The organism is Pedobacter sp. WC2501 (genome assembly GCF_052682415.1).
Map to the genome: position 1 here is coordinate 2,246,624 of NZ_JBQZFI010000001.1, position 230,686 is coordinate 2,477,309.

The following is a 230,686-nucleotide window of genomic DNA, read 5'->3' on the forward strand; positions in this document are numbered from 1 at the left end:
AGTTTTAGGTCAATTATTTTTCGAAATGCGCTCTGGTTCGGTCTCTTTCTAAATTATCTATAGCCTAAGTTCATTAAAGATTTTTAAATAAATGATGATTTGTTCCGCCCAATGGTATTTTTGAACATTTTTTCCATCAATATAATCAATGGTTCCATCATCATGCGGTGCATGCACTTAAGTTTGTAGTAATAATTAATTTCTGGCGGCTAATCAATTAATCCTGCCAACCAACTCTAACCAATTAAAATGAAAAGATTAATCTCCATCTTAGCAACACTGATTTTTATTCAAACTGCAGTTTTCGCGCAAATGCAGATTCCTGTGGCTCCTGAAGGTTTTGACCTTAGTCAGGCTGAAACTCCCCATGGAAAAATAGATACGATACAATATGCGTCAAAAACGGTCGGAACAACCAGAAAAGCCACTATTTATTTCCCGCCAGGTTATCTTAAAACTAAAAAATATCCGGTTTTATATCTTCTCCATGGCATTGGTGGGGATGAAAAGGAATGGCTGAATGGTGGGAAACCTCAGGTCATCTTCGATAACCTCTATGCTTCGGGTAAGCTTGAACCCATGTTGGTTGTGATGCCAAACGGCAGGGCGATGAAAGATGACCGTGCCACGGGAAATATTATGGCTCCGGAAAAAGTTGCTGCCTTTGCAAATTTTGAAAAGGACTTGCTTCTGGATCTGATTCCATACGTGGAAAAAAATTATAATGTTTTTAAAGACAGTGAGCATCGTGCCCTTGCCGGCTTGTCTATGGGTGGGGGACAGTCCTTGAATTTTGGATTAGGTAATTTAGATACATTTGCCTGGGTTGGTGGCTTTTCTTCTGCTCCAAACACCAAGATGCCTGCAGAATTATTACCAGATCCGGCAAAGGCTAAAGCTATGCTTAAATTGCTTTGGATTTCTTGTGGTGATAATGATCGATTGCTTAACTTCTCTCAACGTACCCACGAGTATCTGGTAGATAAAAATGTGCCACATATTTATTATATCGAACCAGGCGTGCACGATTTTAAAGTATGGAAGAATGATCTGTACCTGTTTAGTCAGTTGCTATTTAAACCTGTTGATCAGGCTTCCTTCCAAAATTATAGTCTCAATCCTTAACGCCTGATGTTCTTCTCCATGAAAAACTTTGTGCTACTGCTGCTCTTCATCCATGTTGTTTTCTCAGGTGCTGCCCGGCAAAAACCAAAACCAAAATTAAAATTATGGTATAATAGCCCGTCTGGACAAATTTGGGAGAACGCATTACCGGTTGGTAACGGGCGGCTTGGCGCAATGGTTTACGGAAATGTTGTTAATGAAATTATTCAGTTAAATGAGCATACCCTATGGAGCGGTAGCCCCAACAGGAATGATAATCCTTTAGCCTTAGATTCACTGGCCCGCATTAGGACGCTTATTTTTCAGGGTAAACAAAAGCAGGCAGAAGTGCTCTCAAACAAAGTTATTATCAGCAAAAAGTCTCAGGGGCAGATTTTTCAACCCGTTGCAGATTTACACCTGGATTTTGCCGGCCATGAGGGCTATACAGACTTTTACCGCGAGCTGGATATCAGCAATGCGGTAACAACCACCAGTTATAAGGTAAAAGATGTAGTTTATACCAGGCGTGTTCTGGCTTCGTTAGCCGATGGTGTAATTGCGATAGAGCTTCGCTCGAGTAAACCAGGTGCGCTAAGCTTTACATCTTCATTATCTTCCCTGCAGCCTAATGCGAAAATCAATACGCAGGTGCCAGGGCAAATTGAAATTACCGGAACCTCAACCGCACATGAAGGCGTGCCAGGACTTGTCCGTTTCAATGGCATTGCAGCATTCAAGCACGTTGGTGGTAAAATCTCCAGCACGGAGCGTACAGTTGTTGTTGAAAATGCCAGTGTGGTAACTATTTATTTAGCTATTGCCACAAACTTTATCAATTACAAAGATATTAGCGGGAATGAAAAGTTAAAGGCCAGGGAAATGCTGAACCGTGCATTGCCGAAAAAATTTAAGACAATTTTAAAAGCCCATCAATTACAATATCACAAATATTTTGATCGGGTAGATTTATCCCTGGGCGCTGCGGATTTCGAAAATGTGCCTACTGATGTCAGGCTTAAGAACTTTAATTCCGTTAACGACCCGCAGTTTGCAGCCTTATATTTTCAATATGGACGCTACCTGCTCATTTCTAGCTCTCAGCCTGGTGGTCAGCCTGCTAATCTGCAGGGCATCTGGAATAATAAATTATATCCGGCCTGGGACAGCAAATACACCATCAATATTAACGCGGAAATGAATTACTGGCCAGCAGAGAAAACAAATCTGGCCGAATTGCATGAGCCTTTTTTGAAAATGGTCAAAGAACTGAGCGAAACGGGAAAGCAAACTGCTCATGATATGTATGGTGCGAGGGGATGGATGGCACATCACAACACCGACATCTGGAGAGCTACCGGCGCTGTAGACGGCGCATTTTGGGGTACATGGAATCACGGCGGAGGTTGGGCCAGTCAGCATCTGTGGGAGCATTATCTTTATAGCGGAGATCAGGCATTTCTTAAATTAGCCTATCCAACCTTAAAAGGAGCGGCAATGTTTTATGTTGATTTCCTGGTTAAAGATCCTAAAAGAGGCTATCTGGTCATTAATCCGGATATGTCTCCTGAAAATGCTCCTGCAGCACATCAGGGTTCCTCGCTTGATGCAGGTACCACAATGAGTAATCAAATTGTATATGATGTTTTTAGCACTGTCATCCGTGCGGGAGAAATTCTCGGTGAAGATAAAGCGTTTGCAGATACCTTGAAAAAAATGCGCAGCCAGCTCCCGCCAATGCAGGTTGGGCAATACGGCCAGTTGCAGGAATGGATTGATGATATTGACGATCCAAAAGATAACCACCGGCATGTATCTCATTTATATGGTTTATTCCCATCCGCTCAAATATCGCCATACCAAACGCCAGAATTGTATTTAGCAGCCAAAAAGACGCTGGTCCAGCGTGGCGATGTTTCTACGGGATGGAGCATGGGGTGGAAAGTGAACTGGTGGGCAAGGCTCTTGGATGGAAACCATGCATACAAGCTTATTCAAAACCAGTTAACGCCTGTGGGTGGAAACCGGGCGGGTGGCGGCACTTACAACAATCTTTTTGATGCGCATCCGCCTTTTCAGATTGATGGCAATTTTGGATGCACTTCCGGTATCGCAGAGATGCTTATGCAATCAGATAATGGCGCCATTCAACTTCTGCCTGCACTGCCCGATGTCTGGAAATCAAATGGACATGTTAGTGGTTTACGGGCAAAGGGAGGATTTGAGATTGTGAAACTGGAATGGGTAAATGGCATGATCACTAAACTGGTGATTAAATCAAACCTGGGCGGAAATTTACGGATCAGGGTGCCTAATGAATTAAATTTATCCAAACTTGAAGCCAAAAATGCTAATGGTGAGAATCAAAATCCTTTTTTCTTCATGACAAAAACGCCAAAACCAATAGTTTCCAAACTGGCACCTGGCGGATCTGTTAATTTGCCTGAAACTCAATTATATGATATTAAAACAGATGTAGGAAAAGTCTACACCCTGTATAAAAAATAAAATGATTATAACACAATTTATGATTCGTAAATCAAATCTGAGCGCCGTAACGAGAAAGCATATTTTTTATCTTTTGGGTTTTATGATCAGCTGGACTGCCAATGCAAATGGCCAGGATAGATTATATGCCAATGAATTCCCACTTCAGTCAGTTCGTCTTTTAGATGGGCCTTTTAAACATGCCCAGGATCTGAATTTAAAAACACTGCTTGAATATGATGTCGACAGATTGTTGGCGCCTTACCTGAAGCAAGCTGGTCTGAAACCTAAAAAAAGTTCCTATGAAAACTGGGATGGTTTGGATGGCCATGTAGGAGGTCATTATCTTTCTGCACTTTCAACAACTTATGCCGCAACAGGAGATGGGGAGTGTAAAAAAAGATTGGATTATATGATTAAAGAGCTCAAAGCTTGTCAGCTTGCAAATGCCGTAAATCATCCCGGTTGGGCGATTGGATATGTTGGAGGCGTGCCTAATAGTGCTGAAATCTGGTCAACTTTCAAAACAGGTGATTTTAAAGCATTCGGTAAAGCCTGGGTTCCCTGGTATAACGTTCATAAAATGTTTGCAGGCCTGCGCGATGCCTGGCTGTATTCAGCTAATGAGGATGCTAAAAAAATGTTTATAGGTTTCTGTGACTGGAGTCTTGAGATCACATCTAAATTATCTGACAAGCAAATGCAAAACATGCTAGGTACCGAACAAGGTGGGATGAATGAAGTTCTTGCAGATGCTTACCAGATTACCGGAAATAAAAAGTATTTGAATGCTGCTATGCGTTTTTCTCATCATCAGTTACTTGAGCCAATGTCGCACAGGGAAGATAACCTGAACAATAAACACGCAAATACCCAGGTGCCCAAAGCGATCGGTTTTCAGCGTATAGGCGAATTAAGTCATGCAGATAATTACAGGCAGGCCGGTCTCTTTTTTTGGGAAACCGTTTCTCATAACCGCACACTTGCTTTAGGAGGAAACAGCAGGAGAGAGTTTTTTCCAAGTCCGGCTTCTGCGCCTGATTTTATCAATGATGTAGAAGGGCCGGAAAGCTGTAATACCTACAATATGTTAAAGCTTTCTGAAGGACTTTTCCGTGATCAGCCGTTTGGAAAATATATGGACTTTTATGAAAAAGCATTGTTTAACCACATTTTGTCTGCCCAACATCCCGTTCACGGTGGCTATGTTTATTTTACACCCGCCCGGCCAAGGCATTATCGGGTATATTCTGCCCCAAACAAAGCGATGTGGTGTTGCGTAGGGAGCGGAATGGAGAATTATGGTAAGCTGGGGCAGGTAATTTATACCCACAGCAAAGATTCGCTTTTTCTAAACTTATTTATAGCCTCGCAGCTTGACTGGCAGAAAAAAGGTATCAAACTTGTACAAAAAACTTCTTTTCCTGATGCTGAAAAAACCAGAATCGAGATTGAAAAGGGGAGTGCAGACTTTACCCTTATGGTAAGATATCCTGCATGGGTAAAACCAGGGGAGCTAAAAATACGGGTCAATAATAAAGAAGTAAAAAGCGATGCAGATGCCTCATCTTATGTTGGAATAAAAAGAAGCTGGAAGAAAGGAGATATTGTGGAGATTGAATTGCCTATGCATACCAGCCTGGAGCAATTGCCAAACCTGCCGATTTATAGTGCAATACTCCATGGGCCGATATTGCTTGCTGCGAAAACCGGAACGCAGGATTTGAAAGGACTTGTAGCCGATCAGAGCCGCTGGGGACATATTGCCAGTGGCGAAAAACTGCCTGTTGATCAGGCGCCGATATTGATAGCAAACGGCGCTGAACAGGTGATCTCCAGCGTAGTACCTGAGAAAGACAGACCAATGGAATTCAGCTTTGCAAACCTCAAAATCATTAATCCCGCTAAGTTAGAACTTGAGCCATTTTATAAAATCCACGATTCCCGGTATATGATGTACTGGATGACACTGAGCCAGGGCCAGTACAAGAACTATCTGGATTCCCTGCAGACTTTGGAAAAAGTAAAACTTTTACTTGAAAAAAGAACGGTAGATTTTGTGGCACCAGGAGAACAACAGCCAGAGGTGGATCACCAGTTGCTCCAAAGCGCTTCCCAAACCGGGACTTTTGCCGACCAGTTCTGGCGTTCAGCCAATAATGGTGGATATTTTAGCTATCTGCTTGAAACCACAGGGGAAACCGATCTTAAAATTTCGCTTAAGTATTGGGGCGCCGAATGGGGAAAGAAAGTTTTTGATATTTACATTGACGATAAAAAACTGCTGACCGTAGATAATTCAGAAAAATGGAATACTTCTGAATTCAAGACTGAGGAATATGCAATACCTCGTGAGGTGCTTTCAGGAAAGAAAAATATCAGGCTTCGGATTCAGACTTCGCAGGGAAATACATCGAGTGCAATTTATTATATACGCCTGCTTAAAAATGTCGGTAATAAATAACCACCACTTAAACAGCACATTTACTTAAAATGAAAATAACGAAAATATTAATTGGGCTAATCAGCCTGGTCATAGGCGCGAAGGCATCTGTGGCACAAACAGACCAACAGCGTATATTTAGCCCTGATAAGAAACTGGAGCTGGTGTGTAGTCCGAAAAAATTAAGCTATACAGTTTCCTACAATGGTGAGCAGGTACTCGCTGATTCAAAGCTGGGCCTTATCCGGGAAGATGACGATTTTTCAAAAGAGCTTACTTTAATCAAAATTTCAAAACCAGCGATAGTGAGCCAGGACTATACAATGGTGAATGCAAAGAAAAGTTCGATTTCCTACAAAGCAAGCCAGGCAGTTTTAGAATTTAAAACCTCTAAAGGCAGCCGTATGAACATCATTTTTAATGTTTCTAACGATGGGGTAGCATTCAGGTACGAGTTTCCGGAACAAAATAAAGATTTAAAAAGAATAACAAAAGAGTCGACCAGTTTCCGTTTTTTAGATGGAACAAGAGCCTGGATGCAACCTAAAGCCGATGCACAAACCGGGTTTGAACACACTAATCCATCTTATGAGGCCCATTATAATATGGATATCCCTGTAGGAACTCCTTCTGGAAGTTCAAATGGCTGGGTGTATCCGGCTTTATTTAAATCAGGTCAGGTTTGGATGGTCCTCACCGAAGCAGATCTGGGACGGGGCTACTGCGGAACCTCGCTTGCCCAAAAATCGGTTAATAATGAGTATTTGGTTAACTTCCCTCAGCCAGCCGAAGGTATTCCTGGTGCTGCTATACTGCCTGAATCGGCTTTGCCATGGAAAACGCCCTGGAGAATTATCGCCATTGGCGATTTAAAGACGATTTCTGAATCAACCCTGGGAACCGATCTTGCCCAGCCAGCTCTAGCAATGGATAAAGCGTTTATTCAGCCTGGAAAGGCCGCATGGAGTTGGGTGCTGGAAAAAGATGCCGCAACGATCTATCCCGTGCAGAAAAAATACGTTGATTATGCAGCCAGCATGAACTGGCAATACAGTTTAATCGATGCTAACTGGGATGAAACGATTGGGTATGACTCTATTGCTGTGCTTGCCAAGTATGCAAAAGAAAAACATGTTGGCCTGCTCCTTTGGTACAATTCTGCCGGAAAGTGGAATACCGTAAAATTTACGCCCAGAGATAAACTGTTAACTCATCAAAGCAGGGTTCAGGAATTTGCCCGTTTAAAAGAAATGGGGATAAAAGGCGTGAAAATAGATTTTTTTGCCGGAGATGGACTGTCGATGATCAATTATTATCGGGATATTTTGGAAGACGCCGCAAGTTACCAATTACTGGTTAATTTTCACGGTGCCACGCTGCCAAGGGGATTGCAAAGAACCTATCCAAATCTGATGACCACTGAGGCTGTATTTGGATACGAAATGATTTCTTTTGGACAGGATGCAGCAAATAAGGCACCTTCACATTCCGTGATGAGCGCAATGGTGCGAAATGTATTCGATCCAATGGATTTTACGCCAATGGTATTGTATAAAATTCCTGGAGTAAAACGGGTGACTACGTCCGCTTTTGAACTGGCTACTTCCGTTGTTTTCCTTTCCGGAATCCAGCATTTTGCAGAAACACCTTCCGGTATGTCTCATGTTCCGGATTTTGTTAAAACCTTCCTCATGGAATTGCCAAACCACTGGGATGATACCCGGTTTATTGACGGTTACCCGGGACAATTTTATATCGTAGCCAGAAGAAGCGGCAAGAAATGGTATGTTTCTGGTATTAATGGCGAAAATAAACAAAGAGACTTATCGCTTAATTTAGCTTTCCTGGCGAATAAAAAAGCGAAGTTGATTTTTTCAGAAGGATCTGCTGAGGTTAATTTAAAATCTAAGGAAATAACAGTAGGTTCTGATGGGAAATTGGGTTTAAGCTTAAAAGGGAATGATGGTTTTGTGCTGGTTTTTGAAGATTAATTTAACCCTAAAGGATGTGATGAGATATGGGGAAGTGTTTTGACAGACTCCAATAGAAAAATCGTCATTGCGAGGCACGAAGCAATCTTAAAGCGCACGCTAGTAGCGATCGCATTAAGATTGCTTCGTTTCTTATAATAAAGTTCCTGTAAACTACTGATTATCAGTGTTTTTTTTTGAGGTGTCATCCATATTTTTTTCAGGAATGAGTCCTGATGGTTACTCGAAAAGACGATGCAGTGGAGAAAGGATTAACCACCAAGACACAAAGAGCATCAAAATATTAGGCGCAATGCCTTATATGCTCTTACATTTCTTATATGGTGAAAAACTAAAATAAAAGTAAGGCCCTGAAACAAGTTCAGGGTGACGAACCGAAAGAATAATCGTCCTGGCGAGAAGGCTTTTTCAGCCGACGAAGCAATCTTTATTGTAAGGATTGCCAGCCTAAAAGATTGCTTCGTCATTCCTCCTAGCATCCGATAGCTAGCTATCGGATGACGATTTTTCTATCCGAATTTGTAATTGCGACCGCGGTGGAGAACCCGAAGGCTCCGCGAAGCAAAATCTTTTAAATTTGATTCAAACTTGGTACAAAGATCTCTCCATTTCGCTGCGCTACAGTCGAGATGACGATCATCTATTGGAATCGGTTGGCATAACACAATCTTTTTTATTGATAATCCCGGCTTTTAGTTAATTCTTTAAGCGATTGAAGATCATGTACAGGGCGCTCAATGTCAAATGGAATCTCCCTTTTACTAAACTGCTGGAAATACAGCAGACAGGCATCTTTCCATATTTGCGCATCTCTCGACTGGGTTCTAAGTTTCGACTGTACTTCCTGAAACCGTTCCTTGTCTATTGCACCGTCCATTCTATCCCAGTCTTTTTGAAAAGACCTCACTTTATTAACACCCCGGTCATAACGAATACAGAGCTCAGTCCATAAATCATTTCCACTTTTAAGACGGTAAGACCATGGCACATGGTGAAACCAAAGCAGATAAATTTCAGGACAGCTGGAGAGGTTATTAAAGGTTGAACTCAATGGCTCATGGTATTGGTCAACCGCATCACTTCCGTTACGGGTTCTGTCAAAACCAATTCCCTGCTCGTCCGCTTTATGGTAATATACTGAAGTCCAGTCCGCACGGATTTTATCATTAGAAAACCATGGCGCTGGTCCGTAATGGTGACCTTCCGCAAAAATATGGTGTAAACCCAGTGGCATCATATAATCAACGGCTGCATCCCTGCTCTCCATCATCATCCCCTGAACAGTTTTAACAAATTTAGCGTCGGTTTTTTTTTCTTTTGAATCCAGAAAGGTCTGTTTAATCCATTCTGCAGCAATTACTTTGCTTTCAAGTTTATTGTTCCATGCCAGCCTCCCAAATGCGTACCAGTTGGCTTGCGCAAAGGTGTGTCCGGTCCAGTTTACATCATTACCAATGTTAGCCACTCCAGCAATGGCGGTAAAATCAGTTTTGCTTAGTGAGCCATCGGTGCAGGCGGCAACAGTGCTGCCCTTCCCATATTGATAGGTATCACTATTTAAACACTCTTCCCATAAGGTAGAAAGGAAAACAAGTTGCTTTGAGCCACCCAGGTACTCTTGGGTAATTTGAAATTCAGGCATAACGGGCGTTTTTGTCATTCCGCCAAATAAGGGACTGAAAGGTTCTCTCGGCTGGAAATCGAGTGGGCCATTTTTTACCTGTAAAATTACATTTTTCCTGAACGCTCCATCCAGCGGTAAAAATTCTTTATAAGCTTGTTTGGTTCTGTCCTCGGGAGATGGATTGTAAACAAAGGCACGCCACATCACAATCCCTCCGAAGGGTTCCAGTGCATCAGCCATCATATTGGCACCATCAACATGGGTTCTGCCATAATCCTGTGGGCCCGGTTGTCCTTCGCTGTTTGCTTTAACCAGAAATCCTCCGAAATCTGGTATAAGTGCATAAATTTCTTTCACTTTATCCTTCCACCATTGCTGAACCTGAGGATCCAACGGATCGGCTTTTTTCAATCCTCCAATAAGCACAGGAGAAGAAAAATTGACTGATAGATAAGTTTTTATCCCGTAAGGGCGTAAACGCTCAGCAATCGCATGTACTTTCTCTAAATAAGGTTTAGAGAGGATTTTGGCGGATGCATTGACATTATTTAAAACCGAACCATTGATGCCGATAGACGCATTTGCCCTTGCATAGGCTGTCCATTTCGCTTTATCCTGCTCCGTAATACCCAGTCCGTTTTCTTTTTCTCCCCAGAATATTGAATGACCAGCATAACCTCTTTCGATGCTGCCATCAAGGTTATCCCAATGGTTCAGGATTCTTCTGGAATAGGAGGGGTTTGAAACCAACCTTCGGGCAGGGCTGCCAAGATATTGACTTCTTAGCAACTCGTAAGCACCGTACAATAAACCCAGTTCTGTTCTGGCGCTTATCGCGGATTCTTCCAGCTGAAATCCATCACCTTTAATTGCCGGATTGTCGCTAATCCTGAGTTTTAGAACCATGTCCGGTTTTCCGTGCCAGCCTCTTTTGAGCTCAGCAATGGCGACGTCTACCACAGGCGAGTGACCAGGGCCGGAAACGGTCACTTTAATATTGGAATTGCCTCTCAGCCACAAGGCCTGGCCATCCTCTGCTTTCAATAGCATTGCTTGTGTTAACATCAGCAATGCAACAATAATTATCCTTTTAATATATGCCATTTTTCTTTTTATCTAATGCTTTAAAGTATTTGATCCAATATTTCGGGTTGTTCCCTCCGAACCTTCATGTTATTCATACAAACCCCGGTTCGATTATTAATATTCCTTTAAAGGTCTATTACAGACATTCCGTTCATTGCCGTTACCCTGACCTGTAGCGCAGCGGAAAGCTACGCAGTAAATTTATTTCATGGTCTATTTAGCATTAAAGATGCTGAAATAAATTCAGCATGACGATCGAGCTAGTTTCACAGGCTTAAAATGCATGGATGTTTATCGTTGCTGAAAACTCCACCAGTCCATATCTAAAGATGCAGATGGGTTTGGGCTGGTTACCAAAAGATAAACATCAACTTTGCCCTTTACCTCCCCGGTTTTCACCGATAAAGTTTGTAAGCCACTTTCGTCTTTTTCCGAAGATGCCATTTTTGCGATTTGCTTTCCTGTTATACTTCCTATATGCACTTCCAGACTTGAGCCTGAAGAAAGTCCGCTCAATCTGGCACTAAAGGATTTAGGCCCTTTTTTTCCGAAGTCGACACCCTGAATTTTAATCCAGGCATTATTCTTTAATCCGGTAACCAGCATCCCGCCAACGTCATTTTTTTTAGTCGCAACCCCGTTTTGATCCTGCAACATTTCAGCCTGGTTGCGTTCATAAGGATTTACCGCGCCAATTTGTGTTACACCGTTTTCGGTATAAATCACCTGGGCGATTGTACCGTCAGCATTATAATTCAATTCTTCTATGGCCAGGTTTCGTTTATAAACCGGAGGAATACCTTTTTTAATAGCGACAACTCTGTTGTGATAGGCATGGTACCACTTTCCTTTAAATTCAAATATGCCATGGTGATTGTTATTGTTGTTATTGGGTGGCTGTGCGCCTATAACACCTTTATAAGTGAATCCGGTGGTTGGACTTTTACTCATCATATAATCAATCCTCATTTGTGCCTTGGGATTCGAGGAATAGGAAAAATAATAATTCCCATTTCGTTTATGCATCCATGAAGCTTCAAAAAAGGAAGGTACATGAAAAGAAGTTGCCTGACCGTTTACGCTAATCATATCTTTATTTAGCTTTATTACCCGCATATTATCTTCACCATTGCCTCCAAAATACAGATATGCTTGTCCATCATCATCTAAAAAGGCCATTGGATCAAATAACCACATATTTTTTGCAGGCTGTACGCCAGGGGTTTCATTGTCAATTAACTTTTTGCCCAATGCATCTTTGAATGGACCAGTTGGAGAGGAAGCTGTAGCTACTCCAATCCCAGATCCGCCATTACCAAAATAAAGATAAATTTTACCATTTCTGGCGATAACTGAGGGAGCCCAGGTTCTATTGGCCCAGGTTACGTCTCTTGGCGCCTCAAACACTACACCGTGATCCGTCCAGTTTTTCATGTCACTGCTTGAAATACAAACAATTGATTTCATTTTATAGCCGCTATCCTTATCATCCGAATTGTCATCATCGTTAGATGCATATAAATAAACTCTTCCGTTATAGACCAGTGTAGCGGGATCTGCCAGGTACCGGTGGCTGGCAATATGATCATCGGCAAAGGAATTTTTTGCCAACGTGAATAACAAACAAAACAGGAGCGCGAGTTTAAAGTATTTTTGGTTTAGTTCTTTCATTAAAGTTGTTTCTAAGGTGTTGTCGATTATTTTATTGCAGTACTTAAGTTTAGTTTACCCGGATAACTTTTTTCATAATATTTCCGCTTTTTGGAGATAACTCATCGGGCTGACTGCCGCCAACAGCTAATGTAATACTGCCTTTGTAAAATTGTCTTGAGCCATCCTGACCGATATAAGACAGGTCATTTGCTTTTAAGCTGAATTTTACCAGTTTACTTTCTCCGGGTTCAAGGCTAACGCGTTTAAATCCTTTTAAAGCTTTTGCTGCTGATTTGATGGATTTTTGATTATTGAGTTGGTATAACTGAACCACCTCATCACTCCTAAACTTTCCTTTATTGCTCACCATAACCGACACCTCTGTGCCTTTGCCCGCTTTTAATGCCGCAGGAGTAACAAATTTTTCATATAAAAAAGAAGAATAGCTAAGCCCATAACCGAATCCATAAAGCGGTTTGCCTTTAAAATACCGGTATGTCCTGTTTTTCATGCTATAATCGCTAAAATCCCCAAGGTCCTTATCGCTCGCATAAAAAGTTACTGGCAATCTTCCCGAAGGGCTGTAGTCTCCAAAAAGAATATCAGCCACTGCTTCGCCAGTAGCCTGTCCGCCATACCATGCATTCAGAATAGCGGGAATGTTTTCAGCTTCCCATGGTATCGCAATGGCGCTACCGGTCATCATTACAAAAACAACTGGTTTTCCACTTTCTTTCAGGGATTTCATTAATGCAGTCTGAGCTGCAGGCAACATAATTGATGTTCTGTCCCCACCGCTGAATCCCGGATAATCGACCCGCATTTCCTCGCCTTCCAGCTGCGGAGAAATCCCGCCAACAAATACGAAGGCATCAGCATCTGCGTGGGTTTTCACAAGCGCTTTGAAATCAGTTCTCACGTAGGTGCCTGCCCTTAAACGGACGTTTGCACTTCCCTCGCCCTGCCAGTATTCTATAACCAGATTATAAACTGAATCTTTTGATGTTTCTAATTTATAAGTTTTAGCGCCCCAACGGTTTCTTGACCATGCGTCAATTACATTTTTACCGTTAATGATAAAACGGTACCCATCATCAGCATTCAATTCGAAGGTGATGGAGCCAGTGGTTGTGGGCTTGAATGTGGTGCTGTATCTGGCAGAAAAATTATTAGCGGTTAATTTATCGGCAATTTTTTCACCTTCCTGCCAGTTGTTTTCAAGTTTAGGCTCTGTTCTGGTTAATACGGGATTCCCTTCCAGTGAAATGTTGCTAAAATATTCTGACTTAAAGCCCTGAACACCGTCAATTTTGTATTCACTATTTAAATCCAGATAACTTAACAGTGTATCATTGGTGAAAGAGACAGCCTGCTGGTAAACAACCTCGGTCTGCTTACCAACCTTATCCCGGATGCCCTGTAAAACAGTGGTGATTTTGGAAGGAATGCCATTATAATTTCCCAGTACGGAGATTGAGTTATCTGCATTAGGGCCGAGTACAACGATTTTTTTGAGGTTCTTTTTTAAAGGCAGCGTATTTGATTCATTTCTGAGCAATACCATCGATTCTCGTGCCATTTTAAGTGCATGTGCCTTATGCTCGCTATTTTCCAGCACACTGCTCGGGGTATTGGCGTATTTAACCATCGAAGAAGGGTCGAACATACCCAGTCTGAAACGGATCATGAACAATCTTTTCACAGAAACGTCGATGTCTTTTTCTTTAATTATCCCCGTTTTCACTGCGGTGATCAAAGCCTTATAAGCTTCTGTACCGCAATCCAGGTCAGTTCCATGAAAAACGGCATCTGCAGCAGCTGATGCCGCATTTGGATGTGTTTTGTGGTTTTTGTAAAAGTCATCTATGGCCCAACAGTCGGAGGTTACATAGCCCTTAAAGTTCCATTTCCTACGCAGAATATCTGTCATTAATAGATCGTTAGCGCAACAAGGCTGTCCTTGAAAAGCGTTATAAGCGCACATTACACCCGCAACTTTGGATTGTGTAACCAGTTTTTCAAATGCCGGTAAATAGGTATCCCAGAGATCAAAATCGCTTACTGTAGTATTAAACACATGTCGAAGCGGTTCAGGACCACTATGTACCGCATAATGTTTGGCACAGGCGGCTGCCTTAAGGTATTTTGGGTCATCACCTTGCAAACCCCTTACAAAAGCATCTCCAAGGGTACCTGTCAGGTAAGGATCTTCACCGTAGGTTTCCTGGCCTCTTCCCCAGCGTGGATCGCGAAAGATATTGATGTTTGGCGTCCAGTAAGTTAAGCCTAGATAGCGCTCATTTGTTCTGCCCTGTTCTAGTGCCTTATTGTAAATGGCCCTTCCTTCTAAAGCCGAATAGTCGGCCATTTTATAAAGTGCTGAAGGATCGAAGGTTGCAGCCATGGCTATTGCCTGAGGATAAACGGTTACTTTAAAAGGTGTTCTCGCTACTCCGTGTAACGTTTCATTCCACCAATCGTACGCAGGAATCTTAAAGCGCGGAATCGCCGGTGCAGCATTAAGCATTTGCATTACCTTTTCATCCAGGCTAAGCCTTGAAACCAAATCATCTACCCTTTTTTCAAATGGAAGTTTGTAGTCCTGAAAAGGGTATTCCTGGGCTTTGACCAAACTGCATAAATTGCATAAAAGGATTACAAGAAGTAATTTTTTAAAGTAGTTGTGTTTTCTCATAATTGGGCTGCTAAAACTCATTGATTTTCTTTATCTGCTTGTTGTACAGGTTATAAGAAGATTCTAATGATTTTGATAGGTTTATTTGGTTAATGTTATTGTAAATAGACTAAAAGCCTGTTTAAAATTAAATAAAATTTATTTCGTATGTCAGTCTGAGCGTAGTCGAAGACCATTTCAACACATTAATAAGGCTCTAAAAACTTTTTGACGGGTTCCATGCTAATTTTAAAATAAGGTTTTAATGAGTACTTTTTCTGATACTGTAAGGTAAACCTATTCATTAGAATTTTATCACCTCGAAAAATGCTTTTTTAGGCATTAGATTTTTATCGAACAACAGCGGATAATTTTTAGGTCCGCGATTATCCAGCCAGCTGTACCTATCTGATAAATTCCAGAAGGTAACACCAGTAATGTTGGCTTTGTATTTGCGCAAAACTTCAAAAATCATTTTATATTGGCTGAGTTGCTTTTCTTCCATTTCCGGAGTGAATGGTTCAACTTCGCTGTTTGCATTGCCCTTGATTAACCGTCCGCCCTGGTTGCCACTATAAACTGATACATCAAGCTCGGTGATTTGAACTTTAAGTCCCAGCGACGAAAATAGTGCAATCGATTTTTCCAGTTCAGAACGGCTAGGGTTATTTATCGACCAGTGACCCTGAAGGCCAACGCCATGTATTGGAACGCCCTTAGCCAACAAACCCTTAAGCATTCTGTAAATTTTATCACGTTTTAATGGCTGTTCGGTATTGTAATCGTTATAAAACAGTTGAGCCTTTGGGTCGGCCTGGTGGGCATACCTGAACGCCATTTCTACAAAATCCTCACCTGCGATCTGATAGAGTGGAGATTTCCTGAAATAAGCAGAATCGTCCGCAATCACTTCATTTACGGCGTCCCAGGCGTAAATGTCTTTCTTATACCTGTTTACCACTGTATTGATGTGCTCCCGGATCCGTTTTAATAAAATTTCTTTCGAAACCATATTTCCGTCTTCGCCTTTAAACAACCAGTTTGGCGTTTGCTTGTGCCATACCAGGCAATGGCCACGTAACTTTAAACCATTAGTTCTGGCGAAAGCGGCTATAGAATCTGCAATTTTCCAGTTGTAGGTATTTTCCATGGGATGAATAGGACCCATTTTCATTGCATTTTCAGCTGTGATGCTGTTGAACTGGTTAAGAATCAAGTTCCGGTTATTTCCACTGAGGTCCCATGGGGCAACCGCCACACCTATGGGGAAATATTTTCGGTAGTAATCTTTCAATCCTTTAGCATTAACTTCCTGGCTTTTATATGCGCTAAAAACTACTCCGGTAGCCAAGAGTAAGACGGCAAGGTAGGGGATAATATTTGGTTTTCTCATATTTGATCAGGTAAAGCTAAAAGTTTGCAAAATCGTATGTTTTTTATGCTGACCAGGCTTCTTATCGTCAATTTTATGAAACAAATGTCATGTAATGAATTTATGACATGATTGCCCGATTGCTCATCTTATGATCAACTCTGCTTATTTGTGCCTTTTTAAACATCTGTTCTTATGTTTATAACAAATATGACTGTTGATCTATCTACTTAGGCCTAAATTTACTCGATTTTTTTCTGCATTGATCATAGAATGAAATCGAATTGCCATTTAACCAAATATAATGCGTACAACTAAATTTCACATTGCCATCTTTACTGTTGCTGTTTTTGCAGCTTTTTCCAGCTGTGGCAGTTACACCAGGGCTAAAAAAAATAACCCCGGCTTAAAGGATTATTATCAGTCTTACTTCAATATTGGGGTTGCGGTTTCGGCCCAAACCATAAAGGGAGAGCAGGGCGCTTTACTTTTAAAGGAATTTAATAGTATAACGCCCGAGAACGCCATGAAAATGCAACCCATTCATCCTCGTGAGGATGTTTATAACTGGACCGATGCTGATGCACTGGTTAATTTTGCGCTTAACAACCGGCTCAAAATAAGGGGGCATACTTTATGCTGGCATGAGCAGGTACCGGCCTGGATTTTTAAGAACAGTTCGGGAGGACGGGTTGATAAAGCCTTGTTGCTTAAACGGCTTAAAGACCATATCACAACCGTTGTGGGAAGGTACAAGGGAAAGGTATATGCCTGGGATGTGGTTAATGAAGTTATTGGGGATGAAGATGACCAATATTTGAGGCCTTCTTTATGGAAAGAAATCTGTGGAGAGGAGTTTATTGCCAAGGCATTCGAATATGCACATCAGGCTGATCCTGATGCATTGCTTTTTTATAATGACTATAACTCAGAACGACCTGCAAAAAGAGCAAAAATCTATAAAATGCTTAAAAAACTGGTTGATGCTAAGGTGCCTATTCATGGGGTAGGCTTGCAGGGACATTGGTCTGTTTTTGAGCCCAGCGACACCGAGTTAAGGGAATCTTTAAAATTATATGCTTCTCTTGGCCTGCAGATTCAGATCACAGAAATGGATATGTCTATCTATAAATGGGAGAAAAATTTAAGAGCAAAGAAACCCGGTGAATCCGACAGCCTGACCGCAGTGCTCGAAAAAAAGCAAAGTGATAGATACGCCAGGCTTTTTTCTATTTTCAGGGAATTTAAGAAGAATATCAGTAGTGTAACTTTCTGGAATCTTTCAGATCGCTCTACATGGCTCGATCAATATCCGGTACCCGGAAGGAAAAACTACCCACTGCTCTTTGATCAAAACCTGCAAAGAAAAAAAGCCTATCGGGGGGTCGTTAATTTTTAGTGAATAATCAGTTTTATATAAAAGAATGAAGAAAATGTACCATTCAAGCTGTTATGTTGCGATGAACTAAATTAGTTTTTTTATCTTACCACCACTAAACCAAATAGACCATGTATCCAAACAATTTTGACTCTTTATCGGATTTTCGCTCATTTTGCAGCCATTCAACGCCTTTGAAGTTAAAATTTTATTAATACAGCAAATACTTATTATGCTCAAAGGGTCTGCATATCAATCATTAGTTCTATTTATCTATGTGCTTTTTAGCGCTGTAAATGCTGTGGCACAACCGAAAACGCAGCAGCCTGAATTGCGTTTCACCTCGCTCACCTCTAAAAATGGCTTATCTTCTAATAATGTAACTGTAATTTTCAAAGATAAATATGGCTTGATGTGGTTTGGTACCGAAGACGGATTAAATAAATTTGACGGTACTAACTTTACAACCTATAAACACCAGGCAAACGATTCTTCGAGTATCCAGGCAAACGAGGTTAAGTCAATTCACGAAGACCGGCGGGGAAATCTTTGGATTGGTACCAGTGGAGGTTCGCTTGCACTTTTTGACAGAAGGAAAAACGCTTTCATTAACTATCCTGCTTCAAATACCCCAAAGGGATTCAGTCACAGCCTGATCAGGTATATCACCAGTGATTATTTAGGTAAAATATGGGTGGCTACCTTTACGGGACTCGATGTTTTTGATCCGGACACTAAAAAGGTTTCCAAGTTTCCAATAGCCGCCAACCAGTTTGGGAAACTTCCGCCAGTAATGATCAACATCCTGATGGAAGACAGCAAGCACAGGATGTGGGTGGGAACGGAAGACGGATTATTCCTTTTTAACCGAAAAAACTCTTCTTTTACCAGAATAGGATCTGCAGCAGATAAACCCGTGCACCTGGCTGGAACTATGGTGAAGTCTTTAGCTGAAGATGATAATGGAAATATCTGGATCGGCACCACCTCAGGCCTGAGTATGCTTAAACCGGATGGTATGGGTTTTGAGAATTATAAACATATTCCCGGGGATCCCAACTCGCTGAGCAGTAATGTTGTTCAAAGTATAGCCTTATCAAAAAATGGTCAGTTATGGCTCGGCACCGAAGATGGACTTAACGTTTTTGATCTCCGTACCAAAAAAGTAACGGTATACCGGCCAAATCCACGCAACTCTTACAGCCTGCGCGGAACCAGTGTAAAATATGTATATATAGATAAGCAAGGAATGTACTGGCTGGGCTTATACCGAGAGGGGATTAATAAGTTTGATAGTAACCTCAACCTTTTCAACCTGATCCGAAGTAATGTTTTCGATGTACATGGTTTAAATGCACCCGTGGTAACTTCATTTGCACATAAAAACAACAATAACATATATGTGGCTACTGAAGGCGGTGGATTGAGCATCTTCAACAGAAATACAGCCCTGTTCCACAAAGTAGACCTGAAGAAACTTGGTTTACAATCACCGGTACCCCTCATGTCTTTGTTTGTCAGTTCAGCTAAGAAACTTTATGTGGGTACCTTCAGCTATGGCCTGATTGTTCTGGATTCAACGTTAACCAAAGCGACCTCTATCAGGAAAACAAATAAAGATTCCGGACTTAATTCAGACGATGTGTTTTGCATCAACCAGGATAAAAGTGGGCTGATATGGGTGGGTACCAATGGTGGTGGGATCAATGTTATGGATGCTGATTACAAAGTAGTTTTGAGGTATACAAACAAAGTTCAGTCACCCATAGATCGTAAACTTCCGCTTAATAATTATATACGTTTTATTAAAGAAGACCGGTTTGCAAACGTATGGATAGGTTCTCATGGTTCAGGCGTGGCCATGATTAATGCGGATAAGACCATTATTAAACATTATGACGAGCCTAATTCAGGCCTTCATGGTGATATTGCGCAAGCTTTTCTTGAAGATTCAAAAGGGCGGATCTGGATCGGAACTGCAGGTGGTGGCTTGAATTTACTGGATCAAAAAACAGGTAAATTTATAAATTTTGCTGAGCGCGAAGGTCTGGCAAGTGATGTTGTCGACGCCATCGTGGAAGATGACAATCATAATCTTTGGTTAAGTACCAACAAAGGAATTAGCCGTTTTGATCCTAAAACCCAAAAATTTAGCAACTATGGCATATACAATGGGGTGCAGAACAATAACTTTATCAGGGGAGCAGCGCTGAAATGTAAAGACGGTGAAATATTCTTTGGTGGGGCAGAAGGGATGAATTACTTCAATCCGGCCGGATTCAGAAAAAATCAAAATGTGGGCCAGGTTCTTTTTACCGAGTTAAAGATTTCAAACAGTACCGTCGAGGCAAGCGATGAGGGACCGATAACCGAACATATTTGTGTTGCAAAAAGAATTGACCTGGATTACAAGCAAAATTTTTCACTGAGTTTTGTGAGTGTAAATTATACTGCACCAGAACAAAACCGTTACGGTTACAAACTCGAAGGTTTTAATAAAGAATGGATTGATGCGGGTAATTCTAAAACTGTTTCCTATACCAATCTTGATCCAGGGGAATATATTTTCCATGTGCGGGCGAGTAATAATGATGGTGTATGGAATACAACCGAGTCTTCAATAAAAATAATTGTTCACCCACCATGGTGGAGAACCATCTATGCTTATGCTTTTTACCTGCTCGTTATTGCCGGTACTTTGCTTTACATTCGTCACCGGGGTATCAAAAACCTGGAGAGAAAATTTGCGCTGGTTCAGGAAAAAACAAAAATTGAGCAGCAGATTTTGCAGGATAGAAAAGAGGCAGAGCGGCTGCATGAACTAGATTCGTTAAAGATTAAATTTCTCACTAACCTCAGCCATGAGTTTCGTACGCCGCTATCACTGATCCTGGGGCCGGTGGAGAAGCTCATTTCCGAAGAGGAGGGAGATGCTAAAAACGCGTCTCTTAAAATCGTAAAGCGAAACGCCCGCCGTTTGCTCAACCTGGTGAATCAAATCCTTGATTTTCGCAAAATTGAAGAAAATGAACTCAAGATAAATAATAAGAAAGGTGAACTGGTTTCGTTTATCGCTGATGTAATAGAATCTTTCAACGATTTAAGCGAACGTAAATCTATAAGCCTTTCTTTTCAAACCCAGTTTGATAGCTATCCAACTGAATTTGACCATGACAAACTGGAACGTGTTTTATTTAACCTGCTTTCCAATGCCTTTAAATTTACACCATCAGGTGGTACTATTACCGTTGATTTGAAAAAAAATCAGCGCAATGAACTGGGAGAAGCTGTTTTAATCACCGTTAGCGATACCGGAATCGGCATTAGCGAGGAAGAGCAGCAGAAAGTATTTGAAAGGTTTTTTCAGGCCGATACCGAAGTTTCCATTCTCAACCAGGGAAGTGGGATTGGGCTCTCCATCATTAAAGAATTTGTCAAAATCCAGGGAGGAACTATTGATTTACAAAGCGAAATTGGAAAGGGTACACATTTCAAAATCGCTCTGCCTTTGCCGCTGCTAGACCATATCGAAAAGCTTAATCTGGATTTTTCCAGTCCGGAAACACCATTTGAAGTTCAGGAGGAAACTTCAGATAAAGCACTGAGCGAAACAGATGCAGAAATCCATACCATCCTTCTGGTAGAAGATAATCAGGACCTCAGGGAGTATCTTCGGGATAATTTGAAGTCCAATTACCGCATTGTAGAAGCGGCTGACGGTAAGGAGGGTTGGCAAAAAACATTGGCAAACCACCCTGAACTCATCGTTAGCGATATTAGTATGCCAAATATGACAGGGATTGAACTTTGCAAAAAAATAAAAGAAGATAAAAGGACAAAACATATTCCGGTTATTTTACTAACTGCGCTCACCGGCGAACAGGAACAATTAACCGGGCTTGAAATCGGGGCTAATGACTACCTCACCAAGCCATTTAATATCGATATCCTCAATGTTAAAATTAAAAACCTCTTGGTTCTCAACCGGACCCTGAAAAATACTTATACCAAACAGATCAAAATGGAGACAGCAGAAATTTTAGTTGAATCCCACGGTGATAAGTTACTCAAGAATATTCTGAAATATATTGAAGATAATATCAATAATTCACAGCTGTCTGTTGAGGATTTAAGTAAAAATGTAGGGATGAGCCGGGGCTCGCTTTATCATAAAGTGCTGGAACTAACCGGCCTGTCTCCTGTTGAATATATACGTTCGGTTAAACTTGATAAAGCAGCTGCCTTATTAGTTAAAAGTGATTTGAACATTTCTCAGATTGCCTATCTGGTAGGCTTTGCAACACCCAATTATTTTGCCAAATCATTTAAGTTAAAATTCGGAATGCAACCTTCAGAATATTTAAATCTGCACCGTAAACAAGATAATCCTGCCTGATGGTAATCCTGGAACACATTAAGGGGAAAACTAAGTAAAAAGAACAGGCATAATTGAACATTAATCGCAGCATTATATTCAAAAGATTAGGAAAAGATCAGTACTGATGGATAATTTTGAATTGATAAATGTATTTCCATCATGGTAGATAACATCCTGCATGTTTATCATGTGGAAATAGAAATGCTGAAAATGGGCTTAAAAGATCAGACAGAAAAACTTTGTCTAACCTAACATTATGAGAACAAAATTAATTTTATGCTGCTTCAGCTGGCTACTGGTTTTCAGTTTTTCGGTTTCTGGCAAGGTTACCTTACCACAGTTGGTATCCAGCCATATGGTGCTTCAGCGCGAAACTCCCTTAACGATATGGGGCTGGGCGGCAGCAAAAGAAAAAATAACCATCAGTTTTAACGGGAAAATGTATAAGGCTATCACCGATGAACAAGGCTCATGGTCAGTAAAAATGAACAAGATGAAAGCCGGCGGCCCTTATAAAATGATTGTTAAGGGTGAAAATACAATTACCCTTGAGGATATTATGCTGGGAGATGTGTGGTTTTGTTCTGGGCAATCTAATATGGCCCTACCAATGGAGCGGTTAAAGGAAGCTTATCCGCAGGTGATTGAAAAGGATCATTTTCCTTTGATCAGGAACTTTTTCGTTCCAACCAAATCAAACCTTTCTGGAGAATCGATCGATCTTCCTCCGGGCAAATGGGTTCCTGCTACTGGTGCAGGGATATTAAGTTTCGGAGGAACAAGTTATTTTTTTGCAAAAACACTCTTTCAAAAATATAACATTCCAATAGGCATCATCAATTCAAGCGTTGGCGGTACCCCGATTGAGGCCTGGATGAGTCGTGATGCATTTTTGACGAATCCGGCACAGACGAAAAAAATAAACAATTTCAGGGATTCGGCATTTATGGCCAATTATCAAAAAAGGCTTAAAGAGAAGAACTTAGCAAGGCCTACAACAGCTCCTGTAGTTGATGAAGGGCTTTCAGGTCCGGTGAAATGGACCGATCCGGATTTTAATGCCAGCGGCTGGCGAAAATTCTGGATGCCGGGTTATTGGGCTGATCAGGGGCTCCGGAACTTCAACGGGATATTTTATTTCAGAAAAGAATTGCAAATCCCAGCAGAAATGAGCGGACAGCAGGCTAAGCTTTACCTTGGCCGCATCATTGATGCAGATTCCGTGTTTCTGAATGGTAAATTTATTGGCAACACTACCTATCAATATCCTCCACGCAGGTATGTTATTCCTGCCGGGTTGTTGAAAAGCGGAAAAAACATCCTGATTGTTAAAGTTGTGAGCAGTAGCGGCAAAGGCGGCTTTGTGCCAGATAAAAACTATTCCTTATTAACTCCGGAAAAAAAGATCGACTTACGTGGGGAATGGAGTTTCGAAGTAGGTTATGCTCAGCCAAAGCAAAACCAGGCTTTCCGTGGTGAGACAGAGATGCCGTTAGTTGCGCAGAATGAACCAACCGGATTATTCAATACCATGGTTTCGCCCGCTGTACAATTTGCAATAAAAGGTTTTGTCTGGTACCAGGGTGAATCGAATACCGGAGATCCGAAAGCATACGGGCAATTGTTACCGGCGCTGATAAAAGACTGGCGCAATAAATGGAAGCAGGGAGATCTGCCATTTATCTATGCACAGTTGCCTAATTTTATGGAAGCCAGCTATTTGCCTGAAGAAAGTAGTTGGGCGGAGTTCAGGCAAAGCCAGCTGCAGGCACTTTCAGTGCCAAACACAGGAATGGCTGTGGCTATTGATGCCGGTGAATGGAATGATATTCATCCGCTGGATAAAAAAGACGTCGGAGAACGTTTGGCGCTATGGGCGTCACATTTAGCTTACCATGACCAGAAGATTATTTATTCGGGACCTATTTATAAATCAAATCATGCAAAGGGATCTGAAGTAACCCTAAATTTTGACCATACTAAGCCAGGTCTGATGATTAAAGGAGCGGATAAACTGACCGGTTTCGCACTTGCGGGTGAGGATAAGGTTTTTTATTGGGCACAGGCCAGGATAGCTGGAGATGCTGTTGTGCTCTCAAGCCCTTTGGTTGTAAAGCCTGCCTTTATCCGTTATGCCTGGGCAGATAATCCCGATAGGGCAAACTTATATAACAAAGCCAATTTACCGGCTTCCCCTTTTGAAGCAGAAGTTGATCATTCGAGATAATCAAATGTATGCCTGAAAACTTCTGCATCGAACCTTAGACAAGTTTGTAAATTGCTGCTCTTTAAGCCCTAAATAGAACGGTAAAACTGGACACTTCTCCCAATTTTTTTGTTTAACTGGATTTACAATATGGGCAGCTTGTGTTAAATAAAATAAAAAAATTCAACCGATTGCATAAATTGAAATTCTGGCTCTTTTTTACCTATTTACTCCCTCTTAATATGTCAATTTCATAGGTCTTATTTGCAAAAATTTGGAAAAGTATAATTGTTCTTGTATTATCGGTTTTTTCATTCGAACGGCTCTTAATTGGTGTTTAGAGGCTGTTTATTGGTTTGATTTTAAATTTTTAGTCTTATCGCTTGTTATTTTTTACTGCATGGTTGGTCACTTAATTGCCTTGTTTTTAGACTGATTTTTCTGGCCCCAGAAGAGCAACCTAAACATTCTGGTTTGAACATTTATACTACTAATATGCACAATTAAATCAGGAGGCGTTTATCAATGTAAATACCTTTATCACAACAATAATGAATTGGATTTGAAATTTATAGTCAGTTTTTTATAGCTTGTGATTTAACTATTCGCTGGCTGATTTTTCAATTGACACTGTAAGTTTTTTTCTATTCATTTTTAACCATTTATAAACCATTTTATATGAGAAGTGAAATTTTACAAACTTATGTAACATCGCGCTTGAAATTTTTCAGGTGCTTACCCAAAGTTATGCTGCTAACGGCGCTGGTATTTTCAGCGGTTATTGCACAGGCACAAACTGTGGTAAAAGGTAAAGTTGTTGACGAACAAGGTAAGGCAATGCCTGGAGTGGGTGTCCTTTTAAAAGGAACCAATACCAGTACCTCATCCCAGGATAATGGAAGTTTTTCTATTACCACCACTGGGGCAAGCCCGGTTTTAGTATTCTCTTACGTTGGTTATACCAGCAAAGAGATTCCGGTGAAAGATCAGAGCACGATAAATGTTACCCTTCAACCAAGCGCAGCAGAGCTTTCCCAGGTTGTGGTTGTAGGTTATGGTACTCAACGTAAAGAGGCTGTAACAGGTTCTGTGGCGTCAATTGCAGGAGAAAAAATTCGTGAAGTACCGGCACCTAACATCGCTCAGGCCATTCAGGGCAGGTTAGCGGGGGTTAATATTTCCCAAACCTCAACCAAACCAGGTGCAACCATGCAAATCCTTATCCGCGGTCAGCGTTCACTTTCGGCAAGTAACGAGCCGCTTGTGGTATTGGATGGAATTCCATTTCCAGGCTCGATTGGCGATATCAATCCTAACGATATTAAAAGTATTGATATCTTAAAAGATGCCTCTGCAACTGCTATTTATGGTTCAAGGGGTGCCAACGGCGTAATTCTATTGACCACCAACAGAGGCCAGGTTGGAGCGCCTGCTAAAGTTTCATACAACACCTATACAGGTTTGCAAACCTTGTTTGCAAAATACCCGATGATGGATGGACCGGAATTGGTTGCATTGAGAAAAGCATCAGGAAAATTTACCACCCTTGGTGTAGATGAAGCCAATGATGTAAATACCGACTGGCAAGACTTGTTTTATAACAAAAATGCTATTATGACCAGTCATGATCTGGGTGTAACCGGAGGTTCGGCAACCAGTAACTATAGTTTTGGTGGTGGTTATTATAAAAACCAGAGTTTAATTCCTACCCAGCAATATACGAGGTATTCGATGAAAGCATCTCTTGATCAGCAAATAGGAAAGCTTTTCCGCCTTGGATTTACGACAAATAACAATTACAATATTAGTGAAGGCAATCAGGTTGGAATTTATGGCAACCTGGCTAATACTCCTATTTCAAATCCTTATAATACTGATGGAAGTTTAAAAAGGACTGTCAGAAGTCCGCAGGATGAAGCCTATGTTTTTACCAATGGAATTGTGAAAAATTTACGTGACCAGTGGTTGAATGAGACCCGTGGTTTTGCCACCTACAATTCATTTTATGGAGAGGTGAAAATTCCCGGAGTTGAAGGATTGAAATACCGTGCAAATCTTGGTCTGGATTTTATCCAGAGTAACAATGGTAACTTCACCGGTGTTGGAGTGGGCAGTACCACAGCCACTACGCCTTCAACAGCAGGCGTAAGTAATTCACAAACCTATCACTGGACGCTTGAGAATTTAATTACCTATGATCGCAGTTTTGGAAAACACACTTTCAATGCTGTTGCTTTATATTCAGCAGAACAAAATAAATTCAATTCTTCTTCCATGACTGCCAGAGATATTCCTTCTGATGCCTTCCAGTTTTATAATCTTGGACAGGCAAATGGAGAGTTAACGATTGGCAATGGACAATATAGCCTTACAGGTCTTGTTTCCTACATGGGAAGGATTATGTATTCTTATGATAACAGGTTCTTATTGAGTGCAACACTTCGCTCGGATGGATCCTCGCGTTTGGCGCCAGGATATAAATGGCATACTTATCCAGCAGTTTCCGTGGGATGGAATATGATGAATGAATCTTTCATGAAAGGCATCACAGCTATCGATAAATTAAAAATCCGTGTGGGTTACGGTCAGACTTCCAATCAGGCGGTTAATCCATATCAAACACTTGGTTTGTTAAGTCCCCGTCCATATAATTTTGGTAACAACGCCTATTCAACCGGTTATTATTTATCTCAGCTTCCAAGCCCGGGTTTGGGATGGGAATACTCTGAAACCTGGAATTATGGCTTAGATTTTTCAATTTTGAAAAACCGGATTTCAGGTACCTTTGAATACTATGATACCAAAACCAAAGATATCTTACTTAATCTTGGACTACCTTCTACAGCGGGAGTAGGCGGCTACACTGCTAATATTGGCCAAACCCAGAATAAAGGATGGGAATTAAGCCTTAACGGTGTCATTCTTGAAAATCAGGGTGGCTGGACCTGGGATTTAGGATTCAATATTTCTGCAAACAGAAACAAACTTACTGCATTAGCTTCCGGACAAACACGTGATGAAGGAAATGCATGGTTTGTGGGCCATAATATTAATGCGATATATGACTACGAAAAAGTTGGATTATGGCAGGCAGGAGACCCATATTTAAATGTGTTGGAACCAGGCGGTAATGTTGGTATGATCAAAGTTAAATATACCGGAGATTACGATGCAAATGGCGTTCCGACCAGGGCTATCGGAGCTGCAGACAGGCAAATCATTGATATTGATCCTAAATTTACTGGTGGATTCAATACCCGGGTTGCTTACAAAGGATTTGATCTGAATGTTGTTGGTCTTTTCAAAAGTGGCGGAACTTTAGTAAGTACATTATATAGTTCGGCGGGTTACCTTAATTTGTTAACAGGTCGTAGAAATAATGTTAAGGTAGATTACTGGACACCTGAAAATACAGGTGCAAAGTATCCTAAACCAGGTGGTATTGCCAGCGGTGATAATCCTAAGTACGGAAGCACACTGGGCTTTTTTGACGCTTCATTCCTGAAAATAAGAACCATATCGCTTGGTTATGATTTTAACAGGGATTTAATTAAAAATTCCAATGTAAAGCTACGCATGTATGTAACGGTGCAAAATCCGTTTGTCATGTTCTCACCTTACCATGACGAGTCAGGTATGGATCCGGAAACCAATTCATTTGGGGATGAAAACCAGGCGGTAAGCTCTTACCAGAGACGAATCTTAACTATTGGAACAAACACACCTTCAACGCGGAATTATGTTGCAGGTCTAAACTTAACATTTTAACATCATTTGAATATGAAAAATATACAAATAAAAGCCATTCTGGGTATTTGGTTACTGATGGTCATCTCTTCAGGCTGTTCTAAAATCCTGGATGAAGAACCGAGGAGCATCTTTACACCTGACTATTTAAAGACCGCTACAGGGGTAAACGGAGCATTAACCGGCATGTATGCACACTTACGAAACATGTATGGTCAGTCGTATTTCTATAATTCTTTGATTACCGGTACAGATGAAGCCACCTGGGGCAAAGACGCTGATGGAAACTTCAAAGACATGGACTGCTCTGGAGTAGGTTCAATTTTATCGACCAGTTATCCCAGCAGTGTATTGTGGAGCGAGGCATTTCCAAACATTAACAATGCCAGTGGCATCATCGAAAATGCTGCTGCTGCCGGTGTTTCAAATTCGCTGGTGGCTGAAGCCAGATTTTTCCGTGCTTTTGATTATTTTCTTTTGGTGCAGACTTTTGGCGGTGTTCCGCTTGATTTAGGCGCCGGGGAATTGAAATTCAATACCAATCCATCAAGAACTTCTGTAAGAAATACAGTGCCTGCGGTTTATACAAAGGCGGTTTTCCCGGATCTTGTTAAAGCAATAGCCGACCTGCCTACGACAGGAAGAGTTACCGGCGGAGTAACCAAGGTAGTTGCGCAGTTATTTTTATCAAAAGCCTATTTAACGTATGGCTGGTGGTTACAAAACCCTAACAATATTCCAACTTATCCAGCGTCTGCAAGAACCGATCCGGATGGGCACGATGCGAACTGGTATTTCCAGCAGGCTTACGATGTTGCAACTACTGCAATTGAAAACCCTGGTGCATTTGGGCTGATGGATACCTATTATGATGTGAATTGGGCAGTGAATGACCGCAATAAGGAAATGCTTTTATATGCTGATCATACGCAGACAAGCGAGAAATTTAATGGTGGAAGTTTGACAAATGGAAGTGGTGGTGCACCTGATAATTTCGCCGGCTGGATGATGACCTGGAACTATACGAATATCCGTAGTGGAGGCATCAGTTCCGTTCAGCGAGAAGCCGAGCAGCATTTAGGACGTCCGTGGAACCGTATGGCGCCAACAATTGAAGTATTAAAAAATACCTTCGCTGATAAAACATTGGATTCGAGATATGACGGTACGTTCACCACGGTTTACAGAGGTAACTGGCCTAAAGGCTACAATCCACCATCAAGTGCGCCGGCATCATTGGTGAATGCAAACGGGCTATCTGTAGTTCCCGGAGATGCAGTCTTGACCTTTTTAAATACAGATGACCCTGCAATCGTTTACCCAACGGCCGCTGGAATCAGTGGTATAGGAGCAGGTATTCTACCTGGAAGAGCTGATTATGTGGTGGCTCCGGGAGGAATCAGCAGAATCGTTTATCCCGGACTTTGGAAACTAGGTCCTTACCGCACTGACAATGGTACAGGACTTGGGCAACCAAATGCGGGTAGCACACGCCCTTTTCCGGTAGCTAAATTTTCTGAGCTTTACTTCGTTGCAGCAGAAGCAGCCGTAAAAGGAGCAACAACTAAAGCAGGTAAAAGTGCACGCGAATTAATTAATGTAATTCGTGCAAGGGCAGGTAAATGGCGTTTTGATAACAATGGAAACGTTGTTAAAGTTCAGGATAACAGTGCAGCGATGGTTGCGGCTACTCCGGCTACCATAGATATTAATTATATTTTGGCAGAACGCTCAAGAGAATATTATGCTGAAGGTTACCGCAGGTATGACCTGATCCGTACCCAAAAATGGGCTGAGCTTTCTTCTACCTATACTATTGCCGGAGTCAACTATGGCGAACACACGCCACAGACAGTAACCCGTACCATCACACCAGCATTATATCTACGCCCGATCCCTCAGGCACAAATAGATGGCATGCAGATGAGTGCAGATGAAAAAAAGGCTTACCAGAATCCTGGTTATTAAAAAATATTTTGGTTTAGTTAGTTGGGCGGCGTCAATTGATGCCGCTCATTCTTTTTTATAAAAGCCTGGCTTTTCTGGCAGCCGGAAGATTTCTTAACTCATCTTTTCATTCAGGCATTCTAACCTACGGTATTGCGCTATCCAAAATAAAAAATCCCAATAACGGGCATTGCTTCCATATCTATAACACCTCTCCGAAACAAATAGCTATACATCAAAACCTAATTTATTCCCTAATGCAAGTTAATTCTTTAAAAAAAAGCCAGATTTTCTTTGCGCTCCTTATCCTTTTCACTTTTTGGATTGATTACACTAAAGCGCAGACAAGTTTGGGTTTGGAAAAACAATTTATTCATGATACCAGAAGTAATAAAGAAGATGTTGCACTGATAGAAAAAGGAAGAGCTGCGGATATTTTTTATGATACGGATGATTATAAGGGCGTTATAAGGGCAATTGGAGATTTAAGTCGTGACTTTTTCAGCGTTTCGGGCGTAAAGCCGGAGTTGAAAAGCGTTAAGCCTTCTGAGAAAGATGTTATTCTGATCGGAACCCTGGGTAAAAACAAACTGATCGATCAGCTTATTAACACGGGAAAGCTGAGTAAATCTACCATTTCAGGCAAGTGGGAGAGTTTTATCATATCAACCGTTAAAAACCCGTTTCTTGGCGTTGATCAGGCATTGGTTATTGCGGGGAGCGATAAACGCGGAACAATATATGGTATCTATGAACTATCTGAACAGTTAGGCGTATCTCCATGGTACTGGTGGGCCGATGTGCCGCCAAAAACCCGGAAAAGCGCTTATGCGGTTTCCGGAAGTTACAGTTCAGGGGAACCGGCAGTAAAATACCGCGGAATATTTATTAATGATGAAGCCCCGGCAATGACAGGATGGGCCAAAGAAAAGTTTGGCGGGATGAACAGTAAAATGTACACCCATATGTTTGAGTTGCTGCTTCGCCTGAGGGCTAATTACCTTTGGCCAGCCATGTGGGGTAATGCATTTAATGAAGATGATCCCGAAAATCCACGTCTCGCCGATGAATATGGCATCGTAATGGGCACTTCCCATCATGAACCAATGATCCGCGCGCAACAGGAATGGAAAAAACACGGGGTTGGCGCCTGGAATTATGCCACAAACCCAAAGGGTTTAAATGCTTTCTGGCAGGAAGGCATCAAAAGAAATAAAAACTACGAAAGTCTGGTAACCATGGGGATGCGGGGAGATGGAGACGAACCAATGGTTGAAGGTGGCGATATGGCATCCAATGTTAAGCTGCTGGAAAATATAATAACCGACCAGCGCAAAATTCTTTCTGAAAATATGGAAAAGCCCGTAGAAAAGATACCACAGCTCTGGGCTTTATATAAAGAGGTAAAAGACTATTACGATTTCGGAATGAAAGTTCCTGATGACATTACCCTGTTATGGGCTGATGATAACTGGGGGAACTTAAGGCATTTACCAACAGCCCAGGAACGCAAGCGTAGCGGGGGATCAGGAATATATTATCATTTTGATTATGTTGGTGCGCCAAGAAATTATAAATGGCTGAATACTACCTCCCTGCCAAAGGTTTGGGAGCAGATGAACCTGGCGTATAATTATGGTGCTGACCGTATTTGGGTAGTAAATGTTGGTGACCTGAAACCAATGGAGATTCCGATAGAGTTCTTTTTACGGATGGCATGGAATCCCAAAGCGATGAGCCGGGAAAAACTGGCGGGTTTTCTGCTGCAGTGGGCAACACGCGAATTTGGATCTGACCAGGCGAAAGAAATTGCAGATTTGGTGCGCTTGTACTCCAAATATACTACCAGGCGCAAACCTGAGCTCCTGGCCCCGGAAACTTTTAGTCTGGTAAACTTCAGTGAAGCGCAGCGCGTGGCCATGGAATGGAGCGCATTAAGCCACAGGGCAGAGCAGGTGAATAACAAGTTGCCGCAGCAGTATAAAGATGCGTTCTATCAATTGGTACGTTATCCAATCCAGGCAATGAAAACAGTAACAGATTTATATATTGCTGTTGGAAAAAACAGGTTGTATTTTAAGCAGGGAAGGGATGCCACAAACCTTCAGCGTAACCTTGCCCTTGATCTTTTTAAGCAGGATCAGCAGCTTAGTGATGAATATAATCTTAAAATGGCAGGGGGTAAGTGGAATCACATGATGGATCAGGTCAGGATTGGTTATACGAGCTGGAATGATCCAAGAAAAAACATCATGCCCAAAACAGAAGAAATCCAGGCACCTTCAAAATCAGGCTTTGGGGTAGCAGTAGATGGTTCATCGGCTAGCTGGCCATCAAATGTTCCGGCGCCCACGCTTCCGCGATTCGAATCTTTAAATAAATTTCAGTCCTACTTTGAAGTTTTTGCAAAAGGATCTGCTCCAATTAATTTCGACTTAAAATCCGATAACTGGATTCGTTTGAAAAAGGAAAGCATTCCCGGAACAAATGATTATAAGGTAATGGTAAATATTGACTGGACCAAACTCAGTATCGGAAAACATGAGGGTAAAATCCAAATATCAGATCACTCAACCCAGGTGGTGATAAAGGTTGAAGCCAATAAGGCAACACCTAAGCAATTGGCTGAAGCAAAAGGAACTTTTGCAAGTTTAGGTGCGCCAATTGCATTTGAGGCTTTTCAGGCAAGTAAAAAGGTAAGCAGGAATGGCGTAAGCTGGGAAGCTATACCCGGTTATGGGAGGGGAGATGCAGGAATGGCGATTTTCCCGGTTACCTCAGCTTCGCTGGATAAACCTGGTAGCCCAACTTTAACCTATCCTGTTTTCTTTTCTGAAAGCGGTGAGGTTAAAATTGATCTTGTGGTTGGGCCTACTGTAAACTTCTCCCCGGAAGGGTTAAGGGTTGGGATTTCTGTAGATGGTGCAGCCCCTCAAATCCTGACCATCATCGCTAAACCTAGTGCCTCTGGATCTGATGCAAGTTGGGCAAATGCGGTAAAGGACAATGCAAGAACGCTTACTTCTTCACATTTCTTTAAAGTGCCCGGCAGGCATACCGTAAAAATATGGATGGTTGATCCGGCAGTAGTGCTGGAAAAAATAATAATCTACCGGGATAAACTACCCGCAAGTTACCTTGGGCCGGTGGAAAATGAGATGTTAAAATAGAGCCTGTTTAAAAGTTTAATAAAAGCAATCGATTTCGTTACCATTGATGGATACCAATAGAATGGTCGTCATCTCGACTGTAGCGCAGCGAAATGGAGAGATCTTTGAACTATGTTAAAAGATTTCTCCACTACGGTCGAAATGACTCCCTTTGTATATCTGTGATCAACCCTCCGATGTATTGGGAAAATTCTAACTTCTATCATTTACAGGTCTATAAAAGAGGTCGTCATTGCGAGGCACGAAGCAATCTTAAAGCACGCTGTTAGCGATCGTTGTAAGATTGCTTCGTCGGCTGAAAAAGCCTTCTCGCAATGACGATTCTTCACGGCCTATTAATTCGTTAAATCAATATTGATATTTATAAAATAAATTATGCCTCAGTGTGACAGCAAAATGCTATGTAATATTGCTATAAAAATTTAAACAGGCTCATAGTTATTCGGGATAATTTAAGAAAATTAATACCCAGCCCTAATATTTAAAACAGGCTGGGTATCAATTGCTATCCTTCTGCAAAAAGCAGCATATGTATGTTCATTATTTAATAACCTACCTAAATAACAAGGGCGCAAAATTTTGCAGGCTGCGTCTCCAGGTAAGCCATTCATGGGCTGTTTTTGGAGATTCGTAATAAGTGTACCTGATTCCCTGTTGGTCTAACATCGCCCTGAATGCGCCAACGGATTTAGGAAAGGGGGTGGGTTCTTTGGTGCCTAGTCCCAGCCACAATAACTTAAGCTTCTTGTTCACCTCAGTTCCACTTTTAAACTTTCCCTCCATAAATACATCCGGGTCGATTACATCTGAACTGGGATAATTTGAGGTGCCGCTGAAACCGCCATAATAGGCGAACTTATCAAGGTTCTTCATCACGATGCGCATCGTTTGATTTGCACCCATTGAAAGCCCTGCAATAGCCCTGTGTTCCCGGTTAGCCAGGGTGCGGAAGCGTTTATCGATCATTGGAATGACTTCTTTAATCAGTACATTTTCAAAAATTGAAATGCCCTGTCCTTTTCCCGGTGCCTCAGTTTCTTCTGGTTTAAGCGCGTAACCATTGTCCGTAACGATGATCATCGGCTTTGCCTTATTTTGTGCGATTAAATTATCCAGGATTAAATTTGCTTTTCCCTGATTAACCCATCCCGTTTCATCCTCAAAACTTCCGTGCTGAAGGTAAAGCACAGGGAAACGGGAATTTTTGTCCTCGTAGTAACTTGCCGGTGTATAGATGAAACACCTTCTCCATGCTTTAGTTAAGTTCGAATAATAAATATTTTCGCTGACGAGGCCATGTGGAACTTGTTGCAAAGCATAAAACGCTTCATCATAAGCCGGAACTTCAATGCCGCTGCCCAGCCTACCTGCGCCGTAGAAATAACGACTGTTAGGATCCGGAATGGAGGCACCATCTACGTTGAGCTGGTAATAATGGAAACCTTCGTCCTGCGGTGCGGACTCACCTGTCCAGATGCCTTCCTCGTTTTTTGTCATCTCATATTTTTTTCCACCCAGATCCAACCGGACTTTAGACGCCTGAGGCGCATATAGGCTTACCCTCACTTTGCCTTCATCGTTTACCTGGGGGAATAATTTGCCAGGCTGATTGCTTTCAGCCGGTCTGAATGCTTTTAAATCAGCCTTCAGCTCAGTCTGGGCTAAACAAACCTGGCTAAATAAACAGCAGGCAAAGAGGATAATAATATTTTTAGCTTTCATGTTTGATAATTAGCGCCTGTTTAAAATTTAATAAAATTTATTTCGTATGTCAGTCTGAGCGTAGTCGAAGACTATTGAAATGCATTAATAAAGCAATCGACCACGCTATCAATGACAGATTTAAAAAATCGCCGTCATTTCGACTGAAGCGCAGCGAAATGGAGAAATCTTTTAACATAGTTCAAAGATTTCTCCACTGCGGTCGAAATGACGCCCCTTGTATATCTGCCATAAGTCGTCATTGCGAGGAGGAACGACGAAGCAATCTATCATGCTAGTAATTCTTGCTATAAAAATTGCTTCCCCGAAAATCGGGGAAGGCTATCGTCTGAAAAAGCCTTCTCGCAACCGAGTAATCTATTTAAACAACAGCGGAGCAAGCTCGCGCAGGCTCCGGCGCCAGGTCTGAAATTCGTGGCCAGTATTTTCTGAAACATAAGAAACAGCATTATAACCTGCTTCTTTTAATGCCGCAACAGCATTTTTTACGCCTTCAGGACGTTCTTTGCTGCCACAGCTAATAAAAATTAATCGCGGTTTCGCTTTGTCTTTAAGTTCGGAAGGGTTGTATGTTCCGCCACTAAGCAACGCATAATAGCCAAAAAGTTCCGGTTTGTTTAGTGTAATGGTATGCGTCTCCATGCCACCCATCGATAGTCCTGCCATGGCGCGACCGTTTGCGGTGGTTATAGTTGAAAAGTTGGCGTCTATATAGGGAATAAGCTCTTCGGTTAATAAGGTTTGAAAACCATCAATCTTAAAGTCTTTCATGCGTCCCCATTTGGTTTCATTGGTCATGCCGTAGGTCATCACGATGATAAATGGCTTGGTTTTCCCTTCTGCAATCAGGTTGTCCATAATCAGGTTCGCACGTCCCTGATTACTCCAGGCGGTTTCATCTTCGCCCCATCCATGCTGTAAGTACAGCACCGGAAAACGTCGTTTATCTTTGCCGTAGCCTGGAGGTGTGTAAACGTATGCCCTGCGCGAGGAATTTGTACTTTTTGAAGGAAAAAGTATTTGCTGCACATTTCCATGGGCTACATTTTTATTTGCGTAGAATTCTTCATCCTTTGCAGGAATTTCAATTCCACTTTCCCATCGCGATGAGCCAAAATAGTTCATAGCGCCGGGGTCGTTAAATGTTCCGCCATCAATGGTCAGGTGATAATAGTGGAAACCCTCATCCATTGCACCCGCAGTGGTACCCGTAAAAAATCCGTCATCAGTTTTGGTGAGCTTAGTTCCTCCCTGCCCCCCAAGACCAAGACTTACCCTGATACTGTCTGACTGGGGTGCTTTGATGCGGAAACGGGCGTAGCCTTGTGAATTAACCTGCGGGAATTGCTGGCCGGGTTGGTTCGTTGCAGCAGGTTTAAAGTCTTCTTTAATTGGCTCCGGATTGTTTTGAGCCTGGCACATTCCATAGCTCAGGCTTGCTCCTAAAGCAATTATAATAAATTTGAATTTCATAATATTTGGTTATTTAAGTTGTTACGGACTTCCTTGTCTTCGATCTTCAGAATTAAAACAGATTCCTAAAGATAATTAATGTATTCATTTAGGATTACCTAAATTGTTTAGTTTCCTAGCAGAAATGTTTAACCGTATCCATTACCAGGACCTTTATTTTGGTTATGAGGCTGTTTTGTATTGAAAATTAAGGAGTTATGTGATTTTTAGTATATAAATTAGTTTGTAACCTTGATGATACGTTTAATCAATGTAGTGACTTTGACTAACGCAATCGTCATGCTGATCCGATAGCTGTCGGATTTATTTTTAAAAGAAGAAACTTGTTTTCAATTGTATTGTATCTACTATTTGGTTAGCATCTTTATCACCCTGAACTTAAGGAAACCGGAGGAAAAAAAATAAATAGTGAAAAGATAAGTAGACGCAAGACCTGTTAAACGGATAATCAGGAATTGTTCGAATGATATTTTGCTAAACCTGGTAATGTTTTCCGCCAAACGGAAAATGATCTTCCAAATGGTCGGCAATTAGGTGTAGCACACCTTCCTCAAGGCCTGCAGGGTTTTGGCATAGGTGGAGCAGGTGATGGCTGTCAGGCTGAAAAGCCGCAACATATTCACCATTTTTAAAAATCCTGAGCTTGCACGTTTCCCCATTGTGATGGGCATATTCTTCAACTTCAAAATCCTGGCGCTGCCCATTCATTTCGACTGTAAATTTATAGTTTTCCATGTGGTGATAACCCTTTTATTGATCCGAATGTTTTGCATGGTGGCAAACAAAAAAAGCGGCCTGTAAACAGACCGCCTGAACCAAAATATATATATATTATTTGCTAAGGGAAGCTAATGCATTTTCAGTGTTTAAGCTCGTTTTTGTATTGGCTGCAACAAATTTATCCATCACCAGCTTTTGTCCTTTGCCCATTACCAGCATGTGGTCGCCGGTTGAACCGCTTAAGGTTAAATCAGCATGATCTTCAATCACTGTATATAATCCTTCAGTTTGCGAGTTTAAATCCAGCGATGCATTTCCGCTTAGAAAAACCTGCAGGTATTGTGCATTAATTTTACCCTGTGTTTTTACTTTGGCATTGTCCATGGCATGGATGCGGTAAATCTCATTTACATAGATGGTCAGCTTCGCGGTGCTGTTATCCAAAGAGGCAATCTCTAAACCATCTCCGTTTTGCACAACCTTTACTTCGCCGGTATTTTCATCTGCATAGCTAATGCCTGTACGTTTTCCCTGTATAATGGTCAGCTCTACATTTCCTTTCACTTTGATGCGTTTGAAGCTCAATACTTTTGAAGCGTGAACAGGTTTGATGGTTTCAGTTGCGTTAGCTGATAATACTGCTGAAGTAGATAATACCAAGGCTAAAGATGATGCGAATAATGTTTTGAATAAAGTTTTCATATGCTTTGAGTTTTAATTTTTATAAATGTTTTATTGATTGTATTGATATTAAGACGTGCAAGCACCGGAAACGTTTCAGCGCATATCGCAGCATTATACCAGCCCGGGAAGCTAATCGACCAACGCCCGGAATTTAAAGACAAAAAGAGGGTGGTCGCCGTAAGTTTTCCACAGGTTCTTTCCTAAGCGGATGAATGAGATTTCTTTTTACGTTTTCTACAAAAGATAAAGTGAATTGTTATTTAACTCAGTTTTTCGTATATTTGTGGTCTGGTATTTTTTTACCAGGAACTTTCTCTGGGGCCGTTCTTGGATTTGACGGGGTGGCGAAAGTTATGTTAGCATGCAGTGCGTTGTTCGGAGAGCACTTAAAGTGAACGATCACATTTTAGTTGGCGAAAATACTTACGCCTTAGCTGCTTAGTTTAGAACTAATTAGCTTTTGTCCCTCTAACTGCTGCATTGTTGGGTTAGGATCCGGGGCATCGAAACAACAGAGCTGGCTTTAAGGAGATACGACTTAATGTGAGATCAAGTATCTAAGGATTTAAATAAGGTCGGTTTTCAGCCCGTTTATTTCCCGAAAATCAATTGAAAAATAAGCATGTAGAAGGTATAATTTATCTCACAACTGGACAAGGGTTCGACTCCCTTCGGCTCCACTAAAAAAAACCGAACCTAAAGTTCGGTTTTTTTTATGTATATATAATTATGTTAATTAATTGATTTTCAGTATCTTAATTCGTTGTTAAGAGAGCAGTTCTAATCCATCGAATTCTAAATTAAGCGTCCAAAGAGCAAAACGAGCTATTAATAGCCTATATATAGTTACTTATGGAATCGTTGCACATTTCTATCATAAAAAAATGCCACAAATATTTTGTTAAGCTATATCAGAGATGTTTAGCAACTGAAACTTGTTAAAATTAAAATATTAGATAAGTTTCTGTTTGGGCAATACGGTTACTTAGAGGACTTTATTAACGAACTGCGTTCAGATGGAAGGTATGCATTTTCATTGCCATTGTTAAGTCCTATCTCATTGATTGTAGCATAGCTGCTGTCCTCAATTTAAGCGCTCACTTAAATCATTATGCCGAAAGAATCCGTAATTTTCTATTGCGGTCGAAATAATTTATCAATACGGTTTCCCGTAACAGCATAACGGTTTTTTAACCGACTTTCGGAATCTAAACGATCATTTTTAGCACGTCCGTTAATACGGATAAAAGAAAAATTAAATGACAACAAATAAAACCAGGTTAATAATTTTTATTTGTTAATTTGCTAAATTAACAGGGTCGAACCGAATATAAATTCCCCGCAAGATATACTTTAAAAGCGATGTGCTCAGTCTCTTTGTTTCAACATAAAGACTATTGGTCCTGTATTATCCTGAGGCTCAGGATAATTTTTCTTTCAGGCACATGCTATTTTTAGCCGACAAGCAATTATGAAAATATTACATACTGCAGACTGGCACATAGGCCAGCTATTTCATGAATACGACCGTAGTGATGAACACCAACAGTTTCTAAACTGGCTGGTACAGCTGTTACATACCAAACAAATTGATGTCCTGCTCATCAGCGGTGATGTTTTCGATATATCCAATCCATCGGCCCAATCCATCAGGATGTTCTATACGTTCTTAAACCAGGCCACAACTGCAAAGCCAGGTTTGCAAATTATCATTACTGCCGGCAATCATGATTCCGCATCACGACTGGAAGCGCCAAAGCCACTGCTGCAATCCTCTAATGTCCATATTATTGGACTGGTTGAAAAAGATGCAGAAGGCAACATTGATTATGAAAAATTGCTCGTACCGATATACGATGCTTCCGGAAATATCAGAATTTACTGCCTTGCCATACCTTTCCTGCGTATGGGTGATTACCCAACGATAGCTGATTGTGCAAATCCTTATACCGAAGGGGTAACCGAATTATATAAAGAAGCATTCGCTTATGCACAGCAGAAAAAGCAAAACGGACAGGTCATCATCGCCATGGGGCACCTGCATACCCATCACGCGGAAATAACAGAACTGGATAAAACCGAAAGGCTCATCATGGGAGGCGTAGAATGTATTCCCGCCACTGCTTTTCATCCCGATATCAAATACGTTGCCTTAGGGCATATCCACAAAGCACAAAAAATAGGCGGGAAAGAACATGTCCGTTATTCGGGCAGTCCATTACCTATGTCCTTTTCAGAAATCAATTACAAACATCAGGTCATCGTTTTTGATCTTGATCAGGAAATCAACAACCTCGAGGCTATAGAAATCCCATTATTTATACCACTTCAAAGAATTCCGCTAAGCCATCAGCCGCTGCACGAGGTTATAGCCCTGTTAGTGCAATTACCTGAGAAGGATTCCGCTTCCGAAACAAGCCCTTACCTGGAAGTACGGATATTGCTGGATGGACCCGAGCCCGCCTTGCGCCATAAAGTAGAAACCGCACTGGTGGGCAAAAATGTCAGGCTTGCCAGAATTGATGTGAAATATCCCGCTTCTTCACAAGAGGCACCTGAGTTTATCACACCCGAAAAACTAAACGAACTGCAACCCATTGATGTATTTGGCAAAGTATACCAATCCAGATACAATAGCGAAGTACCAACTGAAATCCTGCAGCTTTTCCAGCAAGTAGCGCAGGAAGTAAACCAAACAGCCGAATAAAATGAAGATACTAGCCATACGCATCAAAAATCTTGCTTCACTGGAAGGCAACACGGAAATAGACTTTACGGCTGAACCGCTCTGCTCGGCAGGAATATTTGCCATTACCGGAGCAACCGGCGCAGGAAAATCGACCATATTAGATGCCCTTTGCCTTGCCCTATATGGCAAAACGCCCCGGTACCTGCAGGCAAGAGAAACCGGAATAGAAATCAAGGATGTGCAAGGGAGCACGCTCAGCCAGGGAGACGTACGTAGTATCCTGCGCGATGGAACGGCTGATGGATTTGCCGAAGTCGATTTCAAAGGAATAGATGGGCAATACTATCGTGCCACCTGGAGCGTACGCCGTGCGAGAAACAAAGCAGAAGGCAGTATGCAGGCTGATTCGGTTACGCTAAAAAACATCACTTCCAATATCGACATTCCAGGCAGAAAGCCAGAAACCCTAAACGAAATAACACGCCTTGTTGGCCTAAATTTCGAACAATTTACCCGATCGGTATTATTGGCGCAAGGCGATTTCACCGCCTTTATGAAAGCCAACAGGGATGAAAAATCCTCATTGCTAGAAAAGCTTACCGGAACGCACATTTATTCTGAAATTTCTAAAAAGATTTTCGAAAAATGCAAAGCAGAAGAGCTGCTGCTACGCGACCTTCATCTTCGTAAAGAAGGAATCATTACCCTTACCGAAGAAGAATTACAAGCCCTGTCAAACGACCAGGAGATTTTAGAAAGCCAAATCAAAAGCCTGGAAAACGACATCGAAAAACTGACCGCAGAAATTAACTGGCACGAACAGCTCGCCAAACTGCAAAGCAACCATGATGAAGCACAAATAACATTAGGGCTTGCCACCGAAGCTAAAACATTGGCCCTGCCACGCAAGCAAAAACTACAAACAGTTGAGCAGGCACAACAAACCAGAAGCTGGGCAGATGCCCTTAAACATGCGCAGCAGCAGCATACCGAAAAAACAACAGTATTTACAGCGCTAAAGGCAACCATCGCCAACCTGCAAGCGCAAAAAGAAAGCCTTGCTACACAGCTCGAACTGGCAGAAAACCGTCTTTCAGAAAAAAACAAAGCCCTTGCCGATGCCCTGCCCTTACTGGAACAGGCCAGGAAACTGGATACCTTGCTGGCGGAGAAAAAAGAACAGGTAGAAAAACTCAAAGAAGAAGCAGGAAATGCTGCTGATGCAAACAACAAACACCATACAATACTAACCGCTAAGCAAGATGAACTCGCCAGCCTTGTTACTCAAATAAAAACCAATACCGACTGGAAAGCAGAAAATACAAACCGTAGCCCGATTGCCGAAAATAAAGAGCTCATCCTGTCCAAACTGCAGGATGCCCAAAAGCTTTTAGAAACCTTGCAAACCGCTACTACAAACCTGTCCCGGTTACAGGCCAAAATCAACACAGACGAAGCCCAAAAGACAAACATTGAGCACAATTGGCAGCAGCAACAACAAGACTTAGAAAATCTAAAGAGAGATTACGATACACAAGCCAAAGCGCTGCTATTAACGCCAATTGAAACCTTAAACCTCCACAAAACCGAAACAGACCGCCAGGTAGAAGACACGATAAAAGCACAGGGGCATTGGCAACTGCTTTATCATGCGTTAACGGAGCTGGAAATCTTAAACCAAAAACAGCTGCAAGATCTGGCTGATTATGAAACCAAACAGGAAACAGTACAAAAACTAACCCAGCAACTACCTGTCGAAAAGGCGCAAAAAGATACGGCTTATCAACTCCTGCAACAAGCCCGTTTGGCTTCGGCCGAAAATGTAGAAACACTTAGGGAAGCTTTGGTAAACGATGAGCCCTGTCCTGTATGTGGCAGCACCAGCCATCCGTATGTGGTGCATAATCCGCAATTGGAAAATGTATTGGCACAGCTGGAAAAATCCTATCAGGAAAAAGAACAAGGCTATCGTGACAGCTATAGCCAGCACAATGCCTTGCAACAAGAAAGCAACACGCTACAGCAAAGCACCCAAGGCCGGAGCGAAGATATTAAAGCAAAGCAATCGGCATTAGCAAGCAAAAAGCAGGCTTGGGAACAATTCAATAGTGCCTGGGAAAGCCAGGCCATAGCCGATGCAGAAAAAGCAGGTTGGATTGAAGATCAATTACAAGCCCTCAAAACAAAACAAGCCAATTTGCAGGCACAAATACAGGTTCATACCGACAAAAGGCAACAGCTGGAAACAGCCAAAATTCAGATAGACCAGCTAAAAGAAAATACAGATCACCTTGCCAGCCAAATAAAAGATATCCAGGGCAAGTTATCTGTCTATCGCGAACAGCTAAGCAGCAACACCAGAGAACGGGACCAGGCTAGCACTGATCTTAATGGCGTAGCACAGCTCCTCTCGCCTTATTTTACCGCTTCAGACTGGATGGAAAACTGGAAAGCCAACCCGGTAGTTTTCGTAGAACGGATTGACACCTTTGCCCGCAACTGGAAAGAAAACACCGAAAAACTGGAGCAATACAGCCACCAAAAAGCAGCACTCGAAGCCACACTAAAAGAACTCGAAAACCAGTCGAAGAGCCTTGCTTCAGAAGCCAGCAAAAAAACAGAAGCCCACCTGGCGCAACACAAGATCCATCTGGACTTAACCCGGCAGCGCAATGCCCTATTTGGGGGACAAGCTGCTGAAGAAGCCGAAACCAAGCTAAAACAGGCCCAAAGCCAAGCCCAGCAACAACTCGAACAACTTAAAGAAAACCAGCAACAACTTAATATTGATAGTACAAAAGCCCATACCCAAAAAGAAGAATTAGCCGCCACATTAGCAACTTTGGAAGCCGAAGCCCAAAAAATAGCACAAAAAATGCAGGATTGGCTTAACCATTACAACCAAAAAAATAATCAATCGCTAAATATTGAAGCACTCCACGACTTATTGGCGTTGAGTAACGATTGGATTAATACAGAGCGTGTTGCGCTGCAAACAATTGAAGAAGAAGTGACCAAAGCCAGTAGTATCCTTACAGAACGAAAACAGGCCTTCGACAACCATAAACAAAATGGGGCATCTGAACGTCCGCTTGATGAACTCCGTGCCCTTAATGCCCTTGCAAAATCGGAGGCAGAAGAAAAGAAACATAAAAAAGGAGAAAACAGCTTCCGCCTGCAACAAGACGAAGCCAATAAAAACAGGATAGGCGACCTGCTGAAAAATATAACGGCACAAGCCGCCATTACAGAAAACTGGAGCAAGCTTAACGAAATCATCGGTTCTGCCGATGGTAAAAAATTCCGCCAGGTTGCACAGGAATACACCCTTGATGTCTTGCTGGGTTATGCCAACATCCACCTTCAGGCACTCACCAGCCGATACAAAATCGAACGCATCCCCTCATCACTTGGCCTGCAGGTGGTAGACCAGGACATGGGCGATGAAGTGCGTACCGTTTATTCCCTTTCGGGCGGCGAATCATTCCTGGTATCGCTTGCCTTAGCCCTGGGCCTCGCCTCTTTATCATCCAGCCGCATGAAAGTGGAATCTTTATTTATTGATGAAGGTTTTGGCTCCCTTGATCCAACCACGCTCAATATCGCCATGGATGCTTTGGAAAGGCTGCACAACCAGGGCCGCAAAGTAGGCGTCATCTCACACGTGCAGGAAATGACGGAGAGGATTCCGGTACAGATTAAGGTGAGTAAACAGCAGAGCGGGAAAAGTAAGGTGGAGGTGATTGGGTATTAATTATAAACAGTAAACAAGAATCTAAATAACGAATTATGTTAGAATCAATCACCATTAAAGGTATTGCCACTTACGATCCGGCTGGGATAAAATTTGATAATTTAAAAAAAATCAATTTCGTATATGGCGCAAATGGATGTGGAAAAACAACTTTATCCAAATACATTTATGATAATTCAAATCCGCTTTACGATGCATGTAATCTTGGATGGAAGGGCGAATTACCTGTAAATGTACTTGTATATAATAAAGATTTTCGCGACAGAAATTTTGGAAAAGGTAAAATAGATGGAGTATTTACGCTTGGAGAGGCAACAAAAGACGACATTGAAAAAATTGAGAAAATGCAGCAGGAATTAGCTGAACTCAAAACAAAAGGCATAGAAAAGAAAGCTAGTCTTCTAAAACAAGAAGAAACAAAACTGCAAGAAGAAAATAATTTTAAAGAAGTTGTATGGACAGATATTTACAAGGAAAACGAGGATGATTTTAAAGATGCATTCAGAGGATTTCTTAAAAAAGATACTTTTAGAGATAAACTATTACATGAGTTTGATAATAACAAAGAATCCTTATTAACGGTTGAAGAGCTGAAAGAAAAAGCACAAATAATATTTGGTTCAACACCAGCAGCGATGAACTCAATCACTTCGATTGTATTTAATGATTTTCTTGAAATAGAAGTTGATAAAATATGGAAGAGAAAAATTATTGGTAAATCAGACGTAGCGATTGCAGGATTAATTCAAAAATTAAATCTTAATGATTGGGTTAATGAAGGAAGGAATTACCTAACAGAAGATGAAACATGTCCTTTTTGCCAGCAAAAAACTATTGATGAAAATTTTAAAAAGCAACTAGAAGATTATTTTGATGAGACATTTACAAAGGATGTACAAATAGTTAAGGATTTATCGATACAATACAACAGGGATGCTCTGAATATCCAAAATCTTTTGGAACAAATCGAAAGTCAAGAAAAAGCGAAACCTGATTCTAAACTTAATATTGACCTATTTTCTGCTTCTTTAAAAACCCTGATAAATCAATTTATAGCTAACAAAGAGTTATTGAGCAATAAGGCAAAAGAACCCAGCAGAAGTTTGGAATTAATATCAACAAAAGAACAATTAGAGAAAATTCAGCAAATTATTGATCAGTATAATATTGAAATAAAATCTCATAACGCTATTGTTGACGATTATTCTAACCAAAAAACTCATTTGATTAATTCTATTTGGAAATATCTGATTGATTCTCATCATGGTATAATAGATTCGTTTGTAAAAAAACAAGAAGGATTATCAAAGGGAATTGAAGCTATAGGAAAACGGCATCAAGCACTTCAACAACAGTATTCAGAATTAAATAAAAATATAAAGACAGCTAATAAGAACGTAACAAGTGTACAGCCATCTGTAGATGAGATAAATCGATTATTAAAATCTTACGGTTTTTTAAACTTCGAGATAGTTCCTTCTAAAACAGAGGCCAATCAATATCAAATATTGAGGCAAGATGGAACAATGGCAGAATCTACTTTAAGTGAGGGTGAGGCAACATTTATCACTTTTTTATATTATCTACAATTATCTAAAGGGAGTATACAAGAAGATACTATAACTGAAGAAAGAATTTTAATTGTTGATGATCCTATTTCTAGTCTTGATAGCAATATCCTTTTTGTAGTAAGTTCTTTAATCAAAGAGATTATTAAATCGATTAAACAAAATTTAGGTAGTGTAAAGCAGCTTATATTACTTACTCATAATGTTTATTTTCATAAAGAAGTATCCTTTATAGATGGAAGAACACCAAAAAATGGTGATACAAATTTTTGGATTATACGGAAAAACAATAACATATCCAGTATTCAGTCTTATGGAATGGAAAATCCAATCCAAAGTTCTTATGAACTACTTTGGAAGGAATTAAAGAATACCCAACAAAACTCAGGCATCACTATTCAAAATACAATGCGAAGAATAATTGAAAATTATTTCAAAATTTTAGGAAAATATGCTGATGATGATCTTATAAAAAGCTTCGATAATCATCAAGAACAAGAGATATGTCGTTCTTTAGTTTGCTGGATAAATGATGGATCTCACGGACTACCTGATGATTTATATATAGAACAACAAGAGACTATACTTGAAAAATACCTTGAGATATTTAAACAGATTTTCATCAAAATGGGTCATGAAGAGCACTATAAAATGATGTATCGGGAATCAGAAGAAGAGTTAGCAATCGTGGCATAACGATATCTTTATCCAAATATGAAAGCAGGCAATTTAAAAGGAGCACTTCTCGAATATATTGTTCTTCAGTTATTAAAAAGTCGTGGCTTTACGAGCGTAAAAGCTGACAATCTTTTTTCTTTTGAACTAGGTGGATTATTTTCATCAATTTTAAACAACGATTAACATAAAGTTAAATTTTATTGATCAAGGCCCTTTCGTCCTCCTAAATTGCTGATATACCATAGTAATAGATGTTAACTATTCCGTTATAGAATTAAATGATTGTGATTAGTTCTTTCAATTCTCTAAATTTATATCATCTGGTTAAGTTTTAACAATAGGCCAGGTTTTACTAACAAATTGATATATGGAAAAAGAATCGAACGATATCAGCAAATGTCCGTTTCATAACGGCAGCATGAAGAGCAATGTAGGTGGTGGTGGTACCAGAAATGGCGACTGGTGGCCGAAGCAGTTAAAGCTGGGCATTTTGCGTCAGCACTCCAACTTATCTAACCCAATGGATGGCGAATTTAATTATGCAGATGCTTTTAAAAGTTTAGACCTGCCCGCCTTAAAAGCAGACCTTTATGCACTGATGACCGATTCGCAGGATTGGTGGCCGGCAGATTTCGGTCACTATGGAGGTTTATTTATCCGCATGGCCTGGCATAGCGCCGGAACCTACCGGGTGGGCGATGGCCGTGGTGGCGCTGGTGCCGGATTGCAACGTTTTGCGCCGCTGAACAGCTGGCCAGACAATGTGAGCCTTGATAAAGCACGCAGGTTACTTTGGCCAATTAAACAAAAATATGGGCGTAAAATTTCATGGGCAGATTTAATGATCTTAACTGGTAATATTGCTTTAGAATCGATGGGGTTTAAAACCTTTGGATTTGCCGGCGGGCGCGAGGATGTTTGGGAAGCTGACGAATCGGTATATTGGGGTTCGGAAACGACCTGGCTGGGTGGCGATCTTCGTTACGGACACGGCTCTGATGGTGCAGATAAAGCACATGGTGTGGTGGTTACAGACGATGATGCCGATGGCGATGTACACTCCCGTAATTTAGAAAAACCACTTGCAGCCGTGCAGATGGGATTAATATATGTAAACCCTGAAGGACCGGATGGAAACCCTGACCCGATTCTTGCTGCTAAAGATATCCGCGATACTTTTGGCCGTATGGCGATGGATGATGAAGAAACCGTGGCCTTAATTGCAGGTGGACATACTTTTGGCAAAACCCACGGTGCTGCTTCAGCAGATCATGTAGGCAAAGAGCCTGAAGCAGCCGGTATAGAAAGCCAGGGTTTAGGATGGAGCAACAGTTATGCTTCTGGCAAAGGTGCTGATGCGATTACGAGCGGATTGGAAGTAATCTGGACCACCACGCCAACGCAATGGAGTAATAATTTCTTTGAAAACCTTTTTGGATTTGAATGGGAGTTGACTAAAAGCCCTGCCGGTGCACACCAGTGGAAAGCGGTAAATGCTGAAGCGATTATTCCTGATGCATTTGACGGATCGAAAAAACACCTGCCAACAATGCTGACCACCGATCTTTCTTTAAGATTCGACCCGGCTTATGAAAAAATATCAAGACGGTTCTTAGAGAACCCTGATCAGTTTGCTAATGCCTTTGCAAGGGCATGGTTTAAGTTAACCCACCGCGATATGGGGCCTGTGGCGCGTTACCTGGGGCCGGATGTACCACAGGAAGAATTGCTTTGGCAGGATCCGATACCTGCGGTTGATCATGTATTAATTAACGAAAGTGATATCGCCGCATTAAAGGCAAAAGTTTTGGCTTCAGGATTGAGTGTGGCCGAACTGGTTGCTACTGCCTGGGCTTCGGCTTCTACTTTCCGTGGTTCTGATAAACGCGGGGGCGCTAATGGTGCGAGGATCCGTTTGGCACCACAAAAAGATTGGGCTGTTAACAATCCTCCGCAATTGCAAAAAGTATTGGGCGTATTGGAGGGTATTCAAAATGAATTTAATGCAGCACAAATGGAGGGTAAAAAAGTTTCTTTAGCTGATTTAATTGTACTGGCAGGTACTGCTGCTGTAGAAAAAGCGGCCGCCGATGCCGGACATGCTGTTCTTGTTCCTTTTACGCCAGGCCGGATGGATGCATCGCAAGCACAAACTGATGTAGAATCTTTTGGTTATTTAGAGCCGGTGGCAGAGGGTTTCCGTAACTACCGTAAATCTAAATCGCCAGTTGCTACAGAAGAATTCCTGATTGATAAAGCCCAGTTGCTTACTTTAACCGCACCAGAATTAACCGTATTGATAGGTGGTTTACGTGTACTGGATACCAATTTCGACGGTTCTAAAAATGGCGTCCTGACTACAAAACCAGGTCAGCTTAGCAACGATTTCTTTGTGAATTTATTGGATATGGAAACCGCCTGGAAAGCCGTTGCAGAAGATAAAGAACTTTACATCGGCAGCAGCCGTTCTACTGGTCAGCCAAAATGGACGGCAACCCGCGCCGATCTGGTATTTGGTTCTAATGCAGAATTAAGGGCAATAGCAGAGGTGTATGCAAGTTCGGATGCACAAGGTAAATTCGTGAAAGATTTTGTGGCCACCTGGAATAAAGTGATGAATTTAGATCGTTTTGATTTAAATTAATTAGAAATACAGGCTCCAATAGAAAAATCGTCATTGCGAGGAACGAAGATAACCGAACGAAGCGAGCTCATGAATGCCTTTAAAAACATATGCAAAAATGAATAATCTTAAGGCGAACGCTAGTAGCGATCGTTGTAAGATTGCTTCATCGGCTGAAAAAGCCTTCTCGCAATGACGATTATGTAAACAACTGATATTTAGTGTTATTTTTTTGACCATATAAGACATTTAAGAACCATATAAGCTTACATGTCCTTATATGGTATGAAAGCCTAAAGACAGGCTCCAATAGAATGGTCGTCATCTCGACTGTAGCGCAGCGAAATGGAGAGATCTATTAAGTTAGATTTAGCTTCGCTGAGCACTTCGTGGTTCTCGACTGCGTTGCACTCCGCTCGAAATGACGGTAACTTGAGGAAATTTTTACGCGTAGGTAATTGCTGTGTTTTATATTGATTTTAAACAATTAATTAACCCTCAGGATGACAATTCTATTTATAATACAGCCTCTTTATTTTGCATTATCGCTTTTTATCATGGTCTGATACCGATCTCACTTTGCAGGATCGGTATAACCCAAATAAAAAATATTGAAAGATTTTTTTATTTCTTAAAACAATTCTCAAACTTATTTGTCTTTTAATTTCATTAGTTTGTTTGGTTTAGTTTTATTGGTGGATGCGAATAAAACAAAATAATTAGCCTCATAGAAATATGGGGCTTTCTCATTTATATACGGCAATACTCCATACACCACATTGGTAAAAGTAATATTGATCAATGTTGCCGATAAGAAATCTGATTCCTTCCTTTATAAAAAGAATAAATTTTTTCATCAGTTATTAAAAATAGCGCTTAAATGGTTGAAGATTAATGAATTTAGATCGCGCCATTTTTTGATTTAGCTGGAATATTTATTCAAAAATTTTATTGCCTGTAAAAGTAATCATACTGTAATCGGATTGATACGAAAACGTAATTTTAGTTGCTAAAATAATATTCTTGATTTTGTGATAAAATAATTAATATTGAATTGATAAATCGATTTATCAATAACCAAATATGACGATGAGCTTAAGAATATTGATGCGCTGCGGTGCAGTATATGTCTGTGTAGTTGATTTGTGTGTAGTTTTAACCCGGTTAAAATATGATTTTCGATCACACACAATTGCTTTTAACTCAAAGCCCTCCGGTTAAAAATGATGATTTGCCGTCAATTGTTATTTAATTGAAGAATTGATAAAACGTTTTATCTGCTGGCAGTTTAAACGATATATTATTAACTAACCATTTACTAAACCTAAACCAATGAAAATTAATCTACTAAAGATTTCAGGGCTTTCTGTGCTTTTTTTGCTCAATAGTCCTGCTTTTTCGATGAATCCGGTTGCTGAAAAATCCGAGGGATTTGCTGAACTGAATGTACCTTTAGTACATATTCAGAACCGAAAAGTAATTACCGGAACCGTATCAGACGAAAAAAACCTGCCTATTCCGGGAGTAGGCATCAAAAACATTTCTTCAGGTAAAACTGCGGTAACTGACGAAGCTGGTAAATTCAGCATTGAGGCCAACCCCAATGAAGTAATCCGTTTTTCTTATGTGGGTTATCAAAATAAAGATATCACCGTTGGCAATGAAGCAAATATTAGTGTTAAAATGCTACCTGCGGAAGCCAATAAATTAGATGAAGTGGTGGTAATTGGTTATGGATCGGTGAAAAAAACAGACCTTACGGGTTCCGTTGGGGTGGTAAAAGCCAGCGAACTGCAGGAACGTCCGTCTTCATCGCTAAACCAGGCACTCGCTGGCCGGATCTCGGGCGTACAGGTAAACACCAACTCGGGTAGACCCGGCGGACAAACGAATATCAAAATCCGTGGCTTTAGCTCAATTAATACGAGCAACAATCCGCTTTATGTGGTAGATGGTGTGGCTTTGCCGGTTGGCTCGCAAACCCAGAACAGTAACGCTATTGATTACATTAACCCAAGTGATATCGCTTCTGTAGAGGTGTTAAAAGATGCTTCTTCAACGGCCATTTACGGTGCAAGGGGTGCAAATGGGGTAATTTTAATTACGACCAAAAAAGGAACTGCAAATGCCCAGCGCATTACCTATGATGCAGATTTTGGCATCAATACGTTGGCCGCCCACCATGTGAAGATGCTTGATGCTTTTGAGTACGTTAAAGTGCAGGATCTGGCTTATGAGAACATCAAGGTTTACGATCCGGTAGGTTGGGCAGCGGGAAGTTACGCATCCACACCCGTACCAAAAGCAGCCAGAATTGCCTTACCTCAGTTTTTCGATAGCAATGGAAATCCATTATACAATACCGATTGGTTAAAGGAATCTACACAGAACAAACTTTCGCAAAACCACCAGCTGGGTTTTACGGGTGGAAACGAAAATAGCACTTACGGGGTTTTTGCAGGCTATCGCGATGATGAGGGGCTTTTGCTGAATTCTTATTTAAAACGTTATTCGGGCAGGTTTAATTTCGATAGTAAAATTAAACCCTGGTTAAAGGTAGGCGGTAATTTGAGCTACAATAACCAAAATGAAAACATTGTTGATCAGGGAACAGGCGGTTTAAATTCAGTCCGCATGATTACAGAAGCATTCCCTTTTCTGCCCATTAAACTGGCAGATGGCAAGTGGGGCGATAATAAACTGATTCCGTGGGCAGAAGGAGGCTCCAATCCGGTACACATTTTAACCGATCAGAAATACGGAATGGTTACCCAAACTGCTTTGGGAAGTATTTACTCTACCATTAGCTTTAGCAAAGATTTAGAATTCCGTACCCAGTTAGGTGCCAATATTGTGAGCCGTAACATTAACGAGTACAATGCCAAACAATTATACGGGATCTCTGATGGACAGAATGGAACGGCGAATGTAACCAATGATCGGGAAACCTTCTGGTCGCTGGAAAACTATTTAACCTATAACAAACGTTTTGCCGAATCGCATGCCATTAATGCCTTATTGGGGATTTCCTGGCAGGCCACCAATTTCTTTAGCAATACCAGTCATGCCGAGAATTTTGTAACCGATTTTTACGGAAACAATAACATGGGCTCCGGAAGTAAATCGATTACTGTGGGCTCCAGCCGGAATCGGTCAGCTTTTAACTCTTATTTTGGCAGGTTAAACTACGCCTTTAAAGATAAATACCTGGTTACTTTTACAGGCAGGGTAGATGGCTCATCCAAATTCGGAGAGAACCATAAATTCGCCTTTTTTCCTTCGGCAGCCTTTGCCTGGAAAGCCTCAGACGAAGATTTCCTTAAAGGAAACAAAACCATCTCTAACTTAAAACTAAGAACCAGTTATGGTTTAAGTGGTAACTCAGAGCTCCCTGCTTATCAGTCGCTCGCTACATTGGTTAATAATTCGGCTATTATTAATGATAGTAAGGTAACCGGTATCGGTGTAGGCAGGCTGGCCAATCCTGACCTGGTTTGGGAAAAAACCGCACAGGTTGATGCCGGTTTAGAATTAGGCTTATTGAACAACCGCATTAATTTAGAGGCCGATCTTTATTATAGAAAAACAACCGATATGTTATTGGATGCCCCGGTTCCACGTACCACAGGGTACTCGGTGATCAGAAAAAATATCGGGTCTATGCAGAACAAAGGTTTGGATTTAGGAATTAATACGGTAAACGTACAAACCAACAATTTTACCTGGAAAACGAGTTTCAATATCTCCCTTAACCGCAACAAGGTACTTTCTCTGGCTACTCCTGACGATATTTTTGGTGTGGGTAATCCAAATTTCACCAATCAAACCGGTATTATCAGGGTAGGTGAGCCTGTGGGTTCATTCTGGGGGCTGGTACGTTTAGGCACCTGGAGCGAAGCCGAAAGGGCAGAAGCAGCCAAATATGTAAGTTACCGTGGTGGTAAAACCTTGCTTCCCGGCGATATTAAATATTTGGATGTAAACGGCGATCATGCCATTACAGATGCCGACCGCCAGATTATTGGTAACGGAACACCGAAAGGCTGGGGATCGTTTGGTAACTCCTTCCGCTATAAAAACTTAGAGCTGATTGTAGAACTTCAATACTCTTATGGCAATGATGTGTTGAATATGACCCATCACTCGGGTGAAGACAGACAGGTACAGGCCAATAGTTTTGCCAGCGTATTAAATGCCTGGACTCCCCAGAATCAAAATACACCGATTGCCGCAATCAGGGATCAATCTGCCGGGTATGTAACCAACGTAGATACCCACTGGTTAGAAGACGGTTCTTTCATCCGTGGAAAAAACCTTTTACTGGGTTATACTTTTGATAAAACACTTGTCGAAAAATTACGCTTAAGCAAACTCCGTGTTTACGCATCTGTTCAAAATTTCTTCCTGGCCACAAAGTACACAGGTAACGACCCCGAGGTAACTACTTATGGAAATGCATTTGCACAAGGCCAAACATTTTTCGATTATCCAAAGCCAACTACTTTCATGGTAGGCTTAAACATTGGATTATAAACATTAACTAAAGAAAGGATATCAACATGAAAATAAACATAAAAAATATCGCTGCTTTGTTGTTGCTCAGCGTCGCTATAATAGGGAACTCAGGCTGTAAGAAGTTTTTAGATGAAACAGATCCCACCAATCTTTCGCCTGATAATTTTTATACTTTACCAGAACATGCAGAAGCAGGTATTGCTGCTGTTTATGCAGAGATCAGGTTTATTGGAAACGGGGCTGGTATTTATTCCAACAACTGGCAGATGCTTGATGCGCCAACCGGGATACAATCTACCGAAACCGCACAAAACTCCGATCTGAACAATTTATATTCACTCATTTATGATGGCACAAATCTGCATGTTAACCAGAACTGGAATGGATTTTATAAAGTAATTGCACAAGCCAACCTGGTGTTGGATAAAGTTCCGGGCATTAACCCGATGGACAATGCACAGAAGAAAAGGATCTTAGGAGAGGCGTCTTTCATCAGGGCCTGGGCCTATTTTTACCTGGTACGTTTATGGGGCGATGTGCCTTTAATCACTAAACCGATTACCAGCCCTAACGATCCTAATTTTTCTCCTTCACGTACACCACAGGAACAGGTTTACAAACTCATTGTTGATGACCTGGTGGCTGCAGAAGCGGCCGGTTTGCCTTTTATGGATGCCAGCGGACGTGTTTCTACAGCAGCAATTAAATCTGAACTGGCAAAGGTATATTTAACCATGGCAGGACAACCCCTTAACAAAGGAGCAGCTTATTATAAATTAGCTGCAGATAAGGCTAAAGAGGTAATCGATTATTCAACCGGTAATCCGGCATCACTTGGTTTGTTTTCTGATTATGGAGCCATGCACGATGCAAAGAATGACAATAAAGTGGAGCATTTATTCGGGATCCAGTACAATGACGCTGCCGGAGCTGGTAACCCTTTGCAATCATCTTATTTACCTTTGCATCAGCCATTGGTTTCTAAAATTGACGGGATTGGAACTGCAATTCCAACGGCCAGTTTTTATGGCTCGTATGAGGCAGGAGATTTAAGGGCTAAAAACAGAGAAGGTTATTTCTTTACCGACTATTATACCGATGGATTTAAAATGCCACTGGTTAACCGTGGTAAACCTTATATTTTTAAACACTTTGATCTGATTGCAAATGGAACACTAGGCGTAGAGGGAACCAGCAGGAGCGATCTGAATATTCCACAGATCCGTTATGCCGAAACCTTGTTAATTTATGCTGAAGCACAAAACAGGGCAGATGGCAGTCCGAATGTTGCTGCCTATGCTGCGGTAAATACCGTGCGGAGAAGAGCGCAACTGGCTGATCTTGCAGGTTTGAGCCAGACACAGTTTGAAGAAGCCGTTTGGAGAGAGCGCTGGCATGAGCTGTGTTACGAGGGCATTACCTGGTTTGATATGGTGCGGTTACGTAAAGTGTACAATGAAAGCACCAATGGGTTCGATAATTTTGTTGGCCATATTAACAAGAGTGTAAACCAGCCTTTGCAAACCAAACATTTATTGTTCCCGATTCCTACTCCGGAAATTAAAAATAATCCTAACCTGACTCCAAACCCAGGTTATTAAACAACAGTATCTTATTATTTCTAATGGTTGGTGTCACACCGACCATGAGGAATGTTTTAACAAAAAAGCGGGTATCTGATATTTCGGATAGCCGCTTTTTAATTGTCGACACCCTGATCTGTAGCGCAGTGAGGCCACGAACTAAACCGGACCTTAAGTGAGAGTGGCCGTCATCCGATTGCTATCGGGTGGATTCTGTGGAATGGAGAAATCATTGAACTGTTTTAAAAGATCTCTCCACTGCGGTCGAGATGACGATATTTCGAGGCCGTTTATCGCCTTAAAATCTCCTTTCTTTCATATTGGTTTTTATAATAACCTCAATTCGATTAATATTTATTTATAATGACTAATTTTAAGCCCTTGAAACTAGCGCGATCGTCATGCTGAATTTATTTCAGCATCTTTCCTGCTAAATAGACCCTGAAATAAATTACCTTCGGTGAGCTCGCTTAAGGCTCGGTTTACTGGGTAGCTTTCCGCTGCGCTACAGGTCAGGGTGACGCTATGAACGAAAAATGTCTGTAGTATACCTTTAAAGGAATATTTTTCTAATGGTTGGTGTCACACCGACCATCAATAATTTTAACAAAAACGGGTGCCCGATATTCGGATAACCATTTTTCATTAGGTGAGTAGAACGTTATTAAAAGTCGTCATCTCCTGACTGAAGCGCAGTCAAATGAAGATCTAAATAATCAATAATTACCACCGCTAAGTAATGTTTATATGGATTTTAAGGTGATTCGTAAATTGCATTTAAAAAAATAACGTATGAAAGGGCTTTTTTAATTTATTAGGCTTATTTTTGCGGCAAATTATTGAACCACACAGGCGATGAATGAATCCCTGTGAACCTCAGCAATCATTAGAAAAACTAATATTTTATCAATGACAAACGACAAAAAAGAAATATTCGAAAGCGTAGCGCAACGTTTAAAAATTGAAGGTTTTAATGTAGTAAACCGCGATGAAACCCGTCCCTGGGGTGGTTTCTTTGTAATAGATGAAGCGCAGGCGCAACAATTTGCTGATACCTATTTTGATGGATTAAATGTTGAAGACCTTAAAATTGGCGGTAAATTAAGCCCGAAAATTTTAATCGTTGCACCAAATACACGCCTTTCGTGGCAATATCACCACCGCAGAGCTGAAATTTGGCAAGTGGTTACCGGTACCGTTGGCATCAAAACCAGCCAAACTGACGAGGAAGGTGAAGTGAAAAAATACGCACCAAAAGACCAGATTAAATTACAACAAGGCGAACGCCACCGTTTAATCGGTTTAGAAGATTGGGGTGTTGTGGCAGAAATATGGCAACATACCGATGCTTCAAACCCATCAGATGAAAGCGATATTGTACGTGTTCAAGACGATTTCGGTAGATAATAAATAATTTAAAAAAGAAGAGGTTGTACCATAAAGACAATTTCAACTCAAATGCTGTCATGTTGAGCTCAGCCTGTACTGAGCTTGACGAATGTATCGAAACACCTTAAAACGTATTTAAAGAGGTCCTTCGACAAGTTCAGGATGACAATATATACTTATGATACAACCTATTCTTTTGTCTAAACATTTAATTTGAAGCAGTTTTCTACTCGATTAAAAACTAAATGCTTTCAAATTACGTTAATATAGCATATAACCCCATACATGATCATCCTTATTTTTTTTCTTTGCCATTGGTTTTTATCCCTGTTTAGCCAAACCTTTTTCCTTCACCGTTACTCTTCTCACAAGATGTTTAAAATGGAGCTTTTTTGGGAGCGCTTTTTCTACCTGATATTGCTGATTTCGCAAGGTTCATCATTTTTAAATCCCAGGGCTTATGCCATTCTGCACCGGATGCACCATGCCTATAGTGATACAGAGAAAGATCCGCACTCGCCACATTTTTTTAAGGATGTTTTCGGGATGATGATTGCAACAAAGAACATGTATATGAATTACCTGCAATATAAAATACAGCCGGAACCAGCTTTTCAGGGTAATTATCCCGAATGGCCAATCGTGGATAAGATTGGAAATTCATGGGGATGGAGAATTGCATGCGGTTTATTTTATATTGGCTTTTATATTGCTTTTGCCAACCACTGGTGGCTGTATATCTTATTGCCGATCCACTTTTTAATGGGACCTTTACATGGGGCAATTGTAAACTGGTGTGGTCATAAATATGGCTATTCTAACCATGATAATGATGATCATAGTAAAAACTCTTTACCTTGGGATTTCTTGCTGATGGGTGAACTTTTTCAGAACAACCACCACAAAAAACCGAACAGTCCTAACTTTGCTACCAAATGGTGGGAATTTGATCCAACCTATCCGGTAATGAAAGTATTGCACTGGATGAAAATTATTAAAATCAGAAAGGTTTAAAGTTTTAAGGCCAAAGACTAAAGACCAAAGCAGAAAGAATTTGAGTTCTCGCGTCGATTTCTCCCGCCGTGGTCTGTGTCCCCACAGACCATCACTTTTTAGCAACCTAAGGTTTTTTGCGGCGGAAACACGGATTAATAAATTTCCTTTGCACTGTTTTGTGTTAACTAAACCTGACAGCAGCGAAAATCCTTTTTGTTCGCAGTAACCTTACCTATACTGTCATGCTGAGGCACGAAGCATCTGCAGCCTATGAAACGGATACTTGTATCATAGCATAACAGCACCTCAAAAAGATTGAAGCGAATGGCAGGGCTATCGCAACCGATAAAAACAGGATCCTGCTTTTCAGATCAAAACGCATTCGTTTCTCGAAATCTTTTTAACCACGGATGCGAAAAAAAACATCTTCATTCCATTGTCTGTGTTTTCACAGTTTTTGCCACGGAAGCACGGAAAAAAACACAGAATACATCCACATTCCTTCATTTCGACAGCATTGGAGAAATGCTATTCCATGATCTGTGTTCCATGGACATTCATTTAATTCCTCCGCCGTGGTCTGTGTCGCCACAGACCATCATTAACTCTTTATTAACAACCTAAGGTTTTTTGCGGCGGAAACACGGATTAATAGATTTCTTTCCTGCACTGTTTTGTGTGGATGATGGTTAAAATTTTCATTGTCCATTTCCAATAGTTAACCGATTTAAACAATTAACCAGTAAACTATTTTTATCCTTTGTCATCCATAATTCCTTTCACCGGTAAAAGTATAGTGTTTGCCGGATAATTAATAGAGTTGGTGTAAAAAGTATAGCGTATTATTGTAACAAAATGCAATTTGCGTAGACTAATTACAAAAGACCTACTCTTAAAATGAAAAAACTTTTACTATTAAGCTTTATTCTTGGAATATTTTTTAACGCACATGCCCAGTTTCCCACTGGAGGATTTGGAGGAGGGGCAAAAAAATCTGCCGTTACCGGACGTATTACTGCAACCATACTCGATTCATTAACTAAAAAACCGATTGATTATGCAACGGTTTCTTTAATTAATGTAAAAGACAACAAATCTGTAAATGGTGGCGTAACCGACGAAAAAGGAAAACTAAGTTTACAGAACGTTTCTCCTGATTCATACAAATTGATGATTGGTTTTATGGGCTACAAAACAAAATCTGTTTTGGTTACCACCACACCATCAAAACCCGATAATAATATGGGTACAATTTATATCTCATCAAGCGAAAATACACTGGCCGATGTCCAGGTTCAGGGAACCAAAGCCATTATCGAAAATAAAATTGATAGGATGGTATATAACGCTGAGGCTGATGGAACAAATGCCGGCGGCGACGCTACTGATGTAATGCGTAAAGTACCAATGCTTTCAGTTGACCCTACAGGAAATATTCAACTTCGTGGCGGTGCTGTTCGTGTGTTAATTAATGGCAAACCTTCTGGCACAATGGCCAGTAGTGTTGCTGATGCATTAAAAATGATTCCGGCAGAGCAAATTAAAACGGTTGAAGTAATTACCAGCCCTTCTGCTAAATATGATGCTGAAGGCTCAGGCGGCATTATTAACATCATCACCAAAAAATCGAATGCCCAGGGCGTGAGTGGTTCAGTTAATGCTGCAGCAGGAACTCGCCAGAATAATGGTTCATTTAATTTAACGGCAAAAACAGGCCGCCTAAGTGTGAATACAAGTTTGGGTACAAATTTAGCTTATCCTCAAAAATCACAAACTGAATTTATCACCAATACAACTTACCTGGATGGTACAACAAATAATATCTCGCAAAGTGGATTTTCTAAATGGAGCCGTAACGGATATAATGGTAGTGTAGGTTTGGATTACGATTTTAATGCTTATAACAATATTAGTACGACCGCAAAGTTTAATAGTTTTTCTAACGGAGGTCCAAGTGAAACAAATTATTTAATCAATAATGTGGCAGCATCTAATGTTGGAAATATGGACATGACTTTCAGAAACTTAGACTGGAATGTTGATTACCGTAAAACCAGTAAAAAAGAAGGCGAGGAATTCTCTATATCGGCACAATTATCAAATGGTAGAACACCGACAAGTTTCAGTAATTTGCTTACTTCGGCAGCTTTCCCATTAGGTTTACAAACAATAAGTAATAATAACGGTAAAAATAATGAGTATACCTTTCAAACAGATTATACTTACCCGTTCAGCAAAAAAACAACTTTAGAAGTTGGTGCAAAAGCAATTTTACGCGATATACAAAGTCAGTTTGATAACACTGCCCAAGATTTTGAATATAACCAAAATGTGGGTGCAGCTTATGGTGTAATCAGTTTTGATTTAACTAAAAAGTTAAAATTTAAAGGTGGAGTAAGAGCTGAGTATACCCGGATAGATTTTAATACGCAAAGTAGTGGTATTCAGAAAAATGATTATTTGAACTTATTTCCAAGTGCAATTATTTCGCAAAATTTAAAAGGTGGTGCTACGATAAAACTAAGCTACAACCGTCGCGTACAAAGGCCGTCGCAATCTTATTTAAATCCTTTCCGTAACGAAAGCGACCAGTTTAATATTATGCAAGGTAATCCACAATTAAACCCTGAGTTAAGTGATAATTTAGAGTTAGGATATAATACTTTTATCAAAGGGTCGATAATTAATGCCTCCATTTTTTACCGTCGCACAGTCGGCGTAATTGAGAATTCGATTTCACCAATTACCGAAAATGGTGTAAACAAGACATTAACTTCTTACATAAATGTTGGTACTGCTCCCGTTTACGGATTTAATGTTTTTGCATCGTACAATCTTAAACCAAAATGGACTTTAATGACCAACTTTTCAGGAAACACCTATTCTGTAACCAATAACGAAACGAATGTTAATACGGGTACTTTCTTTAACTTCAATTGGTTCGTACGCTCAGCATATGGGTTTGGTAAAGGTTATAACTTTGAGTTGTTTAACGTAATAACTTCTAAAAGACGCACCTATCAAGGTGTTACAGACCCATTTTATATCTATGGTGGGTCATTCAAAAAAGAAATACTTAAGAAAAAAGGAAGTATTGGATTAGGGGTTTTAAATCCTTTTACAAAAGACCTTCACATCAAAACTGTTAATAATGCTGTTAATCAAAGAGGCACAATTTATCAAAGCCAAAACATTTATTACCCATTGCGTAACTATACAGTAAACTTTAGTTACACTTTTGGTAAACTTAAATTTACAGAGAAGAAAAAAATCAAAAACGATGACGTGAAGCAAGATCAGCAACCAGGACAAGGAAGTGGAATGGGTGGTGGCGTTCAGCAGTAAAAATCCAATCTGATTATGTAATATAAGTCTTTCCGATAATTCGGGAAGACTTTTTTGCTTTAAGGGTAGTTGTTGTTTGTATATAGTGTGAAATGTACAATAAGTAGGGTTGTGGATTTCTTGTTTTGTTGTTTGTTTAATTTTGTTGAGTGTTTTGCGTTTTTAATCTAGAATTTTTGCCTGTTTTTGCAGGTAAAGGCTTTTTGTATCAAAAATTGTACGGAATTTGGCTTATTTGATCGTGTTTTGTGCGTGTTTGTGTTTGTAAAAACCATATATTGCAATAACTAACAAATCCTTAACCTAAATAATTGTGATATGAGAAAAATCTTTACCTCACTTTTTTTTCTGTGCATTTTACTGACAGGCCTATCTACAATGGCACAGGTAAAAACCATAACAGGAAAAATAACAGCTGTTGATGATGGAGGTCCATTACCCGGAGCAAGCGTAAAAATCAAGGGCAGTACAACCGGTACTTCTACCGATTCCAATGGGAACTTTACCATTCAGGTGCCCTCAACTAATGCTGTACTGGTTATCAGCCTTATTGGGTATAAAACACAGGAAATTACGGTTGGCAGTAAAACCACCGTTAATGTAGGGCTGGCTTCTGATGCGCAGGAACTGCAGGAAGTAAATATTTCAACTGCATTAGGAATTACCCGACAGGCTAAATCTTTAGGTTATGCTGCACAATCTGTTAAGTCTGAAGACCTGAATTATAATCACCAGCCTAACTTGCTTAATGCATTGCAAGGTAAAATTGCAGGTGCAACAATTTCAAGCACAGGTGGTGGTCCCGGCCAGGGAGCCAGTATCCGGATCAGGGGAGTTAACTCTATTGACCCTAACATTTCCGGCGATCCTTTATATGTTATAGATGGGGTGCAGATTGATAACTCTACCTCTACTCTTGGAGCTAATCCCGATGGAAATGCATACGGTTCGAGAGGGGTAACCAATAGGGCTTCAGATATTAATCCGGAGGATATTGAAACCATCAATATTTTAAAAGGAGGTGCCGCTACCGCGCTTTATGGATTAAGAGGTGCAAATGGCGTTGTGGTAATTACGACTAAAAGAGGAAAGCAGAATGGGGTAAGCGTTAATTTCAACAGTAGTTATGGTTTTGATGAAGTATTAAAATCACCAGATGTACAAACAGAATATACACAGGGTGTGCTGGGTGCTTATACCAACCCTCCAGGCGGAATTGGACCTGGATGGCCCAACCATTGCCGAAGCGAAACTGATCGATCCGACCCACCCCGATCAATTGTTCAATAACTACGACCGTGCTTTTGGTACAGGTCAGCAGGTTAAAAATTCAATTTCGGTTGCCGGAGGAAGTGAAGCAATTAAATTTTTCTCTTCTGTTTCGCAGTTATATCAAAAAGGGATGATGCCAAATACCGATAATAAAAACTTCTCTGGACGTTTAAATACAGACTTTACCATCAGTCCAAAATTTAAGGCCACTGTAAATATGAATTTCACCAATTCTGGCGGGTATACTTACAGTGCAGACCGTTTTGGCGAAAGTTTGGCTTATTGGTCGCCGCGTTATGATGTGGCAGATTATCAGAATGCAGATGGTTCTCAAAAATACTTCGGTACCAATAATCCAATCTGGGGTACAGCAAACAACAGGTTTAAAGGTGATGTTAACCGGTTTATTGGTGGGGCAAGCCTGAGTTATGATCCTGCCAAATGGCTTAATTTTTCCTACCGTTTGGGTGTAGATACCTATAATGATAACCGTGTGCGTACTGCCCGCGGACCAATGTATGCTACTGAAGCCATGTATGATAATGCCCAAGGCTTTTATGGTGAATACAACACTAAGTTTAGAACCATTAACAGCACTGTAGTTGCCACATTAACCTCTAAACTAACAGATGATATTACCGGGACTTTAAGGCTTGGACAAGAGCTTTACGACCGTAAATCGAAAGAGATTGGTACTTTAGGCAGTATTCTTGGTGTGTACGATTTCTTTAATTTAGCAAATGCGGGTGTACTTACACCAACGCAGACCTTGAAACAAAAAAGACTGATCGGTTATTTTGGGGAAGCGACTTTTGATTACAAAAATTACCTTTTCTTAACCGTAACCGGAAGAAATGACATCACTTCTACGTTGCCAAAAGCGAGCAGATCGTTTTTCTATCCTTCAGCAAGTTTAAGTTATGTATTCTCCGATCAGTTTAAATTGCCTGCTGTTATTAATCAGGCCAAGTTGCGTTTGTCTTATGCAAGGATAGGAAAGGATGCGTCCGAGTATTCTACATTTACCGGATACTCTCCTTATATCCAGTTGCCAACCGGAACAGGTGGTTTAACCATTGCGCCAAACCTTGGTAATCCCGATCTTCGCCCTGAGTTTACCAATACCTACGAGGCCGGTTTAGAGATGTCGTTCTTTAAAAATCGTTTAGGTTTCGATTTTACTTATTATTATTCATTAAGCAAAGATCAGATCATCCAAACACAGATATCTTCGGCAGTAGGTTATGTAACCAAATCAATCAATGCCGGCGATATCAGGAACAGGGGAGTTGAACTGGTATTGAATGGTAAACCAATTGTATCAAAAGATTTCAGGTGGGATGTAAATGTTAATTTTTCGGCCAACAGAAACATGGTATTGAGTATGCCTAATGGTATATCTGAAATTGTTTACGGTGCCGCCAGAGGTTATGGCAATGCCGGAGTAACGATGAAACTGATCCAGGGGCAGCCTTATGGCAATATTTATGGCAGTTATTTTAACCGATATTATGGCAGTACGCCGGAAGATCCGATTGTACTGGATAAAAATCTTCCATTACTGATTGGGGCAAACGGATTCCCCAGCATTTCAGGTGGCAAGCAAAAATTACTGGGTAATTCGCAGCCAAACTATATCATCGGTATGGGCAATACTTTCAAATACAAAAATTTCAGTTTAAATGTATTGTTTGATGCACGTTTAGGATTTGAGAAATACAACTGGTTAGAAGATTTTTATTCGGCCTTTGGATTGCCTGATTATACTGCTGACAGAAGGTCGTATAAGGTATTTGATGGTGTATTAGCCAATGGAACACCAAACACCAAACCGGTATGGATGGGACAGAATACCGTAGATGGTGTTAATTATGGAGAAGGTTATTACCGTATCTACTACCGGAACGTTTCTGAGCCTTTTGTAAGCGATGCCTCATGGGTACGTTTACGTTCTGCAAGTTTAACGTATAATTTACCGGAGAACTGGTTGCCGGCTAAATCAATCAAAAATGCTTCACTATCCGTTACCGGAAATAATTTATGGTTGTGGACGAAATATTATGGTGTAGATCCGGAGTCGAGTTCTTTCGATTCGGGTAGTAATAATGATGGCTCTGCCGGATTTACCTATCCATCTGCCCGTACAATTATGTTTACTCTTAATGTTGGTTTTTAAATAAAATTACGATGCAAAAAATTATAAAATATACATGGTGCGCAGCTTTAATTGCAACACTAGGTTTGCAGAGTTGTAAAGACGATTATTTAGATAAATTGTCTGATAATCCGAATCAGGTTCCTGTGCCGACACTCAATGCATTGTTGGCTACATCAACTTACAAAATCGGAAATAACAATTTCCTTATCGGAAGTATTGTTGCTCCTTATGTACAATATACTGCCAGTCCTTCAGCTAACGCCGCTGGTGATACCTATCAGGCCATTGATTTTAGCACTACCTGGGATGCACTTTATTTTGCCATGGCCGATGCTAATGAAATGAAAAAACTGGCAGTTACTCAAGGCTCAAGCGAATATAAAGGTGTGGCCGATGTGATTATTGCCTATAACCTTACCCTGGTAAATGATTTATGGGGAGACGCGCCGTTTTCGCAAGCTTTTGATATCAACAACCTTAAGCCAAAATACGACAAACAACAGGAGGTATATAACCAGGCTATCGTACTATTGGATGAAGCCATTGCTGAACTTGCCAAAACCAATGCAACGGTTAAACTGGCCCCTACAAGCGATTTAATTTATGGAAAAACTCCTGCCACCGAAAGGGCAAACTGGTTAAAAATGGCTTATGCTTTAAAAGCCAGATTATTGAACAAAATAAGTAAAACCAGTTCTTATAGTCCTACAGCAGTATTGGCAGCGCTGAGTAATTCCTTTACCGCAAATGCAGATGATGCGGGCATGGCTACTTTTAAAGAGCGTAATCCATGGGCGAATGTGGCACTATCCAATTCGCAACAATCGCTGGGTGGATGGCTTTCTGAGCAGTTGATCGATGCGCTAAAAGGTACAACTTTTACAGGCGTGGTAGATCCGCGCTTGGAAAAGATAACCGATAAAACGGTGAATAATGCTTACATCGGAACCGTAAATGGTGCCGGTAACCGGTTGCCTGGTGCAAACACCACGAAAGATGAATGTTATATTTCCAGTAACTCTCCATGGACCAGCAACACATCTCCAATACTTATTGTTACCTATGCCGAGTTGAAATTTATCGAAGCTGAAGCTTATTTCGATACCGATAAAACGAAAGCCTACGCCGCTTATCTGGCTGGTATTAGCGCCAATATGGATAAATTAACGGTTTCAACAACTGCTAGAGATGCTTATCTGGCCAATCCTGTTGTTAGTGTTGGTGCTGCGGCCTTAACAAAAGACCTGATTTTTAAAGAGAAATACATTGCAACCTATTTAAATCCTGAAGCCTGGAACGATGCGCGCAGATATGATTATAAATATAAAGATTTTACGCTTCCCGTAAATGCCGTCTTAACCGATTTTATCCGCCGTTTGGATTATCCACAGGGAGAAAGAAGCAAGAATGGATCCAATGTTCCTGCAGATGTGGAAAGAACAACCAAGCTGTGGTGGGATCAGTAACATGCTTATAAAAAACAATAATCAGAGTCCTAACTGCACATCGGTTAGGGCTTTTTTAATTTATCTGCTCAATATTAAGTAATGAGAAAATCGCTGCTTATCCTGCTCCTGCTAATATCTGCCGCTAAAATTTTTGCGCAAAACTTTACACTGAAATCAGTTTTAAGTTATCCTTTTCCTACGCAATTGGTAGCCTCGCCTGTTGGCGCTAAAATAGTCTGGGCAGTAAATGAACAGGGAAAAAGAAATATTTATACAGCTGAAGCGCCTGATTACAAAGCAATAAAAAATACCGGTTATCATGATGATGACGGGCAGGAATTAACCAGTTTATCTGTTTCTGCAAATGGTAAATGGATTGTATTTGTCCGTGGCGGCGATCACGGTGGCAGAGATGGCGGACCGGTTAACGCAAATTCATCTCCAATTGCACCAAAAATACAAGTGTTTGCTGTTCCATTTGGCGGTGGACAAGTTATTGCAATTGGTGAAGGAGATAACCCCGTTATTTCACCAAACAGCGAACAGGTGCTGTTTAGCAAAGCAGCTCAGGTGATGGTTGCCCCAATTGACGGATCGTTTCCGGCCAAAAACCTGTTTTACGCAAAAGGCATTAATACAGGTTATAAATGGTCGCCCGATGGGAAGAAGATTGTGTTTGTTTCTAACCGGATCGATCATTCTTTTATAGGTATTTATACGGATCAACAAACTGAGATACAATGGTTATTACCATCTTTTTCTAAAGATAACGCACCAGTTTGGTCACCAGATGGCCATGCGATTGCTTTTATCCGCACAGCAGGAATTGGTATTGAAACGGATTCGATTTTAACGCGAAAACATCAACCCTGGGCTATCTGGACAGTTAACGTAAATACCGGAGAAGGAACACAGATTTGGAAAGCTCCCGAAACAATCAGGGGTTCTTATCCTTCGATTGATGGCGGTACCAATTTGCAATGGGCCGACGGTAAGATAATATTCACTTCGTATGAAGATGGTTGGCCGCACTTGTATTCCGTTAATCCTGATGGATCAGGCCGTTTATTGCTTACCCAAGGTAATTTCGCGGTTGAAAATGTTAAACTGAGCAATGATAAAAAAACATTGGTTTTTGCAGCAAACACAGGTAAAGAAGCCGATGATTTAGACAGGAGACATATTTACAAAGTATCCGTAAATAAGGCGAACATGGAGGCATTGAGTTTTGGCAAAGGTATTGAAGCCTATCCGGTAATTTCGGGAGATAACCATACTTTTTTCTGTTTAAGTTCTACAGCGGAACGTCCGCTTTTACCTGCTGTCTTAAATGATAAAAAGGCTGTTAAACTCATCGGCGAATCACTTATTCCTAACAATTTCCCCATCAAAGAAATGGTAATTCCAAAGCATGTAAATTTCAAGGCAGCCGATGGCAATACGGTATATGGACAATTGTTTTCTCCTAAAAAAGGAACTAAAAACACGCCAGCAATCGTATATGTTCATGGTGGTCCTCAACGGCAAATGTTTTTGGGCTGGAACCCGATGGATTATTACTCCATTGATTATGCTTTAAACCAGTACCTGGTGAATATGGGTTTTACGGTTTTATCTGTAAATTATCGTTTGGGCATTGGTTATGGTTTTGATTTTCATAAACCATTACATGCCGGGGCGCAGGGAGCAACAGAATATCAGGATATTAAGGCAGCAGGGGAATGGTTAGCAAATCAGCAAAACATCAATAAAAATAAAATTGGTATTTATGGAGGCTCATATGGTGGCTACTTAACTGCGCTGGCGCTTGGAAAAGATGCTAAATTGTTTGCAGCAGGCGTAGATATCCATGGCGTAAATTATAGGTTTAGCAATCCGGGAGCCGAAGGAAAGGAACCAGCACCAGATGCTGCACTAGCAGCAAGTATAGCCAAATCATCATCTCCGGTGAGTTACATTAACACCTGGACATCGCCAACATTGATTATCCATGCCGATGACGACCGCAATGTTGCTTTTAATCAGAGTGTAGACCTGGCCAAAAGGTTTGAGGATAAAAAAATGGTATTCGAATTTTTGGTTATTCCGGATGATACCCACCACTGGATGAAGTTTTCTAACGGTTTAAAGGTGAGTGAGGCAACTGCCGATTTTCTTAAAAGGAAGTTAATGGAGAAGAAATAGATTCTTCTGTGCTTTTTTTCTTCGCCTGGCGCGATCGTCATGCTGATCTGATAGTTATCGGATTTATTTTATTAGCAGTTTTTATTGTTTTAAAGGCCTAATAGCTAATCGTGATCAGCATCTTTCCTGTTAAACCACCTTGCTTTAAAGACCCTGAAACAAGTTCAGGGTGACGACCGTTCATGCAAGGTGCCAAATAACCAAATTAAAGCAAATTATAATCGAACTCAGGTTATAAGATCTTTCAAAGATCTCTCCACTCCGCGATGCTTCGGCCTAGATGACGATCTTTCTGTAAGGATCTGTCAATGGTTGCTTATTAAAGGACAATATTTATTGAAGACTGGTAAAGGTCTTCGGCAGGCTCAGACTGAACGTTTAAGTTGACGATTCTTCTATTTCTTTTTAATCCTTTTCAAAATCATCAGGCTCAGCGGATTGAAGGAATACCCGCTAATATTGTTTTGGAGCATCACTACAGATTGGTCATAGAAAAGCGGAACAACAGGAGCATAATCCATTACGATCTGATCCATTTTACGGTACAGCTCAAACCTTTTTTCATTATCGGCTTCGTAATAGCTTTTTTCGAACAACTGATCGAATTCTTTATTGTAAAAAGCGGTATAGTTTGGCCCATAGGGGACTTTGTTTTTTGAGTAGAACATGGAAAGGAAATTCTCTCCATCGCCATAATCTGCCAGCCAGGAACCACGGAAAAAGTTTACGCTGTTTTTCGACATTAAATCCCTGAGACTGGCACTTGGACTTACATCAATTTTAACTTTAATACCTACTGCAGTAAGCTGTCCCTGAATAAATTCGATCAGATCTTTATAAGTTGTAGTGGTGTTTAAGGTTACTTCTCCCATGCCTTTCCCTTCCGGGAAACCAGCTTCGGCTAAAAGTTTGGCAGCAAGTTTCGGGTTATAGGCATACCCCCTAACAGCCAGGCTATCAAAACCAGGCATACCTTTAGGAATAAAACCGGATGTTGCCGCAACGCCAATCCCGTTTCTCAGGTATTTGATCAATCGGTCACGGTCTATGGCATAATTAATGGCCTGTCTGATTTTTTTTAAGCGCAACGGCGAATTCTTCACAATCGAAAGATTGGTATCAACCAATATGCCTACATACTCGGTACACAGATACGGACTTTTGGTCAATGTAAATTTTCCTTTGTATTTCGAGGTCATCTTTCCGCTTTTGGTCAGGATATCATCGCGATAACTGCCATCTACATTATAGTAAAAATCCAGGTCCTTTTTCAGGAAACTCATAAATCCACTTTGTTTATCGGTAATAAAACTGGCTTTCAACGCATCAAGATAGGGTAGTGCCTTTCCTTTTTCATCTTTTTCAAAATAATGTTCGTTTTTTAAAAGCACCAGTATTTCGCCTTCTTTCCAGTATTTAAATCTGAAAGGGCCGGTACCAACGGGATGACTCCTGAAATCTTTACCATAATGTTCTACAACTTCTTTAGGTACAACAGAGCAATATTGGGTGGTGAGTAAACTCATAAAGGGTGGGAAAGGGCGTACCAGTTTAATCTGGAAAGTAGAATCGTTCAGCGCAATAAAATTATTTTTATCTTTTACCTTATCGCTAAAAATCCACCCACCCGACGAGGCTACTTTTGGATCAATTAACCGATAAAAACTGTATGCAAAATCGCTTGCAATTACTTTTCGGCCTTTTCCGTTTTTAAATATCGGATCGTCATGAAAGTAAACATCGTTCCGCAGGTTAAAAGTATAGGTAAGTGCATCTTCTGAAACCTGCCAGCTTTTGGCTATGCAGGGAAGGGTTTGCAAGGATGAATCGATCTGTACCAAACCATTAAAAATCTGGTTCGTCATCCAGATGGCATTCTGGTTGCGTGCAAAAGCCGGATCAATAGAGGTTAAACCCTGATCGAGGTTGATGTTGAATACTTTTTTGTCATGATGATCAGCATTCTCCTTACATGAAAAGAATAAGATTACACAAAAAAACCAAAATATATACTTAAATGAGCCTCTCATGCGATCAGGAATGTTATTTTTGCACAAATTAATAAATTTAATGCAGATGTCTTTTTTAAACGATTTATTTATTGGCCTCGATGAAGCTAAACAGGAAGAATTGCAGGAACGTTTAGATTTAGTGGAACACAAGATTAAATTTATGGATAAAATGCCTGTAGCCTGTATAGATACGAGTAATTATCCAGGCTATCTTTTGTCGGAAGAAATTGCATTGGCAGGAGGCATGTTAGAAACCGATATTTTAAGCGCTGTTTTCATCATTTATTATCAGCCAGGCAAAACGCTTACCGATTTAATGCGGGAAGTGCCTTCGGTATTGGATGCCGATTGGCCAGCCGTAAAAAACAACCGGATCATTCTGTTAAACGATGATGTAGAACGCGAGAGAAATGCCGAAAATGCCGTTTCCCTGATAGAAGATATTGCTGAAATGTTGCATCCTGGTTCCTTTATTTTCGGCCATGAAGGCGACAGGTGGATCAGGTTTGGCGCTTAGGATGTGAGATTTGAGATGTTAGATATGAGACGTTAGATATGAGATTTGAGACTAAATTTGCAATTTTAAAACATTCCAACTTTTAAACCCTGCAATTTATTGGCTAAATATCGTATTTCTATTAGATCGGCACATCTGACATTACGAGTATTGCCTGGCCAGATTTATGCATCCAAACCTTTCAACCTTTCAACCCTCAGCCTTCCGCCCAATCTTCAACCTCCGCTCAAATTTCCCTAATCTGGTATTCCTCTATTTTTCGGTAAAGTGTAGTTAAACCGATTCCCAATAACCTTGAGGTTTCAGTTTTGTTCCCTTTAGTGTGGATAAGGACCTTTTGAATGTGCTGTTTTTCTATTTGCTGCAGGTTATAATCATTCTCTATTGGTGTAAACTCAAAGAATTCGGGTGGGAGAGCTGCAGTACTTAACACATCGCCATCTGATAAAATAACCAAACGCTCGATTACGTTTTTTAACTCACGAATATTTCCTTTCCAACTGTGTCCGCTCAATATGGATAAAATTTTATCATCCATTTTTGGTGCCGATCGATTTACCTTATTGGCAAATTCTTTCAGGTAATATGTGGCCAGTGCAGGGATGTCGGCTTTACGCTCACGTAGTGGAGGCAAGGTGATCGTGAAAACTGAAAGGCGGTAATATAGATCAGACCGGAATTTTCCTGATAGGGCATCAGCTTTTAAATCTTTATTGGTAGCTGCTAAAATCCGAACATTTACCTGTTGTGTTTGGGTATCGCCAACTTTGATAAAAGTCTGACTTTCCAGAACACGCAATAATTTTGCCTGTAAATCGAGGTTCATCTCACCGATTTCATCCAGCAGCAAAGTACCGCCATTCGCTTCTTCCAACAATCCTTTTTTGTCTTTATTGGCACCTGTGAAAGCTCCGGCTTTATATCCGAATAATTCGCTTTCCAATAAATCCGGACTAAAACCGCTGCAATTTAAGGCAACAAATGGTTTTGCGGCTCTTGGGCTTTCGTAATGGATTGATTGTGCAAAAACTTCTTTTCCTGTTCCGGTTTCACCAAGCAATAAAACGGTCGTATCGGTTGTACTTACTTTTTTTGCCAGATCAATGGCTTCCTTTAACGTTTTTGATTGACCGATAATCGTATCAAAGCTATGTTTCCTTGTGATTTTGTTTTCGAGATCGGAAACCCTGCGCTGGAGATTTGATTTATCCATCGCTTTATATAAAAGCGGAATAATTTTCTCGTTATCGTCGCCTTTTACCAGATAGTCAAATGCTCCATTTTTAATCGCCAGAACGCCATCGGCAATGGTACCATAAGCAGTGAGGTTAATAATTTCTATATAGGGTTTTATGGCTTTGATATCTTTAACCAGCGCAACACCATTTACATCTGGAAGCTTTACATCACTGATGACAATACTAACATCATTACTTTTTAAAAGCTTTAGTCCTTCTTTTCCGGTATTGGCCTGTAAGGTTTTAAAACCTTCGAGCTCTATAATCCTGGAAAGTAAACTGCAAATTTTCTTTTCATCATCAATGATGAGGACCATCCCATTCATAGGTTAATTTTATGCTGCAATATTAAGTATAAAAATACCGAAACATGCTGTGAAGAATGGAATTTGAATGAAAATGCTTTTGAGGTTAACTGGTAACAGTATTGTGTAATTGTTAAATTGCTGGAGATTATTACATTGCCAACTGCCAATAAACTACAAACCGTATATTGGGTTAACCAGTTAACTTGTTTTGGAATTTCAATGGTCTGTGAGGACACAGAGTACGGTTTGGGATTAAATGATTTTTTGTAAAAACTGCCTAAGGTCTTCGACTACGCTCAGACTGACAAATGAATAGTTCTCTTTAGCCTTTAAGCCTTGGACTTCAGATTCTGGACTCCCGACTCCCAACTAATTTGTACCTTTTTCGTTTCGGAGGCACGAAAGTAAAAGCTTTTTGAGCATATTTGAATTTCGCAAAACAAATAATATGTTCAAAAGATTAACTGCCATATTCACACTATGTTTACCGGTAATGTTCTGTGCGGCGCAACAAGTTCGCCCGGCAAAATCTTCAGAGATTTATAGAGAACTCAAAACCTTAAAACACCTGCCTAAGGTTTTATATTTAGCTGCCCATCCGGATGATGAAAATACAGGTTTACTTTCGTGGTTAATTAACGATCAAAATGTAGAAACAGCTTATTTATCACTTACCAGGGGAGATGGCGGGCAAAATCTTTTGGGTACGGAACAAGGTGCGGCATTAGGCCTGATCAGAACACACGAACTTTTGGAAGCCCGTAGATTAGATGGTGCGCAACAATTTTTCACCAGGGCAATTGATTTTGGCTTTTCTAAGAATACTAATGATACTTTTAAACAGTGGGATGCCGATAGCATTACCGCAGATGTGGTTTGGGTGATCAGAAAATTCAGACCCGATGTGATTATCTGTCGTTTCCCGCCAACTGCTGCTGCGGGGCACGGACAACACGCAGCTTCTGCAGTTGTTGCCGAAAAAGCATTTAAGGCTGCTGCCGATAAAAATATGTTTCCCAATCAGCTGAAGTATGTTTCGGTTTGGCAGCCAAAAAGACTATTATGGAACACCTTTAGGTTTGGATCGGTAAATACAACCGCAGAAAATCAATTAAAGGCAACTGTTGGACAGTATGATGCCCAGTTGGGCATGGGTTATGGCGAGTTGGCCGGTTTAAGCCGAAGTTTGCATAAAAGCCAGGGAGCCGGAACACAATCGGTAGCCGGTGTACGTTCTGAATATTTTACCAATGTTTTGGGCGATCCGGCAAAGAGAACTCTTTTTGATGGGTTAAACATGAATTGGTCAGATAAAGGCATAGCCGATATTGATGAACTGATTGATATTGTTTTGTTATCTTTTAATTACAACCAACCTGATAAAAGCCTGCATGGGCTGTTGATGCTCAGAAAGAAAATTGCAGAATTACAGGATGTAGCATTGAGAAAAGATAAACTGGCCGCTATCGATAACATCATTTTAAGCAGTGCAGGTTTTATGGGCGAGGTGGTCACAAACCAGCCTGAAGCTATAGCAGGCAATGGATATAATTTCCGTTTAAATTTAATTTCGAGATCAGCCACTCCTGTAACGTTAGAACGTGTAAACTGGTTAAACCAAACCGATAACCTGAACAGGAGTCTATCTAACGATTCGCTGATCACCATTGAACGTAAAATTCAGATTCCAGCCGATGCAGCACTTACCGAACCTTATTGGTTGGCAAAACCAGCAAAAGATGCTGCGACTTTCAGTGTTGCCAACGATACCTTAATCGGATTACCAGAAATGCAATCGCCTATCAATGTGTTATTGTCACTAAAGATTGAAAATGAAAAATTGGAGATCAAACTGCCCTTATCTTATAAAAAATTAGATCCTGTTAAAGGTGATGTGGTAGAAGCCCTGAGGATTATTCCACCACTTGATTTGAGTTTTGCCGAGCCTGTTTATTTTGCTAAAGAAAAAGAAGCGTTAAGTGTTACACTCCGTTTAAAAGCAAACAAAAATATCAACTACGGTAAGGTGAGTTTCAAGATCGGTAACCAGATTGTGAAAACCTTCCAGGGGATCAATTTGCCAGAAAATACCATCACCACCAAAGATTTTCTGATCCCGGTTGAGGATCTGGCCAAAATAAAAACAAGTCAGAATAAGCTTGAAGCGGTTTTCTCGTCAGAAGCGAATGAATATTCAAAAGGACAGGTATTAATTCAGTATCCGCATTTGCCAACCTTGCAGTATTTTGTTCCGGCAACAACCTGGTTGATTAAGGGAGATGTAAAGGTACTGGCAAAAAAAGTTGGATATATTGAAGGGGCAGGAGACCTGATTCCCGAGTTTTTAAGACAGGCTGGTTTACAGGTTGATGTACTGACAGAAGCGGATATCCTAAGCCCTGCAAAACTGGCCACTTACGATGCTGTGGTAACAGGTGTAAGGGTTATCAATACCGAAAAAAGGATTAAAAACTGGCAAACTGCTTTGCGTAGTTATGTAGAAAATGGCGGAACCATTGTAATGCAGTACAATACCACACAGGATATGGCACTTCAGGATTTCGGGATTTATCCATTCTCGATTAGTGGTAAGAGGGTAACCGAAGAAAATGCGGAGGTTAAATTCCTGAATCCTAGCCATAAACTCTTAAATTATCCGAATAAAATCACTGCCGAGGATTTTAAAGGCTGGGTGCAGGAGCGTGGAGCTTATTTTCCTGATAAATGGGATGCCAAATACGAACCCCTTTTCGAAATGAACGATACCGGTGAAGAACCGCTTCAAGGCTCAACACTTTATGCAAAATATGGCAAGGGAAATTTCATTTATACGCCTCTGGCATTTTTTAGACAATTGCCCGCCGGAAATGTTGGCGCAGCCAGGTTGTTCTTTAATTTTTTATCGGCCGGGAAATAGAAGATAACTAAAAGCCGCAAACAATGAAAATTGGTTTCTTTTATTTAAATTTGATATATGGACACTATGCGAATTAACATATTAAACCCAAAAGCTACTAAGTTATTGAAAGACTTAGCTGCTTTAAAGCTTATTGCTATTCAAGATGTTTCCAAAAATGGATTTGCCGAGGTATTGAAAAAACTACGTTCTAAATCTCAAACCATCCCTACATTCGAAGAAATAACAAATGAAGTAGATTTGGTTAGAGCTAAACGTTATGCGAAATCTGAAAAGTAGGATCATTCTAGATACTAATCTTTGGATTAGCTTTCTAATCTCAAAAGATTTTTCCAGGCTTGATGAAATAATTTTCTCGAAAAAGAGCATTTTAATCTTTAGCCAAGAACTATTAGAAGAATTTCTTGAAGTTGTTAAGCGCCAAAGTTTAGGCGTTATTTTGCTCAAACAGACATTGAAGAATTACTTGAAACTATAGATGAATATGGAGAATTCATTGTAGTCAAATCTAGAATTGAAATTTGTCGGGATGCAAAGGACAATTTTTTACTTTCACTCGCAGTTGATGGGAAAGCTGACTTCTTATTAACCGGAGATCAAGATTTATTGATGATAGAGAAGATCGGCAATACAAATATTAAAACAATTTCATCATTTTTTGAAGATGAGGTTAACAAAATATAACGGATCAGGAACTTTTGAATGTCGTTGTTATTTTGTGATCTGATTTTTCAGAATGTTGTCCTTAAAAATGAAAAATCAATTCAAAAACTGGAATAACTGGTATATCCTTTTGGCGCTTGCGCTGGTATTTCAGATTGTGTTTTATTACCTGTTTACTAAATTCTGGGCATGAGTAATATCGATTGGGCTGTACTGATATTTACTTTACTTGCTGTGGTAACCTATGGTGTTTTTATTGGTCGCGGGCAGAAAAGCAATGCTTCCTATTTAAAGGCAGATAATAAAATGCCCTGGTATATTGTGCTTTTGGGTATTATGGCTACACAGGCCAGTGCGATTACTTTTTTATCAGCACCAGGGCAAGCTTATACCGATGGGATGCGCTTCGTGCAGTATTATTTTGGTCTGCCGCTGGCGATGATTGTAATTTGCATCACCTTCATCCCGATTTTTCAACGGTTAAATGTATATACCGCCTACGAATATCTGGAAAACCGTTTTGATAAAAAGACAAGGGTTTTAACTTCATTGCTATTTTTATTCTCGCGGGGATTATCAACCGGTATTAGTATTTATGCACCAAGTATTATCCTCTCGAGTGTTTTAAACTGGAATATTTACCTAACCAATATCCTCACCGGAGGCATTTTATTGATTTATACTTATGTAGGCGGAGCCAAGGCAATTGCACACACACAAAAACTACAGTTTTTGATTATCCTGGGTACCATGGCTTTCGCCGGATACCTTTTGGTGCAGCATATGCCAAATGGAATCGGATTTAAAGATGCGCTTTACCTTGCCGGTAAATCGGGTAAATTAAATGTAATTACCACCGAATTCGATTGGAAGGATAAATACAATATCTGGAGTGGTTTAATCGGAGGCTTTTTCCTTGCGCTTTCTTACTTCGGCACAGATCAGAGCCAGGTGGGAAGATACATTACCGCGAAAGACAATACCAACGCAAAAATGGGATTACTGTTGAATGGACTGGTTAAAATCCCAATGCAGTTTGCTATCCTCTTAATCGGTGCGTTATTGTTTGCTTTCTTCTCATTAAAGCCAGCACCAATTTATTTCAATGAACGTTCCTACCAGTATTTAAAAGAAACTCAGCCTCAGCAAGCCGCAGCTTTCGAGAAAGAACACGATGCGTTAGCGCAGAAATTTAACCAGCAATCAAAAAATATTCTTGAAGAAAAGGAAAAGCAATCACCATCTCTAAATTCTTCGATAGAAAAATTTAAATCGACGCAAAAACAGGTGAAAGAGCTGCATGGCAGGGTAGAAGAGGCCATCAACAAATCGAATTACAATGCAGAGAAAACCGATACCAATTATATCTTTTTATACTTTGTAAAAAATACACTTCCGGTTGGAATGATCGGCCTGCTTTTCGCAGTTATCTTTTTGGCCAGTTGGGGCTCTATTTCAGCTGCGTTAAATTCACTGGCTGCCTGTTCCTTAAAAGATATACACCTCATTTTTGTTAAAAGAGAGGTAGACGACGAAACCGAACTGAAATATAGCCGTTTGCATACTTTGGCCTGGGGCATTTTTTCAATAGCTGTTGCCATGTTTGCTACACAAATGGGTTCGCTAATCGAAGCTGTTAATGTACTGGGTTCACTTTTCTACGGACCAATTCTTGGTATTTTTTTAGTGGCATTTTATTTTAAAAAGATAAACGGATCTATTGTATTTATATCGGCGATCTTATCCGAAATTGCCGTGATAGCAGTATATGAGTTCGATATTGTTTCATTCCTTTGGCTCAATGTAATCGGCGCAGCAACCGTGATTATGTTCTCGATAATTGGCCTCTTGTTTGCTAACCCCAAAACCATAGCCGACAGATAAAGTTAATTTTTACGTGCAGCAGATATTTGCTCCCCCGAGCACAAGCCTTAAATTAATACCTTTATTTTCGACAATAGATAACGCTAAATATGAACGAAGCTTGGGTAGATCGATGGAATGACCGATACAGTACCGATGAGTTTGCTTATGGCGAACAACCGAATAACTATTTAAAAGAACAGTTGGTGCAACTCGAGACCGGAGCAATACTTTTTCCGGCAGAAGGAGAAGGCCGAAATGCAGTTTTTGCAGCTAAACTCGGTTGGAAGGTTTCGGCCTTTGATATTAGTATTGAAGGAAAGAACAAAGCACTTCAACTCGCAGAAAACAATAACGTTAGCATTGATTACCAGGTGGGCGAACTTCAGGAGCTGGACTATAAAGCTGAACAGTTTGATGCCATTGCATTAATTTATGCGCACTTTCCATCGGCAATTAAATCAATCTACCACAAAACACTAAGCAATTATTTACGCAAGGGCGGATTGCTTATTTTCGAAGCTTTTAGTAAGCAACATCTTGATTATCTTGCCAGAAATGAAAAAGTTGGCGGACCAAAAGAAATTGATATGCTATTTTCGATCGAAGAAATAAGAGCTGATTTCGAAAATTATGAGATTATTGTACTGGAAGAAAAAGAAATTGAACTGAATGAAGGTTTGTTTCATAACGGCCTGGGTTCAGTAATCAGATTTGTTGGAAGAAAGAAATAATACAGCTCAATCTATAACGCAGAGACAGTAAATTTTTGCTGAATTTTTTTCGACACTAGCATTATAGTTTTTATCAACCTAAAGCCATAAATTCGTAAAATCAAAAACAACAAAAACAGATAAATATAATACTATGAAAACGATGATTAAATCAATCGCGTTGCTATTTACAGCAATTACCGTTTCTGTAAGTGCAATGGCACAAGATGCTCAACCTAAGCCTAGTCCTGCGGCTACAGCAACAGGAAAAGTTAAAGGTGCAACCATTACCATCAACTACAGCAGTCCGGCAGTAAAAGGACGTAAAATCTGGGGCGGTTTAGAAGCCTTTGATAAAGTATGGCGCGCAGGTGCAAACGAGGCGACTACTTTCGAAACCGATAAAGATATCGTGGTTGAAGGTAAACCTTTGGCGGCAGGAAAATACAGCTTCTTTTTAATCCCTAAAGAAAGCGGAACCTGGACAGCTATTTTTAACAAAGAACCAAAACAATGGGGTGCTTACAAATACGAAGAAGCTAAAGATGCTTTGCGTGTTGATGTTAAAACCAAAGCCTTAAAAGCTACACAAGAGCGTTTAGTTTATAAAATTACCAAAAGCGGCTTTGCTTTAGAATGGGATAAAATTTCTGTTCCGGTTACTATAAAGTAATAAAATAAAATTATTTAGAGCCGTCCATGTTTACACTGGGACGGCTTTTTTATGCGTTGTTTTTTTTGAAATGACTGTGCAGTAATTCTTGGTATTTTGCAGCCCTGCCATTCGCTATAGTCCCAATGAAAAATCGGGAGCTGCCGCTGCTGTCGGGTTTAGAAACAAGGTTTTTTGCACCTTGCAACCCATCAAATGAAATGCTGCTATTGCTACCTAGCCCCGGTTGAAGCGTTTACCCTGCAGCAACGAGGTACGAGGCAGCGAAGCGTAAAAGCAAAAAACGGGAAGAAACTTCTTATGCTGCACAGGCCTTGCGCTCCAAAAATAAAAAATCATATTTTGTTAAAGCTTTTTCTAATGTTAGTCGGGATTTGCAATCCCGTCTTAAGTGCTTAGGATTTATAATCCTGACAAACAGTTAAAACTTGTAGAACTAACATGAATATAACTATAAAGACCCTGAAATAAATTCAGGGTGACGATTCGGGAAAGCCCTTCTGTAAAGAACCTAACACATAATATCAACTTCATGTTAAAATGTTATTTTAGGCCGATTTAAAACCACACATTATAATGAAGTTCCCTATTAAACTACTGACTTTATTACCGCTTCTTTCATTAAACGTTTTAGCACAACAAAAATCACAGATTTTTTCTGTTAAAACGGCAAAGCCTGTAGATCAGGTAAACGTATTTTTAGGATCTTCTGCTGATCATGGGCAGATGTCGCCAGCTGCATCGGCTCCTTTTAGCATGTTGAGTATTGGTCCGCAGACTTATCCCAAAACACATACCGGTTACGAATATCTCGCAAAGAAATTTGAAGGTTTTACCCACAACCGTTTCGAAGGCGTAGGCTGTCAGGGTTCGGGTGGTAATATTTTCATCAAACCATTTTTAGGTAACGATCCGGCACAATCAGAGCTGATTAAGGTTTCTGAAAAAGCTAGTCCGGGATACTATGAAGTTGGTTTTGAAAATAAAATTAAAGCCAGTTTTACCGTATTGGGCAAAGCCGGGAAGCATGCCTACCAATTTCCAAAAGGCGACAAAGGTTTTTATCTCGATTTGGGTTATGCTTTTAATGGTGCTTTTGTAGCCGAATCACACCAAGTAAATGGTAATGCCCTAAGTGGATGGATTACCTCGAAAACAACTTGTGGAGCAGGTAAGTATAAGTTGTTTTATTATATGGAAATCGGCGATAATGTATCGTGGAAAGTATTAGATGATCATAAAATGATTGCCATGCTCAAAGGAGAACTGACCTCAGTGGGAATCAACGTTGCACTTTCGTCGGTAAGTGTCGAGGCTGCAAAAGCTGCTATCAATAAAAATCCGTTCAATGCCGTAAAAGAACAAAGCAAAGCCGATTGGAATACAAATCTCTCTAAAATTGCTGTAAATGGCGACCTGGAAAGTGCAAAGTTATTCTACTCACTTTTATATCGTACCATGCAGTCGCCTTATGTGATTTCTGAGGCCGACGGAACCTACCGCAATACAAAAGGCGAAATTCAGAAAGATAAAGAAATCCGCTACAATGGCTGGGCCATTTGGGATAATTACCGGACGCAATTACCCTTGCTTTCGTTAATTGAACAAGATAGGTATGCCGGAATGGTGAGTTCTATTGCCGATCTGTATAACTCGGGCAAGAAAGATTATGCTGGGCAGAATGAGCCATCAAACACGGTACGCTCTGAACATGCTATAGTGGTTTTGCTCGACGCCTATCGAAAAGGTTATCCGGTAGATTTTAATAAGATTGCCGATTCACTAGTGAAAGAAGTAAATGGGCTGGATTATAAATCGCCAGATAAAGCTTTAGAATCGAGTTATGATAACTGGGCCTTAGCAGAAATCTTTAAGATTTTAAAGAATAAAGAAAAATCTGATTTTTATCTTAATAAAGCTCTTGAATACAAGAAATATTGGAACAAAGACTTTAAAGACATGACTAAAAATGATGTTGACCGCATGCAGGCCCGTGGTTTATATCAGGGTACCATTTGGCAATACCGATGGTTTGTGCCTTACGATTTTAAAGGATTAATTGACCTGGATGGAGGAGAGGAATCTTATCTGGCAAAACTGGATGAATTTTTTGCCCGCGATTTATACAACCATGCCAATGAACCCGATTTGCAGGTACCATTGATGTATAATGTAACCAGGTCTGGTTATAAATCGCAGTATTGGATGCATCAATTGGCAGCTGATACGGTAATCCAGAATTATTTTAACGATAACAGCCGCGGAATCGGTAGTTATATCGGTAAAATTTACAGAAACCAGCCACATGCTTATTTGTGTACGATGGATGATGATGCTGGTGCGATGAGTGCCTGGTATGTGTTTGCAGCAAGTGGTTTTTCTCCTGCCTGCGTAGGGTGGCCGATTTATTATTTAAATGTACCTTTATTTCCATCGTTAAGTTATAACCTGCCAAAAGGTAAAACTTTTACCATCGAAACGGAAAATTTTGGTTCAAAGAATAAATACATAAAGGAAGTTTTTCTTAACGGAAAGCCTTTTAAAAAGAATTTTATCACACAAGAGGATATCAATGCAGGGGGAGTGCTGAAAATCATTGCTTCGGCCGCTCCAGTTAAAATTTCGGATACGGAAAACTGGATTTCGAATCTTGAAAAATAATTTAAAAAATTAACACAAAGCGACAAACTAATTCTACATATCTCTGTTGTTAATAGTATAAATTCAAGATCATGGCACCTTTAAAGTTAAGCGAAGAACAAAATGCAACACTAGGCAACAAAAGCACCTTAGAACAAGTTAATGAACAGCCTTTAGAACTTCATCCCGAAGCGTATAAAGTAAAAGGCCCATCACCTGACAAGATGAAGACGGTATCGTCATCATTAAGGAACTATGCTCACGGTTTGTACGGATTGTTGTAAAAAACGCCTCCCAAAAATCTCATCATACCAGATTATATAAAGCAGCCAAATTTTGAAAATTTGGCTGCTTTTTTATTGAATTTGAAAGAAGTCAAGTTTTTAAAACTTGACTTCTTTGTATATATCGAATTCTATAGAAACTATTCGATTTGATGATTGCAGATGTAGAAGTATTGGCTTTGAATTTGATGCTGTTTAGCAAAATTATCTTTGCCACCAAAAAAATCTAATACCTCTTCTCTTTTCAGTATTGTCTTTTTCTCGGATAAAATCGATTGATAAGATGACCATTTGTAATGCTCAAATTCTGTACAGATGCCATGCTTCAGTACATTTGCATGAATATAAATAACCAATTGATGTAAATGTATTTCATCAATGATTCTCACTCTGCGAAAAGGGTTGACAAATAAAGATCCAGATCTATCATTCTTCTTGTTAAATGCCATAGCATAAGCAATGAAGAAATCTTTCATCTGAAATTCAACAGCTTCGCTATAGCATATTTCATTAGCCAAATATTTTTTCTGATGTGTTTTTAATGAATCCTTACTCAAAGATTTTAAATACGATTTAAGTTCATCTGAACTTGTATTTTTTATCAAAAAATGTGAGTGATTATCCAATAAGATATAAGCATACGTGTTTAAATAACCTGTAGAATACTGTGTATATTTTAGCAGAAAATATAACCTATTACCATCATCTTGAAATAATTTTGAGCCGCTAACGGATTTGCATATAATATGCATAAATTCATTTTCAATAAAATCTTCAATGTATTTTTCATTAATTGGCATAAATGAATTTATCGAAATTTTTTTAGAGCATCAAATTTTTATTAATTCAATTTGAAAGAAGTCAAGTTTTTGAAACTTGACTTCTTTGGATACAATTCCTACCTTACCCTTATGAAACAAAGCGCCGGAATATTGCTCTTCAGAAGAAAAGATCAGCAGGTAGAATTTTTCCTGGTTCACCCTGGCGGACCGTTCTTTGCCAAAAAAGATCTTGGCTTTTGGACAGTGCCCAAAGGAGAATTAAATGAAGATGAAGAAGCTTTAACGGCTGCCATCCGTGAGTTTAAAGAAGAAACTGGTGAGAGCTTAACCGGCGACTTCATCGAACTAACGCCTATTGTGCAAAAGGGAGGTAAAAAAGTATTGTGCTGGGCAGTAGAAGGAGATCTTGATCCCTCAACAATTGTTAGCAATACCTTCGAAATAGAATGGCCACCACGATCGGGTAAAAGGCAAAGTTTTGCTGAAATAGATAAAGCCCAGTGGTTTGCCTATTCCGATGCGGTTAAATACGTTAATGAAAAGCAGATTGCTTTACTTGATGAATTAGAATCCAAACTAAGCCGTTAATTCAAAATGTGAAATTTCCTTTTCGGCACCGTTAATGATCATCGAAATCTGGTGGTCGCCCAGATGAAATCTACGTGTGGTAATCAGCACAAATTTTTGTTTTCGGATGATATTTATGGTTGCACCTGCAGGATAAATTCTTTCTGAAATTTTATACACTTTTTTAGTGTTCTGTCCATTTTGCTTTTTATAATAAATGGCGTATTCCAACCTTACTTTTTGTTCGGTTGGATTTTCATTGAGAATAGAAAACGAAAACTCCAGGCTTTCGCCAATTTTGATCTGAGGCGTTAAGATTTTGAAATCTTTTAATAAAATTCCTGCGTCATCTAAACCATAATGTTTAAGGATATCGGCATGGCCCTGTTTAAGTAAGGTACGGCTGCCATGTTTAATAATAGCATCTGTTTCGACACTCAAACCCGACCAGTTTTTCGCAATGTTTAACACAACCTGGGGGTGATCTTTTGCAATATCATTTAGGCTATTGGCAACACTCCGCCTTACATATTCTGATGGATCTGTTTTAAGATTTTCCAGTATCGGTAAAATGGATGTCGGGTCTTTTTTCAGAAAGGGAATACCCATGGCCCAGGGTAATCGTGGACGGCTGCCTTCACTGGCGAGCCTTCTTACTTTATGGCTTTCGTGCAGCGACCATTTTTGCATTTTTAAAATCATCTCATTTTCGTATTTTAAAATGAAAGGACGCACCGCGAACTCACAGCTTACAAACTGGGTTACAAACTCAAGGGCCTCAACTGAGTTTTCAAAATCATTTATACCATAAGTTTCGATATAATCCGGCAGGAACATATAAGCCAGTCCATCCTCTCCGATTCCCTTGATCCTTAATTGTGTAATTGTTTTTTTGATCAGCCCGATACTTTGTGGATAATCTTCGGGTAAAAAACCATGCAAAACCTTCGATGTATGTTTCATCCGCTCTTTAAGTTCCTTTGATCCAAATTCAGGAATAAAAATCGCTTTGATAAATTTTCCCTTATCAAATTTTGGAACGCTAGCCGCTAAGGCATTGCTTAAACGATCATAAAAAGCAGGAGAGTATAAATCTTTCAGTGGGCTGGCCATGTTTGCGTATTTGCTTTTGTGCTATCAAATTTTATTTGTGGCTAATTTACTAATTTTATTAGCATTTTGATGCTGCGAACTCGAAATAAATCATTTCGCAGTAGTATTTTTACCAACTGCTAAATAATTTCAGCTTTTTCTTTACCACATTTGTTTATCATAAAAACAACAACATGAACACAACAAAAATAGGTTGGATTGGCTTGGGCAATATGGGGATCCCAATGGCGGAGCAATTGATAAAAGCTGATTATGCAGTTACCGTTTATAACAGAAGTAAGGATAAAGAAACGGCTTTGAAAGAAATGGGTGCATTGATTGCTGAAACGCCTAAAGAGTTGATTACAACTACTGATGTAGTAATCATTATGGTATCTGATGATGCTGCAATTGAGCAGATTTTTAACGGATCAGAAGGCCTTTTTAGCGCAGAAATTTCAGGTAAAATAATGATTAATATGAGTACCGTTTCTCCTGCTATTTCAAAAGAAATGGACACGCTGTGTAAAGAAAAAGGAGCACAATATTTAGATGCACCGGTTTCCGGAAGTGTAAAACAGGCAGAAACAGGACAATTGGTGATTATGGTGGGTGGCGATGAAACTGCTTTCGAACAGGTGAAACCCCTGCTCGAAAAAATGGGTAAAATGGCAGTACGCCTGGGCGATACAGGTGCAGGTAATGTGGCTAAACTAGCCATTAATTCATTACTGGCTTTATATACCCAAGGTTTGGCTGAAACCGTAGTATTTGCCAATCAACAGGGAATTAAAACTGAAGACCTGCTTAATCTGCTCAATAATGGCGCTATAGCCAACATCTTCACCAGAATTAAAGGCGATGCCATTATTGCCGATAATTATAAACCTGCTTTTGCCCTTAAACATATTGTAAAAGATTTAAACCTGGCCAAAGCAATCGGACTTGATTCACCTTTGGCCAAAACCGCATTAAATACTTTTGAAGCGGCGACGGCAAAATATGGAGAAGAAGATTTGATTGCCGTAATTAAACATGTTAAAGAGTAAAGCGATCTTTTTAATGCTAAAGGAATAACCATAGGAGGTTTTGATGCTTTCCTATGGTTATTGTATTTTGAATAATTTAATCTAAATAGTTATTAGTTATCGCTCTGTTCAGATAAGAATTCGAGTAGGTTTTTCTGCATTATACCGTCTTTGTTTTGCCCGAGTATGATATCATTTAAAGTAATAACATATTTTGGATAGTTGTCTTCTATTTTTAAAAGATTTCCAAATTCCCTGGTCGCAGTGTTCTCACTTTGTATGGTCAGGCAAACTTGTATGTACATCTTTTTGCCGTTTTTTTCTGCCACGAAATCAATTTCGTTATTGCCGAGTTTACCAACAAAAACATTAAAGTTCTGTTGTCTTAAGTGTAAGTAAATTGCGTTCTCCATTAATTTATGGATATCTGCCAATTGATTAAAACCGATAATGGCATTTCGGAGGCCTAAATCTTCAAAGTAATATTTTTCTCCTATTTCAAATATTTTTAGCCCGCCCACTTCAGAGCGCTGAACTTTATGCACAAAAAAAGTATTGCTTAATGCCCGTAGGTAATTTATGGTTAGCTGGGTAGAAATATCCACCTTTTGGGATTTTAGATATTTGCTGATATTGTTGGCCGAAAATAAACTCCCCATATTATCTGCGAGATAGGTAACCAGGTTTTCTAGAAAGGAGACATTACGGATGTTCTCTCTGGCTACAACATCTTTGAGCAATATTGTAGCGTAAACACTTCTAAGGTATTCATAGGGCAGGTTCTCTTCTAGCCCAATATTTGGTAAAAATGGCATTCCCCCATACTTAAGATAAAGCATAAGTGACTCTGATTTATTTTCAAGCTGATGAAACTCTAGAAATTCGAGAAAGCTTAAAGCATGGATCTGAAAAACCATGTACCTACCTGATAAATGAGTAGCAAGTTCACCAGAAAGCATATTGGCATTGCTACCCGTACAATAAATATCGCAGGTATTTTTTGCCAGTAAACTCCGTAAAGTCCGTTCAAATTCTTTTACTTCCTGAACTTCATCGATAAAAAAATAGTTGTTTTTATCTGACGGGAATTTGTCTTTAAGATAAGCGGATAAATCTTCGTGTGTTTTAATGTGGGAAAAATCATCCACCTCCATATTGATATATACAATATTAGCATCTTCATCGGTGGCCTTTATATTTTCAATCAACTCAAGCATAACATAACTTTTGCCGACCCGCCTTTGACCAGTAAGTACTTTTATCACTTGTTTATTGATAAACGGGATAATCCGATTTATATATGTCGGCCTTTTTATAAGTTTCATGTATATCGTATACTTTTATCAAAAATATAAAAAGTTTCATGTATATCGTATACTTTTATCTAAAAAGTAAAAAGTTTCATGTATACCGTATAAATATAGAGAGGCTGTATTTTTAATCCGCGAAAAATGCTGCCTAGTACAATTACGGTGATTACAATATATAATTTACCCTTTTCGAATATAAAAGCAGTCAAAGAGAATATTATACGCATAATAGGAGTGATGATCAATAGCAATACGTGAACTGGGATAAGGAATTACAACTACTCCATCGCCTGGGCCTATTAACGATCCAACCAGCCCTGCCAGGTAAACACCAGGGATTAAGTAAGGGTAAAAGTTAAAACTGAAATGATATTAGTGATGATATTCAAAAGGTAGTTGTTGTGTATAAGTTTAATTAACTTTAAATCAGTATGTTAATTTTTTTATAAAAAATAAATAACCTAATATTTGTATCGTACGAAAAATATCGTACCTTTAAAATATGAAAAGTAATCAAACTGAAAATAATCTGCCTGAACCTACCAAAGCTGAATTAGAAATTCTTCAGGTGTTATGGGAGTTTGGTCCATCTACAGTTCGGTTTGTAAACGATAAATTGAACGAGCAGCGGGAGGTAAATTATACCTCAACCTTAAAGCAAATGCAGATCTTAACCGAAAAAGGAATATTAAAACGTGATGAAAGCCAAATGAAACACATTTATATTCCTGTTGAGGCTGAAGAGAAAACTAAAGTTCAGTTGTTGGACCGTTTCGTAAATACATTGTACAAAGGCTCTGCATCGCAGTTAATGATGCAGCTTTTGGGGAATGAGAAAACATCAAAAAAGGAAATCGAAGAGATTAAGCGGCTATTGGATGGCATGGACTAATTAACCAGAACAGATGCTAAAGAACCACAATAATGGAATTTAAATTAATCAACCTTTTGCCCGAAAATTGGCTTCATGCCCTTGGCGCTACCTTGTTCCACTCTTTGTGGCTTGGTGTAATTTTAGCTTTGCTGGCCGGTTTGGTCATGTTTACTACCCGTAAGGCAAGTGCTACATGGCGTTATAACCTGCTTACGGTATGTTTAGCTTTATTTGTTGTTGCAATAGGTTTCACTTTTTATCAGGAGCTTCAGCAACCGGTTAACCATGGGCAGTCGCAGACTGTTCATCAAATCGGAATTAACCTGCCAAAGGCAATTGGAGATCAGCAAGCGGTTACAAATGTACAGCAAGATATGTATTCTGGACTGAACAGGATCCTTTCCTTATGGAATGCTTATGCCTATCAGATTGTATTGGTGTGGTTCCTGATCATTTGTGGAAAAAGTATCCAATTAATGGTTGGTTTAAATGGTGTACACCACCTGCGTAATCATAAAACCTACGCTGCGGGTAAAAAATGGGATGAAAAATTAAATGAACTGGCTCAAAAACTGGGTTTAACCCAACAGGTTAAGGTGATGCAATCGGGTATTGCCCAGGTACCTATGGTAGTGGGACATTTTAAGCCTTTAATCCTGATCCCTTTGGGTTTGCTCAATGGTTTATCAAATGCGGAAGTAGAAGCCATCCTCTCTCATGAACTGGCACACATTAAACGGAAAGATTACCTGGTAAACCTACTGCAGAGCTTTATTGAGATTGTATTCTTCTTTAACCCGGCGGTACTTTGGGTATCGCAATTAATAAAAACAGAGCGCGAGCATTGCTGCGATGATTTGGCCATCGCCTGTGTAAACGATCGCAAAAACTACGTTCAGGCCCTTATTGTGTGCCAGGAATTTAAGCAGCGTGCACCTGCTTATGCCATGGCCATGAGCGGGAATAAAGGTAGCCTGCTGCACAGAGCAAGCAGGATGTTATTCAATACCAATTCAACTTTAAACAAAATGGAAAAGACAATATTAACCATCGCCCTGGTATCGGTAGTGGTTTGCAGTGCCGCCTTTAAAAGCGTTGGCCATGCAAAAACAGTTACCAGAAAAGAGATAAGCGCTTCAACTGTAGTTTTGCAGGATACGACCAGGAAAAAAGCCAGGCCTGCTGAAGGAAAATCTGCAGATCAACTGGAAAAGGAAATCAATGCAAAATTGGACAGTCAGCTGAAAAAGCTGAATGAAAAGCAACAACAAACGAAAGAAGATATAAAGGCAATACAAGCAGATGAAAAAGCCAGACAAGCGGATGAAAGAGCAAGGCTGGAAGATGTAAAACAGGCCAAGGAAGACGCTAAGCAAGCTGTTATTGATGCTAAGCAAGCCGAACTGGATCGTAAGCAGGCTATTGCCGATGCTAAAATGGCCGAAAATGATTCGAAACAAGCCATTGCTGATGCTAAACAAGCTGCCGAAGATGCAAAAGAAAATAAAAAGTGGGCACAGGATGATAAAGAGGGTAGAGGAAAGCGTGTGCCACGAGCACCACGTCCGCCAAAAGCACCAAAAGCGCCCCACGCTGTACCACCAGTACCATCGGTACCTCCAGTTCCGCCAACTCCATCTGTACCCCCAACACCCCCCGTATATAACCAAAACACAAATACCAGAACTAGTTCACAACGTACAGTTACCTCAAAAACCGTAACCAATGGTGACGGACATGATTATACCAACGATATCAATCGGGAACTGATGAAAGACGGCATCATCAGCAGCACCAATAAACTATCATACAAACTCAATAAAGATGAATTGATCGTAAACGGTATTAAACAAAATACCGACTTTCAGAAAAAATACAAAAAGAGGTTTTTGAAAAATGATAACCATTCGCTGATGTATAATTTCCTCATCGAAAACAATAAAAACTAAATTCTCAAAGCGCTAATCCAATCCCACCATCATGAAATTTACACTCATGGCTTTTTTAGCCGTATGGATGAATATTGCCCTTACTTTTGCTCAAGCTCAACCGCCTACATCCAGAATTTATGGACGTGTATTGGATGCTGAAGGAAAAAATATCGACTTTGCTACTGTAGCCTTGCTAAAAGATTCGGTATTGTTCAAAACCACTTTCACTGAAAAGGATGGGTTGTTCAGTTTTGATCAACTGGCTTATGGGAAATATCTGATTAAAATATCGGTAGTTGGTGCGCCGATTTATAAAACCGATACATTGGTTTTAGATGCGAATCACCAGGTTGTAGCTTTACAGGATATTAAAATGAGCACGGGCGCCAATAATTTAAAGGAGGTGAATATTTCGGGACAAAAAGCTTTTGTAGAACGGAAAATAGATCGTACTGTGGTTAACGTTGATGCTTTGATTTCAAATGCAGGCACAACTGCGCTGGATGTACTGAGCAAATCGCCTGGTGTAAATGTCGATCAGAACGGAACAATTTCGTTAAAAGGTAAAAACGGGGTGGCCATTTTTATTGATGATAAACCAACTTACCTTTCGGGTGCCGATCTGGAGAGTTATTTGCGTTCGTTGCCTTCCTCATCGCTTGATCAGATTGAACTGATGACGAATCCGCCTGCCAAATATGATGCTGCAGGGAATGGGGGGGTAATCAATATTAAAACCAAGAAAACCAAAACCGCTGGCTTTAACGGAGGTATCAATCTGAGTTTAAATCAAGGCGAGCTAACGCGGTCGAACAATAGTTTCAATTTTAATTACCGCAAGGATAAGGTTAACGTTTTTGGTAACCTGAGCTACAATTTAAACAATAGCTTTACTGATCTCGACCTGAACCGAAAATATAAAAATGAGGATGGTAGTGCCAAATCCTACTTCAATCAGAATTCTTATTTCCGCAGGAATGGCAATACTTTTAATTTGAAAACCGGACTTGATTATTATGCATCAGACCGAACCACATGGGGGGTAGTACTTACCGGAATGAACAGGATTTCGAAGCAGGTGAACAACAATACCAGTAATCTATCAAATGCATCAATGCAGTTGGATTCGGTAATCAGGGCTGAAAATATCGATCAGATTAAGTACCAAAATGCAGGTGTAAATTTAAATTACAGGCATAAATTTAAACAGGCAGGACGAGAATTAACCTTTGATGCGGACTATCTGCTCTACAAAAATAAAACCGATCAAACGTATTACAACTTCAGTTACCTGCCTGGTGGAGCCTTAAAATACCAGGATATTTTAACCGGTAATCTGCCTTCGAATATTGATATTTATACGGCTAAAATGGATTATTCGCATCCACTTGAAAATAAATGGAAACTGGATGCAGGTGCTAAAACCGCCTACACCAAAACCGATAACATTGCCGATTATTTTAATACGGCAAACGGAAAAACCAGTGCCGATTACGAAAAGAGCAATCACTTTTTGTATGAGGAGAATATCAATGCCGCTTACCTGAACGTGAGTAGAGAAGGAAAGCGTTTTTCACTTCAGGCTGGTTTAAGGTATGAAAATACGGTTTCTAACGGGCACCAGCTAGGGAATCTGATCAAACCCGATTCGAGTTTTAAAAGAACCTATAACAGTTTGTTTCCAACGGTTTATTTTTCTTATAAACTAGATACTGCCGGAAATAATGAGTTGGGCTTAAATTATGGGCGAAGGATCGATCGTCCGTATTACCAGGATCTGAACCCGTTTTTTTCTCCATTGGATAAATTTACTTATTATGTTGGAAATCCATTCTTAAAGCCATCATTTACACAAAGTTTAGAGCTTTCGCACACCTATAAAAATAAAATTACCACCACTTTAGGTTACGGCTGGGTGAGGGATGAGGTGAACGAGACCATAGAGATTGTAGATGGTACCTATTACAGCAGGCCAGCTAATGTGGGCAAAACCACCGTAGCCAATGTTTCGGTAAATGCAGAGATCGACCTTACTAAATGGGTTAAACTGAATGCCTATGTGGAGTATGCAAAAATAGTTTCGAAAACAGATTTTTATACAGGCTTTCTGGTTACCAATGGAAGTTATTTAAAGGCAAGTCCTAATCTTCAATTCAAAATCAGTCCGACGTGGAATGCTGAGGTCAATATGCGTTATCAAAGTAAACTATCTAACGTACAGTTTTTTTTGGGCGAAGTACATGAGTTTGGTGCAGCGGTACAGAAAAAACTTTCAGCAAAAAGTACATTGAAATTAACCGCTAACGATATTTTCAGAACCCGTGTTTATAATGGTATAATCAATAACCTGGCAAATACAGAAGCAAACTGGGTTAACCGTCAGGATTCGAGATCGGTTGTGGTGAGTTATAGTTACCGTTTTGGTAAGACTTTTTCTACACCTGCTAAGCATGAGTCTTCTGGTGCGGATGCAGAAAAAAACAGGGTGAAGAATTAACTAAATAGATCGTCATCCCGATGCGATAGCTATCACATGGAGCGTAGCGTTATGGATCTGCTGCGATTTGTACCAGTTTCATGTCGTTTTGACCACTTAAGCCACCTGAAGGAAGCTAAGTTTAATTCGAAAAATAAGACAAATCTAGGGCAATCAATTTCCGTGTTTTCCGAGTCTCCGTGGCAAAATAAGAATGGTTCGTGGGGACACCAATGTTATTAACTTAGTGTTTTAAATATTTGAAAATCAAATTATTATGTTGATATTTAACTATTAAACAAGTAAAGTAAATGAGTATAATTTCTTCGAATCAAAAATTGGAGCAACATAAAGTGGCTCCTAAAAAAAACATTTGATTTCATTCAGGATAAAAACAGTTTTTCCCAATACCTTAAAGAACCAATCTTTTTTACCCGTAAGCGGAGTTTAAGCTTCCCTGTTGTTGTATCTATCGTATTAAATCTTTTTAAAGAATCTGTAGAGTATAATCTTTCTACAATTTTGCCTAGTTTATCCTCAAAAGCGGTAACAGGTGCAGCTTTTTCTAAGGCTCGATATAAAATATCCATCTCCTTTTTTAAGGATCTGAACAAAATACTGGCAGATTACCACAAACAGAACCCTTCACAACTTTGGAGGGGATATCAATTGATTGCCGGTGATGGCTCTACTGTTGGGTTACCACCTTCCAGGCAGATAAAAGACTTTTTTGGAATCTATTCAGAAAAAGGTGGTAGTGTAAAAAGTTGTTTAGCACAGATTTTTATGTTTTATGATGTTTTTAGTGGGGCAATTCTTTCTAAAAGGATATCAAAGATGGAGAAAACAGAAAAAACACTTTTTGATGCATGCATTGAAGAACTCCCAGGCCGTAAATCCATAGTTATTTTAGACCGGGGGTTTGGATATTTTCATATCTGCAAAAGCCTTTACGCAGTAAAACAGAATTTCTGCATTCGCATAAGCACCGCTCAGTCCTGTTTTGCAAAACGGATAACCCAACAGACTGAAAACGATTTTATAACAGAGTGGGATCCAAGCCCAAATGAAAGAAAATCCTGTTTAAAACATGGGTTAAATACTGAAAAAATCGTTGTTAGGGTTACAAAAATCCAATTGAAAACTGGAGAGATAGAAATACTTGTTTCTTCCTTATTTGATATGAATGATATCTGCACAGAGAATATGAAAGTGCTTTATGGCCTAAGATGGCCTGTAGAAGAAGGCTTTAAAAAACTAAAACCAAAGATGAAACTAGAGCAGTTTGGTTGTCGAAAACCTGATGGAATATTCCAGGAGTTTGAAGCACATATATTTATGATGAATCTGGTAGCTTTATTAGGCATCCAGGCACAGCAGGAGATCGACAAGAACAAAAAAAGAAAACTAAAATATAAATACAATTGGCAAAATGCTTTCAGGTTTGTTAGAAAAGTAATTATCCAAATACTAAATACGCTAAACCCAGAGCATATCATTCAATCTCTTATTAAACTAATAGCATCTTCTAAAATACCCATAAAACCAGACAGAAGCTTTATTAGGGTAACATTTAAAAAGAGGAAAAACAGAGCTCACCAAACATATAAATAGCTTAAGTTAATAGCATTGGTGGGGACACGAACCATGGCTGCAGAAAAAAACAGGGTGAAGAATTAACTAAATAGATCGTCATCCCGATGCGATAGCTATCACATGGAGCGTAGCGTTATGGATCTGCTGCGTATTTGTACCAGTTTCATGTTGTTTGGACCACCTAAGCCAGCTGAGGGCAGCTAAGTTATAAATTGTGTCGTCATTGCGAGAAGGCTTTTTCAGCCGACGAAGCAATCTTAATGCGTACGCTAGTAGCGAGCGTCGTAAGATTGCTTCGTGCCTCGCAATGACGATTTTTAGAGGTTCTAAACAAACTGATTCAATACCAATACCCCAACAAGACCTAAAACAGAAACCAGACTTTCCATCATGGTCCAGGTGCTAAAAGTTTCTTTCAGGCTTAGGTTAAAGTATTCTTTAAACATCCAGAAACCTGTATCGTTTACGTGAGAAAACATTAAACTCCCGGCGCCGACTGATAATACCATTAACTCAGGCGATGCTCCCGGGCCGATTAGCGGGAGTACCATGCCTGAAGCAGTTAATGCAGCCACTGTGGCCGAACCTAAAGTTACCCTGAGTGATGCGGTAATTAACCATGCGAGTAATAATGGTGATAAATTTAGGCTGCCAGTGAGTTGTTTCACCGTTTCTCCCATACCACTATCAATTAAAATCTGTTTAAAGGCACCGCCGGCTGCAATAATAAGGATAATCATGGCAATGCTTTTAACCCCTTCGGCACAAGATTCCATGGCTTTTGTAATGGAAGTTTTTTGAAGTGCCAGTGCAATAATAACCGAAATTAATAGGGCCGCGGTTGGATCTGCTAGAAATATAAATAGTGGTTTACCGATATAATCTATCTTAATGCTGCTCCCAATGGTTCCGGCAATAATTAAAAATACCGGCAGCAATGCAGTAATGAAACTCCTTGAAGCAGATGGGAGATTTTCTTCTTCACCAATGCTGAAGTTCTGCATAGTTACCGATTGATTTTTTTTGAGGATTAAACGTGGGAAATAGATTCCAGCGATAACTGCAATAGGTACGCTTAAAGTTAAACCGTAAATTAGCGTTTTACCAATATCGGCATGGAAAATACCTGCCAATGCAACAGGTCCCGGGTGAGGAGGTAAAAAACCATGTGTTACCGAAAGGGCAGTAGCCATTGGGATGCCGATGTATAATTTTGATAGCCCTGTTGCAGCTGAAATAGCAAAAACCAACGGAATTAACACCACGAAACCAGCATTGTAAAACAAAGGAATCCCCACTAACAAACCGGTTAACAGCACAGCCCATTGAATGTTCTTTTTACCGAAGGCCCTGATCAGTATGAAAACGATTTTTTTGGCTGATCCGCTATCTTCAATCAGTTTACCCATCATCGCACCCAGCGCCAAAACCATTACCATGCTGCCCAGTGTGCTGCCTATACCATTGCTAATGGAACTCATTACTTTTGTGGCGGGCATGCCTAATAAAAGACCAGTAATAATTGCCACCGCAATCAGGGCAATCATTGGGTTAATCTTTTTCAAGATCAGTACGAAAAGCAACAGGATGCCGAAGAGTAGGATAAGTAATGACATTTGGTTAGGGTTTAGGTAAATGTGATTAAATGTAGCTTTACCACAGATGCACACAGATAAACACTGATTTTAATATTATCTGTGTCTATCCTTTTTATTTCCCGAAATCGGGGCAGGTCGTGGTTAATTTTTCATTTTAGGGTAATTTACTTTTTAACAGTAATGGTTCTTCCGGTAACGAGATGAAACTCGTAAACACGGTACAGGCCATCATCACTAATCTCTATATTTTCTACAAGACCGGTTTTGCTGAAGGTATCGGTTACCATATCGCCGATTTTTACATCCTGGAGAATGTCGTTGGGCGTATCATTGTTTAATCTGATCATAATCGTAAAAGTATCAATTATTAGTAAAATTTGTAGGATTGTTTTAATCCGTTGTTGAGCTCGTTCAGCTTGAAAGACAATGGGGATGACAATACCTCGATACTATTACCTGCTTGAGACGCCCCTGTTATTTACTTTTATGAATAAATCATTCTTCAGTTCCAACAAGCGCAGAGACAATCATCAAAGAGAAAGCTGGTAATACGCAACGTCGTGGTTCGGTTCCAAAGGACTGTCGTCATTCTCGCGCAGGCGGGAATCTTAAAGCTTATTGCATTACGGTTCCCTGTTATTTACTTTTATAATAGATCATTCTTCAGTTCCAACAAGCGCAGAGACAATCATCAAAGAGAAGCCGGTAATGATGCAACGCAGTGGTTCGTGAGGGAAACGAACCACGGAATAATATAGTGCTCTGTTTTCTCTGTGTCTTTCTCTGCCTTCTCTGTGGTTAACGCTTCGCACCAAACACTGCTCGCTTAACTCTCTGTTCTCAAAATCTTCAACGGTGGCTGGTTCAGGATACTTCTTGTACTTAACACACCGGTAATTACCACAAGCAATACAATTGAGCCGAACAACAATAAGGTTGGTACAAACGGAGGCACGAAGGCCGCATCGAAAGTAAATTTGGCCAATGCCCAGCTTCCACTTATGGCTAAAATTAATCCGGCGCCTGCTGCAAAGGCACCTAAAAAGAAATATTCGATTGCGTTTATGGCTAAAATCTGCTTTCTGCTCGCACCCATAGTTCGCAACAAAATACTTTCTTTTATTCGTTGGTTTTTACTGGTTAATACCGAAGATATTAAAACAATCCAGCCGGTTACCATACTAAAACCAGCCATAAACTGAATTACGAAACCGATCTTGCTTAAAAGTTCGTCCAGGAGTTTCAATACCAGATCTAAATCGATAACGGATACATTTGGGAATTTTTGGACTACCTCTCCCTGGAAACGAGCTGAAACTTCGCCCGATGGAACCCTGGTCATCAATACATGAAACTGTGGTGCTTCTTCCAATACTCCAGCCGGAAAAACGACCCTGAAATTGGTCTGCATCCGGCTCCAGTTTACTTCCCTTAAACTCCCAACAACTGTAGGAATCATCATACCCTGAACGTTAAAAAGGATTTTATCATTCAGGCCAACATTAATGGATTGGGCATAACGCTGATCGAGAGAAATATAAACCGTTTCATTCGGTTTTATTTTTCCGATCCATTTACCCGAGGTAATTTTCTCTGCTGCGGTTAAAGTATCCTGATAAGTAGCCCTGATTTCGTTGTGGTAAGCCCTTCTGTTATTGGTGTCAGCACTGGCTTTCTTTCCATTAATTTCTTCTATCCGCATGGTAATTACCGGTACCTGGTTCATTAATGGTAGCTTGAAAGCTTTGGTTAAACTGTCTAATCCTTCTTTTTGGGTATTCTGGATATCGAACATTACCATGTTGGGCTGGTTAGCACCTGATGAAAGCGTAACGCGACTCATCAATATCCCCTGAACAAAAAATAGTGTGCAAATAAAAGCGGTTGATAAGCCAATGGAAACCGTAAGCATTAAAGTCTGGTTGTTTGGGCGGTAAAGATTGGCAAATCCCTGTCGCCACAAATAGCTCGATGAGTTGGGCAAGAGTTTACGTACCAGGAACATCAATAATTTAGACAGTACAATGAGCAGTACAAAAGCAATGGCGATACTCAAGGTAAAGGCCAGTGTTTGTACCCAGGTTTTCATTTGCAAATGGGTAAAGCCGGTAATAAAGGCGGCCATAAGCAGGTACACCATCCAGGTGAGTGGATCTCTTCTGCCCTCTGCTTTTTCAAAAGATATCCTGATGGCGTTTAACGGTGAAATTTTCCGGACCGATAGGAGTGAAGGGAGCGCGAAAAGGATCGAAATAATCAGTCCTAATAAAATTCCCTGACCAACGGCTGGCCACGAAACCTGCATGGTAATTTCTACCGGCAGAAAATCTTTCAGCACCAATGGAAGCAAAAACTGTATGCCTGTGCCTAATATTGCTCCTAAAACAGCAGCAGTTAATCCAATAAAAAAGACCTGGATGAGGTATATTAAAAAGGCATGACGGGATTTTAATCCTAAACACCTTAGCGTAGCAATCGCACTTAGTTTTTCCTGAATATACACATGAATAGCGCTACCTACACCAACACAACCCAGCAGCAAAGCGATAAAACCGGATAAAGCCAGGAAACGGTTTACATCTTTAAAAGATCTTCCGGTCTGTTCTTTTGTAGATTCAACGGTATCGGCATCAAAACCTTCTTTCTCTAATTTGCTGTCCTGCGTTTTTACCCACTCGTCTATTTTGGACGGATCATTGTACCTGAAATAAAATTTATTGTTGATGCGGCTTCCGGTTTTAATCAGGTTAGTTTTATCGAGCAGCTGAAGTGGGATATACACCGTAGGAGCGATACTTGCACCAATGCCTGTTTGGCCTGGTGCTTTGGTTAAAGTACCTAAAATGTTAAAATTGAGATCGCCTATTTTCACCGAATCGCCAACTTTTGCATTAAACTGCAGCATCAGGGTTTGATCTACCAAGGCATTCCTTCCGGTTTGAAAATGTTTTGCTGCAGCTATCGGAATAGTTTCTATTTTGCCATAGTAAGGGTAATTCCCTTCGAGAGCTTTCATTTGTACCAAACGGCTACCTCCGCCTTTCTGGAAATAGATCATTGAGGCAAATGTTTTCTCCTGCGAGCGTTCATCACCTAGTGTATCGAGCATTTTTTGCATTGCTTTGCTTACACCTTTCCGGCTATCCAATACCAGATCGGCACCCGTAAGTTCTTTGGCCTGTGCATCGATATCTTTTTGGAGGTTATCTTTAAAAGAATATACCGCCACAAGGGCTGCAATGCCCAAAACAATGGATGAGATAAATAGAAATAAACGTGCACGGTTTTTCCTGCTATCGCGCCAGGCCATTTTAAACAGCCACGAAAATTTAATACTTTGTTTCGGGAGGCTATTTGGCATAAGTGGGATTTTCGTCTGAAATGATTACGCCACCTTTAATTTTGATACTTCTTGATGTTCTGGCTGCCAGTTCAAGGTCGTGCGTTACGATGACCAATGTGGTTCCCGCATCTTTATTTAAATCAAAAAGCAGTTTGATTACTTTTTCACTGGTTTCTGCATCGAGGTTTCCGGTAGGTTCATCTGCAAAAAGAATAGCAGGTTGATTTGAAAAAGCCCTTGCCAGCGAAACCCGCTGCTGCTCACCACCTGATAATTGTACAGGATAATGGTGTGAACGGTCGGCAAGCCCCACTTTATCCAGTAGTTCCAGTGCATGAGTTTTAATATTTTTTGCTCCTCTTAACTCTAAAGGAACCATTACATTTTCGAGTGCCGTTAAAGTTGGTAGCAGCTGAAAATTCTGAAAAATGAAACCTACATATTGATTTCTGACAGCGGCGCGCTCATCTTCATTGAGTTTTTCCAAAGCAATTCCATTGAGTTCAACGGTTCCGCTACTGGCCCGGTCTAAACCCGCACATAAACCAAGAAGGGTTGTTTTACCACTTCCCGAAGGACCTGTTATGGCCACGGTTGAACCAGCAGCTATTGAGAAACTAATGTTATCCAAAACGGTAAGTTCCCGTCCGGCACTTTGGTAAATTTTGCTTACATTTCGGATATTCAATATGCTTTCCAATAGCTGATTTTTTTAGGGTTTGTGTATAGATGTGACCAAACATAATGGGCCAATTCCTGTTAAGATAACGGTTTAAACGATAATTAGATATAGATTTATTAGATATGTTACGAAAACGATTAATGGGGCTTTTTGTTTTGAGCTTGATCCTCTTAAGCTGTGGAAACCAACAAAGTAAAAGCAATACAGATAAAATTTTAGATTCGGCTGACCAAAAGGTTTCGGTTGCTGCGGCGAAAAAGAAAAATATCCTCTTTTTTGGAACCAGTTTAACGGCTGGTTACGGACTCGACCCAACGGAAGCTTATCCAGCTTTGATCCAAAACCGGATCGATTCTTTAAAAATGCCTTATAATGTAATTAATGGCGGTTTAAGTGGCGAAACTTCTGCGGGTGGAAAAGGAAGGATTGATTGGTTGCTTAAACAGCCTGTTGATATTTTTGTGCTTGAACTCGGTGCAAATGATGGTTTGCGTGGATTGCCCATAACACAAACCATTAAAAACCTTCAGGCGATTATTGATCGTGTAAAAGCTAAATACCCCGATGCAAAAATGGTTATTGCAGGTATGCAGGTTCCACCTAACATGGGGGCGAAATATGCTGCAGATTTTAAGAACATTTTCCCCGAGCTGGCCAAAAAAAACCAGATGGCCCTGATTCCGTTTTTATTGGATAAAGTGGGTGGGGTGCCTAAATTAAACCAGGCCGATGGCATTCATCCAACGGCAGAAGGAGATAAGATTTTGGCGGAAAATGTTTGGGTAGTGTTGAAGGGTTTGTTGTAAGCTTTCTCAGTTTAACCACAAAGGTCACAGAGAAAAAGCACGGTTTGTACTATTAAAAGGCCGTGACAAAACTCAATAAATCGTCATTATAAGGAACGAAACAATCCTACAACTATGGGTCGGCATTTTGCATGAATTTAATTTCATCGTTGGCGATCGCATTAAGATTGCTTCGTCGGCTGAAAAAGCCTTCTCGCAATGACGACCTTTCTAAAAAAAGATAGAAAACTGCGATTATATTTCTCACTCCTGCCTAAAGCTTTTTAACGTGCCATTATTGTTAAACTGGATATCGTAACGCTCGCGGGTGCCATTTATCGTTCTTGGTGCCCAACGCATACGATTATCCCAAATGGTGATATAAGCATCTGATGTTGGCTTTGCGCCTTCAACCTGAGCAGCTTTATCGTTATAAACCTGTATTACACGGTGTGCGTCTGCAAAATGAATTTCGTCTAAAGGAAATGTTCTGCGTTCGATATCTGTGGCCAACACGGGTTTAGGCGCAGACCATGCTCCATCCCGATATTCGTAAGCATCAATATATTTAGGGTTTACAGGATGCTGCAACATCAGGTTTATGGAGCCGTTATCGTGAAAATGAACTGATTGATACAATAAAATTTCTTTATTTCGGTACCGGGGCAATTTTTTCAGTTGATCTTCTGCCTTTTCTAGTGCTGCAGCACTTAATATTCCTTTTTTAGCTTTTACTACCGGTTTATCTGTATCAATATTTTTGAGGCCGCCTTGTGGCAACTTCATTTCTTTAAGGAATTCGTTTACCCTTTTCTGTATTTCTTTGGCTGCTGAGGGATCATTCTTTTGCTTGAGTAATTCAATGTCGTGGAGCATCTCTTTTGCTTTGAGCTCCATTTCGGGTATATTAACGGTGTCGCTGTTAATCACGATGGTTTTTTCCTGTTGACGCTGTACAGATGTATTAGAAGATGATTTTGTAATGCCTTTATCCCCTCCATTTTCTCGAAATCTCTGCTCTTGATCATGTTTTTTAACCAGGGAATCTTTTGGATGAAAGGTTTCATCTACACTTTTGGTGATCTGTCTGCAGCTCAAACCTAGTAAACAAAGCAGTACAATCAGGCTATGAAATTGCATTAGGTTTTTCATCAGAATTCTCCTTTAATTTCGTTCACATCTTTTGCAAAGGCAATTTTTTGTGGATTTTCTTTGAGATAAAAAATAGAAAAATATTCCTGCCTAATACTATCCATATCGAGAAGATCTACAATCTTTCTGATGTTTGCCCGATGCTTTTGGTTAAACTGATCGGTAAATTCGAGTTCAAAATCGATCATCGGTTGTGCGTTAATGTAAGTTCCGGTTTGACTGAGTTTGACCAACCGGGCAGTGGTCTGCGTACCTTTAAATTTAATCAGGAACAATTGATCAGGTTTGCCGATAAACATTTTAGCCATAAGAGTGCCGAAGCCACGAGAAAGAAGCAGCATAAAGGCACAGGTTATTAAAGGATGGCCAATGCCCATAAAACGCCAGCCCATGCCCCTGCTTTCTAAATTATAAGAATAAAAATAATAACCAACAACAATTGCAACAAAGGCCAGCCAGCTTAAATTTGTAAGCAAAATAATTGTTTTATTAAGGCTAACCTCTGTTGTGGCAAAAATAAAATAAGGGACTTTGTTTACTTCTTTATCTAATAGAATGCTAACGGTTTTACCTACTTCGTAACGGCGTTCGTAAGGTTTGGCATCGTTTACTACTGCTTTTTGCATAATCGTGCTGCCCACCAGGTTGTTAAACTGCAAAGTAAGCTCATAGGTGTCGTAAGCTGCACCTGTTTTAAAAATTTTTGATGATTCCAATATTTTGGCCTCCCGCGGTTCACCTGTAGTTTTAAGTTTTTCTATATTTCGTTTAAGCGAAAAGCTGCGGAACACCCAGTTTCGGTAATAGCCAACTAATAACACGGCCCAAAATAATATAGATAGGGCAAGCATAGCGAGCGAGTACCAGGGATTTTCGCCAATTAGATTGGACATGCTATCGTCTTTGGTGTTGTAATAGATCAACATGGGGAACGGAATAGCGAAAAACAACATGTAAATGATCCAGAATATCGAAAATCCTTTTCTCATAATTGTTTAGGTTAGATGGGTCACAAAATCATGATTTTACTTAATTGTGCAGTATTTTGTTTTTAATGTAATAGCCAATCAATCACTTTAGGATAGAATTACTGTATCATCGTCCTTTGTTTTTATTCCAGTTTAAAATATTGGCCGAACCATTGATCAAAGGTTTCTTTGTGTTTTTCCTGGGCAGTTTTAATCAACTCATTGGGCGCTTCTATTTGGTGTAAGTTATAATCGCCTTTCATCCATTTTAAATATTTGCCTAAATCTTCAGGCTCTTCATAGCTGTTGTCATCTTTATAGAAATAAGTTTGATCAAATTCCACCCAGATTTCGGTACCGTAGGTGAGTAGATGCAGCAATTTTAAAATATTTTCTGCCACTACATGTACGCCACCTTCATCGCCAAAAACCACGATGGGCATCTGGCCTAAGGGTTTGTTCGTTCCATCGTTCCAAATGGCATAAAATGAGCCTGTACCATTGGCCTGGGCAAAAGGGAGTAACCGGTTTAAAAAATCTTCATCTTCGCTCCAGCTAAGTAGTCCTGATTTATCGTCGATAAAAACACCAAAATCCTGGCTGTAATTTTCAAGAGAAGAAATATTGTTCTGGAAATAAATCAGTTTTTCAAGTTCAACAGGGATTTCACTTAAACCTAAATTTTCTTTAAAATCTATTATGTTTATCATAGGTAGGTTAGTTAATGATAGAATTATTAAATGAAAGAATGAGTGGAACAGCAACAGCTAAAAAGGCATCTTTTTTACTTCGATACCATTATCCTTTGCATAGGCTTCTGCGATGTTCCAAAGCTTATTGTATTTCTGTACAAAGGCATCATAACTTTTGTTGTCCATTTCGGTTATGGCTACATTAATATCGTTTTCCGGTGCATGGCTATCAATCATTTTTGCAACCCTCAGGTGATCGGTCTCATAGCTTTTTAGCACAAAGGCATAAAGATCAAGCGCTGCATCGATCATGGGTTTTGTTTTTTTAGTGGGCTTTAGATCTTTTATCTTTTTTACATTAGCCACTACTGTTGCGATGGAGTTATTTTTAAGATATTTCTCACAGGTATTAAAATCTGGCGTGTTTGTGCCACCCTTAATGTACCGTAGATAAGTATTGAAATATTGCCCGCCAAAGCGTGATATGGAATTTGTGTTTAAAGCTACCCGGTCAAAATATTCTTCGGGTGTGTTTAAAGAAAATTCGCATGCGGTGATGGTAAAGACCATCACCATTAGCATGACATTTTTGAATTTGAGGCGCATAAACGTCTTATTAATATTTACCAACGAATGAAGACTTGTCTTCAAACCATTTACCAATAAGTGGAATAGGTTTTAAGGCACCATTGGCCGCATTGATAATCCCTATGATCCAAAGAATGATAAACGCATAACCCACAAATCCTAAAAAGGATAAAGCAGGGACTATACTGGCAATGATGGTAAAAGCTATATTGAAAATAATGCTTACAATAGCAAGTCCTAATGACTGTCTTAGGTGGTATTTAAGCAAAGTGTCAGCTTTATCTTTTCCAATAAAATAAGCTACTAACCAACCAATAATGCTAATGTAAGAAACGATTGAAAGGGTTTTGTTGTCCATGATTTCTGTTTTTTAGATTGAAAATTATTTAGATCAAATTTGGTGTTAATTATCACTACCTAAAAGAATCTGCCACCTACAGAGCATCTACAGCATTTTGATAAAACGTCTACAATACATCTACATGTATTTTTAATGTTTTGATTATTAGTTGTTTGTTGTTTGTTTTTGTTTTTAGCATTTGTCTGCAATTTTATCCATGCTCCAATCTTTATGCTAATTTTACGCTATGAAGCATCTGGTTTTTAAAAACATAGTACTCTTTATCGGTATCCTTACGGCTTGCTATACAGCACAGGCGCAAAGTTTATTAGATAGTACAGCGCTCGATAATTTAAGTGAGAAAGATAAACCAACCCTGCTGACGCAATTGGCAGAAAGATATAGGATTAATGCAAACTATAAAGCCGCAATTATAAAGGCGCAACACAGTGTAAGTTTAGCAATAAAAACCAAAAACTTTACCGAAGCGACAAAAGCATATGCCATGCTGGTTAATGTTTATGCAAATACGAAGCAGTTTGCTTTATTGAAAAAAACGAGCGATACCACGCTATCTATTGGACAAAAGGCACAACAGCCCATTGCTTTAGCTTATGCTTATTACGCGCAAGCTTTATTTTACAATGCTATAGACAATAACGAACAGGTGACCAAGTATTGCCAGATGGGGCTTAAGATGTTGGATAAAAAATATGATCCTTATCTTGCTGCTAAAATATATTACTTGTTATACGCGCTTAATACGAGGTGGAACGACGTTAAAAGTGTAAATAGGTATGCGCAAAAGGCTCTGGAAAGTGCACTTAAAACTACCGATTACAACCTCTTGAGTAACTGTTATATTGCGCTATCGGTTGCTGCTGATTACAATTTTATAGCCACCAAAAGAGAATTATATAGAGATAGCATCATTTACTATTTAAATAAAGTACAAGATCTCTATAAACAATATCCTCAGTATGTCGCCCGAAAAACATATGCTTTATCTTGTGTTAATAGTGCCGATTTTTATCTTAGGTATTTTTCTGATACGGATGAAGCTGCGAAAGCAAATGCCATTCGGTATGCGAGTACGGCCAATAAGGTAATGACTGGGATGTTAAATGGCGAAGAAATTAGGGCGAGTAGTTTAGGGATTTTGAGTGAGTATGCCAAAAGAGATAAAAATTTAGTAATGACTGAAGGGTATTTACAGGAGTCTTATAGTATCATGAAAAGTCAGCAAAGCCCATATTATTATACATTGATCAATATCGTAACAGCGTTAGCCACCTTTTATGAGCAAAATGGGAATTACGTGAAGGCACTGGAATTTCAGAAAAAAGCAACAGAATACAATAACAAGCTGTTCGATCAGAAGCAGGCTTTAAATGCTCAAAAACTAGAAGTACAGTACGAAACTGAAAAAAAAAACAATGAGGTTAAGCTCTTAAAGCAGAGCGAAAAATATGCGCAGCAACAAAAATATCTATACTTTGGAATTACAATTGCCTCCATATTGGGCCTTATATTTATGTTCCGTTCTTACCATTTTAGGTTAAGGTATTCATTACAGCGCGAAAAGCAGTTGCATTTGGAAAAACAGGATGCTGAACTGCAGATGAAATTCGAAAAAGAAGAGCAGGCGAGGTTAAAGGCAGAACAGCTATTATTGGAAAGCCAGCAGCAACAATTGCAGAAAGAAGTTATGGCCAACCAGTTACAGCTGGAACATAAAAAGGAAATGCTTTTTCAGATCAAGGAAAAACTGAGCGATAACCATCAGCTCAATATCAATAAAATCTGGAATGAAGAATTGCTTTTGGATAATGATTTTGAAGAAGCTAAATTTCAGATCCAACAGGTACACCCAGAATTTTTTTCTCAGCTAAATCAAAGGGCACAACAGAAGCTTACCTCTCTTGACTTAAAACTCTGCGCTTACCTCCATTTAAAAATGGATACCAAAAAAATTGCCCAGCTCATGCATATCGAAGCCAAAAGTGTGCGCATGAGCCGCTACCGGATAAAGCAAAAATTGGGTTTGGGTAAGGATGAAGACCTGAAGCTGTTCTTGCAGGATATGGGGTGAAATGCACCTTGGGGCATTAATCCAGTCGGTTGACCGAATTAAATTGTTTTTGTATTTCGGCTAATTGCTTTTCTTTTTTATTGATTAGTTTACGCATTTCCAATTTGTGCTTTAATAATTGCCCCTGCTTTGCTATAACACTATCCCGCAACTGCTCTGTACTGGCTTTCTGGCTTTGTTGCTGTACTATAATTTCATGGCGATCAAAAACTTCCAGCTGTTTAACAGCTTTATAATAGTTACATGTTGCCGATTTTAACTCGTTGCCATATTTAATATCGCCTGTTTCAAGCGCATTTATTTCACTGATGATTTTATCGAAAGCCTGTTCCTTTTCGGTTATTGCTTGCTGGGCGCATTTAAAATCGCCATTAATCAGGCATTTCAGTTTCCGTTCATTCGGGCCTTTTTTGCCCACCAGTATATTGAATGCTGTACGTTCTTTTTGCTCCAGGGCAGTCTTTAGATGAACTGCATTTTTAGACTGGCAAGAAGCTATAACAAAAATCAGCATGACTAAAAGGATATTTATTGGTCTCATATTGGTTAAGGCAAGATTTCTAAATTATTTCCGGTTCAGGTCGGTAATTAACAGGGGATTATCCTTTTTCAGGTTTTCGATCAGTTCTTCGACAGCTCCGATAGTGGGATTTTTTTTCAGTTCTTCTACCTCAGTATCGGTAATGCCCACCAATTGGAGAAAGCTGAGTTCACCGTGTGGGGTGTCAATTTTTCCCAGTTCCGGATCCAGTGCAAAAACAAAACCCGTTATTTGGGTATCGGTATTTAGTCTTATTGGTCCATTGGCAGGGATGAAGTGGTTCTCTTCAAACCATTTACCGCTCGAAAACACATACCTCGCTAAATTATTCATCACCTGTATAGCCCAGATGGGATCGTTTTCATCATCTTTAAATGGCGCTAACCTAAACGTAAATTCAAAACCCCACTTGCTAAACTCACCGCTGGCCTTTTCTTCATTATAATACAATTCGCTCATGCCGTAGCTGATGATGTGGCGGTGAAAGCTTTGGTGGTTGCTGTCATAAATACTGGCACCATCTATCGGGTCGGTTCCGCCAGCCACATAATGGATGCCGCACAGAGGCGGGTAGTGGCGTGCTTCGGAAGTGCCATAAATTTTTTCCAGTTGATCATCTATTGCCTGCCATCCAGGTGTATCATCGGTTGTAAACTTTTGTCTGTATTCTTCAGTGGTCATCATAAGGTTGATTTAAATTTAAAATGCTTTCAAAGATTTTGCCATTTTACTTTATATGGGGCTACCATAGCTAATTCCGCACACCGACAGCAAAAAAGCTACTGCCTGACGGTTCACCTTTGTTTTAAAAGATTTTTAAGTTCAGGAAATGAAGTTGAATTTCCCTTCAAATACTTTTCCAATTAGTGGAACGGGCTTCTCTAAACCATTATTTGCGGTTACTATGCCCAATAACATCAGGATAAAAGGAAGCAATAAAATAAGGTAAAATACAAAACCAAGGGAAGGAATTATGGCCAGAATTACACTGCTCAGGACACTCAAGAGGATGGAGGTAATAATAATCCCAAGCGACTGACCCAAATGATAATTGGCCAGGGAGCTTTTTTCGGTTGATTTTTTAAATTCCAGGTAAGAAATGATCCATCCGATGAGTGTAATATAGGCAACTATTGCAATTGTTTTCTGTTTCATAGGTTTAAATTTTAATGAATTGAACAATACAAAAATACCAGTGCCTATGTGCTCCATCAAGAAAAGTAAACCTACACTGCGACTACCAATTTTTGAAATAGTGTCTACAAGGAGACTACAAAAACCCTTTGAAACAGTTTAATTTCAATTATTTGTTGTAATTCTGTTTCTGTAAAATGTTTCTTTTTATTTTTGATTATGCAGCTACCACTGAAAAAATTATCAGGTATCCTATTTTGTCTTTTACTTTTTTTTAAAAGTGCCGAGGCACAAAAGATCTATATCGATTCCTTAAATCATTTGCTGGCGCAGAACAGCATTTCGAAAGAAGAAAAGGTAAATCTGCTTTGTAAACTGGCCAAGGCAAATTTTGAAAAAAACCTTCAGCTTTCTTTTCAACAGGCCAATGAAGCCCTTAAGCTTGGAGAAGGGTTAAAGGACGGGAAAAGTAAAGCCATGGCCTATGCAACACTGGTTCATTTATATGTGTGGAAAAAAGACTTGAAAAGTGCCTATGCAAGTTTAGACAGCGCCATGTATTATACTCATAAAACAAAAGACCGCGTTGCACTGGGTTTTGTATGGTTTAGAAGTGGTTGGTTAGATTTGGTGAACGATGATAATGATAAATCAGCGGCAAAGCTGCTTAAAGCCCTGGATTTTTTAAAGGGTCAGCATACAGATGACTATGAAAGTACCATATACCATTACCTGGCCAGTTTTTATGGCTATGGCAATGATCCATCAAAACAGCAGAAATACGCCCGTTTATGTTATGTAAGTGCAATAAAAAGTAAACAGATGGATCTGTTGAATAATGCCTATCTCACTATCGGACAAACTTATTTTGACCGTTTTAAGCTCGATACGCTGAAACGCAATTTGCTCGACTCGGCATTGTTTACCTATAAAAAATCACTTCAGCTATCAAAAAAGCAGGAGGGCCGCATGCTTATTTACAGCAATACTGCTGCGGCAGCTTTAAATACCGCCAATGTTTATTTTCAATACTTTCCGCCTTCATATCGCGATAGTGCCGAAAAATATGTGGATATCGCAATGGGTATTGCTACAAAAACAAATTTGTTGGAAGTTTTACTAAACTGCTACGGATTAAGGAGCGAATATGCACTACGTGACGGAAATTACGATGAAGCAGAAAAACTATTACTCACCGGATTGGGTAAAATTTCTGGTAGCATAATAAAAATGCCGTTAACTCAGGCACGGATATACCAGGGGCTTGCAAGTATTGCCGAAAAAAAAGGTAATCAACAGGCTGCCTTAAACTATTTGAAGCAGTATTTTAATTATTATAAAAAGGCTTTTGATGAAGAAAAAATAAACAGCACCATTAGGATAGAAGCACAGTATCAGTCCGAAAAAAAGGCTCAGGAGATTGCCTATTTACACCAACAGACCAAGTATACCAAAAAACTGAATGTTTTTTACATTATTTCAGGTTTGACGGGGATTGCCGCATTGCTTTTACTGCTCATGTCTTATAATTATAAGCTCAAGGCATCGATTAGAAAACAAGAGCTGATCGACCAGGAAAAAAGGGCTGCAGAATTAAGGGCACAGCTAAAAGAGGTTGAAGCGATGCAACTTCAAACAGAACAGGTTTTGCTTAGAGAGCGTCAGGAGCGATTGGAGAAAGAAGTATTGGCCAGTAATTTACAGATTGAAGAAAAAAATGAACTACTGGAGCTTATACCAGAAAAGGTAAATATTGAAAGCCACCTTTCGCTTGATGAACAGATTAAACGGATTGTGAATCAGCAGAAAAGGATGGATAAAGAATTTGAGGAGCATAAGACAGATTTTTTTGATACTAATCCTGCTTTTTTTGAACGCCTGCAAGAGAAAGCAAACCATACACTTACGCGGCTTGATTTAAAATACTGTTCTTATATGTTGATGGGTTTAACCAATAAAGAGGTTTCCATCCGTTTAGGTATCGAACCGAAAAGTGTACGTATGAGCCGTTATCGGATTAAACAAAAGTTGGGTTTGGGAAAAGAAGAGGATTTGAATCTGTTTCTGCAGCAGTTAGGATAAGTTCCTGGTAGATTCAATAAGAAAGTCGAAACGATATTTTGAAAAAAGCCTTTCCCGAAAACAAAACCTTAGGATAACAAATATTGATTGCAGGGTTTTTAAACGCCATCAACAACTTCTAAAATACGTTTTAAGCGTTCCGATACCGTGGTATCACCCACAATTTTTATTACAGGGCAGTTCAGGCTTTCCAGCCAATTTTCGTGGATCCCGATATTTCTGCCTGTAAAAGAACGGTCGTCGTATTTTGATGCCCAATCTATAAATTCCAGGAATAATTTGTGCCGTTGCGCATCGTCATAAATCTGATTTCCATAACGTTCTATTTCCCTTTGCACCAGGCGTTCCATCCTGATTTCTTTTGGCAGGTAAAGGAAAACCGCAAGGTCGAACATTTGTTTCCATTCCTCGCCCCAGCTTACCAGCGAGCCACCCACAATATAGTTTTCTGATTTTCTTAATTCGTCTTTAAGCAACCGGTTCCGCAATTGGACTTCTCTCTTTACGGTATATGGAACAGTAGATTTTTCCCAGAAAAAACTATCTGTATCAAAATAGGGGATATTTAACCGGGTAGATAACGTTTCGCCCAAAGTGGTAGAGCCTGCACAGGATGCACCAAGGATATGGATTTTCATGGCATAAATATATTGCAAATTGTTTTATCGGTTTGTTAAAACTTGTAAATGTGGTGAGGTTAAAGGCATCTTCTTTTGGATAGCTTCTCATTAAAAAGGGTATATTTAATGGATTGTGGATCATCGAGAGCACCTGTTCGCGAACCGCTTATGAGTATAAGTTTATCCTCACTGCTTTCCATAATTCTCAATGTGTTAATCGGCGATACTGCTTCGGTTTTAACAATAAGCCTATTGGTAGGCGCTGTGCCCACTATCAAATTAAGGAACAGCCTCCTACACTGAAATACACAATAAATTACCAAAAGCAGGAAACAAACATTTTTAGTGACATTCCCAAATAATTATACTCCGCCAGAGTGTTGTTTATTTAAGAGTGCTGTAAATCCTGTTCTGAAATGGATTTATCTTTTTATCTGAATAATAAGTTGCAGAGACAATATGCCCAAGTACGGCATGCAATTCAAGTAAAATAGAGTTTTTCATTTTCGGATTAAAATAGATTACATAGTAGAATTCCGGTGGCTGTTCAGGATCCAGATAAATTCCCTTTAAGCTAAAACCAGAAATCTTTTTATCAAGTTTTTGTAGATCTTTAGAGCTGAAATCAGTTTCCTTTAAGTACTTGGTTGGAGCCTCATTTCTATTGTATGAAACAATAATGTCACCAGACTTTAACCATTCCAAAGTGAAATTGCCAGCCGGCATTTTATGCATAGGCTGCCAACGGGCGCTATTGTCCTTAGCTTCCAAATTCATAGAGAGATATGGTGCCGAGACCTGGCCATATGTTCCCTGACAAATCACAAAAAGAACGAATGTTGAAAAGATATGCTTTATCATTTTAATTGGATTGAAGACCTGTAAATGTGGCTGTACCGGTTAAACGGGTTCTTGGGTCAGCAGGATTTGAACTCTGCTCATAGTCTGATTTTGACATCAGAATATATTTAGCAATCTTTCTTACAAGATGTAATTATTAACAATGTTAAAAACGTTGAGCTTAGAATTAAAAAAGATTTTTTCATTTAATTGATTTTATAATACGCTATGTACTTTGCGGAATACTTTGGTAGCACTACTTATTATGACAATTTTGTCAACCCAATGTTGTATGTCGGCTACAAATAAATATTTAACAACTGCGGTTCACAGCGCAACTCTTAGTACTTAGCCTGAACAATGCCTGACATGTACTTTCTTTAAACTCATTAATCGTTCAAATTAAAAAACTAAAACACCTGGAGCCCTTTTAATCAGGCAAAGGAAATGATGATTCAACTATATCTTTCATCATAATTATTTTAAAAAAAAAGAGTTCTAGGAGTCACTTTTCCTCACTGCATTCGGTTGGAAATCATTTAAATAGCTGATGCTACTCATATTTTTAACATGGATTTTTTACAAACTTTATGCTTAATAAACAGAGCGCAATATGAAAAAGATCCTGGTACCTGTTGATTTCTCTCCAGCAGCAGAGAACGCAGCTAATTATGCAACTGATCTGGCCTATAACATTGGGGCGAGGATAGAACTATTCAATGTTTTTCAGGTTCCTGTGGTGTCTCCAATTGCAGCATCGATGGTATGGCCTTATGAAGAGTACAGCCAGATGGAAGACGATGCTAAAGAAGCATTGGAGAAACTGCGTCATAAGGTCGAAAAGAAATATGAAGCTGCCTATCAAGATTATAGCCTTAAACCAGAGGTGTATGCGAGATCTGTTCGTGGAGAAGTGGATGATGAGGTTTATAAATATTTTACCGAATGTAAAATGAACCTTGTGGTAATGGGATTAAACAGTGCAAGCAAGTTTTCCAAAATTTTAATCGGCAGTAATGCCAGAAAAATGATTGAACGCGAAATACCGCTTTTATTGATCCCCAAAGGCTACCAGTTCAGGAAGCCTAAAAAAATTGCTTTCGCAACCGATTTTAGCCATAGTGACATCCCTGTTTTATGTGCACTTGCCGAATTTGCAAAACCTTTTAATGCCGATATACTCATTATGCATACAGGTAATTTAACATCAGATCAGGTAGTTTACAAAGAAACAATGGAAGATTTTTTGAACAGGGTTGCCGACAGGGTCAACTATAGAAATATCTACCACAGGCACGTAAACAGTGAGCGGGTTAAGGATGGCCTGGATTGGATTGTAGAAAATGGTCAGATCGATATGCTGGCGATGGTACACCGGAAACACGGATTTTTTTATCGCCTGTTTAATGGCAGCTATACACTGAACATGTCTGATCATATTCAGATCCCACTTCTGGTTTTACCGCCTGAACACCGCATTCCGATGTAAAGCCAGGCGATTATTGCATAAAACTTAATTGTACAATCTATTCCTAAACAAAAAACATGTATCCTAAAACAATGAAAGCCGCTGTTATCCATGAATTTGGAGGACCTCTGGCCATAGAAGAACTTCCGGTTAGACCGCTCAATCAATACGAGATTCTGGTGAAAGTAATTTCATGTGGTGTATGCCATACCGACCTGCACGCCTGTAATGGAGACTGGCCGGTAAAATCAAAAATGCCATTGGTGCCTGGTCACGAAGCTATCGGTTTGGTAGCCGCCATGGGGCATGATGTTAAAAGTGTTAAAGAAGGCGATGTAGTTGGCGTTCCATGGTTGTATAGTGCCTGTGGCTGTTGCGAATTTTGTTTAACAGGTTGGGAAACATTATGCTATGAGCAACAAAACGGCGGTTATAGTGTTGATGGCGGTTTCGCAGAATATGTAATTGCCGATTCCAGGTATGTTGCCCATTTTCCTTCGCATGTAAATTTTGCAGAAATGGCACCGATTATCTGTGCCGGGGTTACAGTTTACAAAGGCTTAAAAGAAACCGAGGTAAAAGCAGGCGAATGGGTTGCTATATCGGGCATTGGCGGACTAGGCCATCTGGGAGTTCAATATGCAAAAGCCATGGGTTTTCAGGTTGCTGCAATTGATGTTTCAAATGATAAATTGGAAATGGCCAGAAAACTGGGTGCTGACATTGTGGTTAACGCACTTGAACAGGATCCTGGGGGATTTCTTAAAAAACAAACCGGGGGAATGCATGGCGTATTGGTAACTGCAGTATCGCCTATTGCTTTCAGTCAGGGGCTTTCCGCATTGCGAAGAAAAGGCACTTTATCGTTAAATGGATTACCTCCAGGCAGTTTCGACCTTCCCATATTTGATACCGTATTAAACAGGATTACGATTAGGGGTTCTATTGTTGGTACAAGAAAAGATATGCAGGAGGCCATCGAATTCGCCGTAGATGGCAAGGTGAAAGCGCAGATTAAACCTGCAAAACTGGAAGATATTAATGAAGTATTTGAACAGATGAAAATGGGAGAGATTGAGGGAAGGGTTGTTTTAGATATTTCGGGAGCAGCTTAGTAATAAATATTCAACATTAATTTTTAGAAAATGTTAGGGAAATTAGAAGAAGAGGAAGTCGAAAAGCTCCTTAAAGAGCAATATATAGGCCGTTTAGGCTGCCACGCCCATGGGGTGAGTTACATTGTGCCTATTAATTATGTTTACCGCAGCGGTACAGTTTATGCCCATTCTGCTCCCGGACAAAAAATCAGGATGATGAGAAGCAACCCTCAGGTGTGCTTCCAGATTGACCAAATCCGTGACACCTTTAACTGGAAAAGTGTGGTGTGCTGGGGCAAATTTGAAGAAATTACCGATAATTCAGAAAAACAAAATGTTTTGCAGGGCATTATCCACCGGATGATGCCCTTAACCAATACACCATCAGAGCAACCATCGCATGGCACAGGCAAAACAGATGCGCATGATGAAGAAATTATTGTGTTCAAAATTGTACTGCACCTGAAAACTGGCCGATTTGAGGTTAATGACAGGAGTAATTGATCCGTTTAAAAGAATATGCTCAGTATTTAAATTAGGACAGAATGTTTAAATGAAAAAAAGCCTGAAATCATGCGATATCAGGCTTTAGTTTTTTCAGACGGGGATGAGGGGATGCCTCTGCAACATCTGGAAGGAATTTTGGCCATTATTAAGGAAATTTACAAGAAGTAATTTGTCTTGTAATTAAGCCTTAAAAACCGCTTAAAATAAGTTTCCTGATCAATTTACGCAGAAAAATTGGCTACTTTGCTGAAAAACAAATGGCAATTTTGAGATATTCAAGCTTAAATTTCGTTATATTTCCATACGCCGGAAATGGTAAGCAAAGTTAGTCCAGGTTGTTTTTCACCATAGCTAAAAACACAAATATATTTTGAATGACAAGACGGACAATCAGTTCCAAAGTACAATGTTGGTAAATCATTTACTGTCAATTCTCCAAAGTGAAGTAAATTTATGGAGGTTTCTGAGGCAATTTTATTCTTTAATAATTCATTTTTAGCTAAAACCTTTTCGTTATTGTACAATTGAAAAATCGGGAATCCTGATTCATAAGGTGTTATTTTAACAATATTTTCATGGCCACAGTTACAACATTTGAATTTTACTGCTGCTGAGTTACCGATCTCTGCATTACTGAACGTGTTTTTGGCAACAGAAACCTGTTTTTCAATGAATATTTTTTTTGAAATGGAATACATCTAAATGATTTTATTGTGCAATAACTACGCCTACAGCTCCCGGGTATTTTCCACTCGGGTTTTTCTTAATTGTTACTTTAATATACCCTTCCTGGGCCAATTTATTCCAGGTTTTTTGGTAGCCAGTCGCTGGATCGATCGGGATTTTCCACATGGTCTGTTTACCATTGCCCACCTGATTAAACCAGGGAATAATATCTGCTGTTTGGCCTTTGAAAGTTAATGAATTATTTAAAACTTCGATTTCATAATAAAAATCATAAGTATTTTCTGGTTGATTCAAGGCTCTTTGCCCGAAGGTATACACATATCCATTGATGATTGGACTTGTAAAACTTCCTCCCAAGGTCGGAGCCCCTGTTCCGCTGTAGGTTCCAATCGCACCACTGTATCTATCGTGTTTTTGTCCCATCGTGATTGGTGTATCATCTACTGTATTGTAACCTCCGTTTGCAGGTGGCCATTTTCCGTTTAAATTGTTGTTTGTAAATAGCGTTTCCAGTTCGCCCCACTTTTGTTTCTTGTATAAATCGTAAACCTGATCCCTCATCGTCTGGCTTACAGTGTTTGAAGGATCGTAGGTCCCAGCCAGTTGGTTTGCGTTTTTGTAAAATTCAGTGGGTGCCGTAATTGGTGGTTCATCTAAAAGACCATCCTTATCTGAGCGGCAAGCCACAGAGAATAATGCAATGTTTAAAAGTAGTAAGTACTTTAATAAATTTTTCATAGCTGTTAATTTAGTTTAGTAAAGTGATGATTTTGAAAATAGATGGGTAATGAGAGTAAAGTAAGACATTTAAATGCATGACGAATCTAATATTTATTCATGATAAAAACTACAATTTAATGATAATATTCACTACATATTGCCCTCCTTACTAGTGCAAATCTTAGTGGGGAGGCAGCTGGGTGGAGGACTGTGCATTCACTATAATTAACTAGCTGAGATTTTTTAGGGATGCATTGATTTACAGAAAGCCCAAGTCAGGCTTTTGCTCAGGCCGTGGGCGCTAAGACTTGCGCTAGATAGCGAGCATTAACTTTAAGGCAATTAGATTAGAATTGCAAATAGGATGCATTAATCTTCGTCAACCTCATCATTTAATATATTGTACAAGTTCTTAGGTAGAATAATAGAAGATGGAATAGGCACCAACTTAAAAGTCCCGTCCATGTATTGAATTTTAATTGCCTTTAGTTTTGCAGTTTGCACCAAATCTGAGAACCAAACATAAGAAAACTCATAAGAGCCTGTTTCTTTTTCTTTTATTGGGCCGACTGCTTTCATAGTCCTAATTGTCTGTCCTTTTGATGAAACTACATCACCAACAGCATTATAGCCGACAAAAGAAAACCAAATATATTTTATTGTTTTCTTTGCTGGATTATACACTTCTATTTTTGCACTCGTTCCGCTTGTGTATTCACTTTCATCGTAGTAACTCCAGTTCAGAACTGCCAGTCCTTTTGTTTTTGTATTGTCTAAAAATGCAAATGCTTTCTTTAAATCATTTCTATAGATTACATCCGCAGCATAACTTGCTTTAGATTTTATGCTATCTAATTCACTAGCATCCCACGTGTCAAATGCTTTTTGATCCTCCTTGTTTATTTTTAGAAAGTCGGGGTTTATGTATAGTTTTCTGTTTTTATAATATACTTCAAAAACATCTCCATATTTATCCTTAATGAACGAGCTTACAATCACTAAAGTTTCATCATCTAGGTAGACATCATGATTACCATCAATCACACTTTTAACTGGAACATTACCATCCACAACCCCAAATATCAGATACTTTACTTGCCCAAAGGCTAACAACGGCAATAGTACGATTAGTGTTAAAAGTGTTCTTTTCATAATGAGTTTCAATTTAGTTCTATCTAATGTATGGAATAGGAATGTAAAACAAGTGATTATTTTGTATGCTGCGGTACGGGAAACCTAAAGGAATGCATAAACAGAATGGTGAGGCTTTAGGGTGCTAAAAAAATGGTGTAAGCAATCCAGTCCATACCATTTATAATTTTATCCTCATAGCAACAAAAGGAATAATCAAAGATAAGATTATTTTCAACGATAAACCACTCCAAAAGTACCCCCTTTGATACCCCTATCGAAATATAAAGCAATAAAAAAGCCTCTAACGTTATGATAAAGGCTTAATTTGCTTATTGCATTGCGGAGAGTGGGGGATTCGAACCCGCGGACCCTTTAACAAGTCAACAGTTTTCAAGACTGCCGCAATCGACCACTCTGCCAACTCTCCGCCGCAAAAGTACAAACTTGAAGCAAATCTGCAAATAATTTCTACTTAAATAATTTAATTAATATTTTAAGCCTTGCTAATCATTTAGTTAGTGGGTATAAAAAAATAAAAAAGCATCAATATACAGCTAATTTAAGCCGTTTATGTTGGGGTTTTGTGTTTGCGTTTTGACTTATGCAGCCTGTTTTGGCAAGATTTTCTCGTGTTCGACCGATAAAATTCCATTTCCTTCGATGGCAAAACAGATTAATCCAACCAATACTGAAACCGAAAACCAAAATTCTGAGTAGGGTTTAAAAATGCCTCCCGAAATATTGATAAAGAATACTGCCCCAATCAGTATAGGTAAATTAATGAGGCAAAATGTACGCGTATAGGTACCCAGGGTAATGGCTAAACCACCAATAAGGTGTAATACGATAATGAAATGCGCCAGTAAGCTGATGCTAATGGCGGTACCTAAAAATGCACCGCGCATGAGGTTGCTAAATGCCGGCATATTGATGTAAAAATCAATGCCCTTCCAGATTAAAACAAGGCCTAATAAGATTCTAAAATAATCTAACCATTTTGGGTGGTGATGATCGCCCCAGTTCTCGATTTTCTTAAGCATTTTCATAACTTATATATTTTGGTTAATACAATTTAAGGATAATAAAAGATAATAACAATGGCTGGCTAATTATTTGATTTTGAGATGGAAAATAGAAGGAATTGAGGTGTGAAAAGAAAGTTCGTCATTGGGAGTAACCATCAGTTCTGTGGCCTGAAAAAAAATAGGAATGAGATCCTATATGCGCTTTCTAATTTATTAGGTTTAAGATTTTGCATCCTGTAAAACTCATTGAGCTAAGATGTCTAATTCATTAAATAATCCTTTAGGCTTCCACACCATATAAGAAATATAAGAACACGTAAGCTTATATGGTACTTAAATGTCTTATATGGTCAAAAAAAATAACACTGAATATCAGTTTTTACATAAACGTCATTATAAGGTACGGAGCAATCTTACAACGATCGCTGCTAGCGTGTGCATTAAGATTGCTTCGTCGGCTGAAAAAGCCTTCTCAATTAAGATTCTTCGCGCTTGATAACCTTTTAAAATCACCCTTTTTTCTTTTCTGCGATCCTGCTGTTCAAATAATCAGTTGGCGACATTCCAAACTGTTTGGCAAAATTCCGTCCGAAATGAGATTGCGAGCTATAACCCACCATTTCTGAAATTTCGTAAATTTTCAGTAGCCCTTCATTTAAAAGTTCAGCAGCTTTTTTTAACCTTGCTAAATTAATCAGTTCATTCGGACTCAGGTTAGAAATAGATTTGATTTTCCGGTATAAGGTTGGCCGGCTCATGTTCATCTTTTCTGCCAGGTGTTCTACATCCAGATCCTGATCGCTGATGTTTTTGTTAATGGTATCCTGTAATTTTTCCAAAAACAACTCATCGGCCTTAGAATGGGCAATGCTTTTCAGGTGGAGGAGGGGAGAATTGGAGAAATATTCTTTGATCTTGTTTCTGTTTTTAAGCAGACTGGAAATCTGCACCTGCAAAAACTCGGGCGAAAAGGGCTTTTCTACATAGGCGTCGGCACCCAGCTCCAAACCTTCAATTTTTGATTGCAATGAATTTTTTGCGGTAAGCAAGATAACGGGAATATGGCTGAACTCCATAGTAGATTTTACTTTTGCACAAAACTCAAAACCATCCATTTCGGGCATCATTACATCACTAATAATGAGCTGAACAATTTCACGTTGTAATATTGCTAACGCTTCTATGCCGTTTCTGGCCTGTAAAACATGATATTTTTCATCCAGGTCATCCGAAATGAAATCAAGGATATCCTCATTATCATCAACCAATAATACCACGTTTTTCTCTATTTCCTGTTGATCTTTCATCATGAGCGTACCTACAATTTCTTCCATTTCCCGTTCAGGTTAAATTCAATAAGTTGATGGATGGGCAGTTCTAATACAAATATATTAAAATGGTGGTCATTAATATCCAGGTACAACTCGCCGCTATGCAACTGTGCGAGCGATTTGGAAATGGAAAGACCTATGCCAGTTCCAGTGGTGATCTGCGTTTCTTTAGCCCTGAAAAAAGGCTCAAAAATCTTCTCCTTGATTTCTGCAAGTATTTTATTGCCGTCGCTTTTAACGCAAACTTTAAATTTATCCTGTTCTGCTGATTTCGATAAACTAATTTCAGCTGTCGTTTTTCCATATTTAATGGCATTGTCTACCAAATTGCTGATGATTTTGTAAAAAGCTTCTACATCAATATAGGCCTGGAATGCTTTTTCGGGCAGGTTGATGGTATAACTGATATTCCGTTGCTCGGCTGCGGGCTGAAACTGGAGAAAAATATCCTTTAGTATCTCGCTGATATCGGCTTTTACAAAGTTCAGCGAAAATTCGCTGGTTTCGGTTTTTCTGAAATCCAACAATTGGTTGGTTAATTTGAGCAACCGATCCGTATTTCGGCCCATAATCCGTAAATTCTTTTCTATTGCAGGCACAGCATCGGCCTGTTTAATCAGTTTCTCCATCGGTCCGATAATCAAGGTGAGCGGTGTCCTGATCTCGTGGGCAACGTTGGTGAAAAACTCAATCTTCGCCTGATAAACTTCTTTTTGTTTTTCATGCTCAAAAACTTCCATGCGCCTGCTGTTTTTGAGTGCAATTTTTCGGTGGTACCTGCGCACCAGGAAGAAAATTATTCCGCTTATAGCCATCAAATAAAGCAGATAGGCTAGGGGGCTGAGGTAAAAAGGAGGACGTATTTTGATCAGAAGTTTAACGTTTTTGGTACTCCAGGTGCTGCTTCCTTCAACCAAAGCTTTCACTTCAAAAATGTAATTACCAGGGGCAAGTTTGGTAAAATAAACTTTCCGGTTGGTTTTTAAATATTCCCAATCTTTATAAAGCCCCGTCATTTTATAAGCATACTCTGTCATTTCAGGCGATAAATAACTTAAGGCAGCAAAATCGATACTAAAAGATGATTGGTTATGGTTAAGTTCGATGGTATCGGCATAAACAATTGATTTATTAGCGACAGAATCTTTCCCATGTAAACCTATTTCCAGACTGTTGACCTGAAACCCGGTTAAAAACACCGGGGGCTCATAATTTGTTGCCTTTAAATTGGCCGGATTAAAGCTTATCAGCCCTTTTACGCTCCCAAAATAGGTTCGGCCATCTTCATCCTGATAGGCAGAACTGTAGTTAAACTGATCCGTAAGTAATCCGTTGGCTTTAGAATAGGTTTTGCTTAACCCCGTAACGGGATCGAAGTGAATAAGGCCGCGTGTACTGCTAATCCAGAATTTATTTGCCGCATCTTCTTCGATCCGGAAGAGGTAATTGCTGGGAAAACCATTTTTTATTCCGTAACGTTTAAATTGATGTGTTTTCTGATCTAACCTGCAAAGCCCACCACCATCGGTAGTTACCCAAATATGCTGTTTGCTATCTTCAAAAATACTGTTTACGCTGTTATGGCTTAAACTTTTCGCATCCGCTGGGATATTTCGGTAGTTTACATGGCCTGGTCTGGATAAGTTAAACTTAAATACACCATCATTAAAGCTGCCTGCCCAGATATTACCCTTACTATCTTGCATAACCGAATCGTAAAAAATAAAAGGGAGACCAGCTATAGGGTCGAAATCATCTCTTTTGCGATTATAAAGATAAATCCCGTTGATGGTTCCAACTAAAATTTCACCCGACCGCGTTTTACAAAAAGTAACAATAAAATTGGTACGTAAGGCATTTCCAACACCTGCCTGGTAATGTTTAATTACCTTTTCTGTTTTCAGGTCTAAAACATCCAGGCCATGTTCAAAAGTGCCAATCCAGAGTTTGTCGCCGTCAACCAATAATCCGTGGATATTGGAATAGGCAATGCTTCCCGGTTTTCCATCTGGTAAAAAGTGTTTAAACACGCCTGTTTTTACGTCGAGTTTGTTTAGTCCAGCATCCTCCGTACCAATCCATAAATGGCCATCCCGATCTTTTGTAATTTCCCTCACATCGCTTCCACTGATGGAATTTGTGTCTTTTTGCGGAAAGTATTTGGTAAACAGCGAAGTATGGCTCGAATAGTAATTTACCCCTCCAAAGTAAGTGCCAGTCCAAACTCCTCCTTCACGGTCGACACAAATGCTATAAACGGCATTATCGCTTAAAGAATAATCGTTATTATATTGTTTTTTAAGGTGGATGATTGCCCCATTTTTATCATTATAAATGTAAATGCCCGATTCTGTAGCAATCCAAAATTCATGCGGGCCTGTTTTTTTGATATCCCGAACAAAAATTGGCGTTTGGTCGTCGTTTAATCTGAGTATATTTTTTGATGTTAAAGTAACAGGGTTGAAAAGTTTAACACCTTGATTGGTCGTGCCAACCAATAAATTTCCATTTTCAGTCTCTGCAATTCTGGATACCCAGCCATATTCGGTTTTGGCATTTTTTCCATTAATATTAAACTGCTGAAAATTATTCGTTTTAGGGTTGTATTTTTCCAACGTTCCCTTTCCGGTACTGATCCATACACTGCCATCTTTTAAAATAGTAACTAGTGAGGCATCGAACGGTGCATTAAGGCCAAAAGCCTGTAGTTTCCTGGTACGCTTTTGAAATAAATATATCTTGAATGAAGATAGAATCCATAAATTTCCACGCTGATCGCTCGCCAGGTCTGTAATCCGCATCCCTTTAGTTGCTGCAATAATGGCGAAGGTTTCTTTTATTGGATTGTATTGATACACGCCGTTGTTTGTACCAACCCAAAGTGTTTGTTCGTGATCGTGGTGAAGTGCAGAAATCAGATCATTGCCCAAACTACCAGCTTTTTCGGTATCGTTTCGGTAGGTTTTAAAAGAATATCCATCAAACCGGTTCAGGCCATCTTTAGTGCCAAACCACATAAAGCCATTTCCATCCTGCACGCTACAAAAGGCCGTATTATTAGAAAGCCCGTTCTCTACCTGGTAATGCCTGAAATAGTAAGGTTGCGCCCAAAGCAGGTTGGCCGAAAATAACAGGTATAAAAGGATGATGAGTTTTTTCAAGAGATATTGGTCAGCAGCTTCAAATATATTAAAGAAATGTTTTGCTTTCAGGTTAATTTGAATTTGAGAGGATACGTAGAAAAATTGAGACAGATTCCATTTTTATTTGTGAAAGACTTAAAGATAGAAACTCAGTTTTTATAGAAATGAAACTGCGAACTGCCAACTGCAAATTGTAAACTGCCAACTGCCAACTGTAAACTGATTTGGGCGTTCCCTAAGCTACGCAAAGGTCGGGCTTTTCAGGGCTGCGCTTCGCTCCGGTACCGATGAAGGATCGGTACTGAACCCTTACAATCCCTAACGCAAAACCCACGGCTTTATAGACCTCGCAGGTTTTTAAACGGCGCAGTCCTCAATGAGGCCATTAAAAATAAATACAACGCTGAATTAAACATGCGAGGTCTGACCTAAATTAGGACTACAGGCCTGTGTTAAATAAACCTGATAGAACGGAAAGCCCGGAGCTCGATTTTTCATCGGGAGAGGACTTTAAGAGATAGCAGGGCCTCCCTAACCGAAATGTGCTAGCCCCATCATTTTCAAAAAAAAATGACCACTTCAGCAACATATCGGTAACGCGACAAAACTGTCAATTGCAAACTGTTAATTGATATGGGCGTTCCCTAAGCTGCGCAAAGGTCGGGCTTTTCAGGGCTGCGCTTCGCTCCGGTACCGATTAAGAATCGGTACTGAACCCTTACAATCCCTAACGCAAAACCCACGGCTTTATAAACCTCTGTAACTAAACCTGATAAAACGTAAAACCTGTATGCATCTTTTTATCTGTAGCTAACTTATTGCAAAACGTTACCATAAGTAAATTATCTGTGTGCATCCTGCTTATCTGTGGTTAATTATATTTCTGTAATCCCTCCACACAAATCGAGACAAAATGGAGAAAGATTGATACAAATGCGTATCCCGCGCTAATGCTAAAAACTGAATCTTTGAAAAGAATTAAATCGAACTAAAACCATTTACTTCTAGTATTTAACCAAATTCCTAACCAAATATGAAAAGAAGTTTATTCTACTATGGCGGCTTTGTACGCATGGATTGGTACTTGCTTCAAAAGATGTTTTTGAAACGCAAAATCCTCTCTGCTATTTTTACCACAATTACCTTACTCTTACTTTCATTTCAGCTCATTGCACAGGAACAAAGTACCGTGACCGGTACCGTGACTGATGAAAAGGGCGAAACAGTTGTAGGTGCCAGCATTAAAATTAAAGGTACCAGCACAGGGGCAACTACTGATGCTGAAGGAAAATTTAAAATCCAGGTGGCCGATAAAAATGCAACCCTGATTTTTATTTATGTAGGTTATGTCAACCAGGAAGTTGCATTGGCAGGTCGTTCGCAGGTTAACGTTAAACTTAAACCCTCCAACAACGATCTTTCAGAAGTGGTGGTAGTGGGGTATAACACACAGAAAAAAGAAGCCATTACGGGGGCCATCTCTTCCATTAGCAGTAAAGACCTCGAGAAAGTGCATGGCGGTTCAACCGTGAGTACTGGCCTTGCTGGTAAACTGCCCGGGGTATCGTTCAGGATGCCTGATGGTAGACCGGGATCAAGTGCTAACATCCAGATCCGTAACATGGGTAATCCGTTATACGTAATTGATGGTATTCAACAGGATGCAGGGCAGTTTAATAATATCTCGCCCAACGATATCGAAACTATCAGTGTGCTAAAAGATGCTTCGGCCGCTATTTATGGTAGCAGGGCCGCTAACGGGGTAATTTTAGTAACCACTAAAAGAGGTAAAAATAGTACGCGTAATACCTTCAGTGTTGATGCTTATACCGGATGGCAGAACTGGGTGCGTTTCCCTGAAACTACCGATGCTTACCAATGGATGTTGGGAAAGGCTACCGCAGAATTAAACCAGAACGGCAAAACAGATATTACGCCATCCGAACTTGAAAAATGGAAAGCCGGAACAGAATATGGCTATCAGAGCCAGAACTGGAGGGATATCATCATTGCGCCAAATGCACCGCAATCTTCGATTAATTTAAGTGCTTCTGGTGGCAGCGACAAAGTGAATTATTACTTCTCGGGTACACACCTTGATCAGAAAGGGGTGTATGGAACGGAACGTGAATTCGATTTTAACCGGACCAACATCCAGAGTAATATAGAAGCTAAAATAACCGACCGTTTTAAAGTAGGAATGTTGATCAACGGCCGTATAGAAAGCCGCGATCAGCCAGGTGTACCGGGCGGTGACGATTATTTTGCTGCACGTTTTGCGCTTTTGAGAAACAGGCCAACTGAACAGGCTTATGCCAATGGTAATCCAAATTACCCGAATGATATCGGGCATAATACCGAACAGTTTGCCGTACAGAGCAAGGCTTTAACCGGTTACTGGAAATCAGACTGGAGGGTTTTACAAACCAATTTATCAGCAAGTTATGATACGCCTATAAAAGGTTTAGAAATAAAAGGTTTATACTCTTATTACATTGCCGATAACGTCATAAACGGCCATGAGTATACCTACAATGTCTATACTTATCATCCGGAAACTGGTGTTTACGAAGAAAAAGTTGGAAGTTCTAACCCTTACCGGGAACGTAGAAACGAAAAGATTTACACCAATACCTATCAGCTACAGGCTAACTACAACCGTACTTTTGGTAAACATACCGTTGGGGGTGTTTTGGTAGCGGAGCGGTTAGACCGTTTTAGGACCTACACTTTCCAGCATGCCGTACCACAGACCAATATTCTGCCTGTTTTGCAGTTCGCCGATATGGACGGACAGGATTTTGCCGATATTCAGGAAGAAGAGGCCCGCGTTGGTTATGTGGCGAGGTTAAACTATAACTATGATAACAAATATTACCTGGAACTTTCTGGCCGTAGAGATGCCTCATGGAAGTTTGCACCCGACAGGCGTGTAGGTTATTTCCCTTCAGCATCAATCGGTTGGAGAATTACCCAGGAGAAATTTATGAAATCGCTTTTAGGTGAAAGTACGATCTTAAATGATTTAAAACTCCGTGCCTCCTATGGACAGCTTGGAGATGATGATTTGCGCCTTAATCCATTTCAAGAACCTCGCCTCGATCCGTATGCTTACATTCCTGGATACAGATATAATCAAGGAACTGTGATTTTGGATGGAAAGAATATTACAACCTCAAGGGATAAGGGGCCGATTATCAATAACCTCACCTGGCTTACCAGCAAGATTACCGATATCGGCTTAGACTTTGTGATGTTTAACAACAAACTTTCAGGAACAGCTGATTATTTTTATAGAAAACGTACTGGTTTACCGAATCTTAAAAATGATGTGGTGGCTCCGATTGAACTGGGCTATAGTTTAAGTCCTGAAAACCTGGAAAGTGATGCGCAGTTCGGAGCTGAATTCGCGTTAAATTACAGGGATAAGATTGGAGAATTTAACTACAATGTTGGTGGAAATATTTCCATTAGCCGAAGAAAATTTTTAGAGCAGTATAAACCGCGTTACGGCAACTCGTGGGACAATTACAGAAATAGCTATAACCAGCGTTATACCGATATTTTCTGGGGATATGAGGTAACCGGGCAGTTCCAGAACGTTGACGAGATCAATAGTTACAAAGTAAACATTGATGGACAGGGAAACCGCTCTTTATTGCCGGGCGATTTAATTTATAAGGATCAAAACGGCGACGGTGTGATTAATGACCTGGATCAAAGACCGATCGGATATACCACACAAGGCCAGCCGAACATCGGCTTCGGTTTTACCATAGGCGGTTCTTACAAAAACTTTGATTTTTCAGCCGATTTTTCAGGCGGAGCCCTGTACTCATGGAACCAGAACTGGGAACAGCGCTGGGCATTCCAGAACACAGGTGCTTTATTGCAGAGTTTTGCTGATGACAGCTGGCACCGTACCAATCCATACGACCTGAACAGCGCATGGATCCCAGGGAAATATCCTGCATTGCGCTTCAATGATGGTGGACATAGTAATTACAACAAAAACTCTACTTTCTGGTTGCATAATGTAAGGTATCTGCGTGCCCGTACGCTTGAGATCGGTTATACTATACCTAAAAGATGGGCTGAAAAAATCAAGATCCAGAATGCCAGGGTTTATGTTAACGGATATAACCTCTTTTCTATCGATAACCTGAAAGATTATGGTGTAGACCCTGAAATTGCAGATGATAACGGATTACAGTATCCACAGAACAAGTTTTTTAATATCGGTATTAAATTAACGCTGTAACATGAAAAAGACTAATCAGATGAAAAAAATTATATATGCATTTGCTGCCATTGCCTTTTTGAGTTTTGCGCAGTCGTGTAAAAAAGATTCAGAATTTTTAGATAAACAACCTACCAGTACCCTACCCATTGATGCGGTATGGAAAGATCCGAACCTCGTGCTCACTGTTGTTGGCGATCTCTACGATCGTTACCCGGATTATCAGACCATTGAAGGATGGTGGGCTTTTGCCGATTTTGACGAAGGTTTTGCCTCCGCCAGCGGTGATTATTTCCGTCACCAGAATTTAGAATATGGTTATGGTATGTGGGCGTATTGGGACATGGGGGTTTATGGTTATATCCGCGACCTGAATATGTTTATTAAACGTGGACAGGAATCTACTGCTTTAAAGGCAGAAGACCGCGACCGTTTCCTGGCCGAAGCACGCTTTATCAGAGCGGGTGTATATTTCGAAATGGTAAAAAGAATGGGTGGCGTGCCTTTGATCACAACCGTTTTAGACTATAATTATAGCGGCGATCCAAGTTACCTTCAGTTTCCAAGGGCAAAAGAAACCGAAATTTATGATTTTGTGATTTCAGAACTGGAAGCCGTAAAAACCATACTGCCTGATAATCCAACCGTGCAGAGCAGGGCTACAAAAGCTGCGGCACTTGCTATGGAATCAAGAGCAGCATTATATGCAGGCGCTATCGCCAAATACAGCAACTCGCAGTTAAGCTTGCCTGGTGGAGAGGTGGGTATATCTTCAAGCCTGGCCAATGCTTATTTCACAAAGTCCTTAGCTGCTGCAAAAGAGATTATCGATGGCGGTAAATATTCGCTATACAAAAAGAACCCTAACTTATCCGAAAATTTCGCTTCGCTTTTTACCGATAAAGGCAGTAATCCGGAAGTGATTTTTGCGAAAGATTTTAAATTGAAAACCAATAAGGTTCATGGTTTTACGATCGATAACCAGCCACGTTCTTCAGCAGAGGAAGCGCAGGGCGGGCGTTTAAACCCATCGTTAAACCTTGTTCAGTCTTTCGAAAAACTGGATAATACTTATGCATCCATGGCCTCGGTTGATGGAAGTGGTAACCCGGTTTATTACAGTGGTATCACCGATATTTTTGCGGGTCGTGACGCACGTTTGGCTGGGACCGTGATTCTTCCGGGAACGCAGTTTAAAGGCAAAACCGTTGATATCTGGGCTGGCTACCAATTGGCCGATGGTTCTATCGTAACAGGCGATAACTTCGGACAGAACAAAACGAATGTTCTTCCGGGAAATGCAGGTTCTGTACAGGTGGTTGGTGCTGATGGTCCTGTAGATGGACTCGAATTCAGTGCACAGTCAGGCTTTTACGTTCGCAAATATTTAGACCCGGCAACAGGTTCAGGACAGATCGGTACCCGCAGTGATGTTTGGTGGATCCGCTACCGTTATGCCGAGGTATTGTTAAATGCGGCCGAAGCGGCTTTTGAATTGGGCGATCCCACTACAGCAGCCAACTATATTAAACAAGTAAGAGACCGTGCAGGATTAACTGTTGCTTTAACCCCGGCGCAGATTACTTTCGACCGTATTGTACACGAACGTAAAGTAGAATTAGCCTTCGAAGGACATGAACTTTGGGATATGAAACGCTGGAGACTGGCTGATAAAGTTTGGAACGGCAATAACATGTCTGCAGCCGATTTTATTAATGCAAACAACATTGGCAGCGCAACACGCACCAGTACGCAGGTATTTGGCTTGTGGCCATACAAATATTATAACCCTGGCAACGCCAACCATTTGAAATACATTTTTAAAGTGATCAAACCAAGCCGTGTAACCGCTGCACACCGTTTCCGTATCGGAAATTACTACTCTTCAATCGGGCAGGATGTACTTAACGGAAACCCTAAAATTGTAAGAAACCCTAACCAATAAGCAGATATAGATATGAAAATTAGATTTTATTTCATGATAGGGGCACTTATTGCCGTTCTTTTTGCTTCATGTAAAAAAGATAACTACGAAGCACCTGAAGCCGATTTTACAGGGCGGATCGTTTATAAAGGGGAACCCATCGGTGTTCAATATGGCCAGGTTAATTTCGAACTCTGGCAGTCAGGTTTTGGGAATTATTCCGCGCTGAATGTTAATGTGAGCCAGGATGGAACCTATTCTGCCAAATTATTCAACGGAGACTATAAACTGGTTTTTTCTGCAAACCAGGGGCCTTTTTTATGGAAAAAGAATGCTGCCGGAAGACAGGATACCATTGCGGTAAATATAAATGGCAGTAAAACCATGGATATTGAGGTAATGCCTTACTACATGATCCGCGGAGCCACACTTAGCGCTGCAGCAGGTAAAATAAATGCTTTCTGTAAACTAGAAAAAATCATCACCAATGCCGATGGCAAGGATATTGAAAATGTATCACTGTACATTAACAAAACACAATTTGTAGATGGTAGCAATAACATTGCTACCCAGCAGATCAGTGGTGCAGCCATTGCCGATCTCAACAACCTGAACATGAGTGTTACGATCCCAGGCATTACACCTACTCAAAATTATGTTTTTGCCAGGATAGGTGTTAAAATTGCCGGTGTTGACGATTTGATTTTTACACCTGTAAGTAAAATAAGTTTTTAGTTGAAAAATACCAAATTGTCATCCTGAGCCTGTCGAAGGACCAGCTTAAATAACTGGAAGCGTTTCGACGGGCTCAACGTGACATATTTGAAGGTCGGTCGTCATTCCCAATCGGGTTGGGAATGACGATCAACATAAGTATATCAATAATCAATATCTTACCCTTAGCAGATCATATTAAATGAAATATATTTTCGCCTTTTTTTTATGCTTCTTCGTATTTTCTATCGGTAAAAACGTGTTTGCAAAACCGCTAAATGATACCCTTTATCTTGCCGATCCGACCATTTTTGTAGATCAAGGCAGTTATTATTTATATGGTACGAGTAGCGATCAGGGCTTTTTGGTTTATGTTTCAAAAGACCTTAAAAACTGGAGCAAAAAGTCAGAAAATTATGGATTTGCTTTAAAAAAAGGTGATGCTTTTGGAAGCAAAGGTTTTTGGGCTCCACAGGTATTTAAAAGAGGGAATAATTATTTCATGGCCTACACCGCCGATGAGCAGATTGCCATTGCTCAAAGCAGAAGTCCATTAGGCCCATTTAAGCAGAAAACATTAAAAGCCATTTCTGGTGTTGGAAAACAGATCGATCCCTTTGTATTTACCGATATTGACGGGAAAAATTACCTTTATCATGTCAAACTTGACAATGGCAACCGGATTTATGTATCTGAACTGGAGGCCGATTTTTCAGATGTAATCCCAAACACTGCAAAGGAATGTTTATCGGGAACCGAATTTTGGGAAAATACCACAAAAACCGATTGGCCGGTAACCGAAGGTCCAACGGTTTTGAAAAAGAACAATCTTTATTACCTTTTTTATTCAGCAAACGATTTTCGAAATCCCGATTATGCTGTAGGTTATGCCACTTCTGGCTCACCAACCGGGCCGTGGACGAAATATGCGGGAAACCCGATCATTAACAGAAAGTTGTTGAAATTCAATGGAACTGGTCACGGCGATTTTTTTATCGATAAAAACGGGACTTTGCAGTATGTATTTCACACGCATCATAACAATCAAAAGGTGTCGCCAAGGGCTACAGCTATTATAAAGGCTGCTTTTGTCAAAGATAAAAACGGTACTGAACAAATGCATGTCGACCCTAAAAGTTTTCGCTTTTTAATGCAGAGCGCAAATTGATTGCTTTTGTAGAAATTTTGAAACAAAAGAAGGCTGGTTTCAGAAAAGAAATTACTTTTTTTAAAGATTGATAAAATGCAGCAGCCTGAAAAAAATAGCAGGTGTAAAGCTTTAAAAATGAATAAATTGAAACTAAAATTACTTTTCGCACTTTGCCTGTTGGTGATGGGAGGGTTAAATGCACAAACATTTACCAATCCCTTATTGCCATCCGGTGCTGACCCTTATAGTTATTATAAAGATGGTTATTACTATTATACCCATACCACTGGTAACCGTGTAGACCTTTGGAAAACCAAAACCCTTGATGGCCTTAAAAATGCCGAGCGGAAAACCATCTGGAAAGCGCCTGCCGGAACGATGTACAGTAAAGAAATCTGGGCACCTGAAGTCATATTTTTGAGGGGGAAATGGTATGCCTATTTTGCTGCTGATGATGGCAAAAATGAAAACCACCGCATGTATGTATTGGAAAACGATTCCACCGACCCGATGAAGGGGGAATGGGTATTTAAAGGCAAGGTTGCTGATCCTACCAATAAATGGGCCATAGATGGCGATGTTATCGATTTTAAAGGCCAACTGTATATGATCTGGTCGGGCTGGGAAGGAAATGAAAACGGTAAACAGGAAATTTTTATGGCTAAACTTAAAAATCCGTGGACGGTAGATGGAAACCGCGTAAAAATTTCTACCCCAAAATTTGACTGGGAAAAAAATGGTGATCTGGGCGGTGGTGCTCACGTTGATGTAAATGAGGGGCCACAATTTCTGGTACATGGCAATAAAATTTTTATCATTTATTCAGCCAGTGGCTGCTGGACAGATTTTTATGCCTTGGGCATGCTTTCGGCTTCAGCAAAAAGCAACCTGATCGATCCAAAATCCTGGACGAAAGCCGATAAACCTGTTTTTCAACAATCGCCAAAAGATGGCGTTTATGCCCCTGGTCACAATTCGTTTTTTAAATCGCCTGATGGTAAAGAGAACTGGATTCTATATCATGCCAATGATAAACCCGGGCAGGGCTGCGGAGGTTTCCGTTCTCCAAGGGCACAAAAATTTATATGGAATGCTGATGGTACCCCGAATTTTGGAACTCCGGTAAAAGCGGGATTGAGTTTACGATCACCATCAAACCGAAATAAAAAATAATCAGATAAATACCGATATGAATTTAAAAAACTATGCGCTAATTACTATCCTGAGCCTAAGCATTAGCACTGGCTTTGCGCAAAAAACAAAAAAAAGTACCGAACTTGCAAAAGTTTGGTCAGTAGAAAAGGCCAATGCCTGGTATAACGAGCACAAATGGCTAACTGGCGCAAATTACATTCCATCTAATGCCATCAACCAGTTGGAAATGTGGCAAGCAGATACCTTTTCGTCCGATTTGATTGATAAAGAACTTGGCTGGGCAGAAGGCATTGGCTTTAACACGCTCCGTGTTTTCCTTTATAGCAAAGCCTGGAGCCAAGATCCGGAAGGTTTTAAAAAACGCATGGACCAGTTTTTAACCATTACCCAAAAACATGGCATCAAACCCATGTTTGTCTTTTTCGACGATTGCTGGAACAAAACTTCGGCCATTGGCAAACAACCTGAACCAAAAATGGGTATCCACAATTCGGGCTGGTTACAGGATCCAGGTGATCCGGCTTTCAAAGAAGAAGCCAATTTCCCTGAACTGGAAAAATATGTAAAAGATGTGCTTATGCATTTTGCGCATGACAAAAGGATTTTGCTTTGGGACTTATATAATGAGCCTGGAAACAGCGGAAAATTGGAAGCAACTATTCCTTTGTTAAACAAAACCATCAGCTGGGCACGCGCAGTTAATCCGGATCAACCGATTTCAATTGGCTTATGGAGTTGGGGTTTCGAAAAACTTAACGCCATACAGCTCGCCAATTCGGATATTATAACCTACCATAATTATGAGGCACCGGAGTGGCACCAGCGTACCATTGATCTGCTAAAAGCAAGCGGCAGACCGCTGATCTGCACTGAATACATGGCACGATCACGCAATAGCCGTTTTTCCAATATCCTCCCGATGCTAAAAAATGGAAATGTTGGCGCTATAAACTGGGGTTTCGCTGCAGGCAAAACCAATACCAAATATGCATGGGATACCCCACTTGCCGATGGATCTGAGCCGATCGAATGGTTTCACGAGATTTTTCAGCCCGATGGTACACCATACCGCCTGGACGAGGTTAACCTGATCAAAAAACTCAATAATAAATAAATTTTATCAGTAGGGAGATCCGAAGAAGGACTTTATAAAATTATTGTCAGTCTGAGCGTAGTCGAAGACCCCTAGTTAAAAAAGTCCTTCTACAGACTATCATTGGCAAACTCCAATAAAATAGTCGTCATCTCGACTGTAGCGCAGCGAAATGGAGAGATCTATCTAGACAGATTTCTCGACTGCGTTGCACTCCGCTCGAAATGACGGTAACTTGGGGGTTTTTACGGAGTAGATTAATTGCTGTCATTATTGACTTTACGAAACAAATAGATCCCCATGAAACTGTTCCCTGCTTAAATAAAACTTAATTTAAACACCCAAATTTAAACCAATGAATAAAAAAGTATCTATTTTCTTATCGCTGCTGGGGCTCTCACTTTCCCTATCTGCACAGCAGCAAGACAAATCATGGTCGATGGTGAAAGGGAAGATCTCTTCTCCATGGGCAAAGGAAATTAATCCTAAGAATGTATTACCAGAATATCCGCGTCCTCAGCTTGAGCGTACGGGTAACTGGAAAAACCTGAATGGTCTTTGGGATTATGCCATTTCCGGAAAATCGCAGCGTCCGGCCATTAACCAGGGTAAAATTTTAGTTCCCTTTGCTGTAGAATCTGCGCTTTCTGGTGTGGGTAAAACGGTTGGTAAAGACAGTTTACTATGGTATAAAACCGTATTTACAGTGCCTTCGAACATGAAAGGCAAAGAAATTTTGCTTCATTTCGGTGCTGTTGACTGGAGATCGACCGTTAGCATTAACGGCAAAGAAGTAGGGGAACATGAAGGCGGTTTTGATCCTTTTAGTTTTAACATTACGCCATTTTTAAATAAAAGCGGCAACCAGACCTTAACTGTAGAAGTTTGGGATCCGACAGATGAAGGACCTCAACCAAGGGGTAAACAGGTTAAAAGACCTGAAGGCATCTGGTACACTCCGGTAACGGGCATCTGGCAAACGGTATGGATCGAAGCGGTAAACAAATCACATATCGATCACATTAAAGTAACCCCTGACATCGATCAGCAATTATTGGCTGTTACGCCAGTTTTAAAGGGAGCCTCTTCAGGCGATCAGGTAAAAGTTTCGGCCTGGGATGGCACGACAAAAGTTTCTGAACAAACCGGTGATGGCAGCGGCGCAATTACCTTAAAAATAGCCAATCCAAAGTTATGGAGTCCTAAAAGTCCGTTTTTATATGATTTAAAAGTTGAGCTGCTAGCCAAAAACAAGAAGGTTGATGAGGTGAAAAGTTATTTCGCCATGCGTAAAAGCTCGATTGGCAAAGATCAGAACGGCATCCAACGCATGTTATTGAACAACGAATTTGTTTTTCAGTACGGTTCTCTTGATCAGGGCTGGTGGCCAGATGGGCTTTACACTGCGCCGACTGATGCTGCTTTGAAATTCGATGTGGATAAAACCAAAGAAATGGGTTTCAACATGATCAGAAAACACATTAAGGTAGAACCAGCCCGTTGGTATTACTATTGTGATAAAGCCGGAATGTTGGTTTGGCAGGACATGCCGAGCGGCGATCTGGGTAATGGCTGGGAAAATCGTCCGGGTGTTTTAGACCATGGTTCTGATCAAAAGAGGACCGCCGAATCAGAAGGCTATTATAAAAAGGAGTGGAACGCCATTATCGATGCACTTTATAATGTGCCTTCTATCGTAGTGTGGACACCTTTTAACGAAGCCTGGGGCCAGTTTAAAACTGTAGAAATTGCCAAATGGACCAAGGAGAAAGATCCTTCGAGATTAGTAAATACCGCTAGTGGAGGTAATTTCCATCCGGTAGGTGATATTATTGATCTGCACAACTATCCACATCCTGCAATGCCAAGTCCCGATTATTTTGGAAAAGAATATGCCTTAGTATTGGGTGAGTTTGGTGGACTCGGACTGCCTATTGATGGCCATGTATGGCAACAGAAAAATAACTGGGGTTACCAGAGTTTTAAAAACAAAACAGATCTGTTTAACAAATACGCAGAGTTTGCCAAACGTTTAGAAGAATTAATTCCTTTGGGGCTTTCTGCCGGAGTATATACCCAAACTACTGATGTTGAAGTAGAGACCAATGGACTGATGACCTACGATAGAAAAGACATTAAATTTTCAGAAGTACAGATGAAAGCTTTGCATGACAAATTATACCAGATTAATGTACCGGTGCAGAAATAAAATTAATAAAGATAAGTCGTCATTGCGAGAAGGCTTTTTCAGCCGACGAAGCAATCTTAATGCGGTAGCAGTTAGCGATCGTTTAAGATTGCTTTGTGGCTGGCGCAGTGACGATTAATTTAAACTCAAATACATGGTAATGATGAGAAAAAAAATAACCTTTTCGTGGTATGCTGCCTTATGGGTAATCGCTAAACTTCTTCTGATCACAAACCTGTTATCGGCACAAACCGTAATAGAGCCTGTAATTGCAGGAGATTTTGCCGATCCCTCCATTATCCGGGCCAATAATCAATATTATGCGGTGGGTACTTCATCTGAATGGGCACCTCATTTTCCTATCTACAGCTCAAAAGATCTGCTGAACTGGAAACAGACGGGTTATGTTTTTGACAAGGCACCAGCATGGACATCTGGTTCGTTTTGGGCACCGGAATACGATTATCATGATAAAACCTATTTCATTTATTATACCGCAAGAAGGAAAAAGAACAACGTTTCATGCATTGGTGTGGCCACTTCAAAATATCCCGATAGGGGCTTTATTGATCAGGGTATCATTATAGAATATGGAAAGGAAGCAATTGATGCATTTGTTTACCTTGACGGCAATACGCGTTACATTACCTTTAAGGCTTATGGTTTAGATAATCGTCCAATTGAGATTTTGGCCTGTAAGCTAGCCAAAAACGGACTTAAAGTAGAAGGAGAGCCATTTTCTTTGCTTAAAGATGACCAAAAGATTGGTTTGGAAGGGCAGAGTATCCTGAAAAAAGATGGCTATTATTATCTTTTCCATTCTGCCGGAAATTGCTGTGGCGCACAATGCGATTATAATGTAAGGGTGGCCAGATCAAAATCTTTTGCCGGACCTTACGAGCTTTATGCTGAGAATCCCCTGTTAACGGAAAATGAATATTGGAAATGTTCAGGGCACGGTACCTTTGTAAAAGCTGCAGATGGAAAAGATTATTACCTCTACCATGCCTACAATAAAAAGACCAATATTTTCTCGGGAAGACAGGGCATGTTAGCGCAATTGAGCTGGCCATCGAAAGGCGGATGGCCGGTTTTAAAAGAACAATCAGGTCCAAACCTTAATCGGGATTTGAAACTGAACTTCACCAAGCCCCAAAGAGATGAAAATTGGCAATGGGATTTTAGAAACTCAACGCCAATAATTTCGCAAAAGAAAGGGCAGCTTCATTTATCCGGGATTATTAATAAAGATAACCTAAGCGGGATAGCATTAACCGTTAGACCTATATCAACAACTTTTGAAGCGACTACGACAGTAACAAATACCAATAATGCACTAAAAGGTTTAGTGTATTATGGCGATGCAGGCTCGGCTATAGGCATTGGCATAGCTGGAAATGAAATAGAATTTTGGAAAGTAGAAAATAAAACCAGAACAGTGCTTGCAAAGGTGGAAATACCAACAACAGTTCCGGTTGAGCTTAAAATGAAAGCCGCAGATGATTTAAGCTTGCTTGTATCTTTCAGGAAACCTAATGAAGAATGGCAAAATGTTCCGGTAAAGGAAAAAATTACGGTTAACTTTTTACCACAATGGGATAGGAGCCCGCGTATTGGTCTTCATTTTAATGGAAGTGTTGGTCAGGATGCTGACTTTTCCACTTTTGAATTAAAGTATTGATTTCTGTGCCGGGAGATGTTACCATCTGACGAATATTTAAATTTTTGTTTATGGCGCAGTCAAATGTTTCCGTCTGACCGTAATTCAATTTTATAGTAAAACAACATTGTGTCAGATGGTAACATCAGACACCACTAAGAAATCCGATGAAAAACAGAACTCACATATTGCATGACAAAAAAACGAAGGTTATTACGCCCTCGCCAGCCTAAACTCATTGTAACACATTATAATATTAAACCCGAGGAAAATGATGTTCTCCGAACTCACTTTCAATCTATTGATATCAACTCCTAAAATAGAAGAAATAAACAGCGTAGAGAATACCAGTATTGCACTCAAAAATATACTGATAAAAGCCGAATGCAGCAACATTGTAATCCTGAATAGGTTTGCCTGAAAGAAATATTCGGGGTTGCGGATCATCTGTACCAGGTTAACGATAATGAAAAAGCCTATAAGCACCACGTAAACGTTCATATAGGGCGTGGCATTATCCCATGCCAACAGATCAAAATATCCTTTCGAAGCGAAATAAATAATAATTCCGAGGCAAATCAGGGTTTTAAGGGCCATCCAGAATTTTTTGCCCGAAAACAGGAGATGCAATTTAGGGTATTTAACGCTATCGACATGGTTGGCGATTCCCAATAATTTAGCAGACGGAGGTACAAAAGGATTAAACATGCCTAACAGTATAAGCATAATGGTACTCATAAACTGAAAAATGGCATCACTAATCAGCCGCTCCATTTTTTCCTGATTAAGTAAGGTATCGTTCGAATAGGTAAATATCGATAACGAGATAAGTATAATAACCACAAGATGAAATATTACACCTGCATAATTGTTTAAACCGGGTTTGTTTATTTGCTGCCCTTCGGTAGTTTGCGATTTGTTACTTAATGAGAATTTAGCAGATAGTGCTTTAAGCGAACTGGCTGCGCCCCTTGCCATCAGGGCAATGGCAAGAACAAAAATTCCGATACCAATAATAAAGGAGGCGATACCTGCGGCTTCAAAACTGTATAATCCAAGCAGAAAAATAAGCGTTCCGATGCTAAGCGCCATATGTTTATACTTGATTTTGGTTAAACCATGCATGTTGAGCAGAATGGTGTAAAACAGTCCAAATGCGGCACCTATGGCGATGGCCATTAATAGTTTTGCTATGATATTTCCGGGCATAGTTTAGATAAAAAGCTGTTTGCTAACGATAATCAAATTTTTACTTCAGTAAGGCCATAGAAAGTATCGGAAAAGGTTTTCCTGCTCCATCCCGCTCACTCCGTTCGTAGGTTACAAAACCAAGTTTTTCATAAAAACCTACTGCTTGTTCATTCTGCTCATTTACATCTACCGTATTGACATCATGTTTATCTTTTGCAAAATCAATCAACGTTTTACCGAGTCCTTTTCCTCTGGCATCTGGATGGATAAAGAGCATCTGGATCGATTTTTTATTGATGCCTATAAAACCCATCACCTCTTTTTCAAACTTAACAGCATATAACCGTACCTGATCAAAATATTCAGTTAAAATCAGCGAGCGGTAGGTCATAATATCATTCTCAGAAAGAAAATGGTGTGTTGCCCTTACCGAACTTTCCCACACTGTAATCAATTTTTCGTACGCTTTTTTGCCTGCCGGTTCAATTAACACTTCTTTCATGGTTTTTCATCCTATCTAATACATATTCGGTTTCAGCAATAAAATTTTCTATCGGATTGGTCTTGCCAAAGTCGGCTAAGGTGAGTTCGGAAGTGCCTGATAATTTTTTAAATTTTAAACGCACATCAGTACCGTTATAAAGCCCGTTATAAGTTTTGCGTACAATACTGAATCCTGCGAACTTATTGAAAGTATAACTTTTAAACAATAATCCGATCCGGTAAACCTTAATCTTTTGCGTACTTACATCAAAAACAATTCTTTTGGTGATGGTGAGCACAAAGAGTGTAATAGGAATTAGCACAATAACAGACAGTTGCTGGTCGCTATCGGTTGGCTGTGTTTTGGTAAAAAGGTTATACCAAAAATAACAGGCAAAAAAGCCGAAAAATATGAGCACAGGCAAATATTTTATACTGCTACCATACTTTAAACGGAAGGTATTATGATCAGCAATATAATAAGTCAATATGCCCAGATCAATCGGATTAGGCTGCACAATTACCTGTTTTGCAGCTTTTGAACTGATCATGTTTTTTATAGCGCTCAGTACCAGGCTGTCGTAATGCTTTTTATCCTTATCCTCTTCACTGCTGAACGATGGGGAAATGCGGTAACCCTTGCCAAAGCGGTCATCTTTACTTTTGAGGTAATAAGCCAGTCCGAAACGGATTTGTGGATCAATTGAGGCCACTTGATTAAAACTCATCAACAGCTTTTTGCTATAAATGGTTTTAAGATAAACAGCTTGGTTAAAAGCATCGAAAATCACTTTTCTTTTACCATAGATAAAAAATGGGATACAGGCCAGGATTAGTGGTAGCATAATAAAGTAGCTGGCAAAATATTTAGCCTCAATGTCCAAAAAATCACCTTTAACCATGATTAAGATTATAGTTAAGGGCATTGCCAATAGCAGCGCAACAATGGCCAGGCCAACAGGAATTAAAAATGCGAATGGTTTAACTGTAATGGATTGTTCATCGATATGATAATACTTTGCCATAACTTATAAACGCTGTTGCTTTGCCCTTTTTCTTTTAACAACACCAATAATATACATCAGGATAAAGAACGGTATAAGCAGTATCCAAGGATTATCGCTTAATCTGCCCAGCAGTGTAATTTTGGCATCATCCCAATCGTGGATGTCTTTTTCTACCAAAAGTTCATTTTTTAAAGTCATTTTAAAAATGGTCACTTCTCGTTTATCGCCCATTATAAAACGCGATATGGCTTTGCCTACACCACCCTCACGTGCAGCTGAGAGTTGGGATTTTAATGCTTTTACTTCTACCGTATCTCCCTGCTTAATTTTCTCAGCCAATGCTTTTTCATCATCGGTACTGCCTTGCCATGGTAAGCGGAGGCTAATTTCTTCTTTTTCGGGTTTAATAAACAGATAGGAAATCAAAACGCGGTCGTTCTGTTTTTTTTCCATTACCCAAAGTTCTTTCACCACAAATTTTTTCGTTGTAAAATCAGCTTCTGTACGTGTCTTGGCTTCGTTGGTGGTTTGATCGAAAGTGTTGAAAATCCAGAAGGTTACGCCGGATAAAATAATAAAGACCGCGAGAACTGCGAAGATGATTTTTTTTGTCATAGAACAATAATCAAGTATACGTTAAATTATTTGCCCCCTGTAATGATGAAGAGCGCAGCTAATAAACGCATGGTTCGCTAAAAAGTTTGTAAACTTAGATTGTTTTGTTTCTTTAAAGTGTTAAGGATAAGAAATTAAGTGTAATTGGGAATGTTATTAATCTTCGATCCTCCAGTCAACAATCCTTAGTTCATCGCCTACATTAATAATTCCTGAATACTGGTGCAGTAAATTTTGCCCGAACAGGATTTTTTTGTTGATGGTGCGGTAGCCGGCCAACGTTCTCAGTGGTTCCTGTCCTTTTTCACCTGTTTGCTGATCAATGGTAATGAGTACACATCTTGCACAGGGTTTTACCGCCGAAAATAGAATCTCGCCAATGTAAAATGCTTTAAAACTGTCCTCAATGTGAGGCTCACCACCTATAAAAACAAAATTTGGACGGAAACGATCCATTTTTATCGGGTTTTCGAGTTTTTCATTCAGCCCGTCAAGCGAAGATTGACCGATAATCAGACAAGGATAACCATCGGCAAAACTCACTACTTCATTGTTCGATGCATATCTTGGGTCTACCATTCTTTTCTCCGCCACCGGCATTTTTACCAGTTTTACTTTAAATTTCAGGAAATCAGAAAACCAATCGCTTACCTCGGTATTTACTTCTGTGCCTACAGCGGTATCATTCCAGATCACAACTGAAATTTGTTCTCCGGTATCTTCATCCAAAGAAAAGGATATGTTTTGCGCAGGCAATTTTTTATGAGAAACGCTTAATTTACCATCTGCAATGTTTACCTGTAGTAGTGCCAGTTCAAAATGCTTCCTTTGGGTAATAAAGATTCCTTCTTCGTCAATAAGCATCCATCTTCTGTCGTATTGTAAGCCGCTTTCTTCGAGTTTTGCTGTCTGAAGACTGATGCCTCCCAGCGATTTAATCGGATAGATGTTTATTTCAGAAAGGACAAATTTGCTCATGATTTAAAGATAAATCACTTTTTTGATTTATACTATTTATCATTGGTTTGGACAAAAATAAAAAGTCATTGTTCTTCAATGATGGCTTAAAGTGATTTTTATCCCTTCAAAATTTGAATAAGATCATCATTGATATAAAATACTTCTCTACCATCTTTAGAGGCGCTCACTATTTTGGCATCTTCAAGTTCTCTAAACTATTTAGTCAGTGTCGTTCTTGAGCTAACACCAAGAAGGTCTCCAATAAATTTAGGTTTAATATAGGGCTGGCTGAAAATAGCTTCATTAATTTCTTTGTTATACCACTTGATTTTAGATTTTCCATAAGATAGGGTGGCTTCCATCTGATTCAGAATACTTATGATTAACTGGTTAGTTAATACGGCAGTTTTTTCAACCGCATCAAGCATATATAGGAGCCAGGGTTTCCATGAATTCCGCTGAGTAACTGCCCCTAAGTGATAATAGTAATCATCTTTGTTTAGGATGATGTATTTGGACAGATATAATATAGGTTGTTGTAATAAATCTTTGTTGACCAAATATAAAAGATTTAAAATTCGTCCTGTTCTTCCATTTCCATCGGTGAATGGCTGTATTGCTTCAAATTGATAATGGGCGATACACATTTTTATAAGTGGGTCTGATGGGTACTTAATATCATCGTTTAGATATTCAATCAAATTGTCCATTTTTACTTCAATTATTCCCTCTCCTCTAGGTGGGGTATATATAATCTCGCCTGATCTAAATTGACTTTGCCCTCTTCTAATCACCGTTAAACTTTGTTGCGGCCTGAAACTTGCCGTAGTATTTTAATCTGTCTAAATGTACTGATGATGCAATCTTTATCTATTTTCCCATTTGTTAGGATCAGTTTATACCCTTCCCAAAGAGCCTCACGATACCTTAATACCTCTTTTGTTGCGGCTTAATATTTTCTTCCCTAAGTGTATCTGAAACGGCCTTATATAATTCATCCTCAGTAGTGAATATATTTTCAATCGCAGTTGAGGTTTGTGCTTCCTGTAGTGCAATCGTGTTAGCTAACATTGTTGGATTAGGTAAGCGGTAAAGGCTACTATTTGTTGTAGCTAATGCTCCTGAAGCTGTTACTAATTTTTTTAAAATATCTATGTCATCCTCAATACTTTCTTGTGGGGGCAAGAGTGGGAGATCATTGAAAGGACGCGTTCTATCATATACCATAAACGTTCATTTAATTATGTACTTAAACATATGTGCATAATACTGGTTATTAATGGACATATTTCAATTATGTGTTCACATTTGATGTAATATTGGACATATAGCAAAAATATAGAAATATTTTGTCTAAGCATCGAATTGGCTGGTTCTATCCCCTACACTTCTTTTATTAGTCTATTCTGAATAAATTTATGGATTGGAAATAACGAAAATCAAGAAATAAAATATAGGAATGATTTTAATGTGCAAATATCTAATCATGAGTTGAGTAGCTGGGCTATAAAATTTCAATGTTCTTCTGCTCAAATACCTCAAATATCTGTGCATTGATCATGCTTTTGGTCAGATCAGCCTTTGAAATATCCTTACACCAGAAATAAATGTTGATTTTGCTGTTGAGTTTGCTAACCGGACTGATCATGATCACAGGTTCTTTGCTAATAAATACGTTGTCGTTTTCGCCTATAATTTCCCTGATCAAGTTGACTACATCTGTGGTATTAAATGGCTTGGCAATCGATAAAGAAATGTTTACGCGCATCAGGTTATTGCTCAGCGTCCAGTTGATGATATTGTTGGATAGGATGGCACCATTGGGAATGATAATTTCGGCACCCTCTTCGCTAAGCAGTGTACTTGCACGAACACCGATCTCTTTCACCCGGCCTTTTTTATCGCTTAGTTCTACAATATCACCTATTCTGATGGTTTTATCAAAAATAAGGATAATCCCTGATACAAAATTGCTTACAATATTCTGTAAACCCAAACCAATTCCAACGCCCAAAGCACCCAAAATAACCGTGATTTTGTCGATTGGCAGTCCCGATGCTGCAACGGCGATTAAAAAGCCTCCAATTAATAATACCAAACGGGTTACCAGTAATTTAGAACGTTCTCCTTTATTATCCTCAAAATTATCATCGCCTGTATCGCCAAAGAAATAGGCAATGTATTTTTGCAAAAAGTTGGCAATCCAAATGATGCCTAAAAACAATACAATGCCCCCAAAGGTAAAAGAGAAACTGCCTATAGTTCTTTTTTCAGTCAGGATTTCCATTACCGATTCGTAGAGGCTATTGAATATATTCAGGTTTGTGGTAAATATTACAAACCAGATTAGGGTAGCACCAATGCCTGTGAGTCTTTTAAGCCCTGCAATTACAGGCAGCCAGTCAAAATACTCAGGAAATCCCTTACGAATCCTGCTGCTTTTCATCTGCAGTAAAAAGGCTTCTACCAACACTTTGGCCAGGATGGTTAACGATATGGCATTTAAAAGCGAGCTTACCCCGGTTGAATAAAAAACCTGTGTAAGGGTAAAGCGGCCAAATAAATTACAAAATGTGGCAATGATGGCAAAGCCAACATATATAAATCCCGTGACGAGGATCATTTTGTATTTTTTGGCTTTTTCATCGAGTATTTTCCATACCATAACACCATAGGCAACTGAACTGGTAGTGAGGAATAACAGGAGCCAGCGCTGGTATCTGGGCGGCATGCCCAAAAGACGTAAGAACACCGGGGCAAGAAGGAGTATCACAAATATGCACCAATAGTAAAATAACTTTGAGTTTAACCTTTTGCGGAAATATACAGTGAGCAAAATCGCTAGGATAATTTCTACTGCTTCTATGTATAGTGCGGGTGCCCTCAAATCGAAAATAGGCGCCAGTGCAAAGAGCATGATAAAGGTGATTAAATAGGGCTGAGGACTGATCAGCGAAAAACCATCCAGGGTTTCTAAACGACCCCGCTGTTTTACGCTTCTAAAATTGAAGAATACCCAAAAGAAAAATATGGTGCAGGTAAAAAACAACAAGATTCTGCTGCTCCTTGTATATACAAAATAATACCGCGATATTTCCTGCTCTCCTTTAATGAACCTACTGAAGCCCATGCTTTTATTGGCCGGCCTGTTTACGGATTCCCATAAATAACGACGTTCTTTACCAAAAGCTTTAATGCTCACCGCATCAAGCTGGTTATCGGTAAGGTACATTAACTCTTTAATGTTGATTAGATTAGAAGAGGTTCTCGCTTGCAGGTTATTGATTGATAAGGTGGTGGTTTTCAATAAGCTATCCATCACTAAACGTTTCTTCTTTAGTTCGGCAAATTCACTTTTAAACATAACCTGCACCGCAGGTACTGTAAAAACTTTAATCAGTACAGTATCTTTACGCAGGTTAAGAATTTCGGTTTTTAATGCCCTTAATTCCTTTTCATATTCGTCGAGGTCTGCTAAACAATCCCGGTTATTGCTCTGTAATTCTTCCAACAAGGTCTCGTCCATCTGTAGGTTTTGAAGATTTGGAGATCTGTCGCTTTGCGTTAACCGGCTTTTAAGCAGTGTCAATGCAGCTTCATCCTGAGTTAAATGTGCCTCTATTGGCTTAAGTTTTTTAAATGAACCAACCGTTACCGGAACTTTGTTAATGGTTTCAAATACTTTTTCCAGGTGCGCAAGGTAATCACCCTTGGTCAATATTGCAGAATCGGAAAGAATAGATACATCCTGCCCCTTACCAGGTAACCTGTCCTTTTGTGCAAATGCATTACCCATAATAAGAAAGGTAAAAAGAAGGGGTATCAGGTTTCGGAACAGTATAGGGAAATTATTTATTGTTATCATTGGATTTAAAGAAATATTGGGAAATATCCTTTTTAAGGATATAGGTTGCCAAAAATAAGGATTAGAATTGATTTTACGGCCGGTGGTTTTGGCTATTTCATTTGCACTGAACCTTGAAAAATGCGAGAGCATTAATGCCAGAGAGAATTTGATGAAAATTTATACTGTTGTTTAGTAGAAAAATTAAATAAGGTCTTTCGTCTAATCCCTTGACTAGAGATAATCAGATTTATTCCTTTGTGAGGTAGATGTTCATTATGCCCCGTGCAGCAGTTTGGTTAGTTCCATAAATAAGCGATTGTTTATCTGTTACCTCCGAGCTAATCCGCATGTACTGATCAGTTTGAGCTACAATGCTCCAAGTAGTCTGTACAGCAAAATTAGGATTGCTGAAAGTGAGAATACGGTTATCTGTATTTCGCCTTAAACTATAGTCTGAAAACTTTACTGATGTATTAATATCAGTAGAAACTTTTACCTGTTTATCATCAAATGTCCAGTACGATTTTACAGCATCAGCTATGATATGGCTAACTTTGATTCCCGAAGAGTTGTAAAGCTCGAGGTCATACCCTCCGGTCGACCATTTGCCACTCAAGGTTTCACTCGTGGTATTATCGGTGTCTTTTTTGCAAGCTGATATATTGATTAAGATAAATAATAGAAATAAAATACGTTTCATGCCTGGTTTTTAAGTAGTTGAAGTTAAAGAAATCGAAATGAATTCGCAAATCTATTATATTGCTCACTCAGCTACCGGTAATTTGATAGCTGAATAAACTCTTTTAAATTTATTTACCTCAGCCTGTAGCAAGTAACGCGATATCCACGTTTACATCTTAAATTAACACTAAGCACTAATGAAAAAAATCTTACCAATTCTGTTCGTATTATTTTGTATCGCTGGATGTAAAAAGGAAAAACAGGGAAATTATTCTGAAACCATAACAAAGGGAGAAAAATGGGGAATAAAGATAGGCAGCTCGCATGCTGAGGTATATGCCCAGCTGCAAAAGGCAGGCTCAACCCTCGACTTTCAGAATGTGGCAATTTTTGGCCACAAGCCCTATAGTTCGCCAGAAAGCCTGGGTCAACTCCTTCCTTATTATTATGCGCTCACTATTTATAACAATACCGGAACCTTAGATCGTGTAGTGCTGCTTTTTAGTGGAGATAAAGTGCAGGAGATTGCTACAGGCGGTGGCCTCACCACACCAGTAAACAAATGGCCGGAAAATGCGGCTGATGATACCGCGATAAAAGTTGATGATCCGGTTTCAGGTTTAACAGCAAAGCTGATCAAAATCCATCAGTTACCAGCCTATGCAGCTTACGGATTTGTACTTTCTGATAAACCATTAAACAAACCGTACGATCTGGATATGAATAACCACGACGACTGGCAGTTTGGCTTTTCAGACTTTGTAAGTGCAAGCATCAGCGGATCTTCAACAGTAACCCTTCATTTCAAGGCAGGTAAGCTGGAGAGTATAGCGCATGATTATCGCGAAGGGCAAATATTTAATTGATCCAATTTACTGAAATTAAAAAGAAAGTATCAAAAAAATGAGGATGTATCATAAACATAGATTTGTCATCCTGAGCTTGTCGAAGGACTTGTTAAATAGGTTTTAAAGTATTTCGACAAGTTCAACATGACAGCATTTAAGGTGAAATGGTATGCGTTATACAACCTCTTTTTTCTACTATAACTATAATTAGTAACGCTTATGCACCACTAACAAATTTAACGCATTATTAAATTAATGGATCAGAATCCTGACTGCGGGGATTGTGCTCCGGAAAACTCTTATCGAAATGATGGTGACGATAAAAATTTGCACGGTCAATCTCTACAATTTCATCTTCCATCCGCAATGCGGCTGGACTTCCTATTATGCCGCGGATTTGGTTCTCCAACTCAGGCGTAACTTCACCAATAATATATCTAGGCATAGCCCTGAACTGATCATGGTGAATATCGGGTAAAATAACTTCTTTTTTACCTTCACCTAAATTTACGAGACCGATTGGGATCAGCACAGCTTTTTCTTCCAAGTCTTCGCCCATATCAGCAAGTTCCACAATAACGTACCGTATTGCATTTTGTTCGGGATCAAATAAGAGGTCGCGCACCTTTCCAACCGGATCGCCAGCTTCATTTCTTACTGGCCAGCCTTTAATGTCAGCCTCGCCATCTGTTAATTGATAAATACTTTTTGAGAGCTCTTCTAAATTGCTGTATACAATAGTTCCTGAATTCATAATTGCTTTTTTAAAGGGGCGATTAATAATGATGCCCATTTTTACAACAAGTTTTTCAGGAGATGGTTTTTATGTTAATGAGCCAAGTTACAAAGATTGGGCAGCTTAAACGAATATCGAAAACTGTTAAATAATCTATAAATATTTGTTATTTAGTGTTTTATGTTAAAGTTGCTTGGGTGTGGAGAGCTGCAGGATATCAATCAAAATAATTTTTATCAGGTAGTTATTATACTGTTTTACGGTAATTTTGTATAATCATTAAAAAAGAATCAGAAGTAATGAAGGATATAGCTGAATTTAAAAAGTCATTAGAAAAAGATAGACCTGATAGCAACATGTCGGTTCTGCTTCGGGCACTCTGGTACGATGCAAAAGGAGATTGGCATACGGCACATAACCAGGTCGACCATTTAGGCGATGTTGGTTCAGCCCGCATCCACGCCTACCTGCACCGCAAAGAAGGCGATATCTGGAATGCCGATTATTGGTATGCCAAAGCCGGAGAAAAAAGGCCGCAGTTATCATTAGATCAAGAATGGGAAGAATTAGTACAACAGTTTTTATCGTGACAGGCATAAACCACGTATCATTTAGCTCATATAAAAGTAAATGACGGTTGGTATATTGGGAAAATGATGCCAGAAACGATATTCATCGCCCCAAAATCTCCGGTCATTTTTATTTGGCAGGCATTTTAAATGAGGGTGGAAGTGAAGCTTCATCCGCTGCCCATAGTTTATTCGGACGTTTGCCCATTACGAGCTCCAATACGCCTCCTCTCATTAAATCCTTGTGAGCAAACCACGATTTGTTCCATACCTGTCCGTTTAGTTTAGCCGATTGAATGTATTTATTTTCAGGAGAATAATTGATGCAGTTCAGCTCAAACTTTTTGCCATTTCCAAGGTCCAGTTTTACATTGGCGAAAGTGGGGCTACCAATTACATACATGGGCAAGCCTGGGGTTATCGGGTAAAAACCCATCTGTGAAAATACCACAAAAGAAGTAAGGCCACCGCCATCTTCATCGCCGGGGATACCCATTAAATCGTTACGGAACCATTGGCTTAATAAACTCCTCACCCTTTTTTGCGTGCGCCAGGGCTGCCCTGCATAATTGTATAAATAAGGTATATGCATGGCAGGTTCATTACCCATAGAGAATTGCCCAACATTACCAGTATGATCGGGCAACTGCGAATAAAAATCAAACCTGCTTTTCCCAAGTGGGGTATTATACATTTTCTCCAGTTCATCAACAAAGGCCTGTTTGCCGCCAATCATATTTACCAGATCGCCCAGGTTGTGCAACACGTCCCACCGGTAAAGCCAGCCATTATTTTCGTCGTAAGTTTCTCTGGCACCAAGTCCGCCTGAAAAGCGGTAATCCAGCGGTTTAATAAATTTGCCTTCCGCATCCTTCGGATGGAAAAACCTGGTCTCCGGATTGAACACCGTATGGTAGCTGGTACTTTTATCTAAAAAGTATTTTGCCTCATCGGTTTTACCCAACTGTTGGGCAATGTTGCCCAGGCACCATTCATCATAAACTGTACCCAGGGTTACCGCTATAGGTTGGCGTTTTTCAAAATCATGAACTTCTGCTGCGGTTTCTTTTTCACCTTCAGGTAAAGCAGGAAAATAGCCCTTATCTTTAAAAAACTGATCTAAAACACCTGCTTTTTTTGACGACCATGGTGCCAGGGTTTTTTCGGTAATGGCTGCTTTACAATACTGATAAGCTTCATCAAGATTAAAACTTCTCAAACCCTTATTATAAGCATCAATGATAGTAGCCACACCATGATTGCTGTTCATCCTTCTGCTATCACCAGTTACCTCCGGAAAAGTTGGCATCCAATGATCGTTCATCTGTTGCGCCATGCGCAGGTAAGAATTAATCATATTGCCTTCCATTTTCGGCTCAATAATCACACGAAGCGGATGTGTAGCCCGGTAAGTATCCCAAATCCAGTCGTCAGTAAAAAATGGCACACCGTTATCATTATGCACTTTTCCGTCGAAGGCGCTAAAATATTTTCCATCTTCAGATAAGCTGATCATCCTTTCGTAAGTGCGATAAAGGGAAGTGTAAAATATGGTTTTGGCTGTTTCATCAGTTCCCGCTACCATGATCTTTCCAAGTGTAGCATTCCAGATATTTTTTCCGGTCTGCGCCACCTGATTCAGGTTATAATCCTTGATTTCGCGACGGAGATTCTGCTTTGCCTGTTCTTCACTGATAAATGAGACGCCGTAACGTGCCTTAATCTGACTGGTGTGAGCGGGAAATTTTAAAATAAGGTAAACATCACGGCCGGAAGCAGACTGTTCTCCCGAGTCAATTTTGGTTCCATGATGCCTGCCTGATTCAACAGGTGTTAAATCAGTTTCGAAGTAAAGGTAAACCCTGGTATTATTGTCTAGTTTCTGAAAACCACTCACCACATTTTGGCTCACCTTTAGCGCTCCGTTTCTGGTATTTAAAACCAGGTAAGCCGGAACATTTGTCTGCGAAAAGTTGAGCGCATAGATTCCTGATTGGTGCGAGGGGGCAAATTGTACATTTATCCCAAAATCATCAAGGTCAACTTCATAATAATAAGGCTTAATCACCTCATTGTCGTAACCATAAGAAATTACGTTACCCGCATTTTTGAGATCGCCCTGAAAAGGGCTCAAATTAAAGGCCGAGCTGCCCCGGTGGCTGGTAACCACAACAGGCAAACCATCTATGGTATTACTGGTAAAGTTATCGCGCTCCGGATAAACCCGCAATAAGCTGTTAGGTAAATGAACAGTAGGGTAAGTGGGTACAAGTAAATGGCTAATGTTACCAATGTACGGGTTAACATAGTCAACGGGTTGTTTTTTAGCTTGTGCATGCGCAAAATTGATACAAGCTGTTAGCAAAAGTATTGCGCTCAATAAAGAATATGTATATTTTTTCATGGCAGGGCTTTCGATTAGATGCGGTAAACATAATACTTTCAAAAACGATATTTTGCTAGCTGGTGAGTTGCCAGCTGTATCATTAATGATGTAAATCTTTTTAATCTGCTTAAAATACTAAAACGATTTATCAAATCTAATGGAAAGGATCAGTTTATCAAAAAATCAACAGTAGAAAAAGTCTTTTCCTATTTGGCCTGTTTACATCTCCGGTAAAGTGCAATGCTTTCGCCAGAAAAATGATGTTACAACTTGCAATTAGTACTGTATAAACAAAAAAAGAGCGATGAATAGATTCATTGCTCTCCGAATGTTAAATTTTTATTTATTATTTTGATAATGAAGCCGTTTGTGTTGTTTCGGCTACTGGTGAACTCATTTTTGTTTTCATTGCTGCAAATCTGTCCAGATTCAATTTTGGTGTGCTTCCCATTACCAAGATATGTTCTTGAGTAGCTCCGCTTAATTTTAAATCTGCACGACCTTCAATTACGGTGTATAAACTTTCTGTATTTGAATTGATCTCGGCAACAGCATCTCCTTTTAAGAATAATTGAAGGTATTTCGAATCCAATTTACCTGCAGTTTTTACCACTGCATTTTCAGAAGCCTGGATCCTATAGATATCTTTTACATAGATGGTAATCTTAGCTGTATTACCATCTGCCGAAGTGATTTTTAGTGCATGCCCATCCTGGATCACTTTTACTTTCCCGATATTATCATCATTATAACTTACACTTTCTTTTTGTCCTTGCACCAATGTGATTTCCACATTTCCACTTACAATAACCTGGCCGATGTTTTTAGGTGCCGACATTTTGATTGGCTGTTTCTCGTCTGCCATTACACTTGTGGAGAAAATAGCAGAACTTAAAACGATAGCTGCTAATACTGATTTTGTTAGGGTTTTGATAGAGGTTTTCATAATGCTGTTGTTTATATTTTTATAATATTTTGTTTCTGTTTTAATGATAAGACGCAGGTATTACAGAAACGTTGCAGCAGCAATCAGGATATTATACCAACACAGGTAAACAATCGACGAACAGGTTTAAAAATCAGGCGAAAAAGCGTTCGTTTTCTGAATGAATTCTACAATTTCTTGATTTTAAGGGCAGGTGCGAACTTAAAATTCCAGAAATCAACAATTACTAAATAGATATAGGATTGTCCTCTTGAGGGATAATTTATGGTATAAAATCAATATGAATGACAGGTGATTTTAATGAACTGTAGGATGCGTGGAATTGTCATTATAAGAAGGCTTTTTAGCCGACGAAACAATCTTTACAGTAGAATCACTGGTATGAAAGATTGCTTCGTCGTTCCTCCTAGTAATGAACACCCTTATATTTGGAATTTGTCAACGACAGTTTGTCGAAGGGCCTGATTAAGGTGTTACAAGGTGTTTCGATACATTCGTCAAGCTCAGTACAGGCTGAGCTCAACGTGACATATTCGATTGAATTACAAATAAGATGCAGTCTCCTATAACTAAAATTTAATCGATAGTTTTTCAGAAATGAGCGCATTGTTTTTATAGTACTCAAAAAACCAACTTCCATTCTTTTTTAAAATTATGCCGTTTGTATTCCCATTGTTCGAAATATAACAATCCTCAACTGAGGTTTTTAGTAAGGTCATTACAATTTTAGGTGTTGCATCTATCAGTTGGTAGCCATTGCTTATGGGTTGTGCATATAACATTGCTCCTTGTTGGTCAGTTTTGGCAGTCATAGGCTGTTCAACAGGTACAGGTGCAGTTTTGGTCTCTGTGTTTGAATTGGCTTGGGCTACACTGGTCGCCACAGGGAGGCTACCCGCCACATACTTTAAATCGTTAAAAGATGTAAATGCATCTTTCAAGGCCGAATTATAAGAAGTTTCATATTCTTTTTCCCTGCTTTTTCCTTCCTTGCTCTTGATCACTACAGCGCCCTTACAATCTTTAAGTAAAAGAGTAAGATTGGTAACAAACATGCTGTTTTTTTCCTGCAGTTCTACTACCAGGGCCTTGCATCTATCGGTTGCAATTTCTTCCGGTATTTCGGCATTGTCGAAATACACAGTAAAGCCTTTTTCCTCAAAAAAAGCCTTAGTCAGACTATTTAAGCCATATTGGTTAACCTGCTTGAGAAAATTGAATTTCTCGGGCACAATGATGTATTTGTAATTTACAGTATTAGACTGTGCATTTACGGAAAAAGAGATTGCTAAAAGGATAATAAAAAGATATCTTTTCATAATGGTTAATGGAGTTTGGATAAGATTCCGCCTCAATTTATAGAATGAAACGGAGAAAATCAAATTTATCGTTTCCATAATACAATCCGTATTAATCAATCGGTTATTCGATCAGATCACACTAGCAATAGAACAAAGTTTATCATCATCCATTGCATTAATCGATTCAATTGTTTATTATTATGGCGATTAATGATCTTAATTTAATTATAACACTGCGCTTGTCGCGTGTATAAAACCAAATATTCCAGAAAAATGGAGGAGCGCCTACTCATTAAATTAAAAGGCTGGCTTAAATGCCAGCGTATTTCCTGCCTTAAGATTGTAGCCAAAAATCTAATAAACTACCTATCTGGATTTCTATTCAGGAACAAACGGCCTTCCTTGTTAAAAAATCTTTTTCTTATTGCGAAATTAAACCAATTATAACCTAAATCTGAGCACATGCTTAACATTCAAACCACAAAACTATTCTGGGCAAGCTGTCTTGCATTATTAGTCACCTCGCTTTCCTTCGGCATCCGTGCAGGCATAATGAACCAGCTTGGGATCGATTTTCAATTAAGTACCTCACAGTTAGGCACCATTACGGCTGCTGCCTTTTGGGGCTTTCCACTGGCCATTGTAGTTGGAGGATTTGTAGTGGATATGATCGGTATGAAACGTTTGCTGGTCATGGCCTTTATCTTTCACCTTGCCGGCATTATCCTTACCGTTTTTGCGCAGGGCTATTGGAGTCTGTTTTTATCTACCCTGCTAATCGGCATTGCTAACGGTACTGTAGAGGCCGCTTGTAATCCATTGGTTGCTACTTTATACCCGGAGAATAAAACAACCAAATTAAATCATTTTCACTTATGGTTTCCCGGAGGTATTGTAATCGGTACACTGCTGGTTACCCTGTTTGTGCACCTTGGACTGGGCTGGAAGGTGCAGGTGGCCATGATGATTATTCCTACTTTAATTTATGGATACCTGTTTTCAAAGCTAGATTTCCCCGTTACCGAAAGGGTATCATCCGGTTATTCCAGTTCAGATATGTACAAAGCAGTACTTTCTCCATTGTTTATTTTTATGTTCATCTGCATGTTCGGTACCGCCATTACCGAGTTGTTTACAGGTCAATGGATAGGCTTACTGTTGAAAAACGTGACAGATAATGCCATTTTATTGCTTACCCTAACAACCGGGATCATGGTAATTGGCCGGGGTTTTGCCGAACCGGTAGTGCACCGTCTTGCTCCTCAGGGCGTACTGCTCTTATCTGCAATATTTGCTGCCGCGGGACTTTACATGCTCAGCACTTTTACAGGAAATTCAGTTTTCTTCGCTGCGATTGTTTTCGGTATCGGCGTTTGTTATTTCTGGCCAACTATGATTGGTTTCGTCGCTGAAAATGTTCCTAAATCAGGTGCGCTTGGCTTAAACCTGATGGGAGGTGCAGGTATGTTTGCTGTTTCTATTTATACCATGTTTATGGGGAGTTTTTACGATAACCTGATCGTTAAACATCTACCCGCTGGTGCCCCGTTTGATGCATATTTAAAAGCTCCCGAAAATTCAGCATTTGCGCAGGCGCTTGCCAATGCCAAAAATCTGGCCGGTCCTGAAATTCTGCGTGCTACATTGATCATTCCAATCATATTAATTGTCGCTTTTGGCGGATTGGTGATCTACCTGCGTTCACGAAAAAAGACGAGTGTTGTAGCATCATAATTAATAGATGATGACCTTATAGATTATCCATCTTATATGAGAAGAACAATAGCTACAAGTTTATGATGCTAAATTTATCATAACTTGTAGCTATTTGAGTTTTATTTTCTACCGCTGCGTTCTTGAATAAATTAATTATAACAAGGAACTGCCCGATGGACAATCGTATGGGGCTTTGCCTGCTGCAAAAATTCTAGTGTTTTCACTGCCCTCTGTAGTGATTTTATTACCTGATATCCTGATCCAATTGCCTTCACGTAAGCCTATTACTTTGATATCGTTCTGTGTTAGAAATTCCATAATCCTCGTTTCCCTTGTTTCTCCGTTATGTTTTAACTCCGGATTTGGGTCAAGATAATGAGGATTAAGGTTAAAAGGAACCAAACCCATACATTCAAAAGAGCTAGGGTACACAATAGGCATATCATTGGTGGTTTTCATATTCAAGCCACCAATATTGCTTCCGGCACTACAACCCAAATAAGGTTTGCCCAGTTTGATATTTTCGCTAAGATGCTTCATCAACCCAAGCTCATGGAGTGTTTTTACCAGAAGGAAGGTATTTCCTCCACCAGTAAAAAATCCTTTGGCAGCACTGATGGCGCGAATGGGGTCGTTAAATTCATGCAGGCCTTTAATGCTGATATTTAGCTGGGAGAAAAATTCGCGGACTTTGCTTGTATACTCTTCATGCGAAATGCCTCCGGGTCTTGCAAAAGGAATAAATACAATTTCATCTATTCCGGCAAACAGCTTAATAATTTCATCTTTTAGGTATTCGAGGTAATTGCCTCCGAAAAGTGTAGAAGTAGAAGCGAGAATGACATTCATTTTTTTGTTTTTTGGAGGCAATTATAATGTTTTTCCATTAAAATAACTGCCCCTTGATCCAATAACCACCAATTGGTCTTTGTGTCGTATTTAATGCGTCACTTATTTTGAAATTGCATAAAAAGAAAAGTTAAATTTTGTTTAATTAAAAAACTACCTGCAAACGATTACAGAACCTGTATTTAAAGTGTTAAATTATACTTTCATCATCGAATCTCCATCTTCCTTTATCCTTAATTCTATTATGTTCTATTATGGCAAATAAACACTAATTTTGCGCTCTAATTTTTATAATCATGAGGCTGGCAATAAATGGTTTTGGTAGAATAGGAAGAACATTTTTACGCTTGGCACTGGCTGAAGGCTTCGATGTGGTGGCCATTAACGATCTAGCAGATGCTAAAACAATGGCACATTTGTTCAAGTATGACAGTGTTCATGGGGTTTTCGCAGGGAACGTTTCGGCAAAGCCGGATGCACTTGTGATTGATGCGCTTTCCATTCCGGTTTTTGCCATTGCAGCAGCTGATGAGCTACCCTGGTCTGCATTGCGCGTTGATCTGGTTATTGATTGTACTGGCAGAAACCTCACAAAATCATCAGCTGAAAAACATATTGCCTCAGGCGCAAAACAGGTATTAATTTCTGCTCCGGCAGCAGACGATATCCCTATGGTAGTATTGGGAGTAAACGACGATAAAATTGATTTAACGAGTGCTGTGCTATCAAATGCGAGTTGTACAACCAATAATATTGCTCCCATGATTAAGATCTTGAATGATAACTGGGGCGTTGAAGAAGGTTATATTACTACTATCCATTCCATGACGGGCGATCAGAATCTGCATGATGCCAACCACAAAGATCTGCGTAGGGCAAGGGCAGCTTCATCATCCATCATCCCAACTTCAACTGGTGCAGCTAAAGCCATTACGCATATTTTTCCCGAATTGGATGGCCGCTTGGGTGGTGCAGGAATCAGGGTTCCGGTTTTAAACGGATCTTTAACCGATTTTACCTGTCTGTTAAAAAAGAAAACAACCATCGAAGAAATTAATTCTGCTTTCAAATACGCTGCAGAAAATGAATTGAAGGGCCTTATTGAGTACACTGAAGATCCGATTGTATCTATCGATATTATTGATAATCCACATTCGTGCATATTCGATTCATTATTAACTTCAATTGTTGGCGATCTGGTTAAAGTAGTAGGTTGGTATGATAACGAATATGGCTACAGTAGCCGCTTAATTGATGTGGTTAAAAAAATTGATAAGCTTTCTAAAGGCTGATTTTAGATTTTTGCGTAGATTTTAATGCCCAATAAACCAATACTGGTTGAAAAAACAGACGTAAAAAACGTTTACTATCCGTATTAAGTCCAAAGGCGTTGCGTTTATGGGTGTACTGTGAAATATTTCCGGGAAATACGCCAACAAATAATCCTGCGGCAATTTTGCCAATTAAAGCTTCGTGTTTTTTCGGAGCAAGCACTAATGCGGTACCCAATGCAATTTCAACAAAACCAGAATAAACAACGGTATCGTCTTTTTTCAAAGGCGCCCAATCTGGTACTTGCGCCTGGAAAGGTTTGCGCGCAAAAGTCAAATGACCGATTCCGGCAGTAATTAAACCTGCACCAAGTAATATTCTAGCTGCTGTTTTGATGTTTTCTTCTTTCACTTTATCTATTTTAAATTCACTATGCTACAAATTAGCAACAAGTAAATGGAAGGTCTGTTTGATAATATGTAAATTTTTCCCTTGTTATAAATGATAACTGTTTGATCAGTTCGGTTCTATATCCAAAATGTTAGCACTTTATAGCCATTATTATTATCGGTTTTCAATTGCTTTATTAACTTTGCAAACGTTTGCAATGCATCCTATAGCAATGTCTTTAGATATAAGCTGATGATAAAAATATGGTCAAATTTATTCTTCCGGAAGAAGTTCTACCTTTAAGAAGCCTGGTTTTACGCAATGGCAAGCCATTCGAAGCATGCGTTTTTGAAGGCGACCTGGCTTACGATACCTTTCACCTGGGTTTTTTAAAAGACGGTGAAATAAAATCTATTGCCACATTTATGCGTAACGATTTTTTCCCCGAAGAAGGGGAGGGCTATCAGCTTAGGGGAATGGCTACCCATCCCGATGTCGTTGGAAATGGATATGGCGCCGCATTGGTTACTTTTGCCATCGAATACTTAAAAGAATATAAAACCGATTATTTATGGTGTAATGCCCGCTCAACAGCAGCAGCTTTTTACAAAAAAATCGGTTTCACTACTGAGTCGCCAGAATTTGATATTCCAGGCATCGGTTTCCATTACGAAATGAAATTAAACTTAAATCAAAATAATTAAACATGAACACCATTGACCAGTTTGACTTTAAAGATAAAAAAGCATTAATCAGGGTAGATTTTAACGTGCCTTTGGATGATGAATTTAAAATTACCGACGATAAAAGAATCAGGGCTGCATTACCAACCATCAGCAAAATTTTAAAAGATGGCGGTGCTGTTATTTTAATGTCGCACTTAGGTCGTCCAAAAGATGGCCCTACAGATAAATATTCTTTAAAATACATTTTATCTGATTTATCTGCTCTTATTGGTGTAGAAGTTAAGTTTGCTGACGATTGTATTGGCGAAGGTGCAGTAAAACAGGCCGCTGATTTAAAATCAGGTGAAGTGTTATTATTAGAGAACCTTCGTTTTTACAAAGAAGAAGAAAAAGGTGATGTAGCGTTTGCAGAGAAATTATCAAAATTAGGCGATGTTTATGTAAACGATGCCTTTGGTACTGCTCACCGTGCACATGCCTCAACTTCAATTATTGCCCAGTTTTTTCCGGATGCAAAATACTTCGGTTATTTAATGGCATCGGAAGTAGAAAATGCAGAGAAAATTCTGAACCATGCAGAAAGACCTTTCACAGCAATTATGGGCGGCGCTAAAGTATCTGATAAAATTCTTTTGATTGAGAAATTATTAGATAAGGTAGATAACCTGATTATTGGTGGCGGTATGGCTTATACTTTTGCTAAAGCACAAGGTGGAGAAATCGGTACCTCGTTATTGGAAGCTGATAAACAAGCACTTTCTTTAGAACTGATAGAAAAAGCGAAAGCAAAAGGAGTAAACCTGATTTTACCTGTGGATACGGTAATTGCAGATAAATTTGCAAATGATGCCGATAAAAAAGATGTAGACTCTGGTCAGATTCCTGCAGACTGGATGGGACTGGATATCGGTCCGAAATCAGTTGAGTTATTCCAGGAAGTAATCAAAAACTCTAAAACTTTATTATGGAATGGTCCGATGGGCGTTTTCGAAATGGAAAGCTTTCAGGTAGGTACTAAAGCTGTAGCAGAAGCAGTTGTGGCGGCTACTAAAGATAATGGTGCTTTCTCATTAATCGGTGGTGGCGATTCGGCTGCAGCGATTGCCAAATTCGGAATGGAAGATGAAGTAAGTTATGTTTCTACCGGTGGTGGTGCTTTACTAGAATATATGGAAGGTAAAGAACTGCCAGGTGTAAAAGCTATTAATGGATAAACAATAAATTTTTATATTGAAAAGGCCTTGCAGGATTAATTCTGCAAGGCCTTTTTTGTTAATTATTACAAAGTTTAGAAATTACTGGTAGTACCGGTATCCCACCATAAGCGTGATGCGATATCATCTTTACCCGAGCTTAAAAATGTCGAAGCCTCTGCAACAGCTGAAGCATTTCCGGTTCTTTCTGCAGGTACAAATACCAGTCGCTTTATCCATTGATCAGCTGTTATAATTCCCCAATCTGGGTTACTGTCATTTTTTGCAACATGTGGAATTTTAGGATAACCTGTCCTCCTGAAATCTACCCAGGCCTCTAATGTATTGGTAAAAGTGGCCAGGTATTTTTGTGTAATAATTTTTTCCAGTTTCAATTCATTCGAATCGCCTTCATTCCAGGCTACAGTAATGGTAGAAAGGGCGGTGAAATTATTTCTGCTATCTTTTGGGTCGATATAGTTTATTGGTTTGCTTGTAGCATCAATCAGGTAGGCATCTACACCTGCTGCTCCCCAATCGGCAAAGGAGAGGCGTACTCCATTTTCATAGTTGGTTTTGGCATCGCCAGCACCTGCCCAACCCCTTAATGCTGCTTCGGCTTTTAAAAAGGCAATTTCCGATGCGGTGAAGCCTCTCCGTTTTTGTACTGATTTGAAATCCGTACTCACGGTAGAATATGGAACTCTATCATCTTTGGCATTTATAAATGCTCCGCTGCGGATACCTTTATACTTATATGAAGGGTGATCAGTAACCAATGATGCATCGCTCACTTCATTAAAATATTTAGCCACGCGGCCATCTTTTAAACCAACCATAAATGATTCCATTGTTGCACCCATGCGCGTATCGTTCCAATCAAAACTAATCATAGAAACCGGCATAACATTGCCATTTAAAGGCAAAAGAAAATTTTCGGCATTGGCGCTAATCAATCCAGCTGCATCGGCTAAAGCTTTCTCACCCTGTGTTTTGGCAATTGTAGGACTAACCTTAACCAAACGCATGGCCAATCGCAAACGTACTGAATTAAGCAATTTTAACCATAAAGTGATGTCGCCTTTATAACTAGGGTCAAATTTGATAAAGCCAGTATAAGTGGTGTTTGCTTTCAAGTTGGTTTCAATCTGATCTAACTGCGTAAACATATTATTATATAAATCAGACTCTTTATCGTATTTAATTGCACCCAAACCTGAAGTTCCATAGTTAGCGTAAATTACCGGGCCATGTATAGCTGTTAGTTTAGATATCGCTAATATCCTAACCAGTTTAGCCCAATCGCCAAATAAGGGTAATTTTTTTTCAACAGCAAGCTCAATAACCTGTTTTGATGGAGACATTACGCTACCATATATCCGGTTCCAATAGGCATCAATCCAGCGCAGGTAATAGGTTGTATTATTTACATTGCCAACAAAAGGGGTAGGTGTACCCATATAACCCATCCAGTTATCATAGCATAAATCTTCTTCAATTTGATGCCCCATCAGGTTAAATAACATTACTGAAAAAGAAGAACCCACTAAATTGAAATCCTGCTCTAATAACTTATCTGTGATCTGATTGGGATTTGTATTGATCTCTTCGAAATTTTTGGTGCAGGAGTTGAATAAAATCAAGGCAAGCACCATTAAACATAATTTTTTCATTACTTTAATATATTAAAAGTTCAACTTAAGATTAAAACCGTAAGAACGTGTAGCAGGAACTGCAAACACGTCATTTGCCTGATTACTATTGTTCGTACTCATTGCTTGCTCAGGATCAAATGGAGCTTTTTTGTAGAAGAAGAACAAGTTACGGCCAATTAACGAAACAGATGCAGATTTAATAGCCGAACCTTTTATTGGTATATTGTAGGCTAATGATATTTGTGCTAAACGAACATTAGTACGTGAGAACACATAGGGTTCCATAATTCCATTTCGGTCACCTATCACGTTGTAGTAATCTACCGGATCGATTGATGTAACTGGTGTATTACCTTTAATGGCATTAATAGGCATGGTTGTACCAGCATCGCGAATGTCGCCTGTTCTTTTACTTACACCGTATGCGTCTAAGAAAGCTTCGGTTTTAGAAAAGGCAACACCACCAAACTTAGCAGATACCAATGCACTTAAACTTAGGTTTTTGTATGTAAAGGTGTTATTCCAACCCGTTATCAAATCAGGATTTAAATTTCCAACATATTCTTGTGTTGCTGTTCTGGTTGGCTTTCCATCGGCATCCAATATGATTTGGCCAGCTGCATTTCGGGCAAGCTTAAAAATATACAAATCGTTAAAAGAACCTCCGGATTTAATGATTGAATTAAATCCTTCATCGTTACTACCTACCTGGTATTCCGGGTTTTCGGCGATAAGCTCTACAATCTTATTTCTGTTGCGTGATAAATTAAGTGTTGAGTTCCATTTAAAGTCATCATTTTTTACAGGATCTCCACCAAATGTTAACTCAAAACCCTGGTTCGTTACCTTACCCGCATTTACATAATAAAAAGTATAACCAGAACCAGAAGGCGCTGTTAAAGATAAAAATTGATTCGTACTTGTATTTTTATAGTAAGTAAAATCAAAACTTAACCTATCATTTAGAAAACGACCTTCTAAACCAATCTCATTACTGATTATCTTTTCGGGCACCAATGTTGCAAATGGGGTTTGTGTATTTCTATTAATCCCACCTATGCCATCCGGACCACCTGCACCACCTATGGTGTTACCAGGGTTTACAATGTTATAGGGTACCTCGTTACCTACCTGCGATGTAGATGCCCTTAGCTTTAAGAAATTGATTTCTTTAGGCATGGTTACCATTTGACTAATGATTGCCGATAAACCAGCTGAATAGTAAAAATAGGAGTCATTTCCGGTAGTAGCTAGGGTAGAGGCATAGTCGTTTCGGCCAGCCAAATCAACATAGATCATATCTTTAAAGCCCAGTGAAGCATTGGCGAATAAGCCTTGTTTCTGAACTCTGCTGTAAGTTTGGTTAATAACCAGATTATATGGCAGGTTTGCAAAACTGAAAAAGTTTGGGTACTGAAGCGGCACTGTACCGTTTCCAAAAGTCATCCCATCGTTAAAGGTATAATCCTGGATGCTTGCGCCTAGTACACTGTTCAAGCTTAATTTACCAAAAGTATTATCATAGCTTAAAATGGCATCGCCATATAAGGCTTTGTCATTATATTTAGTGTAATTCCAGGTGCCATTAGAACTTACGCTTACCGAGTTTCCACCTGCAGCATATCGATAATCTAATAGTCTGTCGTTATAATCAATGTTACCACGTACATCAAATTTAAAATGTGGTAAAAATGCATACGATGCTTTTGCTGTAGCAATTACCCTGTTGCTGGTAGAAAGTTTTGGGTCGTTATACAACTCCCAATAAGGGTTGTTTTGTTTTTCCTCGCTGGAGTACCAGTTTTGTTTAAACAGATTTCGGGTAGCATCAAAAATTTGATAATTGTTTTTGTAATCATCAAAATTTCTTTCCCGTGCAAATAGATATAACCCGGTTATTGGGTTATTGTAATAACCCGCACCAGGGCGGTTTTTCGACTTTTCGTAAGAAAATCTCACATTACCGCTTAAAGTAAGTTTGTCATCAAATAATTTTGTTTCCTGACTTAACGTAACATTATGCTTGTTGTAAGTACTGGTTGGTACAATACCTGTTGCATAATTGTTACCGTATGAAAAATAAGTGGTTGTTCTTTCATTCCCTCCAGATACAGATACCGAATTAATCGTATTCACGCCGGTCTGAAAAAAATCATCGATATAATTACTCTGGTAATTTCCTTTGGTTTTAGACCAACTCCTATCATTTCCGCCATCAGCTCCATAACTGAACTGAAATTCTGGTAATGTAGCAGCACTGCTGAAATTGGTTATAGAATTTAAAGCAATTGCGATTTTGCCGTTTTGACCTTTTTTAGTGTTGATTAAAATTACGCCATTTGCCCCCTGGCTACCATATAAAATTGATCCGTTTGCCCCCCTTAAGATGGTAACCGATTCAAAATCATCCTGGTTTAAGGCAGAAAGACCATCGCCTCCATCGGTTCCGCCATAAGAGCCCGGTTGCCCACCTTTGTTGTTAACAACAGGAACTCCATCTATAACAAAAAGGGCTTCACTATTTCCTGCTATCGATTTTGAACCCCTTAATACTGTTTTTGTTGAACCGCCAACGCCGGAGTTACTGATGCCGACATCTACACCGGCAACCTTGCCGCTTAAAGCCTCCATGAAATTCGGGCTGCCTGCCTTGGTTAATTCAGGGCCTGCAAGTTGCTGAGCAGCAAAGGTAAGTGCTCTTTTCTCGCGTTTTACACCCAAAGCGGTAACTACCACCTCTGATAGATTTGCATTACCGGAAGATTTCAATTTTACGGTTACATTGGTCTGGTTGCTGATGTTTACTTCCTGAGATTCCATGCCGATATAAGACACGACTAGTATTGTGGTATTATCAGGAACGTTTAAAACAAACTTTCCATCACTTCCGGTAACTGTTTTAGCGCTTGTTCCTTTAGCAGAAACCGTTGCTCCGGGAAGCGGAAGCCCGGTATCATCAACTACCAGCCCACTTATCGTTTTGGCTAGCCGCTCATTCACACGCTTTGAGTTGTTAACCGTTACAAATGAAGTTGGATTGGCGCTTTTGTTTCTTTTCATGTCTGCGCCCTTGGCAGTGGTTTGTAAGCCAAGCCCTGCAACAGTCAGGAGTGCAAGGTTCCGCAGGCTTCTGGATGTGCCAGAAAATTTAATTTCTAAGGCGCTGATTGCGGAATAAATTTTCCTCATTTTCATACATTTTGTTGGTTTAGTTTAGTTATAATATCCTCAATCAAATTTCGATACCCAGGCAATCTCTCTAATCGATACCCTTTGTACTCTTAAAAAAAGACATAAAACGTTTTACGTATCCTATTAAAAAAAAGGATCATAATGCCTGCGGGATAGGCAATAAAGTTTGAGTCTTTAATTATAAGTAATTAAAGGTTAAAGTTGATAGTTGTTTGTTTTTTAATGGTTAAACGATATTTAATTTTGGTAAGGCTAATTTAGTAAAAATATTGATACAATGAAATAAGCAAAAATTAAATTTTATTATTTCTATTGACATTTACCGTGGAAAAAATAATGGGTATGAACTGAGGACGCTCGTTTATGACTTGCTAAATTGCTCGTCTGGCTGGAAAGCCAGTGGACAAAATCAATGGATCGTGAAAAACGGCATCCTTACCAGTCCCAAACCCGGATTAAACCTAATCACCGAAGAGAAGTTTAATGATTTCAAACTTCATGTTGAATTTAAATATGCAAAAGGAGGTAATAGCGGGACATATTTAAGATTCCGTTAAGAGGTGCAGATTGAAGACAGCAAAAAAGATGCGCATCCTAACAGCATACTTTTGGTGGTATTTATGGACTTTTGGCACCTAATGAAATGGTAACTTTAGGTCCGGATGAATGGCAGACTTATGACATTACCCTTGTTGGCCGTTTGGTAACCGTAGTAGCCGATGGTAAAACCATCATCAGTAATCAGGGAATTCCGGGAATTACCAGAGGAGCATTGGGCAGCAATGAGGGCGAACCATACTTGAATGCCTACAGGGTGATCATGCACCGATCGAATTCAGGAAATAGTGATTATTCCTGCGAGATAATTAAACGCTATGGGAAGTGTCAGATGGTAACATCTGACACCACGGCTAGCTAAGACAACGGTTAAACTAGAAAACTTCTAAGCCCATATTAAGCAGTACCATGTAAACAGCTAAATAACATACCAGAAATGCCGTTGATAACGCAAAATATCGTGTTACCTTATGGCTGCCTTTTTTAAATGGAAGTAAAAACACGATATTGAATATTTCAGATAGCAAGGCGCAGATGAAATTTAAACACACCATCACGCAGCTAAACGCCACAACGAAAATGGCTGGCTGGATAATGATTCCCGAAGGAAGGCCATAGAGTGCCCCCATAATAAAACTGATCAGCAGAATAATCATAGCATATTTTAATCCTGATTTAAACTGGATTAGGAAATAGCTGCCCAATTTAGGAAGGGGCATTTTAACTTTCGCTGGTTTTAATTCTTTTTCAGTTACCGGAGTTTCTGATGTTTCATCTAAAGCTGCTTCATTTTTTTTATGCTTTTTACCTCTTTTTTGTTTTTGATAACGTGGCCACCAGATGATAAATCCGGTAATAAAAAGCGCCAAAGGCATTAAGCCGGCAATAAGAGCAATAACCTGTGTTGGTCGACCGCCGAAACTGCCATAATGGATAGGTGTTAACCAGCTTAGATAAGCATTACCAACATTTGGGAAATCTTTTCGGCTGTTTAGCAGTACTTTGCCTGTATATTGGTCAACAATGAGCATTTCCCGTTTTCCAACCCTCGGAAGATTTCCACTCAGCATGTCGAGGCGATATGCACCCATTTTATCTGCCGGGAAGGCAATGCCGCCAATGTAAGCATTGGGCATTTTTTCCTCGGCTGCGTGAACAATAGCAGTAAGTGGCAATGAGGTAGCTTCCGCATGCCATGCTGATTTAGCACCCAGGAGTTGGGCAACACCCTGAGGCGATTTTCCGCTAAGCAAAAATAACAGCGGAATAACAAGCGTAGAAAAAGTAATAGAGAAACCGGTAAGGCTCAATATTGCTACAATAGGCGAGGAGTAAAAACCGAGTGAATTGTGCCAATCATAGTTTTGGCGTTTAAATGATCCGCTAAATCTTACCGTAAGTACCGATTTTAATTGTTTCCATTTCTTTGGAATCCATAAACGCAGACCCGAGATCGTCAGGATTAAAAGGCAGAGGGAAGCCAGTCCGCAGATATATCGTCCGGCAACCGGAATCAGCAGTGTCCGGTGCAGTTCAGTAACCACATGGATGAAAGAACTGGTATGTATTCTTTTACCACCTATTTTTCCGGTATAGGGATTAATAAAAGTTTCCTCATTACTTTTTAAATTCAACACACTATAAGCTTCATTGGGATTTTTGAAGTTATTTAGCATCAGGTAATCGATTTTTAGCTTGGGATAATTCTTTTTTATGAGTGGAACAATCTCTTCCACGGGCATTTTTTGCTTTTGCGCAATCACCTCAAACAGATCTGGATTCAAAGCCCGGTCAATCTCGTCCTGAAAAACAAGTATGCTTCCTGTAATGCCTATAAAAGCAACAATTGCCCCGGCAATAATCCCAATATAAAGATGCCATTTGCCAAACCACCTCTTTTGGTGTTTTGCCCAGTTTAGTTTTTTAGGATTCTTTTCTGATTTCATTTTTGAGCGTTTTCAGCTTTGCAAAAGTTATTTTGGTTTATACCACAAAGAAATCGTTTTAATTGGTATTGTGCAAATTATATTTAATAAGTCTAAATAAGACATTTAGATGGAGATGAAGACATTGGCAGGCCAACGACTGCCCAATTTTTAGTTTGCTTTATTTTCCAGGACAGGCATTCTTTATTGGCGTGAGCCGTGATCTATGAAACGTAATAATTGAGGAATATTATACCATAATATAAGGTATTAAGCCACTCAATTTTAAAGCTATTTAAGTTTTATGCTGAAAATTGGGAGGACCTGACACTTTTAAATGATGTATTTTTAACCTGCTTATTATCAGTTATTAATGGCTTTTTAGTTGTGCGGGTATGCTTATTCTAATTATATTAGCTGACCATTATTGTAACAAAAAAGATGTGGAAAACTTTTTTGTGGTAAAAAGTGGTAAAAAGTGGTAGAACTATTTACTTTTACACTTGATAAAAAGTGTAGATACCACTATGACCCAACTTTTAGGAGAATTCGATTGTAAACTTGACGCAAAGGGCCGCCTTATGGTACCTGCTGCGCTTAAGAAACAATTGCCTGAATCTGAGAAAGAAGGGTTGATCATTAACCGTGGTTTTGAGAAAAACCTGGTGATCTATCCGAAGAAAGTTTGGGATGCTATCGTTACCGATTTAAGCAAGCTGAACATCTACGAAAAAAACAACAGGGAATTTATTCGTTCGTTTACAAGGGGTGCAACCGAGCTTTCGCTTGATGCGGCTGGTCGTGTGCTTTTGCCAAAATCGCTGGTTGATTATGCGGGTATAGGAAGTGATCTTGTATTGGCTTGTCAGTTAGATCGTATCGAGGTTTGGGACAAAAAATCTTACGAAGATATTTTTGATGATGTGCCAGAGAATTTTGCAAACCTTGCTGAGCAGGTAATGGGTGGAAAGAAAGGAGGGGTTGATGGCGAATAATTATCATGTACCTGTAATGTTGCAGCCGTGTATTGATGGCTTAAATATTAAGCCTGATGGAGTTTATGTTGATGTAACCTTTGGTGGTGGTGGTCATTCGAAAGAGATTTTGAAACATCTCGGTCCAAAAGGAAGGTTAATTGCTTTTGATCAGGATCCTGATGCGCAGGCCAATATCCCTCAGGACGAGCGTTTTATTTTTATCGATCAGAATTTTGGGTTCTTAAAAAATAACCTTCGTTTAAAAGGTTTTAAGCAGGTTGATGGCATCCTGGCTGATCTTGGTGTTTCCTCTCATCAGTTTGATGTGCCGCAACGTGGTTTTTCCATCCGTCATAATGCAGATCTGGATATGCGCATGGATCAGCACCGCGATTTAACGGCTGCTGAAATATTGAATACCTATACCGAAGATAAGCTGCATAAGATATTTGGAATTTACGGGGAAGTTAAAAATGCGAAATCTCTGGCGCGTGCTATTGTGACTTCGCGTTTAGAACAGCCTTTTACTGATATCGACAGTTTGAAATCAGCTATTGCCGGTTATATCCCAAAGGGAAAAGAAAATAAGTATTTAGCGCAAGTTTTTCAGGCGCTGCGTATAGAGGTGAATGCAGAAATTCAGGTGCTTGAAGATTTTTTGATGCAGGCCGCTGATGTGCTGAAGCCAGGTGGGCATTTAGTAGTGATGTCCTACCATTCTTTAGAAGACAGGCCGGTTAAAAACTTTATGGCGAAAGGGAAATTTCAGGGAGAGGTAGAAAAAGATTTCTTCGGAAATCAGCAAAAGCCATTTAATGTAATTACACGCAAAGCGATAATTGCCACTGATGAGGAGATTGTGCAAAACAATAGGGCCCGCAGTGCGAAACTTAGAATTGCAGAAAAGATATGAACAGGTTTAGGGAAGAGATAGAAGAGGAAGAGATTGGGCCTGAACCAGAGTTAAAAGCCGTGCCCAAAAGGCCAAAAACTGCTGAAGAAAAAATGGATAGCAATTCATTTATCAGCAAGCTTTTTAATGATGGATTAGTAAGTAAAGAGGCGGCAACAGATGCTTTGCCTTATTTGTGTTTTCTGGCCCTTTTGGGGATGATTTATATCGCCAATAGCCATTTTGCGGTAAACAATGTACGCCGTATTGATAAATTAAATAAAGAAGTAAAAGAATTAAGATGGGAGTATAAATCCCTTAAAGCCGACCTGATGTTCAAGAGTAAATTGACGGAGGTTGCTAAAAAGGTAGATACCCTTGGTATAAAAGAACTGATTGAACCACCAAAAAAAATAATTGTTAAAAGCGATGAATATTAGAGCAAACATCTTGCTTCGTGTATATCTGGCATTTGGCTTAATTGTGCTTTTTGCTTTCGCGGTGTTTTTACGCCTCGGTCAGGTGCAGTATGTGCAAGGGAAAAAATGGAAAGCTATGGCGGATAGTCTTTCTACACGGTATGTAAATGTGGAAGCTACCCGTGGGAATATTTATTCTAACGATGGGAGTTTGCTGGCTACTTCTATACCGGAATACGAACTGCGTATGGATATGTTTGCCGGCGGTATTGCTGATAGTAAAGTGTTCGATGAAAAAGTAGATTCGCTGGGATATAAATTATCGCAGATTTTTCAGGATAAAACCGCGAAAGAATATGCCCGGTACCTGCGCAAGGGTCGCCAGGATAGTGCGCGTTATTTGTTGATCCACCGTAAAGTAGGTTATGCCGATCTTAAAACCATCAGAACTTTTCCGCTTTATAATATTGGTAAGTTCAGTGGTGGTTTAATTGCTGTACAGCAAAATAAACGTATTCTTCCTTTTCAGGCTTTAGCTGCCCGTACAATCGGTTATAAAAACGAAAATGTGGCTAATGGAGTAGGTTTAGAGGGCGCGTATAAAGAATATATCAATGGCGAAACGGGAAAAAGATTAATGCAGCGTATCGCGGGCGGTGTTTACATCCCAGTGAACGAAGAGGCTGAGGTAGCGCCAAAAGATGGTGCTGATATTATCTCTACTATTGATGTAAACATGCAGGATCTGGCACAAAGTGCTTTAGAAAAACAACTGATTAAATCGCAGGCCGATCATGGTACCGTGATATTGATGGAAGTGGCCACTGGCGAAATCCGTGCGGTAGCCAATTTTTCTAAAGTAGAAGAAGGTGTTTATAAAGAAAAATTCAATTATGCTATTGCCGGTAACCAGGATCCGGGCTCAACTTTTAAACTCGCCTCTTACATGGCGCTTTTGGAAGATAAGCTGATAGATACCAATACAATGATCGGGACAGGGTATTATCAGATCCCTGGAAAGCTAATTACGGATTCACACCCGAAAATTGAAACAGTTACCGCAAAAAAAGCCTTTGAAACGTCTTCTAATGCCGCAATTGCCAAGCTGATCAACATGCATTATGGTAACGATCCGATAAAATTTACCGATCACTTATATGATTGGCATCTGAACCAAAAAATGGATTTACAGATTCCTGGCGAGGCAATGCCGGTAGTTAAAAATCCTAAAACGAATAAAAGCTGGAACAAAAACATGACCCTTCCGCAAATGGCTTATGGTTATGAAATGCAGTTGACGCCGTTAAAGATGCTTACGATGTATAATGCGGTTGCAAATAATGGGAAAATGGTGGCGCCAATTTTTGTAAAAGAGATCAGAAGACTGGGCAATCCGATTGAACAGTTTAAAGCAAGGGTGATCAATGATAAAATCTGTTCGGATGTTACTCTTAGCAAAATCAAGAAAATGCTTGAAGGGGTAGTAACTGAGGGAAGTGGGAAGCAGGTTGTTTATAATCCATTATATCCGATTGCGGGTAAAACGGGCACCGCCCAGGTAGCTGATGCGAATAAGGGATATAAAGCCAATAAGCAATATCAGGCTTCTTTTGTGGGATATTTCCCGGCAGATAAACCTAAGTATTCTTTGATCGTAGTAATCAACGATCCTAAAGGTGCTTATTATGGTGCTACGGTTTCAGGCCCGGTTTTCAGGGAAATTGCCGACCGTATTTATGCCAGCGATATGCAGATGTACAATGATGTACCTACTCGCCTGGTTGGTAATACCGGAACACCACCAACAAAAGCCGGACAGAGTAAAGCAACTCAAAAAGTATATAAAGCATTCGGGTTTAAGCCACTTTTTGCTTCAAAATCTGAGTATTATAATATTATTGATACCAGTGCTGGAACAGTTTTTCAGGAAAATAACGAGCGTAAAGGTGTAATGCCGAACGTGTCAGGAATGGGACTGAAAGATGCATTGTACCTTTTAGGTAACGCTGGTTTAAAAACAAAAGTTTTTGGATCAGGAAAAGTAATCAGCCAGTCTATTGCTGCCGGAACGAAAGTGGGTAAGGGATTGGGTGTACAAATAGAGTTGAATTAATACAATGATTGAATGAGTGAATTTTGAGTGAATGAATGTTGTAGGCGATCGCCCCATTCTATCATTCTCAAATTAAATCATTCGATAATTAATATATAATAAAATGAGAGAATTTTGAATGAGTGAATGTTTAAAGGCCAAGCGCCGCATTCTATCATTCTCTAATTCAATCATTCAATAATTAATAGGATGCAATTACAAGATTTACTTTACGGCGTAACGATTAAAGAATTGGTTGGTAAAACCGATAGGGAAATCAGCGCACTGAATTTCGATTCGCGTAAGGTAGGTAAAGATGATATCTTTTTTGCAATAGTAGGTACTTTGGCTGATGGACACCAGTTTATTGAGCAAACCATTCAACAAGGTGCAGGTGTGATCATCTGCGAGAATTTGCCGGAAATCCAGGACTTTACGGTTACTTATATTAAAGTAGAAAATACATCAGTTGCTTTAGGGATCATTGCCGGTAATTATTTTGGAAATCCTTCAGCAGATTTAAAACTGATTGGTATTACCGGAACAAACGGAAAAACCACCATTGCTACCCTTCTTTTTAAATTATTTAAAGATTTAGGTTATAAAACCGGGCTTTTATCAACAGTAGAGAATTATATCAACGATATTGTAGTGCCTGCCACGCACACTACACCGAATCCTATTGCCTTAAACCAACTTTTAAGGGATATGGTAAATGCAGGCTGCGATTTTTGCTTTATGGAAGTGAGTTCGCATGCAGTATCACAACACCGGGTCGAAGGATTAACTTTTTCTGGTGGGGTATTTTCAAATTTAACACACGATCATTTAGATTTTCATAAAACTTTTGATGCTTATCTGAAAGCTAAAAAGGCATTTTTTGATATGCTGCCAAAATCGGCATTTGCATTGACTAATATCGACGATAAAAACGGTATGGTGATGCTGCAGAATACCAAAGCACATAAAAAAACCTATGCCCTTAAACAACTGGCTGATTTCAAAGCGAAAATAATTGAAAACCAGTTCAGTGGCTTACACCTGGATATCGATAATGAAGACGTTTACTTCAAACTGGTAGGCTCTTTTAATGCGTATAACTTACTGGCTGTTTACGGAACTGCAATTTTGCTGGAACAGGATAAGCTAAAAGTATTGACCTTGTTGAGCCGATTATCAGGTGCTGAAGGAAGGTTTGATTATATCACTTCTGCCGATAAGATTATTGGTATTGTAGATTATGCCCATACGCCAGATGCCGTTCAGAATGTGTTGAGTACCATTGCCAATATCCGCAAAGGAACAGAACAGGTTATTACCGTAATCGGTTGCGGGGGTGATCGTGATAAAACCAAACGCCCAATTATGGCACAGGTGGCCTGCGATTGGAGCGACAAGGTGATCTTAACTTCTGACAATCCACGAACGGAAGATCCACAGACAATTATCAGCGAAATGGAAACAGGTGTTTCGCCAACCAATCAGCGTAAAACCTTATCCATTTTAGATAGAAGAGAAGCCATAAAAACAGCTTGTCATTTAGCGCAACCGGGAGATATTATTCTTGTTGCGGGTAAAGGACACGAGAAATACCAGGAGATTAATGGCGTAAGGAACCATTTTGATGATAAAGAAATTTTACTTGAACAATTAAAACCAATCAGCTAATGTTATATTTATTATTCGAATACCTGCATAAGCATTATGATATACCTGGGTTAAGGTTGTTTCAGTACATCACTTTCCGTGCATCTATCTCTATTATTTTATCATTGGTCATTACCACCGTTTACGGACGCAGGTTGATTGATTATCTGCATAAAAAACAGGTTGGAGAAACAGTAAGAAATTTAGGTTTAGAAGGACAGATGCAAAAACAAGGTACACCAACAATGGGTGGTATCATTATTTTGCTGGGTATTCTTATTCCAACCTTGTTATTTGCCAATATCTCCAATATCTATGTTGTTTTAATGATAATTACCACAATCTGGATGGGTGCTGTAGGCTTTTTAGATGATTATATCAAAGTTTTTAAAAAGAATAAAGAAGGTTTAGCAGGTCGTTTTAAAGTAGTTGGTCAGGTTGGTTTAGGTTTAATTGTAGGTTGTACCATGTACTTCCATCCAAATATTGTAGTGAGGGAAACCGTACAGGACGATGTAAAAAGCACTTCTACGGTTCCGATGGTGTTGCGCCAAAAAGGAGAAACCTTTTATTATACACAAGATGTAAAATCGACTAAAACCAATATGCCTTTTTATAAGAACAATGAGTTCGATTACGGCAAGGTATTGAAGTTTTTGGGTGCTGATTACCAGAAATATGCATTTTTCATCTTCCTGATCGTAACGGTGTTTATTATTACTGCAGTGTCTAACGGGGCAAACATTACCGATGGGATTGATGGTTTAGCAACCGGAACTTCGGCAGTAGTTGGGATCACCCTGGGCATTTTGGCTTATGTATCGGGTAATACCATTATGGCCGATTATCTGAATATAATGTATATCCCAAACTCTGCAGAGCTGATGATTTTTGCAGGCGCATTTGTTGGCTCCTGCGTAGGTTTTCTGTGGTACAATTCTTACCCGGCGCAGATTTTTATGGGCGATACCGGAAGTTTGGCCATTGGGGGAATCATTGCCTCATTTGCCATCATGATCCGTAAGGAGCTGTTGATTCCGATTTTATGTGGAATATTCCTGGTAGAACTAGTATCGGTAATTATGCAGGTATCTTATTTTAAGTATACCAAGAAGAAATTTGGAGAAGGACGCAGGATTTTCCTGATGTCACCTTTGCATCACCATTACCAGAAAAAAGGATACCACGAAGCCAAAATTGTAACCCGCTTCTGGATTATAGGAATCATGCTGGCGATTATGACCATTGTAACATTGAAATTGAGGTAGGTTGAGATTGAAGGTAGAGGGTTTGAAGTTGAGGGGAAAAGCTGAAAGACTAAAGCTGAAAGATAAAAGAGAGAAAAATAAAAAAGTTAAAGTGTGGAGGTATTCCTGTCTCGATACTTGATACCAGTTACTTGATACTACAAAAAATAAAAAATGAGCACGAATAATATCACATCAAGCAATACTAAGTCAGCAATGACCGGGCAGGGCCGTGTGGTTATTCTTGGTGCCGGTGAAAGCGGAGTAGGTGCCGCAAAATTGGCTCAGGCAAAAGGTTTCGATGTTTTTGTTTCCGATTACGGTGTAATTACCGATAAATACAAAGCTGCATTAGAAAAGCTCGGCGTACCATTCGAATCTGAAAAGCATACTGAAGAATTAATTCTGAATGCAACGGAAGTAATTAAAAGTCCGGGTATTCCGTCTACAGCGCCTATTATTAAAAAGCTGGTAGCTCAAGGTATTCCGGTGATTTCAGAAATTGAGTTTGCCAAAAGGTATACGCATGCTAAAACCATTTGCATTACAGGTTCCAATGGTAAATCAACCACGAGCCTGTTAACCTATCACATTTTAAAAAATGCCGGGTTAAATGTAGGCTTGGCCGGTAACATCGGACAGAGTTTTGCCGCACAGGTGGCTACTGAAGATTACGAATATTATGTGCTGGAAATCTCAAGTTTCATGCTTGATGATATGTTCGAATTTAAAGCCGATATCGCGGTTCTATTGAACATCACACCAGATCATTTAGATCGGTACGATTATAAACTGGAGAATTATGCCGCATCTAAAATGCGCATTGTCCAAAACCAAACGGCAGATGATGTTTTCATTTATTGCGCTGATGACGAGGAAAGTTTAAAAGCCATCGCTTTAACAAAACCTTTGGCCAAAACCTATCCATTTTCAATTGTTAAAAAGGTTGAAACTGGTGCTTATTTAGAAGAAAATACGATACATATCCTTACAGAACCTAATAACCAACTAACCATGTCTATTTCAGATTTAGCCTTACAGGGCAAGCACAACATTTACAATTCTATGGCTTCAGGCATTGTGTCTAAAGTTTTAGAATTAAGAAATGAGACCATCCGCGAAAGCATGGGCAATTTCAAAAATATTGAGCACAGGTTAGAGCATGTGGCCAAAATTTCAGGGATCGATTTTATCAACGATAGTAAAGCCACTAATGTGAACTCTACCTGGTATGCTTTAGAAAGTATGACCAGTGATGTAGTGCTGATTATGGGTGGTGTTGATAAAGGAAACGATTACAATATGCTTAAAGACCTGGTTAAAAGTAAGGTAAAGGCTATCGTTTGTTTGGGTAAGGACAACAAACGTATCCACGATGCTTTTGAGGATTATGTAGAAATAATTGTAAATACTTTTTCGGCTGATGAAGCAGCGCAGATTGCTTTCCATTTGGCTAAGCGTGGTGATGCGGTATTGTTATCACCTGCATGTGCAAGTTTTGATTTATTTAAAAATTACGAAGACCGCGGTAACCAGTTTAAAGCGGCAGTTAGAGAATTATAATAGGAGGTACAATAGATGTTCCAGGCACTACTTAATAAAACAAAAGGCGATAGATGGATCTGGTTGATCATCATCCTGCTTTCGCTTATATCTGTAATGGCAGTGTATAGTGCAACAGGTACTTTAGCCTATAAAAAAGGAGAAACTGTAGAAAAACTTTTGCTTACCAAACACTTAATTTTTGTGTTAATGGGTATTGGCATGATTTATATCGCCCACCTGCTCGATTACCGTTATTACGCTGGTATTTCGAAGGTGCTGATGATTGTAACCATTCCTTTGCTGTTTTATACCTTAATTTTTGGAACCAACTTAAACGATGCTTCCAGGTGGGTTAAAATACCCGTAATCGGATTAACCTTTCAAACTTCCGATTTGGCCAAGTTGGCATTGATTACCTTTTTGGCCCGGATGCTCACCAAAAAGCAAGAAAATATTAAAAATGTTAAAGAGTCATTTATACCAATTATGGGCTCCGTTTGTGTGGTGTTTGTTTTAATCGCACTGGCCAATCTATCTACAGCATTAATGCTGTTTGGTGTAAGTATATTGCTGTTAATTATCGGTAGGATCAGTATTAAGCAGATCGCGATTGTTTGTGCAGGCGGCTTCGTGCTACTGTTGTTCGTTTTCTTTTTGGGACCAAGGAGAAAAACTTACATGTCGCGTATCAATACGTTTATGCATCCCGAAATGCAGCATTCAGACAAAACTTTCCAGGCAGATCAGGCAAAAATTGCCTTGGCTACTGGTGGTGTTTTTGGTAAAGGACCAGGTAATAGTACACAACGCAATTTCCTACCACACCCGTATTCCGATTTTATTTTCGCCATTATTATTGAAGAATGGGGAACCGTGGGAGGAATTGTAATCATGATACTATACCTGGTGCTTTTATACCGATGTATCAAGATCGTAACCCGAGCGCCCAAAGCCTTTGGAGCATTGCTGGCTGCAGGACTAAGTTTTAGCCTCACCATTCAGGCTTTTGCCAACATGGCCGTAGCGGTAGGTTTGGGGCCGGTAACAGGGGTTCCGTTGCCATTGGTAAGCATGGGTGGTACATCGATGATTTTTACCAGTGTGGCCTTCGGTATTATTTTGAGCGTAAGCCGCGATGTAGAAGAAAACGCCATTGCAGCAACCAAAGAAGATAAAGAGAAAGTGAAAAATAAAGTGATAGTTGGAGAGATTCCGGCGATGGCGTAATTAATGATTGAATTAGTGAATGATTGAATGAGTGAATTTACGCAATGATTAATGATTGAGTGAATTAGGAAAATTGAATAAAACATCCCAAAGTTTTAAAGTTGAAATTAAATTAATAAATGATGGAGAATGTTAGTAAAATAGATTTTGTGACAGCAGTGAAAGCAAGAACAAAAAAGTTGGTTTTAGATTCAATTAAGTTCTATCAGGCATTACCAAAGACCGAAGAAGCAAGAATATTAGGCAGGCAATTTATGCGTTCCTCTTCTTCAGTTGGATCAAATTATAGAGCAGCCTGTAGAAGCAGGTCAAAAGCTGAGTTTTATGCAAAACTTAGCATAGTTGTAGAAGAAGCTTATGAAACAGCTTTTTGGATTGAAATTTTAACCGAATCTGGGATTACAGATTTAGTTAAAGCTCAACCATTACTAAAAGAAGTAAATGAGATTTTGGCAATTGTTGCCAAGGCTAGAAAAACAGTAAGTAATAATAAATAGTGAATGACTGAAGTGAAAGAATGAAGGGTTGCCCGTAGCACTCACTCATTCGAAATTCTATCATTCAATAATTAAATAACAAATGAATAATTCCCCAAAAATTATCATATCAGGTGGTGGCACCGGTGGGCATATTTTTCCCGCCGTAGCCATAGCCAATGCGCTAAAACGCATGGTGCCAACTTGTGAAATCTTATTTGTGGGTGCACTAGGCCGAATGGAAATGGAAAAAGTTCCTGCAGCCGGATATAAAATTATAGGATTAAACATTAGTGGGATGCAACGCGGCTCGATTATTAAAAATCTCGCGCTCCCTTTCAAGGTAATCGGTAGTGTGCGCAAGGCCATGCAGATTATTAATGATTTTAAGCCCGATGTTGTAGTAGGTGTTGGTGGTTATGCTTCAGGGCCGTTATTGTACGCAGCTTCTTTGAAGGGAATTCCTTACCTCATCCAGGAACAGAATTCTTATGCAGGAATCACCAATAAGTGGTTAGGCAAAAAGGCTTCGAAAATCTGTGTCGCTTTCGATGACATGGATCAGTTTTTTCCAGCTGATAGGATTTTGAAAACGGGAAATCCTGTTCGCCAGGAAGTGGTTGATATTAAAGGAAAACACCATGCAGGAGCCGAACTATTAAAACTCGATCCATTGAAGAAAACCATTATGGTTACCGGTGGAAGTTTAGGTGCAGGAACATTGAATAAGGCAATTGAAAAACATTTGCCCGAAATTATTGCACAAGATGTACAGGTGATCTGGCAAACGGGGAAGTATTACTACAAAGGGATTATAGAAAGATTGGGGTTGAACTATCATCCTAATGTGCGTATCCTTGAGTTTTTAAATAAAATGGACTTGGCTTATGCAGCAGCAGATGTAATTGTGAGCCGGGCAGGAGCGGGAACCATAGCAGAACTTTGTTTGATTAAAAAACCGGTGATTTTAGTGCCTTCGCCAAATGTAGCAGAGGACCATCAGACTAAAAACGCCATGGCCCTTGTTAAAAATGGAGCAGCAATATTAATTAACGACCGCTCTGCGGAAGATACCCTGGTTAAGGAAGCACTGGCACTGCTAAATAACAAGGAACAAAGTGAAAAGCTTGCAGAAAACATAGCTAAGATGGCATTGCCAAAGGCAGATGAAATTATTGCGAACGAGGTGTTGAAATTGATTAAGTAGAAATATGAGAAACTAGATGTGAGATTTGAGGTTAGACCGTGTGTCTAGTGTCTCAAATCTCCCATCTCAAATCTAATAAAAATGGAATTAAGTAAAATAAACAGGGTTTTCTTTGTAGGTATCGGTGGTATCGGCATGAGTGCGCTTGCCCGTTATTTTGCTAAACGCGGACAAGTGGTTTGTGGTTACGATAAAACCAAAACAAAACTGACCGAAACCTTAACGAGTGAAGGCATTCTTATTACCTACTTGGATGAGGTATCTTCATTGCCTGGTGAATTTTTGGATCATCAGGATGATACACTTGTAGTTTATACACCAGCAATTCCGAAAGATTCGAAAATTTTAAACCATTTTATGGGTAAAGGTTTTGCGCTTAAAAAACGTTCAGAAGTTTTAGGGATTATTAGCAAAGGAATGTTCTGTATTGCGGTTGCAGGTACACATGGTAAAACCACCACATCGTCTATTGTAGCGCATATTTTAAAGGATACCGGATACGATTGTACAGCTTTTTTAGGTGGAATAACCAGTAACTATAACAGTAATGTACTTTTCGGGGAAAATAATGTGGTAGTGGTAGAGGCTGATGAATATGACCGCTCGTTTCTTACGCTACACCCTGATGTAGCTGTTGTTACTTCTATGGATGCCGATCATTTAGACATTTACGGAGATAAAAGTCACCTCGAAGAATCTTTCAGGTTATTTGCCGGGCAGCTGAAGGCCGAAGGTACACTTTATGCACATGAAGGATTGCCTTTGGAAAATAGCGTCAGTTATGCTGCAAGTTCAACTGCTACAGCAAAGGCAGAGAATTTAAGGGTCGAGGGATCAAAATTTGTTTTCGATTATACTGATAACACCCAGAGCATAAAAGATATCAGTTTAATGCTTCCAGGTAAACATAATGTCGAAAATACAACGGTTGCCATTGCCATTGCTTTGCAGTTGGGTATCGATGCAGAAAAGGTCAAGCAGGCTGTTGCAAACTTCAAAGGGGTGAAACGCCGCTTCGAATATATTGTGAATAATGGCACTCAGATTTATATAGATGATTATGCACATCATCCTGAAGAACTGAGGGCATGTTTTGATGCGGTGCGACAGTTATATCCTGATAAAAAACTAACGGTGATTTTTCAGCCGCACCTGTTTACGCGGACGAGAGATTTTGCAGATGAATTTGCAAAAGTTTTAAGCACTGTTGATGAACTGCTGCTGCTGGAGATTTATCCGGCAAGAGAATTGCCGATTGATGGGATAAACGCACAGTTTTTATTGGATAAAATCACTTTGGAAGATAAAAAAGTATGTGGAAAAGATTTTGTGGTTCAGCATGTTAAGGACACAAAACCTGAATTAATTTTAACAGTAGGCGCGGGCGATATCGATACCATTATCGAGCCTTTAAAAAATATATTAAACAATGCTTAAACGGATAAACTGGAGCGCGATTTTTACTGGCTTTGCCTGGCTTATCAGCCTGGCAGGGGTGGTGGTGCTTTTGAGTTTTATCAATGTGAAAAAGCAGACGGTTAAATGTACCGATATTAAGATCCTGATTCCAGGTGCCGATAATTTCATCGAGCGCGAAGAGATCGACGCCATTTTAAAAGAAGATCAGGGTGTGCTTTTAGGACGTAACATCGAAAATATTAATATTCATAAGATCGAGAAAAAACTGCAGTCAAACCCTTACATCGGTTTTGCTAAAGTGTATTTAGATATGGATGGGGTGCTGCACATCGAAGTAAAACAGCGCCAGCCTATTCTTCGCATATTTAACGAGAACGGACAGGATTTTTATATTGATAACGACGGGTTGAAAATGCCCATTTCATCAAATTTTACCGCTAATGTGCTGGTGGCAACGGGGCATATTACTGAGGTTTTTGGCAGTCGTGTTGATAGTCTGCATACCCAGTTGGCACGAGATTTATATAAAACTGCCCAATACATTAAAAAAGATACCCTTTGGGATTCACAGATTGAACAGATTGTGGTTGATCAGAAAAACGATATCGAACTGATCCCGAGGGTCGGTAATCAACGGATTATTTTAGGTAATGCTGATTCGCTTGAAAAGAAAATGAAAAACCTGTTGTTGTTTTATAAAAAAGCAATGCCGCAGGTAGGATGGGATACTTATAAAACGATCAACATTAAATATACCAACCAGATTGTTTGCGAAAAAAGGGATTCGACAGGTTTAGGCAAAAAAGCGAAAACAATTTCAGCGGCAGATAGTTTGAGGATACAGCGGAACGTAACCGATTCATTGATTAGAAATACCATCAACACGGTAATGGACGATCGACCTGAAGCCGATCAGCCAGAAGCGGTAGCGCCTAAAAAGCCCGAACCTAAAAAGGTGGAAGCCAGGAAAGAGGAGCCAAAGAAAACAGAAGTAAAAAAGGTAACGCCTAAAAAGATTGAACAAGTAAAAACAGAAATAAAAAAGGCGGTAGTTGTAGCGGCTGTTAAACCAAAAAAGGAAACAAAACCAGCGGATAAAAAAGAAAAACCGAAGCAAACCGGAGCAACCCAGCCAAAGACGGCAAAATCTGAGGCTCAGTTGAAAAAAGAAAAAGAAGCAAGAGAAAAAGAAATCAGAGCCCTAGAAAAACAGTATAAAACTCAGCAAAATTAACGAATATGGACAAGGCAAAATTTACCAGTCAGTCGCCCATTGTAGTAGGATTGGATATCGGTACTACAAAAATTTGTGTTATCGTTGGTCGTAGAACACAACACGGTAAGATAGAAATCTTAGGAATAGGCAAGGCGGAATCGGCGGGTGTGACACGTGGAGTGGTTTCTAACATTCAAAAAACCGTACAGGGCATTGCTCAAGCAGTTGAAGTAGCAAGCGGACAATCCAATGTAGAAATACAGGTGGTAAATGTGGGTATTGCGGGTCAGCACATCAAGAGTTTACAGCACAGAGGAATTTTAACAAGAAGAGAATTAAACAACGAAATCGGTAAAAAAGACATCGATAAGTTGATTGACGATATGTTTAAACTGGTAATGCCACCGGGTGAGGAAATCATCCATGTATTACCGCAAGAATTTACTATCGATAACGAGCCTGGAATCAAAGATCCGATCGGTATGGCAGGGGTTCGCCTTGAAGCTAACTTCCATATCATTTCTGGCCAGGTTACAGCTGTAAAAAACATTATAAAATGTGTAAATAATGCAGGTTTGCAAACTCAGGATTTAATTCTTGAGCCATTGGCTTCTTCTGAATCGGTGTTGAGCGAGGAAGAAAAAGAAGCGGGCATTGCATTGGTTGATATTGGTGGTGGTACTACAGATATTGCCATCTTCCATGAAGGTATTATCCGTCACACAGCAGTTATCCCTTTTGGTGGCAATAGTGTTACTGAAGATATCAGAGAGGGTTGCTCTGTAATGCGTAACCAGGCCGAGTTGTTGAAAACACGCTTTGGTTCGGCATTGGCTGAGGAAAATAAAGAAAACGAAATTATTTGTGTTCCCGGATTACGTGGCCGCGAACCAAAAGAAATTTCGGTTAAAAACCTCGCTTACGTCATTCAGGCGCGTATGGAAGAAATTATTGAACACGTATATTACGAGATCAAATCTTCCGGATATGAGAAAAAGCTGATTGGTGGTATTGTAATTACCGGTGGTGGTGCTTTATTAAAACACTTATCTCAGGCAGTTGAATATGTAACAGGTTTAGATTGCCGTATTGGTTATCCGAACGAGCATTTATCGAAATATGAAGATATGCCTAAAGCCATTTACGACGATCTGAAAAGCCCGATGTATGCAACCAGTGTAGGTTTGCTGATCAAAGGAATCCAGAAAGCAGAAGAGTTAATTGAAGAAATGAAACAGCCTGGTGTTTTTGTAGAAAAACCAAAAACAGCAAAAGAAAAAGAGAAACGCGGACCAGGTTTGTTTGATAAATTACTGGCAAAAACAAGAACCTTCATTCAGGATGATATGAATGTAAGTGATGAAGATTACTTGAAAAGTTAATTATTTTTCCACAAAAGATGAGTTTTCCACATTATTAACAGTTGTGGAAAACGTCTGTTGAAAAAGTGTTAATATTACATTGAGTAATGAACAGAATTTAAAAATTTTTAAACAACTGATTCATAAAGATATGCAGTTCGAAATGTTAAAAGATAAGTCTTCAATCATCAAGGTAATTGGTGTTGGGGGCGGTGGCGGCAACGCAGTGAACCATATGTACCTGTCTGGTATTACTGGTGTGGATTTTATTATTTGTAATACAGATGCCCAGGCTTTGGAATCTAGTCCTATACCTAACAAGGTACAATTAGGTGCTAGTTTAACCGAAGGAATGGGAGCTGGTTCTATTCCTGAGGTTGGTAAAAACTCAGCTATAGAAAATATAGATGATATTAAGGCAATGTTAGGTAGTACAACCAAAATGCTTTTTATTACAGCAGGAATGGGTGGTGGTACCGGAACAGGGGCTTCTCCAATCATTGCGAAAGCAGCTAAAGAACTTGACATTTTAACTGTGGCCATCATTACTACACCATTTTCTTTCGAAGGAAAAAGACGTAAACTGCAGGCTGACGAGGGAATGGAAGAGTTGAAAAAATATGTAGATTCTTACCTGGTGATCTCTAACGATCGCCTGCGCGAAATCTTCGGAAATTTAACTTTGGGTTCTGCCTTCGGCCAGGCAGATGATATTTTAACTACCGCTGCAAAGGGTATCGCAGAAATCATTACAGTTCCAGGTTATATCAACGTGGATTTTAAGGATGTGCGTACCGTAATGAAAGATAGTGGCGTAGCCATTATGGGTAGCTTTGCCGCTGAGGGCGAAGACCGTGCATTACAGGCAGTTGAAGGTGCTTTGGCTTCTCCATTGTTAAAAGATAATGAAATCGAAGGTGCCCGTTATATTTTATTAAATATCAGTTCTGGTTTACGTGAGGTAACCATGGATGAGGTTTCGATTATTACTGACTATATTCAGGAGAAAGCTGGTTTATCAGCAGACTTAATATGGGGTAACTGTACAGACGAATCTTTAAGCGATAAACTTTCAGTAACCATTATTGCAACAGGTTTCCAAACCTCAGAAGAGCGCGTACACGAAGAAAAAAATAAAAAGAAAATATCACTTTTAACACCAGAAGAAGCGCCGCTGGTTCGTCCCGTTGAACCAGTAAACTCTTTCATTCAGCCTAAAACAACGCCATCTTATGAGCCTGTTTTAAAAACGAAGGAAGAAGTTTCGCAGGCAGATCTTTTCGGTGGTATGTTTAATAAACCGGAACCTCAAAAAGTTCAGGAGCCAGAAAATAATGTGGTTCGCCATACTTTAATTGAAGAAGAGCCTCAGGTAGAAGAAGTCAAAGAAACCGGATTTGAATTTGAAGTTAAATTAGCAGAAACCAACTATGTATTCGAAACGCCAGTAGCCCAGTCAGTACCTATGCCACAACCTGAGCCAGAAATCGAAATGCCGGTTGTTGGATTGGATGATGACAAAAGCGACGAATCAATGGAAGAGCAATTGAAAAAATCTAAAGAACGCATTTTACGTTTAAAAGATTTAAGCATGAAATTGCGTACAACCAATGGTTTACAGGAATTGGAAAACGAACCTGCATACAAACGCAAGCAAATGCAGTTGCAACAAGTTCAGCACTCTTCTGAATCACAGGTGAGCAGGTTTACTTTAAGTAACGACCAGGACGGTGGTACAGAAATCAGACCTAACAATTCTTTCCTGCACGATAACGTTGATTAAAATAAACCAAATATAATTACAGAGCCCCGTTGTAAAATCGGGGCTTTTTTGGCATAAAATTGGAGTACTTATAACCTTAATTCGAGCCTGAAAGATCATTAGGTTGATTTTAAGACGAATAAAGCGTAAATTCGCAAAATTTCATTATAAAAAATACATAATACATTGGATATATTTGATAAGATAGCAAAGCACATGGGGCCACTTGGCCAGCACCAGAAATGGTCTCATGGGTATTTCTCATTTCCAAAATTAGAGGGAGAAATTGCACCTCATATGCAATTTCGTGGAAAAGAGCATTTGGTTTGGAGTTTAAATAACTACTTAGGCTTAGCCAATCACCCTGAAGTTAGAAAAGCAGATGAAGAAGCTGCTGCAAAATTCGGCATGGCTTATCCTATGGGGGCCCGCATGATGAGTGGTAACTCAAACTATCACGAACAGCTGGAGCAAGAGCTTGCAGAGTTTGTAGGCAAACCTGATGCATTTTTATTAAACTATGGTTACCAGGGCATGGTATCTATTATCGATACCTTGGTTGATAGGAATGACGTGGTGGTATATGATGCAGAATCACACGCCTGTATTGTAGATGGGTTACGTTTGCACATGGGTAAACGTTTTGTTTACAAGCATAATGATATTGAAAGTGCCCGTAAGCAGTTAGAACGTGCTACAAAACTTGTTGAAGAAACTGGAGGTGGTATTCTTTTAATTACAGAAGGTGTTTTCGGAATGAGTGGCGCTCAGGGCAAATTAAAGGAAATCGTTGATCTTAAAAAAGATTTCAATTTCCGTATCCTGGTTGATGATGCACATGGTTTTGGTACCATGGGTAAAACAGGGGCCGGTACGCATGAAGCACAAGACTGTATTGAAGGAATTGATGTTTACTTTGGAACCTTTGCCAAATCAATGGCAGGTATTGGTGCGTTCGTTGCTTCAACAGAACAAATTACCAACTTCTTAAGGTATAATATGCGTTCTCAGACTTTTGCTAAGGCATTACCTATGCCAATGGTAATTGGTTTATTAAAGCGCTTAGAATTGCTAAAAAGCAAGCCTGAGTTGAAAGATAAACTTTGGGAAATCGCAATGACCCTTCAAAAAGGATTACGCGAACGCGGATTCGATTTAGGTGTTACCGATTCAGTAGTTACTCCGGTTTTCTTAAAGGGTGAACTTTCTGATGCCACTGCAATTACTTACGATTTACGCGAGAACTACAGCATCTTTTGCTCCATCGTAGTTTATCCGGTAATTCCAAAGGGCATGATCGAACTCCGTTTAATTCCTACGGCTGTTCATACGCTTGAAGATGTACAGCGTACTTTAGATGCTTTTAGCGAAGTTGCTGAAAAACTGGAAAACGGATATTATAAAGAAAATCTTTTCGCTACTGTTTAAGATCAGTGAAAATTTTACAAAGCCCTTTAAACATGTTTGAAGGGCTTTTTTGTGTAAATTTATTTCTTAAAAGCCTGTATTTCAGTTAGTTAATCAGTTTTCTTGTTGCGTAGTGTGTTTATAAATCCATAGCATGTGGAAAAAAACGTTTTAGAAAGCTATTTTTTATTATTCTAAAAATTTTTTTATTTCGTTAAACCTTTTAAATTAGATAATTAAAACCAAAAACCTTAAAGAACCATAAGAGCAATTAAAAATGAAAAAATTCGAAGAAGTAAAAAGTTTAGTGACAGCTTTAGAAGCTGATGCAGACAAATTTTATAACAAGGGTAACAGCGCAGCTGGAACACGTATACGTAAAGGCATGCAGGATTTGAAAAACTTAGCCCAGGCCATCCGTTTAGAAGTTCAGGAAACCAAAAATAAAGCTTAAGCAAATAAAATATTATAATGAAAGGCCTCGGGGAAATATTTTCTGAGGTTTTTTTGCATATTTTTTATTTTTAAAAAAAACAGATTGTCTTCATTTACCTTTCAGCAAAATCAAACAATCTGTTCTAAAAAAAATATTAATGTGCGGCTTTAAGCCACCTCGCTCAGTTTTTCTATTTCTGCAATTATTGATTTTTCTAAAGATGCAGATGCTTTAACCAATGGTAGCCTTACGGTATCGCCACAAACACCTAAATGTTTCAATGCAGCTTTTATCCCTGCCGGATTACCTTCTGCAAATGCCAGGCGGGTGAATTCTATTAAGCTTAAATGAGCAGGTAAGGCGGCATTATAATCGCCCGCTAAGCAAAGTTTTACCATATCAGAAAATTGTTTAGGTAAAGCGTTTCCGATTACCGAAATAATACCTGAAGCACCCAAAGCGATCATCGGCAAAGTAACCGGATCATCTCCGGAGATTAAAAGAAAATCTGCAGGTTTATCTCTCATAATCTGGTTAAACTGATCGAAACTTCCTGATGCTTCTTTAGTAGCAACAATGTTTTTAAAATCATGAGCCAGCCTACAGGTTGTTTCTGGACTCATATTGCTTCCAGTACGACCTGGTACGTTATATAAAATTAAATCTAAAGGAGAAATTTCAGCTAAATATTTGTAATGCTGGTAGATTCCTTCCTGAGTAGGTTTGTTATAATAAGGACTAACCGATAAAATTGCGTTATAGCCGGAAGTATCAAAAGATTTAATTTCTTCAGCCGCAGCTAAAGTATTATTGCCACCTATGCCGGCAACCAATGGTAATCTATTATTGTTAATTTCAGCAGTATAGGCCCACACCTTCTTCTTCTCGTCCTTGGTCATTGTAGCAGTTTCGCCGGTTGTACCTAAAGAAACGAGGTAATCGATCCCTCCTTCTACCAAATGATTAATCAGGTTTTTTAAGCCATTATAATCAACTGATCCATCTGTGTTGAAAGGCGTAACTAAGGCTACACCAGTACCCTGAAATTTGTTCATTTTTAATTTATAATTATTGAATTTTGAATGAGAGATTGAATGAATGCTTTGTACATTCTATCATTCACTAATTCAATCACTCTCTCATTTTATTTTATCATTTCTAAAAGTTCGGCATCAGTGATGATCGGGACGTTTAGTTTATTCGCTTTTTCCAGTTTGGATGGACCCATATTGTCGCCCGCTACCAGATAATTCAATTTGCCCGAAATACTACTCAACATCTTCCCTCCATTGGCCTCAATCATATCTTTAAGCTCATCGCGGCTAAAGTTTTCAAAAACGCCCGAAATTACGAATGTTTTTCCAATAAGCCTATCACTGTCAAGCGTTATTACTTTTTCTTCAATTTCAAACTGTAATCCTGCTAATTTTAATAATTCTACCTGCTGTAAATGCTCAGATTTTCCAAAATACTCAACAATACTCTCCGCAATACGCTGCCCGATCTCATCAATGGCGATTAATTCCTCAACATTAGCCTTAACAAGATTGTCGATATTTTTTACACCAGCGGCAGTTTTTCTTGCGACTGTTTCGCCTACATAACGAATGCCCAAGCCAAAAAGCACTTTTTCGAAAGGCATTTCTTTTGATTTTTCAATGCCTGCAAGCATGTTTTCAATGGAACGTTCGCCGAAACGATCGAGGGTTTTAAGTTCATCTGATTTCTGGTACAAGGTGTATAAATCACTAATGTGGTTTACTAAACCCCGTTTGTAAAAGGTTTCGATGGTTTCATCTCCAAGTCCGTCTATATTCATGGCCTTGCGGGAAATAAAATGCTGGATTTTTCCAACAATCTGCGGTGGACAACCTTCATCATTAGGACAGTAGTGTACCGCTTCTCCTTCTCTCCTGATTAATTCTGTCCCACATTCGGGGCAGTTGTGTAAATATTGAACCTTTGTAGCACCAGGCAATCGCTTATCTAAATTTACCTTGATAATTTTTGGGATAATTTCGCCACCTTTTTCAACGTAAACGGTATCACCTTCATGTAAATCTAAACGATCTATTTCGTTTGCGTTATGTAATGTAGCACGTTTAACGGTGGTGCCGGCCAATAAAACAGGTTTCAAATTGGCAACCGGCGTAACTGCTCCGGTTCTGCCCACCTGGTACGTTACTTTTTCTAAAACAGTTTCAACTTCGGCCGCTTTATATTTGTAGGATATGGCCCAGCGTGGAGATTTTGAAGTGAAACCCAATTCTTGTTGTTGGGCATAACTATTTACCTTAATTACAATACCATCAATATCGTAACTTAGTTTAAAACGTTCGTTTTCCCAATGGTGAATAAACTCAAGGACGGCATCGATATTAGAAACCAGGCGGTTATGTTCGCAAACATGAAAACCCCAGTCTTTTACTGCATTTAAACTTTCCCAATGGGTTTTGAATTCATTTTTATCGGTGTATAAGAAATAAATAAAACCATCCAAGGGCCGTTTGGCCACTTCCTTGCTGTCCTGCATTTTTATGGTGCCTGATGCAAAGTTTCTGGGATTTGCGTAAGGGATCTCACCAAGTTCTTCACGGGCAGCATTTAAGCGTAAAAAAGCCGCTTTGTGCATAAAAATCTCACCACGGATTTCGAAATGTTCAGGTGCGGCAGTCGATTTGATTTGATGTGGGATGGTATGAATGGTTTTTACATTGTTGGTTACATCATCACCTTTGGTGCCATCACCACGGGTAACCGCACGTAAAAGTTTACCATTTTCGTAAGTAAGACTGATAGACAGGCCGTCAAATTTTAACTCACATACATATTGGAAATTATCGCCAATTGCTTTACGGATGCGTTCGTCAAAATCGCGGAGATCCTGTTCATTATAGGTATTCCCCAATGATAACATGGGGTATTTATGATTTACCGTAATAAAGTTTTTGGTGATATCCCCACCAACACGCTGTGTAGGCGAATTCGGATCGGCAAAATCAGGATTCGCTTTTTCGAGCTCGGCGAGGTGTTTTAATTTTTTGTCAAATTCATAATCGCCAATAGTAGGCATAGCCAGCACATAATAATTGTAATTGTGCTGGTTTAATTCGGCCACCAGGGCATCCATTTCTTCTTTTACTGCAGTTAGTGACATATGACAAATATAGAAAAAGGAGCAGAGTGATTAATATTTTAGTTGTAAAAGCTGTAAATCTACTTTCTTGCTAAAAATACCCATACGCTCAACAAAAGGGATAATAAAACTACCATTTAGCCAGCTTATAGAGCTGGTATTGGCATAATATGAATTTTTGATGTCATCCTTTGATATCAGATTGATCTTATTTATCGTGCCTGACTCCAGGTTCATTTCAGCATATATAGTAGCAACTGCAGTAAGACCATCTTTTTGGTTGGCTAAGATCCGAAGGGTTTTCTCTGCCTGGTTGAACGAAACCTCTGATCCCTCCCCGGCGATACTACTTGTATAATCACGGGGCAAGAATTGATGATAAAGTGGTTTCATCTGAGCATCATAAGCATTCATCAGCACAGATCCCTCAGATGTAATGGAGCCATGGCTGCTCGTAATGGAGAACCTTGGGGAGATAGTAACGATAAGTGTATTATTGTACTCTGCAATATGTCTGATATTCATGTATTTAATGTCTGAAAAAGTCAGATCATTTAGTTTTTTATTAACCGGTACAAAAGATTTTTGGAGTTCTTTAACATGGGTTTTATCGAAAACTTCCTTTGCTGAGGTATAGGTGCCGTTATTAAAATCAATTCTTGCAATTAATGTAGAACGTTCCTTGTTCGCATTTTTGTAGAATATGCCAATGTAATTTACCAGCGGTTTTTTACTGCTTGTAAAACTTATCGATGATATTTCATCCTGGTTAAAAGCATCCAAAGGAATGCTCACGGTTTTAAGTGGGCTAGGGTTGCTGCTTAAATAAATGGCCACATTACATTTTCCCTTCGAAGCATCTACAGTGCTGATGATAAAACTGCCATCATCTCCACAAGATGCCTTCCAGGTATCTCCATCTGGCATGTCCGGTTCCATTTTTTGTATTTGTTCCAGCTTATCATTAAAATCGATTACGGTATAACTTTGGGATTCGTTAAAGTCTTTATCCATTTTAAGTGCAGTAAAAAAGCCTACTACTGGCAAGCCTATGTGCACCTTACGCTTTAACGCTGTTAGCCTGGTAGCCATCTTAAAATAAGCGCCATCTTCAGAGAAAAAGAATTCGGGTGTCTCCACAAAATCCTTACTTCCATCATAAATTATCTTTTCAGAGATCAATTTGCCTGTTTTTTCGTCTAAAAGAAAGGCTTTGAACTGATTGGAAAAGCTTTTGAAGTATGTGCGGTCTGCGGCAGCGATAACCAGGATGTTATTTTTGAATTTTCCGATCGCCATTGGAAAACCAGAAAGTTCGGTAAGCCACTTTTGACTTAGCTTATCATCAATTGTAACCACGGCGAAGTCAGCTTTAGGTACATCAACAATCATGGCAATGGCGTTACCGGATAAATCTACTTTTGTGCCGTACCTGTTATCGTAAGAGGCCCTGATGTTCCATGTTGGTTTTTTGATAACATTAATCTGCTGTTGAGCGAAGGTATTGAACTGCAAAAAGATGAACAATACGGAGAGAGTTAGTTTAATTTTCATTTAGTTACTTGGTTTTTGCCCAAATATATCAAAATAATCAAACCAGTTTTTTCTCAATTTCTTTAAAAATGTCCATATAGTCTTTTTCCAAAACCGCCTTGAAAATGCTCAACTCAAAAGTGAGTGCCTGAAGTTGTTTTTCACTCAATGTTTCTGGCCATAAACGCATGCAGATCCTGTTAAGGGCATAACTGATGTTTTCTAGTTTTTGATAACTCAACAGGTATTTACTGCTAATGAATTTCGTTAAAAAATCGAAAAATATTTCAGGATTTTTAAGCTTGCAGTGCTCCAGGAAATCGCTTAACGATTCTTTTTTTACGGCATCAAGTTTATCGTAAAAATGGTTCACCTGAACCAGGTTGTGCTCAACCAATAAATGATCTAACAAAAGCTCCAGGCCAATATGGGCAAGAAAAGAAGGACGGACGGCGGTATTTTCGACGATGGGCTTAATGAGCTGTTTAAGTTCGGTGGTTTTCTCGAGGAAGAAGTTGGAGGAATGAAAAAGCAGGTCGACAGCTAAATGTCTTTTCCAACCATGCAGCAGATTTTCTTCATCTGGATTTCCTTTAAACAGGAATTCATTCTTCTGGGGATATAAATTCGCCTCTTTTGCTGCATTTTTAATGAGATCAGGCAAAACCGTTCCCATTACCACATTGGCATCATTATTTGTCCGGTCGAAATAATAATGGGATAAAAAGTTCATCTTGCAAGGTAATGTTTTCTTGTATGGTTGTAAAGGCTGAGTTCAATTATGATAACTCATTTACAAAACCAACTAATTTGCTTTAAACTAAGCTAAAATTTTATCTTTGCACGCACATTATTAAAGTGTTTGTACAATGACGAATTTTGTTGAAGAGTTAAGATGGCGTGGCATGCTGCATGATATTATGCCGAATACTGAGGAAAAGTTAAACGAAGGTATGACTTCCGGTTATATCGGTTTTGACCCGACTGCAGATTCGTTGCACGTTGGTCACCTAACGCAGATCATGACATTGATTCATTTTCAAAATGCCGGTCACAAGCCGTTTGCTTTGGTTGGTGGTGCTACGGGTATGGTAGGCGATCCGTCAGGGAAATCTGATGAACGTAACCTTCAGACACCTGAAATGATTGAGCACAACCTGAAAGGGATGAAAAAGCAATTGGCCAAATTCTTAAAATTTGAGGAAGGTGGAAACGGGGCGGTAATGGTTAACAATGCCGATTGGTTTAAAGATATGAACCTTTTTACCTTTATCAGGGATGTAGGTAAACACATTACCGTGAACTATATGATGGCCAAGGATAGCGTTAAAAGACGTTTAGAGGGTGATTCTGGTTTATCTTTTACCGAGTTCTGCTACCAGTTGATTCAGGGTTACGATTTCTATCATTTATGGAAAAATGAAAACTGTTTGGTACAGATGGGTGGATCAGATCAATGGGGCAATATTGTTACCGGTACCGAACTGATCAGAAGAAAAGACGCTGGCACAGCTTATGCCATTACCACACAATTGATTAAAAAGGCAGATGGAACCAAATTCGGTAAAACCGAGAGTGGTGCAGTTTGGCTCGATCCAGAAAAAACTTCTCCATATAAATTCTACCAGTTTTGGTTAAATGCATCAGATGATGATGTGAAAAAATGGATCCGCATTTTTACATTAAAAAACAAGGAAGAAATAGAAGCCTTAGAAAAGGAACATGATGCCGCACCGCATTTGCGTATCCTTCAAAAAGCTTTAGCTGAAGATATCACCATTAAAACACACTCAAAAGAAGCTTTAGAAACTGCTATTAAAACATCTGAGTTTTTATTTGGTAACGGATCATTGGAGTTTTTAAAAGGCTTATCTGATAAAGAGGTAATGGATATATTTGATGGTATACCACAATATAAAATCTTAATTGAAGAGCTTGGCGCTGGAATTGACGCAGCAAGTTTACTTGCCGAAAAATCAGCTATATTTCCGTCAAAAGGAGAGGCCAAGAAAACCATTCAGGGAGGAGGGGTTTCAGTAAACAAAGAAAAGGTAGCTGAAATGGCTCAGATCTTTACTTCAGATCATTTAATAAACGACAAATTCATCGTCGTACAAAAAGGAAAGAAAAACTACTTCCTTTTAATTGCTGAATAAAATTTACAAGCCCAATGAAAATAAAAGTAAAATATTTATTCATTGGGCTTGAATTTAAAACACAAAAGAAGTTAAAATAAACAACAGGGGTAGGATGAACAATTGTACTCTTTTGATAAAATAAAGCTAGCTAGCTTTTAAAAATTTTTCTTTGACTTTGAGGCTTTCGATTAGTCGGTCGGTCATGAAAGGTGGGCTTTGGTTCCCGATTATTCTTCTCTATCTCAAAACTGTTTATATGATTTAGCTTATTTATCGATTTAATAAAATTGATGGGTATCGATTTAAGTAGGATGATGTTCATCATGATTCTTGCAATTCTGCTATTTTTAAAACCATGTTACTTCGAGCTGAATACAAGTTGACCTCAGCGCGTCAATTCTATTTATGATAACAATCTCTTATGTGAGAGGTTAATTAGATACTAACTAAGTATGTGAAATTTATTAAAACATTTAAAGCATTTATAACGCTTGACCGGTAACCATGGCGTCAGTGTTTTGAATATAAAACTTCTGGGTATTCTGTAGGTCTCAGGATTCTTGCATTTTTTACAGGGTGGGCAGTTTGGAGCCTCAGATAATTCTTTAGGCGATGTCATAATAAAAATAGTTGTTTGGGAAATTAAAGGTACTAAATAAAAAATAAATTTGTATTATTAAATATATAGTTTTATTCTTTTAAGGAGTGTTTGTTAGTTTTAGGATATTACTTGTTCAAATGGGTTTTTGAAATCCTTACCTGCTATATAATCTAAAATTTCATTGTCCTTTAATAAACAGGTATTTAGCGATTTTTTCAGCTCATCGCTATTCATTTCCTGGCCAATAAACACAAGTTCATTTTTACGGTCTCCAAAATCATGATCCCAATCTGTATCAATTTCTGTTCTGTTTTCCTGGTAGTCCTGGTATTGTTCACGTTCATGCTGTTGCATACTTGCCCACCAAACACCTGCCAAATCGATGCGCAAAGAACCACCCGCTTGCGAGAAATTAATGGCCTGTTCATGCATGGCAGCCAAATAGAAAATACCTTTAGAACGGATTATGTTCTGTGGAAATTCTTTATTGATGAAATGCCATAATCTTTCAGGGTGAAAAGGTTTTTTGGAGCGGAATACGGTCGAACTTATCCCATATTCTTCAGTTTCGGGCTGATGGATTTCTTCCAGTTCTTTTTTCCATCCGGCGCCATCTGATGCCGATTCAAAATCGAATAAACCGGTATTTAAGATTAAGGATGGATTTATTTCTCCAAAGAGTGTCTGATAAATTTTAGCTGTAGGGTTAAGTTTTGCAATTAACGCCTTAAGTACTTTAAGGTCGGTATCACTTACCAGGTCAGTTTTGTTCAATAAAATAACATTGGCAAATTCGATCTGGTCAGTAAGTAGGTTTACAATAGTACGTTTATCCGCCAGGTTATCAACCATGTTACGGTCGGCAAGTTTGTCTGCCGAGCCAAAATCTTTATAAAAATTGTAAGCATCAACAACAGTCACCATGGTATCTAACTGGCTAAATCTGCTCAGATCAATACCGGAGGCTTCGTCTATAAAAGAAAATGTTTGTGCAACAGGGATGGGTTCAGAGATCCCGGTGCTTTCAATCAGCAGGTAGTCGAATCGGTTTTCTTTCGCCAGTTTTTCCACCTCAATCATCAGGTCTTCACGCAAGGTACAACAGATGCACCCATTGCTCATCTCAACTAGTTTTTCATCAGTTTTAGATAAACTATGCTGATTTTTGACTGTAGCAGCATCGATGTTTACCTCACTCATGTCGTTTACAATAACCGCCACTTTTAAATCTTGCTTATTCTTTAATATTGCGTTGAGCAGGGTGGTCTTGCCACTGCCTAAAAAACCGCTTAGTACGGTTACCGGTAATTTCTTTATCATTTTAATGCAATTGTGTTGCAAATATATAATTGATTATTTTAAATGCAACTAAATTGCTTTTATGTTTGCATTAAATTTATCTTGTTGGAAAAAGGAATTTACAGCGTCAACCTCCACCCGGCTGGTTTTTCGGCTTCAATACTTTAACCTGTATTGCGCTCGGTCATTTGCAGATATGAATGCGAGCACTTGCCCTAAATTCAGGTTCGTTATGCAGACAGGTCAATGAATGATGGGATAAATTTAGGATGGTTGGTATGGTTTTTATGGTTTTTTTGATATATAAAAGCACTTTTTAAGCTACTTAAACAAACTGGGTATTAATTTAAACAATTGTGCTATCCTTAAAATTGTAGTTGTCTTAGCTTCGAATATTCAATACAGGGTAAAACCATTATCTTTCTTTTCAAACATGATGCTGAAGTAAGTACACTAACACTTACCTAAGAGTGCTTAATGCTGATCTTAAATCTCAGTGGGTACCAAAGGCAGATTGTTCAAAATGAGGAAAACTAAAATTGGTTTTTATTGTAAGGAGCTAACCAAATAAATATGAACCAAACTGAACAAATGCTCATGAAAGCACCTGGCTAAATCCAAATCGATCTCAAACCGATACAGGTGAATTCGTTCAACGGTATCGAATAGTAATCCTAACCAAATAAACCAAAATTTATGACCAAAAACTACTACTACTACAAAGAGGGATTAATCCGCTCTTCGCTACCTCAAACTGTTGAAAAATCTGTTTTGATGTCCCTGATTTACTAGGCCTGGCATACAATTATCCAATTCTATTTCTCTTTAAATGATTTTAAATAATGGAAAAAATAACCAATATGGGTAATAGTGCGCGCTCCAGATATCAGGGAGCAAAGCAGTTATTACTTGTGATGTATTTAATACTGATTACTTCCGCTCTGTTCGTTCATACAGCTGCTGCCCAACAAAGGCGAAAGATAACCGGGACGGTAGTTGATGAACAAAAGCAGTTGTTAATAGGAGTTACTATTACTGTAAAAGGCACTAATTCTAAGGTGCAAACCGGTACGAACGGCGAATTTGCTATAGAGGTACCGACTGACAAGCAGACACTTATCGTTGCGTATATAGGTATGAAAACGCAGGAGGTAAGTGTTGCCGGCAAAAACACGATAAACGTAACAATGAAATATAACTCCGATCAATTGGGAGATGTAGTGATTGTGGGATACGGCGTTCAGAAGAAACAAAGTGTGGTTGGTGCAATTTCCCAGACAACCAGTGAAGTGTTGGAAAGAACAGGTGGTGTATCTAGTTTAGGTGCCGCATTTACTGGAAATTTGCCAGGTGTGATTACCACAGCCAGCACCGGAATGCCGGGAGATGAAGATCCTCAGATTCTTATTCGGGGGCGCAGCACCTGGAATAATGCCAGTCCACTTATTTTAGTAGATGGAGTTGAGCGATCGATAAATAATATAGATATCAGTTCCGTAGCTACAGTATCTGTACTTAAAGATGCCTCAGCCACTGCGGTATTTGGGGTAAAAGGAGCAAACGGCGTAATCTTAATCACCACTAAAAGGGGACGCGAGGGAAAGGCAGAAATTAGGGCAGCTGCTAATACAGTAGTTAAATCTGCATCTAAACTGCCTGGTAAGCTCGATTCGTATGATATGTTCCAGGCACGAAACCGAACAATCGAATATGAATTGGCGCTCGCTCCGAGCGCCTGGAGTTCCTATCTTCCCGAAGCTGTGATGCAGAAATACCGCTCGCCAGCCAATCTTGAAGAAGCCGAGCGTTACCCCAATGTAGATTGGGTAAATACCTTGTTCAGAGATAATGCAATGTCTTATAATGCCAATCTTAACATAAGCGGTGGAACATCATTCGTAAAGTATTTTTCTTCTGTTGATTACCTTGACGAAGGAGATTTGTTTAGAAAGTTTAGTAACGATCGTGGTTATAGCGGAGGCTACAGTTTCAAAAGACTGAATGTAAGAAGCAACTTAGATTTTCAAATAACACCATCAACGACATTCAGAGCAAATATCTCAGGTTCACGAGGTACATCTGAGCGTCCATGGATTAATGTTAACCCTTACAACACCTGGACTGCTGCTTATTCTGCAGCGCCAAATCTTTATCTTCCTATTTATTCTGATGGTACATGGGGATACTACAAACCCAATGAACAACAAAGTTTAAACTCTGTGCGAATTTTATCTACCAGTGGTATGCAAACAACCACAACTTCCCGTATTACCACAGATTTTACCTTAGATCAAAGCTTAAATTCTCTTGTTAAAGGATTGAGTCTGAAAGGAACACTATCTATCGATAATACATTTATTGAAGCTGGCCGCGGAATTGATGACAGTAATAATGGAACACTAAGTAAATATATTGATCCTGAAACAGGAGTGGTAAGTTATTCACAAACTAAGGACGCGGCAACAGAGCTGGAATGGAGAGAAAGTGTAAGGTGGGCAAGCCGCGCTGGTGATGTTAATGATGCCGCAACTTACCGTCGGATGTTTTCTCAAATGCAAATCAATTATGCCCGAACCATCGCTCAAAATCATAATATAACGGCTATGGGGCTTTGGAGCAGAGATAATACCGCTACCGGAAGTATTATTCCTTCTTACCGTGAAGACTGGGTTTTCCGTACTACCTACAATTATGCAGGTAAGTATAGCGTAGAATATAATGGAGCTTATAATGGTTCTGAGCGATTTGCACCTGCCTATCGTTTTGATTTCTTTTCTTCCGGAGGATTTGGATGGATGATCTCTGAAGAAAAATTTATGAAACCGATCAAGTTCATCAATTCATTGAAATTACGCGGATCGTATGGAGCAATTGGTGATGATGGTGGTTCACCCAGGTTTGCCTTCCTGACTAACTGGGCATTTGGAGGCACTACGCCACTGGGTACTACCGGTGAAGCTGCAGAGAATAGTCCTTACAACTGGTATAGGGAAACTTCGGTAGGTAATCCAAACGTACGTTGGGAAAAGGTTGTAAAGAAGAATATTGCGCTTGATTTTGGATTTTTTGGAAACATGATCTCCGGAAGTGTAGATTTCTTCCAGGACGACAGGAGCGATATCCTTACCAGCAATCGTGCTGTTCCAAGTTACTATGGTGCCGTACCACCTACGTTTAACGTAGGGAAAGTGAAATCAAGAGGATTTGAAATAGATCTGCGTTTTAATAAGAAAATCAACAATAACCTTACATTATGGAGCAACATCAATTATACTCATGCCAGGAACAAAGTTATCTATGCTGATGTTGCCGGATTGTTACCGTTATATGCTAAGCCTCTTGAAAAACAGATTGGACAGGCTTATTCTTATGTGAGCGCTGGTTATTACAATACCTGGGATCAGCTTTATGGAAGTACTATGCACAATGCCAACGACCAATTGAAAATCCCTGGAAACTATCACCTGGTAGATTACAATGCTGATGGGGTAATTGATGCAAATGATAACATTCCTTATGGTTATTCTGGCGCTCCTGAAAACACCTACAATGCAACTATAGGTTTTGAATGGAAAGGTTTCAGTGCCTTTGCTCAATTTTATGGTGTAAATAATGTTACCCGCCAGGTTGTATTCGGAACATTTTCAGGAAAGAATACAGTTGCCTATGATGAAGGAAGTTATTGGTCAAAAGACAATACAAATCCTGATGGTCCGATGCCACGTTGGGAAACAACGCCAGCGGGTTTTTACACGGCAGATAGGTACTTCTATGATGCTTCATATCTGCGTTTAAAAAATGCTGAGATTGCTTACACTTTTAGGCAAGACTGGGTTAAAAAAGCAGGAATCTCAAGCATACGTATATTCTTAAACGGGAACAATTTATACGTCTGGACTAAGATGCCGGATGACCGTGAAGCGAACTATCAAAGTGCTGGCGGACAAGGATGGGCTTCGCAGGGTGCTTATCCAACTGTAAAGCGGTATAATCTGGGCGCTAATTTCATCTTCTAACATGATCATTATGAAAAAATATATAAAACACCTATTGTTAATAGGAATGATTTGGGCGGGAACCGGAATGGTATCTTGTAAAAAATATTTAGACAGAGATCCTGAAGCAACTGTGACGGCAGAATCGGCCTTTAAAGACTTTCGTAGTTTTCAGGGTTTTACCGAAGAGCTCTATAGCTGTATTCCGGATTTTACCAACCGGTATTGGACCAACAGTTTCAACTGGGGAGAAGACGAAATCCAGTCTACAGTTCAAAATTTCCATTTGGTTAACAAAATAGATAACGGCGATTTTTGGGGCTGGCAATCTGAGTTTGACGGCTGGAACGCGGGATTTATGGATTATCGTCCTACAAACATTGGGGATGACACTCGTCCTGCAAACACAGGTAACGATCGGATGAGAAAAGGCCTTTGGCCTTTAGCCTGGTATGGAATTCGTAAAGCGAATTTAGGCCTAGAGAACCTAAACCTGATGGTAAACGCAACTGAAGAAGAACGCAACCTGATCAGAGGTCAACTATTGTTCTTTAGAGGTTGGTTCCATTTCCAGCTCATGCAATATTTTGGAGGGCTGCCATACATTGATAAAGTATTGCCAGCAGATGAAGAACTAAGATTGCCAAGGCTAAAGTACCAAGAATGTGCAGCAAAGGCAGCATTGGATTTAAGGGCCGCTGCCGATCTTTTGCCAATCAATTGGGATAATACAACTGCCGGGATCCAAACCCTGGGTAAAAACCAGTTGCGCATCAATAAAATCATGGCATTAGGCTATTTAGGTAAAAACTATCTGTGGGCTGCTAGTCCATTAATGAACTTAGAATCTACCGGTAGCAAAACCTACAATGTAGAACTGAGTAAAAAAGCGGCTGCTGCATTTGCAGAATTATTGAAACTGACAGAAAGCGGAGCGGCTCCTCATAAGTTATTGCCTTTTGCGCAATATAGTAACAATTTTTACACCACCGGTCAAAATTTCTTAATCCCGGGAGGTACTGAAATGATATTTACAGGGCCATACTGGGGAGCACATGGTTCAACCTATGGCACTGCAAAACAATACACACCGGCAATTGTAGGTGCCGATGCACTGGTATTTGCGCCTACGGCAAATTATGTTAATTATTATGGGATGAAAAATGGTTTGCCCATTTCGAATTCTGCCCAAGCTGATCCTAGTGGCTCAGGATATGATCCGCAATTTCCTTGGCGCGATCGCGATCCAAGGTTCTATAATGATATTATATATGATGGAGTTAAAGTGGTACAGGGAACTTTAGCAGCGAACATGGAGCCACATCGATATGCAAACCTCTTCACAAACGGCAGTTATAGAGATGAACGTTCTGGTAGCCGTACAGGATATATGATGTTCAAATTTGTGCCCAGAACTGCCAATAACTTTGATCAGGGCTGGAATTATGGCCTGAATCTGAATATTAAGGTTTCATATATGCGTTTGGCCGATATCTACCTGATGTACGCAGAATCGGTTGCAACAGGGTACGACTCACCAAGTGCAACTGCAGAGGGATTTAGCAAAACTGCCGTAGATGCAATCAACGTGATCAGAGATCGAGCTGGTGTTGGACGTGTTGCCGCACAGTTTTTAGTATCTACAACAGAGTTTATGAAAGAAGTAAGGCGAGAACGCGCTGTTGAACTTGCCTTTGAAGGACATCGGTTTAATGATCTTCGCCGCTGGCATTTGCTCGCCGAATTGCCTTACACCCTAAAAACAGCTGCAGAATTTGATCGTGCTGCCCCTTTAAACACTACAACCGATACCAAATTGAACAAGGTTGTAAACTATCGCGAACGGTTAATATTACAACGCCCATTTAGTGAGAAGCATTATTGGCTGCCACTTAAGCGTGCAGATGTAAATATGTATAAGGAGTTTGCGCAAAATCCCGGATGGTAAGGTAGTTCATGATCACAAATAATTAAAGACAAGAATGATGAAATTTTTAAGAAATGCATTGGCGCTGTGTGTCTTTTTTACACTGTTTGTTGGTGTAATCAAAGGTCAGGACGCCGTTAAGATACCTATAAAAGCTGTTGTTCGCGATATTAATGGAAATCCGGTAAAAGGGGCATCCATAACTATTGAAGGAAGCGATGTGCTCACTATAGCAAATCAGGAAGGTGAATTCTCTTTATCCGTAAATGAGAACAGTACATTTTCAGTAAGTGCTAAAGGCTATAAAACCTCACTGGTAACCGCATTAGCCAACCTGAAGCAAGTAACTTTAACTAAAGAGGATAGGCTGATAAATGTGGGTTTTAAAAACGTCGAGGAAAGTAATCTTCCTGCCGGTGTTTCAAGTGTTAACCTGGCACAGCTCTTTGAGAAAAACTTTACCACTTATGGATTGGACGGGATGGAGGCTTTTGCTCCGGGCTTTAATGGCAACAACCTCTGGGGTATGAACACCTCGTTTATATTGATTGATGGAGTTCCGAGGGATGTGAACAGTATTACACCAAATGAAATTGAGGAGATCACTTTTCTTAAGAGCGCTTCGGCCGTTGCCCTATATGGTAGCCGTGGTGCAAAAGGAGTAATCTTGATCACCACAAAAAGGGGGGCGCCAACTAAGCAAAAAATAAACGTTCGTTCCAATATTGGGTTAAATACGCCAAAAAGATATGCTCAATACCTGGGCTCTTCAGAGTACATGACCTTGTATAATGAGGCTTTATCTAATGATGGTTTGGCGGCAGCTTATACTCCGGAAACTATTTATAATCACTCTGGTGTTAACCCTTATCGTTATCCAAGTGTAGACTATTACTCTTCAGAATACCTCAAAAATAGTTTTTCACGTTATGATGGCGTGGCAGAAATTTCAGGAGGAAATGAACGTGCCCGTTATTACACCAATGTTGGGTTCGCATCTACAGGTTCACTGCTTAATTTCGGTGAAGCAAAAGAAAATAATACGTCAGACCGCTTTAACATCCGTGGAAATGTTGATATGCAGCTCACCAGGGCAATAAAAGCCCGGGTAGATGCAAGTGCTGTGTTTTCTAGCAGTGGCGGCGTAAATACCAACTACTGGAGTAGTGCTGCAACCCTGCGCCCCTATTTATTTACACCCTTAATCCCAATTAATTTATTGGAACAGAGCGACGAGGTGAGTAAAGCGATGATTAAAAACGCTACAATTATTGATGGACAATACATCCTTGGTGGTACGCAATTAGATCAAACCAATCCATTTGCGGCCATTTATGCAGGTGGTAACAATAAATTTGTACAACGCCAATTTCAGTTTACCACAGGCATTGATGCTGATTTGAAAGGAATTTTGAATGGACTTACCTTTAGTACCACTATGGGCGTTGATTACCTGAACAGCTACAATCAGGGTTATCGAAACGGATATGCAACTTACCAACCCAATTGGACAACCTACTCTGGTACAACGCTAATCGGAAGTTTAACGCGCTGGGGGGAAGATACTAAAACCGGAGTTCAGAACATCGCAGATAGTTATTATAGACAAACCATTTCGTTATCTGGTCAATTTAACTACAATACTACGTTCCGTAATAACCATCATATCTCTGCGGTATTGCTGGCTGCAGCATATCGTCAGTCACAATCTGAAATCTACCAGCCAACAACAAATTCTAATTTAGGATTGCAGTTAAATTATGATTTCAGCCGTAAATATTTTGCCGAAATTACCGGAGCTGTCGTACGCTCACCAAAAATGCCACCAGGAAACCGGACTGCACTTTCTCCTGCAGCTTCTATTGGATGGCATCTTAGCGAAGAGCCGTTTTTGAAAAAAGTTTCATTCATTAACGACTTAACACTAACCGCATCAGCAGGTGTTTTAAATACCGATCTCGATTTTGACGAGTATTTTGCCTATGAAAGTATTTATACAGCTACTGGTGATAATTGGTATGGATGGAACGATGGTACAGGCACACGGTCTACCGATTCGCGCCGTGGAGCTAACATGGATTTAACTTTCGCTAAAAGGAAAGAAATCAGCATCGGGATAAAAGGTGGAATGTTCAAAAACCAGCTTAGTTTCGGAGCCAATGTTTTCAGGAATAAAATCACCGGAATTATTGGTCAGATTAATGTGCTTTATCCAAACTATTTCACTACCGGATTTCCGAGTTCTTCTTTTGTTCCTTACACTAATTATAATAGCGATCAACGCACCGGTTTAGATTTCTACTTAAATTTCAACAAACATATTGGAGCTGTCGATTGGACATTAGGCATTTCCGGAACATATTATACGACCAAAGCAACTAAACGTGCCGATATGTTAACTTACGAAAATAGCTATCAATACCGTGCCGGTAAACCGCTTGATGCCATCTGGGGATTAAAAAGCAATGGTTTTTATATGGATGCCAGTGAAGTGGCAGCGGCCGATGGAGTTAGTAATGCAAAACCAGCATTTGGATCGGCTCTGGCTCCTGGTGATATCAAATATATTGATCAGAACGGCGACAAAATTATCGATGATAAGGATCAGGTATATCTTGGTCGTGGTGGATGGTTTGGGGCTCCCTTTACAGCAGGATTGAATTTAACTGCTAAATGGAAAAATCTTACCCTATTTGTTTTGGGTACAGGCCGTTTTGGTGGAAGTGCCATGAAAACCGATAACTATTTTTGGGTTAACGGAAGCGATAAGTATTCGGCAGCGGTGCGTGACAGATGGACGCCTCAAACAAAAAATACGGCAACTTTTCCGCGACTTACCACTTTAAACGGCGATAATAATTTCAGAGCGTCTGATTTCTGGTTGTATAGCACAGATCGGTTTGATTTATCTAAAGTTCAAATCTCCTATACAGTTTCCGATAAATTGTTCAAAAGTAAAGTGTTGAAAGAACTGGGGCTGTATGTGGCGGGATTTAATCTTTTAACAATAGCGAAAGAAAGAGAAATACTAGAGCTGAATTTAGGAGGTACCCCGCAAACAAGGTTATATAACCTGGGCGTAAAGGCAATGTTTTAATTGAATATTAGATTAGAAAAGATGAACAGAATATTAATACGATTTGTAGTTGTCGTTGTGATGCTCTCGGGCTGTAAAAAGTTTACCGACCCCGCTCCACAAAATAACGGAGATTTTGAGAACATCTATACAGAACCCGCACTTGCCCATGGGCTCTTGCTAAATGGTTACACAAGGCTTCCATCAAATGGCTGGTCTTTTAACGATGTAGCTACCGATGATGCGGTAAGTAATGATATCAATAATAATTTTAGAAAAATTGCCACCGGACAATGGTCGGCTGCAGTTAATCCATTAGATCAATGGACCAATGCAAGAGCAGGTATTCAGTACATCAACTTGTTTTTGGCAGAAGCAGATAAGGTACTTTGGGATTCTAAAGACCCTGTGTTGAGTAGGATGTTTAACGACAGGCTAAAAGGCGAAGCCTACGCCTTGAGAGCTTACCTGATGTCGTATATGCTACAGGCACACGCCGGAAAAGTAGGCGGAAATTTATATGGTTTCCCTATTGTACTCGAGCCTGAAACTCCGGCTTCTGATTTTAACAAACCGAGGGCCACATTTGATGCCTGTATGAAACAGATTTATGGCGATTTGGACAAGGCAGAACAATTACTTCCCTTAGATTATGCTGACATCAATAGTACGAGTCAGATCCCGACAAAATATGCAGGAGTTAATGTAGAGACCTATAACCGTGTTTTTGGTAAGTTTTTTAACCAGCGCATGACAGGTCGTATTTCTAAAGCCATTCGTGCCCGGGTAGCACTAATGGGTGCTAGTCCGGCTTTCAGCACAGGTAATTCTACCACATGGGCCGATGCCGCCACCTACGCTGCACAGGTACTTACACTGAATAACTGGTTAGCCAATTTAGATCCTAATGGTGTTACCTGGTATGATAACAAAGCAGAAATTGATGCATTGGCTTCGGGGGCTAGTCCACGGGAAGTGCTTTGGCGTACAAATGTTGGATCGAATAGTGATTTAGAGGCTGCCAATTATCCCCCAACCTTATCAGGGCAGGGGCGCATAAACCCAACTCAAAATCTGGTTAATGCCTTCCCGATGCAAAACGGTTATCCGATTGCCAATACGCCACAGAGCGGATATAACCCTGCCGCTCCATTCACGGGTAGAGACCCGCGTTTAGCAAAGTTTATTGTTTACAACGGAAATACAATCGGGCCGACAAATAAGGTAATTAATACCACAATCGATGTGGCAACCAATGATGATGGACTGAATAGAAAAGAAGTTTCTACACGGACTGGTTATTACATGAAAAAACTGTTGAGGCAGGATGTCAGCCGTACACCAACCGTAAATAACCAGAAGCACTACAGGCCACATATCCGTTATACCGAAATATTCCTGATCTACGCGGAGGCAGCAAATGAGGCATGGGGACCAACGGCAAATGGAGGCAATCCATATTCTGCATACGATGTTATTAAGGCTATTCGTGCCAGGGCTGGCGTAGGAACTGCAAATGGCGATGCGTACCTGGAATCGATTAAAGCAGACAAAGATGCCATGCGAACATTGATTAGGAATGAACGTAGGTTAGAATTGGCTTTTGAAGGGTTTCGTTTCTGGGATCTTCGCAGATGGAATGCAACATTAACCGAACCGGTTAAAGGGGTTAGTATCTCGCAAGGTAGCTATCAGGAAATTAATGTCGAGACAAGAAACTATCAGGAGTATATGAGATTTGGACCAATTCCTTACAGTGAAACGCTAAAGTATAATGCTTTGCAACAAAACACGGGATGGTAATATTCAATCGCTATAAAAAATAACATCATGAAAAATAAAATATATATTTTACTTGCGCTTGTCTTAGCATTTAGCGCTTGCAAAAACGAAGAATGGGCATTTCCAGATAACGACGTACAATCCGTATATTTTGCCTACCAGGGGCCAATTCGGACTATTACCATGGGCGAAGATATTTTTGATACTTCACTTGATAACCAACATAGATTTCAGATTATGGGTACAGTTGGTGGAGTATATTCAAATAAAGAAGATATTACCATTGGAATTAGTGTGGATAACGCGCTAACTCAGGGATTATCTTTTCCATCGCCCTACAGCGGCACTGTAAGGCCAATGCCTGCAAACTATTATACACTTGCAGCTAACAAAATTGTCATCCCAAAAGGAAGTTTGGTCGGAGGAGTAGACGTGCAGCTAACCGATGCTTTTTTCGCAGACCCATTGGCTGTTAATACCACTTACGTAATCCCTTTAACAATGACCAGTGCGGATCAGAACAAAACAATCCTGCCGGAGAAAAAATATACCTTGTATGCCGTAAAGTATATCAATACATGGCAAGGTTTCTATCTTCGGAGAGGAAAGGATGCGATTACCGGAAAAAACGGTAATACCTCACTTAATCAATCCGTAGTTCGCCACATGAAGTATGTGGAGAGTGATGAAATCAACAAATTAAACACACGTTCATTAACTCAGGCAGAGTTTCCTGTTACTTTTAAAGTAGCTGGAGGAGCCAGCATCAGCCGGACCTTACTGCTTACTTTCGATAATGCGGGCAATTGTGCAATTTCAGCTGGCGACGCTAGTTTTACAGCAAGTGGCAGCGGGAAATTTGTTAAACGCGGAGAGAAAAACAGCTGGGGCAACCAGGATCGTGATGCACTTTATCTAAACTATCAGATCGATCTAAATGATAGAACGGTGAATAGCTTAGATACCTTGGTCATGCGCGATCGTGGTGTGAAAGCCGAAACATTTACGCCAGTCAAATAATTAATATTTAATCAAAAAATTGAGAAAATGAAACGATTATACAAAATAGCATTTGGCCTGGCGGGGGTAATGTTGCTTGCTTCCTGCCATAAATATGAAGCACTCGATTTCCAGGTGGCTAAACCGACAAGCTTCGGGACCCAGGAGACGATCGATGCCTATCAGCCATTAAAAACCTATATTGATAGAGCGGCAAATCCTAAATTTAAATTAGGCGCGGGAACAAGCCTGCAATCCTACCTCTCCAAAGGCGTAATCTATAGATTGACCAATAGTAATTTTGATGAAATTACACTGGGTTATGAAATGAAACATGGTGCCGTTGTACAGGCCGACGGAAGCCTGGCCTTAACCAATGTGAAAAACTTACTGGAGACAGCATCTAAAGCAGGTATTACCGTATTCGGACATACGCTGGCCTGGCATGCTAATCAAAATGCTACTTACCTAAAAGGATTGATTGCCCCGGTGGTAACTGCTTCAAGTAGTGGTCCTACCTGGGACCTGGTAATTGGAGCCGATTTTGAAACTGACAACGCCTCAGTTTATCAATCCAATACCAATGCTGTTGCCTCTTTTACCGCAGCTGGTGAAGGCTTTAACGGTACAGGACGTGCTTTGAAAATTAGTAACTCGGCAGTGCGGGCCAACGATTATGAAGCACAATTATTTCTTAAGTTTCCGGCGGTAGCAGTAGGAGAGAAATATGAGCTGAAAATGAATGTACGCTCTGATGTAGCGGCATCTTACCCTACACAGGCTCATACTACACCCGGTGCCTACAAATTCTATGATTTTTTTGGCGCAATTTCTTCAACACCAACCTGGACAACCTATACCAAAGAAATTACCGTTACCACAGACATTGCAGCAAGTGGTGCTTTGGCTTTTAATCTGGGTAAAACCGCAACAAATTTTTATTTTGATAATATCACGCTTAAAAAATACAATGCCCTTGGCGGCACTACAATTGTAGAAAAAACTGCCGAGCAGAAAAAGGCCATTTTAACCACTGCATTAGAGACCTGGATTAAAGGTATAGTTACCACTTCAAAAGATTATGTTAAAGCCTGGGATGTGGTAAATGAGCCGATGGATGATACAAAGCCAACTGAGCTTAAAACTGCTGCGGGTAGAACTTCCATTGCGGCTGATGAATTCTTTTGGCAAGATTACCTGGGTAAGGATTATGCGCTAAAGGCATTTCAATTGGCCAGGCAGTATGGTAACGCAAATGATATCCATTTTATAAATGATTATAATCTCGAATACAGCATCGAAAAATGTAAAGGATTACTTGATTACATAAAATATTTAGAAGGCAAAGGTGCAAAAATTGATGGTATTGGTACGCAAATGCACATTGTAGCTACTTCTGATAAAGCTAAGATTGAAGAAATGTTCAAATTATTGGCCGCAACTGGCAAACTGATCAAAATATCAGAATTGGATATGGGTTTTACGGGAAATGTAAAAACGGCACAGGCAACGGCCGAGCAATATGCCGCTCAATCAGAGATGTATAAATATGTAATCAAGAAATATTTTGAGCTTATTCCGGCCGCTCAGCGATATGGAATTACCATCTGGTCGCCTCAGGATAGTCCAGCCAGCTCAAGTTGGAGAGCAGGGGAACCAATTGGCTTGTGGACAGAAGGTTTTGTACGAAAACCGGCCTATGCCGGCACAGCCGAAGGCCTGAAGAATAAATAAAAAATTACGCTCTTAAAGCCAGAAACTTCGGTTAACGTTGTTTCTGGCTTTTTTATTGAAATTAGGTCATCAATCCTTTACCATAAATTATCACCTCATTTTTCCATACCTTTTAATACTCCTGATTAAAAAAAACAACATAGTAATGCAATCGATTGTTTTTTTAAAAACTAAGTGATATATTCGGTTGGAAATTATTCAGGTATTGCTTTACGTGAGTATCACTTCTAAAATAAGGTAACCAAATATTAATGCTTTAATGATGTATTGCTGTAGTAAAACCAAACGGAGGGGTGTAAACACCCATATTTTGTCGGAAATTATATATTGCTATATTTCGCAGAGTTCATAAGTGTGATCGTAAAACTTATCTTTCGCTGTAACATACCCACGTCAACTAAGCAGTCCTGCACAAATACAATCACAATCCAGATCGCTAAAGCGTGAATCTATTATTATGATGTTAAAACGAGTATTGATTACAGGTGCAATGTCAATTTTAGTGATATTGTTATTGAGTTCCACTATCGCAAGGGGACAAAATAATCCCAATTTCATTACCCTTAATACTAAAAATGGTCTTTCTTCAAATACTGTAAATACGATACTTCAAGATCATAATGGACTTGTGTGGTTTGGCACCAGCGATGGGTTAAATAAGTTCGATGGTACCAATTTTACTGTTTATACCACCAAAAGCGGCGATAGCTCAAGCATTCCGTCTAACAATATCTCAGCACTTTTAGAAGATGGGAGGGGAAGGCTTTGGGTGGGTACAAACGGGGGTGGTTTGGCTTATTACGATGCTAAGCAAAATACATTTAAATCATTTGTTGGGGAGGGGATCCCGAATCGTAACACCCCTTTCAATGTATTAACACTTTACGAAGATAAAAGCGGGAATATATGGGTAGGCACCTTTGGTGGATACCGGGTGATTAATTCGAAAACGTTAAAGGTAAAAAACGTCGGGATAAATGCCTTAATGGGCAATGGATCCAGTGTACTTTCTTTTCTTCAGGGTAACGACAACAAGTTATGGATCGGCACCAATGTTGGGCTTTTGGCGCTCAATTTAACCAGCGGTGCCACCCAGAAATTTATCCATCATCCCAATGACGTCTCAAGCCTCACTGATAATTTCATTAGAACTATTGTGAAGGATGAAAAGGGGCGGATATTTTTTTGTACCAATAATGGCCTCAATATGTTGCTAGATGATGAAAAGCATTTCAAATCCTTTTTGCAATCGGGTGACAGGCTATTTTCAGACGACATTATTTATGCTGCCAGATTAGAAAAAGGTGGTAAATTGTGGCTAGGGACCGAAGACGGGGTAACTATTTTCAATACCGCCACAGAGGTTTTTTCCAATATTCGTCCCAACAAACGCGAATCCTTTGGCCTTAGCCATAAGTCTGTTAGAAGTATCTGTATGGCTAATAATGGCATTATCTGGCTAGGAACCTATCAAGGTGGCGTTAATAAGTTCGATCCAAATTTAGCACTGTTTAACTTAAAACATAGCAGTCCGTTTGATCCCAAAGGACTGTCATCACCGATTGTTACCTCCTTTGCCGAATTCTCGAAACGAAAAATATTTGTAGGTACTGATGGAGGAGGGTTACACTTTTTCGATCGTGATCAAGGTGTGTTCGAGCACGTTGACATGAAGAGCAAAATTGATTTTTCCAGGAATCCATTGGCTATACTTACCTTAATGCTTGATTCGAGGGGCACGCTTTGGGTAGGGACGTATCAACATGGCTTATTTGCCTATAATTCCAAAACCAAAACCTACAAGCAATACCTGGCGGGGCCATCAGCAACTGATCTTAGCCAAAATGAAATTTTCGCTATTAAAGAAGATAGTAAGGGTTTAATATGGATTGGTACAAACGGAACTGGTGTTAATGTATTCGATTATAAGACGAATTCATTTACGCAATATGGTACTGAATCCCTGCCACCTATGCTGCTCCCTAGCAATGGTTTTATACGGGCCATTGTAGAAGATCATTATGGCGATATGTGGCTATCATCCAGCGGAACTGGAATAGCTGTGTTTCAGCGTAGTAACGGAAAATATAAAGTATATCGGAAAGCAAATAGCGGGCTTTCCAACGATGTGGTATTAAGCTTGTTATGCGATAGTAAAGGAAATATCTGGGCCGGAACTGATGGTGCAGGGCTCGATCTTTTCAACCGCCGTACTGGAAAATTTACCAATTTTAACGAAACAAACGGATTGTCTAACGCTATTGTTTACAAAATACTGGAAGGAAAAGACGGATTGATCTGGCTCAGCACCGATAACGGCATCAGTTGCCTTAATCCTGAAACAAAAAAAATAAAAAACTTCGGGCATCCCAATGGCGTGCAAGACAGTCCTTTCATATTGGGTTCCGGAATCAGCACTTCAGATGGCGAACTTTATTTTGGAGGGCAAGACGGTTTCAACTATTTTAATCCGCTCCAATTGCCTACCAATACTGTGGTTCCGAACGTGCTGCTTACCGAACTAAAGGTCTCAAATACCGTTGTGCTCCCTGGCGAAAAGTCACCCATTCAGGAGCAAATAGGTTTCGCAAAAGACATTAAATTAAGTTATGGACAAAATTTTTCAATTAGTTATGTAGCACTTAATTACACAGCTCCGCAGCAAAACCACTATTCCTATCGCCTGGTTGGCCTGGATGAGGGCTGGAATGAGGTTGGTAAAGAGAAGACCGCCTATTACACGAATCTGGATCCCGGAGATTATGTTTTTCAAGTAAGGGCAAGTAACAACGATGGCGTTTGGAGTAATAAAATTACTTCAATTTCTGTTCACATACAGCCACCTATATGGAGGACAACTTACGCTTATATTTTTTATGTAGTTTTAACGGGGACAATTCTATTTGCCATTCGCCGAAGAGGAATTCAGCGCATCAAAAAACAGCTCGCCATAGAGCAAGCTCAGGTCAATGCAGAAGAAAGAATACTGCGGCAACGAAAAGATGCCGAACGTGCCCATGCGTTGGATACACAGAAGATCAAATTTCTTACCAACCTAAGTCATGAGTTTAGAACACCAATATCGTTGATTTTAGCACCTGTTGATAAGTTGCTTGCCGTTAAACAAGAGTCTTCCGTAGCCGGTCAGGTAAAGATGATCCGTAGAAATGCCCGAAGACTTTTAAATCTGGTAAATCAACTGCTCGATTTTAGAAAGATGGAAGAACAGGAACTGAAATTAAACCTGAATGAGGCCGATCTCATTACTTTTATCCGTGAAGCTGCAGAATCATTCCAGGATCTTTCCGAACGCAAGAAAATTTCACTTCGTATTAACAGCGATATCAAAAGCCTGAAAACGCAATTTGATCAGGATAAAATGGAAAGGATTATATTTAACCTGCTTTCTAACGCATTTAAATTTACAAAAGAAGGTGGTGAAGTATGCCTTAACATGTTCATCAGGGCCACTGGCGATCAGGTAAAACCTGTATTTTGTATTGCAGTTTCAGATACCGGGATAGGTATTGCACATCAAAGTAAAGACAGGATATTTGATCGTTTTTTTATGGATAACAATGAAACGGCTATTTTAAATCAAGGAAGTGGAATTGGATTATCGATTGTAAAAGAGTTTGTAGAACTGCACGGCGGACAGATTACTGTAGAAAGCGAACCTGGAAAAGGCACTACATTTTTGGTTTCGATGCCGGTTGACGTGGAGAAAGAAGAGCATAATCAAGAAATTGAAGATTCAGTTGACAGTCTAACAGACGAAGGAACGGACGAAGCTTTTGGAGAATCGGTAACTGCCGAGAGTAAGATGGCTACAATCTTACTGGTAGAAGATAATGAGGAATTTAGATTTTACCTGAAAGATAGCTTACAGCCTTTTTATCAGATTATAGAGGCGGCAAACGGAAAAGAGGGTTGGCAAAAAACACTTTCCGGGCACCCTCAGTTGGTGGTTACCGATGTTAGCATGCCCGAAATGAATGGCATTGAGCTTAGTCAGAAAATAAAAGCAGATAAAAGAACAAGCCATATTCCGGTTATTTTGCTTACCGCAATTAGCGGAGAGGAAGACCAGATTAAAGGCTTAAAGTCAGGCGCCAACGATTACCTTACCAAGCCTTTTAATTTTGACATCCTTCATGCAAAGATTGACAATTTATTGTTGTTTAACCGCTCCGTTAAAAATGCATATTCCAAACAAGTGCAGGTACAGGCTAAAGAAATCGAAATTGAGTCTGGCGAAGTTAAATTGTTGAATAAAATTGTTCAATACATTGATGAAAAACTTAATAATCCGGAACTTTCGGTAGAGGAACTGAGCAGGCATGTGGGAATGAGCAGGGGTTCACTTTATCATAAACTACTTGAAATTACGGGATTAACGCCAATTGAATACATCAGGTCCGTAAAACTGGAAAGGGCCGTGGAGCTGTTGGAGAAAAGTGATTATAACGTTGCACAAATTGCATACATGGCCGGTTTTGGTACGCCAAGCTATTTTTCTAAGCTTTTTAAAGCCCAGTTTAATATGCTTCCATCTGAATATATTAATGCAAAACGAAAAGATAAACGCGAGAAGGTTTAAATATATATATGGACTTTCTTTAAATGGCTCACAGAGATCCTGTTTAAAATTAAATAAAATTAATTCGTATGTCAGTCTGAGCGTAGTCGAAGACCATTTCAACGCATTATAAAAGCAATTCATTACGCTATCAATAATAGATTTAAAAATCTTCGTCATTTCGACTGAAGCGCAGCGAAATGGAGAAATCTTTGAACTATGTTGATGGAGTTGCTACCTTTAAAGAATACGATGTCTCGGTAATTTTACCAATACATTTAGTTTGATTGTTTTCTGTAACCGGATTGATTCAATTAAAAACATTCGTCACACACATTTGAACAAAGCCGTCCATTGATCTGTATATTTTTGAATAGCTTTGAATACCGAATATAAACGCAGTGCAAATTGAAATGCTGACTAACCTGTATGAAGAATCTTAAATTATTTACATTATCGCTCTTTTTTTTGCTAATTGCTACAGTTAATGTTAATGCGCAAAAAGCTACAAATCCGTTCATTTTTGCCGATGTACCCGATCTTTCGATGATCAGAGTAGGCAAAGTGTATTACATGAGCAGCACCACGATGCACATGAATCCAGGTGTACCGATCATGAAATCAACCGATTTGGTAAACTGGAAAATTGTAAGTTACGCTTACGATACCCTCGGAAATACGGATGAATTAACCTTATCTAATGGAAAGTGGGATTACGGGCGGGGATCCTGGGCAAGTAGTCTTCGTTTTCATAAAGGCATTTATTATGTAAGCACTTTTTCTGGCACTACCGGCAAAACGTACATCTACAGTACAAAAGATATCGAAAAAGGCCCATGGAAGCTAACATCGTTTAAACCTTCATTGCACGACCATTCCCTGTTTTTTGAGGATGATGGAAAACCTTATATGGTATACGGGACTGGAAAAATTACCCTCGTGGAGTTAAAGGAAGATTTATCTGGAATAAAACCCAATACGCAACCTGTAACGATCATCGAAAACGCAAGCCTTCCGGCAGGTACGGGTGCCGGATTACCAGCGGAGGGTTCCCAACTATTTAAAATTAATGGAAAATATTATATTTTTAACATCACCTGGCCAAGAAATGGGATGCGTACGGTTGTTGTACATCGTTCCGACAAACTTACAGGGCCATATGAAGGGCAGGTAGCGCTTAAGGATCAAGGTGTTGCACAAGGCGGTTTAATTAGTACACCAGAGGGGAAATGGTTTTCTTATCTTTTTAGAGATTTCGGATCCGTTGGACGCATTCCGTATTTAGTTCCGGTTAACTGGCAAGATGGGTGGCCGGTACTCGGCATTAACGGTAAAGTTCCGGAAACACTGGAACTTCCGGTTAGCAAAGGCTTAATTCCCGGAATTGTAGCATCAGATGAATTTACCCGCAAAAAGGGCGACCCCTTGCTTCCGCTGGTATGGCAATGGAACCACAATCCAGACCCGGCATTTTGGTCAGTAACTAAACGCCCGGGATTTTTACGGATTACCACTTCAAGATTGGACACTAATATTCTTTTGGCACGCAATACATTAACCCAGCGTACCATCGGACCGGCATCAACCGGAACCACTTTAATTGATATCTCCGGTATGAAGGCCGGAGACCAGGCCGGACTGATGCTGCTGCAGCGCAAATTTGGTTGGGTTGGCGTAAAACACACAGGATCAAAGAAAACGGTGGTTGCCGTAAGCGCCCAAAATGGTACTGTAACTGGTGAAGATGTTCCGGCCGGACAGCAAACCATTTATCTCAAAGCAAGATGTGATTTTGAGAACCGAACAGATAAAGGTTATTTTTCTTACAGCTTCGATGGCAAAACCTGGAAATCTATAGGGGAGCCGCTGCAAATGTCGTATACGCTTCCGCATTTTATAGGATATCGTTTTGGATTGTTTAATTACGCGACCGAAAATGCTGGTGGATATGTTGACTTTGATTATTTTAGAATTGAAGCAAAATAGAATAGTTTTTTGCCTGATCTTTTGAGTTTAGTTTAGCTAAATTATCAGCATTCAGATGGCCTTCTTTGCAGCAATACATCAATAATTGGATCTTCATTTGAATAGACTCCTTAAGCTGTTTAATTTTTCTCAGTTAGTGTTTGCATTAAGCAAGCATTTGGCTTTTAGCTCTAAAATGGAATGTGGGTAATTCAATTATGAACGTCTTCATAATTGAATTCGTAAACTAATGTCCATGAGTGATGTGGCCATTGCGTAAGCTAATACGCGCGTCTAATCTAAAATCTTATTTATTTCTGAACATCGTATTAAGCGGCTTGGTCACCACTACTGCAACCGCTTAATCCGTTCCTGGTAATTTTCTTTATCATTTTAATGCAATTATGTTGCAAATGAAGCGTTAATTATTTTAGTGCAACTAAATTGCTTTTATATTTGTGCGCTAAATTTATTTTAATGAAACAACGGACTTCTAAAATCAACCTCGACAGGATAGGCATTACGGCCTCAACACTTTGTGCCATACATTGCGCTGCATTGCCATTTTTAATTACTGTTTTACCGATGTGGGGAATGGGTTTCCTGGCCAATGAGGCGGTTGAAATAACCATGATTGCCATTTCATTGATTGTTGGTATCTGGAGTTTAAGTTCGGCATACCGCAAACAACATCGCCGTATGATGCCAATTCTGGTACTTATTGCCGGCTTTGCATGTATTGCATTGGGGCATTTTTCGGGCATTGAACCATTAGAACCAATCTTGATCCCTATTGGCGGTCTTATCATTGCTGCTGCACATTATATTAATTTACGAATGCTTAAATCCTGCCCATTGGGTCATCAATAGTTAATTATGTCAACGAATTACAAAATATTATTTATCACTGCGTTATCGTTTATTGCCATGTTAAATCCGGCCTGTAAACATGGTACAAACGATGGAATTGAACTTTACAGGCGTTATGCCATAAAAAACCTGGTTATTAAAAAAGTACAAACAGCAGCACATCATGATTGAGGTAAACGCTTTGGCACATGTTTATGATAAGGGGAGACGCTTAAAATTTCCATCTTGGGAAATTGCCGATATGGAACAATGGCTTCTACTGGGTGCATCAGGAAGTGGCAAAAGCACACTTCTTAATATTATTTCAGGTCTTTTAAAGCCAAGCCAGGGTGGAGTTTTAATTAACGGAACCGATTTGTATACTTTGCCTGCACGGGAACAGGATAGATTCAGGGGGAGGCATATTGGCATCGTTTTTCAAAGGCCCCATCTTATTCGTTCTCTTAATGTGCTCGATAACCTGGAACTTGCTGCGGTAATGGCTGGTTTGCCAATAGATCATGAACGAAACCTTTCGCTTTTAACTGATCTGGATATCGCCGAACTGGCTGAAAATTATCCTGATGAATTAAGTCAGGGACAGTTGCAAAGGGTTTCGGTGGCACGTGCATTGGTAAACAGGCCTGATCTATTGATTGCAGATGAACCTACCTCTAGCTTAGATGATGAAAATGCCAGTCAAGTAATTCAGATGCTGACTGCCCAGGCTAAAGATAACGGTGCTGCACTGATTATTGCCACACATGACAGGAGGGTTCAAGACCACATTACTAAAACTTATCTACTCTAATGAATATTTTTAAAATCAGTAGCAAGAACCTCATCAGGAATAAACTCACAACAGTTTTAAATATCATTTTAGTCGCCTTTGGTGTGGGCATCCTGTCAATTCTCTTTTTGGCTTCTACACAGATTAATAATAAGCTGGAAAAAAATGCTAAGGATATAGACCTGGTTGTAGGAGCAAAAGGAAGTCCATTACAATTGATACTAAGCAGTGTTTACCATATCGATTATCCAACGGGAAATATCCCGGCCAAAGATGCCTACAAATTGATGCACAACCCGATGGTTAAAAGAGCCGTTCCGTTGGCGTTGGGCGATAATTATAATGGTTACCGGATTGTTGGTACTGATAGTACCTTCTCCAATCTTTATGGTTTATCTATCCAAAAGGGTAGTTTTTGGCAAAAAGATTTAGAAGTAACCCTAGGTAGCACTGTTGCCACAACATCGGGGCTGAAGATTGGCGATTCTTTTTTCGGTGCACATGGTTTAACCGGCAACGGAGATATTCATAAACAACACGCTTACCAGGTAAAGGGGATCTTAAAACCACAGGGGAATATAACCGATAATCTGATCCTCACCAATATTGGCAGTGTGTATAAAATGCATGAAGAGAAGCATGCTGAAGGCCATAGCCACTCCGCTGCAGAAGAAGCCAAAGAAATTAATGATAAGCAGATTACTGCCTTGCTGATTCAGTATAAATCGCCAATGTCGGTTATCCTTTTTCCGCGGATGGTTAACCAGAGTACAAACATGCAGGCCGCCTCTCCGGCGATGGAAAGTGCAAGGCTGTTTTCGCTCATTGGCGTTGGAATAGATACCCTGCAATGGTTTGCCATATTTATTATGGGGATTGCAGCGCTGAGTATTTTTATCAGCCTTTATAACGCGATGAAAGAACGGAAATACGATCTGGCTATTATGCGTTGCCTGGGCGCATCAAAATCGAAACTATTTTTCCTGGTTATGTTTGAAGGCGTTTTGGTAACTTTTATCGGTGCCTGTTTGGGATTACTGATCGGGCATGCTGCCCTCGAGTTAATCGGGAGCTACCAGGAATCTTCGCAGGCAAAATTAACGGGGCTTACTGCAGTTCCGCAAGAGATGTATTTAATCCTAATTGGGCTGGTTATAGGTGCTTTTGCTTCGCTTATTCCTGCTATGCAGATTTACAAAGTTGATATTGCTCAAACTTTAACCAAAGACAGGTAAACTAGAAGGTTGTGCAATGAAGAAATTGATTTTATTGGTTGTTTCTTGTTTAGTTATCCACGTAGTAGCGGCGCAAGTTAAGGTACATACCGACATGCGCACGCCTACCTGGAATCTGATAGGTTTAAGGTATGATGCCGAAATTGCGCCAAAGAAATGGGGAAGCGTTTTTCCACCGGCATTAAAGGCATTACACAATAAGGTTATCGAGCTGCCCGGTTACATCATTCCCACAAAAGTAGGATCGAAATTTAGCGAATTTATGTTCTCTATTGTGCCCATTGCCTCCTGTCCGTATTGTGGCTCAGGCGATATTCCATCAATGGTGCAGGTAAAAATGATGACAGCTATTCCCATTACCGAAAAGCCAATCAAACTTAAAGGGGTATTTATCATTAACGATTCGGGCGATGACCGGAGCGAATTTTTTCTTTTAAATGCAAAACAGTTATGAAAAAAAAATATATAACGGTTTTATTGATATTGATCTCTTTTACGGCTGTTGCGCAGGTAAATGTACATACCGAAATGCGCACGCCCACCTGGAACCTTATCGGTTTAAAATATGACAAGCAGGTAAAGCCCCTGGTTTGGCAGGCCGTTTTTCCTCCCGCTTTAAAGGCCATCCATAATAAGGTAATTGAACTTCCTGGCTTTATTATTCCCACAAAAGTTGGCAATAGCTTCAGCGAGTTTATGTTTTCTATCGTACCTGTTGCCTCCTGCCCATATTGTGGTACAGGCGATATCCCTTCGATGATAGAAGTGAAGACTTTAAACCCCATTAACTGGACAGAAGAGCCCATTACCCTTCGGGGGAAATTTATAATTAACGATTCTGGCGACAGCCGGTCTGTCTTTTTTCTACTAGATGCTGTAAAACAATGAGATATTTATATGCCATTTTTATTCTGTTTTCGGTGTGTACAGCCAATGCGCAAACGCAAAAACATAGTCCAAAAGATCAGTTACGCTCTTTAAATTGGGATGTAATTGGCTCGGTGAAATTTGAACTTACCGAAAAGAACGAACTTTTGCCCCTGTTTACAGAATCAATCAGGCGTTTTGAAAATAGGGAATTTGATTTGACAGGTTACCTGATTCCTATAAAAAGCGGACAGAAACAGCAGACCTTTCTTTTGGCCACTTTGCCTATTAATCAATGTTATTTTTGCGGACAAAACGGCATTCCGGTAATGATTATGATAGAGATGGCAAGTGCGGTACCTTATAGTGAAAAACCCATTCACGTACAGGGAATTTTAAAATTAGAAGAAAAAGATGCGAGTTACAAGCCACCAATAACCATTAAAAATGCCAAACTCATTAATTAATTACTTATTTTTGTATTGCTATGGAAGATAATACTTCGCGTTTTGAAAAACTTTTGGTAAAGAATGGACTAAAAAGAACAGCCCCGCGTTTACAGGTGCTGGAGATTTTGAGTGGGAGAGATTCTGCAACATCACAGCCTTATTTAGAGCAGGTGATGGGAAAAGATGCAGACCGTGTTACCTTGTACCGCGTTTTGCAGGCTTTTGAAGAAAAAGGGATTATCCACAAAGTTTTAGATCAGCAGGGAACCGCCAATTATGCCATCTGTTCTGATGGCTGCAGTGCGCACGAGCATCATGATGAACATGTGCATTTTAACTGCGATAACTGCCACAAAATTTACTGTTTGGATACGGTTAAAATTCCGGCATTAAAAGTTCCGGCAGGGTTTAAAGTAGATCGTCTTAATCTAATTGCCACGGGTTTATGCGCCAGTTGTTCGGATAAGGTAAATTAAGAATTACTGTACCAAAAGATTACATCCTCTGATATCGGCATTGTCAAACCGGCCCAGTACTTCAAAACTTTGATCAGGATTGATCCTGCCCAAATCCTGTGTGGCAATAAATGAGCAAGAATTGAGATTAGCCAGATCGATTACATTAATGCCCCCGGTTCTGCCATTTTTAATTAAACTCAAAGGATCATTGGTGTCGCGAATCAAAACCTGCATCCAGCCAGGACAGTTGAAAATACCTTCGCCCAAAGAATAAGCCTGAGAAAGGAGCTCGGTCATTCCATATTCACTGTGGATAGCTTTTACGCCAAATCCTTTAGTTAACTGTTCATGAAGCTCCTCGCGTACCATTTCTTTACGTTTCCCTTTCATTCCGCCGGTTTCCATTACAATAAGTTCAGGAAAATCGATATCGAAATTTTCAATAAAATCAAGCAAGGCATAAGTAACACCAATTAAAACGGTTTTCTGTTTTTTTGATTTAAGATCCAGCAGGGTTTTTAGCAATTCATCATGGTTATACAAAAAGTAACCACTTTGTGGATGTCTGCTTTTCTCAATCAGATCGTTCACCATGTAGATCAAAGATGAACCAGAACGTTGTTGGTAGGATGGGAGAAGCGCTAAAAAGCAATATTCGGTAACATCTCCATAAAAATCCGTAAAAGCCTGCAGATAACTTTGTTCGTATAGTTTTACATCGGTTACATGGTGACTGCTTTGCACCATACCCGTTGTGCCAGAACTGCTAAAGGTAATTTCTACAGGATCATTATTACTTAGAATAGAATGGCTTTTAAAAAAACTGATGGGTAAAAAAGGGATCTTTGTAATTTCGGTTACTGCATCGGCATCAACACCTAAGTGAAAGATATATTCGCGGTAAACATTGCAATTTTGCGCCTGTAGCTTAAAAATGTTTAAGGCAAGGGCGTTAAATGTATCTTTATCTTTTACAGAAAATATGTCGTTAGCTGTTAAATTCACAACGCAAAAGTACAAAGCATTATGCTATTTTCTCGTCAGTTTTTTTAGCCAGCATAGCCATTCGAAACTGATAGCCACAATAACCGCTAATTCCGGCTACTAAACCACTTAATATGCCGGTAACCAATAACAATGCCCACCACAATTTAATACCCGTCATTACCGCTACACGGCCAGCGAGTACATTATCGTTAGGCAGGCTTTTGAATAAGGCATAACCGATCCAAAGTAAGAAAATAGCAAAGAAGGACTGCCAGAAGGCTATTTTTCCTGTTTTGCCGATAATGCCACAAGTGGCAAAAGATATGACGATGATGATCCACCAGGGGGCAATCATTTGTAGAAGGAAACAGATTATTAATATAACAATGAAAACCATTTTAGCCTATTTAGAAATTTTTAAACGAGAAATAACCGTGCCCGATTGATCATCAGGACTTTGCATATAAAACAGATCGTACAATTTACCATTTGCCCACGTATCGATCATATTATCATAAAATTTGCTTCCGGGATTACCCGATTGGCCACCTGGATAAACACCATGCCCTTTTGGCGTTTTACCCAGTTCAATTACCATCCGCCATGAAGGCCCATTGGTTTCGTTCAAAGCATTAATAGTGCCTTTGTTGCCACCAATCTGTAAAATCTTCGAGCCGAACCCAGGTATTTTGGCCAGGTGTGGTACATTGGTCTGTTTTACATTTGCCCAGTCCCAATCTTTATTTATTGGCCCAAAGCGCCTTTCCAAACTATCACAGCTATATTTAAAAGCTTCGTTAACCAGATCAGATAATGATTCTTTTTTGCTGGTCTTGATATTATCATACCAGGTTGCATTGGGCTCTTTCAAAATCATCTCTACCGTACGGTCTCTTGAGGGATAACGCATCGGAATGCCTTTCACTTCAAATTCATCTGCCCAGATATCATACGATAAGCGTTTGGTCCATATTTCGAATACACTGGCTGCAATTTCGTGTGCATCATAACGTTTGTTCCATTTTTTAAGGTAAGCCAATGCTTCTTTTTGTGTGGCATTTAACTGTTCATTGTTCAGTAATGGCAATAATGCAGGCATCAGGTTTTGCGCCACAATACTATAGTTGTCGGTCTGCATCAGACGGATACTGTCTAAAGTGGCTTTGTTCATCGCCGATAAACGGTCGTTGATGCGCTTGCCCCGCTCGTATGGTGCAAATTCCCAGTTAATGTAATATGGATAAGTGGTATCGGTTGAAGACTGGTTGGCTGAACTCACAAAACCGCGTGGCGGATTTTTAACCGTTGGATTCTGAGAATTTGGGATCCATCCCTGCCAATCGTACGCAGGGTCGGTACCATCCAATATAAATTTACCCTGATCTTTCCATTTTAAAGGGAATTTTCCGTTTGGCGTAATGGCAATATCATTATCTATACTGGCAAAAACGAAGTTCTGCGCTGGTGCCGTATAAAAAGTTAAAGCCTTGCGGTAGTCGTTATAGTTCTTGCCGCGGTTGAGGTAATAAAAAGTCATGAGTTCATTCGATTCATCATGTGCTATCCACCTCAAGGCATCGCCAACAGGTACGTTATCGGCCCTGCCATATTTTGGTTTTTGAAAATATACCACCGGCCCATGGTGGGTGTAGTAAACGGTATCGATTTCATCTTTCCCGCCGCGGATTTTAATGGTTTCTAATCTTTTGGTAGTGGCTTTCCATTTATTGTTATACCAATACTCATTGTGGCTCGAATCCTTAAACTTGATCTGATAGAAATCGAGCACATCAGCAGCAACATTGGTTACACCCCAGGCTATTTTCTGGTTAAAGCCAATAATTACCCCCGGGGCACCAGGTAAGGAAACACCATAAGTATTTACACCAGGTGCATGTAGCTGAATCTGGTACCAGATTGATGGAAGTGTTAAATCTAAATGGGGATCGTTTGCTAAGATCGGATATCCTGACGCAGTTTTAGTACCAGATAATGCCCAGTTATTACTGCCAATACCTTCTACTTTTTCAGTTGTTTTAACCTCACCGGTTTGAGCCTGAGTGAAGCTTTCAGGCGTTTTAGGGATTGGTAGTGGAGAGAAATCCCATTTTGTGCCCACAGGTATAATCGGGTCTTCGCGGAAAGGATAATCCGGGAAAAGATTTTTCGTCACTTCCGGGCCGAATTTTTTCAAGATATTGGTCATGTAAAATTCATCAGAACCCATGGCTAACACTGCCGACATCTGTTTTAAAAGTAAAGCACATTTTACAGGTGTCCAGTTTTCGGGTTTAAAATCGAGTATTTTATATTCTAAGGGATAATTGGCTTTAGAAAGTGTTTTGATGTAGGCATTGATCCCTTCGGTGTAAGCCAGGATCATTTCTTTTGCTTTGGGATCCGCCATCATACCTTTTAGCGAGTTTTCTGCGCCATAAACCATACCCATCCGGCGTTGATACCGGTCTACCTCTATCGCTTTGTCGCCCACAACTTCACTAATTCTCCCCGCGGCAAAACGGGTTTGGAAATCCATTTGCCAAAGGCGATGCATGGCGGTTACATAACCTTGTGCCAGATACAGATCGTGATCATTCTGTGCAAAAATATGCGGAATCATGCAGTCGTCAAAAACGATTTCGATTTTATCTATGGCACCTTTAATCTTCGCTTTATGGTTAAACATAAAATGATTGTTCTCTGCATTTTGCCAGAAACCCATAAATGGATTTAGAAATTTTAACAGTGGAGGCGTACTGCCTAATTTGGTATTAAATAAAAAAGCTAATGCTATCGGAATTATGATGCAGAAAACGGCTTTAATTTTATTCATAATGGCTAGCTAACAAGTCTTCTGCTAAGATAGGGCAAAATGACGGTTTATGTTTACTGCAAAATACAACAAACTGTATATCAATCAAAATTATAATTGAATTGAGATTATTATGCTTACATAATTTGTTTAATTCAAAAAAAGAATTTAAGTTTATATAACTAATAATACAAATAACCAAATTAAATCGCGTATGAGCAGAATTTTTACACAGATCTTCTATGTGTTAATATTTGTGTTTGCTGGTAATATGGCAGCACAGGCACAGAGTATTACGGTAAGCGGAACCGTAAAGGATAAGCAATCTAAAGAAGGACTAGCAGGGGTTAGTTTAACCATCAAAGGCCAATCGGGCGGTACGGCATCAACAGCAAATGGAAATTTCAGCTTTAGTACAACTGCAAAAGTACCTTTTACTTTAGTCGCTTCTTATGTGGGCTACGGTACTGTAGAACAGCAGATTACCGGAAGTACTTCAGGTATTAATCTGGAAATAGAAACCGCAGTTGTATTAGGAGGAGATGTAGTTGTTTCTGCTTCGCGTACACCAGAGCGTATTTTAGAATCGCCTGTTTCCATAGAGCGGATGAGTGCTGCCACCATCAGAGAAATCGCTGCTCCATCGTTTTACGATGCTTTGAACAATATGAAAGGTGTAGAAAGCAGTACGCAGAGTTTAACTTTCAAGTCGATTAACACGCGTGGTTTTAATTCTAACGGTAATACCCGCTTTAATCAATATATCGATGGAATGGATAACCAGGCACCGGGATTAAATTTCTCGGTGGGAAATATAGTCGGTATTACTGAACTCGATATAGATAATGTAGAGCTCTTACCAGGTGCTTCATCTGCCCTTTATGGTGCGGGTGGTATTAATGGAACTTTGTTAATGACATCAAAAGATCCTTTTAAATATCCGGGAGCTAGTTTTCAATATAAAACGGGTGTAAATCACGTTAATGACGATAATAGCAGTGTGCAGCCATTTAATCAGCTGGATGTACGGATGGCAAAATCATGGAACAATAAATTCGGGGTAAAGGCTGCCTTTTCATTTTTGCAGGCCAAAGATTGGTACGGAAACAACTTTTCAAACTTTGACAGGGTATCAAGAACAGTAAAAAGTGGGGATCGGAGCGATCCGAATTATGATGGGATCAATACTTATGGAGATGAGTTAAGTCAAAATATGAGAAATGTGGCGCAAAGTGTGCTGGCTTCAGGAACAGCAACTTTCGTTAAGAATTATGGATTAGCAACCGGAGGAATGATTCCAAGTCAAACCCAGATTAATTCATTTCTTTCTACAAATGCCCAAACCAGACCATTTTATGCAGGATTGAATACCCCAGGTCTAATACCGAATCAAAACATTACCAGAAATGGGTATCAGGAAGCTGATCTTGTAGATTATAATACCAAGTCATTGAAAGCCTCAGGTGCATTATATTACAATATCAGTAGCACTGTTCAGGCAACTTTACAGGCCAACTGGGGAACAGGGACTTCGGTTTACACAGGATCTGACCGTTATTCATTACGTAACTTCAATATCGGTCAGTACAAATTGGAGCTAAAGGGAGAAGATTTCATGTTACGTGGTTATACCACACAAGAACGTTCGGGTGATTCTTATATTTCTTCTATTTTGGGAAGTTATATTAACGAAAAATCTAAAATTTCTCAGGCTTGGTTCCCTGAATACGTAGGTAATTATGTTGGTGCAAGATCGCTTGGGCAAACTGATGCACAAGCACAAATTACCGCAAGAACAGCTGCCAACTCTGCTTCAAGTGGTGGTAGTGCATATTTTGCTCCTGGCTCACCACAATTTTTGCAGGCAAAAGATGAGATTATGAATACGACGATCAGTGCATCCGATCCGAGTAAAGGTATTTACGGTGCTAAATTCGACGATAAATCTAACTTATATCATTATGAAGGATTATATAATTTTACCAACCTTTTCAATAAAGTGGTAGAGTTTCAGGTAGGTGCATCTTATCGTTTATATGATTTAAATTCAGCCGGAACAATTTTTAACGATTTAAATGAATCTATCGATATTAAGGAATACGGTGCATTTGGACAAATAGGTAAAAAGTTCTTTAACGATAAAGTGAAATTTACTTTTGCCGGTCGTTACGATAAAAGCCAGAATTTTGAAGGCCGGTTTACCCCAAGGGTAACCGGAGTGTTTACAGTTGCCAAAAACAACAACATCAGGGTTTCTTACCAAACAGGCTACCGTAACCCAACTACGCAGAACCAATATATCGACCTCTCTGTAGGTGGTGGATCTCAAAGACTGATCGGTGGTTTGCCTGAAATTATGTTCGGTAAATATCACCTCGATAGCAATAAGCCTTATACAGATGTAAGCTATCGTGCATATCTGGCATCTTCAGCTACTAATGTGCTTAATGGTTTACCGAATCCAGCTTTATTGCGAGCCTATAACTTTGACGTAAGAGGTGTTCGTCCGGAAAGCGTTCAATCTTACGAATTAGGTTACAAAGGCCTAATCCTTCCTAACTTATTGATTGATGCTTATGGTTATTACAACATTTACAAAGATTTTATTACCGCAGTTGATGTATACCAGAATGTTGGAGTAAGTTTTGTGAAATTCGGAGTCCCGGTTAATGCAGAAGGTAAAGTAACTTCTTATGGTACAGCTTTAGGTCTTGATTACCTTGTGGGCAAATGGAATGTAAGCGGTAACGTTTCATATAACCAGATCGGCGATTTGCCGGTTAACTACATTAACGATTTCAATACGCCTAAAATCCGTTATAACCTGGGATTGGGTAATAAAGAAATTATTAAAAATTTTGGTTTCAATGTTTCTTACCGTTGGCAGGACCAATTCTACTGGAATTCTTCTTTTGCCTCAGGTCAGGTGCCTGCATACAGCTCGCTTGATGCACAGGTGAGTTTAAGAATCCCTTCAGTACAATCGGTAATTAAACTGGGTGGCTCTAACGTATTGAACAAATATTATTTTACTTCTTACGGAAACCCATCAGCCGGGGCAATCTACTACGTGGCCATTAGTTTTAATCCATAACCAGTTAATTGAGTTTTTAAAGGCCTTCTATGCTAAAAAGTATAGCGGGCTTTTTTGTTGAAGTGCCTTAATAATAGAGTTGCAAAGATTTACGATTCTACTTCCAAAAGTCCAAAGTATTCGTTTTGGGTTAAAGGGCGGATATTGCCTTTGGGTATAATATTGGTTTTCATTTCGCAGATCAGGATATCACCCTGTCTTTTTAACGCTTTTATGTGCGGGATGATATTTTCGTGAATTCTGAATGTTGATGCAATTGCGGTAAGTGGATTATAGGCGTATTGTGGTTCTATCCATAACCAATGTTCTTTGTTGGTTGAGTTGCACCAGCATTTAACCGCATAAATCTTCTGATCACCAGCGGTCCATAAATCCCGAATTTTATCTCTTTCTGCCACGTAAACTTCATAAGTATTGTTCTTTTTAAAACTGATCTTATTGCCGTTTTCGTCATATTTGAAGTAATCGAGTTCAATGCTCTTTGTTCTGAGTGCATTGCCTTCCAGTTTTTGCATCAAAGTTGCTACCGGAACATATTTGAAGCAAAAAAGACGGATATTCCTGTTTTGGATATTAAAAATATCAGCAAGTTCAATCGGTATTATCCCATCCCATTCTTTCTCTATTTTCTTGATAACCGATTGGTATTCTTTTAATTGGTATACTCTCCAGCCAATCTTAAACTCCCGATCCTTAAATGAACCGAAAGTTGAGTACTTCATCTTTAAGATAGAGATCAGCTGCTTTATAGAGATTTGGCTGTGTAATGCAGGCGCAATATCGGATCTGGAAAGAGAACAGGATCTAGAAGATAAAAACAGCATTTCATTTACCCTGAAATGGTAATTTTTTACAGTGTATTTTTTATTGCCTGTATCTTCTTCTTTATATAACTGGTGTTCTACAAACTTTAAAGCCGGTAAATGTATAGATGGTGAATCGAATATTGGTGTATTGATATATTTTAGCTTTTCTAATCTCACGTTTGTCGTAAAATGGGCCGTGCCGCCTATATATTCTAAATTCGGTATATCAACTTTATCATATTTTGTAAAATTGACATGACCTCCGATCTTGGTCAGTTTTGGTGCGTTTAATTTTTTAGGTGAACAGTTTCCTTTGATTTCTTCCAGTTCAGGGAAAAAAGGTGGTTCACTTGTTAAATAGGTATTGTCGGTAAAATCGCCACCAATTATGGCTAATTTTTTAAACGAACATTCGTTTTGAACAGAGAGATGCAGATGCCTTACAAAAGTCAGGGTTTTAAAATCAATTTTTCCGATACAAATGGTAAGTTTTCCTCCAATTTTAACTAGATTTTCCAAATTGATATCCTGAACATTTACGCTGCAGTTACTGCTTATATTTTGGAGCATAGGAAAGTTAATGTTTTTAAACAGGTCTTCCTTAGTATAAGTATCTCTGGTTCCTACAGTCAATTTTCCTTTCAGGTTAACCAGGTATGGAAAACTGACATTATTGGCTTTTATGACTATATTCCCCCTAATTTCTTTGTTTTTGATGGTAATATTATCCGATACGATTTCTAAATTGGCAATGCCATATTCCGGAAATAAATCTGCTTCTTTTTGATCTTTGATTACAATCGTATTGTTCTGGCCAGGGATTGTCGAAAAACTGATATTCCCTTCCTTGAGAATCTTGCCGCCAACTTTTCTTAATTTCAGAAAAGTAAAATCGGTAAGTACCTTTAAATTCCCTCCTATATGCCTGATTTCGCTCAGAACACAGTTGTTTTCATGTATATTGCAATCTCCCATAACTGTTTCGAGTTTAGGAAAAAAAACATATTCTGCATCTATGGATAAATTTCCGTCTACATGCTTCAGGTTGGGAAATTCGCAATCCGATGCCCTAACATATAGATTGCCGTTAAGTTCGGATATCAGTACGGTAATATTGCTGAGGTACATTTCTACTTGACAAAAACCTTGAATGTTTAAAAGCAAATCAAGATCTTCAATCTGTCTGATTTCGATAATTTTTGGACCCATGTTTATCGGTAGTTATACGGTTCTATCTAAAGGGTTGATCTCCTGCTGAACATATTTGATAATAAAAGGACTCTCTGTTTTTATGATATTATGCCCATTGTGGAAGAGGATTCCATTTCCGCTTATTTTTAGAAGCTTTGTACTCCCCAATTCTTTTATCACGGTAATTTTAGATGCTTTTAGCTCGTGCTTATTGGCGGCTTCATCCAGGTAATGACTGGTAAAAGATTTGGTATAACCGTTTAAATCTTCGATAAAGTGATCATTACCTGAAATAAACTTAGGGCTTGATGTTTCTTCGGCCGAATACTCGCTTGTAACTGCATCTTTTTTTCCTTTTGGCGAGAAGAATTGAAATAATTTGTTCAACATAAATTTCAAATTTAAAAGATAAATTAAGGAGAGAGCGGGGTCGAACCGCCAACTTTCTCGGGCAGAGGATGTTTTTCCAATTAAACTATCTCCTTAATCAGTTCAAATGTATAGCTAAATACATTTTTGAAAGGTGTGCGGGACTTGAACCCGCACCTTATGTTGCGTAAACATATGCTCTTCCTTTAAGCCAACACCTTTACCAAGCAATCTGGGGTTTGAACCCAGAACTACCGCGTGCAGAGCAGTCGTTTTTCCAGTTAAACTAATTGCATTTCTTTACCAGGCCGAAACCTTATAGTTTTTCAGTAAAACCCCAAACAATGGATTGCCGTTGATTCCCTGAATAATCGGATCGAAGATCCTGCTGGCCCCATCAACCGGATCCAATGGTGGAATATAACCATTTTTAAACTGTTCTTTTCTTAAACTTTCTTTGGCTCCGGTCGAAATCCAGCCAACATCAACACTGCTCATATAAATATAATCTGCCGAAAATTCTCTTGCAGATGTTAACGTCATCATATTCAGCGCCGCTTTGGTCATATTGGTATGGGGATGATAAATTGTTTTATTCGTATAGCTGAATATACCTTCCGAAGAAGTTACATTGATTATAAACCTTTCGGCAAAGGAAGATTTTTTAAATAATGGTTTTAATTCCTTAATTAAAAAGTATGGTGCAATCTGGTTGATCAAATTTACTTCAACCAGTTCGTGCATGCTTACTTCTTCCAGGGTAGAATTCCAACTTGTTTTGTCACGGTTATCAACTGGTTGTCCAAAACGGCTCAATCTAATATCAGTTGTTTCCCCAGAACTGTATTCCAGTAATTTAATGTTTTTAGAGATTGGTGTTCTATTTACAATGAAATTGGTTTCCCCATTAAATTTTAGGAATAACTTCTCTTCCATGTTAACTAGAGGAAGATAATAATCGTCGGGGTATTTTATAGTCTGCGCCGCATTATTGATCAAAATATCGAGCGTTTCGAATTTCGATCTATAAAAAATCAAAAACTCATTAATTGCATTTAAATTTCTTAAGTCTAATCCATAGACAATCAGGTTTTTGGCCCACAAATGGTAATCTTCTTCTTTCTTTAATTGCGCCAAGGCCAAAGCTGGAAATCGTGTAGTTAATACCACATTGGCATTGCTCCTTAACAATTTTAAAGCAGTAGCAAATCCTACCTTTACACGCCCACCAGTTAAAATGATATTTCTATCTTTAAGATCAATTTCTTGAAAACGTTTTTCGTAATTCTCGTTAGCACATGCAGGACAGAGCCTTGTGTAAAAGCTATGAGCAAACCGGTATGAATTATTGCAGCAATAACAATTTTTTGGAACATTCAATTTTGTTAGGTGCTGCGGATCCGGAATGTTTTCAGAAAACAGACTTTCTCCGTTCAGTGCCTTTTTTGCGATGGTAGCCTTTAAATTTGTTGAAAAATCTTCTTTCTTTTTATGTGAATAGCTTTCACCTCTGATATTCTTTTTTGCAGTTTTATATATCTTGGTTATTATTGTTCCAAAAAGTTTATTGTCGGGGTTTTCAAATGGAAAATCTTTTAACGCATTTAAAACTTTTATGCAGCTCTCCCATTCTTCTTCGCTAAAAGCATATTGCTTGTTTTCTTCCATATTTTTTACGCTGAACTATGATGCTAGCAAGTGGTCTTTTTTTTTAAAAAAAAATACTCAATTTGATTAATTATTCAAGTTAAAAAAAAATCTTAAAGCTGTTTGATAAATAACAAAAAAAGAGTAAGACTTTTTTGTTTCTTTTAGTCGGACCTTCTCCACATAAAAATTCCTTAGGTTAGTGTAAAACTTACACTATTAAATGAATCTTTTCAAAAAAAGCTACATCCCTTTTGTAAAATATTTGTATTATAGTACTTTCTTAAGCACATCCCGGTTTAAGAGTTATGAATTTAAAATTTGAATAAATAAGGATGGAAGCGCAAAACGACAAACCTAACGAGACAAGTGATCTGATCGAAAAGGAACAGGAAGTACAGCATTTAAACAATCCAGTTGATATATCGGTAAAACCAATTGTTAAACAATACCTTGGTGCAGTTAAAAAAGTAAAAAAAGAGGGCAACCGCTTTTATTTTTCTGATGGGGATGCAAGAGTAGAAATCCGGGTGGTAAGTGATGATATAATCAGGGTTCGCCTGGCACCACATGGCGTTTTTCTGGATGATTTTTCTTACGCAGTACCTGAGGTAGACCAGAAAGTTTCTGTTTTTAAGATGCAGGAACATGATGATCATTATACCGTTTCTACCCATTCGGTAACCTGTAAAATAGAAAAGGCAAATTTCCATATTTCTTTCCACGATAATATTACCAATGTGATGATGGTTGATGAAGCCAACTCTATGCACTGGGAAGAAAATGTGGATTTTGGTGGTTATTATATCTACGCAACCAAAAAATGTCACCCTGAAGAGAATTTTTTCGGTTTGGGTGATAAATCCGGTAATTTTAACCTGCGCGGCAGGCGGTTCGAAAACTGGAATACCGATGCCTATTCTTTTGGCTGGAACCAGGACCCGCTTTACCGTACTATACCTTTTTATATCGGTCTGCATAATCAGGCTGCTTACGGTATCTTCTTCGATAATACCTTTAAATCGTATTTCGATTTCGGTTCGGAAGATGTAAATAAAACAAGTTTCTGGGCTGATGGAGGAGAACTGCAATACTATTATATCCACGGGCCACATATTATGGACGTGGTTAAACGTTACGCAACTTTAACCGGTACGCACCCGATGCCTCCAAAATGGACTTTGGGCTATCAGCAATGTCGTTGGAGTTATTATCCTGAAACAAAAGTTAAAGAAATAGCCAGACAGTTCAGGGAACGTAAAATTCCTTGCGACGCCATTTATCTGGATATCGATTACATGGATGGTTACCGCTGTTTTACCTGGAATAAGAAGTACTTTCCAGATCCGCGGAGAATGATTAAAGAACTTGCTGATGATGGCTTTAAAACCGTGGTTATGATCGATCCTGGAATTAAGGTAGATGATGATTACTGGGTTTTTAAAGAAGGAAAAGAGAAAAGATTTTTCTGTCGCCGCAGCGACGATTATTATATGGAAGGGCATGTTTGGCCAGGCCGTTGTCAGTTTCCCGATTTTACCAATCCAAAAGTACGGAGCTGGTGGGGTAATTTATACAAGGAGTTGGTAGACATGGGCGTTGCAGGTTTCTGGAACGATATGAATGAACCAGCTGTGTTTGGTTCAGGAACTTTCCCTAACGATGTTCGTCATAATTATGATGGTTACCGCGGCTCGCACCGTAAGGCGCATAACGTTTACGGAATGCAGATGGTACGTTCTACTTACGAAGGCTTAAAGAAACTGATGCGCAATAAACGCCCGTTTACCATTA

159 protein-coding genes, 4 tRNA genes, 1 other RNA gene and 1 pseudogene (1 of these 165 only partly in view) are annotated in these 230,686 nt (G+C 39.6%); 98 read left to right on the top strand and 67 right to left on the bottom strand.

What is annotated here, in order from left to right:
• The first annotated feature begins 249 nt into the window (after window positions 1–249).
• From ACUN24_RS09710 to ACUN24_RS09725, 4 genes are read left to right on the top strand one after another with little or no spacing between them, the layout of a single operon-like run.
• Complete coding sequence (locus ACUN24_RS09710; RefSeq protein ID WP_445562314.1) at window positions 250–1,125, top strand: alpha/beta hydrolase; 876 nt, start codon at window positions 250–252, stop codon at window positions 1,123–1,125.
• An 18-nt stretch (window positions 1,126–1,143) separates the two neighbouring features.
• On the top strand, window positions 1,144–3,612 hold the full coding sequence (locus tag ACUN24_RS09715; protein WP_445562315.1) for a glycoside hydrolase family 95 protein: 2,469 nt from the start codon (window positions 1,144–1,146) through the stop codon (window positions 3,610–3,612).
• A gap of 19 nt (window positions 3,613–3,631) precedes the next feature.
• Window positions 3,632–6,055, top strand: coding sequence for a beta-L-arabinofuranosidase domain-containing protein (locus tag ACUN24_RS09720; protein WP_445562316.1), 2,424 nt, complete (start codon window positions 3,632–3,634; stop codon window positions 6,053–6,055).
• A gap of 29 nt (window positions 6,056–6,084) precedes the next feature.
• Complete coding sequence (locus ACUN24_RS09725) at window positions 6,085–8,025, top strand: glycoside hydrolase family 97 catalytic domain-containing protein (RefSeq protein WP_445562317.1); 1,941 nt, start codon at window positions 6,085–6,087, stop codon at window positions 8,023–8,025.
• Between the two features lie 673 nt (window positions 8,026–8,698).
• Here ACUN24_RS09725 and ACUN24_RS09730 read toward each other — a convergent pair.
• From ACUN24_RS09730 to ACUN24_RS09745, 4 genes are all read right to left on the bottom strand, one after another.
• Complete coding sequence (locus tag ACUN24_RS09730; protein WP_445562318.1) at window positions 8,699–10,753, bottom strand: alpha-glucuronidase; 2,055 nt, start codon at window positions 10,751–10,753, stop codon at window positions 8,699–8,701.
• Window positions 10,754–11,026: 273 nt separating this feature from the next.
• The gene (locus ACUN24_RS09735) at window positions 11,027–12,406 is read right to left on the bottom strand and encodes a glycoside hydrolase family 43 protein (RefSeq protein ID WP_445562319.1); all 1,380 of its coding nucleotides are present in this window, start codon (window positions 12,404–12,406) and stop codon (window positions 11,027–11,029) included.
• Between the two features lie 49 nt (window positions 12,407–12,455).
• Window positions 12,456–15,083 carry a glycoside hydrolase family 3 C-terminal domain-containing protein gene (locus ACUN24_RS09740; protein WP_445562320.1) on the bottom strand — a complete coding sequence of 876 codons (2,628 nt, stop codon included), beginning with the start codon at window positions 15,081–15,083 and terminating at the stop codon, window positions 12,456–12,458.
• Between the two features lie 283 nt (window positions 15,084–15,366).
• Complete coding sequence (locus ACUN24_RS09745; protein ID WP_445562321.1) at window positions 15,367–16,455, bottom strand: endo-1,4-beta-xylanase; 1,089 nt, start codon at window positions 16,453–16,455, stop codon at window positions 15,367–15,369.
• A gap of 283 nt (window positions 16,456–16,738) precedes the next feature.
• On the opposite strand from ACUN24_RS09745, the gene ACUN24_RS09750 reads away from it, so the two are divergent.
• The 6 genes from ACUN24_RS09750 (at window position 16,739) to ACUN24_RS09775 (ending at window position 33,260) form a co-directional block, all read left to right on the top strand.
• Entirely contained in the window at window positions 16,739–17,833 is a 1,095-nt protein-coding gene (locus ACUN24_RS09750) for an endo-1,4-beta-xylanase (protein WP_445562322.1), read from the top strand.
• 211 nt (window positions 17,834–18,044) lie between these two features.
• On the top strand, window positions 18,045–22,208 hold the full coding sequence (locus tag ACUN24_RS09755; protein ID WP_445562323.1) for a hybrid sensor histidine kinase/response regulator transcription factor: 4,164 nt from the start codon (window positions 18,045–18,047) through the stop codon (window positions 22,206–22,208).
• Between the two features lie 238 nt (window positions 22,209–22,446).
• Complete coding sequence (locus ACUN24_RS09760; protein ID WP_445562324.1) at window positions 22,447–24,417, top strand: sialate O-acetylesterase; 1,971 nt, start codon at window positions 22,447–22,449, stop codon at window positions 24,415–24,417.
• Window positions 24,418–25,074: 657 nt separating this feature from the next.
• A complete protein-coding gene (locus ACUN24_RS09765) occupies window positions 25,075–28,164 on the top strand; it encodes a SusC/RagA family TonB-linked outer membrane protein (protein WP_445562325.1) in 3,090 nt (1,029 codons plus the stop codon).
• 12 nt (window positions 28,165–28,176) lie between these two features.
• A complete protein-coding gene (locus ACUN24_RS09770) occupies window positions 28,177–30,111 on the top strand; it encodes a RagB/SusD family nutrient uptake outer membrane protein (protein WP_132400281.1) in 1,935 nt (644 codons plus the stop codon).
• A 236-nt stretch (window positions 30,112–30,347) separates the two neighbouring features.
• Complete coding sequence (locus tag ACUN24_RS09775) at window positions 30,348–33,260, top strand: glycosyl hydrolase 115 family protein (RefSeq protein ID WP_445562326.1); 2,913 nt, start codon at window positions 30,348–30,350, stop codon at window positions 33,258–33,260.
• Between the two features lie 552 nt (window positions 33,261–33,812).
• Here ACUN24_RS09775 and ACUN24_RS09780 read toward each other — a convergent pair.
• The 4 genes from ACUN24_RS09780 to ACUN24_RS09795 all read right to left on the bottom strand — a co-directional run bounded on the left by ACUN24_RS09780 (window position 33,813) and on the right by ACUN24_RS09795 (window position 37,877).
• Window positions 33,813–34,982, bottom strand: coding sequence for an alpha/beta hydrolase-fold protein (locus ACUN24_RS09780; protein ID WP_445562327.1), 1,170 nt, complete (start codon window positions 34,980–34,982; stop codon window positions 33,813–33,815).
• A 357-nt stretch (window positions 34,983–35,339) separates the two neighbouring features.
• On the bottom strand, window positions 35,340–36,455 hold the full coding sequence (locus ACUN24_RS09785) for an alpha/beta hydrolase-fold protein (RefSeq protein WP_445562328.1): 1,116 nt from the start codon (window positions 36,453–36,455) through the stop codon (window positions 35,340–35,342).
• A gap of 474 nt (window positions 36,456–36,929) precedes the next feature.
• Entirely contained in the window at window positions 36,930–37,190 is a 261-nt protein-coding gene (locus ACUN24_RS09790) for a hypothetical protein (protein WP_445562329.1), read from the bottom strand.
• A 96-nt stretch (window positions 37,191–37,286) separates the two neighbouring features.
• A complete protein-coding gene (locus ACUN24_RS09795; RefSeq protein ID WP_445562330.1) occupies window positions 37,287–37,877 on the bottom strand; it encodes a GIN domain-containing protein in 591 nt (196 codons plus the stop codon).
• Between the two features lie 299 nt (window positions 37,878–38,176).
• On the opposite strand from ACUN24_RS09795, the gene ssrA reads away from it, so the two are divergent.
• The 15 genes from ssrA to ACUN24_RS09870 all read left to right on the top strand — a co-directional run bounded on the left by ssrA (window position 38,177) and on the right by ACUN24_RS09870 (window position 68,061).
• Window positions 38,177–38,542: a transfer-messenger RNA gene (ssrA, locus tag ACUN24_RS09800) on the top strand.
• 788 nt (window positions 38,543–39,330) lie between these two features.
• A complete protein-coding gene (locus ACUN24_RS09805; RefSeq protein ID WP_445562331.1) occupies window positions 39,331–40,566 on the top strand; it encodes an exonuclease SbcCD subunit D in 1,236 nt (411 codons plus the stop codon).
• A 1-nt stretch (window position 40,567) separates the two neighbouring features.
• The gene (locus ACUN24_RS09810; RefSeq protein ID WP_445562332.1) at window positions 40,568–44,302 is read left to right on the top strand and encodes an AAA family ATPase; all 3,735 of its coding nucleotides are present in this window, start codon (window positions 40,568–40,570) and stop codon (window positions 44,300–44,302) included.
• A gap of 35 nt (window positions 44,303–44,337) precedes the next feature.
• A complete protein-coding gene (locus tag ACUN24_RS09815) occupies window positions 44,338–46,566 on the top strand; it encodes an AAA family ATPase (protein WP_445562333.1) in 2,229 nt (742 codons plus the stop codon).
• Window positions 46,567–46,584: 18 nt separating this feature from the next.
• Window positions 46,585–46,731, top strand: coding sequence for a hypothetical protein (locus ACUN24_RS09820; RefSeq protein WP_445562334.1), 147 nt, complete (start codon window positions 46,585–46,587; stop codon window positions 46,729–46,731).
• Between the two features lie 184 nt (window positions 46,732–46,915).
• Window positions 46,916–49,192 (top strand): catalase/peroxidase HPI, encoded by a 2,277-nt coding sequence (katG, locus tag ACUN24_RS09825; protein ID WP_445562335.1) that lies wholly within the window; start codon window positions 46,916–46,918, stop codon window positions 49,190–49,192.
• Window positions 49,193–50,503: 1,311 nt separating this feature from the next.
• Window positions 50,504–53,704, top strand: a complete 3,201-nt coding sequence (locus ACUN24_RS09830) for a SusC/RagA family TonB-linked outer membrane protein (RefSeq protein ID WP_445562336.1) — start codon at window positions 50,504–50,506, stop codon at window positions 53,702–53,704.
• Window positions 53,705–53,730: 26 nt separating this feature from the next.
• Complete coding sequence (locus tag ACUN24_RS09835) at window positions 53,731–55,287, top strand: RagB/SusD family nutrient uptake outer membrane protein (RefSeq protein WP_445562337.1); 1,557 nt, start codon at window positions 53,731–53,733, stop codon at window positions 55,285–55,287.
• An 891-nt stretch (window positions 55,288–56,178) separates the two neighbouring features.
• Entirely contained in the window at window positions 56,179–56,676 is a 498-nt protein-coding gene (locus ACUN24_RS09840) for a phosphoheptose isomerase (RefSeq protein ID WP_025142534.1), read from the top strand.
• Window positions 56,677–56,943: 267 nt separating this feature from the next.
• Entirely contained in the window at window positions 56,944–57,672 is a 729-nt protein-coding gene (locus ACUN24_RS09845) for an acyl-CoA desaturase (protein WP_445562338.1), read from the top strand.
• An 879-nt stretch (window positions 57,673–58,551) separates the two neighbouring features.
• A complete protein-coding gene (locus ACUN24_RS09850) occupies window positions 58,552–60,999 on the top strand; it encodes a TonB-dependent receptor domain-containing protein (protein WP_445562339.1) in 2,448 nt (815 codons plus the stop codon).
• A gap of 318 nt (window positions 61,000–61,317) precedes the next feature.
• Window positions 61,318–62,289, top strand: coding sequence for a carboxypeptidase-like regulatory domain-containing protein (locus ACUN24_RS09855; RefSeq protein ID WP_445562340.1), 972 nt, complete (start codon window positions 61,318–61,320; stop codon window positions 62,287–62,289).
• The gene (locus tag ACUN24_RS09860) at window positions 62,189–64,447 is read left to right on the top strand and encodes a SusC/RagA family TonB-linked outer membrane protein (RefSeq protein WP_445565132.1); all 2,259 of its coding nucleotides are present in this window, start codon (window positions 62,189–62,191) and stop codon (window positions 64,445–64,447) included. Before ACUN24_RS09855 ends, ACUN24_RS09860 begins: the two co-directional genes overlap by 101 nt.
• 11 nt (window positions 64,448–64,458) lie before the next feature.
• Window positions 64,459–65,895, top strand: a complete 1,437-nt coding sequence (locus ACUN24_RS09865) for a SusD/RagB family nutrient-binding outer membrane lipoprotein (RefSeq protein ID WP_445562341.1) — start codon at window positions 64,459–64,461, stop codon at window positions 65,893–65,895.
• 81 nt (window positions 65,896–65,976) lie between these two features.
• The gene (locus ACUN24_RS09870) at window positions 65,977–68,061 is read left to right on the top strand and encodes a S9 family peptidase (protein WP_445562342.1); all 2,085 of its coding nucleotides are present in this window, start codon (window positions 65,977–65,979) and stop codon (window positions 68,059–68,061) included.
• 395 nt (window positions 68,062–68,456) lie between these two features.
• On the opposite strand, the gene ACUN24_RS09875 is transcribed toward ACUN24_RS09870, so the two are convergent.
• Entirely contained in the window at window positions 68,457–70,091 is a 1,635-nt protein-coding gene (locus ACUN24_RS09875; protein ID WP_445562343.1) for an ABC transporter substrate-binding protein, read from the bottom strand.
• 46 nt (window positions 70,092–70,137) lie between these two features.
• On the opposite strand from ACUN24_RS09875, the gene ACUN24_RS09880 reads away from it, so the two are divergent.
• Window positions 70,138–70,590, top strand: a complete 453-nt coding sequence (locus ACUN24_RS09880) for a hypothetical protein (protein ID WP_445562344.1) — start codon at window positions 70,138–70,140, stop codon at window positions 70,588–70,590.
• 226 nt (window positions 70,591–70,816) lie between these two features.
• On the opposite strand, the gene ACUN24_RS09885 is transcribed toward ACUN24_RS09880, so the two are convergent.
• Window positions 70,817–72,154, bottom strand: coding sequence for a sigma-54-dependent transcriptional regulator (locus ACUN24_RS09885; RefSeq protein WP_445562345.1), 1,338 nt, complete (start codon window positions 72,152–72,154; stop codon window positions 70,817–70,819).
• Between the two features lie 430 nt (window positions 72,155–72,584).
• On the opposite strand from ACUN24_RS09885, the gene ACUN24_RS09890 reads away from it, so the two are divergent.
• The 9 genes and pseudogenes from ACUN24_RS09890 (at window position 72,585) to ACUN24_RS09930 (ending at window position 81,889) form a co-directional block, all read left to right on the top strand.
• Window positions 72,585–75,053 (top strand): PIG-L family deacetylase, encoded by a 2,469-nt coding sequence (locus ACUN24_RS09890; RefSeq protein ID WP_445562346.1) that lies wholly within the window; start codon window positions 72,585–72,587, stop codon window positions 75,051–75,053.
• A 57-nt stretch (window positions 75,054–75,110) separates the two neighbouring features.
• A complete protein-coding gene (locus ACUN24_RS09895) occupies window positions 75,111–75,332 on the top strand; it encodes a hypothetical protein (protein ID WP_445562347.1) in 222 nt (73 codons plus the stop codon).
• Window positions 75,313–75,531, top strand: a complete 219-nt coding sequence (locus ACUN24_RS09900; protein ID WP_445562348.1) for a putative toxin-antitoxin system toxin component, PIN family — start codon at window positions 75,313–75,315, stop codon at window positions 75,529–75,531. Before ACUN24_RS09895 ends, ACUN24_RS09900 begins: the two co-directional genes overlap by 20 nt.
• Window positions 75,486–75,737, top strand: a pseudogene (locus tag ACUN24_RS09905) (putative toxin-antitoxin system toxin component, PIN family); the annotation flags it as partial. The gene ACUN24_RS09900 and the pseudogene ACUN24_RS09905, both read left to right, overlap by 46 nt.
• Before the next feature lie 168 nt (window positions 75,738–75,905).
• Window positions 75,906–77,600, top strand: coding sequence for a sodium:solute symporter family transporter (locus ACUN24_RS09910; protein ID WP_445562349.1), 1,695 nt, complete (start codon window positions 75,906–75,908; stop codon window positions 77,598–77,600).
• Window positions 77,601–77,689: 89 nt separating this feature from the next.
• Window positions 77,690–78,313, top strand: coding sequence for a class I SAM-dependent methyltransferase (locus ACUN24_RS09915; protein WP_445562350.1), 624 nt, complete (start codon window positions 77,690–77,692; stop codon window positions 78,311–78,313).
• 133 nt (window positions 78,314–78,446) lie between these two features.
• Window positions 78,447–78,965, top strand: coding sequence for a DUF2911 domain-containing protein (locus ACUN24_RS09920; RefSeq protein WP_121282198.1), 519 nt, complete (start codon window positions 78,447–78,449; stop codon window positions 78,963–78,965).
• Window positions 78,966–79,541: 576 nt separating this feature from the next.
• Window positions 79,542–81,626 (top strand): glycoside hydrolase domain-containing protein, encoded by a 2,085-nt coding sequence (locus ACUN24_RS09925; protein WP_445562351.1) that lies wholly within the window; start codon window positions 79,542–79,544, stop codon window positions 81,624–81,626.
• A gap of 71 nt (window positions 81,627–81,697) precedes the next feature.
• Window positions 81,698–81,889 carry a hypothetical protein gene (locus ACUN24_RS09930; RefSeq protein WP_113947856.1) on the top strand — a complete coding sequence of 64 codons (192 nt, stop codon included), beginning with the start codon at window positions 81,698–81,700 and terminating at the stop codon, window positions 81,887–81,889.
• Between the two features lie 140 nt (window positions 81,890–82,029).
• On the opposite strand, the gene ACUN24_RS09935 is transcribed toward ACUN24_RS09930, so the two are convergent.
• Window positions 82,030–82,689 carry a hypothetical protein gene (locus ACUN24_RS09935; protein ID WP_445562352.1) on the bottom strand — a complete coding sequence of 220 codons (660 nt, stop codon included), beginning with the start codon at window positions 82,687–82,689 and terminating at the stop codon, window positions 82,030–82,032.
• A gap of 111 nt (window positions 82,690–82,800) precedes the next feature.
• On the opposite strand from ACUN24_RS09935, the gene ACUN24_RS09940 reads away from it, so the two are divergent.
• A complete protein-coding gene (locus ACUN24_RS09940; protein ID WP_445562353.1) occupies window positions 82,801–83,259 on the top strand; it encodes an NUDIX domain-containing protein in 459 nt (152 codons plus the stop codon).
• Here ACUN24_RS09940 and ACUN24_RS09945 read toward each other — a convergent pair.
• Complete coding sequence (locus ACUN24_RS09945; protein WP_445562354.1) at window positions 83,248–84,351, bottom strand: DNA alkylation repair protein; 1,104 nt, start codon at window positions 84,349–84,351, stop codon at window positions 83,248–83,250. The two genes, ACUN24_RS09940 and ACUN24_RS09945, sit on opposite strands and share 12 nt — an antisense overlap.
• A gap of 173 nt (window positions 84,352–84,524) precedes the next feature.
• Here ACUN24_RS09945 and ACUN24_RS09950 point away from each other — a divergent pair, with 173 nt between their 5' ends.
• Window positions 84,525–85,379, top strand: coding sequence for an NAD(P)-dependent oxidoreductase (locus ACUN24_RS09950; RefSeq protein ID WP_445562355.1), 855 nt, complete (start codon window positions 84,525–84,527; stop codon window positions 85,377–85,379).
• 92 nt (window positions 85,380–85,471) lie between these two features.
• On the opposite strand, the gene ACUN24_RS09955 is transcribed toward ACUN24_RS09950, so the two are convergent.
• Together ACUN24_RS09955 and ACUN24_RS09960 are read right to left on the bottom strand one after the other, a co-directional pair.
• Complete coding sequence (locus tag ACUN24_RS09955; protein ID WP_445562356.1) at window positions 85,472–86,683, bottom strand: ATP-binding protein; 1,212 nt, start codon at window positions 86,681–86,683, stop codon at window positions 85,472–85,474.
• Window positions 86,684–86,742: 59 nt separating this feature from the next.
• On the bottom strand, window positions 86,743–86,919 hold the full coding sequence (locus ACUN24_RS09960; protein WP_445562357.1) for a DUF1634 domain-containing protein: 177 nt from the start codon (window positions 86,917–86,919) through the stop codon (window positions 86,743–86,745).
• Between the two features lie 251 nt (window positions 86,920–87,170).
• Between ACUN24_RS09960 and ACUN24_RS09965 the strand changes: the two genes are divergently transcribed.
• The 4 genes from ACUN24_RS09965 (at window position 87,171) to ACUN24_RS09980 (ending at window position 93,563) form a co-directional block, all read left to right on the top strand.
• Window positions 87,171–87,560, top strand: coding sequence for a BlaI/MecI/CopY family transcriptional regulator (locus tag ACUN24_RS09965; protein ID WP_138820429.1), 390 nt, complete (start codon window positions 87,171–87,173; stop codon window positions 87,558–87,560).
• Between the two features lie 32 nt (window positions 87,561–87,592).
• On the top strand, window positions 87,593–89,491 hold the full coding sequence (locus ACUN24_RS09970; RefSeq protein ID WP_445562358.1) for a M56 family metallopeptidase: 1,899 nt from the start codon (window positions 87,593–87,595) through the stop codon (window positions 89,489–89,491).
• Window positions 89,492–89,522: 31 nt separating this feature from the next.
• Window positions 89,523–91,970: an outer membrane beta-barrel protein gene (locus tag ACUN24_RS09975; protein WP_445562359.1), complete on the top strand. Its 2,448-nt coding sequence runs from the start codon at window positions 89,523–89,525 to the stop codon at window positions 91,968–91,970.
• A gap of 360 nt (window positions 91,971–92,330) precedes the next feature.
• Window positions 92,331–93,563: an IS4 family transposase gene (locus ACUN24_RS09980; protein WP_445565116.1), complete on the top strand. Its 1,233-nt coding sequence runs from the start codon at window positions 92,331–92,333 to the stop codon at window positions 93,561–93,563.
• Between the two features lie 308 nt (window positions 93,564–93,871).
• Here ACUN24_RS09980 and ACUN24_RS09985 read toward each other — a convergent pair whose 3' ends face one another.
• From ACUN24_RS09985 to ACUN24_RS10000, 4 genes are all read right to left on the bottom strand, one after another.
• Window positions 93,872–95,161 (bottom strand): gluconate:H+ symporter, encoded by a 1,290-nt coding sequence (locus ACUN24_RS09985; protein ID WP_445562360.1) that lies wholly within the window; start codon window positions 95,159–95,161, stop codon window positions 93,872–93,874.
• Window positions 95,162–95,307: 146 nt separating this feature from the next.
• On the bottom strand, window positions 95,308–95,490 hold the full coding sequence (locus ACUN24_RS09990) for a hypothetical protein (protein ID WP_121282208.1): 183 nt from the start codon (window positions 95,488–95,490) through the stop codon (window positions 95,308–95,310).
• Window positions 95,491–95,969: 479 nt separating this feature from the next.
• Window positions 95,970–98,504 carry an ABC transporter permease gene (locus ACUN24_RS09995; RefSeq protein WP_445562361.1) on the bottom strand — a complete coding sequence of 845 codons (2,535 nt, stop codon included), beginning with the start codon at window positions 98,502–98,504 and terminating at the stop codon, window positions 95,970–95,972.
• Entirely contained in the window at window positions 98,494–99,186 is a 693-nt protein-coding gene (locus ACUN24_RS10000) for an ABC transporter ATP-binding protein (protein WP_445562362.1), read from the bottom strand. Before ACUN24_RS10000 ends, ACUN24_RS09995 begins: the two co-directional genes overlap by 11 nt.
• A 104-nt stretch (window positions 99,187–99,290) precedes the next feature.
• On the opposite strand from ACUN24_RS10000, the gene ACUN24_RS10005 reads away from it, so the two are divergent.
• Window positions 99,291–99,974 carry an arylesterase gene (locus tag ACUN24_RS10005; protein ID WP_445562363.1) on the top strand — a complete coding sequence of 228 codons (684 nt, stop codon included), beginning with the start codon at window positions 99,291–99,293 and terminating at the stop codon, window positions 99,972–99,974.
• A gap of 243 nt (window positions 99,975–100,217) precedes the next feature.
• Here ACUN24_RS10005 and ACUN24_RS10010 read toward each other — a convergent pair whose 3' ends face one another.
• The 5 genes from ACUN24_RS10010 to ACUN24_RS10030 form a co-directional block, all read right to left on the bottom strand.
• The gene (locus ACUN24_RS10010) at window positions 100,218–101,093 is read right to left on the bottom strand and encodes a hypothetical protein (protein WP_445562364.1); all 876 of its coding nucleotides are present in this window, start codon (window positions 101,091–101,093) and stop codon (window positions 100,218–100,220) included.
• A gap of 11 nt (window positions 101,094–101,104) precedes the next feature.
• Entirely contained in the window at window positions 101,105–102,094 is a 990-nt protein-coding gene (locus ACUN24_RS10015) for a hypothetical protein (RefSeq protein ID WP_445562365.1), read from the bottom strand.
• Window positions 102,095–102,216: 122 nt separating this feature from the next.
• Window positions 102,217–102,783, bottom strand: a complete 567-nt coding sequence (locus ACUN24_RS10020) for a hypothetical protein (RefSeq protein WP_445562366.1) — start codon at window positions 102,781–102,783, stop codon at window positions 102,217–102,219.
• A gap of 57 nt (window positions 102,784–102,840) precedes the next feature.
• Window positions 102,841–103,371 carry a hypothetical protein gene (locus tag ACUN24_RS10025; protein WP_445562367.1) on the bottom strand — a complete coding sequence of 177 codons (531 nt, stop codon included), beginning with the start codon at window positions 103,369–103,371 and terminating at the stop codon, window positions 102,841–102,843.
• A gap of 10 nt (window positions 103,372–103,381) precedes the next feature.
• On the bottom strand, window positions 103,382–103,711 hold the full coding sequence (locus ACUN24_RS10030; protein ID WP_445562368.1) for a DUF4870 domain-containing protein: 330 nt from the start codon (window positions 103,709–103,711) through the stop codon (window positions 103,382–103,384).
• 229 nt (window positions 103,712–103,940) lie between these two features.
• Here ACUN24_RS10030 and ACUN24_RS10035 point away from each other — a divergent pair, with 229 nt between their 5' ends.
• Window positions 103,941–105,785, top strand: coding sequence for a helix-turn-helix transcriptional regulator (locus ACUN24_RS10035; protein WP_445562369.1), 1,845 nt, complete (start codon window positions 103,941–103,943; stop codon window positions 105,783–105,785).
• Window positions 105,786–105,801: 16 nt separating this feature from the next.
• On the opposite strand, the gene ACUN24_RS10040 is transcribed toward ACUN24_RS10035, so the two are convergent.
• The 3 genes from ACUN24_RS10040 to ACUN24_RS10050 form a co-directional block, all read right to left on the bottom strand.
• Window positions 105,802–106,326: a hypothetical protein gene (locus tag ACUN24_RS10040; RefSeq protein WP_445562370.1), complete on the bottom strand. Its 525-nt coding sequence runs from the start codon at window positions 106,324–106,326 to the stop codon at window positions 105,802–105,804.
• Window positions 106,327–106,350: 24 nt separating this feature from the next.
• Window positions 106,351–107,010 carry a suppressor of fused domain protein gene (locus tag ACUN24_RS10045; RefSeq protein ID WP_445562371.1) on the bottom strand — a complete coding sequence of 220 codons (660 nt, stop codon included), beginning with the start codon at window positions 107,008–107,010 and terminating at the stop codon, window positions 106,351–106,353.
• Window positions 107,011–107,148: 138 nt separating this feature from the next.
• Window positions 107,149–107,481, bottom strand: coding sequence for a DUF4870 domain-containing protein (locus ACUN24_RS10050; RefSeq protein ID WP_445562372.1), 333 nt, complete (start codon window positions 107,479–107,481; stop codon window positions 107,149–107,151).
• A gap of 198 nt (window positions 107,482–107,679) precedes the next feature.
• On the opposite strand from ACUN24_RS10050, the gene ACUN24_RS10055 reads away from it, so the two are divergent.
• Window positions 107,680–109,542, top strand: a complete 1,863-nt coding sequence (locus tag ACUN24_RS10055; RefSeq protein WP_445562373.1) for a helix-turn-helix transcriptional regulator — start codon at window positions 107,680–107,682, stop codon at window positions 109,540–109,542.
• Window positions 109,543–109,640: 98 nt separating this feature from the next.
• Here ACUN24_RS10055 and ACUN24_RS10060 read toward each other — a convergent pair whose 3' ends face one another.
• Both ACUN24_RS10060 and ACUN24_RS10065 read right to left on the bottom strand, forming a co-directional pair.
• Window positions 109,641–110,180 (bottom strand): AAA family ATPase, encoded by a 540-nt coding sequence (locus ACUN24_RS10060; protein WP_445562374.1) that lies wholly within the window; start codon window positions 110,178–110,180, stop codon window positions 109,641–109,643.
• Window positions 110,181–110,546: 366 nt separating this feature from the next.
• Window positions 110,547–111,023 (bottom strand): hypothetical protein, encoded by a 477-nt coding sequence (locus ACUN24_RS10065; protein ID WP_445562375.1) that lies wholly within the window; start codon window positions 111,021–111,023, stop codon window positions 110,547–110,549.
• Between the two features lie 592 nt (window positions 111,024–111,615).
• Here ACUN24_RS10065 and ACUN24_RS10070 point away from each other — a divergent pair.
• The 3 genes from ACUN24_RS10070 to ACUN24_RS10080 are packed head-to-tail and all read left to right on the top strand — an operon-like array spanning window position 111,616 to window position 114,071.
• Window positions 111,616–112,491 carry a universal stress protein gene (locus ACUN24_RS10070; RefSeq protein WP_445562376.1) on the top strand — a complete coding sequence of 292 codons (876 nt, stop codon included), beginning with the start codon at window positions 111,616–111,618 and terminating at the stop codon, window positions 112,489–112,491.
• Window positions 112,492–112,547: 56 nt separating this feature from the next.
• Window positions 112,548–113,585, top strand: a complete 1,038-nt coding sequence (gene adhP, locus ACUN24_RS10075; RefSeq protein WP_445562377.1) for an alcohol dehydrogenase AdhP — start codon at window positions 112,548–112,550, stop codon at window positions 113,583–113,585.
• A gap of 30 nt (window positions 113,586–113,615) precedes the next feature.
• Window positions 113,616–114,071 (top strand): pyridoxamine 5'-phosphate oxidase family protein, encoded by a 456-nt coding sequence (locus ACUN24_RS10080; protein WP_132400084.1) that lies wholly within the window; start codon window positions 113,616–113,618, stop codon window positions 114,069–114,071.
• A 284-nt stretch (window positions 114,072–114,355) separates the two neighbouring features.
• On the opposite strand, the gene ACUN24_RS10085 is transcribed toward ACUN24_RS10080, so the two are convergent.
• The 7 genes from ACUN24_RS10085 to ACUN24_RS10115 form a co-directional block, all read right to left on the bottom strand.
• Window positions 114,356–114,772, bottom strand: coding sequence for a hypothetical protein (locus ACUN24_RS10085; RefSeq protein WP_445562378.1), 417 nt, complete (start codon window positions 114,770–114,772; stop codon window positions 114,356–114,358).
• A 10-nt stretch (window positions 114,773–114,782) separates the two neighbouring features.
• On the bottom strand, window positions 114,783–115,499 hold the full coding sequence (locus ACUN24_RS10090) for a hypothetical protein (RefSeq protein ID WP_445562379.1): 717 nt from the start codon (window positions 115,497–115,499) through the stop codon (window positions 114,783–114,785).
• Between the two features lie 351 nt (window positions 115,500–115,850).
• Entirely contained in the window at window positions 115,851–116,633 is a 783-nt protein-coding gene (locus ACUN24_RS10095; RefSeq protein WP_445562380.1) for a hypothetical protein, read from the bottom strand.
• Between the two features lie 322 nt (window positions 116,634–116,955).
• Window positions 116,956–117,042 (bottom strand) — tRNA-Ser (locus tag ACUN24_RS10100).
• 172 nt (window positions 117,043–117,214) lie between these two features.
• Complete coding sequence (locus ACUN24_RS10105; protein ID WP_244095032.1) at window positions 117,215–117,655, bottom strand: DoxX family protein; 441 nt, start codon at window positions 117,653–117,655, stop codon at window positions 117,215–117,217.
• Window positions 117,656–118,149: 494 nt separating this feature from the next.
• The gene (locus tag ACUN24_RS10110; RefSeq protein ID WP_445562381.1) at window positions 118,150–118,974 is read right to left on the bottom strand and encodes a response regulator transcription factor; all 825 of its coding nucleotides are present in this window, start codon (window positions 118,972–118,974) and stop codon (window positions 118,150–118,152) included.
• A complete protein-coding gene (locus ACUN24_RS10115; protein WP_445562382.1) occupies window positions 118,959–122,132 on the bottom strand; it encodes a ligand-binding sensor domain-containing protein in 3,174 nt (1,057 codons plus the stop codon). Before ACUN24_RS10115 ends, ACUN24_RS10110 begins: the two co-directional genes overlap by 16 nt.
• A gap of 1,015 nt (window positions 122,133–123,147) precedes the next feature.
• On the opposite strand from ACUN24_RS10115, the gene ACUN24_RS10120 reads away from it, so the two are divergent.
• From ACUN24_RS10120 to ACUN24_RS10155, 8 genes are all read left to right on the top strand, one after another.
• On the top strand, window positions 123,148–126,375 hold the full coding sequence (locus ACUN24_RS10120) for a SusC/RagA family TonB-linked outer membrane protein (RefSeq protein ID WP_445562383.1): 3,228 nt from the start codon (window positions 123,148–123,150) through the stop codon (window positions 126,373–126,375).
• 19 nt (window positions 126,376–126,394) lie between these two features.
• The gene (locus ACUN24_RS10125; protein ID WP_445562384.1) at window positions 126,395–128,299 is read left to right on the top strand and encodes a RagB/SusD family nutrient uptake outer membrane protein; all 1,905 of its coding nucleotides are present in this window, start codon (window positions 126,395–126,397) and stop codon (window positions 128,297–128,299) included.
• 12 nt (window positions 128,300–128,311) lie between these two features.
• Window positions 128,312–129,013 (top strand): DUF3823 domain-containing protein, encoded by a 702-nt coding sequence (locus tag ACUN24_RS10130; protein WP_445562385.1) that lies wholly within the window; start codon window positions 128,312–128,314, stop codon window positions 129,011–129,013.
• A 181-nt stretch (window positions 129,014–129,194) separates the two neighbouring features.
• The gene (locus tag ACUN24_RS10135) at window positions 129,195–130,160 is read left to right on the top strand and encodes a glycoside hydrolase family 43 protein (protein ID WP_445562386.1); all 966 of its coding nucleotides are present in this window, start codon (window positions 129,195–129,197) and stop codon (window positions 130,158–130,160) included.
• Between the two features lie 117 nt (window positions 130,161–130,277).
• Window positions 130,278–131,315 carry a glycoside hydrolase family 43 protein gene (locus tag ACUN24_RS10140; protein ID WP_445562387.1) on the top strand — a complete coding sequence of 346 codons (1,038 nt, stop codon included), beginning with the start codon at window positions 130,278–130,280 and terminating at the stop codon, window positions 131,313–131,315.
• A 16-nt stretch (window positions 131,316–131,331) separates the two neighbouring features.
• Window positions 131,332–132,411, top strand: coding sequence for a 1,4-beta-xylanase (locus ACUN24_RS10145; protein ID WP_445562388.1), 1,080 nt, complete (start codon window positions 131,332–131,334; stop codon window positions 132,409–132,411).
• A 334-nt stretch (window positions 132,412–132,745) separates the two neighbouring features.
• Entirely contained in the window at window positions 132,746–134,599 is a 1,854-nt protein-coding gene (locus tag ACUN24_RS10150; protein ID WP_445562389.1) for a glycoside hydrolase family 2 protein, read from the top strand.
• A gap of 139 nt (window positions 134,600–134,738) precedes the next feature.
• The gene (locus tag ACUN24_RS10155) at window positions 134,739–136,259 is read left to right on the top strand and encodes a glycoside hydrolase family 43 protein (RefSeq protein ID WP_445562390.1); all 1,521 of its coding nucleotides are present in this window, start codon (window positions 134,739–134,741) and stop codon (window positions 136,257–136,259) included.
• A gap of 192 nt (window positions 136,260–136,451) precedes the next feature.
• Here ACUN24_RS10155 and ACUN24_RS10160 read toward each other — a convergent pair whose 3' ends face one another.
• From ACUN24_RS10160 to ACUN24_RS10200, 9 genes are all read right to left on the bottom strand, one after another.
• Complete coding sequence (locus ACUN24_RS10160) at window positions 136,452–137,447, bottom strand: hypothetical protein (RefSeq protein WP_445562391.1); 996 nt, start codon at window positions 137,445–137,447, stop codon at window positions 136,452–136,454.
• 40 nt (window positions 137,448–137,487) lie between these two features.
• Window positions 137,488–137,931, bottom strand: coding sequence for a GNAT family N-acetyltransferase (locus tag ACUN24_RS10165; RefSeq protein ID WP_445562392.1), 444 nt, complete (start codon window positions 137,929–137,931; stop codon window positions 137,488–137,490).
• Window positions 137,912–138,937: a hypothetical protein gene (locus ACUN24_RS10170; RefSeq protein WP_445562393.1), complete on the bottom strand. Its 1,026-nt coding sequence runs from the start codon at window positions 138,935–138,937 to the stop codon at window positions 137,912–137,914. Before ACUN24_RS10170 ends, ACUN24_RS10165 begins: the two co-directional genes overlap by 20 nt.
• A 3-nt stretch (window positions 138,938–138,940) precedes the next feature.
• Complete coding sequence (locus ACUN24_RS10175) at window positions 138,941–139,534, bottom strand: hypothetical protein (RefSeq protein WP_445562394.1); 594 nt, start codon at window positions 139,532–139,534, stop codon at window positions 138,941–138,943.
• A 156-nt stretch (window positions 139,535–139,690) separates the two neighbouring features.
• Entirely contained in the window at window positions 139,691–140,512 is an 822-nt protein-coding gene (locus tag ACUN24_RS10180; RefSeq protein WP_445562395.1) for an MOSC domain-containing protein, read from the bottom strand.
• A gap of 197 nt (window positions 140,513–140,709) precedes the next feature.
• On the bottom strand, window positions 140,710–141,288 hold the full coding sequence (locus tag ACUN24_RS10185) for a Fic family protein (RefSeq protein ID WP_445562396.1): 579 nt from the start codon (window positions 141,286–141,288) through the stop codon (window positions 140,710–140,712).
• 133 nt (window positions 141,289–141,421) lie between these two features.
• The gene (locus ACUN24_RS10190) at window positions 141,422–141,721 is read right to left on the bottom strand and encodes a Fic/DOC family N-terminal domain-containing protein (protein WP_445562397.1); all 300 of its coding nucleotides are present in this window, start codon (window positions 141,719–141,721) and stop codon (window positions 141,422–141,424) included.
• A gap of 277 nt (window positions 141,722–141,998) precedes the next feature.
• Window positions 141,999–144,290 (bottom strand): mechanosensitive ion channel family protein, encoded by a 2,292-nt coding sequence (locus ACUN24_RS10195; protein ID WP_445562398.1) that lies wholly within the window; start codon window positions 144,288–144,290, stop codon window positions 141,999–142,001.
• Window positions 144,291–144,588: 298 nt separating this feature from the next.
• Window positions 144,589–145,041: a hypothetical protein gene (locus tag ACUN24_RS10200; RefSeq protein ID WP_445562399.1), complete on the bottom strand. Its 453-nt coding sequence runs from the start codon at window positions 145,039–145,041 to the stop codon at window positions 144,589–144,591.
• 178 nt (window positions 145,042–145,219) lie between these two features.
• Between ACUN24_RS10200 and ACUN24_RS10205 the strand changes: the two genes are divergently transcribed.
• Window positions 145,220–145,888, top strand: coding sequence for a hypothetical protein (locus tag ACUN24_RS10205; RefSeq protein ID WP_445562400.1), 669 nt, complete (start codon window positions 145,220–145,222; stop codon window positions 145,886–145,888).
• 229 nt (window positions 145,889–146,117) lie between these two features.
• Here ACUN24_RS10205 and ACUN24_RS10210 read toward each other — a convergent pair whose 3' ends face one another.
• Window positions 146,118–146,624, bottom strand: coding sequence for a PRC-barrel domain-containing protein (locus ACUN24_RS10210; RefSeq protein ID WP_445562401.1), 507 nt, complete (start codon window positions 146,622–146,624; stop codon window positions 146,118–146,120).
• Window positions 146,625–146,905: 281 nt separating this feature from the next.
• On the opposite strand from ACUN24_RS10210, the gene ACUN24_RS10215 reads away from it, so the two are divergent.
• Window positions 146,906–147,196 carry a hypothetical protein gene (locus tag ACUN24_RS10215; protein ID WP_445562402.1) on the top strand — a complete coding sequence of 97 codons (291 nt, stop codon included), beginning with the start codon at window positions 146,906–146,908 and terminating at the stop codon, window positions 147,194–147,196.
• 109 nt (window positions 147,197–147,305) lie between these two features.
• On the opposite strand, the gene ACUN24_RS10220 is transcribed toward ACUN24_RS10215, so the two are convergent.
• From ACUN24_RS10220 to ACUN24_RS10230, 3 genes are all read right to left on the bottom strand, one after another.
• The gene (locus ACUN24_RS10220; RefSeq protein WP_445562403.1) at window positions 147,306–149,579 is read right to left on the bottom strand and encodes a GH92 family glycosyl hydrolase; all 2,274 of its coding nucleotides are present in this window, start codon (window positions 149,577–149,579) and stop codon (window positions 147,306–147,308) included.
• A gap of 328 nt (window positions 149,580–149,907) precedes the next feature.
• On the bottom strand, window positions 149,908–150,507 hold the full coding sequence (locus tag ACUN24_RS10225) for a GIN domain-containing protein (RefSeq protein ID WP_445562404.1): 600 nt from the start codon (window positions 150,505–150,507) through the stop codon (window positions 149,908–149,910).
• A 569-nt stretch (window positions 150,508–151,076) separates the two neighbouring features.
• Window positions 151,077–151,826, bottom strand: coding sequence for a hypothetical protein (locus ACUN24_RS10230; RefSeq protein WP_445562405.1), 750 nt, complete (start codon window positions 151,824–151,826; stop codon window positions 151,077–151,079).
• 444 nt (window positions 151,827–152,270) lie between these two features.
• Between ACUN24_RS10230 and ACUN24_RS10235 the strand changes: the two genes are divergently transcribed.
• Window positions 152,271–153,542, top strand: a complete 1,272-nt coding sequence (locus ACUN24_RS10235; protein WP_445562406.1) for an MFS transporter — start codon at window positions 152,271–152,273, stop codon at window positions 153,540–153,542.
• A gap of 135 nt (window positions 153,543–153,677) precedes the next feature.
• Here the strand turns inward: ACUN24_RS10235 and pepE are convergent, their stop codons facing one another.
• Window positions 153,678–154,373 (bottom strand): dipeptidase PepE, encoded by a 696-nt coding sequence (pepE, locus tag ACUN24_RS10240; protein ID WP_445562407.1) that lies wholly within the window; start codon window positions 154,371–154,373, stop codon window positions 153,678–153,680.
• A 296-nt stretch (window positions 154,374–154,669) separates the two neighbouring features.
• Between pepE and gap the strand changes: the two genes are divergently transcribed.
• Window positions 154,670–155,665, top strand: a complete 996-nt coding sequence (gap, locus tag ACUN24_RS10245; RefSeq protein ID WP_445562408.1) for a type I glyceraldehyde-3-phosphate dehydrogenase — start codon at window positions 154,670–154,672, stop codon at window positions 155,663–155,665.
• Here the strand turns inward: gap and ACUN24_RS10250 are convergent.
• Window positions 155,655–156,056, bottom strand: coding sequence for a DoxX family protein (locus tag ACUN24_RS10250; protein WP_445562409.1), 402 nt, complete (start codon window positions 156,054–156,056; stop codon window positions 155,655–155,657). The genes gap and ACUN24_RS10250 overlap by 11 nt on opposite strands.
• A gap of 242 nt (window positions 156,057–156,298) precedes the next feature.
• On the opposite strand from ACUN24_RS10250, the gene ACUN24_RS10255 reads away from it, so the two are divergent.
• Window positions 156,299–156,739, top strand: coding sequence for a GNAT family N-acetyltransferase (locus tag ACUN24_RS10255; RefSeq protein ID WP_445562410.1), 441 nt, complete (start codon window positions 156,299–156,301; stop codon window positions 156,737–156,739).
• A gap of 2 nt (window positions 156,740–156,741) precedes the next feature.
• Window positions 156,742–157,935 carry a phosphoglycerate kinase gene (locus ACUN24_RS10260; RefSeq protein WP_445562411.1) on the top strand — a complete coding sequence of 398 codons (1,194 nt, stop codon included), beginning with the start codon at window positions 156,742–156,744 and terminating at the stop codon, window positions 157,933–157,935.
• Window positions 157,936–158,009: 74 nt separating this feature from the next.
• Here the strand turns inward: ACUN24_RS10260 and ACUN24_RS10265 are convergent, their stop codons facing one another.
• Complete coding sequence (locus ACUN24_RS10265) at window positions 158,010–159,587, bottom strand: SusD/RagB family nutrient-binding outer membrane lipoprotein (RefSeq protein ID WP_445562412.1); 1,578 nt, start codon at window positions 159,585–159,587, stop codon at window positions 158,010–158,012.
• A gap of 12 nt (window positions 159,588–159,599) precedes the next feature.
• The gene (locus ACUN24_RS10270; RefSeq protein ID WP_445562413.1) at window positions 159,600–162,758 is read right to left on the bottom strand and encodes a SusC/RagA family TonB-linked outer membrane protein; all 3,159 of its coding nucleotides are present in this window, start codon (window positions 162,756–162,758) and stop codon (window positions 159,600–159,602) included.
• 422 nt (window positions 162,759–163,180) lie between these two features.
• On the opposite strand from ACUN24_RS10270, the gene ACUN24_RS10275 reads away from it, so the two are divergent.
• Together ACUN24_RS10275 and ACUN24_RS10280 are read left to right on the top strand one after the other, a co-directional pair.
• Window positions 163,181–163,318, top strand: a complete 138-nt coding sequence (locus ACUN24_RS10275) for a family 16 glycoside hydrolase (RefSeq protein WP_445562414.1) — start codon at window positions 163,181–163,183, stop codon at window positions 163,316–163,318.
• Window positions 163,319–163,404: 86 nt separating this feature from the next.
• Window positions 163,405–163,680 (top strand): hypothetical protein, encoded by a 276-nt coding sequence (locus ACUN24_RS10280; RefSeq protein ID WP_445562415.1) that lies wholly within the window; start codon window positions 163,405–163,407, stop codon window positions 163,678–163,680.
• Window positions 163,681–163,693: 13 nt separating this feature from the next.
• On the opposite strand, the gene ACUN24_RS10285 is transcribed toward ACUN24_RS10280, so the two are convergent.
• Window positions 163,694–165,265 carry a PepSY-associated TM helix domain-containing protein gene (locus ACUN24_RS10285; RefSeq protein ID WP_445562416.1) on the bottom strand — a complete coding sequence of 524 codons (1,572 nt, stop codon included), beginning with the start codon at window positions 165,263–165,265 and terminating at the stop codon, window positions 163,694–163,696.
• Between the two features lie 506 nt (window positions 165,266–165,771).
• Here ACUN24_RS10285 and mraZ point away from each other — a divergent pair.
• The 16 genes from mraZ (at window position 165,772) to ACUN24_RS10365 (ending at window position 184,592) form a co-directional block, all read left to right on the top strand.
• The gene (gene mraZ / locus ACUN24_RS10290) at window positions 165,772–166,239 is read left to right on the top strand and encodes a division/cell wall cluster transcriptional repressor MraZ (RefSeq protein WP_445562417.1); all 468 of its coding nucleotides are present in this window, start codon (window positions 165,772–165,774) and stop codon (window positions 166,237–166,239) included.
• Window positions 166,229–167,134: a 16S rRNA (cytosine(1402)-N(4))-methyltransferase RsmH gene (gene rsmH, locus ACUN24_RS10295; RefSeq protein WP_445562418.1), complete on the top strand. Its 906-nt coding sequence runs from the start codon at window positions 166,229–166,231 to the stop codon at window positions 167,132–167,134. The genes mraZ and rsmH overlap by 11 nt, the downstream gene beginning before the upstream one ends.
• A complete protein-coding gene (locus ACUN24_RS10300; RefSeq protein ID WP_445562419.1) occupies window positions 167,131–167,553 on the top strand; it encodes an FtsL-like putative cell division protein in 423 nt (140 codons plus the stop codon). Before rsmH ends, ACUN24_RS10300 begins: the two co-directional genes overlap by 4 nt.
• Window positions 167,543–169,645 carry a penicillin-binding transpeptidase domain-containing protein gene (locus ACUN24_RS10305; protein ID WP_445562420.1) on the top strand — a complete coding sequence of 701 codons (2,103 nt, stop codon included), beginning with the start codon at window positions 167,543–167,545 and terminating at the stop codon, window positions 169,643–169,645. Before ACUN24_RS10300 ends, ACUN24_RS10305 begins: the two co-directional genes overlap by 11 nt.
• Before the next feature lie 189 nt (window positions 169,646–169,834).
• Entirely contained in the window at window positions 169,835–171,292 is a 1,458-nt protein-coding gene (locus ACUN24_RS10310; RefSeq protein ID WP_445562421.1) for a UDP-N-acetylmuramoyl-L-alanyl-D-glutamate--2,6-diaminopimelate ligase, read from the top strand.
• Window positions 171,292–172,539 carry a phospho-N-acetylmuramoyl-pentapeptide-transferase gene (mraY, locus tag ACUN24_RS10315; protein WP_445562422.1) on the top strand — a complete coding sequence of 416 codons (1,248 nt, stop codon included), beginning with the start codon at window positions 171,292–171,294 and terminating at the stop codon, window positions 172,537–172,539. Before ACUN24_RS10310 ends, mraY begins: the two co-directional genes overlap by 1 nt.
• 153 nt (window positions 172,540–172,692) lie before the next feature.
• Window positions 172,693–174,081, top strand: a complete 1,389-nt coding sequence (gene murD / locus ACUN24_RS10320; RefSeq protein WP_445562423.1) for a UDP-N-acetylmuramoyl-L-alanine--D-glutamate ligase — start codon at window positions 172,693–172,695, stop codon at window positions 174,079–174,081.
• Between the two features lie 15 nt (window positions 174,082–174,096).
• Entirely contained in the window at window positions 174,097–175,290 is a 1,194-nt protein-coding gene (locus tag ACUN24_RS10325) for an FtsW/RodA/SpoVE family cell cycle protein (RefSeq protein WP_445562424.1), read from the top strand.
• Window positions 175,291–175,409: 119 nt separating this feature from the next.
• Window positions 175,410–175,787: a four helix bundle protein gene (locus ACUN24_RS10330; protein WP_445562425.1), complete on the top strand. Its 378-nt coding sequence runs from the start codon at window positions 175,410–175,412 to the stop codon at window positions 175,785–175,787.
• A gap of 82 nt (window positions 175,788–175,869) precedes the next feature.
• A complete protein-coding gene (gene murG, locus ACUN24_RS10335) occupies window positions 175,870–176,973 on the top strand; it encodes an undecaprenyldiphospho-muramoylpentapeptide beta-N-acetylglucosaminyltransferase (RefSeq protein WP_445562426.1) in 1,104 nt (367 codons plus the stop codon).
• An 81-nt stretch (window positions 176,974–177,054) separates the two neighbouring features.
• Window positions 177,055–178,410, top strand: a complete 1,356-nt coding sequence (murC, locus tag ACUN24_RS10340) for a UDP-N-acetylmuramate--L-alanine ligase (RefSeq protein ID WP_445562427.1) — start codon at window positions 177,055–177,057, stop codon at window positions 178,408–178,410.
• Entirely contained in the window at window positions 178,403–179,626 is a 1,224-nt protein-coding gene (locus ACUN24_RS10345; RefSeq protein ID WP_445562428.1) for a cell division protein FtsQ/DivIB, read from the top strand. The genes murC and ACUN24_RS10345 overlap by 8 nt, the downstream gene beginning before the upstream one ends.
• A 5-nt stretch (window positions 179,627–179,631) precedes the next feature.
• Window positions 179,632–180,990 carry a cell division protein FtsA gene (gene ftsA, locus ACUN24_RS10350; RefSeq protein ID WP_086545007.1) on the top strand — a complete coding sequence of 453 codons (1,359 nt, stop codon included), beginning with the start codon at window positions 179,632–179,634 and terminating at the stop codon, window positions 180,988–180,990.
• Between the two features lie 130 nt (window positions 180,991–181,120).
• Window positions 181,121–182,752, top strand: coding sequence for a cell division protein FtsZ (gene ftsZ, locus ACUN24_RS10355; RefSeq protein ID WP_445565133.1), 1,632 nt, complete (start codon window positions 181,121–181,123; stop codon window positions 182,750–182,752).
• A 165-nt stretch (window positions 182,753–182,917) separates the two neighbouring features.
• Window positions 182,918–184,159: an aminotransferase class I/II-fold pyridoxal phosphate-dependent enzyme gene (locus ACUN24_RS10360; RefSeq protein ID WP_086545008.1), complete on the top strand. Its 1,242-nt coding sequence runs from the start codon at window positions 182,918–182,920 to the stop codon at window positions 184,157–184,159.
• A gap of 256 nt (window positions 184,160–184,415) precedes the next feature.
• A complete protein-coding gene (locus tag ACUN24_RS10365) occupies window positions 184,416–184,592 on the top strand; it encodes a hypothetical protein (protein ID WP_055915195.1) in 177 nt (58 codons plus the stop codon).
• Between the two features lie 149 nt (window positions 184,593–184,741).
• On the opposite strand, the gene dapA is transcribed toward ACUN24_RS10365, so the two are convergent.
• The 4 genes from dapA to ACUN24_RS10385 all read right to left on the bottom strand — a co-directional run bounded on the left by dapA (window position 184,742) and on the right by ACUN24_RS10385 (window position 189,976).
• Window positions 184,742–185,629, bottom strand: coding sequence for a 4-hydroxy-tetrahydrodipicolinate synthase (dapA, locus tag ACUN24_RS10370; protein WP_445562429.1), 888 nt, complete (start codon window positions 185,627–185,629; stop codon window positions 184,742–184,744).
• 89 nt (window positions 185,630–185,718) lie between these two features.
• Entirely contained in the window at window positions 185,719–187,731 is a 2,013-nt protein-coding gene (gene ligA / locus ACUN24_RS10375) for an NAD-dependent DNA ligase LigA (protein ID WP_445562430.1), read from the bottom strand.
• A gap of 30 nt (window positions 187,732–187,761) precedes the next feature.
• Window positions 187,762–189,264 carry a hypothetical protein gene (locus ACUN24_RS10380; RefSeq protein WP_445562431.1) on the bottom strand — a complete coding sequence of 501 codons (1,503 nt, stop codon included), beginning with the start codon at window positions 189,262–189,264 and terminating at the stop codon, window positions 187,762–187,764.
• Between the two features lie 37 nt (window positions 189,265–189,301).
• Window positions 189,302–189,976 (bottom strand): ACP phosphodiesterase, encoded by a 675-nt coding sequence (locus ACUN24_RS10385; protein WP_445562432.1) that lies wholly within the window; start codon window positions 189,974–189,976, stop codon window positions 189,302–189,304.
• A 136-nt stretch (window positions 189,977–190,112) separates the two neighbouring features.
• On the opposite strand from ACUN24_RS10385, the gene tyrS reads away from it, so the two are divergent.
• Complete coding sequence (gene tyrS, locus ACUN24_RS10390; protein WP_445562433.1) at window positions 190,113–191,399, top strand: tyrosine--tRNA ligase; 1,287 nt, start codon at window positions 190,113–190,115, stop codon at window positions 191,397–191,399.
• Between the two features lie 700 nt (window positions 191,400–192,099).
• Here tyrS and ACUN24_RS10395 read toward each other — a convergent pair.
• Window positions 192,100–193,302 carry a GTP-binding protein gene (locus ACUN24_RS10395; protein ID WP_445562434.1) on the bottom strand — a complete coding sequence of 401 codons (1,203 nt, stop codon included), beginning with the start codon at window positions 193,300–193,302 and terminating at the stop codon, window positions 192,100–192,102.
• Between the two features lie 821 nt (window positions 193,303–194,123).
• Here ACUN24_RS10395 and ACUN24_RS10400 point away from each other — a divergent pair.
• The 16 genes from ACUN24_RS10400 (at window position 194,124) to ACUN24_RS10475 (ending at window position 218,004) form a co-directional block, all read left to right on the top strand.
• Window positions 194,124–197,297, top strand: a complete 3,174-nt coding sequence (locus tag ACUN24_RS10400) for a SusC/RagA family TonB-linked outer membrane protein (RefSeq protein WP_445562435.1) — start codon at window positions 194,124–194,126, stop codon at window positions 197,295–197,297.
• Between the two features lie 10 nt (window positions 197,298–197,307).
• Window positions 197,308–199,224 carry a RagB/SusD family nutrient uptake outer membrane protein gene (locus ACUN24_RS10405; RefSeq protein ID WP_445562436.1) on the top strand — a complete coding sequence of 639 codons (1,917 nt, stop codon included), beginning with the start codon at window positions 197,308–197,310 and terminating at the stop codon, window positions 199,222–199,224.
• Window positions 199,225–199,258: 34 nt separating this feature from the next.
• The gene (locus ACUN24_RS10410) at window positions 199,259–202,300 is read left to right on the top strand and encodes a SusC/RagA family TonB-linked outer membrane protein (protein WP_445562437.1); all 3,042 of its coding nucleotides are present in this window, start codon (window positions 199,259–199,261) and stop codon (window positions 202,298–202,300) included.
• 21 nt (window positions 202,301–202,321) lie between these two features.
• Window positions 202,322–204,082, top strand: a complete 1,761-nt coding sequence (locus tag ACUN24_RS10415) for a RagB/SusD family nutrient uptake outer membrane protein (RefSeq protein ID WP_445562438.1) — start codon at window positions 202,322–202,324, stop codon at window positions 204,080–204,082.
• 27 nt (window positions 204,083–204,109) lie between these two features.
• A complete protein-coding gene (locus tag ACUN24_RS10420) occupies window positions 204,110–205,081 on the top strand; it encodes a DUF5627 domain-containing protein (protein WP_445562439.1) in 972 nt (323 codons plus the stop codon).
• A 27-nt stretch (window positions 205,082–205,108) separates the two neighbouring features.
• The gene (locus tag ACUN24_RS10425; RefSeq protein WP_445562440.1) at window positions 205,109–206,794 is read left to right on the top strand and encodes an endo-1,4-beta-xylanase; all 1,686 of its coding nucleotides are present in this window, start codon (window positions 205,109–205,111) and stop codon (window positions 206,792–206,794) included.
• 457 nt (window positions 206,795–207,251) lie between these two features.
• Window positions 207,252–211,394 carry a hybrid sensor histidine kinase/response regulator transcription factor gene (locus ACUN24_RS10430; RefSeq protein ID WP_445562441.1) on the top strand — a complete coding sequence of 1,381 codons (4,143 nt, stop codon included), beginning with the start codon at window positions 207,252–207,254 and terminating at the stop codon, window positions 211,392–211,394.
• A gap of 408 nt (window positions 211,395–211,802) precedes the next feature.
• Window positions 211,803–213,359 (top strand): glycoside hydrolase family 43 protein, encoded by a 1,557-nt coding sequence (locus ACUN24_RS10435; protein ID WP_445562442.1) that lies wholly within the window; start codon window positions 211,803–211,805, stop codon window positions 213,357–213,359.
• A gap of 456 nt (window positions 213,360–213,815) precedes the next feature.
• Complete coding sequence (locus ACUN24_RS10440) at window positions 213,816–214,208, top strand: MerC domain-containing protein (RefSeq protein WP_445562443.1); 393 nt, start codon at window positions 213,816–213,818, stop codon at window positions 214,206–214,208.
• A gap of 6 nt (window positions 214,209–214,214) precedes the next feature.
• Window positions 214,215–214,379 (top strand): hypothetical protein, encoded by a 165-nt coding sequence (locus ACUN24_RS10445; protein WP_193419798.1) that lies wholly within the window; start codon window positions 214,215–214,217, stop codon window positions 214,377–214,379.
• Complete coding sequence (locus ACUN24_RS10450; protein WP_445562444.1) at window positions 214,372–214,998, top strand: ABC transporter ATP-binding protein; 627 nt, start codon at window positions 214,372–214,374, stop codon at window positions 214,996–214,998. Before ACUN24_RS10445 ends, ACUN24_RS10450 begins: the two co-directional genes overlap by 8 nt.
• Window positions 214,998–216,212, top strand: a complete 1,215-nt coding sequence (locus tag ACUN24_RS10455; RefSeq protein ID WP_445562445.1) for an ABC transporter permease — start codon at window positions 214,998–215,000, stop codon at window positions 216,210–216,212. Before ACUN24_RS10450 ends, ACUN24_RS10455 begins: the two co-directional genes overlap by 1 nt.
• A 16-nt stretch (window positions 216,213–216,228) precedes the next feature.
• Entirely contained in the window at window positions 216,229–216,666 is a 438-nt protein-coding gene (locus ACUN24_RS10460; protein WP_445562446.1) for a hypothetical protein, read from the top strand.
• A complete protein-coding gene (locus ACUN24_RS10465; protein WP_445562447.1) occupies window positions 216,663–217,100 on the top strand; it encodes a hypothetical protein in 438 nt (145 codons plus the stop codon). Before ACUN24_RS10460 ends, ACUN24_RS10465 begins: the two co-directional genes overlap by 4 nt.
• The gene (locus tag ACUN24_RS10470; RefSeq protein ID WP_315422957.1) at window positions 217,097–217,546 is read left to right on the top strand and encodes a hypothetical protein; all 450 of its coding nucleotides are present in this window, start codon (window positions 217,097–217,099) and stop codon (window positions 217,544–217,546) included. Before ACUN24_RS10465 ends, ACUN24_RS10470 begins: the two co-directional genes overlap by 4 nt.
• A 20-nt stretch (window positions 217,547–217,566) precedes the next feature.
• Entirely contained in the window at window positions 217,567–218,004 is a 438-nt protein-coding gene (locus ACUN24_RS10475) for a Fur family transcriptional regulator (RefSeq protein WP_121282329.1), read from the top strand.
• 3 nt (window positions 218,005–218,007) lie between these two features.
• On the opposite strand, the gene ACUN24_RS10480 is transcribed toward ACUN24_RS10475, so the two are convergent.
• Genes ACUN24_RS10480 through ACUN24_RS10490 form a run of 3 tightly spaced genes read right to left on the bottom strand, consistent with a single transcriptional unit; the run spans window position 218,008 to window position 221,806 of the window.
• Entirely contained in the window at window positions 218,008–218,991 is a 984-nt protein-coding gene (locus tag ACUN24_RS10480) for a LuxE/PaaK family acyltransferase (RefSeq protein ID WP_445562448.1), read from the bottom strand.
• Window positions 218,992–219,010: 19 nt separating this feature from the next.
• On the bottom strand, window positions 219,011–219,370 hold the full coding sequence (locus ACUN24_RS10485) for a hypothetical protein (protein WP_132395112.1): 360 nt from the start codon (window positions 219,368–219,370) through the stop codon (window positions 219,011–219,013).
• Window positions 219,371–219,376: 6 nt separating this feature from the next.
• Window positions 219,377–221,806: a penicillin acylase family protein gene (locus tag ACUN24_RS10490; RefSeq protein ID WP_445562449.1), complete on the bottom strand. Its 2,430-nt coding sequence runs from the start codon at window positions 221,804–221,806 to the stop codon at window positions 219,377–219,379.
• 193 nt (window positions 221,807–221,999) lie between these two features.
• Between ACUN24_RS10490 and ACUN24_RS10495 the strand changes: the two genes are divergently transcribed.
• Window positions 222,000–224,879 (top strand): TonB-dependent receptor, encoded by a 2,880-nt coding sequence (locus ACUN24_RS10495; protein ID WP_445562450.1) that lies wholly within the window; start codon window positions 222,000–222,002, stop codon window positions 224,877–224,879.
• Between the two features lie 89 nt (window positions 224,880–224,968).
• On the opposite strand, the gene ACUN24_RS10500 is transcribed toward ACUN24_RS10495, so the two are convergent.
• The 6 genes from ACUN24_RS10500 to ACUN24_RS10525 all read right to left on the bottom strand — a co-directional run bounded on the left by ACUN24_RS10500 (window position 224,969) and on the right by ACUN24_RS10525 (window position 228,913).
• On the bottom strand, window positions 224,969–226,894 hold the full coding sequence (locus tag ACUN24_RS10500) for a hypothetical protein (RefSeq protein WP_445562451.1): 1,926 nt from the start codon (window positions 226,892–226,894) through the stop codon (window positions 224,969–224,971).
• A 12-nt stretch (window positions 226,895–226,906) separates the two neighbouring features.
• Window positions 226,907–227,266: a hypothetical protein gene (locus ACUN24_RS10505; protein WP_445562452.1), complete on the bottom strand. Its 360-nt coding sequence runs from the start codon at window positions 227,264–227,266 to the stop codon at window positions 226,907–226,909.
• A 24-nt stretch (window positions 227,267–227,290) separates the two neighbouring features.
• Window positions 227,291–227,361 (bottom strand) — tRNA-Gly (locus tag ACUN24_RS10510).
• 34 nt (window positions 227,362–227,395) lie between these two features.
• Window positions 227,396–227,466, bottom strand: a tRNA-Arg gene (locus tag ACUN24_RS10515).
• A gap of 3 nt (window positions 227,467–227,469) precedes the next feature.
• Window positions 227,470–227,542 (bottom strand) — tRNA-Ala (locus tag ACUN24_RS10520).
• 3 nt (window positions 227,543–227,545) lie between these two features.
• Entirely contained in the window at window positions 227,546–228,913 is a 1,368-nt protein-coding gene (locus ACUN24_RS10525) for an SDR family NAD(P)-dependent oxidoreductase (protein ID WP_445562453.1), read from the bottom strand.
• A 314-nt stretch (window positions 228,914–229,227) separates the two neighbouring features.
• On the opposite strand from ACUN24_RS10525, the gene ACUN24_RS10530 reads away from it, so the two are divergent.
• Window positions 229,228–230,686, top strand: the 5' portion of a protein-coding gene (locus tag ACUN24_RS10530) for a glycoside hydrolase family 31 protein (RefSeq protein WP_445562454.1). The gene runs 1,004 nt beyond the window's last position; only the first 1,459 of its 2,463 coding nucleotides appear in the window; the start codon lies at window positions 229,228–229,230; the stop codon falls past the right edge of the window.

What these genes read in the sequence shown, in the direction of transcription:
- ACUN24_RS10435 (WP_445562442.1), top strand. Translation starts at nt 211,803, where the DNA reads ATGAAGAATCTTAAATTATTTACATTATCGCTCTTTTTTTTGCTAATT.
- ACUN24_RS09890 (WP_445562346.1), top strand. Translation starts at nt 72,585, where the DNA reads ATGTTCAAAAGATTAACTGCCATATTCACACTATGTTTACCGGTAATG.
- ACUN24_RS09945 (WP_445562354.1), bottom strand. Translation starts at nt 84,351, where the DNA reads ATGGCCAGCCCACTGAAAGATTTATACTCTCCTGCTTTTTATGATCGT.
- ACUN24_RS09775 (WP_445562326.1), top strand. Translation starts at nt 30,348, where the DNA reads ATGCAAGTTAATTCTTTAAAAAAAAGCCAGATTTTCTTTGCGCTCCTT.
- ACUN24_RS10265 (WP_445562412.1), bottom strand. Translation starts at nt 159,587, where the DNA reads ATGAAAAAATTATGTTTAATGGTGCTTGCCTTGATTTTATTCAACTCC.
- ACUN24_RS10400 (WP_445562435.1), top strand. Translation starts at nt 194,124, where the DNA reads ATGGAAAAAATAACCAATATGGGTAATAGTGCGCGCTCCAGATATCAG.
- ACUN24_RS10490 (WP_445562449.1), bottom strand. Translation starts at nt 221,806, where the DNA reads ATGAATAAAATTAAAGCCGTTTTCTGCATCATAATTCCGATAGCATTA.
- ACUN24_RS10455 (WP_445562445.1), top strand. Translation starts at nt 214,998, where the DNA reads ATGAATATTTTTAAAATCAGTAGCAAGAACCTCATCAGGAATAAACTC.
- ACUN24_RS10325 (WP_445562424.1), top strand. Translation starts at nt 174,097, where the DNA reads ATGTTCCAGGCACTACTTAATAAAACAAAAGGCGATAGATGGATCTGG.
- ACUN24_RS09830 (WP_445562336.1), top strand. Translation starts at nt 50,504, where the DNA reads ATGAAAATTAATCTACTAAAGATTTCAGGGCTTTCTGTGCTTTTTTTG.
- ACUN24_RS10440 (WP_445562443.1), top strand. Translation starts at nt 213,816, where the DNA reads ATGAAACAACGGACTTCTAAAATCAACCTCGACAGGATAGGCATTACG.
- ftsA (WP_086545007.1), top strand. Translation starts at nt 179,632, where the DNA reads ATGGACAAGGCAAAATTTACCAGTCAGTCGCCCATTGTAGTAGGATTG.
- ACUN24_RS09760 (WP_445562324.1), top strand. Translation starts at nt 22,447, where the DNA reads ATGAGAACAAAATTAATTTTATGCTGCTTCAGCTGGCTACTGGTTTTC.
- ACUN24_RS09725 (WP_445562317.1), top strand. Translation starts at nt 6,085, where the DNA reads ATGAAAATAACGAAAATATTAATTGGGCTAATCAGCCTGGTCATAGGC.
- ACUN24_RS09780 (WP_445562327.1), bottom strand. Translation starts at nt 34,982, where the DNA reads ATGAAAGCTAAAAATATTATTATCCTCTTTGCCTGCTGTTTATTTAGC.
- ACUN24_RS10475 (WP_121282329.1), top strand. Translation starts at nt 217,567, where the DNA reads ATGGAAGATAATACTTCGCGTTTTGAAAAACTTTTGGTAAAGAATGGA.
- ACUN24_RS09745 (WP_445562321.1), bottom strand. Translation starts at nt 16,455, where the DNA reads ATGAGAAAACCAAATATTATCCCCTACCTTGCCGTCTTACTCTTGGCT.
- ACUN24_RS10150 (WP_445562389.1), top strand. Translation starts at nt 132,746, where the DNA reads ATGAATAAAAAAGTATCTATTTTCTTATCGCTGCTGGGGCTCTCACTT.
- ACUN24_RS10085 (WP_445562378.1), bottom strand. Translation starts at nt 114,772, where the DNA reads ATGTATTCCATTTCAAAAAAAATATTCATTGAAAAACAGGTTTCTGTT.
- ACUN24_RS10425 (WP_445562440.1), top strand. Translation starts at nt 205,109, where the DNA reads ATGAAACGATTATACAAAATAGCATTTGGCCTGGCGGGGGTAATGTTG.
- ACUN24_RS10135 (WP_445562386.1), top strand. Translation starts at nt 129,195, where the DNA reads ATGAAATATATTTTCGCCTTTTTTTTATGCTTCTTCGTATTTTCTATC.
- ACUN24_RS10170 (WP_445562393.1), bottom strand. Translation starts at nt 138,937, where the DNA reads ATGGCAAAGTATTATCATATCGATGAACAATCCATTACAGTTAAACCA.
- ACUN24_RS10385 (WP_445562432.1), bottom strand. Translation starts at nt 189,976, where the DNA reads ATGAACTTTTTATCCCATTATTATTTCGACCGGACAAATAATGATGCC.
- ACUN24_RS09910 (WP_445562349.1), top strand. Translation starts at nt 75,906, where the DNA reads ATGAGTAATATCGATTGGGCTGTACTGATATTTACTTTACTTGCTGTG.
- ACUN24_RS10215 (WP_445562402.1), top strand. Translation starts at nt 146,906, where the DNA reads ATGAAGGATATAGCTGAATTTAAAAAGTCATTAGAAAAAGATAGACCT.
- ACUN24_RS09835 (WP_445562337.1), top strand. Translation starts at nt 53,731, where the DNA reads ATGAAAATAAACATAAAAAATATCGCTGCTTTGTTGTTGCTCAGCGTC.
- ACUN24_RS10080 (WP_132400084.1), top strand. Translation starts at nt 113,616, where the DNA reads ATGTTAGGGAAATTAGAAGAAGAGGAAGTCGAAAAGCTCCTTAAAGAG.
- ACUN24_RS10035 (WP_445562369.1), top strand. Translation starts at nt 103,941, where the DNA reads ATGAAGCATCTGGTTTTTAAAAACATAGTACTCTTTATCGGTATCCTT.
- ACUN24_RS10345 (WP_445562428.1), top strand. Translation starts at nt 178,403, where the DNA reads ATGCTTAAACGGATAAACTGGAGCGCGATTTTTACTGGCTTTGCCTGG.
- rsmH (WP_445562418.1), top strand. Translation starts at nt 166,229, where the DNA reads ATGGCGAATAATTATCATGTACCTGTAATGTTGCAGCCGTGTATTGAT.
- ACUN24_RS10190 (WP_445562397.1), bottom strand. Translation starts at nt 141,721, where the DNA reads ATGGTATATGATAGAACGCGTCCTTTCAATGATCTCCCACTCTTGCCC.
- ACUN24_RS10065 (WP_445562375.1), bottom strand. Translation starts at nt 111,023, where the DNA reads ATGATAAAGCATATCTTTTCAACATTCGTTCTTTTTGTGATTTGTCAG.
- katG (WP_445562335.1), top strand. Translation starts at nt 46,916, where the DNA reads ATGGAAAAAGAATCGAACGATATCAGCAAATGTCCGTTTCATAACGGC.
- ACUN24_RS10160 (WP_445562391.1), bottom strand. Translation starts at nt 137,447, where the DNA reads ATGCCCGGAAATATCATAGCAAAACTATTAATGGCCATCGCCATAGGT.
- ACUN24_RS09730 (WP_445562318.1), bottom strand. Translation starts at nt 10,753, where the DNA reads ATGGCATATATTAAAAGGATAATTATTGTTGCATTGCTGATGTTAACA.
- ACUN24_RS10380 (WP_445562431.1), bottom strand. Translation starts at nt 189,264, where the DNA reads ATGAAAATTAAACTAACTCTCTCCGTATTGTTCATCTTTTTGCAGTTC.
- ACUN24_RS09920 (WP_121282198.1), top strand. Translation starts at nt 78,447, where the DNA reads ATGAAAACGATGATTAAATCAATCGCGTTGCTATTTACAGCAATTACC.
- ACUN24_RS09765 (WP_445562325.1), top strand. Translation starts at nt 25,075, where the DNA reads ATGAGAAGTGAAATTTTACAAACTTATGTAACATCGCGCTTGAAATTT.
- ACUN24_RS09710 (WP_445562314.1), top strand. Translation starts at nt 250, where the DNA reads ATGAAAAGATTAATCTCCATCTTAGCAACACTGATTTTTATTCAAACT.
- ftsZ (WP_445565133.1), top strand. Translation starts at nt 181,121, where the DNA reads ATGCAGTTCGAAATGTTAAAAGATAAGTCTTCAATCATCAAGGTAATT.
- ACUN24_RS10495 (WP_445562450.1), top strand. Translation starts at nt 222,000, where the DNA reads ATGAGCAGAATTTTTACACAGATCTTCTATGTGTTAATATTTGTGTTT.
- ACUN24_RS10505 (WP_445562452.1), bottom strand. Translation starts at nt 227,266, where the DNA reads ATGTTGAACAAATTATTTCAATTCTTCTCGCCAAAAGGAAAAAAAGAT.
- ACUN24_RS10070 (WP_445562376.1), top strand. Translation starts at nt 111,616, where the DNA reads ATGAAAAAGATCCTGGTACCTGTTGATTTCTCTCCAGCAGCAGAGAAC.
- ACUN24_RS09935 (WP_445562352.1), bottom strand. Translation starts at nt 82,689, where the DNA reads ATGCCAATTAATGAAAAATACATTGAAGATTTTATTGAAAATGAATTT.
- ligA (WP_445562430.1), bottom strand. Translation starts at nt 187,731, where the DNA reads ATGTCACTAACTGCAGTAAAAGAAGAAATGGATGCCCTGGTGGCCGAA.
- ACUN24_RS09975 (WP_445562359.1), top strand. Translation starts at nt 89,523, where the DNA reads ATGAAATTTACACTCATGGCTTTTTTAGCCGTATGGATGAATATTGCC.
- ACUN24_RS09815 (WP_445562333.1), top strand. Translation starts at nt 44,338, where the DNA reads ATGTTAGAATCAATCACCATTAAAGGTATTGCCACTTACGATCCGGCT.
- ACUN24_RS09995 (WP_445562361.1), bottom strand. Translation starts at nt 98,504, where the DNA reads ATGCCAAATAGCCTCCCGAAACAAAGTATTAAATTTTCGTGGCTGTTT.
- ACUN24_RS10200 (WP_445562399.1), bottom strand. Translation starts at nt 145,041, where the DNA reads ATGAAACGTATTTTATTTCTATTATTTATCTTAATCAATATATCAGCT.
- ACUN24_RS10430 (WP_445562441.1), top strand. Translation starts at nt 207,252, where the DNA reads ATGATGTTAAAACGAGTATTGATTACAGGTGCAATGTCAATTTTAGTG.
- ACUN24_RS10500 (WP_445562451.1), bottom strand. Translation starts at nt 226,894, where the DNA reads ATGGGTCCAAAAATTATCGAAATCAGACAGATTGAAGATCTTGATTTG.
- ACUN24_RS10110 (WP_445562381.1), bottom strand. Translation starts at nt 118,974, where the DNA reads ATGGAAGAAATTGTAGGTACGCTCATGATGAAAGATCAACAGGAAATA.
- ACUN24_RS09715 (WP_445562315.1), top strand. Translation starts at nt 1,144, where the DNA reads ATGAAAAACTTTGTGCTACTGCTGCTCTTCATCCATGTTGTTTTCTCA.
- ACUN24_RS09930 (WP_113947856.1), top strand. Translation starts at nt 81,698, where the DNA reads ATGGCACCTTTAAAGTTAAGCGAAGAACAAAATGCAACACTAGGCAAC.
- ACUN24_RS10305 (WP_445562420.1), top strand. Translation starts at nt 167,543, where the DNA reads ATGAATATTAGAGCAAACATCTTGCTTCGTGTATATCTGGCATTTGGC.
- ACUN24_RS10410 (WP_445562437.1), top strand. Translation starts at nt 199,259, where the DNA reads ATGATGAAATTTTTAAGAAATGCATTGGCGCTGTGTGTCTTTTTTACA.
- ACUN24_RS10180 (WP_445562395.1), bottom strand. Translation starts at nt 140,512, where the DNA reads ATGAGCAAATTTGTCCTTTCTGAAATAAACATCTATCCGATTAAATCG.
- ACUN24_RS10120 (WP_445562383.1), top strand. Translation starts at nt 123,148, where the DNA reads ATGAAAAGAAGTTTATTCTACTATGGCGGCTTTGTACGCATGGATTGG.
- ACUN24_RS10405 (WP_445562436.1), top strand. Translation starts at nt 197,308, where the DNA reads ATGAAAAAATATATAAAACACCTATTGTTAATAGGAATGATTTGGGCG.
- ACUN24_RS10010 (WP_445562364.1), bottom strand. Translation starts at nt 101,093, where the DNA reads ATGCAATTTCATAGCCTGATTGTACTGCTTTGTTTACTAGGTTTGAGC.
- mraZ (WP_445562417.1), top strand. Translation starts at nt 165,772, where the DNA reads ATGACCCAACTTTTAGGAGAATTCGATTGTAAACTTGACGCAAAGGGC.
- ACUN24_RS10460 (WP_445562446.1), top strand. Translation starts at nt 216,229, where the DNA reads ATGAAGAAATTGATTTTATTGGTTGTTTCTTGTTTAGTTATCCACGTA.
- ACUN24_RS09965 (WP_138820429.1), top strand. Translation starts at nt 87,171, where the DNA reads ATGAAAAGTAATCAAACTGAAAATAATCTGCCTGAACCTACCAAAGCT.
- murC (WP_445562427.1), top strand. Translation starts at nt 177,055, where the DNA reads ATGGAATTAAGTAAAATAAACAGGGTTTTCTTTGTAGGTATCGGTGGT.
- ACUN24_RS09970 (WP_445562358.1), top strand. Translation starts at nt 87,593, where the DNA reads ATGGAATTTAAATTAATCAACCTTTTGCCCGAAAATTGGCTTCATGCC.
- ACUN24_RS10255 (WP_445562410.1), top strand. Translation starts at nt 156,299, where the DNA reads ATGGTCAAATTTATTCTTCCGGAAGAAGTTCTACCTTTAAGAAGCCTG.
- ACUN24_RS10300 (WP_445562419.1), top strand. Translation starts at nt 167,131, where the DNA reads ATGAACAGGTTTAGGGAAGAGATAGAAGAGGAAGAGATTGGGCCTGAA.
- ACUN24_RS09880 (WP_445562344.1), top strand. Translation starts at nt 70,138, where the DNA reads ATGTCTTTTTTAAACGATTTATTTATTGGCCTCGATGAAGCTAAACAG.
- ACUN24_RS10395 (WP_445562434.1), bottom strand. Translation starts at nt 193,302, where the DNA reads ATGATAAAGAAATTACCGGTAACCGTACTAAGCGGTTTTTTAGGCAGT.
- ACUN24_RS10445 (WP_193419798.1), top strand. Translation starts at nt 214,215, where the DNA reads ATGTCAACGAATTACAAAATATTATTTATCACTGCGTTATCGTTTATT.
- ACUN24_RS09950 (WP_445562355.1), top strand. Translation starts at nt 84,525, where the DNA reads ATGAACACAACAAAAATAGGTTGGATTGGCTTGGGCAATATGGGGATC.
- ACUN24_RS09855 (WP_445562340.1), top strand. Translation starts at nt 61,318, where the DNA reads ATGAGAAAAATCTTTACCTCACTTTTTTTTCTGTGCATTTTACTGACA.
- ACUN24_RS10220 (WP_445562403.1), bottom strand. Translation starts at nt 149,579, where the DNA reads ATGAAAAAATATACATATTCTTTATTGAGCGCAATACTTTTGCTAACA.
- ACUN24_RS09720 (WP_445562316.1), top strand. Translation starts at nt 3,632, where the DNA reads ATGATTCGTAAATCAAATCTGAGCGCCGTAACGAGAAAGCATATTTTT.
- ACUN24_RS09810 (WP_445562332.1), top strand. Translation starts at nt 40,568, where the DNA reads ATGAAGATACTAGCCATACGCATCAAAAATCTTGCTTCACTGGAAGGC.
- ACUN24_RS10015 (WP_445562365.1), bottom strand. Translation starts at nt 102,094, where the DNA reads ATGAGAAAAGGATTTTCGATATTCTGGATCATTTACATGTTGTTTTTC.
- ACUN24_RS10050 (WP_445562372.1), bottom strand. Translation starts at nt 107,481, where the DNA reads ATGAAACAGAAAACAATTGCAATAGTTGCCTATATTACACTCATCGGA.
- ACUN24_RS09785 (WP_445562328.1), bottom strand. Translation starts at nt 36,455, where the DNA reads ATGAAATTCAAATTTATTATAATTGCTTTAGGAGCAAGCCTGAGCTAT.
- mraY (WP_445562422.1), top strand. Translation starts at nt 171,292, where the DNA reads ATGTTATATTTATTATTCGAATACCTGCATAAGCATTATGATATACCT.
- ACUN24_RS09915 (WP_445562350.1), top strand. Translation starts at nt 77,690, where the DNA reads ATGAACGAAGCTTGGGTAGATCGATGGAATGACCGATACAGTACCGAT.
- ACUN24_RS10235 (WP_445562406.1), top strand. Translation starts at nt 152,271, where the DNA reads ATGCTTAACATTCAAACCACAAAACTATTCTGGGCAAGCTGTCTTGCA.
- ACUN24_RS10025 (WP_445562367.1), bottom strand. Translation starts at nt 103,371, where the DNA reads ATGCGCCTCAAATTCAAAAATGTCATGCTAATGGTGATGGTCTTTACC.
- ACUN24_RS10415 (WP_445562438.1), top strand. Translation starts at nt 202,322, where the DNA reads ATGAACAGAATATTAATACGATTTGTAGTTGTCGTTGTGATGCTCTCG.
- dapA (WP_445562429.1), bottom strand. Translation starts at nt 185,629, where the DNA reads ATGAACAAATTTCAGGGTACTGGTGTAGCCTTAGTTACGCCTTTCAAC.
- ACUN24_RS10060 (WP_445562374.1), bottom strand. Translation starts at nt 110,180, where the DNA reads ATGAAAATCCATATCCTTGGTGCATCCTGTGCAGGCTCTACCACTTTG.
- ACUN24_RS09875 (WP_445562343.1), bottom strand. Translation starts at nt 70,091, where the DNA reads ATGAGAGGCTCATTTAAGTATATATTTTGGTTTTTTTGTGTAATCTTA.
- ACUN24_RS09840 (WP_025142534.1), top strand. Translation starts at nt 56,179, where the DNA reads ATGACAAACGACAAAAAAGAAATATTCGAAAGCGTAGCGCAACGTTTA.
- ACUN24_RS10090 (WP_445562379.1), bottom strand. Translation starts at nt 115,499, where the DNA reads ATGAAAAATTTATTAAAGTACTTACTACTTTTAAACATTGCATTATTC.
- ACUN24_RS10450 (WP_445562444.1), top strand. Translation starts at nt 214,372, where the DNA reads ATGATTGAGGTAAACGCTTTGGCACATGTTTATGATAAGGGGAGACGC.
- ACUN24_RS10465 (WP_445562447.1), top strand. Translation starts at nt 216,663, where the DNA reads ATGAAAAAAAAATATATAACGGTTTTATTGATATTGATCTCTTTTACG.
- ACUN24_RS09900 (WP_445562348.1), top strand. Translation starts at nt 75,313, where the DNA reads ATGCGAAATCTGAAAAGTAGGATCATTCTAGATACTAATCTTTGGATT.
- ACUN24_RS10470 (WP_315422957.1), top strand. Translation starts at nt 217,097, where the DNA reads ATGAGATATTTATATGCCATTTTTATTCTGTTTTCGGTGTGTACAGCC.
- ACUN24_RS10125 (WP_445562384.1), top strand. Translation starts at nt 126,395, where the DNA reads ATGAAAAAAATTATATATGCATTTGCTGCCATTGCCTTTTTGAGTTTT.
- ACUN24_RS10155 (WP_445562390.1), top strand. Translation starts at nt 134,739, where the DNA reads ATGATGAGAAAAAAAATAACCTTTTCGTGGTATGCTGCCTTATGGGTA.
- ACUN24_RS10105 (WP_244095032.1), bottom strand. Translation starts at nt 117,655, where the DNA reads ATGCTTAAGAAAATCGAGAACTGGGGCGATCATCACCACCCAAAATGG.
- murD (WP_445562423.1), top strand. Translation starts at nt 172,693, where the DNA reads ATGAGCACGAATAATATCACATCAAGCAATACTAAGTCAGCAATGACC.
- ACUN24_RS10310 (WP_445562421.1), top strand. Translation starts at nt 169,835, where the DNA reads ATGCAATTACAAGATTTACTTTACGGCGTAACGATTAAAGAATTGGTT.
- ACUN24_RS09885 (WP_445562345.1), bottom strand. Translation starts at nt 72,154, where the DNA reads ATGAATGGGATGGTCCTCATCATTGATGATGAAAAGAAAATTTGCAGT.
- ACUN24_RS09770 (WP_132400281.1), top strand. Translation starts at nt 28,177, where the DNA reads ATGAAAAATATACAAATAAAAGCCATTCTGGGTATTTGGTTACTGATG.
- ACUN24_RS10210 (WP_445562401.1), bottom strand. Translation starts at nt 146,624, where the DNA reads ATGAATTCAGGAACTATTGTATACAGCAATTTAGAAGAGCTCTCAAAA.
- ACUN24_RS10330 (WP_445562425.1), top strand. Translation starts at nt 175,410, where the DNA reads ATGATGGAGAATGTTAGTAAAATAGATTTTGTGACAGCAGTGAAAGCA.
- ACUN24_RS10175 (WP_445562394.1), bottom strand. Translation starts at nt 139,534, where the DNA reads ATGACAAAAAAAATCATCTTCGCAGTTCTCGCGGTCTTTATTATTTTA.
- ACUN24_RS10040 (WP_445562370.1), bottom strand. Translation starts at nt 106,326, where the DNA reads ATGAGACCAATAAATATCCTTTTAGTCATGCTGATTTTTGTTATAGCT.
- tyrS (WP_445562433.1), top strand. Translation starts at nt 190,113, where the DNA reads ATGACGAATTTTGTTGAAGAGTTAAGATGGCGTGGCATGCTGCATGAT.
- ACUN24_RS09820 (WP_445562334.1), top strand. Translation starts at nt 46,585, where the DNA reads ATGAAAGCAGGCAATTTAAAAGGAGCACTTCTCGAATATATTGTTCTT.
- ACUN24_RS10365 (WP_055915195.1), top strand. Translation starts at nt 184,416, where the DNA reads ATGAAAAAATTCGAAGAAGTAAAAAGTTTAGTGACAGCTTTAGAAGCT.
- ACUN24_RS09740 (WP_445562320.1), bottom strand. Translation starts at nt 15,083, where the DNA reads ATGAGAAAACACAACTACTTTAAAAAATTACTTCTTGTAATCCTTTTA.
- ACUN24_RS09940 (WP_445562353.1), top strand. Translation starts at nt 82,801, where the DNA reads ATGAAACAAAGCGCCGGAATATTGCTCTTCAGAAGAAAAGATCAGCAG.
- ACUN24_RS10005 (WP_445562363.1), top strand. Translation starts at nt 99,291, where the DNA reads ATGTTACGAAAACGATTAATGGGGCTTTTTGTTTTGAGCTTGATCCTC.
- ACUN24_RS10485 (WP_132395112.1), bottom strand. Translation starts at nt 219,370, where the DNA reads ATGGTTTTCATTGTTATATTAATAATCTGTTTCCTTCTACAAATGATT.
- ACUN24_RS09755 (WP_445562323.1), top strand. Translation starts at nt 18,045, where the DNA reads ATGCTCAAAGGGTCTGCATATCAATCATTAGTTCTATTTATCTATGTG.
- ACUN24_RS09925 (WP_445562351.1), top strand. Translation starts at nt 79,542, where the DNA reads ATGAAGTTCCCTATTAAACTACTGACTTTATTACCGCTTCTTTCATTA.
- ACUN24_RS09990 (WP_121282208.1), bottom strand. Translation starts at nt 95,490, where the DNA reads ATGATCAGATTAAACAATGATACGCCCAACGACATTCTCCAGGATGTA.
- ACUN24_RS10020 (WP_445562366.1), bottom strand. Translation starts at nt 102,783, where the DNA reads ATGATAAACATAATAGATTTTAAAGAAAATTTAGGTTTAAGTGAAATC.
- ACUN24_RS10140 (WP_445562387.1), top strand. Translation starts at nt 130,278, where the DNA reads ATGAATAAATTGAAACTAAAATTACTTTTCGCACTTTGCCTGTTGGTG.
- ACUN24_RS09735 (WP_445562319.1), bottom strand. Translation starts at nt 12,406, where the DNA reads ATGAAAGAACTAAACCAAAAATACTTTAAACTCGCGCTCCTGTTTTGT.
- pepE (WP_445562407.1), bottom strand. Translation starts at nt 154,373, where the DNA reads ATGAATGTCATTCTCGCTTCTACTTCTACACTTTTCGGAGGCAATTAC.
- ACUN24_RS09805 (WP_445562331.1), top strand. Translation starts at nt 39,331, where the DNA reads ATGAAAATATTACATACTGCAGACTGGCACATAGGCCAGCTATTTCAT.
- ACUN24_RS10270 (WP_445562413.1), bottom strand. Translation starts at nt 162,758, where the DNA reads ATGAGGAAAATTTATTCCGCAATCAGCGCCTTAGAAATTAAATTTTCT.
- ACUN24_RS10230 (WP_445562405.1), bottom strand. Translation starts at nt 151,826, where the DNA reads ATGAAAAGATATCTTTTTATTATCCTTTTAGCAATCTCTTTTTCCGTA.
- ACUN24_RS09750 (WP_445562322.1), top strand. Translation starts at nt 16,739, where the DNA reads ATGCGTACAACTAAATTTCACATTGCCATCTTTACTGTTGCTGTTTTT.
- murG (WP_445562426.1), top strand. Translation starts at nt 175,870, where the DNA reads ATGAATAATTCCCCAAAAATTATCATATCAGGTGGTGGCACCGGTGGG.
- ACUN24_RS09850 (WP_445562339.1), top strand. Translation starts at nt 58,552, where the DNA reads ATGAAAAAACTTTTACTATTAAGCTTTATTCTTGGAATATTTTTTAAC.
- ACUN24_RS10280 (WP_445562415.1), top strand. Translation starts at nt 163,405, where the DNA reads ATGGTAACTTTAGGTCCGGATGAATGGCAGACTTATGACATTACCCTT.
- ACUN24_RS10225 (WP_445562404.1), bottom strand. Translation starts at nt 150,507, where the DNA reads ATGAAAACCTCTATCAAAACCCTAACAAAATCAGTATTAGCAGCTATC.
- ACUN24_RS10285 (WP_445562416.1), bottom strand. Translation starts at nt 165,265, where the DNA reads ATGAAATCAGAAAAGAATCCTAAAAAACTAAACTGGGCAAAACACCAA.
- ACUN24_RS10145 (WP_445562388.1), top strand. Translation starts at nt 131,332, where the DNA reads ATGAATTTAAAAAACTATGCGCTAATTACTATCCTGAGCCTAAGCATT.
- ACUN24_RS10205 (WP_445562400.1), top strand. Translation starts at nt 145,220, where the DNA reads ATGAAAAAAATCTTACCAATTCTGTTCGTATTATTTTGTATCGCTGGA.
- adhP (WP_445562377.1), top strand. Translation starts at nt 112,548, where the DNA reads ATGTATCCTAAAACAATGAAAGCCGCTGTTATCCATGAATTTGGAGGA.
- ACUN24_RS09895 (WP_445562347.1), top strand. Translation starts at nt 75,111, where the DNA reads ATGGACACTATGCGAATTAACATATTAAACCCAAAAGCTACTAAGTTA.
- ACUN24_RS09955 (WP_445562356.1), bottom strand. Translation starts at nt 86,683, where the DNA reads ATGAAACTTATAAAAAGGCCGACATATATAAATCGGATTATCCCGTTT.
- ACUN24_RS09795 (WP_445562330.1), bottom strand. Translation starts at nt 37,877, where the DNA reads ATGAAAACTTTATTCAAAACATTATTCGCATCATCTTTAGCCTTGGTA.
- ACUN24_RS10195 (WP_445562398.1), bottom strand. Translation starts at nt 144,290, where the DNA reads ATGGGTAATGCATTTGCACAAAAGGACAGGTTACCTGGTAAGGGGCAG.
- ACUN24_RS10260 (WP_445562411.1), top strand. Translation starts at nt 156,742, where the DNA reads ATGAACACCATTGACCAGTTTGACTTTAAAGATAAAAAAGCATTAATC.
- ACUN24_RS09870 (WP_445562342.1), top strand. Translation starts at nt 65,977, where the DNA reads ATGAGAAAATCGCTGCTTATCCTGCTCCTGCTAATATCTGCCGCTAAA.
- ACUN24_RS10525 (WP_445562453.1), bottom strand. Translation starts at nt 228,913, where the DNA reads ATGGAAGAAAACAAGCAATATGCTTTTAGCGAAGAAGAATGGGAGAGC.
- ACUN24_RS09845 (WP_445562338.1), top strand. Translation starts at nt 56,944, where the DNA reads ATGATCATCCTTATTTTTTTTCTTTGCCATTGGTTTTTATCCCTGTTT.
- ACUN24_RS10045 (WP_445562371.1), bottom strand. Translation starts at nt 107,010, where the DNA reads ATGATGACCACTGAAGAATACAGACAAAAGTTTACAACCGATGATACA.
- ACUN24_RS10420 (WP_445562439.1), top strand. Translation starts at nt 204,110, where the DNA reads ATGAAAAATAAAATATATATTTTACTTGCGCTTGTCTTAGCATTTAGC.
- ACUN24_RS09790 (WP_445562329.1), bottom strand. Translation starts at nt 37,190, where the DNA reads ATGGAAAACTATAAATTTACAGTCGAAATGAATGGGCAGCGCCAGGAT.
- ACUN24_RS10130 (WP_445562385.1), top strand. Translation starts at nt 128,312, where the DNA reads ATGAAAATTAGATTTTATTTCATGATAGGGGCACTTATTGCCGTTCTT.
- ACUN24_RS09985 (WP_445562360.1), bottom strand. Translation starts at nt 95,161, where the DNA reads ATGTCATTACTTATCCTACTCTTCGGCATCCTGTTGCTTTTCGTACTG.
- ACUN24_RS10095 (WP_445562380.1), bottom strand. Translation starts at nt 116,633, where the DNA reads ATGAAAAGAACACTTTTAACACTAATCGTACTATTGCCGTTGTTAGCC.
- ACUN24_RS10055 (WP_445562373.1), top strand. Translation starts at nt 107,680, where the DNA reads ATGCAGCTACCACTGAAAAAATTATCAGGTATCCTATTTTGTCTTTTA.
- gap (WP_445562408.1), top strand. Translation starts at nt 154,670, where the DNA reads ATGAGGCTGGCAATAAATGGTTTTGGTAGAATAGGAAGAACATTTTTA.
- ACUN24_RS09865 (WP_445562341.1), top strand. Translation starts at nt 64,459, where the DNA reads ATGCAAAAAATTATAAAATATACATGGTGCGCAGCTTTAATTGCAACA.
- ACUN24_RS10030 (WP_445562368.1), bottom strand. Translation starts at nt 103,711, where the DNA reads ATGGACAACAAAACCCTTTCAATCGTTTCTTACATTAGCATTATTGGT.
- ACUN24_RS10165 (WP_445562392.1), bottom strand. Translation starts at nt 137,931, where the DNA reads ATGAAAGAAGTGTTAATTGAACCGGCAGGCAAAAAAGCGTACGAAAAA.